Here is a 183,231-nt window from a genome sequence, read left to right as displayed (position 1 = left end):
CCAGTCAGTGGTTGTACTGGTGTAAGAGTGTAGGCCGTGACATAGGCAAATCCGTGTCACATCAAGGCTGAGACTTGATGCATACCCGTTGTGGGGAATTCAGTGATCCTATGCTGCCGAGAAAAGCCTCTAGTGAGTTCATACACGGCCCGTACCCCAAACCGACACAGGTGATCAGGTAGAGAATACCAAGGCGATCGAGAGAACTGTGGTTAAGGAACTCGGCAAAATGCCCCCGTAACTTCGGGAGAAGGGGGACCACGCCCGGTGACGATCCTTGCGATCTGAGCTGGGGGTGGTCGCAGAGACCAGAGAGAAGCGACTGTTTACTAAAAACACAGGTCCGTGCGAAGACGTAAGTCGATGTATACGGACTGACGCCTGCCCGGTGCTGGAAGGTTAAGAGGACCGGTTAGCCGCAAGGCGAAGCTGAGAATTTAAGCCCCAGTAAACGGCGGTGGTAACTATAACCATCCTAAGGTAGCGAAATTCCTTGTCGGGTAAGTTCCGACCTGCACGAATGGCGTAACGACTTCTCTGCTGTCTCGACCACAGACTCGGCGAAATTGCACTACGAGTAAAGATGCTCGTTACGCGCGGCAGGACGAAAAGACCCCGGGACCTTTACTATAGCTTGGTATTGGCGTTCGATTCGGTTTGTGTAGGATAGGTGGGAGACTGTGAAGCATGCACGCCAGTGTGTGTGGAGTCGTTGTTGAAATACCACTCTGATCGTATTGGACGTCTAACCTCGGCCCATGATCTGGGTTAGGGACAGTGCCTGGTGGGTAGTTTAACTGGGGCGGTTGCCTCCTAAAGAGTAACGGAGGCGCCCAAAGGTTCCCTCAGCCTGGATGGCAATCAGGTGTTGAGTGCAAGTGCACAAGGGAGCTTGACTGTGAGACTGACACGTCGAGCAGGGACGAAAGTCGGGACTAGTGATCCGGCACCGGCAAGTGGAAGCGGTGTCGCTCAACGGATAAAAGGTACCCCGGGGATAACAGGCTGATCTTCCCCAAGAGTCCATATCGACGGGATGGTTTGGCACCTCGATGTCGGCTCGTCGCATCCTGGGGCTGGAGTAGGTCCCAAGGGTTGGGCTGTTCGCCCATTAAAGCGGCACGCGAGCTGGGTTTAGAACGTCGTGAGACAGTTCGGTCTCTATCCGCCGCGCGCGTAAGAAACTTGAGGAAGGCTGTCCCTAGTACGAGAGGACCGGGACGGACGAACCTCTGGTGTGCCAGTTGTTCCACCAGGAGCATCGCTGGTTAGCTACGTTCGGAAGGGATAACCGCTGAAAGCATCTAAGCGGGAAGCCTGTTCCAAGATGAGGTTTCTCACCACCTTCGCGTGGTTAAGGCCCCCCACAGACCATGGGGTTGATAGGCCGGAACTGGAAGCGCAGCAATGCGTGCAGGTGACCGGTACTAATCGGCCGAGGGCTTACAGACAAACAGCCCCTAAAGAATCGCAACGCGTCCACTGTGCAGTATCTGAAACAACACACCCACGCAAAAACACGTGGGCCTTGTTTCACAGAGTTACGGCGGCCATAGCGGCAGGGAAACGCCCGGTCCCATTCCGAACCCGGAAGCTAAGCCTGCCAGCGCCGATGGTACTGCACTCGTGAGGGTGTGGGAGAGTAGGTCACCGCCGAACACAACTTCATGACCAGCGGGAGGGACTATATGTTCCTCCCGCTGGTCGCATTTGTACCCTTCTACCCACTCCAGTGCCGGTCTGCCCGGCGCACGTAAGGTGAACGACGTGAACGAACCTCGGTCCGAGAACACCGACCGCTCGCCCCGACGCGGCGACCGCGACGTACCCCGCCGGGGAGATCGGGTGCCACAGGAGCGTCGGAGAGACAACAGCTCGTACGGCGAGCGTCGCGGAAAGCGGTACGACGGCTCGGAGACAGGCCGGTCGGACGGTGCGAAGCAGGCCGATCGACAGGATGCACGTCCGCGTTCCGCCGGCGACGACACCGCACGCCGCGGTGCCGCCTCTGACGGGGGAAGCGGTCCCCGGCGGGCCCCCGTCGGCGGTCGCGGCGGCGGAAATCGACGCGACGGCGGAGACCGACGCGGAGCCGGCGCCCCGGGCGGAGCCCGGCGGGGTGGCCGTACCGGAGACGACCGTAGATCGGAAGGTCGTCCCGGTCAGGAGGCACGCCAGGCGGCCAGAGCTGACGAGCCGCAGCTCCCCGATGACATCGAGGCCGCCGACCTCGACCTCGAGATCCGTCGTGACCTGCGCAGTCTGGACAAGTCCAACGCCGAGTCCGTGGCCAAGCACATGGTGGCGGCGATGTACCTGGTCGACGAAGACCCGCAGCTCGCGCTCGCGCACGGTCGCGCGGCCAAGAACAGGGCCGGGCGCATCGGTGTCGTCCGGGAGACCCTCGGTGTGTTGGCGTACCGCGCCGGCGAATGGTCGGAAGCGTTGAGCGAACTCCGGGCGGCCCGCCGGATCTCCGGCGGGCCGGGCCTGCTGGCGATGATGGCCGATTGCGAACGAGGCCTCGAGAGGCCCCAACGTGCCATCGAACTGGCCCGTGGAGAGGAATCCCGGTTGCTCGAAGGTGACGAGCTCATCGAACTCCGCATCGTGGAGGCCGGTGCCCGGGTGGACATGGGCCAGTTGGACGCTGCCCTGGTGACCCTCCAGGACGCCGGACTCGACAAGGACGCCCGCGGTGAGTCCGCGGCGCGTCTCGACTACGCCTACGCCGAGGTGCTGCTCGTCGCCGATCGCAAGAGGGAGGCGGCCGACTGGTTCGGTCACGCCGTCACGGCGGACCCCGAGCAGACCACCGACGCGGTGGCGCGTCTCGCGGAGCTCGAGGCGTAGGTCAGTTGAGCTCCCTTTCGCTGGCCGCACGGCACGACGCCCTACTCGTCGATCTCGACGGCACTCTCATCCGCGGTAGCCAGCCGATCCCGGGGGCCGCGGAGGCGCTCGCGAACGCGGGGCTCCCCGTGGTCTACGTGACGAACAACGCGAGCCGCTCGCCCAGGGACACCGCCGACCATCTTCGGTCGCTCGGCTTCTCCGCCGGTGCCGACGACGTCATGACCAGCGCGCAGGCCGCGGTGGTGATGGCTGCGGACCATGTCGATCCCGGTGCCAGGGTCCTGGTGGTGGGACACGACAGTTTCCGCGACCTCGCCCGGCAGGCCGGGTACGAGGTCGTCCTGTCCGCCGACGACGATCCGGAGGTCGTCCTGCAGGGACTGTCCCGGGAACTGACCTGGTCGGATCTGGCCGAGGGATGTCTGGCGATCCGTCGGGGTGTGCCCTGGGTCGCGTCCAACGTGGACGCCACGTTGCCCACCGAACGAGGCCTGCTCCCCGGGAACGGGTCCCTGGTCGCCGCCCTCCGTGCGGCGACCGATCGCGAGCCCCTGGTCGCGGGCAAACCGGCCGCCGGCGTGTTGACCGCCGCCGCGGATCTGGTCGGTTCCACCCGCCCGCTGGTCATCGGTGACCGCCTCGATACGGACATCCAGGGTGCGGTCGCCGCCGGGATGCCGTCGCTCATGGTGCTGACCGGCGTCCACGGCGTCGACGATCTCTTGGTCGCGGATCCCGACAGCCGGGCCACCTACCTGGCGGACGATCTCTCCGCACTGTCTGCCTCGGCGGAGGCCAGCCGGATCGACGCCGCAGTGGAGTTGGACGGAACGGTCGAGAACGGTGCCCTGCACCTGGCCAGCGCGCCGGAGGCGCTCGATCGGCTCGATCTCGCCCGTGCGGTGGTCAGACTGGCGTGGCGTCACGAGTCGAAGGCATTCCGGGCGGCCGACGAGGGTCTGCGATCCCGGCTGGCGGGTGCAGGCCTCGGCGTCGGCTAGCGTGTAGGCCGTGACGACCCCCGGACCACAGCCACGCCCCGGGCCCGCGGGCCCCGACACCGACGAACTCCGCTCGACGTTCGACGATCTGCTCGCCGATTCCGTCGGGGGCCAGGGCGCTGGACCGGACGGCTCATCTGTCCGGGACGACCAGGTGGCCGCCCTCGACGCCGCCCACGAGCTCCTCGCGCTGGCGCTGACGGCGCTGGACAGTCGGCGCTGATGGTCGCGAAGCGGATGCGGCTGGACGCCGAACTGGTTCGCCGCAAGATCTGTGACAGTCGGGAACGCGCCCGTGATCTCATCGATTCCGGGCGCGTGATCGTCAACGGGGTGGCAGCCACCAAGCCCGCGACCCAGGTCGAGCCGACCACATCGATCGCGCTCACCGCCTCCGATGAACCGGACTGGGCATCCCGCGGAGCCCACAAACTGGTCGGAGCCCTCGAGGCGTTCTCCGACGTGCCGGTCTCCGGAGCTCGGTGTCTCGACGCAGGCGCGTCGACCGGCGGGTTCACCGATGTCCTGCTCTCGCGTGGCGCCACCCGCGTCGAGGCGGTGGACGTGGGGTACGGACAGTTGGTGTGGCGCCTGCGCAGCGACGAGCGCGTGGGCGTGCACGACAAGACCAACGTCCGCTCCCTGACCCCGGACGACATCGGTGGCCCGGTGGACCTCGTGGTCTCCGACCTGTCGTTCATCTCGCTCGCACTCGTCCTGCCCGCGCTCGCAGCGTGCGTGCGCCCGGGAGGCGACCTGTTGCCGATGGTCAAGCCCCAGTTCGAGGTGGGCCGCGAGCGTGTCGGCCAGGGCGGTGTGGTGCGCGACCCGCCACTGCGGATCGAGGCGGTCACCGGTGTCGCCCGGGCTGCCGCGGCACTCGGACTGGAGCCGCTGGGATGCGTCGCCAGCCCGCTCCCCGGCCCGTCCGGGAACGTCGAGTACTTCCTCCACCTCCGTAAGGTCGGCGCGGGAGAGCGACTCGAGATGAGCGCCGAGGCGCAGCAGGCCATACGGACGGCAGTAGAGGAGGGCCCGCAATGAACGGCACGCCCGGACCGGTGCACTCGCGCAGGATCCTGCTCGTCCCCAACGTCGCCCGGCAGGACATCGTCGCCACCGTCGCCCAGGTGGTCAACGCGTGCGCGACCAGGGGCATCGCGGTACGGATGGTGGAGGGCACCAGCGAGAGCGTCGCCACGGGGGCGGGCGTGGAGACGGTCCCTGACATCCCCGAGGCCGCCGAAGGGTGTGAACTCGTCCTGGTCCTCGGTGGTGACGGCACGTTCCTGCGCGCCTGCCAGTACGCCAACGCCGCGGACGTGCCGATCCTGGGGGTCAATCTCGGACACATCGGCTTCCTCGCCGAGTCGGAGGTCTCCTCGCTCAGTGGCGTCGTCGAGCAGATCGCGGCGAAGGACTACAGGGTGGTCGAACGGATGACGGTGGAGGCCACCGTCATCCACGGGGACACCGTCCTGGCCCGGGACTGGGCACTCAACGAAGTCAGCATCGAGAAGGTCTCCCGGCAGGGCGTCCTCGAGGCGTCCGTGGAGATCGACGGCCGACCGGTCAGTGACTACGGCTGTGACGGCATGTTGGTCTCCACGCCGACCGGGTCGACCGCCTACGCGTTCTCGGCCGGCGGGCCGATCGTCTGGCCCGAACTCGACGCCATCCTCGTGGTCCCCAACAACGCCCACGCGCTGTTCGCCCGTCCGATGGTCGTGGCACCCTCCTCCAGGGTCGCGGTGGAGACCGGGGTGCATTCCGGCCCGGCAGTGGTGGTGGTGGACGGACGACGCCTCGTCGACGTCCCGCCGGGCAGCCGGGTCGAGGTGGTGCGGGGCGCGCGCCCGGTCAAGTGGGTCCGACTGGACGACTCGCCGTTCACCGACAGACTGGTCACGAAGTTCGAACTGCCCGTCACCGGGTGGCGTGGGCGGTCCGCTGTCCGGCCCCTCACCTAGGGTGGGTGCGTGCTCACGGAACTTCGGATCAGCGGCCTCGGCGTCATCGACGAGGCCGTGGCCGATTTCTCGCCCGGGCTGTCGGTGCTCACCGGCGAGACCGGCGCGGGCAAGACGATGGTGGTCACGGGACTGAGGCTCCTGGCCGGAGGGCGCGCGGACCCCGGGCGTGTCCGGCGCGGTGCGGAGAAGGCACTCGTCGAAGGGCGCTTCGACCTGGCCGCGACGGCCACCATGGACGCCGCCGACCGACGCGACCTCGACGAGTTGCTCGAGGACACCGACGTCGAACTCGACGAGGACGGCAGTGTCATCGCCGCACGCCGGGTGGGTGCGGACGGCCGTTCGCGTGCCCGGCTCGGGGGGAGGTCTGTCCCCGCCGGGACCCTCGCCCGCTTCTGCGCGCCGGTGCTGGCCGTGCACGGCCAGAACGATCAGCTGCGTCTGCTCCGTCCGGACAGGCAGCGAGACGCCGTCGACGCCCACGGTGGGGACGAGGCGCGGGCGGCCCTCGACGCCTACCGCGACACCTATCGGCTGTGGCGGGACGCCGAGCGTTCACTGGCGGAGCGCACCGGTCGGGCTCGTGAGCTGGCCCGGGAAGCCGACCTGCTGCGGATGGGACTCGAGGAGATCGATGCCCTGGGGCCCGAGCCCGGGGAGGAGGCCGAACTCGACGCCCGCATCCGCCGACTCACCGATTCCGAGGAACTGCGAGAGGTCGCGGGGCAGGCCCACGACGTCCTCGCCGGTGACGGCGAGACCAGCGAGCCGGTGGTGGGCGTCCTCGACCAGTTGCGGCACCGTCTGGCCGCTGCCGGTGACCCCGCGCTCGACCCGATCGCCACCAGCATCGGCCAGGCCGTCGCGGCGCTCGGAGATGCCGCGACCGAGCTCGGCCTGTACCTGGCCGAGCTGCCGGTCGACGCGGCGGTCCTCGACTCGGCATTGGAACGGCGCCACGACCTCAGGGCGTTGACCCGGAAGTACGGCACCGATGTCGACGACGTGCTCGCGTGGGCGGACAGGGCCCGTACGCGGCTCGGTGAGGTCGACACCTCCGACTCCGCCGTCGCCGAACTCCGTTCCACCGTGGAGCGCCTCGCTGCCGAACTCGACGAGCGCGGAGCCACACTGACGCGCATCCGACGCGCCGCCGGGGACGATCTCGCCGAGAGGGTGTCCGCCGAGCTGGCAGAGCTGTCGATGGGCGGGGCCCGGCTCGTGGTCCGGGTCACCCGATCAGGCGAAGGCCTCGACGGCGCCTCGGAGTCGGGTCTCGACGACGTCGAGCTGGCGCTCGACGGGCCGTCGGGCATCGTCCCGCTCGGCCGAGGCGCGTCGGGAGGCGAGCTGTCGAGGGTGATGCTCGCGCTCGAGGTGGTGCTGGCCGAGAGATCCGGGGGAGGGACCCTGGTGTTCGACGAGGTCGACGCGGGAGTGGGCGGCCGGGCGGCGTTGAGCATCGGTAAGCGGCTGGCCAGACTGGCCAGAACCCACCAGGTCATCGCGGTGACCCACCTCGCCCAGGTCGCGGCGTACGCCGACACGCACCTGGTCGTGCACAAGGACACCGGCGCCGGGGGATCGGACGGGGTCGTCTCCGGGGTCACGGCGGTCGCCGACTCCGATCGGGTGACCGAACTCGCCCGGATGCTCGCCGGTATGGAGGACACCGACACAGGTCTGGCACATGCGCGGGAGTTGCTGGAGAAGGCACAACGGGAAAAGTCTCAAGCTCAAGTCGACCGTTAATCCGACACGCCGGGCAGACCTCCCTGGTCACGTGAATCACACGCGTGATACTCGGCGCATGAAGATGTCGGGTCTGCTCAGCCGCCGTTCCACTGACCTCGCCGGTGTCGTGGGCACCGTCCGCCAGATCGAGGTGGGGTCACAGGTCCCCAGGAAGCTCGGCGCCAAGGACGTCGCCGTGCTCGATCTCAACCGCGCGCCCGCCGACACCGCCCGCGCTCTCGTCGACGCCGGGGTGACGGCAGTGGTGCACGTGCCCCGTCAGGGGGAGGAGATGCTCCCCCGCGCCGCGTTCCGGATCCTCGCCGCGTCGACGATCCCGGTCATCGAGGACGCGGACCTGTCCGGGGTCGCCGACGGGACCCGGGTGCGGATCGACGACGGTGTCGTCTACTCGGTCAAGTCGGAGGACGAGATCACGAGCGGCCGCGAGGTGGACTCGGCCACGCTCCTCGCCGAGGTGGACACCGCGGAGAGCGGGTACGTCGAGTCGGCGCTGGCGCACCTGGCCAACGCCACCGAGTTCCTCAGCCTCGAGCACCCGCTGCTGCTGGACGGCGAGGGCCTCCCGTCGATCGACGTCGACTTCACCGACCGCCATGTCGTGGTGGTCACCGGTGACGCGGCCGCGCGCGGCCAGCTCGCCGAGCTCAAGCCGTTCATCCGGGAGTACCGACCGCTGCTGGTCGGCGTGGGTGCCGGCGCGGAGTTCCTGCGCTCCGCTCGGCTGACGGCCGACGTCGTCGTCGCGACCCCCACGGACGTGTCCGACGAGGTCCTCACCGACGGCGCCGTCCTGGTGGTGCCCGCCGACCGCGACGGGCGCGCGGAGGGCCTCGAGAGGATCACAGAGCTCGGACTGGGGGCCACGACATTCCCCGCCGCCGCGACCGCGAGGGACATGGCGCTGCTGCTGGCCTACCACGGGGGCGCCGAGATGATCGTGGTGACCGGCGACGACAGGGGGCTCGAGAACGCGTTCCGCGACTCGTCCGCGCCCTCGTCCACGATGGTCGACACGACCGTCTCCTCCCGCTTGGTCCACGCCGACGCCTGCGCGACCCTGTACCGGTCTCGTGGCGCCGGGATCGGACTCGCCCTGGTCGTGCTCGCCGCCCTGATCGCGGTGGCCGCGGTCGTGGTGGCTCGCGACGCCGCCGCGGACCTGCTCATCTGGGCCGTCGAGACCTGGAACTCCTTCGCGCTCTGGGTCCAGGGGCTCTTCCGTTGATCTCCCTGCGTCGCCACGTCCTGACGCTGGTGGCCGTCTTCCTCGCTCTCGCGGTGGGGGTCGTCCTCGGGTCGACGTCCGTGGCGACGTCCATCAGGGACGCGGTGGTCGAGCGTGAGGAGACGACGGCGGCGCGGCTCGAGGCGTCGCAGGACGATCTGGCCGCGGAGCGGCTCGCCGTCGACCGACTCGACTCGCTGGCGGGAGACCTCACCCCGGCCGTCGTGGACGGTCGGCTCGACGGGAGGCCGGTCCTGACGATCGTGGCACCCGGCGCCTCCGACGAGGACGTCTCGGCGGCCCGCGAGGTCATCGACGCCGCCGGCGGGATCGACGCCGGCCGCGTCACCCTGACGGACATGGCCGTCGACCCGGAGGCGGACGCGGAACTCCAGGCGCTCGTCGCGAACCTGCCCATCGGCACCGCCCCGGCCGCTGATGCGGACCTCGGTACCCAGCTGGGCACGGCGCTCGGTCGCGCGGGGCTGCTGCGCGCCGAGGACGCGGAACCGCACCTCGAGGACGACGACCGGGAAACGGTCCTCACCACCCTCGCGGATGCGGGGATCATCGGCTACGAACCCGGGACCCTTCGGCCCGGACAGCTCGCGTTGGTCGTGACCGGGCCCCGGGACGAGGAATCGACCGGGGTCCGTGTCGCCGCCCTGGCCCGCACCCTCGACGGTGAGGGCGCCGGCGCGGTGGTCGCGGTGCGGACGGGCGACTCCGGGGGACGCGACGCGGTCAGCATCCTGCGGTCCTCGGCGGAGGAGGACGTCTCGACCATCGATGACGCCGGTACCGATGCGGGACGTCTGGCGACGACGCTGGCGCTGGCGGAGCAGCTCGACGGTGGGCAGGGTCACTACGGGCTGAGGCCGGACGCGACCGCCGCGGCGCCGTCGCTCCCCCCGACGCCGGAGCGGTGATAGCCTGAAGCCCCGTGGGGTGCACCGGAGCCACACCAGCATTCATCCATTCCGGCGTATGGACACGGGAGTCCCGTTGGCACTGAACCGAACCGCATCGCGGTCCGAGACCAAGCACATCTTCGTCACCGGCGGCGTGGCGTCGTCGCTGGGCAAGGGGCTCACCGCCTCGAGTCTCGGGCAGTTGCTCACCGCCCGCGGTCTCCGTGTGACCATGCAGAAGCTGGACCCGTACATCAACGTGGACCCCGGCACGATGAACCCCTTCCAGCACGGCGAGGTGTTCGTCACGGAGGACGGCGCCGAGGCCGACCTGGATCTCGGCCACTACGAGCGGTTCCTCGACCGCGATCTGGACGCGAAGGCCAACGTCACCACCGGGCAGGTGTACTCCGCGGTCATCGCCAAGGAGCGCCGCGGCGAGTACCTCGGTGACACCGTGCAGGTGATCCCGCACATCACTGACGCCATCAAGGACCGCATCATCGCGATGGGCGATTCCGATGACCAGGGGCGCCGCCCCGACGTGGTCATCACCGAGGTCGGTGGGACCGTCGGTGACATCGAGTCCCAGCCCTTCCTCGAGGCGTGCCGGCAGGTCCGCCACGAGGTGGGCCGCGAGAACATCTTCTTCCTGCACGTGTCGCTGGTCCCGTACCTCGCGCCGTCGGGTGAGCTCAAGACCAAGCCCACGCAGCACTCGGTGGCCGCGCTGCGCTCGATCGGCATCGTCCCCGACGGGTTGATCCTGCGCTCGGACCGGGACGTCACCGACGGGCTCAAGGCCAAGATCGCGCTGATGTGCGACGTGGACCTCGAGGGCGTCGTGTCCACCCCGGACGCCCCGAGCATCTACGACATCCCCAAGGTGCTGTTCAACGAGCACCTCGACACGCACGTCATCCGGCGGCTCAACCTGCCATTCCGGGACGTCGACTGGACCGTGTGGGGCGACCTGCTCCAGCGCGTCCACGAGCCGCGCGAGGAGGTCGAGATCGCCCTCGTGGGCAAGTACATCGACCTGCCCGACGCGTACCTCTCGGTCACCGAGGCGCTGCGCGCCGGCGGCTTCGCGCACCACGCCCGCGTCAACATCCGGTGGGTGGAGTCCGACGCCTGCACCACCGAGGCCGGCGCGCGCGAGGCGCTCCGTGGTGTGGACGGCATGCTCATCCCCGGCGGGTTCGGTATCCGGGGGATCGAGGGCAAGCTCGGCGCGATCTCGTGGTCCCGCAAGAACCGCATCCCGCTGCTCGGGCTGTGCCTCGGTCTCCAGTGCTCGGTGATCGAGGCTGCCCGCTCGGTCGGGCTCGAGGGCGCCTCCTCCACCGAGTTCGACCCCGATGCCGAGCACCCGGTCATCTCGACCATGGCCGATCAGGTGGACGCGGTCGCCGGCAACGCCGACCTCGGCGGCACCATGCGTCTGGGCTCCTACCCGGCCACGCTCACCAAGGGCTCGGTCGTGGCCGAGGCGTACGGGTCCACCGAGATCACCGAACGCCACCGCCACCGCTACGAGGTCAACAACGCCTACCGCGACAGGATCGCCGAGTCCGGCCTGCAGTTCTCGGGGACCTCCCCGGACGGGCACCTGGTCGAGTTCGTCGAGTACCCGCGCGAGCATCACCCGTTCTTCGTCGCCACCCAGGCTCACCCGGAGTACAAGTCGCGTCCGACCCGCCCCCACCCGTTGTTCGTCGCGTTCATCAAGGCCGCGCTGGACTACGAGAACGAGATGCGGCTGCCCGTCGAACCGTGGCGCTCCGGTCAGGGCGGGGGCTCCACTCCGGAGACGGTGGACGCGCCGGACGCCAAGACGTCCAGCGTCCGTGCCGACGAGGTGGACACCGAGACGGCCTCCGACCCCCGCGCGGACGGGAGCTGACCGGCGTGTCCGAGCGCGGTGCCCCCGGGACGCACGACTACCGCACCGTCGCGAGCCGTGAGATCTTCGACGGCCGCGTCGTGCGGCTGCGTGTGGACACCCTGACCATGCCGGGCGGGGGCACCGCCGACCGGGAGATCTGCGGGCACGACGACGCCGTCGCGGTGATCGCCCTCGACGACGACGACCGGATCACCCTCGTCCGGCAGTACCGGCACGCCGTGGGGGAGCGACTCTGGGAACTGCCCGCAGGGCTGTGCGACGTCGACGGCGAGGAGCCCTTGGCGACCGCGCGCCGTGAGCTCGCCGAGGAGACCGGTCTCGAGGCCGAGCACTGGCGCCCGGTGATCGAGATGATCCCGTCCCCGGGGTTCTGCACGGAGCGCGTCCACGTGTACCTGGCCACCGGACTCCGGCAGGTCGAGCGCCCGGAGGCGGAGCACGAGGAGGCGGACATGGAGGTCGCGCGCATGCCGTTCGCCGAGGCCGTCGACGCCGTGCTGGACGGCCGGATCGTCAACGGTATCGCCGTGGCCGGCATCCTCGCGGCCCACTCGGTGATCGACCGGTCCTGACGGGATCGGACCCCCGGTGACCTCGGAGGGCGGCGCCACCGTGCAGATCCGCGGGTATCTGGACCACCTCGCCGTCGAGAAGGGGGCCTCGGCCCACACCCTGGCCGCGTACCGCCGCGACCTGGAGAAGTACCACCGCTATCTCGCGGCTTCGGGCGTCGACGACCTGACGTCCGTGACCGAGGCGCACGTGGAGGAGTTCCGCACCCGGTTGGCCACCGCCGACCCGGACGAGGGACGGAAGGCCCTGGCCCCCAGCTCGATCGCGCGGACCATGGCGGCGGTCCGCGGTCTCCACCGGTTCGCCACCCGTGACGGGGTGACCGCCCTCGACGCGGCCGCCGCCGTCACCCCGCCCCGTCCGCCGCGGCGGCTCCCCAAGGCACTGCCGGTCGACCGGATGATCGCGGTGATCGAGGCGGCCGGCGCCACCGAGACGGACACCGACCCCGCACGCCTGCGCGATCGCGCGATGCTCGAGTTGCTCTACGCCTCCGGTGCCCGGGCCGCCGAACTCGTCGGGCTCGACGTCGACGACCTCGACGGTCTCGACCACCCGGACGGTGGAGCGGTGATCCTGCGGGGCAAGGGTGGTAAGGAGCGGATCGTCCCGGTCGGGCGTCCGGCGTGCGAGGCGGTGGGGGCCTATCTGGTGCGTGCCCGACCCGCGCTCGCCACCCGAGGGGGCCCGGCCCTGTTCCTCAACGCCCGCGGTGGGCGCGTCACCAGGCAGACCCTGTGGAACGTGGTGTCGGTCGCGGCACGACGCGCCGGTGTGCAGCAGGACGTCTCACCACACTCGTTCCGGCACTCGTTCGCCACCCATCTCCTCGACGGCGGGGCGGACATCCGTGTGGTCCAGGAGCTGCTGGGACACTCCTCGGTCACCACCACGCAGGTGTACACCCTCGTCACCGTCGACACGCTCCGAGAGGTCTGGGCCGAGTGTCACCCCCGGGCACGGTAACGTGACCGTGGATACGGCCCGGCGCGCTCGAGACGGCACGCTCGACACGGCACGGGTGAGACGGCGAGGAGAGGAGATGCGGTGGCGCTGAACACTGGGGCGATGGACCCCGCGTTGTTCTCCCGCGCCGAGCTCCTGGGCGCTGACGACCCGGCGGCCGGCGAGGGGTTCTCCGCGATCCCCGAACCGGAAACACTGTCCTCGCACGGGCCCGCCGTGGTGTTGTCGATGTGCAACCAGAAGGGCGGCGTCGGCAAGACCACCAGCACGATCAACCTCGCGGCGGCACTGGCGGAGTACGGCCGCAGGGTGCTCGTTGTGGATCTCGATCCCCAGGGGGCGCTGTCCGCGGGCCTGGGCATCCCGCACCACCAGCTCGATCTCACCGTCTATAACCTGCTCGTGGACAACTCCGTGTCGACGGAGGAGGTCCTGGTCCGGACCCGTGTCGAGGGCGTGGACCTCATCCCCGCCAACATCGACCTGTCGGCCGCGGAGATCCAGCTCGTCAACGAGGTCGGTCGCGAGCAGGCGCTGGGCCGCGCCCTGTACCCGGTCCTGGACCGCTACGACTTCGTCCTCGTCGACTGCCAGCCGTCGCTGGGCCTGCTCACCGTCAATGCGCTGGCGTGCTCGGACGGCGTGCTCATCCCCATGGAGTGCGAGTACTTCTCGCTGCGCGGGTTGGCGCTGCTGACGGACACGATCGACAAGGTGCGCGACCGCATCAACCCCCGACTGCACCTCACAGGCATCCTCATCACGATGTTCGACCGTCGGACGGTCCACGCCCGCGACGTGCTCAGCCGGGTCGTGGAGGTGTTCGGAGACAAGGTGTTCGACACCCTCGTCACCCGCACCGTCCGGTTCCCGGAGACCACCGTCGCCGGCGAGCCGATCACCACGTGGGCTCCGAAGTCCGCGGGTGCGCAGGCCTACCGCGCCCTGGCGCGCGAGGTCATCCAGCGCGGCAGGTGACCGGGCGGTGACCGGCGTCGGGCCCCCGTCGGGTCAGGACCCGGTCGGGTCGGCGACGGAGGTCGGGGACCCGCGGGCGTTCACCGTCCACCTGACCAACTTCACCGGTCCGTTCGACCTGCTGTTGGGGCTCATCGACTCCAAGCGCCTCGACGTCACGGAGGTGGCCCTCCACGCCGTCACCGACGAGTTCATCGCGCACACCCGCCGCCTGGGCACGGAGGCCGGGCTCGAGGAGGTCACCGAGTTCCTGGTCGTCGCGGCGACACTGCTCGACCTCAAGACGGCCCGACTCGTCCCGTCCGGCGAGGTCCAGGATCCCGAGGACCTGGCCCTGCTCCAGGCCCGGGACATGCTCTTCGCCCGCCTGCTGCAGTTCCGGGCGTTCCGTCAGGTCGCGGAGCTGTTCGGTGAGCTCGACCGCACCGCGCGACACGCGTACCCGAGGACCGCCGGGCCCGACGAGGAGTTCCTGGGACTGCTCCCCGAGGTGGAGCTCGGGGTGGATCCCGACCAGTTCGCCACCATCGCCGCGGTCGCGTTCCGGCCACGGCCGGTCGACGAGGTGGGGGTGGGGCACATCCACGCTCCCGTCGTCTCGGTCCCCGAGCAGGCGGGCCGCGTCCTCGAGCTGTTGAAGTTCCACGGCGAGGGTCGGTGGGTGGACTTCCGCGACCTGATCACGGGGTGCGACGACTCCCTCGTCGTCGTCGCCAGGTTCCTCGCCCTGTTGGAGTTGTACCGGGCGCGCGCGGTCGCGCTCGCCCAGGACGAGGCACTGGGGGACCTGTTGGTGAGGTGGACGGGCGTGGACGCCGACGAGGTGACGAAGGGAAGGGACGAGTGGACGTGAGCGACGTGTCGGGGCCCGGCGCCCCCGAGCCGGTGGCGATCGGGGACGACGACGAGCCCGGTGTGCCGGAGCCAGAGGGGCCGCCGCTCCGTGCCCGGCTCGAGGCCCTGGTGCTGGTGGTGGACCAACCGACACCGGAGAGTGCACTGGCCGCGGCCGCCGGGTCGACGGCGGCCGAGGTCGAGGCCGAGCTGCGGGCGTGGCGCGACGAGCTCACGGCCGCGGGGAGCGGGATGGACCTGCGTCGCAGCGCCGACGGCTGGCGTCTCTACACCCGCCGAGACCTGGCGCCGTACGTGGAACGGCTCCTCACGGACGGCACCCGGTCCACGCTGACCCGGGCCGCGCTGGAGACCCTCGCCGTGATCGCCTACCGGCAGCCGGTCACCCGGTCGCGGGTCGCGGCGGTCCGCGGGGTGAACGTCGACGGCGTGATGAGGACACTTGTGGCGCGCGGGCTGGCGGTGGAATGCGGCACAGATGCGGACACCGGGGGCATCCTGTATAGGACCACAGAGCTATTTCTGGAAAGATTGGGACTCACGTCGCTCGACGAGCTGCCGGACATCGCCCCGTTCCTGCCGGATGTCGACCTGGTCGACGAGATGAGCGACGACCCCGCGGACGATCCGCGGATCCCACTGGGGCGGCGCCGAACCGCGGCGCCCGACCCCACTCCCCGAGACGACGACGAAGAGATGTGACGTTTTCATGACTGAATCCGCTGGCCGAGACGGCGCACCGGTCCGCCTCCAGAAGATCCTGGCCCAGGCCGGGGTCGCCTCCCGCCGGGCCTCCGAAGAGCTCATCGCCCGGGGACGGGTGGAGGTCGACGGCAAGAAGGTGCGCGAGATGGGCGTCAAGGTCGACCCCGCCACGGCGGTCATCCGCGTGGACGGCACCCGCATCGTCCTGGACGACACCCTGGTCTACCTCGCACTGAACAAGCCCCGCGGCTACCACACCACCATGTCCGACGAGAAGGGCCGGCCCTGTGTCGGCGACCTCGTCGCGGACCGCGTGGACGCCGGGCAGCGGCTGTTCCACGTCGGGCGTCTCGACGCCGAGACCGAGGGGCTGCTCCTGGTGACCAACGACGGGGAGCTGGCGCACCGCCTCATGCACCCGTCCTACGAGGTCTCCAAGACCTACATGGCGACCGTCACCGGCGTCGTGGGTAAGGGCGTCAACAAGCAGCTGCGCGCCGGGGTGACCCTGGAGGACGGACCCGCCAAGGTCGACCAGTTCTCGATCCTCGACGTCCACGACGGGCGCTCGCTGGTCAAGGTCGTGCTCCACGAGGGTCGCAAGCACATCGTCCGGCGGCTGCTCGCCGAGGTCGGGCACCCGGTCGAGGCGCTCGTCCGGACCCGGTTCGGGGCCATCGCGCTCGGTGACCAGCGCGCGGGCACCTTCCGCAAGCTGGGCCGCAAAGAGGTCTCCGACCTGTACGAGGCGGTAGGCCTGTGAGCGCCCCGAGCGCCCCGGCCGCGCGTCGACGTATCGCGATCGACGGCCCCGCCGGCACCGGGAAGTCCACCCTGGCCCGCACCCTGGCACGGCGTATCGGCGGCGCGTACCTCGACACCGGCGCGATGTACCGGGTGGCGACCCTGCAGGTCCTGCGCGCCGGGATCGACCCGGAGGACGCGGCCGCCGTGATCGCCGCCACGGCCGACCTGCCTCTGGAGATCGGCACCGACGCCGGAGCCGAGCGCGTCCTGCTCGCCGGTGAGGACGTCAGCGAGGAGATCCGCACCGCCCGCGTCACGGCTGCGGTCTCGGCGGTGTCCGCCGTGCCCGAGGTCCGCCAGAACCTGGTCCTCCTGCAGCGACGGCTGGCCGCCAGCGGGGGCACCGTCGTCCTCGAGGGGCGTGACATCGGCACAGTCGTGCTGCCGGACGCCGAGGTGAAGGTCTACCTCACCGCCAGCCCGGAGGTGCGGGCCCGGCGCCGCACCGACCAGGACCTGGCCGCCGGCCGCAGGGCCGACTACGACGAGGTGCTGGCCGCCGTCATCGAACGCGACCGCAAGGACTCCACGCGCGCCGCGAGCCCCCTGAGGCCTGCCGACGACGCGGTCGTCATCGACACCTCCGACCTGACCCTCGACGAGGTGCTCGACCGCCTGGTCGCGCTCGCCGAGGGAATCCACGCGTCGCACGGCGCCACCGCAGAAGGGACCGCACTGTGACCACCAACGAGGACAGCACCGACTTCGACCTGCCCACCGGGCCCGGCGAGGAGACCATCGAGGACGGCTGGAACGACGACACCGACTGGGAGGCGGTCGCCGCGGAGTTCGCCGACGAGATCGGGGCCGTGACCGAGGGCGTGGAGATCCTGCCCACCGTCGCGATCGTCGGCCGACCCAACGTCGGCAAGTCCACCCTGGTGAACCGCATCATCGGCCGCCGGGAGGCCGTCGTCGAGGACGTCCCGGGCGTCACGCGCGACCGGGTCTCCTACGAGGCGCTGTGGAACGGCCGCACCTTCATGGTGCAGGACACCGGTGGCTGGGAGCAGGACGCCAAGGGCATGCACCGCTCCATCGCGCAGCAGGCCGAGATCGCCATGGGCACGGCCGACCTCATCGTGCTGGTGTGCGACGGCACGGTGGGCATCACCGCCGCCGACGCCACGGTGGCCAAGAGCCTGCGTCGGTCCGACACCCCGGTCATCCTCGCCGTCAACAAGGTCGACAGTGAGAAGGCCGAACTGGAGGCGGCCGAGTTCTGGTCCCTCGGCCTGGACGAGCCCCACGCCATCTCCGCCGCCCACGGTCGCGGCACGGCGGATCTCCTCGACGAGATCCTCCGGCAGCTGCCGTCCAAGGCGAGGATGCGCGAGGCCACCGACGTGCCGCGGCGCGTCGCGCTCGTCGGCAAGCCCAACGTCGGTAAGTCGAGCCTGCTCAACAAGCTGACCGGCGAGGAGCGCTCCGTGGTCGACAACGTCGCCGGCACCACCGTCGACCCCGTCGACTCGCTCGTGGAGCTCGGGGGACGCACCTGGCGGTTCGTCGACACCGCCGGCCTGCGCCGCAAGGTCAACCAGGCCTACGGTCACGAGTACTACGCCTCTCTGCGTACCCGTGGCGCGATCGAGGCGGCCGAGGTCGTCGTCCTGCTCCTCGACGCCTCGGAGCCCATCACCGAGCAGGACCTGCGGGTGATCTCGATGGTCGCCGACGCCGGCCGGGCGCTGGTGATCGCCTTCAACAAATGGGACCTGGTCGACGAGGACCGGCGGTACGACCTCGACAAGGAGATCGACCGCGAACTGTCCCGGGTGCTGAGCTGGGCCCACCGGGTCAACATTTCGGCCAGGACCGGCCGCGCCTTGGCCAAGCTCGTGCCCGCGATGGAGACGGCGCTGGACTCCTGGGACAAGCGGATCCCCACCGGGCCCCTCAACACGTGGATGAGCGAGGTCGTCGCCGCGACCCCGCCGCCCATGCGTGGTGGTCGTCTGCCGCGGATCAGGTTCTGCACCCAGGCCACCACCCGGCCCCCGACGTTCGTGTTCTTCTCCACGGGGTTCCTCGAGGCCGGGTACCGGCGCTTCCTCGAGCGTCGCCTCCGTGAGACCTTCGGCTTCGATGGTTCCCCGGTCCGGGTGAACGTGCGGGTCAAGGAGCGTCGACAGCGCAAGTGACCTGCCGATTGGAGTCCGACGGAACCGGTGCGCTAGGGTAATCGAGTCGCCGCGCGAGCCGCGGTGGCGGACGGGCTGTGGCGCAGCTTGGTAGCGCACTTGACTGGGGGTCAAGGGGTCGCAGGTTCAAATCCTGTCAGCCCGACACAGATCAGGGCCGGTTTCCCGAGAGGGGGACCGGCTCTGAGTCCATTTCCGCGGTTCACTCCGGTTCAAGCGGCGGGTCACGCCCGCAGAATCCGGGGTGCGTTAGCCTGGCCTGGTCACGAAACGGCGACCCGGGTCGACCGTCAGTCTTCGATCCAGGAGTGAGCGCGCGGTGGGAGAGCTACTCGTCATAGCGGGGCTGGTAGTCGCGGTGATCGCGGTCGTCGGGATCATCGTCAAGGCACGGGGTGGCACGAAGCCCGAGGCGGCCGGACCCCGCCTCGACCCGCTCGCCGCCGACCGGCCGGTCCACGGCTTCGGCCCGCGAGAGCTCGGCCCCGGTGCGATCGTCTCCTACGGCGGCATCGACTATGTGGTCCGCGGCTCGGTCACCCTTCGCCAGGGCCCGTATATCTGGTGGGAGCATCTCCTGGAGGGCGGCGACGGAGCGCAGTGGTTGGGCGTCGAGGAGGACGAGGGAACCCTCGAGCTCACCTGGTGGAACACCCGCAAGGGACTCGGCGTCAGCCCCGGATCCGAGGTGATCGTCGACGATCGGGTCCATCGGCTCGAGGAGTCGGGTGAGGCGGAGTACTCGTGCGAGGGAACCACCGGTCTGCCCGAGCGCGGCCGGATGCGGTACCAGGACATGCGTACCGGGGACGGCAGCTCGCTGCTGTCCTTCGAGGACTGGGACGGGGCCGGCTGGGAGGTCTCCTCCGGACGCCCGATGTCCCGGGGTGAGCTGACCGTCTACCCGGCGCCCCCCGTCGCCGGCGACCCGGACTACAGACGGTGACCGTCCACGACCTCGCCACGGAACCGAGTGATGTGGCGGCCGCGGCACTGGGTTACCGGGTCGGCGTGACGCCCGAGCGGAACGCCCTCGTCTCCACCGTTCTCGAGCACCCCGCACTCGACAGCGCTCTACGCCTGTCCATCCTCGGGGCGTCACACGCGGTGACGCTGATGATCGACGGACGCGACGCGATGACCGAGGAGGTGTCCTGCCGCGCAACGGCAGACGGCGGGGCGCCTCTGCCGGCCGAGGAGTCCTTTCCCGGTCCGTGGGGTGTCCACCATCTGCGCGGGACCACCGAGACCCTCGCCGCCGCCGACTTCGGGGCGGTCGTGGAGCGACTGACGTCGCTCGCGGCTGCCGATCCGACCGTGCTCGCGGGACGGTTCCCGGGCTCTGACGGGGCGCTCACGGTGGTGGCTCCGACGCCGGACGACACGGGCTGGTCGTGGGACACCTGGCATCTCTACCCGGCTGGAGACGACTCCGGGGAGAGCGGTGGCGACGTCGTCGCCACCACGTCCCGGTTGCACGTCGCCGGGGTGCACGTCGCCGGGCTGGCCGGCGCCGGGGTGGACGTTGCAGAGGGGGTGGCCTCGTGAAGCCCTACCGCGGGTGGATCATCGCGCTCGTCGCCGGACTGTGCGCGGTCCTGCTGGGCCTCGTCCTGGTGGGGTCCGGCACGAATGCCGTGCGTTATGTCCGTGAGAACTACTCCCCGGTGGCCGGCGCGTCCCAGACCTACGAGTGCCGGGGCGACCGGGACTCCACGGCGAGGGACATCAGCAACCACGAGCGGCCGGACGCCGACCAGCTGAACGAGGACACCCGGTACCTGAGGTACGGGGACGACATGATCGTCGTCGGCCGCTCCGGCGATCTCGCCTGTCGTGTCCAGCTCGACGAGAACTCGCGCACGCTCCGTTCCGGAGGCTTCATCTTCCTCGGCGGGGCCTTCGGGCCGGGCAGCCCGGCGCGGTCCGCCGGGGGCAGCTCCGGCGGGGTCGGCGTGAAGTGACCCACGAGACGCCCACAGATCACCCGAACCCCGAGGAGACACGGTGACCATCGCCGCCGGAACCGCCGACCACGTACCCGAACTCCTGGACGGGATCGGGGTGTCGCTGGCGTACTTCGGCGTCGGCGCCCTGGTCCTGGCGCTGGGTTTCGTCATGCTCGACCTGCTGACGCCGGGCAGCCTGCGCCACCACGTGTTCGTCGACCACCGTCCCAACGCCGCGGCGCTGTTCGTGTCCTCGGCGTTCTCCCTCGCGATCATCGTCGTCACCGTGATGACCAACGCCTCGGACTCCCTGGTGTTGGGCCTGATCGACGTCGCCGTCTACGGCCTGCTCGGCGTGATCTTCCAGGCCGTCACCCTGGTGATCCTGGAACTGCTGGTCCCCGGCAGGTTCCGCGACCTCGTCGGCGCGCCACGGTTCAGCACCGCCGCACTCGCCGTCGCGGCCACACTCCTCGCCGTCTCCGCCGTGAACGCGGCCGCCATTGCCTGACGAGGTCGGCACGGCGGTTCCCGTGCCGACGGAGGCGGACCCTGCCGGAGAACCCCCGCCGCGCGCCGGCCGCTGGTGGCGTCCTGTCGTGCTGGCCTCCGTCGCCGCGTGCGCCGCCTGCGGGCTCATCTACGAGCTCGCCCTCCTCACGCTCGCGACGACAGTCCAGGGCGGAGGGATCGTCGCCACGAGTCTCGTGGTGGCCGGGTACGTCGCGGCCCTCGGCCTCGGCGCATTGCTGGCCAAGCCGTTCGTCGACCGCCCGGCGTCGAGCTTCGTCGCCGTCGAGTCGACGCTGGGGCTCGTCGGTGGGGCGTCGGCCACGGCGCTCTATGTGACCTTCACGACCCTGGGGTCGGACTCGGCGTCGTTGGTGACGCTGGTGGTGGCCACCGCCGCGATCGGCGTGCTGGTGGGCGCAGAGGTGCCACTGCTCATGTCCCTGCTGCAGACCGGCCGCCGGACCGGGTCGGCCGAGGCCGGCCGGGTACTGGCCGATCTCAACGCCGCCGACTACCTGGGGGCGCTCGTCGGGGGACTGCTGTGGCCGTTCCTGCTCCTGCCGTCGTTCGGGATGCAGCAGGCCGCCGCCATCACGGGGGTGGTCAACGTGGCCGCCGCGGCCGTGCTGCTCGCGCTCGCGTTGCGGGGTCTGCTGACCCGGACGCAGACTGCCGTAGCGGCGTTGTCGCTCGCGCTGGTCGCGGCTCTGCTGGGCACGCTGCTCGTCGCGCTCGACGACGTCACCGAGTGGTCGCGGTCCAAGCTGTACCCGGACCCGGTGCTCTCCCACACCCAGTCCGCCTACCAGGAGATCGTCGTCACCAGAGCGAGGTACAACGGCCGCACGGACCGCCGTCTGTACCTCGACGGCACGCTCCAGTACTCGAGTCTGGACGAGTACCGGTACACCGAGGCGCTGGTCCAGCCCGCGATGGCCGAGCGGCCCGGCGACGTGTTGGTACTCGGCGGCGGCGACGGTCTGGCGGCCCGAGACCTCCTGGCCGTGCCGGGCGTTCGGCGAGTGGTCCAGGTGGAGCTCGACCCGGCCGTGCTGGAGATCGCCCGCACCGAGCTGCGCGCGGACAACCGGGGTTCCCTCGACGACCCGCGCGTCGAGGTGGTGGTCGACGACGCCTTCGCGTGGCTGCGCCGGGGCGGCGACGGCGCCGTGCCGCCGGGCGGCTTCGGGGCGGTGCTCGTGGATCTGCCGGACCCGCGCAACGCCGCGCTGTCCCGCCTGTATTCCGAGGAGTTCTACGGCCTCGTGCGCGGGGTCACCGGCGATGACGGCCTCATGGTCGTCCAATCGGGGAGCCCGTTCTCCACACCGCGGCAGTTCTGGCGGACGGTGTCGACAGTCGATTCCGCGGGATGGGGCACGACCCCGTACCACGTTCACGTCCCGACGTTCGGGGACTGGGGTTTCGTCCTGGCCTCGGCCGACGGTGACGCCCCGGATCTCCGACTGCGGCCCGACGTCACCGGCCTGCGATACCTCGACCAGGGGACCCTCGAGGCAGCCGGCCGGTTCGGTCGCGACGTGGCCCCGATGCGACTCGAGCCCTCCACACTCGACCGGCCCCGGATCCTCGATGACGCCCGACGTGGCTATGAACGCTGACCGGTGCGGAGCCGGCCTGCCCCCCGCGGGGGAACACGGGGCCGGGGCCTACCGTTGTAACCGATAGGTATCCCGTGAGAAGAGCCGCGCGCCGGACGCGCGGGCGAGGAGGGGCATGGCCGACGAGCGCACGCCACAGACGGCACGGGACCGGATCGTGTCCGATATCGACCGCATGTGCCGGGGGGAGGGGCAGGCCCCTGTGGCAGAGTTGTCCGACCGGGCGGCTCTGCTCGTCGCCTGCGGGCTGATCGAACCCTGCATCGGCGACGTCGTCCTGGCCCGGATGCACCGCAATCTGCCGTTCCCGACTGTGAACGGATTCCACCAGCTCCGGATCATCGAGGAGCAGCGCCACGATCTGAGGCGGATCCTCGGCACCCCGGTGCCCTCCATGTTGCGCATGGCGCTGCGGACCCGACTCGCAGATCTCGACCGGAAGTACCTCGTCCTGCGGACCGGGTTCACCCGGGGTTCCGGCGTCTGGGCTTTCCGGGTCAAGGACATCCGCGCCGACCGGCGGCGCGGTGTGCACCTGGACACCGATGACCGTGGCCGGTTGTTCGACGCCCTGGCATCGACGCCGACCATGGCCCCCGTCCCGCTCGTGCCCCGGACCCTCGCGGAGCTCGGGACGGTCGCAGCGGCCAGAGGGCAGCGGGAGATGGGCCGGGTGGTGTTGCCACCACGGGTGCAGTCGGTGGTGCAGTCCCTTCCCTCGCTCCCGCACATCCGCGCGGACCGGCGTCGGATTCCCGAGATGTATACGGCAACCCTCATGGAGGTCGGTGGTCTGTACGACCGTCTGTACCGCGCGTACTCGCGGGGCGGACGGTCGGTGGAGGAGATCCGGCTGCAGTTCGACGCCGAATCCGAGGTGGTCGGCCTCGCCGGGGATCTGTGCCGACTGCGCGAGGCCGCGGCCACGGCCGGGGTGCCGCCGGCGAGCGACGGTTTCACCACTCTGACCGGTATGGGCGTCTCCATCGACGAGGTGTGGGCGGAGGTCGTCGACAGGGCGGTCGCGTTCCGGGAGCTCGTCGAGTCGGTGGAGTCGCGGGCCGAGGCCGCGGTGGCGGAGGCGGACCGTCTCGCCGGCATCGCCCGTGACAACGGTGTGGCGTCGCCCTCGACCCCCTACCGTCCCTCCCCGGCGGATGTGGCGGCCGAGCATCTGGCGGCGCGCGCGGGTGACCGGATGCTCTCGACGGAGGCCATGCGGAGGTTGCGCGGCCAGATCGACCCCGACCGCTAGACGCCGCGACCGGAGGGGCGCGTCCCCGACGGCGTCCCCCTGCGTACGGTGGGAGCATCTGTTCGTCACCGGGAAGGACTCCACGCGTGGGACTGGCCAACCGCTTCTGGAAGCTCATGGGCTCCACCCAGGGACGCGACACCTCGCGCGCGCAGAGCGCGGTCGAGATGTCGCACGGGTTCGACGAGTGGGCGGCAGGACTGGACGACGACGAGTTCGCGGACGCCGCGCACGGGCTGCAGCTCTTCGGTGATCCGCCCGAGGATCTCGCCCGGTTCCTCGCGTTGGCGAGGGAGTCCGCCACCCGGACCGTCGGTCTGAGGCCGTTCGGCGTCCAGCTCCAGGGAGCGTTGCGGATGTTCGCCGGCGATGTCGTCGAGATGGCGACCGGCGAGGGCAAGACACTCTCGGGGGCGGTGGCCGCCGCCGGCTACGCCCTCCAGGGCCACACGGTGCACGTCATCTCGGTCAACGACTATCTCGCCGCCCGGGACGCGCGCTGGATGGGGCCGATGTTCGAAATGCTCGGGCTCTCGGTCGGCCACGTGACGGAGTCCTCGACGCGCGACGAGCGACGTATCGCCTATTCCTGCGATGTCACGTACGGCTCGGTCTCCGAGATCGGGTTCGACGTCCTCCGCGAACAGTTGGTGACCGACCCCGCGGATCTCATCGCCCCGACCACCGACGTGGCCCTGGTGGACGAGGCCGATTCGGTGTTGGTGGACGAGGCGCTCGTGCCGCTGGTCCTGGCCGGCTCGACCTCCGGGGAGGCGCCGACAGGTGAGGTCCTGGCCGCGGTGCGCAAGCTGCGACCGGGTCGGCACTACGAGACCGACGCCGACCGCCGCAACATCTTCCTCACCGACGACGGCGCCGAGGCCATCGAGACCGAGCTCGGCATCCCCGACCTCTACGACGCCGACCACGTCGGTACGACCCTGGTCCAGGTCAACGTCGCGCTCCACGCGTGCTTCCTGCTGCGTAGGGACGTGGACTACATCGTCCGCGACGGACGGGTGCAGCTCGTCAACGCGTCCCGCGGACGGGTGGCCGAGCTCCAGCGGTGGCCGGACGGGCTCCAGGCCGCCGTGGAGGCCAAGGAGGGCGTCGCGGTGTCCGAGGCGGGGCAGATCCTGGACAGCATCACGGTCCAGGCGTTCATCGGCCGGTACGACAAGGTATGCGGGATGACCGGCACCGCGCTGGCGGCGGGTGCCCAGTTGCGCGAGTTCTACTCCCTGGGCGTGTCCCGGATCGACCCCAACGCCCCGAACATCCGGTTCGACGAGGCCGACCGCACCTACATCGACACCGACAGCAAGACCCGCGCGCTGGTCGAACACATCGCTGCTGTCCACGCCACCGGTCAGCCGGTCCTGGTGGGCACCCACGACGTGGCCGAGTCCGAGGAACTGGCCGCACGGCTCGCCGAGAAGGGGGTCGAGTGCTCGGTCCTCAACGCCAAGAACGACGAGGAGGAGGCGGCCATCGTCGCCGAGGCCGGTGACGTCGGCAACGTCACCGTCTCCACCCAGATGGCCGGGCGCGGGACGGACATCCGCCTCGGCGGTTCCGACGAGGCCCGACGCGACGAGGTCGTGGAACTCGGCGGTCTCCACGTGGTGGGTACCGGACGGCACCGGACCGAGCGGCTCGACAACCAGCTCAGGGGACGGGCGGGGCGTCAGGGCGACCCGGGCAGCTCGGTGTTCTTCGCCGCCATGGACGACCCCGTGGTGACCTCGGCGCTCGAACCCGAAAAGATCCCGACCAGCCACGACAGGATGTCCGGGTTGCTCAAGGGCAATCGCGGGCGCGACGCCGTCGATCACGCCCAGCGGGTGACCGAGGGGCAGATGCTGGAGATCCACGCCAACACCTGGCGCTACAGTCGTCTCCTCGCCGAGCAGCGCGACATCCTCGCCGAGCGACGTGCCGCGCTGCTCCGCACGGACAAGGCGTTCGAGGAACTCACGGCACATGATTCCGAACGGAGTGCCCGACTGGTGGAGGCGCACGGCCGCGACGCCGTGGTGCAGGGATGCCGCGAGATCATGCTGTGGCATCTCGACCGTGGTTGGGCGCGACATCTCGAGACGATGAACGACGTCCGCGAATCGATCCACCTCCGCGCGCTGGGACGCGAGAACCCCCTCGACGAGTTCCACCGGATCGCGATCGACCACTTCCGCGATCTCGCCTCCGACGCGGTCCGCAAGTCCGAGGCCACGTTCGCCGAGATCGAGTTCACCGCCTCCGGGGTGGACCTCGAGGCCAATTCCATGGCACGGCCCACCTCGACCTGGACCTACATGGTCCACGACAACCCGATGGCGGCCGGCGGGAACGTCTTCTCCGGGATGATGTCGACGTTCCGATGAGTGCGGCGCGTGACGGTCGACGGGAGACCGACCTCCGGGAATGGCGGACCGGCGAGGGCAAGGTCCTCGGGGCCAGGATCCCCCCGCCGCGGGACGGCCACCTGTCCGCGGCGGTCCCGCCCGGCCTGGGGCCCGATACGCCCGCGAGGGTTCCGGAGGTCAGCGACCGGTTCTGGACGTTGCCCAACGCGATCTCCCTGGGGCGCATCGCCCTGATCCCGGTCCTCGTGCTGAGCATCCTGGCGTGGGATGACCCACCCCTGGCGTTGTGGCTCCTCGGGGTGCTGGTGGTGTCGGACTGGCTCGACGGCAAGATCGCCCGCCTGTGGAACATGCGCTCCACCTGGGGCGAGCGTCTGGACCCGATCGCCGACAGGATCCTCGTCGCCGCCGTCCCCGTCTCCTTCGCCGTGGCGGGATACATCCCGGTGTGGATCGTGGTGGTGCTGATCGCGCGTGATCTCCTACTGACGGCCACGCTCCCGGTCTATCGCCGGCGCGGGCTGGACCCCGAGGTCACCTATCTGGGCAAGGCGGCGACCTTCGCCCTGTTCTGGTCGCTCCCACTGCTGCTGACCGGCCACGCCGGAGTACCGGGAGGCCAGGCCTTCGAACTCGTGGGGGAGGCGTGCCTGTACTGGGGTGTCGGCCTGTACGCCTGGAGTGGGGGCATCTACGTCTGGCAGGCGTCGAGGATCGCGCGGGCGGTTCGCCCGCGCGGGGTCCGATCGGCTGATGTGGGGGCGCCCGACGGTGTGTAATGTCGCCAGATGGAATTCGAAGTGAGCCACTCGAGAAGGGCGCGTCAGTGAGCGATCAGAACATCCCCGACCAGCTCCGGTACACCGATGAGCACGAGTGGGTGGAGCGGGTGTCGGACACCCGCGTGCGCATCGGAATCACCGAGTACGCGCAGTCCAAGTTGGGCGACATCGTGTTCGTCCAACTCCCGGACGTCGGTGGGGAGACCGAGTCGGGTGAGCCCTTCGGTGAGGTCGAGTCGCCGAAGAGCGTGTCCGACCTCTACGCGCCACTGAGCGGCAAGGTCGTCGAGGTCAACACCGCCCTCGAGACGTCTCCCGAACTGGTCAACTCGGATCCGTACGGTGAGGGGTGGATCGTCGTCCTCGAGATCGCCGATGTGGACGACCTGGAGTCCCAGCTCGAGCAGACCCTCGATTCGGACGGGTACGCCAAGATCACCGAGGGCTGAGCGGGTAGTCGCCGCCCCCGGGCCCCGCGACCGGGGACTCCGACATAGAATCAACAGCACCGCACGGTGAGCCCCCGCTGGGCTCGGACGAGGAGATACGAACGTGACCGAGAACAAGAACATGCCCGAGGCGACCGCCGAGACCACCTCGGTGTTCCGTGCCGAGCTCCTCAACGAATCCGACCAGCAGGCGGCCCAGTCCGACTCCGCCGTCACCGGTGTCGAGGGGCTCCCCGAGGGGCAGGCGCTGCTCGTGGTCAAGCGTGGCCCCAACGCGGGGTCGAGGTTCCTGCTCGACCAGGCCACCACGTCCGCGGGACGGCACCCGGACAGCGACATCTTCCTCGACGACGTGACGGTGAGCCGGCGGCACGCCGAGTTCCGGAGCGAGAGCGAGACCTTCACCGTCGTCGACGTGGGGTCGCTGAACGGTACCTACGTCAATCGTGAGCCCGTGGACTCGGCGTCGCTGTCCAACGGCGACGAGGTCCAGATCGGCAAGTTCCGTCTCGTCTTCCTGACGGGTACGCCCGGGCAGTGACCGCCGCCGGACAGGGCGCCCCGAGGGAGGAGTACCTCTCCATCGGGGGCGTCATCGCACTTCTGAGTCCGGAGTTCCCGGACCTGACGGTGTCGAAGGTCCGGTTCCTCGAGAACGAGGGGCTGGTCACCCCTGAGCGCACGGCGAGCGGATACCGGCGGTTCAGCGTCGAGGACCGCGAGCGCCTGCGGTACGTACTGACCGCCCAGCGCGATCGGTACCTGCCGCTCAAGGTGATCCGGCAGGAACTCGACGCACTGGACGCCGGCATCGCCGACGGGTCGACCACCGCGCTGCGGCCCCGGTCGGGTGAGGACGGCGTCCCCGGCTCCGCCCCGGACGATTTCCGGAGCGACACCCTGAAGAGGCTCACCCGCGAGAACGTGGTCGAGCAGTCCGGGGTGGACGCCGCACTGGTCGACGCCTTGATCGACGCCGGCCTGATCGCGGCGGGGCCCGGCGGCTTCTTCGACCCGGAAGCGGTCCTGGTGGCGCGGACCGCGCACGATCTGGCCGGGCACGGGGTGGACGTGCGCCACCTCAGGGGTTTCCGCACGGCGGCGGATCGGCAGACCGGCTTGATCACCCAGATCGCCGGCCCGGTGGCCCGCCAGGGCGATGCCGATGCCCGTGACCGGGCCGCGGAGTTGGCGCGGGAGATCGCGGCACTGTCGGTGTCGCTCCATTCGACCCTGGTGACCGTCGCCGTGAGGCACGCCCTCGAGTCCTGACAGGGACAGCGCCCGCTCGCGGTGAACCGGATCGGGGCTACGCTTGAGACGTGGGAGAGGCGGAGAACATGGGAAAGAACATGCGCGAGGTCGACATCGTCGGCGTCCGTTTCGAGGAGCCGGAGTACGCACCCGTACTGATCCTGCACGAGAAGGACGGTGGCCGGTACGTACCGATCTGGATCGGGGCGGCCGAAGCCGCGGCGATCAGCCTCCAACAGCAGGGGGTGCGGCCGAGCAGGCCGCTGACCCACGACCTCGTGGCCGCGCTACTGGACACCTTCTCGCATCCGCTGGAGCAGGTGGAGATCATCGGAGTGTCCGAGGGGACGTTCTTCGCGGAGTTGGTCTTCGGCGACACGAGGGTGTCCGCGCGCCCGTCCGACGCGGTGGCGGTTGCACTGCGGACCTCCTCGCCGGTACTCGTGAGCCGGGAGGTGCTCGACGAGGTGGGGATCTCCCTCGTGGAGCAGGGCGAGGAAGAGGTCGAAGCCTTCCGGGAGTTCCTCGATCAGGTGAACCCTGACGATTTTCTCGGCGGACCGGAGGCGCCCAGAGAACCGGGCGGGTCATCGTCCTGACGCCTGCGACCTGCGAGTTTGGCATTCACAGTGGCCACACCGATACCAGTTCGCAGGTCAGGACAGACTCTAAACTTCAACTTGAGGTTGAGGTTTACCGCGTGTCCTATTGATCAGGGCCCCCGGCGGGCATAGCGTTGCCCTCAGTGAACTACACCGATGGTGTTCACGCGTCCAGGATCCGGGCCTCGTCGCCCGGTACCGTGTCGTCACGATCGTGGCGACACCCGCAGCTTGAGGGAGCAATCGTGGCCGACCACACCCGGGTCTCGGAGCCGTCCGTCGCCGATACGAACACGGAGAGTCTCTTCGGGGACCGAGGAGAGGGCACCCAGGCTTCCTTCGACGAGGTGCAGCCCGGGTTGTTCCCCGATGACGGGATCCCGGACGGCACGAGCGGGTACCGGGTCCCGATCGCATGCCAGATCGCCGGGATCACCTACCGGCAGCTCGATTACTGGGCACGCACCGACCTCGTGGTGCCGTCGATCCGCAATGCGGCCGGCTCGGGTAGCCAGCGCCTGTACTCGTTCAAGGACATCCTCGTCCTGAAGATCGTCAAGCAGCTGCTCGACACCGGCATCTCGCTGCAGAACATCCGCAAGGCCGTGGACCAGATCCGTTCACGTGGTGTGGAGGATCTGGCGACCATCACCCTGTTCTCCGACGGCCGCACCGTGTTCGAGTGCACCTCCAAGGAGGAGGTGTTCGACCTGCTGCAGGGCGGGCAGGGTGTCTTCGGGATCGGGATCGGGGGAGCGATGCGTGAGCTCGCCGGCTCGATCGCCGAGTTCCCCGCCGAGACGGTGTCGGAGGAGGACATCCTGACGCCGGTGGAGGACGAACTGGCGGCCCGTCGGCGCGCACGCGCCTCACGCCGCACGGGCTGATCGGCTCGGGTGGTCTAGACTCGGCCGTGCGTTCACGCGACTCACGGGAGAGCTCCGCGGCCTACGGGCCGTGGGCGCCGAAGGAGCAACTCCTCTCCGAGAATCTCTCAGGCACCCGGACCGTGTAGTCGCCTAACGCCTCTGGAGAGCGGTGGAACAGACCACCCGCCCACGGGGAAAGCCGGGCTCGCCTCGCGAGTCCGGTGAATCTCTCAGGCGCCGGCACCCGTCCGGCAGGGGACAGAGCGGAGAGGGTAGCACCGGCCCGCAGGCCGCCTGTCCGGGCGGCCCCGCCACCTGAGGAGCACCTGTGACGACGACCCCCGACATCTCCCGGACCGGAGGCGAGTTCGTCGCCCGCCACCTGGGTCCCGACGCCCACGGCCTGGAACGCATCCTGGACACCATCGGGGTGAGCTCGCTGGACGAGCTCGCCGAGCGGTCCGTCCCGTCGGTCATCCTCGACGAGGTGGGCGCGGACGGGCGTGCTGAGGGGATCGACGCGCTACCGGAGCCGCTGTCGGAGGCGGACACCCTCGCCGCGCTCCGTGAACTCGCGAACCGCAACACCGTCGCCGTGTCGATGATCGGCCAGGGGTACTACGACACGCTCACCCCGCCGGTGCTCATCCGCAACATCATCGAGAGTCCGGCGTGGTACACGGGCTACACCCCCTACCAGCCGGAGATCAGCCAGGGCCGTCTCGAGGCGCTCCTGAATTTCCAGACGATGGTCTCCGACCTGACCGGTATGGACATGGCGAACGCCTCCATGCTGGACGAGGGCACAGCCGCGGCCGAGGCCATGACGATGCTGCGACGGGCCAACCGCTCCTCCAAGAGCCCCCGCTTCGCCGTCGACGTCGACATCTTCCCCCAGACCGCGGCGATCCTCGCCACCCGCGCCGAGCCCCTGGGCATCGAGATCGTCACCGCGAACCTGGTGGACGACGGCCTGCCCGAGGGAGAGTTCTTCGGGGCGCTCGTGCAGACCCCCGGCGCGTCCGGTCGTGTCGCCGACGTGTCCGGGCTCATCGAGCAGTGCCACGAGCGGGGCGCCATGGTCGCCGCGGGTGTCGACCTGCTGGCGGCGACGGTCCTGACCCCCGCGGGGGAGAAGGGCGCGGACGCGTGCTTCGGCACCACCCAGCGCTTCGGGGTCCCGATGGGCTTCGGCGGGCCGCACGCCGGTTTCCTCGCGTGCCGCAGCGCGCACGCCCGCAACCTGCCGGGTCGACTGGTCGGGGTGTCGACAGACGCCGACGGACAGGTCGCGTACCGGCTCGCCCTCCAGACCCGTGAGCAGCACATCCGTCGCGAGAAGGCGACGTCCAACATCTGCACCGCCCAGGTCCTCCTGGCGGTCCTGGCCGCGATGTATGCGTCCTATCACGGCGCCGACGGTCTCTCGGCGATCGCCCGCCGGGTGCACGCCCACGCCGATGCTCTCGCCCGGGGACTGCGCTCGGCCGGGGTCGAGGTGGTCCACGACGCGTTCTTCGACACGGTCCTGACCCGTGTACCGGGACGCGCTGATGAGGTACTGGCCGCCGCCGCCGCGCGCGGGGTGAACCTGTGGAAGGTCGACGACGACTCCGTGTCGATCGCGTGTGACGAGGCCACCACCGCCGAGCACGTCGGGATCGTGCTCGAGGCATTCGGCGCAGGTGCCGTCGGGGCCGTCGAGATCTCGGTGGATCCGGGCCACGGGGATCGCACGAGCGAGTTCCTCCAGCACGAGGCGTTCGTGCGGTACCGCACCGAGACCGCGATGCTGAGGTACCTGCGGGCGCTCTCGGACAAGGACATGGCGCTGGACCGGACCATGATCCCGCTGGGCTCGTGCACGATGAAGCTCAACGCCACCACCGAGATGGAGCCCATCACGTGGCCGGAGTTCAACCGACTCCACCCGTTCGCCCCGGCGGACCAGAGCGCCGGACTCCGCGAACTCGTCGCGGATGTCGAGCAGTGGCTCGTCGACATCACCGGGTACGCGGCGGTCAGTCTGCAGCCCAACGCCGGTAGCCAGGGCGAGTACGCCGGACTCCTCGCGATCCGCGGTTACCACCGATCGCGCGGGGAGGAGGACCGGACGGTCTGCCTCATCCCGTCGTCCGCGCACGGCACCAATGCCGCCTCCGCGGTCATGGCCGGGATGAAGGTCGTCGTGGTGGCGTGCCGTGAGAACGGCGACGTCGACGTGGACGACCTGCGCGCGAAGGTGGACAAGTACGGCGCCGAACTGTCGGCGATCATGATCACCTACCCGTCCACACACGGCGTGTACGAGCACGACATCGAGCAGATCTGCGCGATCGTCCACGATGCCGGGGGTCAGGTCTACATCGACGGGGCCAACCTCAACGCGCTGGTCGGGGTCGCGCGCCCGGGCCGGTTCGGGGGCGACGTGAGCCACCTCAACCTGCACAAGACCTTCTGTATCCCCCACGGTGGCGGTGGACCGGGCGTCGGCCCCGTCGCGGTGGCCGAGCACCTGCGCGATTTCCTGCCCGGGCATCCCCACGAGGACGGCCTGGGCGCGGGTGGCGTGGTCTCCTCGGCCGCGTTCGGCTCCGCGTCGATCCTGCCCATCACGTGGGCGTACGTGCGGATGATGGGGGCCGACGGACTGCGCCGGGCCACGCTCACCGCCATCGCCAGCGCGAACTATCTGGCCCGGCGTATCGGGGAGCACTTCCCGGTGCTGTACTCCGGTGACGGCGGGTGGGTCGCCCACGAGTGCATCCTCGACCTGCGCCCGCTCATCGACTCGGTCGGCATCTCGATCGACGACGTCGCGAAGCGTCTCGCCGACTACGGCTTCCACGCGCCCACCATGAGCTTCCCGGTGCCCAACACGCTCATGGTCGAGCCGACCGAGAGCGAGGACCTGTCCGAACTGGACGCGTTCTGTGATGCGATGGCGGCGATACGCGCCGAGATCGACCGGGTCTCCGACGGCGAGTGGACGGTGGACGACAACCCGCTGCGGGGCGCGCCCCACACGGCCCAGAGCGTGTCCGCCGACGAGTGGACGCACGCCTACCCGCGCAGCGTCGCGGGGTACCCCCTGGGGTCGACCTGGCGCCCGAAGGTGTGGCCGGCCGTCCGCCGGATCGACGGGGCCTACGGCGACCGCAACCTGGTCTGCTCGTGCCCGCCGTTGGACGCGTTCGCACAGGACTGAACCGGCGCCGGGGTCCGGTGTTGTCGTACCCGCATGACACGGTACGGGGCATGACGACGACCGGACCCCACCCGATCCCCGCACTCCCCGCGGCCTGCCGCGAGTGGTGCCGCGCGCAGCCTGCCGCGCTGCTGGTCGCCGACGAGTACGTCGGGATCGATCTGGACCTGTGGAACCTGCGCCTCGCGGAGAAGCGCGTCGACCTCCGCCTGGTCGCCGGTGGCCTCGACGGCGGGCGGGTCGAGTCCGGGCCCGGGTACCTCCGCAGGAGCGACCTGTGGGCGGCGGGTCGGCGCGCCCGGGGCAGTCTCGAGGAATCCGTCGTGGCGCTCTACATGTGCGCCGCCTGGCTGTCCGGCCACCCGTCGCGATCGGGGGTGCGGCGCGGGCTGCCGGACTTCCGGGTAGCCGAGCGGGACCGGCACGGTCGGGTATCGGTCTCCTCCCACGGATACCCACTCGTGCTGCACGAGGTGGTGGACTGGCTCGACGCGCCGGTTGAGGCGATGAACCTCCTGCGGCACGGAGCTCCCGCCGGCAGAGCGGGGCGCGGCGTTCCCGACCTGGGGTACCCCCTGGCGTCGCTGTACCTGTCGTCGTTGGGCATGGCCTGGTCGGCGCCGCATATCGTGCCGGTCGATCCGGCGGGGATCGGCACCCTGATCCACGCCGGCTGGACCGAGATCGACTCGGCCTCCCGGCTGACCCCGCGGCGCTACCAGCGTTACCTGGACGTGGTCGCCGCGTGGGCTCGCGAGGCGGCCGTCGACCCGCTGGTGATCGAGATGTGGCTCGTCCGGGAGTGGCACGACCGGCGGGCGCCGGCCGACTGCTCGGGCGCGTCCGACCGGACGCATCGGGGAACCCGCCCGCGCTGACCCGGTGGCGCGCTAGGGTCCGCTCCATGGAACCCCGGAGAACGACCGTGGACGTCCCGGCAGGCACCCTCGACGTCCTGGTGTGGGAGCCGGACGGCCACGCGGCCGACACTGCACCGGTGCGGACGGTGTTGGCCCTGCACGGCTTCCCCGAGTCGGCGTGGGAATGGGAACGCGTCGCCGCGGACCTGGTGACTCAGGGTGTCCGGGTGGTGGCCCCCATGCAGCGTGGATACTCGCCCGGAGCGCGTCCGCACGATGTGGCGGACTATGCCATCGAGCACCTGTCGGCTGACGCCCTCGCCGTGGCGGACGGTCTGGGGCTCGAGCGTGTCCACGTGGTCGGTCATGACTGGGGGGCGTCCGTGGCATGGTGGCTGGCCGCCCACCACGCCGATCGGGTCGCGAGTCTCACGGCCATCTCGATCCCGCATCTCGCGGCGTTCTCCGACGCGATCGGGGCGGATCCCGATCAACAGGCCCGGTCGGCGTACTTCGGATTGTTCCGGCAGGAGGGCAAGGCCGAGGACGTGCTCCTCGAGGGGGATGCTCACCGATTGCGTGCCATGTTCGGCGGGCAGGTACCGCCGGATCTGGTGGACAGGCATCTCGAGGTGCTCGGGGAGCGCTCGGCCCTGACCGCGGCCCTGCACTGGTACCGCGCGATGCGGAGGTACGACCTCCCCGACGTCACCGTCCCCACCACCTTCCTGTGGGGCGGGCAGGATCCCGCGGTCGCGCGCAGCGGGGCCGACGCGACGGCGGAGCGGGTGACGGCCGAGTACCGTTTCGTCCCGCTCGATGACCTCGGTCACTGGATACCGGAACAGGCCCCCGCGTTGGTGGCACGCGAGGTCCTGGCCCGGATCGCCTGACCGCCCCGAGGCGTGTCAGTCCTGCCGCAACTCCCGCTTGAGGAGCTTTCCGGACTGGTTGCGGGGCAGTTCATCGACGAACACCACCCGCTTGGGCACCTTGAACGGGGCGAGGTGCTCGCGCGTGCCCGCGACGATCTCGTCCTCCGTGGCGTGAACTCCGTCCTTGAGGACGACGACCGCGGTCACCGCCTCGATCCACTTGGGATCCGGGGTGCCGATCACGGCGACCTCGGCGACCCGCTCGTCCCGGTACACGGCGTCCTCCACCTCGCGGGAGGCCACCAGGACACCGCCGGTGTTGATGACGTCCTTGATCCGGTCGACCACCTCGACGAACCCCTCCGGGTCACGCACCACGAGGTCCCCGGAGTGGAACCACCCGTCGCGGAACGCCTCCTGCGTGGCCTCGGGCTTGTTCCAGTACCCCTGGCACAGTTGCGGGGAGCGGTAGACGATCTCACCCTGCTCGCCGGCCGCGACCTCCGCGCCGCTCTCGTCGACGACGCGCGCCTCGACGAAGAAGACGGGACGGCCGGCACTGGCCGGGCGTGCATCGTGCTCCTCGGGACGCAGGACGCACGCCAGCGGCCCGATCTCGGACTGCCCGAAGCAGTTGTAGAAACCGAGCTCGGGGTACTTGTCGCGCAGGCGCTGCAGCACGGTGACCGGCATGATCGACGCGCCGTACTGGGACTTGCGCAGGCTCGACAGGTCACGCGTGTCGAGGTCGGGGTGGGAGGCCAGCGGAACCCAGACCGTCGGTGCGAGGAACAGCGACCCGATCCCGTCCTCCTCGACGCGCCGGAGGATCTCCGGGATGTCGGGCGCGGCCATCAGGTGCACCGTCGCCCCCAGCGAGAGGTAGGGCATCGCGAACACGTGCATGGCCGCGGAGTGGTACAGCGGCATCGTCACCAGTGGTGCGTCATCCGCTGCGAGGTCGAGGGAGAGGATGCAGCTGACGTACTCGTGTGCCAGTGCCGCGTGCGTCATCATCGCGCCCTTGGGCCGCGAGGTGGTGCCCGAGGTGTACAGAAGCTGCGCGAGGTCGCTCCCGGATGCGGGGGAGTCGACGGGCCGGGCCTCGCCCCGATCCACTGCCGCGCCCAGCAGCGTGCCGTCGGCGGGATCCCCGGCGGCGGGTTGCAGCGCGAGCGTCTGCAGCGACGGCAGGGTCTGGACGACGGTCTCGAGGGTCGGCGCCTGTGCGGGGTCGACCAGCACGAGTGAGGCGCCGGAATCCGTCAGGAGGTACTCGAGCTCTCCGCCCGTCAGGGCGTAGTTCACCGGGACGTGGGTGTACCCCGCCCGTGAGGTCGCGAGGAAGCCGATGAGGTAGGCGTCCGAGTTGACCCCGTAGGCGGCGATCCGCGCACCGTCGTCGAGCCCCCGAGCGGCGAGCAGGGAGGCGACCCGGTCGACCGCGGTGTCGAGTTCGGCGTAGGTCCAGCGACGGTCGGCGAAGGTCAGGGCGACCCGGTCGGGGAACCGGCGGGCGGACCGTCGCAGGATCGCGTCGACGGTCCCGGCGCCGGCGGACGAGAGGGGGGACAGAGGGGTCGTGGTCATGGTCCGACTCTATAGCGGACGGTGACGTCGTACCCCGGGTGGTCAGTCGCCGGACCGGAGGAGGTCCAGGACGGCCCGGGGGATCTCCCCGGTGGCCTCGCGCGGGGTCCACGGTTCACTCGGGACCCACTGGGATCCGCATCCGCGGCACGCGAACAGCGGCTCTCCCCGACGTTCGACCGGGGTCTCGTTCCAATTGCACAGGTCGCGGCAGGAGCGCACGCGAAGGGGTGCGAGGTCGGGGTCCGGGCGGCGTCGCGTGAGCGAGCGGAGGGAAGCGAAACCAGTCATGTCACCAGCGAGGATAGACCGCCGGGAAGGCCGGGGGTAGGCGGGCGGCGTCCGGTGGCGGGGCTGGGCGGGTCGGTGGCCGCCCGGTGCGGCGGCGGTAGCCTGAGGGGATCGGATCGCAGGGGGAACGGAGTGGACCGATGAGCGCATGCCCGTGTGGCAGTGGGGACGGGTTCGGGACGTGCTGCGGTCCGATCGTCGAGGACGGCCTACCCGCGCGCACGGCCGAGCGGCTGATGCGGTCGCGGTACACGGCGTTCGTGCTGGGGCACACGGACCATCTCTGGCGCACGTGGCATCCCCGGACCAGGCCGCCGACGGTCGAGGCATCCGACGTGGAGTGGACCGGGCTCACCGTCGTGGAGGTGGTCGCCGGAGATGAGGGCGACGACGACGGGGTGGTCGAGTTCGAAGCGCGGTACACCGGCCCGGAGGGCCCGACCGTGATGCGGGAACGGTCGCTGTTCGAGCGCAGGGGCGGGCGCTGGACGTACCTGACGGGGTCGGATCCCGCGGGCGACTAGGACCGGGCGGGGTCGTCCGGCTGGCGGGTCACGATGAACGAACCGATCGTGCCGGGGGTGGTCACATCGATCCGGCCGATCCTGACACCGCGGGGCACCGTCCAGGCCACCATTCCCCGGATCTCCTCGCCGGGGGTGGCCAGGACCGAGGGGACCAGCGGGTCGTCGACGATTCCCGCGGGGTTCTGGATCCGCTCGAAGGGTCGTCCCGAGGGGTCGAAGGCGGAGAAGTCGGCCGGACCCAACTCGGGCTGCCCGGACGACTGCACGGCACGGACATCCACCACCAGCACGGCGTCCGAGTACGCGGAGGACTGCTCGATCCGCAGGTTCGACACGGTGACGGTGGCGTCCCACAGATCGCCCGAGACGGGGAACGGGCGGTCGAACTGCTGGGATGAGGGCAGCGGGCCGCTGGGCTCCGCGGTGGGGGCGGGCACGGCGCGTTCGTCGTCGTCGCCGAGGAGCGACGGAGAGCAGGCACTGGTCAACACGGTCGCCGCCGTGACCACGGCGGCGAGGGCGGCGCGACGCATAGGGGCGCTCCTGTGGCGGGATCGTGCGCCGGGCCGGTCCCGGCAGTCCCTGATCCTACGGCCCGTCGGGGCCGGGGTCATCGGAGGCTCGCAGGTCCCGCGAGTGTTTGCCCGCGACCCGGCGTACGAGGTCCGGGTAGACGTCATCGAGCTCCGCGGAGATCTCGGCCAGCTGGATCTTGAAGTTGACCGGCACGAACACCCGGTCGACGAACTCCGACTCGGCGGTGATCGCCTCGCCGTCGAAGACGTACCGGCACCACAAGGAGTCGCGGTTGAGGATCGCGACCTCGGTCTCCGCGGCGGCCGCGTCCTCCACCGCCGACACCAGCGGACTGCGGAACACGATGAGCGGCAGGGAACGGTGCGCGCGCACGAAGAGCAGGACGCACCCGGCGGGGACGGTGAAGACATCGTGCTCGTCGGCCCGGACGCGCCGCCGGTAGACCTCGGTGAGGGCGGCTTCCACAGCCCGGGTCGCCTGGTCCGGATCGGTGATCGGCTGCGGGCGGAAGTCGTCCTCGCCGCCCGGGGGGCTCACGGCGTCGGACGGGTCCCCGTCCGGGTCCCCGTCCGGAGGCCCGGGCTCGACCGGACGCGCGCCGACGAGGTCATCCGGATCGGAGTCGGTGACATCGTGCAGGAACACCGGGTGTCGGATCCCGAACACCTGTTCCAGGGTCCCGGCGACGAGGTGGGACAGCTCGCGGGCCCGGTCCGTCGTCAGGCTGACACGGGGGCCGGCGGCGGGATCCGGTTCACGACCCGTGTCGGCGGCCTGCCATCCGAGGGCCGAGAGCTGCGCCAGTTGCGCGGGGCTCAGGGGGGTGGGGGTGTCCTCAGAACCGCCGCCGGAGACCTCGGCGTCGACCCGCCCGGAGGCGACGGCGGTGAACCGGATGTACGGCGTGTGCGCGGAGGGCGCACCGAGGACGGGTACCGCCAGGTCGAAGATCGCGCCGGGGACCAGGTCGCGCAGGAGATCGGCCAGGTGGGAGGCGAAACGGTCCCACCCGGCCGCGATCGACGCGTCCACGTCGAACTCGAATGCCGGCATGCAAGGCAGTCAACCACCGAGCCACCGTCTCCGTGAGCGGTTCGACAGGGTCCGGCGCACGGGTCCCGGCGCGCGCCGATCAGTTCCCGGTCGGCGGATGCCCTGCCTGATAGTCCGACCAGTACTCGTCGGAGCCGTCGAACCCGACCCTGATGCCGCCGCGGTGCTCGATGATCTCCGGTTGGATCGGCGCGATGGTCCGGGACGCGGCCAGTGCGGAGTCGACGTCCGCGAACTCGGCGAGGTGGCGTAGCTGGGTCCAGGTGGGCGGCAGCAGCATCGAGTGGCCCGTACGGAAGTCCGCCAGCAGGTCCACGGGGCGGGCCCACATGGTCAGGTCCACCTCGGTGGTCAGGTCGTCCGGCTCCTGCCCGCCCGGCAGTGCGGCGAGGAAGAACCGGGTGTCGTACCGGCGCTTCTCGACCTCGGGAGTGATCCAGTGGTCGAACGGACGGAGACGGCCGGCGGCCAGCGAGAGCTCCTCCCGCTCCAAGAAGCCGCTGAACGACAATTCGTGGGCTTCGAGCTCGGCCCGGGCCGAGTGGTACCTGCCGGCATCCGAGACCGCGGCTCCGTCGAGGTGATCCGCCAACAGGACACCGCACTCCTCGAACGTCTCCCGGGCGGCGGCGCAGACCAGCCGGCGGGCCCGCGGCTCGTCGCACCCGAGGCGCTCGGCCCACCAGGTGGGGGCCGGGCCCGTCCACGCGAGGTCGGGGTCGTCGTCGGCGGCGTCCACCCCTCCACCCGGGAAGACGGTCATCCCACCGGCGAACGCCATACCCTTGACGCGGCGGGCGACGAACACCTCCGGGCCGGCGGTGGAATCGCGGATCACCATCACGGTGGAGGCGTCCTTGACGGGGCGGGCGGTGCTCTGGTCAACCTCGGTCATGCTGTCAGTCTCGCCCGACGCGGTGGCGCGCCGCACACCGGGGTGGGTGTGGTCGGTCGGAACCCGTGGCGGCCGGAGGCAGGACGCCGTAGAGCACGTGGCGGACCTGCTCGGTGACAGTCCCGCGGCTGTCGCTGACGGGGGAGCGCTCCACCCCGCACCGCACGATGGTCATGTAGAGCACGTCGAACACGGTCTGGGCCGGACCGGCGAGGTCGTCCGCGGTCGCGGAGGTGCCCGAGTGACCTGCGAGGACGCCGGCGATGAGGTCGCGAAGCTCTCCGAGGATGCGTTGCGCCTCCGCGCGGTGCGGCCCGGGCTCCCCGAACAGCGTCTCGCGGTGGTACGCCGCGATGTTCTCCGGCTGCCTGTCGAGCGCCACCAGGAGAGGTTCGCACAGGGTGACGAGATCGTTCACCGGGTCGCCGGTGGCCGGGACGGTCTCGACCATCGCGCGGAACTCGTCGTTGGCGACCATGCACAACAGTTCGCCCTTGGACTGCGCGTACCGGAACAGCGTCCCCGTCCCGACCTCGGCCAGATCGGCGACCTCCTGGGTGGTCACCGAGGAGTAGCCGCGACGGGTGAACAGGTCGCGGGCGGCCGCGTGGATGCGCCGCTGCTTGTCGGCCTTGTTCAACTCCCGGCGGCCGGGTTCGCGGGTGGGGGTCACGAGAACCACTCGGTCGGCGGGCCGGCCATCAGCAACAGCGAGAACACGATCGCCACCACGACGAGCGTCGCCACCAACGCGAGGGCGGGCGACCGCACCGCGAAGGCCAGAACGCGCTCCGGGAGCGTACGCGGGGCGTCGCCCTCCGGGCCGACCCGCCACGGGCCGTCGAGCAGTCCACGACGCTCCACCGACCGCTCGAACGGGACGGTTGCATAGGGGATCACGGCGGAGGCCAGACCGAGGACACCGGTCCCTGCGGTCCACCGCTTGTCGGTCCAGACCGCGACGGTGGCCACCGCGTAGCAGAGGAACACGAACCCGTGGACGCTGCCGCCGACCATGGTCGCCCAGTCGAATCCCAAGCCGTACTTGCCGATCATGCCCAGGATCAGGAGCGTCCAGGTGACCACCTCCGCGAGCGCGAGTCTCTTGTACAGGATGCGGGGGGTCACAACTGTCCTCCATCGATCGGGTCGGGGTTCGTCGCACATGCTACGGACCCGGGCCGCGCGGGTAGGTTCCAGGTCGGGGGCGGGTTCACCCGTGGAGGGCGAGTGAGGCGAAACGCACCTCGCCCGCCTCGTCGCAGGCCGCCAGGTCCACCACACCCTCGATCGCCCAACCGTGGTCGCCCTCCGGGTCGTCGAGCACCTGCCGGACCCGCCACGTATTGGTCTCCACGCCGGGGCCCGACTCGGTGACCGTGAACAGCGCCGGGCCACGGGCCGCCGGACCGGTTCCGATGGCGTCGTACTCGTCCCAGTAGGCGTCGATCTCCGAGTCCCAGTCGGGGTGGTCGGGCACGTCGGCGTCAAGTTCCGCCAACCGCTCGATGTCGTCGCGCGAGAGCAGTTCGACGCGGCGGAACATCGCGTTGCGCACCATCACGCGGAACGCGCGCCTGTTCGCGGTGACGGGCCTGGTGTTCCCGGCGGACTCACCGAACGCGAGCTCCGCGACCTGGGCGGACGACACATCCGGGTCGGTGAGGAGCTCCCACTCGTCCAGCAGGCTCGAGTCCACCTGTCGGACCAGTTCGCCCAGCCACTCGACCAGGTCCTCGAACTCCTCGGAGCGTCGGTCGGCGGGGACGGTCTGGCGCAGTGCCCGGTAGGCGTCGGTGAGGTAGCGCAGGACGGCTCCCTCGGAGCGGCCGAGCCCGTAGGCCGAGACGAGGTCCGAGAACGTCATGCCCCGTTCGACCATCTCCCGGATGACCGATTTCGGTGACGGTTCGATCCCGGCGACCCACGGATGCCCTGCGCGGTAGGCGTCGTAGGCGTCGGCGATGAGGTCCCCGAGCGGCTTGGGCCACGAGATGTCCTCGACCAACTCCATGCGCTCGGAGTACTCGACCCCGTCGGCCTTGAGCGCCCCGATCGCCTCCCCACGGGCCTGGCGCTGCTGGGCGTACAGGATCGGCCGGGGATCGTCGAGCACGGCCTCGATCACCGAGACCAGGTCCAGCTCGGGGGTGGGGGACTCCGGGTCGAGCACCTCCATCGCAGCGATCGCGAACGGCGCCAGCGGCTGGTTCAGCGCGAAATCCCGTTGGAGGTCCACCGTCAGCCGGACGTGCCGCCCGTCGCCGTCGGGCTCCGGGAGCCGTTCCACGATCCCGGCGGCCTCCAGTCCGCGGAACAGCTCGATCGCGCGGAGCACGTGCCGACGTACCCGCGCGCGGGTCTCGTGCGAGGACAACAGCAGGTGCCGCATGTGGTCGTAGCAACTGCCGGGTCGGGAGATGATGTTGAGCAGCATCGAGTTGCTCACCTCGAAGCGACTGGTCAGTTGCTCCGGCTGCGCGCCGACGAGCTTGTCGAAGGTCGACCGGGACCAGTTGACGAACCCCTCGGGGGGCTTCTTCTTGCCCGCCTTGGCCTTCTTCTTGGGGTTGGCGGCGGCCTTCGCGGCGGCCTTGGCGTTCTCGATCTCGTGCTCGGGGGCGAGCACCACCACGAACCCCTCGGTGTCGAACCCGGCCCGACCGGCACGGCCCGCGATCTGGTGGAACTCGCGGGCCTTGAGGACCCGCTGACGACGGCCGTCGAACTTGGTCAGGCCGGTGAACAGCACGGTCCGGATGGGCACGTTGATCCCGACGCCGAGGGTGTCCGTACCGCAGATGACGGTGAGCAGGCCGTCCTGCGCCAGCCGCTCCACCAGCCGCCGGTATTTGGGGAGCATGCCCGCGTGGTGGACGCCGATCCCGTGGAGCAGGAGTTTGCGCAGGGTGCGGCCGAACGCGGTGCTGAACCGGAACCCGCCGATCTCCTCGGAGACCGCGGCCTTGCGCTCCTTGGTCGCCACCGAGAGCGAGGTCAACGCCTGGGCCTGTTCGAGTGCGGCGGCCTGGGTGAAGTGGACGATGTAGACGGGGGCCTTGCCGTCACGGAGGAGCAGTTCCACCGTCTCGTGGACGCCGCTGAGCTCGTACTCGAACGACAGGGGGACGGGGCGTTCGGTGCCGCCGATGTGCACGCACTCCCGACCCGTGCGCCGACGCAGGTCCTCCCGCAACCAGTCGACGTCCCCGAGGGTCGCGGACATGAGCAGAAACTGCGTGTCGGGCAGTTCGATGAGCGGCACCTGCCAGGCCCACCCGCGGTCCGGCTCGGAGTAGTAGTGGAACTCGTCCATCACCACCTGGCCGATGTCGGCGGCCGACCCCTCTCGCAGGGCGATGTTGGCGACGATCTCGGCGGTGGCGCAGACGATGGGGGCGTCGGCGTTGACCGAGGCGTCGCCGGTGAGCATGCCCACGTTCTCGGCGCCGAAGACCTCGCACAGGGCGAAGAACTTCTCGCTGACGAGCGCCTTGATGGGGGCGGTGTAGTAGCTGCGGACACCTCGTGCCATCGCCGAGAAGTGGGCCCCCAGTGCCACGAGGGACTTGCCGGAGCCTGTGGGGGTGGCCAGGATCACGTGGCTGCCGGCGGCGATCTCGAGGACGGCTTCCTCCTGCGCCGGGTACGGCGTCAGCCCCCGGTCGGCGGCCCACGCCACGAACGCGTCGAACACCGCCTCGTCGTGCAGGTCGGCGGGGACGTCGTCGAGGTCGGCGAGGAGGTGGGGCAGATGCACCGGTCCGAGCCTAGTCGCCGGGGTCGGTCAGCCGTTCATCTCCGGGCCCCGGCCCGACCCGTCGTCCTCGGCCTGCTGGGCCAGGAACCGCTCGAACTCGGCACCGATCTCGTCGCCGGAGGGCAACGGCTTGCCGCCGGGGTTGAGTGAATCGGAGCCCAGCCGCGTCTCCATGAACTGGTCGTACTGCTTCTCCATGAGCTCGACGGCGGTGAGGACCTCGTGGTTGTTCTCGATCTGCGCGTTGACCTGCGCGGTGAACTCCTCGGCGGCCTTCTCCAGTCCGGTGGTCGGCAGCTCGAGGTCCGCGAGCCGCGAGACGTTGTCGACGAGGTTGAGCACCGCCGCGGGGTACGCGGTCTGGGACAGGTACTGGGGGACGTGCACGGTGAAGCCCGCGGACGGGATCCCGTGCTCGGCCATCCGCAGCTCGAGCAGTGAGGTCACGTTGCCGGGCACGGAGAACTCGCCGGGCCAGGCGGTGAACCCCTGGATGAGGTCCACATCACTGGCGTGGGCGCTGGAGTTGGTCGGCCGGGTGTGCGGCACGCCCAGCGGCATTGCCCCGAGTCCGATCGACATGCGGACGCCGAAGGTGGCGGCCAGATCGATCACGGAGTTGGTGAAACCGTCCCACTTCAGGTCGGGTTCGAGGCCCGAGAGCAACAGGAACGACGTGCCGTCGGTGGCCTTGACGGCGTGCAGTTGGATCGTCGGCTGGTCGTACTCGGAGAACCGATCGAACGAGTATTTCAGGTGGGGGCGGCGGGACCGGTAGTCCACCAGCTCGTCGACGTCGAACTCGACGATCAGCTGCGAGTCCAGGGTTTCGCGGAGGTGTTCGGCCACGCCCTGGATCGCCTGGCCGGCATCCGAGAACCCCTCGAGTCCGTGCACGAGGACCGGCCCGCGGCCGTCCTCAGAACGCAGGTCGGGAACGGGTTCGATCATTCGGTACAGATCGCTGTGCCTGGCCATGTCGACTCCTCTCGTCACCACACCCCGTCCGTCGGGAGTACGGGGTCGCCCGGTCGTCCATCCGGGACGGGGTTCACAACTGTGACAACGACACCGCGCCCGGGTTGATTCCCCGGTGGCGGTGCCCCTGCCGTTCCCCACAGGTCGTCCCCCTCTCCACAGGCGGGGCGCGACAGGACGCCCGCAGGCCTCCGGTGGCCGACCACGTGCCCGATGGTGAGACCGGTGCACGGCACCTGCGGGCCGGGACCCGGGCGGGGCCCAGGACGCGCGAGACAGGAGACGGATGAGGGCGATGACGACCGGCGAGATGATCGACGATGACGGGGCGGACGGACGGGCGACGGTGGTGATCTCCTCGCCGGAGGAGTTGATCGCCTCCATACCGGCGATGCTCGGGTTCCCACCGGGCCGGGGGTCGGTGGTGGTGCTGTGCGGCGAGACGGCCGACGGCGGGCAGGGGCCGGTGGTCCGTATGGATGTCGACGGGTTGCTGGGGGCGGGACGGGGCGACCCCGATGACGACGAGTTGCTCGACGGTGACGACGACGTGGACGGTTATCACGACGGCGGTCCCGACGACGCTTCCGTGGGGCGCTCGAACCCGGCTGTCGATCCCGGTCCCGCGCGCGGGTTGGCGCAGTTCTGCGCGCGGGAGGGGATCGGGTCGGTGCATCTGGTCGTGGTGCACGAGGACTGCGTGGAGGACTACCACGCGGGCTTGCGGGCGGAGGACGCCGCATCGGCGTTCGAGTACTGGCTGGGTGTCGCGGGCACAGAGGTCGCGGCGGCCTACGGCGTCGGCGAGTTCGCCGAGGGCGCACCGTGGGTGGACCTGTTCGGGATGGTCCGTGGGGTCCAACTCGATCCCGACTCGACGCAGATCGCCGCGGTCCACGCGTACGGTGGCCGGGTCCGGGCCGGCTCGCGGGACGAGATAGACCGGATGTACCTCGTGCGGGACGCGGACGCCTGCGACGAGGATCCCCACGAGTCGGGGCCGCCGCGGGTGGACGGGGCCCGTCGGGTGGCGGAGGCGGTGGTGGCCGAGGCGGTCGAGCGTCACGACGACGCCGCACGTCGACTGGAGGTGGGGGAGAGTGTCGACGACGACGAGCTCGCCGGAATCGGCCGGGACCTGCTCGTCATCGCGGTTCGGGACGAGATCTACCGGCGGCTGGCCCAGCGGGGTCTGGGCGACGGCGACGGCCGACGTCTCGTGTGGTGGGCGGTCGCGCGCCGGAGGCCGGGGCGCGAACGCTCGGTGGCGCTCCTGCTACTCGGCGCCGCGGCCTACTTCGACGGTAGCGGGGTGCACGCCTGGTCGGCCCTGTCGGCGGCCCTGGACGCCGACGCCGGCAACTCCCTCGCCCGGCTCCTGATCGACAGCCTGCACGCGGGCCTGTCTCCGGAACGGCTCAGGCAGGTGGCCGCGGCCGCCTGAGCCGCTCCGGGTCAGCGCGGAGCCGAGTGCGCGCGGTCGCCGAGCGCCTCGGTGAACGCCCAGGCGTCCTCGACGACCGTACGCAGGTCGGTGCGGGAGGGGTTCCACCCGAGTTCGGCGATCGCCCGGGCGCTGGAGGCCACGAGCACCGCCGGGTCGCCGGCGCGACGTGGGGCGACGACGTCGGGGATGGGATGTCCGGTGACCTCCCGGCACACGTCGATGACCTCACGGACGGAGAACCCCTCACCGCTGCCCAGGTTGAGCACCCGGTGGGTGCCAGGAGTGTTGGTCTCCAGCGCCAGCAGATGGGCGTCGGCGAGGTCGGCGACGTGGATGTAGTCGCGGATGCACGTGCCATCGGGGGTGGGCCAGTCGTCACCGAAGACCTTGATATCGGCGCGATGGCCGAGCGCGACCTGCAGCACGAGGGGGATGAGGTGGGTCTCCACGACCCGGTTCTCGCCCGCACCGTGATAGGCCCCGGCGACGTTGAAGTAGCGCAGGCTGGTCGCGGCGAGACCGTACGCGGTGGCGTACGACGTGATGGCGTGATCGATCGCGAGTTTGGTGGCCCCGTAGGTGTTGGTCGGACGCGTGGGCATGTCCTCGGTGATGGGGACCTGCTCGGGCTCGCCGTAGGTGGCGGCGGTGGAGGAGAACACCAGGTTGCCCACCCCGGACTCACGCATCGCGTCGAGGAGGGCCAGGGACGTGACGACGTTGCCCTGCCAGTACTCCCCGGGCTTCTCGACGGACTCGCCGACGAGGGAACGCGCGGCGAAGTGCAGGACACCGTCGAACGAGGAGTCGAGAACCTCCGGCGCGCGTACGGCCACGTCCCCCTCGACGAACGTCGCCCCCTCGGGAACCCCGTCCCGGTTACCCGTGGACAGGTCGTCGAGCACCACCACCTCGTGACCGCGCTCGATCAGGACCGTCGCGCAGACCCCGCCGACATACCCGGCGCCGCCGGTGACGAGCAGCTTCACGAGACGATCTCGACCTGGATCGCGTGGGCGTGGTCGCCGTCGAGTTCCACCGTGCGCCCCTCACCGGAGTCGAGCTCGACGAGGTGCCCGCGGCGGGTGGCGGTGACGGTTCTGAGCGGTTCGACGCCCACGGCCCGGAGCTCGGAGATCAGTTCCGTGTCGATCTGCACGTTCTCACCGATCGCCCGGATCCGGACCCGGTGGGCCACGTCGCTCTCCAGCGCCGAGAGCCTGATCTGGTTGGGGTCGTCGAGGGCGGAGGCGGGGTACCCGATCCGCTCCAGCCCGGGGATCGGGTTGCCGTAGGGAGAGGTCCGGGGGTCATCGAGGACCTCGATGAGCCGCCGCTCGACGTCGTCGCTCATCACGTGCTCCCAGCGGCACGCCTCGGCGTGGACCTTCTCGAGCTCCAGTCCGATCACGTCGACCAGGAGACGCTCGGCGAGGCGGTGCTTACGCATCACACCCACCGCGAGTTCCCTGCCCGTGGCGGTGAGCTGGAGATGCCGGTCGGGGGCCACGAGGACCAACCCGTCGCGCTCCATCCGCGCGACGGTCTGGCTCACGGTCGGCCCGCTCTGCTCGAGGCGCTCGGCGATCCTCGCCCGCAGCGGGATCACGCCTTCCTCCTCGAGTTCGTAAATGGTGCGGAGGTACATCTCGGTGGTGTCCACCAGGTCCTTCACGCTGCAGTCCTCCACGGTCGGATCGTCGATAGGTGTGCGACTCCCCGCAGGCGCGGGCGCCGTCAGGGTTCTGCCTCCGAGACTACCGTCGGGCCACCGACCGGGGTGGAGAGCGGACAATCGGGGGCCGGGCCCGGTGCCACACGCGTAGATTCACGGGTGACGTGCCCCACTGCTCGCTCGGGGTGCTCGGGCCGGGAACGACCCGGCCCACGGGAGGACGGTGGCTATGGCCGGGATCGGGGACGGCGTCGCGGCGAAGGTCGTGTGGAGTCCGTCATTGCTGGAGTATCGACATTCCGCTGACCACCCGATGAGTCCACGGCGGCTCGATCTGACCATGTCGCTCGCGACCGAGCTCGGCGTCCTGCAGGGTGTCGAGCTGCTGGACCCCGGGTCGGCCAGCGAGGACGAGCTACTGAGGGTCCACACCTCCCGCTACATCGACGCCGTCAAGGCCGCCGGCGACCTGCCGCCCGGTGAGCATGTCGGGATGAGCCACGGGCTCGGGACGGCCGACAACCCGACGTTCCCGGCGATGCACGAGGCCAGCGCGGCGGTCGCGGGCGGCACGCTGACGGCCGCCCGGGCCATCGCCAGCGGGGCCGCGACGCGTGCGGTCTCCGTCGCCGGGGGGATGCACCACGCCATGCCCGCTGCCGCCGCCGGGTTCTGCGTCTACAACGACGCGGCGGTGGCGATCAGCTGGTTGCTCGACAACGGGTACGACCGCGTCGCCTACGTCGACATCGACGTCCACCACGGGGACGGCGTCCAGACCGCGTTCTACGAGGACCCGCGGGTCCTGACGGTGTCCCTGCACCAGCACCCAGCCACCCTGTGGCCGTCCACCGGCTGGGCGTCGGAGACCGGTGTCGGCCGCGCGGAGGGCACCGCCGTCAACCTGGCGTACCTCCCCGCGGTCACCGATGATCTCTGGCTGCGGGGCTTCCACGCCGTGGTCCCCGGAGTGCTGCGGACGTTCGAACCCCAGATCATCGTCATGCAGGCCGGGTGCGACTCGCACCGTGAAGACCCGCTCGCCGACCTCTCGTTGACCGTCGACGGTCACCGGCAGTCGTATCTGGAGGTCGTGGCGCTGGCTGACGAACTCTGCGAAGGGAGACTCATCGCGATCGGCGGGGGCGGCTACGAACTGGTGCGGGTGGTCCCGCGGTCGTGGACCCACCTCATCGCTGCCGTGCTGGGGGTCCCGCTCGACCCGGCGACCGCGATCCCGGACCAGTGGCGGGCCGCGGCCGGCAGGTTCACCGTCCCCGACCGCGTCCCGCAGACGATGGGGGACGGGGAGACCCCCGGCTACACCCCGTGGGAGCCCGCGGGATCCGATCGGGGGGTGGAGATGGATCGTTCGCTCGCCCGACTCGACCAGTCGATCCTCGACACCCGCCGCTCGGTCTACCCCCTGCTCGGACTCGACCCGGACGATCCCCGCGACTGACCGGCGGCGCTGCAACAGACTCATCGACCCCCTACCCCTCAGTCCCTGGAGGACCCCATGGCGCACCCCGGCGACCGCGAGACCGTTGACACGGTGACCGAGAACCCGACCGACGCCACCCCGGCGGTGGACCCACCCGAGCACGCGTCGACCGACACCTCCGTCGACGAGTACCCGGAGGGCTATCCCCACGAGTGGGCTGCGGACGTACTCGGATCCGACGGGCGGGCCGTGCGCGTGCGGCCGATCCTGCCCAACGACGCCGAGAAGATCTCCCGGTTCCACACCAGCCTGTCCGAGCGCACCCGCTACCTGCGTTACTTCGGATCGCACGATGTGCTGTCCGACCGTGAACTCGCCCGGATGACCAACGTCGACTACCGCGACCGGATGGCGTTCGTCGCCGAGTTGGGCGCGGAGGTCATCGGCATGGCGATCTACGAGCGACTGCCGAACTCGACCTTCGCCGAGGTCGCGTTCACCATCTCCGACCAGCATCAGGGGCGTGGGCTGGGGTCGATCTTCCTCGAGCACCTGGCCGGCGCCGCGGCCGAATGCGGGATCGACCACTTCGAGGCCGAGGTGCTCTCCGAGAACCGGTCGATGATCCAGGTGTTCCGGCGGGCCGGGTACGAGATCTCCCGTTCGTTCGATGGGTCCACTCTCCACCTGGAGTTCGCGATCGACCCATCCGAGGCCTTGACCAATGTCCGGAACTCGCGGGAGGCGGCGGCGGAGGCACGGAGTCTGGCGCGTGTGCTCAACCCCAGTTCCGTCGCCGTGATCGGCGCCTCGGACCAGGTGGGCAAGATCGGGCACACGGTACTGCGCAACCTCATCGGCAACGGGTTCTCCGGTCCCGTGTACCCCGTCAATTCCGATGCCACGTCGGTGCAGTCCGTGCGCGCCTATCCGAGCGTCAGGGACATCCCGGATCCCGTGGACCTCGCGGTAGTGGCAGTACCGGCGGCGTCCATGTCGGAAGTCCTCGACGACTGCCTGTCGAAGGGCGTGTCGACCCTCGTCGTCATCTCCGCCGGGTTCTCGGACGTCGGCAGCGCCGGCGTCGTCTCCGAACGGCGTCTGGTCAGCGAGGCCCGCGCCCACGGGATGCGCGTGGTCGGCCCCAACGCGCTCGGGGTGATCAACACCTCACCCGACGTGCAGCTCAACGCGACCCTCGCAGAAGTCGTTCCGGGACCCGGCCGCACGGGGTTCTTCTGCCAGTCGGGTGCGCTCGGGATCGCCATCCTCGCCGCCGCGGCCCGACGTAGGCTCGGGCTGTCCACGTTCGTCTCCGCCGGTAACCGCGCCGACGTCTCCGGCAACGACCTGCTGCAGTACTGGGACACCGACACCGCCACCGAGGTGGTGCTGCTCTACCTGGAGAGCTTCGGTAACGCCCGCAAGTTCTCCCGGATCGCCCGGCGCGTGGCGCGCAACAAGCCGGTGGTGGTGGTCCGCCGAGCGGCCGACGATCTGGAGTCGGGCGTCGAGGGGCTGACGGCGAACGCCATCGGTGGACTGTTCCGCGACTCCGGCCTCATCCAGGTGGATTCCATCACGGACATGTTCGACACCGCCACGCTCCTGGCCTACCAACCGCTGCCCACGGGAGGTCGCCTCGGCATCGTCGGCAACTCCTCCGCGGTCGGACGCCTCGGCGGGGACTCCGCGCGTCAACAGGGCTTCACCGTGGCGCATTCGGTCGATCTGGGTGCCGGCGCGTCCCCGGAGGAGTTCCGCGAGGCGATCGCGGACGTCCTCGCACGTGACGAGGTCGACTCGGTCCTGACGGTGTTCGTCCCTCCGGTCGCGACGGAACCCGACGCCTATGCCGAGGCGATCCGTACCGCCGCGGGCGAGAGCAGCAAGCCCGTGGTGAGTACCTTCCTCGCGGGGGAAGGGCTGCCGGAGGGACTGACGGTGACCGACGAGTCCGGGGTGGCGGCGCGGGGCTCGATACCCTCCTACCCGTATCCCGAACGAGCGGTGTCCGCACTGGTGCGCGCCCGCCGGTACGCCGAGTGGCTCGACAAGCCGGCCGAGGAGCCCGCCGAGTACGAGGACATCGACCGCGCACGCGCGCGGGAGCTCGTGGACTCGCTCTGCCAGCTCCACGCCGGAACCGAGTCGTTCGAGCTCACGCAGGGCCAGGTCCGGGCCCTGTTGGAGTGCTACGGGATCGACATCGTCGACTACCGCGTCGTGACGGATGTCGACCAGGCCGTGATGGCCGCCGACGAGTTGGGCTACCCGGTGGCGGTCAAGGCGATGAGTGACCGGTGGCGGACCCGCAGCGATCAGTCCGGGGTGCGACTCGACCTCGTCGACTCTGCCGCGGTGCGGCATGCCTTCGCGTTCCTCCAGTCCACGACGGGCTCACGTTCCCTGCACGTGCAGAAGATGGCGACCAAGGGGGTCGCCGTGACCATCCGGGTCGCCGATCACCCGATCTTCGGCACCCTCATCTCGTTCGGACTGTCCGGGATGTTGTCGGATCTGCTGGCCGACCGGGCGTTCAGCACGCTGCCGATCTCACCCCGCGAGGCGGCCGCCCTGCTCGACCGGCCCCGGGCCGCAGCGCTCCTCGACGGGTATGCCGGGGACGCGCCTGTGGACCGTGACGCGTTGGTGGAGCTCATGGGGCGGGTTTCATGCCTGGTAGAGGACGTGCCGGAGATGCGGCGCCTGTCGGTGGACCCGGCGCTCGCCGGACCCGACGGTCTCGCGGTGCTCTACGCAACGGTCCGGCTGGGGCCGCCCCCCAGGTTCAGCGCCGACGAGGGGCCCCGCCGGCTGCGCTAGGCGCTGTGGTCGGCCCTGGACGGCACCGCGAAGGCCCCGCCCCTCCCGATCGGGGGAGGCGGGGCCCTGGGATTGCGACCTCACGGTGTGAAGGGCTCCGGGGAACCCGGCTCGCGTCCGATCGGGCAGCGTCTGATCGTGCGGCGTGCGATCCGGCGTCCGGTCAGACGGCGTAGGAGCGGAGCTTGTCCGCGCGACGGCCCTCGCGGAGCTTGGCCATGACCTCGCGCTCGATCTGGCGGACCCGCTCGCGGGACAGACCGAAGCGCTTGCCGATCTGATCGAGGGTGCGGGGCTGGCCGTCGTCGAGACCGAAACGCAGCGTGATGACCTGCTGCTCGCGCTCCTCGAGGGTGGCCAGGACCGCGCGCACGTCGGAGTGCATCACATTGGTCACCACGGTGTTCTCGGCACTGGTGGCCTCGGCGTCCTCGATGAAGTCACCGAGCGGCGCCTCCTCGTCCGCGCCGACCGGCATGTCGAGGCTCACCGGGTCACGCGAATGGTCCAGCAGCTCCTCGATCTTGTGCGCGGGGATGCCCGACTCCTCGGCGAGTTCCTCGAGGGAGGCCTCACGGCCGAGCTGCTGGTGGAGTTCACGCTTGATCCGGGCGAGCTTGTTGACCTGCTCGACCAGGTGGACCGGCAGACGGATGGTGCGGGATTGATCGGCCATTCCGCGGGTGATCGCCTGACGGATCCACCAGGTGGCATAGGTGGAGAACTTGAAGCCCTTCGCGTAGTCGAACTTCTCCATCGCACGGATCAGGCCCAGGTTGCCCTCCTGGATGAGGTCCAGCAACGGCATGCCGCGGCCCGTGTAGCGCTTGGCCAGCGACACCACCAGGCGCAGGTTGGCCTCCAGCAGATGGGCGCGGGCGGCCTCACCTTCCGCGACGATCGCCTTGAGGTCGGCCTTGCGGACCGGACCCAGACGCTTCTTGGTCTCCAGCACGTGCTTGGCGTAGAGACCGGCCTCGATCCGCTTGGAGAGCTCGACCTCGTCCTCAGCGTTGAGCAGTGCCGTCTTGCCGATCCCGTTGAGGTAGACACGGACGAGGTCAGCGCTCGGGCTCTGGCCGTCCGGCCCCGCCTCCGTCCGACGGTCCGATCGGGTGGTGGCTGACGTCATGTCTCCTCCTCCTGCCTGGCCATGTGACGAGGCCGGCGTTCGGTTGCTGGTGGACGGATCAGGCGCGTGGCCGGGTCACGGTCACGTACCTCTACAACGACGGGGGTACCGGGAATGTTCCCGCGCCGATGATGTCGGTCACGATCCGTCGAGGAAACCCGCTCAGCCCGAGCTGGGGGTCTCCACCAGCAGCGTGAACGGGCCGTCGTTGACCGAATGGACCTGCATCATCGCGCCGAAGACTCCCGTGGCCACCTCGAGGCCGCGTTCGCGCAGACCGTGGACCACGGCGTCCACCACGGGTTCGGCCACCTCGCCCCGAGCCGCTCTCGACCACGACGGCCGCCTGCCCTTCGCGGTCGACCCCATGAGCGTGAACTGGCTGACGACCAGGACGGGGGCGCCCACCTCCGCGGCGCTGCGTTCCTCCCGCAGGATCCGCAGGTCCGAGATCTTGCGGACCATCGTGGCGACGTCGGTCTCGTCGTCGTCGTCCGACACCCCCAACAGGACCAGCAGTCCGGGGCGTGACAGGGCCCCGACGACCTCACCGTCCACCGTCACCGACGCCTCGGTGACCCGGGAGACGACGGCCCTCATCCCGCCGCCCCTGCGGCCACGGCCGCGGCGACCCCCGGGGGCAGGAGGCCTGGCATCCCCGCCGGGACGACGAACCCGTGGAGGAACAGGTCGGCGACCACCCGGCGGACGGGGCCGGCGAGGGCGTCGGGATCCTCCCCGGCACCGACCGCGGCGAGCACCACCAGGTCCTCCAACTGCAGCGCGCCCGTCCGCGCCCCACGCAGGACGCTCGCGGTGAGCGGATCGATCTCGTGGCGCCACCGGGCGCCGGTGACCCGCTCCACCACGACGGTGGACGAACCGGGGGAGCCGACCTCGTCCGGCCCGGCGGGGGCGAGGGATTCGGAGAGGTGGAGGTGGACGTCCGGCGACACTGTGAAGACCGTGGCATCGAGGGCGCGCTCCTGTCCGCCGTGTTGCTCCGCGGCCTCCCGCAGCCACGCCGTGCGCGCGAAGTAGGCCTCCGCCTCGTCACCGAGGCCGTCGCCGAACGGGTGCGTGAGGTCCTCGCACAGGACGGACGACGGCCCGTCGATCCGCCGGAGGTAAACGTAGCCGAACCCGATCCCGGCCACACCCTCCTCGGCGAAGTGGTCCAACCAGGCGTCCGCGGCCCTCGTGGTGGCCTCGTCGCGTGGGTCCATGCCCTCGTCGGTGAGCCAGGTCCACACGTAGAGGCCGGGGTCGGAGACGTCCCGCCGCACGATCCATGCGTCGACGCCCTCGGCCGGCACCCACGACGACACGTGGGCCCGCCAGTCCGAGTCCTCCCGCTCCACCCAGGACGCCAGCAAAACCGCGGTGCCACCGTCGGCCAGATGCTGCGGCGCGCCCGACACGACCGTCCGACTGGCACCGTCGAGCTTCAGGCCGGACTCGCGGTAGGAGTGCCCGGTCTCGGGCGGGCCCACCACGAACGGGGGATTGGCGACGATACGGTCGAACCGGCGCCCCGCCACGGGCTCGAACCACGGACCGTGCAGGAGCTCCGCACGCTGGCCGTTGATCGCCAGGGTGGCGGCCGCCAACTCGAGGCACCGAGGGGTGATATCGGTCCCGGTGACGGTTCGGGCGGACCCCGACGCGTGGACCATCTGGATCCCACACCCGGTGCCGAGATCCAGGACCGACCCGGTGGTGGACGAGGGCGTGACACGCAGCAGCGAGAGCGTCGCCTGCCCGACCCCCAGGACGTGGTCCGGCCGGGTCGTGGTGTGGACCATCGACCCGTCGACGTCCGCGAACACCCAGCGGGTCCCGTGCCCGGTGTCGACCGGACGCAGGTCGATCTCCGCACGCAGGGAGGCACCGTCGTCGATCGCGGTCCACAATCCGGCAGCGACGCCGTCCCGCACGTCGACCCCGGGCAGGGTCGCGGCGACCTCGGAGCGGGGGAGCGGATCGCCCAGGACGAACAGCCGCACCAGGGTCCCGACCCCCCTCGCGTCACGCGCGTGACGGCGGACCGTCGCGGCATCCGATCTGTCCAGGGCCGAGACCGCCTCGGGCCCGAGCTCCCGCTCCAGTCCCTCCACCGTGTAGTCGTGCCGCCGGAACGCCTCGGCCAGCGCGGGCGCGAGTTCGGCGAGGGTCGGGTTCGGGCTGCTCACGTGTCGAGGTCGCTCTCGTCGGCGGACGGGGTGGGATCGGGTGCGGCGTCGGGGGCGCTCGTGTCCCGGGGCGGTGAGTCCGTCCCGGTGAGCCCGGGTGGCAGCGCATACGGGATGTTCGACGACAGGCGACCCGCCGTGTAAGCGCGGGCCTGTCCCTTGGGCAGGGGAGGCCGGTCATTGGCCCCGATGACGGCGATCCACGGGATCGGGATGGACCCCGCCACGATCGCCAGGGCGATCCACGGGTTGTTCCAGAGGGCCAGCGACCCCGCCGCCAGGAAGAGCGCGGGGATCCGGATACTCATCAGCAGGAAGTAGCGCTTCTTCCGGGCCGCCAGCTCGTCGTGGTACGACTCGCGCGCGCCCGTGATGAGAACGGGCCTCGAGGTGTCGTCCCGTTCCCCGGATCGCTGACGGCGGAAGTCGGGTGCCATGGGGCCCAAGGTACTCCGGCGTTGGCGCCGCGACGCCCGGGTGCGGCATCATGAGGGGGTGAGTACCACCCGGACGAAGACACTCGAGCGTCCCGAGGTCACGACGACCGAGGAGACGCAGGACGACGCACCCAAGTTCTTCCACTATGTGGACAAGAGCAAGATCGCCGAGAGCGCGGTCATGGGTTCCTACGTGATCGCCCTGTGCGGTGAGGTCTTCCCGGTCACCCGATCCGCGAAGCCCGGATCGCCGGTGTGCCCGGAGTGCAAGCGCGTCTACGAGACCCTGAAGCCTGGTGAGTGATCCCGGCGCGGTCCCGGGCCCAGACGAACAGACCGCAGAACACTCCACCCCGCCGGCCGGGGGTGCGTCGCTGCGCGCCTGGCAGCGCACCGCGCTGCGCAAGTACCTCATGGCGCGGCCGAAGGACTTCCTCGCCGTGGCGACCCCGGGCGCCGGCAAGACGACGTTCGGCCTGAGAGTCGCCTCCGAACTGCTCGCCGACCGCACGGTCGACGCGATCACCGTGGTGGCCCCCACCGAACACCTCAAGTACCAGTGGGCCGCCTCGGCCGCGCGCGCCGGCATCGCTCTCGACCCCGAGTACTCCAACACCTCGGGCGCGCTCGCCCCGGAATACCACGGCGTGGTGGTGACATACGCCCAGGTGGCCGCGCACCCGTTCAAGCACCGGGAACGCACCGCGTCCAGGCGCACCCTGGTGATCCTCGACGAGATCCACCACGGGGGTGACGCCAAGAGCTGGGGCGACGCGATCCGCGAGGCGTTCGAGGACGCGGAGCGCCGCTTGTCGTTGACCGGCACCCCGTTCCGGTCCGACGACAGTCCCATCCCGTTCGTCACCTACGAGCCCGACGGGCAGGGACACCAGCGCTCCAAGGCCGACCATTCCTACGGCTACGCCGATGCTCTGGCCGACGGCGTCGTCCGCCCCGTGGTCTTCCTCGCCTATTCGGGCGAGGCCCGGTGGCGCAGCAACGCCGGCGAGGAGTTCTCGGCCCGCCTCGGCGAGCCGCTGAGTGCCGACCAGACGTCCCGTGCCTGGCGCGTCGCCCTCGACCCCCACGGTGACTGGATGCCCGCCGTGCTCCAGGCGGCGCACACCCGGCTCCGGCAGATCCGCGCCGGCGGAGTGCCCGACGCCGGCGGTCTGGTGATCGCCACCGACCAGGAGCGCGCCCGCGAGTACGCGGCGCTCCTGACGGAGATCACCGGTACCCCGCCGACCGTCGTCCTCTCCGACGACCCGACCGCCTCGAGTCGGATCGGTACCTTCTCCGACTCCACCGACGAGTGGATGGTCGCGGTCCGGATGGTCTCCGAGGGCGTCGACGTGCCACGACTGAGCGTCGGCGTGTACGCCACCAGTGCCTCGACACCCCTGTACTTCGCGCAGGCGATCGGGCGGTTCGTCCGGTCCCGTCGGCCCGGGGAGACCGCGTCGGTGTTCCTCCCGTCCGTACCCGTGCTGCTGCAACTGGCTTCGCAGATGGAGGCGCAGCGCGACCACGTCCTGGGCAAGCCCCACCGGGAGGAGGGGCTGGAGGACCAGCTGCTCGCCCAGGCGAACCAGCAGCAGGACGAGAACACCGAGGACGACGAGGACCGCGGTTACATCTCCCTCGGCGCCGACGCAGAGCTCGACCAGATCGTGTACGAGGGCTCGTCCTACGGCACGGCCACATTCGCCGGCAGCGAGGAGGAGGCCGACTACATCGGGCTCCCCGGGCTGTTGGGCGCCGACGATGTCAAAGCCCTGCTGCGGCAGCGCGAGAAGGAACAGATCAAGCGCACGTCCGCCCAGTCCGCCTCCGGGGCGGGGTCGGTCGCGGTCGTGGGCGCCGACCCGGCGGTGTCCGGGGCGACCATCCCCGGCAACGCCGCCGGACCCGGCGCGCACGCCGGCGCGGCCGCGGAGCGGGTCGCCTCCGCCGCCGAGCTCAAGGACCTGCGGCGTCAGCTCAACACCCTCGTGTCGGTGTACTCGGGTCGCCTGGGCAAGTCGCACGGGGCGATCCACACGCAGCTCCGCAATGCGTGCGGCGGCCCGCCCGTGCCGATGGCCTCCGCCGAGCAGATCCGCGAGAGGATCACCCTCCTGCGGAGCTGGTGACCGGCGGCGTGGGGTAGGCCCCGAGCGCAGGATACGCAAGAGAACGCCCCGGCCGCACTGGCCGGGGCGTTCTTGTCGGACGGGAGCTCAGGTGCCGTTCGTCGTCTCTCCCAGGCTGATGCCGGAGATCGTATGCCCCCGTCCCTCCCGGGTGTCCCGGACACGCCGCGGCCCCGTCGGGCGAGCACAACGGGGCCGGAGAATGCGTGAAAGGGCTCAGTCCAGGTAGTCGCGCAGCACCTGGGACCGCGACGGGTGGCGCAGCTTCGACATCGTCTTGGACTCGATCTGCCGGATCCGCTCGCGTGTGACCCCGTAGACCTGCCCGATCTCGTCGAGGGTGCGCGGCAGCCCGTCGGTGAGGCCGAAGCGCAGCCGCACCACGCCCGCCTCACGCTCGGACAGCGTGTCGAGGACGGAACGGAGCTGGTCCTGCAGGAGTGTGAAGCTCACGGCGTCCACGGCCACCACGGCCTCGGAGTCCTCGATGAAGTCACCGAGCTGCGAGTCGCCCTCGTCGCCGATGGTCTGGTCGAGCGAGATCGGCTCCCGGGCGTACTGCTGGATCTCCAGCACCTTCTCCGGCGTGATGTCCATCTCCTTGGCGAGCTCCTCGGGGGTGGGTTCGCGGCCCAGGTCCTGGAGCAGCTCACGCTGGATACGCCCGAGCTTGTTGATGACCTCGACCATGTGCACCGGGATACGGATGGTGCGGGCCTGGTCGGCCATCGCGCGGGTGATGGCCTGCCGGATCCACCAGGTGGCGTAGGTCGAGAACTTGTAGCCCTTGGTGTAGTCGAACTTCTCGACCGCGCGGATCAGACCGAGGTTGCCCTCCTGGATGAGGTCCAGGAACGCCATGCCGCGGCCGGTGTAGCGCTTGGCCAGCGAGACGACGAGTCGCAGGTTGGCCTCGAGCAGGTGGTTCTTGGCGCGGACGCCGTCGCGCTCGATCCATCGGTAATCACGCTTCTGCGCGGTGGTGAGCTTCTCCCCGCGCTCGGCGACCTGCGCCTGGAACCAGGTGGCGTACAGGCCGGCCTCGATGCGCTTGGCCAGCTCGACCTCCTCCTCGGCGTTGAGGAGGGCGACCTTGCCGATCTGCTTGAGGTACGCGCGTACGGAGTCGGCGGAGGCGGTCAGCTCGGCGTCCTTGCGCGCCTGGCGCAGGGCCTCCGACTCGTCCTCGTCCCAGACGAAATCGCCCGACGCCTTGTCCTTGGCGGTGGGCTCTTCCTTGGTCTCCTCGTCCGCTTCGACGTCCTCGACGTCGACCTCGACGTCCTCCAGCTCGGAGGTGTCCGGCTCGGCCTCGGGAGCATCGGTCGGCTCTTCGTCGACCTGGTCGCCGTCGACGCCCTCGGGCTTCGTCGGGGCGGCGGTCTTCTTGGCGGCCGCCTTCTTCGCCGGGGCCTTCTTGGCGGCGGTCTTCTTGGCCGCCGTCTTCTTCGCGGGCGCCTTGCGCGCGGCGGTCTTCTTGGCGGGGGCCTCGCCAGCGACCTCGCTGTCCAACGGATCGCCGCTCGCCGCGGAATCCGAACTGGTGGTCTTCGTGGCTGCCACAAACGCCCCTTCACAACCGGTTACTTGATCGGAATCGGGGATCGATGCCGCCTTCTGCAGACACTCGAGCCGTCCGCCTTGCGGTACCGGGCCCGTCCCCGGCCGGTACGTGTTCCCGGCGTGGGCCATTGTAACGAGATTCTGGTCGGGGGGTCGCATCCGGCGGGGTTGGTCCGCGTCAGTCCTCGTCGTCTGGTAGTGCCCCGCCGAGGTCGAGAACGCCCGAATGGCCGGCCGCGTACAGCGCTGCGCCGATGATCCCGGCGTCGCCGCGCCGGACCGCGGCCCGCACCGGGGTCCGGTTCTCGAGGAGAGGGAACCACTCGTCGGCGACCTCGCTGACCCCGCCGCCCAGGACGAAGGCGCGGGGCCACAGGAGGTCCTCGATCGAGCGCAGCACGTTGGACACGTGGGGGGCCCATTCGGCGAAGCTCAGGCCGTCGCGGGACCGGACCGCGGCGGAGGCCAGGTGCTCGGCCTCGTCGAATCCGCGTCCGGCGATGTCCTCGACGATCACGTGACCGAACTCGGAGTTCGGCAGCAGTCTCCCGTCGAGCAGGAGGGCGGAGCCGATGCCCGTACCGAAGGTCAGGAGGATCACCAGCCCGTCGATTCCCTCGCCGGCGCCGTAGTGCACCTCGGTGAGGCCGGCGGCGTCGGCATCGTTGAGCATGAGCACGGTGCGGCCGGGGAGATGCCGGTCGAACAGCTCCGCCACGTCGCACCCGATCCACGATTTGTCGATGTTGTGGGCGATCCGCGCCACCCCCTCGTGGATGACGCTGGGCAGGGCGACCCCGACCGGGCCCGTCCATTCGAACTCCTCGGTCATCTCGCGGATGGTCTGCGCGATCGCGTCGGGCGTGGCGGGCTGGGGGGTGCCCCGCACGACTCTGTCCCCGATGAGTTCGCCGCGTGCGAGGTCGACGAGCCCCACTTTGATCCCGGTGCCGCCCACATCGACGCCGAGGCCTGTGGGAGTGCCCGGGGTGCCCGGTGGGAGGTCGGTCGCTGCGGGGGTGGGGACGGACATGTCGGGCTCCTGGGTGGCGGGACGTACACGGGCGCGGCGTGGGTCGTCGGGCGCCCGCGTCGTCGGGGCACGATGGGCGTGGGGCGCCCGCCAGGGTATCCGTCGGTCGCGCCGCCGGGCGGGATCATCGCCGGAGGGGCACCGGGTGACGACAGTGGGTGAGGACGATGTGGGATACGAACATGTGGGATACGACCATGTGGGATACGACGACGAGGAGACGCACATGACGGGGCGGGGGACAGACGCGGCGGTCGGCCGACCGGGCCCGGAGTTCATCGACGACTTGCTGGCCCTCGCGCTGCGGTTCGCCTCTTCCGGCGGTGACGTGGCGCGGCGAATGCTGGCCGAGTTCGACACGTCTGGTCTGGACTCGCGCTCCAAGACCTCGGCCACGGATCCGGTGACCGTCATCGACACCTCGGTGGAGCAGAATCTGCGCGGGGAGATCGAGTCCAGCCGTCCGGGTGACCGGGTGCTGGGCGAGGAGGGCGGCGAGGAGTCCGGTTCGGCCGACGCCCCGGGTGGCCGGGGAAGCGTGCGCTGGATCGTCGACCCGGTCGACGGGACCGTCAACCTGCTCTATGGCATCCCGTTCACGGCGGTCTCGGTGGCCGCGGAGGTGGACGGCGTCGTGGTGGCGGGGGCGGTGCACAACATCGTCACCCGTGAGACGTGGTCGGCAGGCCTCGGCCGCGGGGCGACCCTGCGGGAGGCCGACGGCACGTCGAGGGCGCTGCGGACCTCGGCGTGCGTGGACCTGTCCCTGTCACTGGTCGGTACCGGCTTCTCCTACGACGCCGGGATCCGGGCCGAGCAGGGTCGGGTGGTCGCGGGCCTGCTGCCGCGCGTACGGGACATCCGGAGGTGTGGGTCGGCGGCACTGGATCTGTGCATGGTCGCCGGTGGCCGGCTGGATGCCTACTACGAGCGCGGGTTGAAGCCGTGGGACTACGCTGCCGGGGCCCTCGTCGCGGGCGAAGCCGGTGCGATGGTAACCGTGTCGGACGACCCCGCGGTGCCGACGACCGCTGCATCGCCCGGCGTGGCGGAGGACTTCCTCGGTGCGCTCGACCACCTGTCGGCCGGGGTCAACAGCTGACCATGCGGGCCGCGTCGAGTTCGGCGGAGATGGGCTGACGCCCGACCTCGAGTTCGTCGAGTGCCCCCACCGCCTCCGTCGAGTCGGACAACCGCGAGAAGATCGTGCCCAGTGCGAGGTCGACCGTGTTGTCCTCACGGCCGTCCCTCACCAGTTGCATGCACGGCGCCGCGAGCGAGAGTGACCGCGCGGCCGCCTGCCCCGCGTCGCCGTAGCGGATCTGTCCGTGGCACTCGAGGGCCTGCCCGTAGATCGGGTCGTTGCCGATGGCGTTCGAGCCGGCGGGCTGGAATCCGCGTTCGGCGAGTTGAGCGGCCACCGCTCCGGCCTGGCCGCTCTGCCCGTTCGCGTTCAGCACGCGGACGCGGGTCTCGTCCAGTAGTGCCGGCTCGACCCCGTCGAGGGCGTCCGCGGGCTGGTCACGGAGGCCCGCGTCCTCGGCCGCGGGGGGTACCGGACACGCCGCGGCCTGTGTGGCGGCGTCATTTCCCCGCAGTGCGGTGGCCCAGACGAGTGCTCCCAGCACCAGCGCCACCACCACGAACAGGACGTAGGCGGAACGCAGACGGTGTATCCCCCGGGTGGGGGTCGGACTCGGTGTCGCCTGGGTGCTGAGGTGGACGACCATGAGGTCCTTTCCTGCAGGTGGACGGAGTGAGAGCCCCTCCGGGCCCTGACCCATCACTGTAAACGCCCGGCGTCTGTCGGCCCGGTCGCCGCACTGACGGATGCCGCGGATGAAAATGGCGGGTAATTCCGTTACTATGCGTGCGCTGGTCAGTCCGTGACCGGCCCGCGCGCCCCCCACTCAGACCCGCAGAAATGAGACTCATGGCAACCGACTACGACGCCCCCCGCCGGACCGAGGCAGACGAGCTCACCGGTGATTCGCTGGAGGAGCTGAAGGCCCGGCGTGCAGAGGGAGCGACCGGCGAGGTCGACGTGGACGAGACGGACACCGCCGAGTCCTACGAACTGCCCGGCGCCGACCTGTCCGGTGAAGAGCTCACGGTGCGGGTCGTGCCGGAGCAGGACAACGAGTTCACCTGTGGCGAGTGCTTCCTGGTCCATCACCGCAGCCGTTTCGCGGAGGAGCGGGACGGCATGCCGATCTGTGTGGACTGCGCAGGCTGAACCGTCACCGCGCGGCGGGCGTGACCGATCAGCTGTAGTGGTTGTCCGGTAACGCCGCCGCGAGCCCTTCGGGGTCACGCGTGCTGATGAGCCAGTACGGTGTGGGATCCATCGGGTCGTCGAGGACCACGATGACCATCGTGGGAATGTACCCCCGGTGGACGACGAACGCCTCGGGGTCGAGTTGGCGCCCCATCGCGGCCTGCTTGGCGGTGGCGGGCACCACGGCGCTGCGGGCGATGGCGTCGAACGGCAGGCGGGCCTGCCCCGCGTAGAGGGTGCCCCCTCCCTGTCCATCGGACTCGACCTCGATCTTCACGCGTCCGACCGAGATGAACAGCCAGGCGAGCAGCGCGGGGACGACGACCGCCAGTAGCCACAGCCACCACCTGGCGTCGAGCACGATCGCCTGGGCGACCACCACGAAGGTGACCACGGCGAGTACGGCCCACCACCATGCCGGGACCCGGAGAGTTTCGGAGTGGACCGGACGCGGAGTGCGATCGGGGGGCGGGCGGAGATCTTCTTCGGTCACGACATCAAGACTATCGAGCAACCGGGCCGGGCCCGGCAGGAGGGCGAGAGGCCATGAGCGATCCGGACGACGAGAACGGCACCGGCGGGGTGCTACGGGTACGCCGTCTGGACCGTGGGCTTCCCCTTCCGGTCCGGGCACACGCCACGGATGCGGGAATCGATCTGCACGCCGCGCACGACTGTGAGCTGGCGCCGGGGCACCGGGCCCTGGTGGGCACGGGGGTGGCGGTGGCGGTCCCCGCGGGCTACGTGGGCCTGGTCCATCCGCGGTCCGGCCTCGCGGCACGGGCGGGTCTGTCGATCGTCAACGCCCCGGGGACGGTCGACGCCGGCTACCGGGGGGAGATCAAGGTCAACCTCGTCAACCTGGACCCCACGGAGCCGGTCCGTATCGGACGTGGTGACCGCATCGCCCAGTTCCTGGTCCAGCGCGTCGAACTGTGGGATGTGGTGGAGGTCGACGAGCTCGGCGAGACCGACCGGGGTGAGGGCGGCCACGGGTCGACGGGCGGGCACCACCGCCTGACCTGACCGGCGTCCACCTCGTTGGGTAGCGTCGACCCGAGACGGTCCCGTTCGGGGCCGGGTCGCACGGGGAGAGGATTTCCACCATGTTCGGACGAAAGAAGCCGGTGACCGGGGCCCGCGACGCCACCACGGCCACCGAGCAGGAGTCGCAGCCCCCCTCCACGACGGGGCCTCATGACCGCTCGTCCGTCGGTGACGTGCCCGGGTACTACACCTCGCTCGGCTACGGCCACATCGATCTCGGTTCGCTGGTCATCGGAGTTCCCAAGGGACGTGACCTGAACGTCGCACTGGACCCCAACGGTCAGCCCGAGTTCCATGTGGTCACCCAGGTCTCGCGGGTCATCCCACGCGCGTTCGCCGCGCCCAAGTCCGCGGGTCAGTGGCGGACGATGGTGACGGGAATGCGCGAGCAGCTCGAGCAACAGGGTGCGGACGTCTCCGTCGAGGACGGGCCGTGGGGGCGTGAACTGGTGGCGGTGATGCCGGGAGCCGTTTTCCGCGCGATCGGGGTCGACGGCCACCGTTGGACCGCCGAGGTGCGGATCATGGCCACCCCCGAGCTGGCGGACCAGGCTGCGGAGGAGGGCCGCGAGGTCTTCCAGCACCTGCTCATCCATCGCGGGGACGGCCCCATGCCGGTTCGTGAGCAGCTACCGCTCACCATTCCGGACGAGATCCAACAAGCACTGACGCAGGCGCAGTCCCAGCTGGCCGCGCAGCAGCAGGCACAGGCGTACCAGCAGCAGATGGCGGCAGGCCAGACCGGCCAGCCCGGCAGTGCCGGCCAGACGCGCCAGCCAGGCCCTGCCGGCCAGACTCAGGCCCAGTCGCCGGCATCGCAGGAGGCTCGGGCATCCCGGAACCCCCAGGCGCAGCCTGCCGCTCCCGCGGCGTCGCCCGCGCCGGACAGTGCCCCCAGGGCGCCGCGGAGAGACGGTAGCGCGATGGACAGGCTCCGTGACGGGGACGACGACCTGTGAGGTTTCCCGACCAGCGAGCGGGGGGGTGACCGTGCCGTTCCCCCGAACGCTCCGGGCATTGACCGCCCGGCTCACCGATCCGGTGGAAATGCTCGACGCGGCTGACCTCGCCGGCCGGGTGCACCGTACCGGATGCTCGCATGTCGCGACTGTGTCGCGTGGGGATCACGTGACCCTGACGGGGCGTGTCCGCACCGTCCTGACGTGTGGGGGAGAGGACTTCCTCGGTCTCACCGCCGAGGTCTTCGACGGCACGGGCGCGGTCGAGGTGTGTTGGCTCGGGCGACGCACCGTTCCGGGCATCGACACCGGCCGGTGCCTCCGTGTCACCGGACGGGTCGGCGTCCGGCACGGACACAAGATCATGTTCAACCCGCGTTATGAGCTACTGGACGAGCAGCCCCGCACCGCCGTGGAGGAGTCGCGTGACCGAGTCTGAACGGGCGACCCCGCAGAAGACCGGTGCGACGCGCCGGAAATCGTCCTTCGGGGACCCCGACGCGTCCCTGATCGATCAGATGGGCGGGATCCGGGGGCTGGTGTACTCGTCGATCCCGATTCTCACGTTCGTCCCCCTCAACGGGATCTGGGGGCTGACCGCCGCGATCTGGGGTGCGCTGGGCGTCGCCGTGGCGATGTTGGCGTGGTCGCTGGGGCGTCGCGAGAACCCGCAGCCCGCGATCTCGGGTTTCATCGGTGTCGCCATCTGCGTCTTCATCGCCTGGCGGACCGGCGACGCCAAGGGTTATTTCCTCTACGGGATCATCACCCAGGCCGTGTACGGCGCGGCGTTCGCGATCTCCGCGCTCGTCCGCTGGCCTCTGGTCGGAGTGATCTGGGGATTCCTCGACGGCAGGGGGATGGCCTGGCGCCGGATTCCGGCGGCCCGGCGGTGGTATACGGTCGCGACGTCGTTCTGGGCCGGACTGTTCGCCATCCGAGCCGTCCTGCAATACGCGCTGTACCTCAATGACGAGGTCACCTGGCTCGGTGCCGCGCGCATCGGCATGGGATGGCCGTTGGCACTCGTGGCCTTCCTGGGAACCGTCTGGGCGGTCCGACGGGCCTCGACGCACGAGAAGGAGATGCTGCACGAGGCTGACGCTGACGCCGGGGCCCCGGCGTCACCCGAGGACGAGACCGGCGGCGCCTGACGCTCCGCTCCGCGGGACGGGACAGCCCCGGCGACCGGATGGTCGTCGGGGCTGTCCGGTTGCTTCGCGAGCGATGGACGACGTCGGCGGGGGTCAGACCGCCGCGGTCGCGGCGCGGGAGAAGTCGCTCGGCCCGGTGATCGCCCGGTAGGCGTAGACCGAGGCGAGTGTGGTGACCGGAATCGCCACGAACAGGCCGACGAGCAGTGCCAGCGCGCCCACCACGAGGATGAGGACGTTGAGGAGGGCGAGTGCGACGAGGTTGCCGGCGTCCGACTTGATCGCGTTGAAGCTCGAGACGATCGCGTCGGTGGCGGTCATGTTGCGGTCGACGACGAAGTACTGCGTCCAGTACAGGAAGAACGCCACGACGAACGCGCCGATGATGAAGCCGATGAGCCCGACGAACGTCGCGATCCCGACGAGGATCGCCGCGACGACAAACCAGCCGAAGTTGTGCAGTTTGAAGAAGTCGCCGATAGCGGGCCTGTGTCCGTCCACCTCGAGCAGGGCGCCGCGCAGGATGAACGCCTGGAACAGCAGTCCGACGACGAAGGAGATGATCTGGGCCGAGAACACCACCCCGAGAGACTCGGAGTTCGCGAGCTGCCCCGCGATACTGCCGACCACCACGCTCGCCAGGGTGATGAGAACCCAGGGCAGCGGGTTGTTCTTGAACAGCTGCCAACCGGCACTGACCGCGTCGGTCGCGGACACCTTGCCCTTCATGACCGGGCCGCCGCCCGGACCGCTCTGCCCGTACGCACCGCCGTAGGCGGGATCGCCGAAGGACTGGTGGCCATAATTCTGCTGCCCGTAACCCTGCTGTCCGTATCCCTGGCCGGGGTAGGGCTCGTGACCTTGACCCTGACCGGGGTAGGGCTCCTGACCGTAACCCTGCCCCGGGTAGGGTTCCTGACCCTGCGTCGGGCCGTAATTCTGGTTCCCGTGGCCCTGTTCCCCGTAACCCCGGCCCCAGTTCGGCTCGCCCGGGCCGGAGTTGGACGGATCGTTCGGGAAGCCGTCCCCTGACGGGGTACCTCCGGTAGTCATGACGTCTCCAGATCGCTAGGTGCGCCGCGAAGGATTTCCCCGGCTCTACATACGAACCTAGTGCCGGGGAGTGTTTTGCGGGAGGGGCAACTCGCCGCGCGCCCGCAACCGGAAGAGACGACAGGGCCCCGCTGACGCGCGGTCAGCGGGGCCCGTGTTCACCGGGGGAGGGTGAGGATCAGATGTTTGCGTCGATCTCGACGGCCTGTGCGACGCCGGCGACGGTGCCGGCGATCTTCACCGCCTCCCAGGCCTGCTCCTTGGTGATGCCCTCCTTGCGGATGACGGCATCGTGAGCGGCAGTACAGTTCTCGCAGCCGTTGATCGTGGAGACGGCCATCGACCACAGCTCGAAGTCGGCCTTCTCCACGCCCGGGTTGGCGATGATGTTCATCCGCAGGCCCATGCGGACCTGGGTGTAGTCATCGCCCAGGAACTCCTTGGCGCGGTAGGCCACGTTGTTCATCCCCATGATCGAGGCGGCGCCGAGGGCGGCGTTGAACGCCTCGTCCGACAGGTGCTGGCGGGCCTCGTCCGCGATCTCTGACAGGACGGTCGCCGACTTGGTCGCAGCGGCGGTGGCGAGGAACGTCCCCCAGAGCTGCTGCTGGTTCAGCTCGGTGGATCGCGCGAGCGAACCCAGGTTCAGCTTGAGATCCTTGGCGAACTCGGGGAGTCCGGACTTCAGGTTCTCAATGCTCACTTGATGCCCTCCTGCAGCATGTCCATCTTGTTGATGTTCTTCGTCGGGTCGTTCTTCTGCCAGTTGCAGGCGCAGACCTCGGACGACTGGAGGGCGTCGAGGACGCGGAGAACCTCGTCCACGTTGCGGCCGACAGCGTCCGGGGTGACCGAGACGAACTGGATGACGTTGTCCGGGTCGACGATGAAGGTGGCACGATCTGCGACACCGTCGGCGTTCTCCACGCCGAGAGCGCGGATGAGCTCGTGCTTGATGTCCGACAGCAGCGGGAACGGCACGGTCTTGAGCTCGTCGTTGGTCGCACGCCAGTTGAAGTGCGCGAACTCGTTGTCGATGGAGCCGCCGAGGATCTGCGTGTCGCGGTCCTGGAAGTCCTCGTCGAGCTTGCCGAACGCGGCGATCTCCGTGGGGCAGACGAAGGTGAAGTCCTTCGGGTAGAAGAAGATCACGCGCCACTTGCCCTCGTAGGACTGGTTGGTGACGGTCTCGAAGTAGTCCTCCGGCTGCTGGGCATTGACCGCCTGCAGGTCACCGCCCTTGAGTGCGGTGAGTTCGAAGTCGGGGAACTGGTCGCCGATGGTGAGAATAGCCATGTGATCCTCCTGAGGATGTGCCTGTGTCGGACGGACGAACCCGACTATGCCCCACTTCCTATGAGAGGTAAAGTCGATGAGAGGTAGATCACTCATAGGGTTGTGCAAATAATCATCGACTTCTGGTTATCGCCGGGCATAGACTCATCGACATGGCCGATCATCGGTTCGTTCCGAGTCTCATGCAGCTCCGGGTGTTCCTCGCGGTGGCGGAGCGGCTGCACTTTCGTAGCGCCGCGGAGGACCTCGGCATGAGCCAGCCCTCGCTGTCCCAGGCCCTGGCGACGCTGGAGGACGGGCTCGGTCTCCACCTGGTCGAGCGCAGCACCCGCTCCGTCCTCGTCACCCCCGCGGGTCACCGGCTCCTGCCGTACGCCCGGGCCGCGGTGACCGCGATGGACGCGGTGGCGGACGCGGCGGCGGGAAGCGACGGGCCGTTGTTCGGCTCGCTGCGCATCGGGGTCATCCCGACGGTGGCTCCCTATCTCTTGCCCGGGCTGCTGCCCGCACTGGGGGAGCGGTTCCCGGACCTGCGACCGAGGGTCGTCGAGGATCAGACGGCCAGGCTCCTGGACGGACTCCGGAGCGGCGTGATCGACCTGGCGATCATGGCCGTCCCCACGGACGCTGTGGGGGTGGCCGCCACGCCGCTGTACAGCGAGCCCTTCGCGCTCCTCGTGCCCGCGGATCACGAACTCGCGGGCAGAGAGGGGTTGCCCTTGGAGATCCTCGTCGACCAACCGCTGTTGATGCTCGACGAGGGGCACTGTCTGCGCGAACAGACGGTGGAACTGTGCCGCCGGGTGTCCGCCCCCGTGTTGGGCAGAGGGGAGTCCCGAGCCGCATCGCTGACCACCGCGGTTCGGTGTGTGGCGGGTGGTCTGGGCGTGACGCTCGTCCCCGAGTCCGCGGTCGGTCCCGAGACCCGGGATCCGGGGATCGCGGTCGCGAGGTTCGCTGATCCCGTCCCGGGCCGCACGATCGGATTGGTACTGCGCAGCGCCACCGCGGGAGCGGAAGCCTACGGCGAGTTCGGCAGAGTCGTCGCCGAGGTGGCCGTAGACCAGTTCGACGCGGCCCCGGTGTGACGAGTCCTCAGCTCACGTCCTCAGGTCACTAGATCGCCCACGGGGGACGCCAGGTCCTCCAGTGTGTCGACGGCGGCGAGGAATCTCGACCTGAGGCGCTGTGTGCGCTCCGTCCACTTCTTCTGGAACGCGACGAACTCGGCCCGACCCTCGCTGGTCTCCACCCGGATCGGTCGGAGCCCCCAGGAGGACAGATCGTAGGGGGAGGACCGCATGTCCACCTCCCGCGCGTCGAATGCCGCCGCGAGGGAGTCCAAGAGTAGTTCCCCCGGTGCTCCCGCCTCCACCGTCGCGGTGTGGGCGTAGATGTCCATTCCGGCGTGGAGACAGGCAGGCTGCTCCAGTCGGAGTTGGTCGTCCCGGGTCAGCGAATCCTGGTTTCGGGGGACGGCGGCATCGGTGAAGAAGCGGAAAGCGTCGAAGTGCGTGCACCGCAGGCGGGAACCTCGGACGACCTCGTCGATCCGCTCGTGTGGGAGCCGCAGGGGTACCCGGCCGTGCCGGACGTCCCCCTGTCCGGTCTCGTACAGCATCGCCCATTCGTGCAGACCGAAGCATCCGGTGGCGCCCCGGCGGGACGCGGTGGACGCGATCACGTCACGTGCCCGTGTGATCCTGCCGCCGGCGCGTCGCCACACCGAGGGTGCGTCGACCACGAGCCCCTCCCGGCCGGCCACACTCTCCCGGCGGTAGTGGCGCCAGTCCTGACGTTCGGTCAGGTGGGCGCTCTCCAGTAGGACACCCGGGCCCGGGTGCCACCGTCGGACGGTGGCGACGCTGGTGCGGTAGTAGGTGAAGAGGAAGTCGACGACCGGGTGTTGCTCGCCCCTGCGACGACGCTCCAGGTGGTCGGTGGTGAGACGGTCGACCCTGTCGTGGTGTCGCTGTTCGCGAAGGCGCCAGAGTTCTTCGGGAACGACGACCGGGGCACCGTCCCGATGACGGTCCCGTCGACGCGCGGAGGTCACGAGCGCTTCTTCCGTTTGGGGCGGTGAACCCGGGACTGCGTCGGACGTCGGGGTTGCGAGGGGCGGCGGGACCGCTCCGGCGGTGCGGGTGCCCTGCGGGCACGTGGCAGGACGATCTCCGGGCCGAACAGCGCGTCGATGACCCGCTCCGTGTCGGACCGGGAGGTGTCGACGATCTCGACCGTCATACCGGCCGAACGTGCCTGGTCGGCGACCTTGGCGACCTCGAAGGGACGGAGAACCGCGGCGACGACGCCGGCCCGGGCGTCGCCTCGACCGGTTCTCCCGGAGCGGTGGACGAGGTCGTCCATCGAGTGCGGTGGGCCCACGTGCACCACGTGTCCGATGCTGTCGATGTCGAGGCCCCGCCCCGCCAGGTCGGTGCTCACCAGGACCCTCACCGCTCCCGATGCCAGATCGGCGAACGCGGCCGCCCGGCGGGTGGGGGAGGCGGACCCCGCGACCCCGGCAGCGGTGACGCCGGTGTCGGCGATTGCCGAACGCAGGGGCTCCACGGCGTCCCGTCTGGGGACGAAGAACAGGCCACGGGTGCACCGTGCCGCCAGGCGGACCACCAGACGGTCCGGGTCCGGGGTCGAGAGCACCACCAGTCGACGAGGTGCCCCGGCCGCCTCGGAGTCGCCGCGGGTGGGGGCCGACGACGGGAGCGGTGAGTGCTCCACGCGGTGCACCCGGAGTCCCGGGCGTGTGCGTTCCAGAATCGACTCGATGTCGTCGTCGGCCGTGGCGGTGGTCGCCACGAGGCCCGCGCCGACGCAGTCGGCGAGAAGGGCCTCTGTCTGCTCGGCGAAGGACGGACCCAGCAGTTGATCGGCTTCGTCGAGCACCACCAGGTCCACACCGTCCAGGGACAGGGCCGAGGCGCGCACCAGGTCGGCGAGACGCCCGGGGGTCCCGACGGCCACGTCGACCGGAGCTATGAGCGCGCGCCGGTCCCGTTTGAGGGGTTGTCCCCCGACGAACGAGGCGATCTTCAGCCCGGCGCCCGCGCCCACCGCGGCGAGGACCTCGGCGTTCTGCTCGGCCAGTTCGCGAGTGGGGGCGACGACCAGGGCGCGGGGCCGGCCGGTCAGGCTCGGCGACCCGGCGAGGCGGTGGGCCACCGCGATGGCGAACACCAACGTCTTGCCCGATCCGGTGGGGGCGACGGCCAGGAGGTTCGCGCCCCCGACGGCATCCGCGAGGGCGGCGGCCTGGATCGGGGTGGGCGTCCCCGGAACCAGACCCGACACGGCGTGCCGGATCGGGACCGCGACTCCCAACTCCTCGAGCAGGCGGCCCAGTTCCCCGGGCCGCGGGCCGGTCAGGCCCGCACCTCTGAACGGTCGCCGCTCCAGAGGGTGTGGTAGCTCCCCTCTCGATCGGTGCGCTGGTAGGTGTGCGCGCCGAAGAAGTCACGCTGGCCCTGGATGAGCGCGGCCGGCAGGCGTTCGGTCCGGAGGCCGTCGTAGTAGGCCAGGGCGGCGGAGAACCCGGGTGCGGGGATCCCTGCGGTCACCGCGGTCGTCACGACCCGGCGCCAACTGTCCACGCAGTCGGACAGGGCCTCGGCGAAGTACGGCGCGGCGAGGAGTGAGGGGAGATCGCCGTTCTCGGCGTACGCCTCGCGGATGCGGTCGAGGAACGTGGCGCGGATGATGCAACCCCCGCGCCAGATGGTGGCGAGGTCACCGCGCGCCACTTCCCAGCCGTGCTCGGCGTTGGCAGCGGTGATCTGATCGAACCCCTGGGCGTAGGCGATGACCTTGGACGCGTAGAGCGCCTTGCGCACGTCCTCCACGAAATCGGGGCCGATCCCGGCGGGAGTGGATACGGAGCCCGCGGGCAGGGCCCGACCGGCTTCGCGCTGCGGAACCGAGCTCGAGAGGGCTCGCGCGAACACCGCCTCGGCGATACCGGTGACGGGGACGCCCAGGTCGAGAGCGGACTTGACGGTCCAGCGACCGGTGCCCTTCTGCCCGGCCCGATCCACGATCACGTCCACCAGGGCGGCGCCGGTCTCGGCGTCCACCTGGGCGAGGACCTCGGCGGTGATCTCGATGAGGTAGGAGTCGAGTTCGCCTGTGTTCCATTCGCGGAATGTATCGGCCATGGCGGCCGGCTCGATCCCGGCCACGCCCCGGAGGAGATGGTAGGCCTCGCCGATGAGCTGCATGTCCGAGTATTCGATGCCGTTGTGGACCATCTTGACGAAGTGACCCGAGCCGTCCTCGCCGACATGGGTACAGCAGGCGATCCCGTCGACCTTCGCCGAGATGTCCTCGAGCATCGGCCCGACGACCTCATAGCTGGAGGCCGGGCCGCCCGGCATGATGGACGGTCCCTCCAGGGCCCCTTCCTCGCCGCCGGAGATCCCGGCACCGATGAACCGGATTCCGCGCGCGGCCATGGCCTTCTCGCGCCGGATGGTGTCCGTGTACAGGGAGTTGCCACCATCGATGATGATGTCGCCCTCGTCGAAGGCATCGGCGAGCGCGTCGATCACTGCATCGGTCGGTGCGCCGGCCTGGACCATGACCAGTGCCCGACGGGGGGAACGCAGCGCTGCCGCGAACTCCTCGATCGTCTCGGTGCGGACGAAGTCCCCGTCATCGCCGTGCGCGCCGAGCAGTGCGTCGGTCTTCCCCGCGGAGCGGTTGTGGACGGCGACCGTGTACCCGTGCCGGGCGAAGTTGCGGGCGATGTTCGAGCCCATGACGGCGAGACCGGTCACACCGATATCGGCGGTTCCGGCAGTGTCGGAGGTGGGCGTCGCGCCTTCGCGTTCAGTACTCATGGTGTTCAGAGTAGTCGACGCCCTCCGGCCGGTCGGACCTGCGGTGATGGGTACCGACACTCACCGCGTGGCTGAACACCACCTGTGTTCTTGCTGACAGATCAGACGTGCACTGAGTGCACCGTTTGGCCGAACCGGGCGAAATCCCTTGGTTACGGACGGGTGTCTGTTGTAACACTTAATACCGGCCGGATGACCTGGGCCACTGCGGATCGGGGGGTCGGATCGCGGTGCCGGGACGTACTTCGTAGGGACGGACCGGCCGTGTAGAGGAACCGACTAGGGGGAAGACCAGACATGACCGGCTCAACGCTGCCCACGCAGTTGATGGGGACACGCACCGTGTTCGACGACACGGTCGAGGCGCTCGGCGGCTTTCGCGCGGGCTATCCCAAGTTCTACTCGATCGCTGATCTGGGCACGCAGTCGCGACGTCGGTGGGTGCCGCTCGAGCAGGCGGTCGACAGCGGGCGGGTGGAACTCATGTTCCGCAACCACTTCGCGGAGTCCGGCGATATCCGTTTCTCGACCTATCTCGTGGCGGAGGCATTCACCCACGGCGTCCTCGGCAGGGCCGTGGCCAGTTTCGTCACCATCGGCAGGGTGTGGGACACCGGCGCCGAGAACATGGCCGTGCGAACCGACATCGAGGGCGGCCTGGACTGGGCGGGCGTCCGCGACACCACCCTGAGGATGCTGCCCGACGACCCCGTCGCGGGTTCGCCCGGCACCGTGATCCTGCCCTGCGAGCAGGCATTGGCGCAGTGGCTCGCCTGCCGGTCGCGCGCGACACTGACGACGGTGTTCGAGGGGCTGTCGGCGGTGAGCAACTGCAGTGTGGAGACGCTGTGGTCGATGGCGGGCGAGTGCGTCCTCGGCGCCGCGACGATCGTCCCCACGTTCGCGGAGACCAGTCAGGAGACCGGCTACCGTCGCGGGCAGATGGTCCTGCAGGCTCTCCACGACTCGGGCCTGGCGGTCCGGCGACGGAGCCGGCTCCCACGCACCCCCGGTGCCGGGCCGATCCCCGTGCGGGACCGCGGTTGGCGATCGGTCCGCTGAGCGTCGTAGGCGCGCTGCGCGTCGAGGGAGTCGCGACGGGCGCCCGTCCCCGCGGGTAACGTTCCGTCCCGGACGCCCGGGCACGCCGGGCCGGGGAAAGAGGTCGGATGTCCGAGGCGGCTCGTAGCGAATTCATCAACATGATCCGTTCCCATTCCGGGACCGGGTTCGGCGGCGGGATCGGGATGGAATACACCGAGGTGACGCCCGACAAGGTGGTCGTCACGGTGACGGTGGGGCCGCATCTCCACCAGCCCTACGGGATCGTCCATGGCGGTGTGTACTGCGCGATCGCGGAGGAGGTCGCGAGTATCGCCGGCGCGGTGTGGCTCGGTGGCGAGGGCAAGGTGGTCGGTGTCAACAACTCCACCGACTTCCTGCGCGCCGTCACGGAGGGCACCCTCACGGCGACGGGCACGCCCGTCCACCGCGGCCGCTCACAGCAACTCTGGCGGGTCGAGATCGAGGACGACCGGGGGCGCACCGCAGCGGTCGGGCAGGTACGGCTCGCGAATCTCCAGTAAGCGGGCAGGGAAGCGTCTGAGACCGGGAGAACTCCCTGGCAGAGAGAAAGACGCGCCCGGCGGGTGGATCCCGCCGGGCGCGTCGCCGTCTCGCCCCGGTCAGTCGGTCGTGGCCGAGGCGGACGCCGACTGCTGCGCCTCGACGCGGGACCGCTCGGCCGACTGGAGTGCGGCCGCCTCGTCCGCAGCCACCCGCTCGATGGCCTGGCGCGCGTAGACCCACTGCTTGGTGGAGGTCAGCTGCGACCGGTGGTCGCCGCCCATGTGCATGCCCCACGAGAACATGGTGGTGATCCGGTTCTTGAAGCCGATCAGGTAGGCGAGGTGTACCACCAGCCACATGACCCAGGCGATGAAGCCCGAGATCTCGATCGGTCCCATCTTCACGACTGCGCTGTAGCGCGACACCGTGGCCATGGACCCCTTGTCGAAGTACTTGAACGGCTTCCGCTCGGCTGGGGTCCGGCCCTTCTCCACCTCGGCCATGATCTGCTTGGCCGCATACTTGCCGCCCTGGATGGCGACCTGCGCGACACCGGGCAATCCGTCGAGGCTCATCATGTCGCCCACGACGAAGATCTCCGGGTGACCGGGCAGTGAGAGGTCCTTGTTGACCAGCACGCGCCCGGCACGGTCGATCTCCGCATCCGTCTGGTCGGCGAGTTGCTTGCCGAGCGGGCTGGCCTTGACGCCCGCGGACCAGATCTTGCACGAGGCGTCGATCCGGCGGACCGAATCGTCCGGGTCCTTGACCTCGATGCCCTGGTAGTCGACGTTGGTGACCATGGCGTTGAGCTGGATCTCGACGCCCATCTTCTCCAGCCGAGCGCGGGCCGCGTGGCCGAGGTTGTTTCCGAACGGGGGCAACACGGCCGGGGCGGCGTCGAGGAGGATCACGCGTGCGGACGCCGGATCGATGCGGCGGAAGCTGTCCTTCAGGGTGTGCTGGGCGAGCTCGGCGACCTGACCCGCCATCTCGACCCCGGTCGGGCCGGCCCCGACGATGATGAAGGTCAGCAGCCGGCGGCGCTCCTCCTCGTCGTCGATGACCTCGGCCTGCTCGAAGCAGCCGAGGATGCGGCTGCGCAACTCGAGCGCATCGTCGACGGTCTTCATCCCCGGCGCCCACCGCTCGAAGTGGTCGTTCCCGAAGTAGGACTGGTTGGCCCCCGCGGCGACGACCAGGCTGTCGTACTCGAGATCGAAGTCGATGTGTCCTGCCGAGGCGTGGATCCTCTTCCCTGCCACGTCGATCGTGTCGACATCACCCAGGACCACGGTGGCGTTCTTCTGATCCCTCAGGATGAGTCGCGTCGGCGGGGCGATCTCGCCCACGGAGAGGATGCCGGTGGCCACCTGGTACAGCAGGGGCTGGAACAGGTGGTGGCCGGTCCTGGCCACCAGGGTCACGTCGACGTCCGCTTTGGCGAGCTGCTGCGCGGCGAACAGACCGCCGAAGCCGGAGCCGACGATGACGACGCGGTGCCGGCGGCCGGCCGGTGCGGTGGCTGTGACCTGGTCGGTTGCGGGCTCGGTCATGGCGGCTCCTGATGAGGCTGGTCTGGGTTGAGGGGCTCGGTGGCCTCGTCGGTCTGGGGCCCGCGCGGGATGACGCCGGGCACGGGTCCCCAGGATAGTGCTCCGCCTGACCCCGTGCACAGGTAGCCGCACCGCACGCGGGTGGGTGGCCCCCCGCCGCGCCTGACCGGGCGGACGCGCAGGCGACGGTACCGTCCACCTGACGAGAGCCCCGGAGGGAGGGACAGGGTGGTCAGAGTCGAACCGCAGACCGTCGACCTCGAACGCTGGCCCGCGCTCGCGCCACCGTCCGGACCGGGGGGACAGCCCTCGGCGCTCGTCGCCCAGGCGCTCCGGCGGTCGGCGCGCGAGCTCGGGGTGCGGATCGACTACCCCGATTCGTCGGCGGCCGGAGAGTACGACGCCCCGGTGCGCGTGGTACTGCGCGAACCCGATCACTTCTGGGCCCGGCTGGCGGACGCCGGCGTGGTGGGGCTCGGCGAGTCGTTCATGGCGGGCGACTGGGCTACTCCGGACCTGTGTGCCGCCATCGCGGTGCTGGCCCCGTGGATCGCCTCGAACGCCGACTGCGCGCACCCTGGTGAACGCGCGTACGGCCGGGAGGGTCGCGGCCCCGCCGGTGGCGGTCGTCGGCGTGGCGGGCCGGTCGCCGTGGAACTGGAGGATTCGGTCCCCGGCGCGCTGACCTCGCTGTACACGGACGAGACGATGTCGACCGCGGGTGCAGTGTTCGCTTCCGGAGCGCGCACCCGTGCCCGGTTGGACGACGGGACCGAGGTCGTGCACCTCGAAGCGCCGGCGGCTGCGCCCCGCCGCACCGACCTCGGCGACGCCCAACGCCGGGCCGCGGACACCCTGTTGACGCTGGCCGGGATCGGGGAGGGGACCCGTGCCCTGGTCGCCACACCGGGGTGGGGCGAACTGCCCATGAGGGCTGCCGAGCGCGGGGCGCACGTCCGAACCATGACATCGTCGACGGAGAGACTGGCGACGCTCGGGTCGAGGTTCACCGCGGCAGGTCTCGACGAGGAGATCTCGCTGTTCCTCGGAGCGCCGTCGGAAGTCGCGGGCGCGGTCGACTCCGTCGTCGCGGTGGACCCCGGCATCACCGCCGGATCCGCCGGGCACGCCGAGGTCCTCGCCGTGGCCGCCCGGCTTCTCGGCCCGGGGGGCCGTCTCGCCCTCCAGACGACGGTCTCACCGGGTCGGCCCACCCCGGCGGTCGTGGAGCTGGCCGCGTGGGAGTCCCGTTACGTGTCCGAGGCGGGTCCCCCGGTGGGGTGGTCGGAACTCGTCGAGATGGTCGACCGGGCGCCCTGTCTGACGCTCCGGGGGCGGGTGGAGATCACCGCTCATCATGCGGAGACCGTGCGCCTGTGGTCGGAGACGTTCGCACAGCGCGGACGCGATGCCGCCGCGCTGGGGTTCGACGCCGTCTACCGACGGATGTGGTCGTTCCACCTGGCGGCCTTGGAGACCGGGCTCCGCAGTGGATGGGTCGAGTCGGTTCAGCTGCTCGCGACGGCCGGTGAGGCGGTCCGGCGGCGCGCGGACGGGCGCACGACATAGGGTTTGCCCCATGAGCAACATCCTCACCCCGATCGCCGTGTGGGTCGGCCGACAGGACGCCACCCGGGAGAACTCTCACCTTGTCGTGACGGTGGACCGGTGGCTCGACCGGGTCACCCGCGGGCGGGTGCCGCTTCTCCGGGTCGCGGGGCTGCCCACTCTGACCCTGCACGTCCCTGGTCGCAAGAGCGGCGCACCACGCAGCACGTCGCTGTTGTGCGCGTCGTGGGGGAACGGGCTGGTCGTCGTCGGGTCGAACTGGGGTGGGCAGAAGACCCCGGCCTGGGTCCATAATCTCCGGGCCGCCGCCGAGGGCGAGGTCGAGATCTCGGTCTACGGCGCGAGGCTGGTCGTGGACGTCCGTGAATTGACCGGTGACCAGCGGGACTCGGCATGGTCGGCGGCGGCCCGTGTCTGGCCGAACTACGAGATCTACGCTCGGCGCACCAGCCGCGAACTACCCGTCTTCCACCTCACCCCCCGTCTGTAGCCGCGGGGGCGGCCCCGGGTGGGGCCGGGGTCTGTAGTCACGTCCGCGCCGGGCGGCCCGGGTCATCCGCGACGGGCGACCATGTTCATCGCGGTGGCGGTGAGGATCGGATCCCCGTCCTGGTTGACCAGCGTGACATCGGTGGTGAGCACGCCGCGGTCCGGCTTGGTCCTGGACGGTCGGACCTCGGTGGTCTCGCAGAGCAGGGTCAGACGGTCGCCCGGCCGCAGCGGGCGCACCCACCTCAGTTCGTCGATGCCGGGGGAGGCCAGGCTCGCCACGCTGGTCAGGTAGTTGTCCGCGAACAGGCGCATCATCAGTGCGGCGGTCTGCCACCCGCTGGCGATGAGTCCGCCGAACGGGCCGGCGGCGGCCGCCTCGGGATCGGTGTGGATGCTCTGCGGGTCGTACCGACGCGCGAACTCCATGATCTCGTCGGCGTCGACCGACTCCTCACCGAACCGGTACCTCGCGCCCTCGGTGTAGTCCTCGAGGTACCTGTCGTCGATCGGGGCGGTGAACTCGTCGTACGTCTCGTCCTGCATCGTCTCTCCCACGTCGGTGTGTACGCTTTTTAGGTAATCACCACTCACCGACTGGAGGACGGAGATGGCGTACTTCGATCGCCTCGGGCCGGACAGATTCCGCCCGACCGAGCACGTCAGCGGAGCGTGGGACGAGTCGACCCAGCACATCGGACCCGCACTCGGTCTGCTCGTCCACGCCGTCGAGCTCGACCTGGCCGCTCGTCGCGACGATTCCATGGTGGTGTCCCGCCTGTCCTACGAACTGCTCGGTGTGGTGCCGATGGACATCATGGACATCCGGGTGGAGGTCGTCCGACCGGGGCGCACCATCGAGTTGGTCGAGGCCACCTGTGGGCACGGCGAGCGCACCGGCATCCGACTGCGGGCGTGGCTGCAGCAGCCCCGCGATACCGAGGCGATCGCGGGCGCCGGATTCGCCCCGATCCCGCCGCCGGAGCGGATGGAGCCGTGGGACCCCACCACGATCTGGCGCGGGGGGTACCTCGCCTCGGTCGAGGTCCGGCGGATCAGCGACGGTCCCGGCCGGTCGCGGTACTGGGTCCGTACCGGCGTCCCACTCCTGACCGGCGAGGATGTCAGCGCACTGGCGCGGATGGCCGCTCTGTTCGATATCGCCAACGGGATGGCGGTCCGGGCCGATCCGACGTCGGTGCACTATCCGAACATCGACCTCACCGCGCACCTCACCCGCCCGCCGGCAGGCGAGTGGTTGGGGTTCGACACACGCGTGACCTTCGGGCCCGGCGGGCTGGGGCTGACGTCGAGCGTGATCCACGATGAGGCCGGACCGTTGGGGACCGTCGCCCAGTCGCTCACAGTCCGACCGTGAGCTGTCGGAGATAGCACCGCATGCCGGAGCCGGTGTCGGGGTCGCGGTCGGAGAACCCGTGCCGTTCGTAGAACCGACGGGCACCGGCGTCGTTGGTGTCCACGTTGATGAGTATCTCCTCGCTGCCGCGGGACAGCACCTCGTCGACGGCGCGGGCCAGCAGCGCGGTCCCCACCCCGTTCCCGCGGAGGTCATGACGGACGTAGAGTTCCTCGAGCTGTGCCAGCGGACCGTCCCACAGGGGGGTGGGGCGCAGGGTGAGGAACGCGAACCCGATGTCCGCCGTGTTCTCGCCGCCGATATCCGAGCCGACTCGAGCGAGGACCGCCAGGACGTCGTCCCGGCGCAGCAGGTACTCGAATCGGGCGGCGGCGGTGGGGCCGTCCGGGGTCTCCGCGCCGAATTCGGTGTTGAAGTCGAACAGCAGGCGCCCCAGTGACTCCGCGTCCGCGGGCGTGGCCATGCGGATCTCCGCCGGTTCGGCAGGACGCGCCGGGGCCTGCGAAGTGTCCTCTACAGATGGTGCGGCCGTGTCGAGTAACTGGCGCAGGCGGTCGAGATCCTCGGCCACGGCGGCGGCGTCCCGTTCGACGTCGTCCTCGTCGGCGCCGCCGTCGGCTCCACGCAGGGTGAACACCACCTCGCTCCCATGCGGATGGGGAAGGACCCGCAGGGGGTTGAGGGTGACCGTCCCGTCGGGGAGTGTGACCTCGTGGTCCAGGACACCGAACGCGTTGGTGGGCGCGAACCGGACGCGGACCTCGCCCATGGGGGAGTTGACGACGAGAATGTCGCCGTCGGATCGCACCTCACCCGCCGCGAGTCCGGCCGCCCACGACGGCAGGTGGGCGGGGTCGGCGGCGAGGGCGTAGACCTCGTCGGGGGAGCGGCGGATGACCACGCCCAGGTGCCGGGTGCGCATGGGACGAGTATCCGCCGCGTCCGCCGTCCGCGCCAGGGTGCAGCAGAGGCAAAGTGGTCAGACTGTGGCGCGGGTGGTCGGGATGTGGCGCGGGTGGTCAGGGAGTGGCGGGTTCGTCGTAGCTGCCCTGGCCGGCGATGCTGGTGACCGTCGTCAGGAGGAAGACGGAATCGGCGAGCGCGGTGACGGCGTGGCGGTGGTGGGTGAGTGTGTGCAGTTCGCCAGCGGCGATGTCGGTGTCCCCCTCGCCCGTGACGCGGACGGCGCCCTGGAGGAGGTAGAGGCTCGCGGCCGGGGGAGAGTTGTGCTCCTCGAGTTCGGTGCCCTCCGTCAGCGCGAGCAGGGACTGCCGGAGCGGCCCCTCGCGAACGAGGATCTCGGCGTGGCGTCCGTGTGCGGACTCCTTCGCGCGGGCGAGGATGCGGTCGGCGGTCTCGGTCACATGGTTCATGGTGGAACTCACTGCCTCTCGGTGTGAACTGCCTCTTGGGTCGCGTGGTCCGCACCCTACGCCAAGACGGCGACCGCCGCGCAGAGCATGATCGTGGCGGCCACGACGGCGGTGGCCAGCGTCCGGGTGGCGGCGCCGGGGAGCCGGGTGTGTCCGGCCATGACCACGCCGACGGCCAGGGCGACGCGCGGGGGCGAGACGATGATGGCGAACGACCCGCCGACGTTCTGGCCGGCGAGAGTGACGAGGCTGTCGGCTCCCAGCCCGGTCGCGGCGCCGGAGGTGGCGGAGGAGAACATGGCCGCCGCGCCGGTGTTGGTGCCGGTGAGGTAGCCGCCCAGCGCCCCGATGGCCGGGATGCCGGCCAGTGACGCAGGTCCGAACCCGGACGCGAGATCGGCGAGGTGGGCGGCCATCCCGGCGGCGGCCATGACGACGCCGATGGACATGAACACGATGGCGTTGCCCGCTACGGGGACCCACGTCGCCAGCGCCGTCCGGACCAGGTTTGTCACGGGCGGGCCCGGTGTGGTGTAGACGCGGAGCGCGACGAGGGCCGCGACGTTCACCCAGAGGGCGGGGGAGGTGAGCCATCCCGTCCCGGCCGGGGCGCCGGCGAGGGCGAGCACGGCGCTGGCGCCGAGGATCCCCGCGAGCAGGACCGCGAACGGGATGAGTGCGCGCCCGAGCTCGGCGGTGACCGCGGGGAGAACGCCGTGCCGGGCGCGCCCGACCCCCAGGAGGAGGGCGATCACGGCGGTCGAGGCGAGGATGCCCGACGGGGGGACGCCGACCGCCGCGTTGGCCGCGACGAGGGCGGCCCACTGGGTCACGACGACGGCGGCGCCGAGAACCACGTGGCGCGCGGAGGGCCGGGTGGAGACGACGACGAGGACGGTCGTCATGCTCACGAGGAGGACCGGCAGGGTCAGGAGAGCCGACCAGTATCCGAGTTCCGCGACGTCCTGACCGCCGAGCTCCGCGGCCACGAGGGTGCCGGGGCCGAGGGAGCCCCACGGGACCAGGACCAACCCGAGCAACCCCGTGACGACGGCCTTCACCGGCGACAGTCCCATCCGGACGAGAAGCGGGGCGGTGATCACCACGCCGAGTCCGAAGCCGGTGACCGACTCCATGAACGGGGTCAACCCGAAGACCAGCAGCAGGATCGCGGGCACCCGGTCGTCGCCGGAGCCGACTCGTTCGAGCCATCCGGCGATGTGATCCCTGCTCCCGGTCGCCGACAGGGCGGTGGCCAACAGGACGCCGCCGAGGAGGATGAGAGCGACCTCGAGGACCGTCGGCCCGAGTTGCGCCAGTGAGGCGAGGACCTCGTCGTCGTCGGGCCGGAAAACGGTGATCGCACCGACGAGCGCGGCCACCAGGCCGGCGCTTCCCGCCAGGAGAGAGGGGGAGCGGAGCGCCAACAGGGCCAGGACCACCACGACCGGCGCGACGGCGGCGCCGGTCTGCACGAGAGCGCTCACTGCACCCAACCTACCCAGGCGGCCCGGGGCCAGCGGTTGCGAGAGCGCCGGACGGCGAGCAGCCTCGTCACACAACTGCGGGCGCAACCGCGGGCGGGTGAGACGTCGACGCGATCCGCGGCCGACCGCCCGAGACACCGACGGAGAGGAGCACCGTGGACGCCACCGAAGTCGCCGACCGGGTCCACCGCCTGGCGCATGCCCACGTCAACTGTTATCTCGTGGAGGACGAGGACGGGGTGACCCTCGTCGACGCCGGCCTGCCGAGCATGTGGGACCTCATGACCGAGACACTCCGTCGGCTGGGCCGTGGTCCCGCCGACGTGCGGGCTCTCGTACTCACCCACGGGCACTTCGACCACGTCGGCTTCGCACGGCGCGCCCGGGTCGAGCTGGAGGTGCCGGTGCTGGTGCACCCCGCGGACGGACACCTGGCCGCGCACCCCTACAGCTACACACCCCAGCGCAACCGCTTCCTGTACCCGTTCACCCATCCCCGGTCGCTTCCCGTGCTCGGAAGGATGGCCATGGCCGGCGCTCTCACGATCAAGGGGGTCGAGGGCACCGAGGAGCTACCGGTGGGTCCCGCTCTCGACGTCCCGGGTCGTCCCGTGGCGATGTTCGCCCCCGGGCACACCGGAGGGCACTGCATCCTGCACCTACCCGACCGGGACACGGTCCTCAGCGGGGACGCCCTGGTCACCCTGGACCCGTACACCGGCGCCACGGGACCGCAGATCGTCGCCTCGGCGGCCACGGCCGACACCGCCCGCGCGATGGAGTCCCTCGGCCCGATCGCCGCCACCGGGGCCTCGACCGTCCTGCCCGGACACGGCGAACCCTGGACCCACGGTGTCGACGCCGCGGTCGGACACGCCCGCGCCGTCGGCGAACACTGAACCGCGCTGCGGGCCGCGGACCAGGGGATAAGCGCGCAGCCGCTGTCGCTAGTGGCTACGAAGTCCGCGATAGGAGGTGAGGGTGGGCCTGATGGCGCGGTCGGCGAGTGCCCCGGTGACCGCCGCGAACACCGCCTTGTGGCCGACGTCGACGGCGAGCTCACCGCGGGGCCAGGCTGCCGGCGGCGCGCCCACTCCGGTGGCGTTCTCGACGGTCTGGTCGACACTGAGGCGGACCGCGGTGTGCCAGGCGCTCGCGGACACGCCCCGGATGCCGGTGGCAGCCCAGACGCCCCGTAGTGCGCCGAGCGACGCCGCGGTGCCGAAGTGCATCAGGTGGTTCCACACCATGGGCTTGTCGCCGTCGTCGGGGGACCGTCCGAGCACGGTGAGCAGGGCGCGGGCAGGCACATAGGAGTCCGGTCGGCGGGTGACCAGCTGCTCAGCCTTCTCGGTGACGATCATTGCCGCGCCGCCCGCGAGCCCGGCGGCGGCACCCTTGCCTGCGGCGCGGAGCAGTTCGGCTCGTCTGTTCCCTGACGTCACGACTTCCTCCTCGGGGCGGTGGGTCTGCGGGGTGGTGGCACCACCGTAGACCCGAGGAGGGGACGCGTCCATCGAAGCGCCCCGGCGAGGTGCGGCCCGAACGCGCCGGGAGTTCCGCGGCGGACGAAGGCCCGGGATCCGAGGCGTACGTTGGACGGGGACGGAGGCCCCGACGAGGAAAGGTCCGAGACATGTCAGACGACGCCAGAACACCTGAACGCATCGTCGCCGACCTGATCGAGAAGTCCCCGATCTGCATGATCACCACCGTCGGGGCAGACGGTCGGCTGATGGCGCGGCCCATGACCCGCCAGAACTCCGACTTCGACGGATCGATTCGGTTGCTCGCACCCCGTCACGGCGACCTCCCGTCGGAGATCGAGACGAACCCGCAGGTCAACGTCTCAGTTCAGTCCTCGGACGGGTTCGTCTCCGTCGCCGGACGGGCGGTCGTGGACGACGACCGTGACGCGGTGGCCGAGCACTGGAATGCCGCCGTCGGGGCGTGGTTCCCCGAGGGGCCGGAGTCCGCCACCTCGGTACTGATCCGTGCCGACTCCGCCGAGTACTGGGACTCCAGCGGCTCGCGGATCGCACACATCGCCTCCTTCGTCCGCGCAGCGGTGTCCCGTGATGAGGGAACTCCCGACATGGGAACCAGCGGCACCGTCGAACTCTGAGTCCCGACGGTTCGGAGAGGCGGAGGTCAGGGGAGAGCTGACGGGACGCGAAGCCGCGGCTTCAGCTGATCCGGAGAGGGTTCGTCGCCCCGCTCGACGGTGGCGATGAGTGCGTCAGCGTGGGAAACCAATCCGGTCGCATGGATCCCGTGAGGCGCGGGGCCGCTGTCGTGGCCGATACGTTCGGCGGCACGGGCGAGCAGCGACAATGCCCCCCTGGTGTTGCCGCGCTGGATATGGGTGATGCCGACTGCCAGCTGGGCCAGGCCCTGCCAGAGCATGCGCTCGTCGTCGGGACTGGCCTTCCAGGCGCCCTCGAGAACTTCGTGGGCATTGAACGCGAGGCCGCGGTCCAGCAGTTCCTGTGCCCATTCCAGCGATCGGGCGGGGGGCAGATCGAGATCCTCGGGGATACGCTCGACGCCGACGCTGCCGATCGGCAACGGCCGACCGAGTTCATCGCGTGGGCGCGAATTGCGCGCGCGGCCGTCTTCGTCGCGATCGCGGTCCATGCCGGGTGGGGTGCGCATGGCGCCATCGTCCCATCTGGTGACGGCGGCCGGCCACCTCGGACACGGGCCCCGATCGTGACACGTCGCGCGCGCCCTTTCCTCCGCGCGCTTCGTAGGCTTGTCCCATGACGTTGCATCATGTTCGACGCGGGCAAGGTAGCCCTCTACTTCTCGTGCACGGACTCGGCGCGGGGTGGCGATCGTGGGAACCCATCATCGACGATCTGGCAGCGCGTCGCGAGGTCATCGCGGTCGACCTGCCGGGTTTCGGCGAGTCCCCACCGCTGGAGGGTGAGGTGTCCATAGCGGCGCTGGCTGACGCCGTCGCCCGGTTCATCGAGGAGTCGGGTCTGGACGGGGTGTCCACGGCCGGACAGTCGATGGGTGGGCGGATCGTTCTCGAGCTGGCCCGGCGCGGCGTCGGTGGCGACACCGTGGCGCTGGACCCCGGCGGATTCTGGAGTGATCGCGAGCTGGCGATCTTCAGCGCCACCCTGCGGCCGTCGATCGCCCTGGTCAGCGCTGTGCGCGGAGCGCTCCCGGGACTCCTGGGCAATCCGATGAGTCGGACCGTCTTGCTGGCGCAGTTGTCGGCGCGGCCATGGGCGCTGTCGGCACAGACCGTGCTGCCTGACGTGGCCGGGCTGGCGGACGCACCGGCGACGGGCCCGGCGATGGACGCGCTCACGAAGGGCCCCCCGCAGCAGGGTGCCCCCGCGGGCACGGTCCCGGGACGGGTCACCATCGGGTGGGGGCGTCGCGATCTGGTGACACTCCCGGCCCAGGCCCGGCGAGCCGCCCGCGCGTTCCCCGACGCGACACTGCACTGGTTCGATAGGTGCGGTCACTTCCCGCAATGGGACGCGCCCCGGGAAGCGGCTCGGCTCATCCTGGACCGGACCAGCTGACCCGGCGCATACCGCCGTCGTGGCGTCATGACCACCATGGGCGGTTGCGCCCGCACGATGCTCTGCCACCATGGGCTGATGATCCGTCACACCCGCGACCGGGGGAGACCGCCATCAACGTGGTGGAGTAGCCCACCGCGTGGCGAGGGCGGAGAAGCCCGGGAGCCGGACAGCCGGGCCGGACGATGAAACACCTCGCGTCCGCCACTGCACTGAGTTCGGCTGCATTGAGTTCGGCTGCACTGAGTTCCGCTGCGCTGAGTTCGGTGCTGAGAATGCGAAGTACGTTCCGCCGAGGGATGTGGAAGACCGAACTGCGGATGCACGTGGATGCGGAGACGGTGTGGTCAGTCATCACCGATGTGCAGACCTGGCCGCGATGGGGGCCCACCGTCTCGGGGGCGCGGATCGACGGTGACTCCGGCTTGAGGGCCGGTACGCGAGGGACTGTCAGGACCGCGGTGGGGCTGTCCCTGCCCTTCGAGATCACCGAGTTCGTGGAGGGGCGGCTCTGGGCGTGGAAGGTGGCAGGAGTGAGCGCTACCCGGCACGAGGTGATCGAGGTACCGGGTGGTTGTGTCCTCAGCTTCGGTGCTCCGGTCTGGGCGGCGGGATATCTGCCGGTGCTGGCGATCGCACTGCCGCGCATCGAACGGATCTCAGTCGAACGAGCGCACCTTGAGGGGTCGGCGTCGGAGGGGGCGTGGATCGCGGACCAGGACGGTGGCATGTGACCATCGCGCCGATGGGGATGGGACAGCGAGATTCTTGATGGGAAAGTGCGTTATCCGATTCTTCGGAGATCATGGGCTGCGGAACCCGTCGTCCCGGAGCGCCCGTCGCTGCTCGCGGAGTATCTGTTGGCGGTGTGTAGCTAGTTGCCGTGGCCGTTGAGGTTATTGAGGATTTCTTCAGTGGCCGCGCCCGGTGGTATGGCGACCATCATTTGATCGCCTCGCAGTTCGCCTTGCACTCGGACAGCGGAGACAATCTCATCGCCGACCTTCATGACGAGTCGAGTTTGGTCTCCAGCCTGGGAAGCCTCGTTCGTCAATTTGCGAGCCACAGTTGCTCCGTCATTGTCGAGTGTCACGTTGATCATGTCGAACTCTCCAGAAGACGGTGCACTGCTGGCGGAGTCGACGCCTATGCGCTCAAACGCCGCGGGGGCGACGAGGATGTGTTCGTCATTGAGAGGGATGCACTGTGGGTCTGACCCGGGGGCGCATGTCTGGGAGATAGCTAGTTCTAATGTGCCCGAAGCCGCGGTCGCCGCCTCGTTCGCGGCCGGTGGTGCAGATGTTGGTTGCTCCCCGTCCGTGCCTTCGGGTGAACAGGCGGTTAGCGCCGCTAGGAGCGTGATGACGAGGGCGTGCTTTTTCATGAGGCGAGTCCGGGCATCTTCCTGCTGGTGGGGCACTGCTTACGGAGGCTGATCCTTCTTGGGCACCCTACTGATGTGCAGGGTCGGGAGGGGCCATTCACGGCGTTCACGATCGTTGCTGTTCGTGAGTCGAACTGTGCTGTCGCAGCCCTCGATGATCAGGGCTGTTGGTGCTTCAGGGCGATGTAGTCAGCCATAGGCGCTCCGGAGCGTGCTGCGTGCTGGGCGATGATGCCGGGGCTGTAGCCGAGGAGGTCGATCAGGCTGCGGGCGTCGAGTTCTTGACTCAGGTCGCGAAGAGTGGCGTTGCGGGCCCGAAGAGCGTCGATTCCGAGAACTTTGAGGCGTTTGGAAAGTGTCCCTGGATGGAGGTGTTGACCTGCGGTTCGACCGGGGAAAAGCCACGGTGTATCGGCGTTGATGGTGTTCTGGTTTCCGGGGTTGGAGAGCTGGTTCCAGAACAGTTCGGTGAGGGCTTCGGGGACTTGCGCGGCGTGGGTGCCGAGTGTGATGCGCATTCCTTCGGGAGCGGCGATGAGGCGGTCTCGGCGCAGCATGACGATCTTGTTCAAGGGGTGGGCCCAGAGCAGGAGGATGAGTCCGGCGACGCGGGTGGCCGGGATGACGTTGCGGTGCTCGAGGCAGTTCCGAACGAGCTGGATACGCTCGGTCTGGGTGATCATGGGCGTGGTCTGGGCCTTACGAAACGGCACATCAAGTGTCCCTTTGGGGTGCCCTTGCTGGTTATTGAGCCATCGGGCGAAGTTGCGGATGTGTTTGCGCGTACTGGGGCCGTCGCTGAGGTAGTCGTCGATGTGGTGCTGGCGCATCTCGCCTGCCGGTACGTGATGATGTTTGTGCAGCCAGATCAGGAATTTCCCGGCCTGGGTGATCTCCTGCTTCGCGGCGTGGATGACGGTCTCGAGGTTGGTGCCGGGGTCTGTCCGGGGTTTCGCAGCTGGTAGGCACACGGTAGGCGCCGAAAGTTGGTGTGGCCTGCGGTAAGGCATGTTGAAGCTCGCAGGGGTCGTGTTACTACGGCCCCTGCGGGTCTGCGCGCGGGGCGGTGTCAGGTGGTGGTGAAGTCGGCGAACTTCGGTGGCTCGGGCAGTTCGAGGTCGCGCCAGATCTGCTTTTGGGCCTCGGTGGGCTGGGAGCGCTGCCTGACGGTGCCTTCGCTGGTGGCCAGGGTGACCAGGTGGAGCCGGTCGAGTTCATGCCGCAGGGTGCGCCAGGTCTGCCCGGTGGTGGTCTCGGCGACGCGGATCAACAGCAGTGCGAGCCAGCACAGTTGCACGTGGGCGCGGATCCGGTCCTCGCGACGGTGGAACACCGGCCGCAGGCCGAGGCTGCTTTTCATGTCCCGCCAGCCGGCCTCCACGGCCAGGAGTTGCTTGTAGGCCGCGGCCAGATCTTCGGCGGTCAGGGTGGTGTCGGAGGTGCGCAGCAGCCACTTGCCGTCGAGCTGGGCCTCGCGCTTGGCGGCGGCCCGGTCGATGCGCAGCAGGCCAGTGGCGGTACGGCGCAGGTAGCGGCGCAGTCCCGGCTTGTTCTTCAGCGAGCCGACGAACTCCGAGCGCTTCGCGGGAGTCCACGCATCGGAGCCATCGATCAATCCGGCCAGATGGTCCATCAGGTTCGCCCGGACTGCCTGGTCGCGGTCTGCCTGGTCGGGGTTGTGGCAGATCACGAACCGCACCGCCCGGGCGCCACCATCGCCGTCACCCTGGCCACCGGGGGCGACGCGCACTTCCTTCACACGCAGATTGCCGGCCACAGTGCGGTAGCGCCCCGGGCGGGCCAGGGCAGCGGTGGCCTCACGGTTGGTGTGGCGCAGCTTCTCGGCGTGGATGTAGTGCCCGCCACCGCGGGTGAGATAGCTGCGGTTGGCCTGCGAGGCGAAGCCACGGTCGGCGACCCACACCATTCGGCGCAGGTTCCAGTCGTCCAGATCGTCCTTGATGGTGCGGATGATCTGACTGTCACCGGTGTCGCCCGGGAAGGTCCAGCAGCGCACCGGGATGCCATCGCGGGTGACGGCCATCGCGATGACCACCTGCGGTAGATCGGTGCGGAAGTCTTTGGAGTGGCCGAACGCGCGGGCCCCGGATTCGACCGGATTGGCGTCCTCGTCGCCAGGGTTGTCGTCCTGGAGTTCGGGCAGCTCGTCGGGGTGGTCGGTCTCAAAATAGGTGCTGGTGGTGTCGACGAACACGATGTCCAGATCGAGGTTGAGCAGGTTCGCCACGGAGTCGAAGATCTCGGCGGCGATCTCCTCGAGCACCTCCAGGAGGAAGTCCATCGCCCGGTAGGCGTGATCCTCGCCCAGTTCGGCCAGCCCGTCGATCGCGACCCGCTCGCCCACCCAGCCGGTCGCCGCCAGCTTCGATCCTGGTTCCAAGGCCCGCTGGGCGACCAGGGCGAACAGCACCCGTTCGGTGAACTGCCCATCCAACCGGCGACCGTCAGCGGCGCGGCGGATCGCCGCCCCGATGCCCAGTCGCTGCCACATCTGGTCCAGGGTCCAGGCCCCGCCGAGGCGACGCGAATCAAGGATCTCCACGTCCCCGCCCGCCACCGCGGCGGTGGCCTGCTCAGGCGTCAGGAACCGCGAGATCGAGGACACCAACCGCTCCAGTCCCTTGCGGTCGACCTGCTCGGCTCGGCCGAAGTTGTGGATCACCTTCGCCCTCGGAACGCCGGTATCCGGGTGACGTTCGTTGTGCGCCAGCTGCAGATACGACACCGTCGAGCCGTCCCGGTTGGTGCGCTTGGTCTGACGCAAGTACATGCCTACATGAAACCACGGACAACCGCCCATGGCCAGCCGAACACGCCGAAAGTCGTGTGCCTACAAGTAATCAGGATTCCAGACAGCATGCAAGGCCCTGACCAGGCACGGCCCGATCACGAACTACTACGAATGCCTACAAGCTGCGGAACTCCGGTCTGTGGCTTTGGCGCGGATGCGGTTGAGGTGCTGCCAAGTTGCGTAGCGTTCAATGAGCTGGCTGGTGCCGTCGTCGGGAAGGTCGGCGATTCTGGTGGCAAGCCATTGTTCGAAACGCACGAGAGTCTCGTTGCCGCGTTCGGGGATTGGACCGTTCCCGCTCTGGTGGACACCCGGAGATGAGCGGTGAGTTCCCCCAAGATAGAGGGAGCGGATTATGGGATCTACTCGTCGGAGCTTCACTGCCGAGTACAAGGCCAACGCGGTAAGTTTGGTCATCGATGATGGCCGTGCGATCGCCGAAGTTGCACGCAGTATCGGCGTTCACGAGATGACGTTGGGGAAATGGGTGAAGAAGACTCGAGACGAGGGAAACGGTGAGTCTGACCGCCCGTTGAATGAGGACGAGCGGGCGGAACTCGAGCGCCTTCGCGAAGAAGTGAAGCACGCCCGGATGGAGGTGGAGTTCGCAAAAAAAGTAGCGACCTGGTTCGCGAAAGACCCGCGGTGAAATTCGCGGCTATCGCGGACTGGGCTGAATCCGATTCATATCCGGTCACGTTCATGTGTGCTCAACTCGGCGTATCGACTTCTGGCTACTACAAGTGGCGCGGCAAGTCGCGCTCAGCTCGAGACCTCCGAGACGACGAGTTAACAGCGCTGATCGAGTACCACTACGAGCACCTCAACGGCCGTCCCGGCGTTCGGCGCATGCGTGCGGAACTCGCCGCCGGCGGCCACCGGGTCTCGCACAAGCGGGTGTGGCGGCTCATGAAGGTCGCAGGTCTGGAAGGCCGCCACCCGAAGGCGTGGAAACGCACCACCGTCGCCGGAGACAGCCCCGTTGGGGCACCTGACCTCATCGGCCGCGACTTCACGGCGGCCGAGGCGAACACCAAATGGTGCGGCGATATTACTTACGTACGGACCTGGAACGGCTGGGCGTACCTGGCCACCGTCATCGATCTGCACTCCCGGATGGTCGTCGGATGGGCCGTGGCCGACCACATGCGAACCGAGCTGGTCACCGACGCACTGGACATGGCCATCGCTCGTCGTCGACCACCCGGAAAAGTCATATTCCACAGCGATCGCGGAACTCAATACACGTCCACCGACTTCGATAAGTACTGCACGAAAAACAATATCCGACGATCATTGGGGCGCACTGGCATTTGTTTCGACAACGCGGTCGCAGAATCATTCTTCGCGAGCTACAAGAAGGAACTCATTCACACGCGCCCGTGGCCCACTCTAAAAGCACTCAAGAAGAGCACATTCACCTGGATTGAGGAGTACTACAATAGGGCCCGACGACATTCCACACTGGGCTATTTGACACCAGCCGAGTTTGAACTAGGATTCAGAGACATATACGAACTCGCCGCTTAATTGCAGTGGCCACTTTAGCGGGAACACTCCAGATCATGCGGTGGTGGGTGAGCAGGGCACGCAGGTGATCGACGGCTCTGGAGTCAGGAAGCTGGTCAAAGGCGTCGTGGGTCAGTGGAAGTTCGCGTTCACCGATCGCCTCCAGGAGGGCTCTGGCCTTGCTTCCGCGCATGTAGGTGTAGATGCTCTCTGGCCGTTCGCTGCTGGTGAGCAGGCCGATGAGGCGGTGGAGCCGGAGGTCGTCGCCGGGTTTGAGAACCGCGTCGAGGTCGTCGTGCAGGGCGCAACGGATGCAAAGGCCGGCGCGAAACCGTTCGGCTTCGCGGTGGCAGCGGGTGCAGGTCAGGGCGGTGGTGATGCGGGCGCAGTCACGGCATATGGGCTGATTGTCGGGGGAGCGGCCGGGGAGCATGCGGTGCTCGGCGCAGTCTGGGCAGGTGCCGTAAGTGTGGGTGGCTTCGGTGAAGCAGCGTCCGCAGATAGCTCCGTCGGGCCAGTGGAGGCGAATCTTGGCGACCTGCTGGTGGCAGCGGTCGCATCGGTGGTCCCCGGTCGAGCGGGGGCGGCCACGTTTGTGCTGTTCGGCGAGGCCGGTCACGGTGGGTGGCCGTGCGGATCCGTTGCCGCCGGTGGCGGGCCTACCGGTGTGGGCCATCGTCGTCGAGGATGCGGGCGCGGACGGGCCGGAAATCGCGCAGGTCGGCGATGTCGTCGCCGGATGCGGCCTGTTGTTGGCGGCGGGTTCGGGCGTCGGCGGCGGTGTAGGTGATCAGGTCGTTGGGTGTGACGTCGAGGGCGTCGCAGAGAGCGACGAGCACCTTGAAGGAAATGCGCTCGGGTTCCTGGGCGACGATGCGCCAGACGGCGTTGGGCGTCAGGGTGATGCCGCGTTCGTGCAGGAGCTCGGCGAGGTCTTTGGCGGTGTGCACGCCGCGACGTGCCATGATCTCGCGGACCCGCCAGGTGTAGCTGATGTCGCGTTTACTCATGAGTTCTTCTCCGATGCGGGTAGCCCGAGCGCTGCACTGATGGTGCGCTCGTGTGCTCGTTCCAGGGCCAGGCGTTGGTAGTCGGGGGAGGGCAGCGAGTAGATGGACGTCGTCGCGGCGTGTTCGTGGCCGAGCTGGAGCTGGACGAAGGTGACATCGAAGTTGTCGCCGGTGATCAGCTGGGTCGCATACGAGCGGCGGAAGGAATGCAGGTCGAGTCCGGGAGGGAAACCGAGTTCGTCGACGAAGGACCTCAGCCGGCCGATCAGGTGCGAGGCACCGACCAGGGCGCCGCTACTGGTGGGGAAGCAGTCGGTGACAGGGTGCCCGTACCGCGGTAGCCCGTGGCGGATCCACTGGTCGATCATCTCGGCCGACCATGGCCACACGGTCAGCACGGAGCGCACCTTCTTCGCAGAGCCGCGGTGCGGCTTTCCCCAGCGCACGCGTAGGACGCCATGGTCGCCGAGATAGGGGGCCCGGCTGTTGCGGGAGAAGTCCACCACCTGGAGATGGCGCAGCTCATTGGATCGCAGTCCCCAGCTGTAAGCGGTCTTGAACGCGATGGCATCGCGCCACGCTGCAACGGCTCCTTTGCGGCCGGAGTCCAGGATTCGCTCGACCTCGAGGTCGGCCAGATCGAACAGGGCCTGCAACTCGTGCTGGGTGAATGGGCGCTTGGCCGGGCGTGCCTCGGTGGGCTCGGAGTGAGTGACGCGGTTGAGTTCAGTCACGACCTGGGCGAAGACTCGACCGAACTGGGTCGCGCTGAGATCGGACCAGTCGTAGCGCGGATCGCAAGCAAAATCGCAGAACAGCTTGATCGCGCCTTGGTAGGAGCGCACAGTCCCGTGCGAGAGGTTCCGCACCGCACGGGCGTGAGAGAAGAAATCGTCGGCGTCAGCCAGAGTCCATTCCCACGGATAATGCCCCGAGAAGTCCACGAGATTCAAAACCGCTTTGCGGCGGGTGCCGATCGTGGCCGCCGCGAAGTCCTTTGCCCGCTGCTGGCGGGCCCACCCGTCCAGGACGCTTTCCAGGAAGACGTCCGGGTCCGGGGCCTGGTCACCGAAAACAGCGAACGTTACGTTGTCGTCGTCGTGGGTCATGGTGACCCTCCTCAAAGCCCCGAACGTGATTGCGAGTTTCGCACACAGATTGCTTTAACCGCAATGGGCGACAAGGAAACGCCAGCTCAGGGGTGCTCTGTGCCCGCTCGAAACAGACCTCGCCCATGGCGAGCACGTCGCCGCGGCCTGCCGCACCAACGCAAGCGATATGCAGGTCGGGGCTAATTCCGGGAAAGGGTCAGATGCTTACCCGAGCCTTCACTATGTGCGGAGAGCGCAGATAGGGTCCTTTCGACTTTACATAATGTAGATTATCGGCACTTCGGGAGTGGGTGGTCCGTTGAGAACCTTCCGGAGTTCGCCACCATCCGCCGTGCGCACTGCTACGAATGGTCACTGAGGCGACACCGTGTCGCTCGGTAGAGAAAGGTGCGACATCATGCGCGGATCAGTCGAGAACGCTTTCATGCTCATCCACAACCCTCTGGTGGATCTCTACCAGTGGCTCCTCAGTGTCCTCCCGTCGGACATGGCCTGAGTTCCCCGGCGGCGATCCGTCGCCGCCGTTCGTTGCGAGGCCCCGGGTCGTGGATATGGTCGGTTTACCGCCCGAAGGCACCCCGGGGTCTCGCGGCATCTATCCGCTGCCGCCTCCGTGGGGTCCGCCTAGTCGGCCCCGATTCGACACAGTGACGTTTCGCGGGTGGGTGTCCCCGACGCAGTGTGTCCGCTGGGTCATCCGCCCAGAGCCGCCGGCTGCCTGTCAGTCCACGGCAGCGCCTGTTCGAGCTGGCCGGCCAGACGCAGCAGCATCGACTCGCCCCCGAGTCCGGCGGTGAAGTGCACCCCCATGGGGACGCCCTCGGGTGTCCAGTGCAGCGGAAGCGACAGCGCCGGCCGACCGGTCAGGTTGGCCAGCTGGGTGTACGGCACCCAGCTCAGGTTGGCGTCGATGAGCGACTCCACGAATCCCGAGTGTCGCAACAGCGGAGCTGTGCGCGTCGCGAGCAAAGCGGTCGCCGCGCGACGCGCGAGCGGCGGGGTGTCCAGCGTGCCGATGTGGGGCGGGAGATCTGCGAGCGTCGGCGTCATGAGCAAGTCGTAGCCCTCGAAGAAGCTGGTGAGTTCGCCGACGTACTGATCCCGCCGCATCACGGCATCGAGATAGTCCACGCTGCTCTGCGCCCGGCCGAGTGCCGCCACGATCCGCGTGTCCGTCTCGAAGTCCCGGTCGGCGCACCCCGTCCGGCGCTTGGTGTCCTCGACCGACCACGCGAGGTAGGCGAACCAGCTGGTGAGGAAATCGCGGGCCAGAGCCAGGTCGTCCACGGGTTGTGACTCGAGGATGTCGACGTGGTGGCCGAGATCCTCGAGCGCTCTGGCAGCGGTCTCCACAGCGGCGAGAGCCTGAGGGTGGGGTGAGGAATTGATCGAGGACGCGGTGCACACGCCGATCCGCAGACGTCCGGGGTCCGCCCCCACCTGGGACCGGAACGACTCCGACGGGGTGGCCGGGACGTACGGCCCGCCCGGCTCCCCTCCCATCAGGACGTCCAGCATCGCAGCCGAGTCGCGAACCGACCGCGAGATGACGCCATTGGTGGCCGCGCCGTGCATCGCCTCGCCGCGCGCGGGCCCCATCGGGACCAGTCCGCGGCCGGGTTTGAGGCCGACGAGCCCGCAGCACGCGGCCGGGATGCGGATCGAACCGCCGCCGTCGCTCGCCCCGGCGACCGGGACGATGCCGGCCGCGACCGCGGCGGCGGACCCGCCCGAGGAGCCCCCGGGGCTGCGGCTGGTGTCCCATGGGTTCCTGGCGGGGCCGAACAGTTCGGGCTCCGTGATTCCCTTGGCCCCGAACTCCGGGGTGTTGGTCTTGCCGAAGACCACCAGGCCCGCGTCCAACCACCGCCGGACCACGGTCGCGTGCTCGGTCGCCGGTACGTCGGCCAGTGGACGCGACCCGCCACTGGTGGGTGTTCCCCGGTAGTCCTGACCGAGATCTTTGAGGAGGAACGGCACCCCGGCGAACGGGCCCGACAGTTCCTCGGTCGCCCGGGCGCGAGCCGGCCCGTCCAGCCGGCGCACGATCGCGTTGAGTCGCGGATTGACACCGTCGGCGCGCTGGATCGACGCGTCGAGCAGGTCGCCCGGGGTGACCTCGCCCTGCCGCACGAGGGCGGCGAGACCGAGGGCATCGTGACTTCGGAACTCGTCAAAGCGCATGGGGCCGGAGTCTACGCAGCGCGATCAGCGATTGTTCCGGTTCCGCCAGGCGCGCCAGGCGCCCGTGGACCACAGGGCCCACGCGACGAGGATGGGCTGGAAGAACAACCGCACGAGGCGTGCGCGGTCGCTGTCGAGTCCGAACGCGTCCGTGCCCGTCACGTACTGAGAGATGTTGCCGGGGAAGATCGCGACGAAGAACGCCGCCGTCACGCCGCCCACCGCCGGCCGGTATCGCGCCGGTGCGAGGATGAGCGCCGCGCCGAGTCCGAGTTCCACCACGCCGGAGGCGACGACCACGAAGTCCGGGTCGAGTGGGACCCACGTCGGGACCTGTGCCTGGAACTCCTCGCGCATGGTGGTCAGGTGCCCGGTCCCCGCCCCGAGAAGGGCGGCGCCGAGGGCCCATCGTCCGAGATGTCGGACCACCTCCCCCGCACTGCGGCGGCGCACCGGTGTGCGGGATCGCGAGTTCTTCAGGGGCCGGTCCAGTTTGTCCATGGGGGTAGTGTTGCGCACAACTTAATTGAGCGCAACCTAAAAATGGGCGATACTCGGGTGATGGATCCCGATCTCCGACTGGAAGAGCAAGTCTGCTTCGCCCTCTACGCCGCCTCCCGCGCCTCGACGTCGGCCTACCGCCACGCCCTGGCGTCGGTCGGCCTCACCTATCCGCAGTACCTCGCCCTGCTCGTGTTGTGGGAGGAGGACGGGCTGACGGTCCGCCAGTTGGGCGACCGACTACTCCTCGACTCGGGCACCCTCTCCCCTCTGCTCGCACGGCTGGAGCATGCCGGACTGGTCGAGCGGTCCCGCTCCGTCGGCGACGGGAGGAGTGTCGACGTGCACCTCACCGAGGCCGGCGGGCGGCTGCGCGCCGAAGCCGAGACGATCCAGTGTTCCCTGCTGGACAGGGTGGACATGCCGCAGGAGGACCTCGTCCAGCTGCGGACCCTGGCCCAGCGTCTCGTGACCTCGCTCGAAGGAGTCGATCGCGGCGATCAGTAGCGTCAGCCGATGGTGATCGGCTGACGCAGGATCGTCCTGAGTCTGGCGGGATCGGACCTACGGGGGTCCGAGAGGTAGATCTCGTGGTGGTGGCCCGACGGGGTCGCCCCGTGTGAGGGGATGATCTCCTCGTGCATCCGCGCGATGATCGGGCCCTCGTCGTCGTAGGGGCCCACGTGCAGCGTCTGCACCGCCGACCCCTCGGCGTACCCGTCGAACCGCACCCGCTCGTGCGCGTCCGGCACCGTCGTCGTCGTCACTTTCTCCATGGCGGCGGACAGGATGTCCGGGGTGACCCAGTCCGGCTGCCAGATCATCATCGTCCAACTCCAGGCGTCCTTGTCGCGGGCCGTGAACACCCGCGGGTCGTCGGCGTACCAGAGGCCCTCGAGCGGGCCCACCGTGTGGACCCGTCCCAGCGCGGCCCGGGCGGCGGCGCGCACGGCGTAGGACGTGGCGTACAGCGCCTCGACGGCGGCCCTGTACTCCGGCGCGGTATCGGGATCCCCCTGCCCGTCGACCATGAGGAAGTCCATCGGGGGCACCTCGACCAGGTCGACTCTGCCGGCCTTGCCGCTGTAGAGGTCCCTGCGCTCGCGTTTGATGTCGAAGTTGGGCGGGTCACCGACCATGGCAGCAGGCTACGCCGATCCGGCCTGGAGTTCGGCGATCCGGCGTTTGTACACCGCGGTCAACTCGTCGATGTACCGGCGATTCCACCGTGGGGTGATGTGCTTGCTGCAGTTGGCGTCAGCGGCCACGACGTCCACCACGATCGCGCGCTCCACGCGGCCGGAGTACCGCTTCTCCCCCATGGCCCGGAGCCGGTCGATCAGGTCGGGGTCGCTGTCCGGCTCGACCGTGCGCGCGTGACCGAAGACCTTCAACCGCCGTCGGGTCGGATAGTCGACGAAGAGCAGGCAGACGCGTCCGTCGTGATCCACGTTGCCCGTGGAGACGTACTGGTGGTTGCCCGGGAACTCGGCCCAGGCGAGGGTCGTGTCGTCGACCACGTGCACGAATCCCGCCGGGCCGCCGCGGTGCTGCGTGTACGGCCAGCCCGACTCGGTGACGGTCGAGAGGGAGAAGTGGTCGGCGCTCCGGATCAGTGCGACATCGGTGCCCTCGAGGGCGAAGTCACCGGTGGCGACGGGGAGGGTGACCCCCACGGCGTTCTGCCGGGCCCTCACCGCCGGTCCGTACGCGATTCCCGGGTAGTGGTTGGCTGCCATGGTCGTCAATATAGGTTGCGGTGCGGCACGCCAGGCTGCAGGGCATGAGCTGGGCGGAGATCGGCATGGTGCTCGGTGTCAGCACACAGGCGCTGCACAAGAGATTCGGACGGACCGCCTGACCGGGCATGATGCCGACCATCCCGGTGGCATGCGTCTCGGTGACGAGGGCACACGCAGGGCAGCGCAGCTCCGCTGAGTACTCAGCGTCCGGGCGTGGCGGCGGTGTCCGGCCTGGGCACGTTCTGCAGCCGGAGTTGGCCCCGCGCGAGCACGGTTCCACCCTCGGCCTGGCTGATCACGACATCCCACAGCTGCTGGCTGCGGCCCTGGAACAGGGCATGCGCGGAGACCTCGACCCGCCCGCCGGTGGATGGCCGGAGGAAGTCGGTGCCGTTGTGGACGCCGACCGCGATCTGCCCCCGGTCAGCGACCGCAAATCCGGCTCCCGCACCGCCGGCGGACTCCACGATGCTCGCGTAGACGCCGCCGTGGACCGTCCCCCACGCCGTGACGTGCCCCTCCCCCAGGTCCGCGTGGCCGCGCAGCGAGGTGGTGGTCACCTCGTCGACGACGAGCCCGGACGCCCGGACGAAGACGCTGGCGTCGGAGGAGTTGGCATCAGGGAACCCGCCGGAATCGGTCATCCGCTCTTTCTACCCGCTGCTGGTTCCGGCTAGGTCGCCGCAGCCACGTACCTCGCCAGGTGCTCGCCGGTGAGAGTGGAGGCACCGGCGACGAGTTCGGCCGGGGTGCCCTCGAACACGATCCGGCCGCCGTCGTGACCGGCGCCGGGACCGAGGTCGATGATCCAGTCCGCGTGGGCCATCACGGCCTGATGGTGCTCGATCACGATCACCGACTTCCCGGCATCGACCAGCCGGTCGAGCATCGCCAGCAGGGTCGCGACGTCGGCCAGGTGCAGGCCCGTGGTCGGCTCGTCCAGCACGTAGACCTCGGCCTTGTCGGCCATCTGGGCGGCCAGCTTGAGCCGCTGACGCTCGCCACCGGACAGCGTGGTCAGGGGCTGACCGAGCCGGATGTAGCCCAGGCCGACATCGCGGAGCCGGGCGAGGATCTTGTGCGCGGCGGGGATCCGCGCCTCTCCCCCGGCGAAGAACTCCTCGGCCGTGGCGACGGACATCGCCAGCACCTCGCCGATGTTCCGGCCACCGAACCGGTACTCGAGCACCTCGGCCTGAAAGCGCCTGCCCTCGCAGTCGTCGCACGTCGTCGCGACGCCGGCAATCATGGCCAGGTCGCTGTAGATAACGCCCGCGCCCTTGCAGGTGGGACACGCGCCCTCGGAGTTCGGGCTGAACAGCGCCGGCTTGACGCCGTTGGCCTTGGCGAACGCCTTCCTGATGGGTTCGAGGAGTCCCGTGTAGGTCGCCGGATTACTGCGCCGCGACCCGCGGATGGCGGCCTGGTCGATCGCCACCACCCCGTCGCGAGGCGACACCGAGCCGTGGATGAGCGAACTCTTGCCCGACCCCGCCACACCGGTCACCACGCACAGCACCCCGAGGGGGATGTCCACATCCACGCCTCGCACGTTGTGGGCTGTCGCACCACGCACCTCGATCCGCCCGGTGGCCGCCCGCACGCTGTTCTTCAGCGCGGCGCGGTCGTCGAGATGCCGGCCGGTGACGGTGTCGCTCCCGCGGAGCCCGCTGACCGATCCCTCGAAGCAGATCCGACCGCCTTCGGAGCCGGCGCCGGGTCCGAGGTCGACGACGTGGTCGGCGATCGCGATGGTCTCCGGCTTGTGCTCCACCACCAGGACCGTGTTGCCCTTGTCGCGCAGCCGCAGGAGCAGCCCGTTCATGCGTTGGATGTCGTGGGGGTGCAGGCCGATCGACGGCTCGTCGAACACGTAGGTGACGTCGGTCAGGGCGGAACCGAGGTGGCGGATCATCTTGACCCGCTGTGCCTCGCCGCCTGACAAAGTGCCCGCGGGGCGGTCGAGCGACAGGTACCCCAGGCCGATCTCCACGAACGAATCGAGCGTGTGCTGCAACGAGTCCAGCAGCGGCGCGACCGACGGCTCCTCGAGGCCGCGCAGCCACTCCGCCAGGTCGGTGATCTGCATGGCCGAGACGTCGGCGATGTTCCTGTCCCCGATGCGGGACGACCGGGCCCCCTCGTTGAGCCGGGTGCCGTCACATTCGGGGCACGTGGTGAACACCACGGCCCGCTCGACGAACGAGCGGATGTGCGGTTGCATCGCCTCGACGTCCTTGGACAGCATCGACTTCTGGATCTTGGGGATCAGGCCCTCGAGGGTGACGTTGATGCCGTCGGCCTTGACCTTGACCGGCTCCTTACGCAGCAGGTCGTGCATCTCCCGATCGGTGAACTCCCCCACCGGTTTGTCCATGTCGAAGAACCCGGAGCCGGAGTAGATGCGGCCGTACCAGCCGTCCATCGAGTATCCGGGGACGGTGATCGCGCCCTCGGACAGGGACTTGGAGCGGTCCACCAGCGCGTCGACGTCGAAATCGGACACCGATCCGCGACCCTCGCAGCGGACGCACATCCCGCCGGTGATGGAGAACTCGGCCTTCTGCCGGGTGCCGTCGGCCTTCTTCAGCGTCCCCACCCCGGACGCCGACGCGACGTTGAAGGAGTACGCCTTGGGGCCGCCGATCCTCGGCTGCGCGAGACGGCTGAACAGGATCCGCAGCATCGCCCCGGTGTCCGTGGCGGTGCCGACCGTGGAGCGGGGGTCGGAGCCCATCCGCTCCTGGTCCACGACGATCGCCGTGGTCAACCCCTCCAGCACGTCCACGTCCGGCCGCGCCAGGGTGGGCATGAAGCCCTGGAGGAACGCGCTGTAGGTCTCGTTGATCATCCGCTGCGACTCCGCCGCGATGGTCGAGAACACCAGCGAGCTCTTGCCGGATCCGGAGACGCCGGTGAACACCGTGAGCCGCCGCTTGGGCAGATCCACGTCGATCGACCGGAGGTTGTTCTCCCGCGCGCCGAGGACGCGGATGGTGTCGTGCGTGTCTGCCGTGTGGGCGCTCATCCCGGGTCTCCTCAGCCTGTCCGCTCAGCGGCAACGTTAGACCGCGGGCCCCCGGCGGGAAAGGGCGTCAGCCGCGGTCCTGCTGCTCCATCGCGGTGGCGTGCAGTCGGGCGAACCGCTGGAACTCGTCGTCGTCCCATCCCTCGCGTCCCGTCGCGGCCGCCCATCCGTCGAGGATCTGATGGTCGTACAGGTGGCCGTAGCCCTGCGACCCGCCGATCGCGTTTCCGAGGTCCGCGGTCACCTGGAACAGGGTCAACACGGGCATGTAGAACATGCCCGGATGTCGGCCCTTGCCGGGCGGTTCGGCCAGCCACGCGGGGCGGTCGAACAGCAGATCCGGGGTCCACCACACCACCGGGTCGGTCGCGTGCTGGACGTACAGGACGTGCGGCGGGATCCACGGGGTGTCGTCGTCGCGGAACTCCGCGGGATCCTCCGAGAACCTCACCAGCAGGCCGTCCGCGTACACCGGCTCGGTGACCGGGGTACCGGGGTCGCGTCGCTGTACGAGCGCGTGCCAGATGTGGTTGGAATTGGGCGGGCCGACCCAGAGCACCCCGTCCACCGTCGCCCGGATATCGCGGATCCCCGAGAACGCCGCCTCGCCGGCCTGGGTGCCCAAACTCTCGCCGTAGACGTACAGCTTCGGCTGCGGCCGACCCGGTGGGAGGGAGTCGCGCCAGGTCACCACCGCCTCGATCAGTGACCGGCCCGCCACCTCCGCCTTCTCGCGGTCGGCGAGGAACGAGATCCAGCTGGGCAGGTACGAGTACTGGGTGCCCACGATCGCCACGTCGCCACCGGAGAGCAGTTCGATGGCCTGAGCCGCGTGGGGGTTGATCCACCCGGTGCCGGTGGTCGGGGCGATCACCACCGACTCACGTTCCCAGGCCCGGGTCCGCTCCAGCTCCTCCACCACCAGGGCGGAACGCTCGTCGTCGGTCGGTGCGGACTCCAGACCGGCGTACGCCCGGATCGGCTCGGGCGCGTCTTCGCCCAACAGATCCCCCAGGTGCTGCCCGTCGAGGCCGCCGCTCACGAACCGTCGGCCCTGCAGGCCCAGGTCCCCGAAGTCCACGACGGAGTCCGGGGACCCGGATCGCTCGGGCGCCGTCGGCGGTCGCGCGCCGGGGAGGTCCTCGTTGTTCTGCCCGCTGAAGATACGGTTGGCGCCGCCGAAGAACAGGCGCGGCACCACACCTTGCACCACGCCGAGTGCGAGGACGGCCACCATCACGACGCCCGTGAGCCGGGCGGTGTACTCCTCCACGCCGAACCTGCGGCCCACCGCGCGGGCCGACCACCGGTACCCCGCCCGGATGCCGCGGGCTGCGATGAGGAGCCCCAGGAAGATCGCCAGGGCGACCCACGGGATCTTCATGTAGTCCGCCCAGGGCGGGCGGGGTGAGCGCACCAGATCGGAGACCTGGTCCTGCCAGCGGATCGCCGTGGCCGTGGCCGTGATGAGGTAGACCACCAGGATGTACGGGGCGGACAGACGGGCGAAGGTCAGGAGACGGTCACCGAACGCGAGGAGGTCGGGGTGGAGGGTGATGCGGGGCGCCACGACCCGCAGCCAGAGGGTCCTCAGAGCGACGCCGACCCCGTAGCCCACCAGCATCGACACGCCGGTGACCACCCCCTGGTAGTACCAGGCCCGCGGCAGCAGGGACGGCATGAGCGAGACCCACGCCGCCAGCGCGGCCACGATGAGGCCGGTGACCGAGGGGCGCCAGCGTTCCCACCACGTCCGGAGCGCGGCGACGGGCGTGGTCCCCGCTGTCGGCCGACCGGCCTCTCCGTCCTCGCTCACCGCAGGCGCTCGGCCCGTCTCGCCGCCGCCACCAGGTCCTCGGACATGCGGGCCAGCTCGGCGGGGTCCTCGCCCTCGGCGATGGCGGTCCGCAGATCCTCGCAGGCGCAGCGCAGCTGGAACATGCGGTCCATCAGGTCGGTCGATTCGGCCTCGGTGAGCACGACCGTGCCCTCGGGCAGGTCCTGCATCCGGAGCGACCGGCGCTGCTCATAGGCCCGCTGCCGGCAGGACCGCCGGCAGTAGCGGCGCCGGCGCCCGGTCCCGCCCTCGTCCACGGGGCGACCGCACCAGGCGCACGAGGCCTCGCCCCTCCGGGGCGCGGTCGGCTCGGGTCGGGCGTCGGGTTCCACGGGTGTGAGGTTACCCAGCGGCGCCCCCGCGGTGGCCCGTGGTGTCGGGACGTGGGAACATTTGGGGGTTCCCCTGGCGTTGACACAAGCAGGAACCACGCAGCGTCGTGTCGATCCGCATGAATTGACGCAGACGAACACGGCAGAAGGAGTTCGCATGGCAGATCGAGTCCTCAGGGGCAGCCGCCTCGGTGCGGTGAGCTACGAGACCGACCGGGACACCGACCTCGCGCCGCGCCGCATGGCGCGGTACCAGACCCCCAATGGCGAGGTCTACGAGGTCCCGTTCGCCGATGACGCCGAGATCCCCGGCGCCTGGATGTGCAAGAACGGCCAGGAGGGCCAGCTCATCGACGGCCCCGCGGTCGAGGTCAAGAAGGGCAAGCCGCCGCGTACCCACTGGGACATGCTGCTCGAGCGTCGCTCCCTGGAGGAGCTCGAGGAGCTGCTCAAGGAGCGGATGGACCTGCTCAAGAAGCGGCGCCGCGCCGGTGCGCGGTAGGTAGTACCGAGCGGTCACCGGATATCACCCGGTGGCACCGGAACGCCCCGGCCCCGCAGGGCCGGGGCGTTCTCCTGTATCCGGGGTCGGTGTGCGGCCGGAGCCGGCGCGCACCGGGTCAGCGGCCGACGAGGCCCTTGAGCTGGTGTCGACGCTTCTCCCAGCCCCAGCGGGCCACGTTGACCGCGGCCTCGCGGAAGATCGACTCGCTCATCTTGGACTGACCGACGGTGCGCTCGGTGAAGGTGATGGGCACCTCCGTGACCCGGCGCCCGTTGTTCAGCAGGCGCCACGTCATGTCGATCTGGAAGCAGTAGCCCTTGGACTCGATGGCGTCGAGGTCCAGCTCGGCCAGGGCGTCGGCCCGGTAGGCGCGGTAGCCGGCGGTGATGTCCTTGATGCCCACGCCCAGCATGACCCGGGAGTAGACGTTGCCGCCGCGGGAGATGACGTGGCGCTGCCACGGCCAGTTGACCACCGAGCCGCCGGGGACGTAGCGGGAGCCGATCGCCAGGTCGGCGCCCCCGTCGACGGCGGCGAGCATCGCGGGGAGCCGCTCGGGCGGGTGGCTGCCGTCGGCGTCCATTTCCACGAGCACGGTGTACCCGCGCTCGAGACCCCAGCGGAACCCGGCGATGTACGCGGCCCCGAGCCCCTGCTTGCCCTCGCGGTGCATCACGGTGATGCGCCCGCGCGGGTCCTCGGTGGCGAGCCGGTCGGCGACCTCGCCGGTGCCGTCGGGGCTGTTGTCGTCGGCGATGAGGACCGACACCTCGGGGGCCGCGGCCAGCAACCGCTCCACCACGCCGGGCAGGTTGTCCCGCTCGTCGTAGGTCGGGATGATCACCAGGGTGCGCGCGGACGGCGCGTGTCGGCCCGGCGTCGTCGGATCGGTCACTTACTTCTCCTCGGTTCGGGTCGCGGCTCGTTGCCGGGTGCGGACCAGCGCCCATGCCAGTGCGACGAGCCCGATGAGGCAGCTCACCGCCTGCGGGATGCCACCCAGTCGGGTTGCCATCGTACCGGCCCCGCCCACCTCGACCTGCGCCGCCAGCACCGCGGGCTCGAAGATGCCGCTCTCGGCGCGGACGTCGCCGTCGGGGCCGATGACGGCGCTGACCCCGCTGGTCGCGGCGATCAGCACGGGCACGTCGTGCTCCACGGCCCGCACCCGGGACATCGCGAGTTGTTGGTACGTCATGGGTGAGCGGCCGAAGGTGGCGTTGTTGGTGGGGACGGTGAGGATCTGCGCGCCGCGGGAGACGGGCTCGCGGGCGGCGGCGTCGAAGGCGACCTCGAAGCAGATGGCCACGCCCAGGTCCACCCCGCCCGCGGTGACGACGTGGTCGCCGTCGCCGGGGATGAAGTGCCCGGCGGTCCGGGCGATCGGGAACAGCGCCTCGAGCGGCTCGCGCAGCGGGAGCCACTCCCCGAACGGCTGGATGTACTTCTTGTCGTGGCGGTCGACCACCGGGCCCTCGGCGGGGCCAGAGGAACGGCCGTCCCACACGAGATAAGAGTTGTGCGCTTCGCGGCCCTCGCCGGTGGGCAGGACGGTGCCCACGAGGATCGGTGCCTCCAGACGGCGGGACAGGGCGGTGATCTGGGCGGCGGCGAGCTGGTCGGCCAGCGGCGAGATGTCGGAGGCGTTCTCCGGCCACAGCACGAAATCCGGCGGGGCCTCGGTGCCGGCCTCGACATCGTCGGCGTACTCGGCGGTGACGCGCAGGTGGTTCTCGAGCACCGCGCGGCGTTGGGCGTTGAAGTCCAGGCCGAGGCGCGGGACGTTGCCCTGGATCACGGCGACCTCGACGGTGTCGGTGGGCTCGCCGCCGGTCGGGGCGAGGGCCGCGACGGCGACCAGGCCCGCGGTCACCAGGGGCACCGTGAGCAGGCCGGCGGCGGCGCGGACGGGTCGGTCACGGCGCGCGAGGAGCAGGACGGCGACGCCGATCGCCGCCCCCACCGACGCCACCGCGAACCCGACCAGTGGGGTGCCGCCCAGTGACGCCAGCGGCAGCAGCGGCCCGTCGGCCTGGCCGAACGCCAGCCGTCCCCACGGGAAGCCGCCCCAGGGCCAGGACGAGCGGACCCACTCCCACAGGGACCACCAGCCGGCCACCCCGAGCACGGCGCCGACCGCACGCGGGCCGCGCCGGTTGCCGGGGTCCAGGCCGGCCCGGAGGATGACCGCGGCGCCGGCGCCGAACGCGGCGAGGTACAGCGCCTCGACCACCGACAGGCCCCACGAGGCGTAGGCGCCCACGTACAGGCCCACCCACGGCACCAGGAGGAGGAAGAAGACCAGGCCGGAGGTGAACCCGAGGAGCGCGCCGGTGCGCGGCCGGACCGTGGAGGCGCCGGACGGGGACAGGACGACGACGAGGACGGCGATCGCGGGAAGCGCCGTCCACCACAGACCCACCGGGGGGAACGAGGCCGCCAGCAGCGCCCCGGCGGCAGCCGCGAAGGCCAGCCTGGTGAGCAGGGGCATCAGGTCGCGGGGCCGGCGGGCAGGCCGTCCACGACGAGCGCGCGCAGAACGGGGTCGGGTCCGGTGAGATCCGGCATCGGAGGAACTCCGGAGCGCGGGTCCGTGGACCACCGCTGGACGGCGTCGTCCGCGGCGATCACGGCCAGCTCCCCGGTCCGCCACCTCGCGAAGGTGGCCGCCGTGCCCGGGGTGAGGGTGCCCGCCGTGCCGTCGCGCGCGCCGGCCGCCCGGTGTGCGCCCCGGGTGGTCGCGGTGAACGCCGCCCGCGGGGACAGGCCACGGCCGCCCTCGACGGAGGTCAGGGCCCGCAGGGCGTCCCACGGCCGGACCTCGTCACCGGCCCGGGTGGACGCGGCCAGCGCCACGCCGGAGGCGGCGATGCGCACGAGGTCGATCCCCGTCAGGTCATCGACGAGTGGGCGCAACAGGCTCACCGTGCCCACGGCGGCCAGGGCGGCGAGCGTGTCGCCGTCCGCGTTCCCAGCCCCGGCCCCGCCGACGAGGACCGGGATGCACCGGGCGACCGCCGGCCCGCCGAGTTCGGTGGCGAGGCGGGTGAGTTCGGTCGCGAGGCGCGCCGGGTCGACGGTGTCGTCGAGCACCACCCGCTCCCCCGCACGCACCCGCTCCTCGACCTCCTCGAGCCCGTGTGCGCGCGGCAGACCGGCGGGCACCACGCCGCCGGCGGCCGCAACCGCCGGGTCGAGGCCGTCGGGGAGGCACTCGACGAACGCCGGGGCCACCCAGTCCCCCTCCAGGTCGACCTGCTCGGCACCCCGGAACAGGGCGGGGCCCGGGGCATCCGAGCCGGCCCACACGATGAGCCCGTTCTCGTGTGCCAGGGCGGTTGCGTCTCGTGAGGCGGGCGTGAGCACCCGGCCCCCGGTAGCCAGGAAAGCGGTCATGCGGGCGATTATCCCCGAGCACCGACCGGCGGCCCGGCCGCCCACCCCCCGCGCCTACGCTGGGTGCTCATGAACGACTCCCACCACGCGGCCGGGTCGTCCCGACCCGGGGACACCCTGCGCTTTCCCGGCGGCCGGCTGCGCCCCGAGCACTGGACCGCCCTGGCGGAGCTCGCGGCCGGACATCGCGGCGGCATCCAGCTCACGGCCAGGGGCGCAGCCCGGATCGTGGGCGCGGACCGGGATCCGATCGATCTCGCGGTGCGGGACCTCGAGGCCGCGGGCCTGCCCGAGGCAGTCGCCCACCCCAGGGGACGCGACATCATCGCCTCTCCTCTGGCCGGCCGGCTCGGCGGGCATCACGACGTCGGCGACCTGCCGACGGGGCTCGGGGCCGCGCTGCTCGCCCGCGACGCGGCTGACGCCCTGCACGGGCAGGTGCTGTTCGGGATCGACGACGGGTCGGGCGACGTCCTGGCGCACTCCCCCGACCTGGCGGTGGCGGTGGACGGGTCCGACGGCGGCGCGCGGGTCCACGTCGCCGGTCACCCCGTCCCGCTCCGGGTCGCGGTGGCCGACGCCGCCACCGTGCTGGTCGACGCGGCCGTGAAGCTCACCGGTTCGGCGGGACCGACGCGAGTGCCCGGGTCCGGCGACCTGCACCAGCTCGTCGTCGACGCCCTGGGATCCCACCCCCGGACCATCCCCGCTCCCGTCGACCCGACGTCCCCTCCTGCTACCGATGTAGACGTGCCGAGGGTGGGCTGGATCGACACCGCCGACGGGCTGGTGAGCCTGCTCGCCGTGGTGCCCGACGGCGTCGTTCCCGCCCGACTCGCCGAATTTCTCGGCGCGGTGGAGCGTCCGACCACCGTCTCGGCCGACCGGGTCATCGGCCTGCACGAACTCACCGAACCGATGGCGGAGCAGGTGGTGCGGGTGCTGGCACCGATGGGGATGATCTTCGACGCCGAATCGCCCTGGGTGACGGCTTTCCCGTGAGGTCGGTTCTGTGGTGAGGTCGGCTCAGCAGTTGGGCAGGCTCAGCGCGCGCCGAACCGCTCGACCAGCCAGCGGGCGGCGTCCTCGACGGAGTGCACGGTCTCAGGGACCCGAGGGGCCTGCGGGGTCTCGGGCCGGTCCACCATCACCACCGGTATGCGCAGGTCGCGGGCGGCGGCGAGCTTGGCCTCGGAGGTGGCTCCGCCGCTGTTGCGGGTGACCAGCACGTCGATCCGGTGGCGGGACATTAGCGTCCGCTCGGACTCCACCCCGAAGGGGCCCCGGTCCAATACCAGCAGGTAGCGGTGCGGCAGCGCCCCGGGGGGCGGCTCGGAGCACCGGATGAGATACGACCCCCGGGTGTCCCCGGCGAACGCGGACGCGCCCTGCTTGCCGACCGTGAGCATCGGCCGGCGGAAACGCTCCCGCACCACGTGGGCCGCGGTCTGCATGTTCGGGACGCGGATCCACTCGTCGCCCGCCTGCTCGGTCCACGGCGGGCGGTGCAGGCGGAGCAGCGGCGTGGCCGTCTCGCGCGCGGCGTGGACCGCGGACACCGAGATCTGGTCGGCGAACGGGTCGGTCGCGTCGATGACGGCGCTGACGCCGTTCTCGCGCATCCAGTGCGTTAATCCCTCCGCACCTCCGAAGCCACCGATCCGCACCTCCCCACGGGGGAGTCTCGGCCGCGTGACCTTGCCCGCCAGCGAGGTGACGACGTCCAGCCCGGCGGTGACCATGAGGTCGGCGAGTCGACGGGCCTCGCCCGTGCCCCCTAGCACCAGGATCAGGCCGGGCGAGCCTCCCGGCATCGCGGTCGCGGACGGGGCGACGGGCTGAGACCGAGGGGCCTCCGGGGCGGGCGCGGGCCGCGCGTCCCGGTGGGCCTCGACAGGGGCGCCGGAACGAATGCCGGGCACGAGTTCCCAGCTGATCCCCTCGGCGTCGAGGGCGCCGGTGTGGGCCGGCAGCTCGGGGTGGTCCGTGGGATCGCCCGGATAGAGCCGGACGACCCGGTCGCCGCGGTCGACGGCCTCACACATCCTCGCGGCGGCGTCTGTCGGCGACAGCTCGGAGGCGTCGATGACCAGGGCCGTCGACGGGCACAGTCCCAGCGCCCCAGGGCCGACCGGACCCGGCTCCGCCAGGACGGTGCCGCTCATGGCGATGAGTCGGGAGGCGCGGACGGTGAGCAGATCGACGGGGCCGGGACCGGTGCCGACAAGGTGTACGGCGGCCGGGTCGGCGCCCGACCGGGGTGGAGCGCTCACCGCGGCATCCGCCTCCAGATCGGCTGCGGGACGAGCCGTGCGACGGCGAACATCACGCGCAGCTGCCACGGGATCCACACCACACCCGCCGTGCGCGACTCCACCCGGTCGACCACCGCGTCCGCCACCTGGTCCGGCGTGGACGAGAACGGTGCGGGGTCCATGCCCTCGGTCATCCGGCCGATCACGAAGCCCGGACGCGGGATCACCAGCGTGACGCCCGTGCCGTGCAGGGCGTCGGCCATGCCGGAGGCGAACCCGTCGAGTCCCGCCTTGGCCGAGCCGTACACGTAGTTGGCGCGCCTGACCCGCTGCCCGGCGACCGAGGAGAACGCCACGAGAACCCCGCGGCGACGGGGCTTCATCCGCTCGGCGAGGACCGTGAGAAGCGCGGCCTGCGCCACGAAGTCGGTGTGCAGGATGCGGGCCGCGGCCCGGGAATCGCGCTCGGCCACCTCCTGGTCGCCCAGGATGCCGAACGTCAGGACGGCGATGTCGATCTCCCCGACCCGGGTCTCGATGTCCGCCACGATCGCGGCGTGCGAGTCGAGGTCGTCGGCGTCGAAGTCCACGAGCTCCACCGCGACGGCGCCCGCGGTCCGGAGTGGGGCCTCGAGCGCGGAGACGTCGCCACCGGGGCGGCTCGCGAGCACGACGGTGCGGCCGGGTGCGAGGCGGTGGGCGACGGCCAGACCGATCTCGCTGCGGCCACCGAAGACCACCACGACCTCACCGCCGGATTCGGACCGGGACGACGGGGTTGCGGATGTGGGCATGGGCCCAGTGTCCCACGTACCGCGTCGCGCTCTGCGTCGGCTTACTGCGGTCCGCTCACTGCGGCCGGCTCACTGCAGTCGGTTCACTGTGGCAGGCTCGGCGTCATGGCCCACTCGATGGCAGAACTCTCTGACGAGGCACACCGGTTCCTGTCCGAATACCACCTCGGCAGCCTGACCACACTCCGGCGCGACGGTTCGCCCCACGTGGTCGCCGTGGGCTTCACGATCGACGTGGAGGGCGGGCTGGCGCGCGTCATCACCCGGCGGGGATCGCAGAAGGCGGCCAACGCCCGGCGTGGCGGCCGCGCGGCGGTCTCGCACGTCGACCGCGGACGGTGGCTCACCTTCGAGGGCACCATCCGCCTCCTCGAGGATCCCGACTCGGTCCGCGAGGGCGAGCGCCGCTACGCGCTGCGGTACCGCGAGCCGAGTCCGAACCCCGAGCGGGTGGTGTTGGCGATAGAGGTGGATCGCGTCCTGGGCTCCAAGCAGATGTTCACCGGCGACTGACACCGCGGCCGGGCGCTCGGCGGGTGCGCGCTGGGTGCGCGCCGGGCCGCGGCCTGCCGGACGGAATCAGAGGAATCTCCCGGGTTCGCCTGCTCGGTCATAGCCGCCCGCCGCCATGGCGTCTCGCGTGAGCCGAGGCGCAGGCCGGACGACATGCCCGGGGGCGGCTGTGGCGGACGCGTGCAGGGGCGGGGGGCGAGGCGCCAGGGGCGGGAGCGGATGCGGGCAGGCTGGCGTCCGCCGACTCTAGAGGACGCGCAGGCCGCGCTCGCCGTCGTTGAGGTCGCGGCGGCCATCGGCGGTGACGGCCACGATGTCCTCGAGCCGCGCGCCCCACGACCCGGTCGTGTAGACGCCGGGCTCGACCGAGAAGGTCATCCCTTCCTCCAGCACGGTATCGGCTCCGGGTGCGACGAACGGCGGCTCGTGCAGTCCCAGGCCGATCCCGTGCCCGGTGCGGTGGATGAACAACTCCCCGAGCCCGGCCGCGGCGAGGTGCTCGCGTGCGGCGGCATCGACCTCGCCGATCGCGATCCCCGGTCGGACGGACTCGCGTGCCAGGCGCTGCGCCTCCTCCAGCACCGCGTACGTCTTGGCGACCTCGGCGGAGGGCTGGCCCATCGAGTAGGTCCGGGTGCAGTCGGAGTGATAGCCGCTGGGCAGCGGCCCGCCGATGTCCACCACCACGATGTCGCCGGTCTCGACCACCCGGTCGGACACCCCGTGGTGCGGGTCGGCGCCGTTCGGGCCCGAGCCGACGATCACGAACTCGGCGCGCGTGAGCCCCTCGGCCTCGATGGCGGCGGTGATGAGCTCGCCCACCTCCGCCTCGGTCCGGCCCACCTGCAGGAACTCCCCCATCCGGGCATGCACTGCATCGATGCGACGGGCGGCCTCGGCGAGCTCGCCCACCTCGTGCGCGGTCTTCACGGCCCGCACGTGGTCGATCACCTCCGAGGCGAGGACCACCTCGCCGTCGACCCCGTCCTGGAGCGGCACCAGGTGCAACGCCGGCAGGGCGGTGGACACCGCCACCCGCCCGGCGACCGACCCGGTGACGAGCGCGATGGCGTCGGTCCCGTCCGCCCACGGGTGGATCCTCGCGCCCACGCGGTCGGCGGCTCGCCGGGTGACGTCGGTGAGTTCGAGCGACGGCAGCACCAGCAGTGGCTCTGCCCCGTCCACGGGCACGACCAGCGCGGTGAGCCGCTCGTGCGAGTCCATGCGCTCACCGGTGAGGTAGGACATGTCCTCGCCGGAATACACCACCACGTGGTCGATCCCGAGGTCCCGCGCGCGATCGCGGACGGCTGCCAGACGGTGCGAGTGGATCTGCGTAGTGGGGCTGTTCATGTCCTCCACAGTAGGCCGGGGCCGCAGTGGGCCGGAGCCGACTAGCCTGACGGCAGGTACTCGCTCCCGACCCGACGACATCAAGGAGGCGCGGTGTCCCAGGGCCCGCTCATGGTTCTCGACAGCGCCGGCTTGTGGTTCCGCGCGTTCCACTCCGTGCCCGAGAAGATCACCGGCCCGGACGGCTCCCCCGCCAACGCCGTGCGCGGCTTCTGCGACATGGTGGCCGTGCTCGTGGACGAGTACTCCCCGACCGGCCTGGTGGCCGGCCTCGACCGCGCGTGGCGTCCGGACTGGCGGGTGGAGTTGTTGCCCTCGTACAAGGCGCACCGCGTGGGTGACGACGGCGAGGAGGACGCCCCCGCGTCACTGGGCCCGCAGGTCGAGTCGATCCGCGGAATCCTCGGGGCGGCGGGCATCGCCCAGGCGTGGGCGGAGGACGCGGAGGCCGACGACGTGCTGGCCGCGCTGGCCGCCCGGGATCGCGAGGTGCTGGTCGTGACGGGCGACCGCGACCTGTTCCAGCTGGCATCGGCGAGCACCACCGTGGTGTACGTGGGAGCGGGGATGAAGAAGCGTCTGGCGTACACCCCGGAGGTCGTGGCGGAGCGCTTCGATCTGCCCGCTGGTGACGACGCCCGCGTGTACGCGGACTACGCGGTGCTGGTCGGCGACGCGTCGGACGGGTTGCCCGGCGTGGCGGGGGTCGGTGCGAAGACCGCCGCGGCCCTGCTGCGCGAATACGGCGACCTCGACGGCATCGTCGCCGCCGCCGGCGATCCGGGGTCGGCGCTCACCGCCCGCCAGCGCACGGCGATCACCGAGGGGGCCGACTACCTCTCCGCCGCGCGCGGGGTCGTCCGCCTGGGCGGCCGGGCGTTCGACGTACGGTTCGAGGGCGACGTCGACGGACGCCGTGGCGCCGTGGATTCCGACCGCCTCGAGGCGCTGGGCGAATCGACCGGGCAGGCCCGCGCGATCGGCCGGCTCGTCGAGGCGACCGAGGGGCTCGACGCGGTCTGAGCCGGGCAGGCGCCCGTCGCCCCGTTCCCGTCGCCGCTCGTCCGCGTCGGCTCAGGCCATGTGGTCGAGCACCACACCGCGGCGCAGTGACCCCACGGCGGACCGGGCGGTGCGGGCGAGCTCCGGTTCGGCGACCTGACCGACCTGGGCGAGGACGTCCACCACGAGGCGGGCGGAGCGGACGAAGTCGCCGGCGGTGAGTTCGACGCCCTCCTGCCACGAGGCGGCGAGGATCGAGGCCAGCGCCCCGCCGGAGACCCAGTGGTGCATCACGGGCGCGAGGCCGGCGTCCAGGTCCGGGGTGGTGGGCAGGCGGTGCGCGCGTTCGATCTCGGCGACGTCACCGGCCACCCGCTCCGTCTCGGCGAGGGCGGCGCGCAGGGTGTCGTCGGAGGGTTCGCGGACCGCGGAGTCCGTCCGCGGGTGGGCCACGACCGTGGTGACGACCGCCGCGAGGCCGGCGGCATCGAGCCCGCGCCACACTCCCCGCCGCAGACATTCAGCGACGAACAGGTCCTGCTCGGTGTGTACCCCGGCCAGGAGCCGCCCGGCGTCGGTGGCACGGAGTACGCCGTCCACCTTCTCGAGATAACCGAGGTGCCGGAGCAGGTCGACGATGCGGCGGAAGCGGCGGGCCAGCGAATCGGCGTCGGCGTCGACCTCGGCGGTGAGCGCGGCCACGTCGGCGTCGGCGTGGGCCCAGCGCTCGTGGAGGCGGGCGAGCTTGTCCATCCGGGGGTCCTCGTGCAGCGGGTGCTGCCGGAGTGCCCGGCGCGCCGCGGCGATCCGCGGGTCCTTGCGGACCGGCTTACCGCCGGCGTTCTTCATCCGACCCTTCGCCTTGCCCCGCAGGTGCTCCATCCGCTGGACCAGAGCCCGCTTGGCGCGCCCGTCGAGCTTGCGGCGGCCCTTGGGCAGGTCGACCCGACCCACGGGGATCGGGGGCGAGGCGAAGTCGTTCTGGCGTAACCAGCCGGTCCACCCGGTGTCGGTGAGACAGAGCAGCGCGGGGTCGGACTGGATGTCGGTCCGGACCTGCAGCACGGTCGCCACCATGCCGAATCGTTTGCGGCCCACGGTGATCACGGAGCCGGCGGTCTGCTTGAGCATGGCCGCGCGCACGGACGCCAGCCGGTCGTCCCGGTTCGACTTCTCGGCCTTGCGTTCGAGACGGCTGAGCTCGGCGCGCAACCCCATGTACTCGTCGAGGTCCTCGTCTCCCCCGGCCTCCTCGAGCGACGCCCGCATGCGGTCGCGCTCATCGGACCGGCGCTCGATGGCGCGGGACCGGGACACCAGGGTGCGGTCGGTCTGGAACTGGGCGAACGACCGGCCGATCAGGATGGTGGCCTCCTCGACGCCGAGCTGCTCGACGAGGTTGACCGCCATCGAATAGTCGGGAGCGAAGGCACTGTGCAATGGGAACCGCGGGGTGTCGACGAGCGCGGACAGGGCGTCCAGGTCGAGGTCCGGCTGGTCGAGCACGACTGCCGTGCCCTTGGTGTCGATGCCCCGTCTGCCGGCCCGGCCCGTGATCTGTGAGTACTCCGCGGAGGTGAGCATCGCGTGGGTGTCGCCGTTGAACTTGGTCGTCTTCTCCAGCACCACCGCGCGAGCCGGCATGTGGATGCCCAGCGCCAGGGTCTCGGTCGCGAACACGACCTTGATCAGCCCTGCGGAGAACAGCTCCTCCACGATGGTGCGGAAGAGCGGGAGCATCCCGGCGTGATGGGCGGCGAGCCCGTTGACCAGCCCGGCGCGGAACGAGGTGAAATCGAGGGCGTCGAGGTCGTGTTGTGGGACCTCGGCGCAGGCGGCGTCCACGTGTGAGGCAATACGCCGGGCCTCCTCCCCGGTGGTGAGCCGGAGGCGGGCGCGACGCATCTGAGCGACCGCGCCGTCGCACCCCGCCCGGGAGAACACGAAGTAGATGGCCGGCAGGAGTCGCTCGTCGTCGAGCTTCTCGATGACGTCCTGGCGTCTGGCCCACTGCGCTCGGGGCCGGGCCGTGACCCGCTCCTCGTGGTAGCCGCTCCGGGACCGTCTGCGCTGGTCGGCAGCGGCCCGGATGGGGATCAGGTCCCCATCGGTGTAGAGCATGTGGGCCAGCGGCACGGGACGGTGCTCGGACAGCACCACCGCGGTGTCGCCACGGATCTCGGTGATCCAGTCGCCCAGCTCGTCGGTGTTGCTCAGGGTGGCGGACAGCCCGACCAGGCGGACGGCCGGATCGAGCGTGAGGATGATCTCCTCCCACACGACGCCCCTCGAGCGGTCCCCGAGGTAGTGGATCTCGTCCATCACCACGCAGTCCAGGTCGTGGAGCGCCGACGAGCCGCTGTAGATCATGTTCCGCAGGACCTCGGTGGTCATCACCACGATGGGCGCGTCCGCGTCGATCGAGTGGTCGCCGGTGAGCAGCCCCACGTTCTCGGGGCCGAAGCGCGTGCGGAACTGCCGGAACTTCTGGTTGCTCAGCGCCTTGATCGGGGTGGTGTAGAAGCAGCGCCCTCCCCCGGCGAGCGCCCGGTGAGCCGCGTATTCGCCGACGAGGGTCTTGCCGGACCCGGTGGGCGCCGAGACGAGCAGGTTGCGTCCCGCGTCGAGGGCGGAGAACGCCTCCAGTTGGAAGGGGTCAGGCGAGAACCCCTCCCCGGTGAGGAAGTCCTCGAGCAGGTGATCGGTCCGGGGACGGTCAGGTGATGTCGTCATAGAGTGAACCGCCACCGGCCGGGGCCTGGAGCGGTCGGGTGTCGCCGGGCGTTCGGGTGCCGGTGTCCGGGGCCGGGGTGGTCAGAGGGGCGGGCCGCTCGAGTGGGCCGGATCCGCCGAGGTCGTCGGCGGGGCCGAGGGGCGAGGCGGATTCGTCGTCGACCTCGAGCCAGTCGGCGCGGGACTTGTTCTTGCGCTTGTCATGCAGGCGGGCGAACTGGATCGCGCCCTCGACGAGGATGGTCACCGCCAGTGCGAGGGCGAGCATCGAGAACGGGTCCTGGCCGGGCGAGGCCACGGCCGCGAAGACGAAGATGCCCATGATGATCCCGCGGCGCGACTTGGCGAGAACCTCGTAGCTCACGACCCCGGCGACGTTGAGCATCGCGATCAGGAGCGGGATCTCGAAGCTCACGCCGAAGATGAGGATGAGCTGGATGAGGAACGTGAAGTACTGCGTGCCGGACAACGCGGTGGTCTGGACGTTGTCGCCGATCGAGAGCAGGAACTCCAACGCGTGGACGATCACGACGTAGGCGAGCACCGCGCCGCCGATGAACAGCACCGCGGCCAGGATGGTGAAGACGACCCCGTAGCGCTTCTCGTTCTTGTGCAGGCCGGGCGTGATGAACGCCCACAGCTGGTACAGCCAGACCGGGCTGGCCAACACGATGCCGGCGGTGGCGGACACCTTGAGCCGGAGCATGAACTGCTCGAACGGTCCGGTGGCGAGCAGGCGACACTCGTCGCCGTCGTCACCGAGCTGTAGGCGCGCCCCCGGGGGGATGTCGCAGTAGGGGCCGGTGAGGATCCCGCCCAACGACGGGATGCCGAAGAAGCCGCTGCCGTACCACCAGAATCCGAAGCCCAACGTCACGATGATCGCCGCCATCGCGATGAGCACGCGGTTGCGGAGCTCGTAGATGTGCTCGATCAACGGCATGGTGCCGTCCGGGTTGCGGGGCCTGCGGCGGCGTCTGGTCAGCAGGCGACCGGCGCCACCCTTGCGGGTGGCGCCGGTGTCCGCGGTGTCGGTCTGCGTCATGGAGGGGTCGGCCTACTGCCCCTGCTGACCCTGACCGCCGTGGTATGGGGCGGTGGGGTCGGTGTACTGCTGCTGCCCCTGTGGCTGGTACGGCTGCTGGGGTGCCTGCGGGTAACCCTGCCCCTGGGCATTCGGCTGCCCCTGCGGCTGGTACTGCTGGGGTGCCTGCGGCTGGTACTGCTGCGGCTGGTACTGCTGCGGCTGGGGCTGGGCGGACTGCTGTGCCTGCGGCTGCGCGTACTGGGCGGCGTTCGGCTGCGCCTGGGTGAGAGCCTGCGGCGCGGGGTCCTCGACCGGCTTGTCGTCGTTCTGCATCTCCTTGATCTCGGACTTGAAGATGCGCATCGACCGTCCGAGGCCGCGGGCGGCGTCCGGGAGCTTCTTCGAACCGAACAGCAGGAGCACCACCGCGAGGACGATGAGCCAGTGCCAGATGCTCAACGCACCCATGTCAACCTCCGTTTGTCTGACAACGTGCCCATGCTAGCGCACCCACACCGGGCGGCGTCACTCGAGCGCTCCCCGAAACCGGCTGCTACCTGGTTATTTACCGAGAATTCACGATTCCGTCACGGAGGTCTTCCCCGGCTCCGCCGAGTACGCCTCCAGCCCCTCGACGGCGCGGCCCGCCACCTCGGCGGACAGTTCGGGATCGGCGGCCCGCACGACGTCCGCATGACCGAGCAGGAAGCGCAGGAGCCAGGCCCGGTCGTGGTAGGCGATCTCCACCTCCAGGTCGCCGTCCGGGCGGCGGACCACGCTGTGGAACCGGAACTCGTCGAGGAACCAGGCCGCGGCGGCGGGGACACGGGCGGACTCCAGTCGGACGTCGCCCTCGCCGTCGTCCTGGGGTCGGGGTCCCAGCGCGCGGCGCGGCCCCACCTCCTCGACCCCGCTCATCCGGTCGGTGCGGAACGTCCGCCACTGACCCGACTCACGGTCCACCCCGTGGACGTAGGAATGGCCGTCGGCGACGGACAGGCGTGCGGGGTCCACGACCCGGGTGGTGGAGGTGTCGGAGCTGGCCGAGTGGTAGACGAAGCGCAGCGCCCGACCGTCGTGGACGGCCGTGCGCACGACGTCCGCGTCCGAGTCGGCCGTCTCGCGTCGGGCGTCGAGCCCCCCGGCGTGCACGTCGGCGCCGGTGGCGGTCCGGAGCGTCGACAGCAGGTCGCGCAGCGCGCCCTGGTCGATCACCTCCGGCTGGTCGAGGAACACCGCCAGCCCGGTCTCGAGCGTGACCGCCTCCGCGGCGGTCAGGCGGACCGGGCGGTCGATCCCGGCGGTGAAGGTCACCTCCACGAGATCGGCGTCGTCGAGGTCCTCGGAGGAGAAGGCGAGGTCGATCAGGTCACCGGGGCCGTACCCGGGCAGACCGCAGGACCACAGTTGCCACAGGGCGGCCCGGAGTTGCTTCTCGGTCAACCCGAGGTCGCGGGCCGCGTCGGCCACGGGGACGGCGCCCCGGGTGTGGAAGTACGGGACCACGCTGAGCAACGTGGCCAGCGGGACGGCGCGGGCGCTCATCGGGCGGCCTCCTCGGCGGCGGTGAGGATCGTCACGACCCGGACGCGGAGCTCGGCCGGGCGCAGGGCCACGGCGTCGGCACCCTGGGCGGCCACGAGCGCGGACAGTTCACCGAGCGGCGCGGCGACCTCGAGGTCGACCCCGTCCCTGCCGAATCGCCGGGCGGGGCTCTGGGACCGGGCCATGGCGCGCAGCTCGGCGGCTCTGCCGTCGGCGGCCCAGACCGTGGCCTCCACCAGGGGGTTGAGCCGGGAGACGGCGCCGTCCAGCAACGCGAGGACCTGCTCGGTCGGCGGGACGGGGACGGTCCGGGCGGCGCGCCCGAGCCGGACGTCGGAGATGCGGACGAGCCGGAACGTCCGGGGTTCGCCTCGGTCGAGATCGTGACCGACGAGGTACCAGTGGCCGTGGCGGGATCCGGTCCACCAGGGCTCGACCCGCCGGGAGGTGGGTTCGGCGGCGCCCGCGGGGGTGTGCGAGAAGGTGACCGTGGATCCCTCGGCGATCGCCTCGGCGACCAGGGCGGCGGTCGCGAGCTCGGCGGGGTCGGTTACGGACACGGTCGCGCCGGCGTCGTGCGCGGGCTCGATCCCCGCGGCGGTGAGTTTGGCCAGCGCCCCGTCGGCGCGCGCGGCCCGCTCCCCCTCGCGCCACACCTCGGCCGCGACGGCGAGCACGCCGGCCTGCTGGGGCGTGAGGGTGATGTCGGGCAGCTCGTACCCGTGGGCGGGGATGCGGTACCCGGCCGGCGATCCGGGGGCCAGCGAGGCGCCCTGTTCGAGCGGGACCCCGGCGTCGCGTAGCTCCCGCTTGTCCCGTTCGAACATCCGCAGGTAGGCGGCGTCGTTCTCGGCGTCGTCGTACCCCTGGACCATCCTGCGGATCTCCCCCGCCGACAGGAACGCGTTGGTCGACCTCAGACAGATCACGAGGTTGACCAGACGTTGGGACTTCGAGGTGGGCACGCCTGGAGACGCTATCGTCCGAGCGCGGCGACGAGTTCGTCGACACGCGGGTCCTCGTGGGCGAACGGGTCCGTCAGCGCGACGGTGGGCAGGGTGCCGTCGGAGACCTTGAGGTGGACCCAGTCCACGGTGAAGTCGCGCTCGGCGTCCCGGGCGGCCGTGATGAACCTGCCACGCAGCGCGGCGCGGGTGGTCTCGGGGGCGACGGTGCGGGCCCGCTCCACCTCGGCGTCGTCCACGACGCGGGAGACGAGCCCGCGGCGTTCGAGGACCGAGTGGAGCCCGCGTCCGGGCCGCACGTCGTGGTAGGTCAGGTCGATCTGGGACAGCCTCGGGTGGTCGAGGTCGACGCCGGTCTTGTCCTGGACCTGCCGGATGAGCCGCAGTTTGGCGGCCCAGTCGATGTCGGCGGCGATCGACTCGTGGTCCCCGGACTCGACGGCGTCGAGCACCCGCTCCCACAGGGCCACGCACCGCTCGATGTCGGGGCGATCGTCGCGCTCCCAGCCGCCGCTGTCGAGGTAGCGGTGGACCCCGGCGAGGAACTCCCGCTGGATCTCCAGCGCCGTCATGGTGGTGCCGTCGGTCATCGCGACGGGCCGCGTGCCGGTGAGGTCGCGGCTGATCTCCCGGATGGCCCGAACCGGGTGCGCCACCGCCATCGGGCGCAGCTCGACGCCCGCCTCGAGCATCTCCAGCACGAGCCGGGTGCTGGCGATCTTGAGCAGCGTGGTGGTCTCGATCATGTTGGAGTCGCCCACGATCACGTGCATGCGCCGGAACCGGGTCGAGTCGGCGTGCGGCTCGTCTCGGGTGTTGATGAGCGGTCGCGACCGGGTGGTGGCGGACGAGACGCCGTCCCACATGTGTTCGGCGCGCTGGGAGAAGCAGAACGTCGGTTCCTCCGTCTCGCCGAGTCCCACGCCCGCCGGGGTGCCGGGCAGGATCTTGCCGGCGCCGCAGAGGAGCTGCCGGCTCACGAGGAACGGCAACAGTGTGGTGGCGATGCTGCGGACCTGGGTGGCCCGGTCGAGCAGGTAGTTCTCGTGGCACCCGTAGGAGTTGCCCACCGAGTCGGTGTTGTTCTTGAACAGATAGACGTTGACGTCGATCCCCTCGGCGGCGAGTGCCTGCTCGGCCTGCAGGGCGAGGTCGTCGACGATCCGCTCCCCCGCCCTGTCGTGCGCGACGAGCTGGCGCAGGCCGTCGCATTCGGCGGTCGCGTACTCGGGGTGGGAGCCCACGTCGAGGTAGAGGCGGGAGCCGTTCTCCAGGAAGACGTTGGAGCTGCGCCACCGCTGCACGACGGGCCGGAAGAAGTAGCGGGCGATCTCGTCGGCGCCGAGGGACCGCGCGCCGTCACCGCCGACGCTGGTGATCCCGAACTCCGTCTCGATCCCGACGATGCGACGGATCATGGCGGTCTACTGCCCGCCCTTCTGGACGTAGGACTTCACGAACTCCTCGGCGTTGGTCTCGAGGATGTCGTCGATCTCGTCGAGCAGCGAGTCGGCGGAGGTGGTGTCGGCGGCCTTGGCGACCTGGCCGGCCTCGTCGTCACCGTCGGCGGGGCCGCCGGCGTTCTTCTGGATCCGGGACATGGACTTCTCCTTAACGGTGGGAGGTTCGGTGGTCGGAGGTGCGTGTCGGTGCGGTCACCACGGTGACGGTCCGTCGGTGGTGAGGAAGTCCGGGTGCGCCTCGCAGTACTCCCGGGTCCCGGTGTACGGGTCGGTGAGGTCGACGTGGCGCTGGTGGCCGCGTGAGTCGACGACGACGACGAGGTCCCATCCGGCGGAGTGGATGCTGTCTCCGAGTTCCGCGAGGAAGCGTCCCCTGGCCCAGGCCCGCGTCCGGGCGGGCGGGGTCGTGACGGCGGCCTCGACCTCGTCTGGGGTGGTCAGTCGGCGCATCGCGCCCTTCGCCACTAGACGGGTGTAGAGGCCGCGTTCCGGATCGATGTCGTGGTACTGGAAGTCGATGAGCGCGAGCCGCGCGTGGTCCCAGTCCAGCGCGTCGCGGGCGCGGAATCCCTCTAGCAGACGCAGCTTGGCGGGCCAGTCCAGGCGGTCGGCGCACGACATGGGATTCTGCTCGAGGGCCTCGAGGATCTCCCGCCATTCGGCGAGGACCTCGGTGGCCCAGTCCGGTCGGCCGGGTCCGTCGCCGACGAGGTCGGCGACCCGGTCCAGGATCTCGCGTTGGAGACCGATCCCGGTCAGTGCGCGGCCGTCGGGCAGCGGCACCGTGGCGGTCAGCGACGTGTCGTGACTGATGACGTGCACCGCCTCCACGGGGTCGACGGGCAGGAGATCGGAGAAGTCGACGCCCTCCTCGATGGCGTCCAGGACCAGGCACGTGGTGCCGATCTTGAGGTACGTCGCCAGTTCGGACATGTTCGCGTCGCCGATGATCACGTGCAGTCGGCGCCACGTCTCGTCGGACGCGTGCGGCTCGTCGCGGGTGTTGATGATCCCGCGACGCAGGGTCGTCTCGAGCCCGGTGAGCACCTCGATGTAGTCGGCGCGCTGGGAGAGCTGGAAGCCGGCCGTCTCGCCGGACTGCCCGATCCCCACGCGTCCGGCGCCGCAGAACACCTGCCGGGACAGCAGGTGCGGTGCCAGGCTCAGGGTCAGGGCGTCGAAGTCGACGTCGCGGCGGACGAGGTAGTTTTCGTGCGCGCCGTACGAGGCGCCCTTACCGTCGACGTTGTTCTTGTACAGCTTGAGTTCGGCGTTGCCCTCGGTCGCCGAGGACTCGACCCCGGCGCGGTGCATGACGAGCTCGCCGGCCTTGTCCCAGATCACCGCGTCGCGCGGGGAGTCGACCTCCGGCGCGGAGTACTCGGGGTGCGCGTGGTCGACGTAGAAGCGCGCGCCGTTGGTCAGCACCCGGTTGGTCACCCCGAACTCGCCGGGGTCGTAGGCGCGCACGGCTCCCAGGTCGAAACCGCGGGCGTCGCGCAGGGGCGATTCCGACTCGTAGTCCCAGCGGGTCTCGTCGGCGCCGCCGGCGGACTCCCCGGGGTCGGTGTAGGCCTTGATCACCTGGGTGGAGGTGACCACCGAGCTGAGCAGGGGCTGCCCGACCGCGACGATGCCGAACTCGATCTCGGTGCCGATGATCCGGCCTCGCCCGACCTCACCCGACGCGTTCCGAACGGGAGGGGTCACTGGTCCACGCCCTTGTTGGGGATGGAGACGTCGACGACGCGCTCACCGCGGACACCGGTCAGCCGCGCCCATTCCTGCGGGTTGGAGGTGTTGGGCAGGTCCGCGCTCTCGGCGAACTCGGCGTCGACAGCGTCGAGGAAGTCGTCTGTGGTCAGGCCCTGCCCGGTGCCGTGGACGATGTCCTTGATCGCCAGCTTCTTGGCCCGGTCCACGATGTTGCGCAGCATCGCCCCGGAGGTGAGGTCGGCCAGGTACAGGGAGGATCGGCGGCCCGAGGCGTACACCAGGTGCACGTACGTGGTGGACGCGTCGCGCGTGTAGAGCCTGTCGACGATCCGGTCGATGAGGTCCGCCACGTGCGTCTGCTCGTCCGCGTCCCCGACCTCCTCCGGGTCGAAGCGCAGGTCGGGGGTGATGTATTTCGCCAGGATATCGGTCGCGGCGTCGCGGTCGGGCCGGTCGATGCGGATCTTCAGGTCGAGCCGGCCGGGGCGCAGGATGGCCGGGTCGATCATGTCCTCGCGGTTGGAGGCGCCGATCACGATGACGTTGCGCAGGTCCTCCACGCCGTCGATCTCCGCGAGTAGCTGGGGCACGATCGTGGTCTCCATGTCCGAGGAGACACCGGAACCGCGGGTGCGGAAGATCGAGTCCATCTCGTCGAAGAACACGATGACCGGGTTGCCCTCGGTCGCCTTCTCACGCGCCCGCTCGAAGATGGAGCGGATGTGCCGCTCGGTCTCGCCGACGTACTTGTTGAGCAGTTCCGGGCCCTTGATGGACAGGAAGTACGAGTTGGGATAGCGACCGTCGGAGACGTCGTCGCCCCGGGAGACCGCCGACGCGCGGGCCAATGAGTGCGCGACGGCCTTGGCGATGAGGGTCTTGCCGCAGCCGGGGGGCCCGTAGAGCAGGACGCCCTTGGGTGGGGCCAGGTGGAACTCGCGGTAGAGGTCGTGGTGGATGAAGGGCAGCTCGATGGCGTCGCGGATCTGCTCGATCTGCGGTCCGAGTCCACCGATGTCGGAGTACTCCACCATCGGGATCTCCTCGAGCAGGAGCTCGTCGACCTCGGCCTTGGGCACGACCTCATACGCCACGCCCGCCTTGGGGTCGACCAGCACCGCGTCGCCCGGACGGACCGGGGCGGGGTGCTCGGCGGTCCGACCGCCCCGCAGCGCGGTGGCCAGCACGACGATGTGCTCCTCGTCGTTGCCCATCACGACGCGGGCGCGGACGCCGTCGGCGAGTACGTCACGGAACATGGCGGTGACGCCCGTGACGGGCAGCTCTCCGGAGACCTCGAGCACGGTCAAGGCCTCGTTGAGACGCACCGTCGTACCGGCGGTGAGTTCGGCAGGGTCCACCCCCGGGGCGATCGCGAGGCGCATCCGCCTACCCGCGGCCATGACCTCCACGGAGTCCGGGCCGGAGGGTCGGGCCAGGACCACGCCGTAGGTGCTGGGCGGGGTGCCGAGTCGTTCAACCTCACTCTTGAGCGCCGCGAGCTGGTCGCGCGAGTCCTTGAGCAGGTCCGCGAGCCGGACGTTGCGGGCGCCGAGGGCGTCGATCTTGATCGTCTTCTCGCGGTCCGAACGGGCCCCCTCGTCCACGGCCTTGCGCAGCCGTGCGAGCTCGGCCCGGTCGATGGCGACCCGGTCCTGCCCGTCGCCGGCCGGGGATCGTCCCTCGGTCACGCGATCACCTGCCCTCCTGGTCGTCGACGAGTCACCTCGTCGTCGTCCCCTCCACCTTATCGGCGGACGCGGGCGCAGGTCCCTGCGAGTCCGCCGGTCAGCCCTTTCCGCTGCGCCGCTTGGGCTTGAGGGTGGTCACGCCCTCGGCGAGCCGGCGGGCGGTCACGAGGAACGCCGTGTGGCCCTGCATGCGGTGCTCCGGACGCACGGCCAGGCCGACCACGTGCCAGCCGCGGTTGATCGACTCCCACGCCCGGGGCTCGGTCCAGCACTGCTGACGCCGCAGGGCCTCCACGACGTCCGACAGCTGGGTCGTGGTGGCCACGTAGGCGACCAGCACCCCGCCGGGCACCAACACGTCGCTCACCGTGGGCAGGCACTCCCAGGGCGCGAGCATGTCCAGCATCACGCGGTCGACCTGGCCCCCCAGCGCCTCCACGGAGGTCTCGGCCAGGTCCGCGACGCGCAGATCCCAGTTCTCGGGGTGCTCGCCGTAGAACGTACGGACGTTGCGCTCGGCGTGCTCGGCGTGGTCCTCACGGATCTCGTAGGAGAACACCCGCCCCTCGGGGCCCACGGCCCGGAGCAGTGAGCAGGTCAGCGCGCCGGAACCGGCACCGGCCTCCAGGACGCGGGCGCCGGGGAACACGTCACCCTCGTGCACGATCTGCGCGGCGTCCTTGGGGTAGATCACCTGGGCGCCGCGCGGCATGGACAGCACGTAGTCGGTGAGCAGCGGCCGGAGCGCGAGGTAGTGGGAGTCCTTGGTCGAGGTGACGATCGACCCCTCCGGCGCACCGATCAGGTCGTCGTGGCGGACGGCCCCGTGGTGGGTGAAGAACTCGGCGCCCTCGACGAGGACGACCGTGTACTTGCGCCCCTTGGTGTCGGTGAGTTGGACGCGGTCGCCCACGACGAACGGACCGGATCGCTGCACAGGACCTCCAGGGGGGACATACGGGCCGGTTGTCCGACCGGTTGTCTACCCTGCCAGGTGTGACGGATCCCCTGGAAATCGGCGGCATCCCGGCAGCGGGCGACGTACCCCTGCCGGAACGCAAGCCCCTCGCCCTGTCCGCCTCGCGCGCGGCGGACTTCCGGCAGTGCCCGCTGCTGTACCGCCTGCGCACCATCGACCGGATCCCGGAGCCCAAGACCCGCGCCCAGGTGACGGGCACCGTCGTCCACTCGGTGCTCGAGGAGCTCTACGGCCTCGAGCAGGCCGACCGGGCGCCGCAGCGCGCCGCGGACCTCGTCCCCGCCGCCGTCGAGAACTTCTACGCGGCGGAGGACGGCGCCGACGTGGTACCTGTGGCCGAACGCCCCGGGTTCGAGGCCGAGGTCGCGGGCCTGGTCTCGGCCCTCTACGGCGTCGAGGACCCGCAGCGCTTCTCCCCCGCCTCGTGCGAGCAGTACCTGCTCACGGCCACTCAGTCGGGCACCCCGCTCCACGGCTACCTCGACCGGGTCGACGTGGCACCGACCGGCGAGGTCAGGGTCGTCGACTACAAGACCGGCAAACCCCCGAACCCGCGGTACCAGCACCAGGCGATGTTCCAGATGCGCTTCTACGCCCTGATGTACCACCGCGTCCACGGGGTGCTCCCCGCGCAGCTCAAACTCATCTACCTCAAGAACGGCAGCTGGCTCACCCTCACCCCGGATCATGCATCCCTCGGAGAGACCGAGGCGTCCCTCGACTCGCTCTGGTCGGAGATCGAGCGGGCCGGGGAGACGGGGGACTTCCGCCCCCGTACGTCCCGCCTGTGCGACTGGTGCAATCATCAGGCCCTGTGTCCGGCGTACGGCGGTACCCCGCCGGAGTACCCGGGGTGGCCCGGGACGCGGGTGGTACCAGCCGGGACGGACACTCTGCTGTCAGGTCAGGGAGAACCGAGGAGAACATGATGACGGAGGCCTACTTCGAGCCGCTGGGTACCGACGACGGCTGGGAGGTCTTCCGAGCGACGCCGCACACCGTGAGCGCCTGGGGCCCCGACCTGCAACACGGGGCCCCGCCCTCTGCCATCCTCACCCGGGCCATGGATCGGCTGGACCCGTCCGAGGAGACGCGGATCGCACGGGTGGCGGTCGACCTGCTGGGTCCGGTCCCGCTGGGCGAGTTGCGGACGCGGGCGCGCGTCACACGACCGGGCCGGCGGATCCAGCTGGTCGAGTCCGAGCTCGAGGCGCGTGGACGGATCGTCGCCCGGGCGAGCGCGTGGCGGATGCTCGTCAGCGACACCGCGGAGGTCGAGCAGACGCTGGATCAGCCCCGCCAGCTTCCTGGGGCCGATCACAACAGTGAGTTCTTCAACCGCTGGACCAGCGGTTACATCGACTCTCTCGAGATCCGGGGTGCCGAGGACGGCACGGTGTGGGCGCGGCCCACCCTGCCGCTGGTGGCAGGTGAGGAGACGACCCCCGCCGAGCACGTGATGTGCGTGGCGGACATCGCCAACGGCGTCGGAGCGGTCCTCGAACCCCACGAGTGGCGATTCCTCAACACCGACGTCGTCACGCACCTGCACCGCCGGCCCGTCGGGCAGTGGATCGGGGTGACAGCGCGGGCCTCGATCGGTCCCGACGGGGTGGGCGCGACCACCGGAACGCTCTTCGACGAGGTCGGTGCGATCGGCCACACCCTGCAGGCATTGCTGATCGAGCGGGTCTGATCGGGCGCGGTCCCAGCCCGAGGATCCGCTACTCCGACTGCGGATCCGCTACCCCTATGCGGGTAGCGGATCCGAAGTCGGAGTAGCGGATCTTGTGGGTGTCAGCCCATACGGCAGGAACGGATGTCGGTCGCGATGACCGACTTCGCGCCGGACGCGGCGAGCTCGTCCATGATCGAATTGACCCGCTTGCGCGGCACCATCGACCGGACGGCGATCCACGCCGGGTCCGCCATCGGCGAGACCGTGGGCGACTCGATGCCCGGCGTGATCGCCGAGACCTCGTCGAGCAGATCCTTGGGGCAGTTGTAGTCGAGCATCATGTACTGCTGGGCGAACACCACGCCCTGCAGGCGCGCCCTGAGCTGTGCCATCGCCGCGGACACCTCGGCGTCCGCCCGGGAGATCAGCACGCCCGAGGAGTCGCACAGGATGTCGCCGAACGCCTCCAGGCCGTGGACCTTGAGCGTCCGTCCGGACCCCACGACGTCGGCGATGCAGTCGGCCACTCCCAGTTGGATCGAGATCTCCACGGCGCCGTCGAGGCGGATGACCTCTGCCTCGACCCCCCGCTGCTGGAGGTCCCGACGCACGATATTGGGGTACGAGGTCGCGATCCGCGCGCCGGCGAGCCGGTCGGTGGACCATCCCGCCCCGGCGGGACCGGCGTAGCGGAAGGTGGAGTGGCCGAAGCCCAGATCGAGGAGCTCATCGACCTCGGCCATGGAATCCGCGGCCAGATCCCGGCCGGTGATGCCCATCTCGAGGCGGCCGGAGCCCACATAGACGGCGATGTCCTTGGGACGGAGGAAGAAGAACTCGACGTCGTTGTCCGGGTCGATCAGCGTGAGGTCTTTGCTCCCCTCGTGCCGACGACGGTACCCCGCCTCGGCGAGCATCTCGGAGGCGGACTCGGACAGGGCGCCCTTGTTGGGCAGTGCGACGCGCAGCATGACGGGGGCTCCGGGATCTGTGAGCGTGAGGGTGGACGCGGGGCGGGGTCTAGAGATGTCGGTAGACGTCCTCGAGGCCGAGTCCGCGCCTGAGCATCATGACCTGGGTCCAGTACAGGAGCTGCGAGATCTCCTCCGCCAGTTCCTCGTCGGACTGGTACTCGGCGGCGATCCACACCTCTCCGGCTTCTTCGACGACCTTCTTGCCCAGATGATGCACACCCTTGTCGAACGCGGCGACGGTGCCGGACCCCTCGGGGCGCGCGGTAATGCGCTCGGACAGCTCGGTGAACAGCGAGTCGAAGGTCTTCACACGCTCGATTGTCCCATAGCCGCACCCACGGGTGTGCCGGAGGTGAGCCCGTGGAGCGCCGCGGTGTCGATGCCCTCCAGGGTGTCGTGGGTGTGGGCCCCGACGACGCCGGGCTGGCCGTCGGTCGACGGGATGTACAGCACCCGGCATCCGGCGGCGACCGCCGCGGTCGCGCCGGTGACGGAATCCTCCACCGCCACCGCCGAGCCGGGCTCCACCCCGAGCCGGGCACACGCGAGGAGATACGGGTCCGGGGCGGGCTTGGCCTCGGTGACCATGCACCCGGTGACCACCACGTCGAAGCGGGAGCGGTCGATGAACTCGAGGGGCACCACCGCGACATCGGCGGTGGTGTTGGTGACCAACGCGACCGGAGTCCTCGTCGACGCGATATCGGCGAGGAGATCCTCGGCGCCCGGCCGCCACCTCATATCAGTTCGCATCAACTCGGTGACCCGGGAGTTCAAGCGGTGGGCGAGGCGGTCGAACTCCTCGCCCACGATCCGGCGACCCGTGTACTCGCCGAGGATCTCGAAGAACCCGTGGAGGGAGTTGCCCAGCGTCCTCTCGCGCGTCGTCTCGTCGAGGGGGCGCCCCAGGTGCTCGGCGAGCTCGTACACGGCGATGTCCCACAGTCGCTCGGTGTCGACGAGGGTGCCGTCCATGTCGAGACAGACGGCGGACGGAACACGGTCGGAGGAATTGCTGGTCACGGACTACTGTCTACCCGAGTCAGGTGAACCGGGGGTGACCCGAGGCGCCGATGGCGACGGGATCGCATCGAAGTCGCTGAGCTTCCGTGGCGCCATCACGACGCGCGCCGAGTTGAGGATCGCCAGCACATCGATGACCTCCTGGGCGATCGCCCCCGCGAGAGGGCTCAGCAACCCGAAGACGGCGAGGAGCATCCCGATCACGGAGGCGGCCATCCCGCCCACCGCTGACTGCAGGGCGATCCGACGCATACGCGCTCCGATATGGAGCAGGTCGTCGAGGCGCTCCAGTGAGGAATCCAGCACCACGGCGTCGGCGGCCTCGGACGTCACGTCGGAGGTGGCACCGAACGCGACTCCTGCGGTCGCGGCCGTCATCGCCGGGGCGTCGTTGATGCCGTCCCCGAGGAACAGCGTCGGCCCCGCGGCAGTGCGTTCGCGGACGATCGCGAGTTTGCCCTCGGGGCCGACCCCGCCGTGCACCTCACTGATGCCCACCCGGTCCGCCAACCGGCGGACCTCGGTCTCGCGGTCACCCGAGATGATCATCATGTGCTTGACGCCGTGCGAGCGCGGCAGATGTGCGATGAAGTCGCCTGCGGTCGCCCGCGGTTCGTCCCGGAACCGGAGGGTGGCGGCGTACCGGTCGTCCAGGAGGACGATCGATTCCAGACCGGCCTCCGTCCCCGGGAGGAGGTCGACGGCGTCGGGGTCGACCGCGGCGAGTCCACGACGGTTGGTCAGGCGAAGGCTGTGGCCGCCCACCTCACCGACCAGTCCGGCGCCGGGTTTCTCGGCGACCGAGCTGAGTGGTGGTATGGCGAGACCTCGTTCGGTGGCGGCGTCGACGACAGCTCGGGCAAGAGGATGACGGGAGTAGACCTCGACCGCTGCTGCGGTCGCCAGCACGCCATCCGGATCGGTGCCCGGTCGAGGAATGATCTCGGTCAGGACGGGGCGACCGTAGGTCAGTGTGCCCGTCTTGTCGAACATCATCGTCTCGATCCGGCTGACGTTCTCGAGCATTGCCGGGTTCCGGATGATGATCCCACGCTTGGCGGACAGCGAGATGGCGCCGATGATGGCGACCGGTACGCCGATGAGCAGTGGGCACGGGGTCGCGACGACCACCACGGCGAGGAAGCGGGTCGGGTCGCCCGAGATGACCCAGCCGAGGACGCCGAGGGCAAGTGCGACCAGCGTGTACCAGGCGCCGAGACGGTCGGCCAGGCGACGCATCGGGGGCCGGTGTTCCTCCGCCTCCCGCAGGACGCCGACGATCTGCGCGTACCGGGAGTCTGCCGCCCGGCGTTCGGCCCGGACGGTCAACGCCACCTCGCCGTTGACGGCCCCGGAGAGCACCTGGGAGCCGGGTGACTTCGGCACGACGTACGGTTCGCCGGTCAGGAACGACTCGTCCATGGCGCCGTCGCCACCCACGACCTCGCCGTCGACGGGGCACAGTTCATGAGGCAGGACGAGGAGGAGGTCATCCACGCGGACCTCCTCGGCGCGGATGTCGTCCACGCCCGCGGCCGTAGAGTCCCCGCGGAGTCGATGCGCGATCGTGGGACTGCGCCGCGCGAGGGCGTCGAGGGTGGCCGATGCCCTCCGCGACGCCGCGGCCTCGAGCGCCTCGCCGCCGGACAGCATGAGGACGACGATCGCGGCGACCAGCCACTCGTCGAGAGCGACCGCCGTGATGATCGAGATGGCGGCGAGCATGTCCGCCCCACCCGCGCTCCTCACCGCCGAGCGCAGTACCTCGAGGATGAGTGGGACCCCGCCGACCACGACCACCGCGACCAGGGGCGCCCGGATCGACCACTCGACCGTCGTGGAGACGCCGGGACCGGTGACCGCGCGCGACACGAGGTGGATCGCGATGGCCAGGACGGTGGCCATCGCGAGTACCCCCTGGCGAGAGCCGACGAAGGTGCGGAGTGGCCCGTCCGCCCGGCCCCGCGTCGATGCCGACGCGGGGCTGGTGGATTCACCGCCAGATCGGTGCCCGATGGTGTGCATGACTTCATCATCCGCCGTCGGGTATGTCCTCTACCAGCAAGGACAGGCTGTCCTGCGTGCCCGCCTCAGACGTTGAAGTACTTGGCCTCCGGGTGGTATAGCACGAACGCGTCGGTCGACTGCTCGGGATGTAACTGCAGTTCCTCGGAGAGTTCGACGCCGATGCGCTCGGGCTCGAGCAGATCGACGACCACCTTGCGGGACTCCAGGTCGGGGCAAGCGCCGTAGCCGAAGCTGTACCGGGCACCCCGGTACTTGAGGTTGAAGTACTCCTCGATGCTGTCCGGGTCCTCGTCGGAGACCGTGCCCTCGGGCAGGCGGAGTTCGTCGCGGACCCGCCGGTGCCAGAACTCGGCGAGGGCCTCGGTGAGCTGCACGGACAGGCCGTGTACCTCGAGGTAGTCCCGGTAGTTGTCCGCGGCGAACAGCTCGTTGGCGAAGTCCGCGATGGGCGTGCCCATGGTGACCAGCTGGAACGGCAGCACGTCCACCACTCCCTCGGCCTCGCAGCGCTCCTTGGAGGCCAGGAAGTCGGGGATGGCCAGGAAGCGCGGTCGCTGCTGGCGCGGGAACGCGATCTTGTGGAGCACCTCGGCGTCGGGGCGCGGCTCGGCGAGCACCCAGATCTCCTCGCCCACCGAGTAGGCCGGGAAGTAGCCGTACACCACGGCCGAGTGGGACAGGATGTTCTCGGTGGTCAACCGGTCGATCCACGAACGCAGGCGGGGCCTGCCCTCGGTGGCCACGAGCTCCTCGTAGTCCGGCCCGTCGCCGCTGCGGGTGCCCCGCAGGCCCCACTGGCCGAAGAACAGGGCACGCTCGTCCAGGTGACCGGCGTAGTCCGCCACCGGGATCCCCTTGGCGATCCGGGTCCCCCAGAACGGAGGGGTCGCGATCGGCTGGTCGGCCGCGACGTCCGACCGCTCGGGGACCACGACGGGCTCGGCCTCGGCGGCGCGCTTGGCGGCGATCCGCTCACTGCGAGCGCGGCGCTCGCGGCGTTCTTCGGCCTTGGCCGCGGACTCCGACGACTGCGACATCGGGACCCCGGTCCGTTTGGACGTCATCACCTCGTCCATGAGCCGCAGGCCCTCGAACGCGTCCCGCGCGTAGAACACCTCACCCTGGTACATCCCGGCGAGGTCGACCTCGACGTAGGACCGGGTCAGCGCGGCGCCGCCGAGCAGGACCGGGAACTCCCCGGCGATCCCCTCCGAGTTGAGCTCGGCGAGGTTGTCCTTCATCACGACGGTCGACTTCACGAGCAGGCCGGACATGCCGATCACGTCGGCCTTGTGCTCGCGGGCCGCGGAGATGATCTCCGAGATCGGCTGCTTGATGCCGATGTTGACCACGTCGTAACCGTTGTTGGACAGAATGATGTCCACGAGGTTCTTGCCGATGTCGTGCACATCGCCCTTGACCGTGGCCAGGACGATGCGGCCCTTGCCGTCCTCGTCGCTGGCCTCCATGTGGGGCTCGAGGTGGGCGACCGCGGCCTTCATGGTCTCCGCCGACTGCAGGACGAACGGCAGCTGCATCTGGCCGGACCCGAAGAGCTCACCCACGGTCTTCATCCCGCCGAGCAGGTGGGTGTTGATGATCTCCAGAGGGGGGATCTCCGCCATCGCGGCGTCGAGGTCCGCCTCGAGTCCCTTGCGCTCGCCGTCGACGATCCTGGCCGACAGCCGCTCCATGAGCGGCATCGCGGCGAGCTCGGCCGCGCGCGCGTCCTTGGCGCCGGCCGCGGACACGCCCTCGAACAGCTCCATGAACACCTGGAGGGGGTCATATCCCTCACCGCGACGGTCGTAGACCAGGTCGAGGGCGACCTCCCGCTGCCGCTCGTCGATCTTGCTCATGGGCAGGATCTTGGAACTGTGCGCGATCGCGGTGTCCAGACCCGCCTGGATGCACTCGTGCAGGAACACCGAGTTGAGCACCTGGCGGGCGGCCGGGTTGAGGCCGAACGAGATGTTCGACAAGCCGAGCGTGGTGTGGATCTTCGGGTGTGACCCGGTGAGTCGGCGGATGGCCTCGATTGTCTCGATGCCGTCGCGGCGGACCTCCTCCTGGCCGGTCGAGATGGGGAAGGTCAGACAGTCGATGATGATGTCCTCCTCCGCCACCCCCCAGTTACCGGTGAGGTCGGAGATGAGCCGCTCGGCGATCTCGACCTTGCGATCCGCGGTCCGGGCCTGGCCCTCCTCGTCGATGGTCAGCCCGACCACAGCCGCGCCGTGGCGGGAGACCAGCTGCATGATCCGCTGGAAACGGGACTCCGGCCCGTCGCCGTCCTCGTAGTTGACCGAGTTGACCGCGCAGCGGCCACCCAGCTTCTCCAGACCGGCCTCGATGACACCGGGCTCGGTCGAGTCGAGCATGATCGGCAGCGTCGAGGAGGTCGCGAGCCGGCCGGCCAACTCCTTCATGTCGTCGGAGCCGTCCCGGCCGACGTAGTCCACGCAGAGGTCGACCATCTGCGCACCGTCGCGCATCTGCTCCTTGGCGATGTCCATGCAGGTGTCCCAGTCGCCGGCGAGCATGGCCTCGCGGAACCGCTTGGAACCGTTGGCGTTGGTGCGCTCACCGATCATGAGGATCCCGGCGTCGGCGCGCAGGGGGGTCGAGCTGTACAGCGAGGCGACCGCGTTGACGGGCTCCACCCGACGCTCGGCCTTCTCGCGGCCCAGGACCTCGTCGCGCAGGCGGGTGATGTGCTCGGGGGTGGTGCCGCAGCACCCGCCCACCATCGACAGGCCGAACTCGGAGACGAAATCGGCCACCTGCGGCGCGAACGCGTCGGCGCCCAGGGGGTAGACGGCGCCGTGCTCACCGAGCTCCGGCAGTCCCGCGTTGGGCATGACCGACACGGGGATCCCGGCGTGCCGGGACAGGAACCGCAAATGCTCGATCATCTCGGCCGGACCCGTGGCGCAGTTGAGGCCGATCATGTCGATGCCCAGCGGCTCCAACGCGGTCAGGGCCGCGCCGATGTCCGAGCCGAGCAGCATGGTGCCCGTGGTCTCGATGGTGACGTGGGAGATGATCGGCAGCCGCCTGTCGGCGGCGGCCATCCCGTCCTGGCACCCGAGCACCGCGGCCTTGACCTGGAGCAGGTCCTGGCTCGTCTCGATGAGGTAGGCGTCCGCGCCACCGCGTGCCAGCCCCTCGGCGGCCTGGGCGTAGGCGTCCCGCATTTCCTCGAAGGTGGTCTGCCCCAGGGAGGGCAACTTGGTGCCCGGCCCGAGGGAACCCAGCACCATCCGGGGGGTCCCGTCCTGGGACGGACCCATCTCGTCGGCGACCTTGCGGGCGATCGCCGCGCCCTTCTCCGCGAGCTCACCGATCCGGTCGACGATGTCGTAGTCGCCCAGGTTGGACAGGTTGCAGCCGAAGGTGTTGGTCTCCACCAGATCGGCGCCAGCGGTGAAGAACGCCCGGTGGATGTCCTCCACGACGTCCGGACGCGTGGCGTTGAGGATCTCGTTGCAGCCCTCCAGGCCCAGGAAGTCCGCGTCCACATCAAGGTCGACGGCCTGCAACATCGTGCCCATCGCCCCGTCACCGATCAGTACTCGCCGACGGGCGGCATCCAATAAGGGCGAATCGAAATCGACAGACATGGCCCCAGTGTATGGGTGGGGAACAACCGGACGAACGTAGGCTGTACTAATGACTGTCCAATGGAGTCCCGACGGGCATCTCGATCTGGAGAGCCCGGTGATGATCGTGGCCTTCGAGGGCTGGAACGACGCCGCGGACGTGGCGACCGGCACCATCGAACACCTCGCCCTGAACTGGGAGGCCCGCCAGATCGCCGAGGTCGGCGGTGACGAGTTCTTCGACTACCTGGACCAGCGGCCCGTCGTCCGGATCTCGGGTGGGGTGTCCCGCTCGGTCGAGTGGCCCCGGGTGGTGGTGTCGGCGTGTCGACCGGACGGGTTCGCCGCGGACGTGTTGTTGGTGCGGGGGCCCGAGCCGGCCCTGAAGTGGCGCCGGTTCGCCTCGGAGTTCGTCGACCTGGTCGACACCCTCGGGGTGTCCCAGGTGATCCTGCTGGGGGCCTACCTCGCCGACGTGCCGCACACCCGTCCGGTCCCGCTCACCGGCGCGGCGTTCAGCCGGCAGCGGATGGCGACGATGGGCGTCGAACCGTCGGACTACGAGGGGCCCACCGGGATGTCCGGGGTGCTCCAACAACTCCTCACGGAGGCGGGGGTGCCCACGCTGAGCGTGTTCGCGGGGGTCCCCCACTACGTGGCCTCGCCGCCGAACCCCCGCGGTACCGAGGCGATGCTGTCCTGGATCGCGGAGAACCTGGGCATGGCGGTGCCGATGGACGCGCTGCGCGTGCAGGCGCGGACGTGGGCCGACCGTGTCGACGCCGCCGCGGGCGAGGATGAGGACCTCCGCGACTACATCCAGTCCCTCGAGGACCGGATGGACGAGGACTCCGGGGTGACCCCGGGGGTCGACCCGGAGCCCGACCGCGGCCGCGCGTCGGGTGGGGAGGCCATGCCGCTGGTCGACGGCGATGCGATCGCGGCCGAGTTCGAGCGCTTCCTACGGGGCGAGCGGGACGAGCCCGACGCCGGGTGACCCGCGGCCGGCCGGGTCGCGGCACGCGCGTCCCGCAGGCAGGCGTGTGCCGCCGGCCAGGCGGCCCCGCCGGTCAGCAGGTCAGCCGGCCCGGCCGGTCAGGCGGCGGTCGACGGGATGCCGAGAAGAGCGTCCAGGGCGGTCGCGACCGCGACACCGGCGCCCGGGTCCGCCTCGTCACCGCCCAGCGTCGCCTCCGCCCACGCGTCGATCACGGCCAACGCGCCGGGCGTGTCCAGGTCGTCCGCGAGGCGCTCGCGCAGAGCCGTGATCGCGGCCGCCGAGTCCGCACCGGCGCCGCGGGCGACGGCCCGGTTCCACGTGTCGTACCGGAGACGGGCGGCCTCGAGGAGCTCCCCGGACCAGGACCGGTCCACGCGGTAGTGCCCGGCGAACAGGCCGAGCCTGATGAGCGCCGGGTCGACGCCCTCCTCCCGCAGCGCCTGCACGCGCACCAGGTTGCCGAGCGACTTGCTCATCTTCACGCCGTCGAGCCCGATCATCGCGGCGTGGACGTAGAAACGGGCGAAGGGCGCCTCCCCCGTGGCCGCCTCGGCGTGGGCGGCGGAGAACTCGTGGTGGGGGAAGGCCAGGTCGCTGCCGCCACCCTGGATGTCGAACTCCATCCCCAGGCGGTTGCGGGCGATCGCGGAGCACTCGATGTGCCACCCGGGTCGGCCCGCCCCCCAGGGGGAGGGCCAGGACGGTTCGCCGGGACGATTGACACGCCACAGCAGCGCATCCAGCGGGTGTTCCTTGCCGGTTCGGTCAGGGTCGCCACCGCGCTCGGCGAAGGCGACGGCCATCTCGTCGTCGTCGTAGCCCGACTCGTACCCGAACTCCTCGGTCGCGCGGTGGCGGTAGTAGACGTCGGAGTAGCCGTCGACGGCGGGGTCGATGCAGTAGGCGTGACCACGCTCGAGGAGCTCGGCCACCATCTCCACGACCTCGTCGATGGTCTCGGTGGCCGCGACGTAGTCACGCGGCGGGAGGACCCGGAGCGCCTCCATGTCCCCGCGGAACCGATCGGTCTCGCGGTCCCCCAGCTCCTGCCAGTCGACGCCGTCTCGCTCTGCCCGCTCGAACAGCGGGTCGTCGACATCGGTGGTGTTCTGGACGTAGTGAACCTCGTGCCCGGCGTCGAGCAGCTGACGGTAGACGAGGTCGAACGTGAGATAGGTGGCCGCGTGACCGAGATGGGTGGTGTCGTACGGGGTGATCCCGCAGACGTACATGCGTGCGACGGGCCCCGGCGCCACCTCGCGGGCCTCCCCGCCGGCCGTGTCGAACAACCTCAGGGGGGCGCCGTCGCCGGGGACCGAGGGGACGACAGGCGTGGACCACGAGTGCATGCGGCCGAGTCTAGAGACCACGCGGTCAGAAGAGCGGCCAGGGTAAGGGGTAGCCGGGGCCGGGAACGGGGAACACCCGCGTCGCCAGGAGGGCGTCGACGCGATCGGTGAGAGCCTCGACCTCGGCGGAGGAGAGCAGGTCGGACAGGGCCGCGCCGAGGGTGCCGCCCTCTGCCAGGTCGCGCCGGAGACGCTCCAACCCCGCCACGTCGTCGGCGGTGAGGGGTTGACCCGCCCACCCCCACAGGACGGTGCGCACCTTGGGCTCGGTGTGGAAGGACAGGCCGTGGTCGATCGCCCAGACGACCCCCGCGGCGTCGACGAGGACGTGTCCGCCCTTGCGGTCGGCGTTGTTGACCACGTGGTCGAACACCGCGATCCGGCGCAGCCGGTCGTCGGTGCCGTGGGCGACCACCACGTCCTCTCCCCGCGCGCCCTCCCCCCGAAGCACGACTGCCCGACCGCCCGGGACGGCGTCGGCGGGGTGGACGTCGATCGGGTCGTGCCCGGAGCGTTGCTCGCGATCGACCTCCTCGATCCAGCGCTGGGCCATCCCCGGCCCTCCCGGGCCGTGCGCGGACACGGTCTGTGGCACGAGGTCCCAGCCCAACGCCTCGGAGACCGCGTGTGCGGCGATCTCCCGCGCGGCGAGGCTGCCGTCGGGGAAGTCCATCAGCGGCCGCTCGCCCGCCGACGGTTTGTAGACCCAGCTGTCCCCGTGGGCGTCCACACAGTGGTAGACCGCGTTGCTGCCGGACGGGATCCGGTACAGCACGGTGAGTTCGGGGCTGACCGGGCGGTCGGTCACGGGTCGATGAGGTCGGTGAGCGTCTCACCGGACCGCGGGAGATAACCGTTGAGGCGGACGCACAGGTGACCGGTGGTGTCGATCGGTTCGCCGCACAGCGGGCACGGGGCACGCCCGGCGGAGACGACCTTCTCGCTGCGGAGCACGAACTGCCGGGCGCGCTGTGGGGTGAGGAAGACACGCAGCGCGTCCGGCGCGTCCTCGGCGTCCGACAGCACCACCGACTCGTCTGTGGCGGACGGGTCCATCGCCAACAACTCCACCACGATCTTGGAGTGCTCCCCGTCCCAGCCGAGCCCCATGGTGCCCACCTGGAACTCGGCGTCGACCGGCATCTCGAGCGGGTCGAGATCATCCACGACGCCGCCGGCGGGCGGGATCGGGACGTCGGACTTGTCGGCGATCTCGTCGAGCAGGTCGCCCATCCTCTCGGACAGGATCTGGGCCTGCTGCTTCTCGCACCGCACTGATATGGTCCGGCCCGCCTCGGTGGCCTGGACGAAGAAGACGCGCTCGCCCGGCTGACCGACCGTGCCCACCACGAACCGGGTCGGGTCGCGGAACTCGTGCACTGCCCTGCTCATGCGGGTGGTCTCCTCGTGGGGTGGATGGTGGTGCGGATCATCAGGCTACGTTCCCGCCGGGGACGGCGTCCGAGCTGCCGTGCCCCGCCGTGGCGTCGCCGACCCGGCCGGCCGGGTCCCCGCGGAGACCCGCCAGGTCGCCGCCGGTGTCGTTGACCCGGAGCACGAACGGGCGGTGTGGCGTGTACCGCACCACGGACACCGATGCGGGTTCCACCACGATCCGCTGGAACTGGTCCAGGTGCATCCCGTAGGCGTCCGCGATCACCGCCTTGATGACGTCGCCGTGGCTACACGCCACCCACAGCACGTCGCGATCCGCCTCGTCCGCCAGGCGCTGATCGTGGCGACGGATGGCGGTCACCGCCCGACCGGCCATCCCGGCCAGGGACTCTCCGTCCGGGAAGACCGCCGACGAGGGGTGCTGCTGGACCACCGACCACAGGTGCTCGGAGGCGAGGTCCTTGAGCGGCCGGCCCGTCCACGAGCCGTAGTCGACCTCGACCAGCCCCTCGTCGACCAGCGGCTCCACGCCCAGCGACCGCGCTAGGGGTTCGACCGTCTGACGGCACCGCATGAGGGGCGACCGGACGACCGCCTCGACGGGCAGTTCCCCGAGCCGACGGCCGAGTTCCGCGGCCTGGGCGTGGCCGGTGTCGTCGAGGCCGACCCCCGGTGTACGGCCTGCCAACGTGAGGGCGGTGTTGGCGGTGGATCGGCCGTGCCGGAGCAGGATGACGGTCATACGGGAAGATTACCGACGGCCCGCCGGGTCGGTCACCGGCCGGGCGGCGGCCCCGGTCAGGTCGCGGGGATCGTGCCGGTGCCGAGCAGGATCATCACCAGGGCGCCGAGGAGGATGCGGTACCCGGCGAACCAGGCGAGCGAGTGGTTCTGCACGAACCTCAGAAGCCAGGCGATGGCCGCGTACCCGATGACGAACGCGATCGCCGACCCCACGAGGAGCTGGAATCCGCTCGCCGACTGCCCCACCGACGGTTCGAACGCGTCGGGGAGGCTGAACAGGCCCGAGGCGAGGACTGCGGGGATGGCCAGCAGGAACGAGAACCGCGCCGCGGCCTCGCGCGACATGTTGAGGAACAGGCCGGCGGAGATCGTGCCCCCGGAGCGGCTCACGCCCGGGATGAGCGCCAGACACTGGGCCAGCCCCATGACGATCGCGTCCTTCATCGTCAGACCCTCGAGCGATTTGGCGTCGACGGGGCGGTCCTGCCGGCCGAACCTCTCGGCGAGCAGGAACACGAAGGAGAAGACGATGAGCACGATGGCGGTGATCCAGAGATTCCGCGCGGCGTCACGGATGAAGTCCTTGCCGACGAAACCGATGAGCGCGATCGGAACCGAGCCGACGATGACGAACCACCCCAGGCGGTAATCCGGGTCGGCGCGGTGCGCGGAGTCGAACACGCCCCGGAACCAGGCGACGAGGATGCGCACGATGTCCTTGAAGAAGAACACCAGCACCGCGGCCTCGGTGCCCAGCTGGACCACGGCGGTGAAGGACGCGCCTGCGTCCTCGCCGAAGAACCAGGTGGAGAAGATCCGTAGGTGGCCGGACGACGACACCGGCAGGAACTCGGTGAGGCCCTGGAGCACCGAGAGCACGACGACCTGGAGCCAGGACATCCCTTCCGCGGTGGGCGCGGCGAGGACCGATGTGTTCACGTGCGCTGTTTCCTCTCGGGTTCCGGCGGATCGGACGCGGATCGCGTCACCGCACCCAGCGAGAGTAGTCGCCCGGACCTGGACGGTGCCCGAGCACCCGCGTGGTGGACAATGGCGGGCAGTCGAAAGGAACACCGTGCACCGACGTGTCCTCCACCGTTCCGGCATGCCCGCCGCCCTCCTCGCCCTGGCGATCGCACTGACCGCCTGCTCCTCGCCCACCGCGGAGCTCGAGGAGCAGAACAGAATCGCCCAGGGCAACGCCTCCCCCGCGGAGTCGCCGCAGGTCTCCGACCCCGCCGGGGGTGACGTGATCCCGGTTCCCGGCTCGGTCCGCTCCCTCGTCGCGGTGGGTGACCGGGTCATCGCCCGGGTCGACGACCCGCCGTCGCTGGAGATCGGTCGAATCGACGGCACCCGCTGGGTGGAGGAGGACTCCGTGCCGCTGCCCCCGGGTGCCGGCGATGCCTCGGCCGCGCACGACGGCACGGTGCTGGTCCCCCACTCCGACGGCGTCGTCCTGGTGTCGGCCACCGGGCAGGTCCGTGAGATCACCGGGCTGGGCCCGGTCACCGCGGCCGCGCTGACCACGGACGGTCGACTACTGACCGGCACCCCGGAGGGCGAGATCGTCGTGCGCGACGCCGACGGTGCCGAGCAGCGTCGCATCGGCGGGCTGACCGCCGTGGACCGGATCAGCGTCGCCCGGGACGGCTCGGTGACGGCCCTGAGCCGCCCCGATACCGTCATCGCCAGCATCGACCTCGACTCGGACAACGCCGGGCCGCTCCTGCGTGCCGGCAAGGGGGCGGGTCAGCTCGACGAGTTCGGCGAGCGTTCCGTGGTGGCCAGCGACACGGTCGGCGGGACCCTGCTGGTGTACTCGACCTCGCCCGTCCGGCTGCATCAGCAGTTCCCCGTCGCCGCGGCCCCGTGGGCGGTGGCGGAGGACACGTCCAGAGGACTCGTCTGGGTCACCTCCACGGGGACGAACACCGTCCAGGCGTACGATCTCGGCGACGGCGTCGGTATCCAGCGCGCGGACATCCCGACGGTGCGCCAGCCCGACTCGCTGGCGGTCACCGACTCGGGGACGGTGGTGGTCGGTTCCGCGGATGGGGCGGGCCTGCACCTCATCCGACCGACCCTCACCGAGCCGGCGAGCTGATCGCCCAGAAGACCCACGTCCCGCCCGGGGACGTTCACCGAGGAGGACCGTGTACGCACTGCTCAAGAAGGTGCTGTTCCGCTTTCCCGCGGAGCGGATCCACCACCTGGTGTTCGGCCTGCTCAAGCTCCTGACCCTGGTGCCCCCGCTCGGTGCCGTGGCTCGCCGGATCCTGGGTGTGCGGGACCCCGTGCTCGCCCAGGAGGTGCTCGGTCGTACCTTCCCCGGCCCGCTCGGGTTGGCGGCCGGGTTCGACAAGAACGCCGCCGCCGTGGACTCGTGGGGCGCGATCGGCTTCGGGTTCAGCGAGGTGGGCACCGTGACCGCCTCTCCCCAACCGGGCAATCCCACCCCACGCCTGTTCCGGCTCGTCGAGGACCGGGCGATCCTCAACCGGATGGGGTTCAACAACCACGGGGCCGGTAACGCGGCCAACAACCTCCGTCGGCGCCGCAGCAGTGACCCGGTGGGTATCAACATCGGCAAGACCAAGGTGGTCCCTGCGGAGGACGCGGTCCGCGACTACGTTGCCTCGGCGACGATGCTCACGGGTCTCGCCGACTACCTCGTCGTCAACGTCAGCTCCCCCAACACCCCGGGACTACGGGATCTGCAGGCCGTCGAATCGCTCCGGCCCATCCTCGCGGCGGTGCGGGACGTGGCCACGATCCCCGTCCTGGTGAAGATCGCGCCCGACCTGGACGACGCGGACATCGACGCGGTGACGGACCTCGTGCTGGAACTGGGGCTGGCGGGCATCGTCGCCACCAACACCACCATTTCGCGTGACGGACTGCGGACCCCCGCCGCGGCGGTCGAGGCACTGGGCGCCGGGGGCATCTCCGGCGCGCCGGTCGCCGCCCGGTCGCGGGAGGTCCTCTCGCGGATCCACGGACGCGCAGGCGGCCGCATCGTCATCATCTCCGTCGGTGGCATCGAGACGCCCGAGGACGTCTGGGACCGCATCACCCACGGCGCGAACCTCGTCCAGACCTACACCGGGTTCATCTTCACCGGACCCACGCTCCTGCGCGGCACCAACCGGTTGGTGGCCAAGCGCCTCCGCCAGGGCGGGTTCGGGTCCCTGGCGGAGGCCGTCGGCTCGGCGGTGCGCTGAGCGCTACTGAGCGCTACTGCTCGAAGATCCCCGTCACCGTGCCGCGGGCCAGGCCCTGGCCGAACAGGTTGAACCCGACGAACGCGCACGAGGCGTCGTCACCGAGCTCGATCTCGTCGCCCACCGCGTGGACGGCGAGGATGTAGCGGTGCGGCCCGTGGCCCGCCGGCGGGGCCGCGCCCACGAAGCCCTTGAAGCCGGCGTCGTTGCGGACCACGACCGCGCCCTCGGGGAGGCCCGAGGTGTCGTCGCCCGTGCACGCGCCCTCGGGCAGTGAGGTCACCTCTGCCGGGATGTTGGCCACCGACCAGTGCCAGAAGCCCGACGCGGTGGGGGCGTCCGGGTCGAAGACGGTGACCACGTAGGTCCTCGTACCCTCCGGACCCGCGCTCCAGCTCACCTGTGGCGACCTGTCCTCGCCGCCCTCGACACCCATCTTCCCGCCGAGCTGCGCGGCCGACAGGGTGGCACCCTCGGTGAACGACTCGCTCGTCACCTCGAGGGCCGGTAGATCCGGGAGTGCGGCGTAGGGGTCGGGCACACGGAAGTCGGTCATCGTCATCCTCCTGCGATCGTGGCGGTGTGGAGTGGTCCTCCATCCGGTCACGTCCCTGTCTACCAGCCCTGTCTACCAGCGATGACCCGGCGGTGGGAGCCGCGGCGGGACCCCGATTTGGTCCACGGTTCGGGCATCGGCTAATGTCATTCCTCGCACGACCAAGCCGGACACGAGCCGGTGGAGGTCACCAGTGTGCGAGCGCGAGTGGCGGAATGGCAGACGCGCTAGCTTGAGGTGCTAGTGTCCTATTAACGGACGTGGGGGTTCAAGTCCCCCCTCGCGCACACTGTGTCGAGACAGTAGAAGTGGCCCCGGATCCGTGAGGATCCGGGGCCCACTTGTTTCTGGGTGAGTTTTGCTGGGGAGGTCGCCCGATGGCCCGCACACCCCGCACACCGCCCCCCGCTCAGCAGCAGCTCATCGACCGCCTGCGCGAACTCCTCGTCGATGAGCCGGTGACCCGCGAGGTGTCGATGTTCGGCGGCCACTGCGTCATGGTGTCCGAGAGGATCGCGGTCAGCGCCGGACGGGACGGGTCACTGCTCGTGAGGGTCTCCCCCGACCGGCACGATGAGCTCATGGCCCTGCCCGGCGCGATCCGGGCCGAGATGGGCGCCGGGCGGGACATGGGGCCCGGGTGGATCACCGTGGAGCCGTCGTCGATCGCGACGGACGATCAGCTGGCCGGGTGGCTCGCGCCGGCCCCGGAGTACAACCGTTCGGTCACCGGCGGGACGCCGTGAGGGCGAGCGCCGGCCGACCGGGCGATGCGGCGGGACGGGCCCTGGCAGCTGCCGCCCGCGCCGCAGACCGGGGCCTGGACGCCCTGGGGCTGGCTCCGCCGCCCCTGGACCTGCCGTCGGAGGTCCGCGCCGATCTCGACGGGTTCTTCGCGGGCACGATCGACCCCACGCCGGTCGTGATCCGCCGCGGCCACGTTCCGGGAGTCCCACACCGGCGTGCGTTTGCGCTGCCGGGCCTGATCTATCTCGGCGCCGACCCCGGGATCGTGGTCATGACCGACCCCGGCCCCACGCGGCTACGGGCCACCCCGACCCTGGTGCACGAACTGACCCACATCTGGCAGGGCCGGTACCTCGGCCCGCGCTACGTGGTGCGGGCGTTGAGCGAGCAGATCCGCCTGGGCCGGCGCGCCTACGACTGGCGGGCGGCATTCGCCCGCGGCGCCCACGACGCCCCCGCCGGCCAGGGCCCGGGCGTGCTGCCCGTGGAGGCCCACGCCCAGCTGGTGTCCGAGGCGTACGCCGCGGGCCACGGCTTCGCCCCCACCGCCGTCCTCTCCGGGCGGGACCATCACCTGCGGGCGGTGGAGCACGTGCTCACCGGGTTGCGTGCCGGCGACGTGTCCACCCTGCGGGGGCGGACGGTTTAGGGGCTGACCACCTCGTCGTCGTACCGTATCGGGGTGACCGGCATCGACCCAGACAGTTTCGATCCAGGCGGTATCGACCCGAGCGGTATCGACCCGGGCGACCTCGAGATCTGCCTGCGCGTCCTCGACCAGGCCGCCGCGCTCGGCGAGGACCACCCCGACTCCATCCGGGTGCAGCGGTCGGTCGGCCACATGTTCAAGCTCCTCAAGAAGACGCGCCGCGCCGAGGTGCGTCGCGCTCGCCAGGAGGCGGACAAGGCCGTCATCGAGGCCACCGCGACCGGCTCACCCACCCGGATCGACGACGAGACCGCCGGAATCCGCCTGGTCTCCACCACCCCGGGCGCCGTCGCCGGCCACCTCCAGCGCGCGATGGCGTGCTACGTCTGCAAGCAGCGCTTCACCCAGGTCGACGCCTTCTACCACCAGCTGTGCCCGAGGTGCGCCGCGCTCAACCGGGCCCGGCGGGATCCCGAGATGGACCTGACCGGCCGGCGGGCCCTGCTCACCGGCGGCCGCGCGAAGATCGGCATGTACATCGCCCTGATGCTGCTGCGCGCCGGCGCCGACGTCACCATCACCACCCGCTTCCCCCGCGACGCCGCCCGCCGGTTCGCCTCGATGGACGACCACTCCGAGTGGGCCGACCGCGTGCACCTGATCGGCGTGGACCTGCGCGACCCCGCCCAGGTGGTGGCGCTGGCCGACGAGGTCGCCGCCGGCGGCCCGCTGGACATCCTCATCAACAACGCCGCACAGACCGTGCGCCGCTCCCCCGGGTCGTACTCCGGGCTCGTCGAGGGCGAGTCGGCCGCCCTCACCGGCCGCGCCGCCGACATCCCCGTGGTCACCATGGGCCGCACCTCCGAACTGCACCCGGCCGCGCTCATGGGCGGCGAGTCCGCGCTGATCGGGTCCGAGGAGGCCGAGCGCGAGGCCGACCACATCGCGACCCTGGCGCTGCAGGCCGGCTCGTCCTCGCTGGAGCGGATGGCCGCCGGGACCGCCATCGACGCCGGCGGGCTGCTGCCGGACGTGGTGGACCACAACAGCTGGGTGGCCACGGTCGAGCAGGTCGAGCCGATGGAGATGCTCGAGGTGCAGCTCGCCAACTCGGTCGCCCCGTTCATCCTCGTCTCCCGCCTGCGCCCCGCCATGGCGGCCTCGAAGGCGCGCCGCAAGTACGTCGTCAACGTCTCCGCCATGGAGGGACAGTTCTCGCGCCGCTACAAGGGCGCCGGCCACCCGCACACCAACATGGCCAAGGCGGGCCTCAACATGCTCACGCGCACCTCCGCCGAGGAGATGTTCACCGAACACGGCATCCTCATGACCGCCGTGGACACCGGCTGGATCACCGACGAGCGCCCGCACACCACCAAGGTCCGGCTGCACGAGGAGGGCTTCCACGCGCCCCTGGACCTCGTCGACGGCGCCGCCCGCGTGGTGGACCCGATCGTCCGCGGCGAGGCCGGCGAGGACCTCTACGGCTGCTTCCTCAAGGACTTCGAGCCCAGCCCGTGGTGAACGTCGACCCCGCCGTGAACGTCGACGCCGCCCGCCGGATCCTCGCCGACGAGCTGCTGCCCACGATCCGCGCCGCGGTGGCCGATCTAAGCGGCGACGGGCCCGACACGCTGGTGCACTCGCGGCCCACCGACGAGGGTTCCGAGTGGCCCACCAACTCCGCCGCCGCGCTCGTCCACCACCTGTGCGGGGTGCTCGCCTCCTGGGGCGCGGCCTGCCTGGGTGGTGAGGACATCGTCCGGGATCGTGACGCCGAGTTCGCCTTCACCGGACCGGTGGGGCCGGAGCTCGACCGGCTTGGCGCCCTGATCGACCGACTTCCCGGGTGGGTCACCGCGGCGGTCGGACGGGGCGATCTGGCCACTCCCGCCGGGACCACGGTCGACGTCGACGCCGCGCGCCGGGCGGGGACCTTCACCCCGGAGTGGGTCGTAGGCCACATCCTGCACGAGGTCGCCGCCCACACCGGCCAGCTGCAGGTGACCCGCGACGTCCTGCTCTCCCGGGGCCGCTCGCGGTGAGCCGCACCCCGGTGCTGCTCGACTGCGACCCGGGCATCGACGACGCCCTGGCGATCGCCTACCTGGTGGCCGAGCACCGCGCCGGGCGGACCGACCTGACCGGCGTGGTGTGCACGGCCGGCAACGCCGGGTCGGAGGACACGGTCGCCAACGCGTGTGCGTGGCTGGACCTCGCGGGCGCGCCGGGGCTCCCGGTGGCCGCCGGCGCGCCCGGCCCGATCGCCGTGCCCCACGTGCTCACCCCCGAGACGCACGGCCCCCGCGGGGCCGGGTACGCGGAATTGACGACGACGAGGGCGACGACGACGAGGCCGGTCGATCCCCGCGACGGTGCGCGACTCTGGGTGGACGCGGCGCGCGCCCATCCCGGTGAGCTGGTGGGGATCGTGACCGGTCCCTCGTCCACGCTGGCCCATGCCCTGGCACTCGACCCCGCACTCCCCCGGTTGCTGGGCGGGCTGGTGGTGATGGGCGGGACGTTCCGTGGGCATCCGGGCAACACCACGCCGGTCAGCAAATGGAACGTCGACGTGGACCCCGAGGCCGCCGACCGCGTGTGCCGGACGTGGGAGGACGCGCGCACCGCCGATCCCGCGGTGCCGACCCCGCTGTGGTGCGGGTTGAACCTCACCGAACGCGCGGTATGGACCCCCGAGCGGTCGGAGTGGCTCCTCGAGGCCACGGATTCCCCGCTGGCGCGGCGGCTGACCGAGGCCCTGCGGTTCTACTTCGAGTTCCACGACTCCGTCGGGGAGGGATACCTGGCGCAGGTCCACGACCCGTTCGTCGCGTGGATGGCCCTGCACCCGGAGGCGGTGGTGGCCGCGCCGGCGAACGTACGGGTCGAGTGCTCGGGCGAGCACACTCGCGGCATGACGGTGGCGGACGTCCGCGGGCACCGGCGCCGGGTGGACAACGCCCGCATCGCGACCGACGTGCTGGTGCCGGGCGGGCCGGACGCGGTCCTGGACGAGATCTGCGCGGCGATCGTCTCGGTGGCGGGCCGGCCCGGCTAGTTGTCCGGCCGCGTGAAGTTCCGGGTCGGCGGTGCCGGGTCGGGAACGCACTCGGCGGTGGCGTGCCCGCGCAGCGAGGTCGCGCACGCCACGCCGGCCGCGGCGCCGGTGCCCACGGCGATCGGCACGAGCTGCAGGCCGGTCACGATGTCGCCGGCGGCGTACACGCCGTCGACGCTGGTCAGCTGCATCGCGTTCACGGTGAGACCGCCCTCGTCGTCCAGCTCGCAGCCCAGGGACGTCGCGAGCTCGTTCGTCGGGTGGTGCGCGTAGGAGAAGAACACCTTCGACCCCGCGATCACCCTCCCGTCCGCGAGCCGCACCCCCTCCAGCTGGCCGGGGGCGCCGACGAGCTCCCAGGCGACCCCGTCGATCACCTCGATGTCGTGCTCCGCGCAGGCGGCCCGCTGATCGTCGTCGAAGGCCGGGTCGGAGTCGCTCTCGGTGACGATGACCACCTCCGACGCCCAGTCCAGCAATTCGGACGCGTAGGCGGGCACATGCGCGCCCACGCCGAGCACGATGATCCGCCGGCCGGCGGCGGTGAGGCCGTCGCAGGCGGGACAGTGGTGCACGTCGACCCCGTAGTGGTCGTCGATCCCCGCGAGGTCGGGTAGCCGGTCGCGCACGCCGGTAGCGAGGATGATCCGCCTGGCGGTGACCGTGACGGGGTTCTCGTCACCACCATCCGTTGTGGCGCCGGGTGCGATTCGGGCGACGAACCGGTCGTCGGATCTCCTGACCAGGTCGGTGACGACTCCACCGAGTCGTCGGACGGTCGGGTACTCGCAAAGACCCTCGTCGACGTCGGCGTAGAACTCGGCGGGTGTGGTGGGGCCGGTGCCGAGCATGCCGTGGATCCGCTGCGCCGCGAGATTGCGCTGGCACCCGGCGTCGACGAGCAGGGTGGAGCGCTGATACCGGCCGACCCAGGTGGCGGCCGACAGGCCCGCCGGGCCCCCGCCGATCACCAGGACGTCCACGGCCTCCGGCGGGTGGTCGTCCACGGCGTCGGACCCGGGGTCGGTGGGGGCGTCGGTCATGGCTCTCCGATCGGGAAACGGGTGATGCCACCCTACGAAAACCGGTGCCGACCGACCACCGGCCCGCCCCCGGAGTGATCGGACCCGGAGGCGCGGGCGGTCGATGGACGGAACTAGAACCGGTGTTAGGCTTCTCCGGATGTTCCGGGCGGCCTCTGGGCCCTCCCGGGCACCGCCGTCATCCCACCTCACCGCCCCGGGAGAGTCCATGAGGTCTGTCGCCACCGCCCTGATCGTCGTCGCGGGCGGGGCGGTCGTCGCCGGGGTCTCCGCACGTCGCGCAGCGGTGGCCTCCGGCGAGGCCGAGCCTGCGGTGGTCACCGTCCGGAACGCCGTGGCCACCGCGCGGGAGACCGTGCGTAGGCGGATCCGGCAACGCGCCGAGGTGACCGTACCGGCGGCAGGCCCCGGTGCGGCGTCCTTCGAGGGTGCGGGCCACGCGACGGCCACCCGTTCGGGATACCCGGCGGGCAGGGACGCGACTTCGGCCGGCTCGGCGCCACGCCGACTCGCCGGGGCCCGGGGATTCGTCCCCGCCCTCGAGGGGATCCGTGGCCTCGCGGCCGTCGGGGTGCTGACCACCCACGTCGCCTTCGTCACCCGCGCGTCCACCGGGTCACCCGTCAAACGGCTGTTCGGGCGACTCGACCTGGCGGTCGCCGTCTTCTTCGCCAAATCCGGGTTCCTGCTGTGGCGAGCCCACGCCGCCCACGCGCGCAGGGACGAGCCGGGAACCGCCCGGCCGACCCGCGAGTACCTCCGCTCGCGTCTCGTGCGGATCCTGCCGTCGTACGCGGTGCTGGTCGCCGCCGCGATGCTGCTGCTCGAGCAGAACCACGTCAACGGCCCGGATTCCTGGATCGCCAACCTGACCCTCACGCAGATCTACACGTCGAACTTCCTCGTCGCCGGGCTGACGCACGCGTGGTCGCTGGCCGTGGAGATGGCGTACTACCTCGCCTTCCCGCTGCTGTGGACCGCGATGAAGGACCTGCGCGGCGACTCCGCCCGGTGGCGTATCCCGGCGATCGCCGCGTTCGGTGCCTCGGGTCTCGTGTTCCCGATGCTCCCGTGGCACGCCCTCGGCATCCTGCCGGCCGACGTCAACGTCCAGATCCTCCCGCCGTCGTTCGCCGCCTGGTTCGCCGCGGGGATGCTGCTGGCCGAGGTCGTCACCGCGCCCCCCGGCACGCTCGCTCGGATGTGTCGCGATCGACTCGCGAGGTGGGGGTGGTGGCTCGCCGGCGGCGCTGCCCTGGTCGCCACCACCGTTCCCGGATGGTTCTCCGAGGGATTCGTCCACCCGGGCCCCGTCGAGTTCGCGGCCCGGACCGGTCTGGCGGGCACGATGGCGTTCCTCGTCCTGGCCCCGGTGGTCCTCGCCCCGGAGGGCACGCGGTTCCCGGTCCTGGAGTCCGCGCCGTTGCAGAAGGTCGGCACCTGGTCGTACGGAATCTTCCTGTGGCATCAGCTCGTCCTGCACGCCGCGTTCCCCCTCACCCGCACGCGGCTATGGGACCAGCGGATGGGGGTCATCTGGCCCGTCACCGTGGCCGGCTCGCTGGCCGCGGGCGCAGCGAGCCACCGGTTCATCGAGGAACCGGCACGAAAGCTGCTCTCCCCGCACGCCTGAATTCGGCGCCGAGTTCTCGTAGGGTGAGCGCACAACCGCGGACACGCGCACGCTCACGACGAAGGAGAACAGCTATGGGTTACATCGGCGGCGGAGTGGTCCTCGTGGTGCTCGGCGCGATACTCATGTACGCGGTCGAGATCAGCATTCCGGGTATCGACTCGAACACCCTCGCGGTGATCCTGATGGTGGCCGGTGTGGTGCTCTTCGTGATCGGTCTGCTGTTCGCGATGCGCTCGCGGAGCCGTCGGGTGCCGGACGAACGGTACTGAACCGGAGCGTCGGCGGGCTCGGAGTCGGCATCTGTCGTCTCCCCCGTCGCCTCCTGTCTGACTCCATTCGCGTCCGCGTCGTTCACAGACGAGCTGTCGCGTGTGGGTGAGCATGCCGGCGTGTGCATCCGACCCTGACGGCTGTGAGCCTCGTGTGCCCGCGAGAGTGTAGTCGCGCGGCCTCTGAGACAGCCGCGGGCGACATCTCCTGCGCGGATGCCCCGGGAGCGGAATCAGCGAGCGCGGAGATTCATTCCGCGGACCTGCCGATCTTCGGGCGCCCGTTCGTCATGAAGGTGTCGGCGCACTTCACCGCGGCCGGCATCCACCAGTCACAGTCAGGAGATCGACATGAAGTACGTGCTTCTACTCTTCGGCACCATCGACGACGTCCGGTGCGGGGAGGCCGGGCCGGAGGGGGCCGTCGAGGGGCCCGGACCGGAGGCGTTCATGGCGTTCGATGCCGAACTCGAGGCCGCGGGGGTCCTCGCCGGCGGTTTTGCCCTGCACGACCCGGAGACCGCGGTCAGTCTCGCGGCCCCCGCCGGTGGCGGCGACATCGTCATCACCTCGGGTCCGTTCGCGGAGAGCCGCGAGTTCGTCGGGGGCACGATCATCATCGACGTGCCCGACATCGACGCGGCGCTCGCGTGGGCGCGGCGATGCCCGGGAGTGCATGGTGGCCGGGTCGAGGTCCGGGCCATCGCAGAGTACTGACGGACGCCGGGCACCGGTGACCGAGGGACCAGGAGACGCCGTGGGCACCGAGCGCGGGGCGCCCGGTGACCGCCGACCCGGGGAGTGCGAGAGCGCGGCCCCGGGTCTGGCGGTTCGCGACGTGCTCGGCGCGCTGCGCCGGGAGGACCGCTCGCGACTGCTCGCGGCTCTCGTGGCGCGGTTCGGAGACCTCGACCTCGCGGAGGACGCGACGCAGGACGCCTTCGCGGCCGCGCTGGAGAAGTGGCCGGTCACCGGTGTGCCGGACAAGCCCCTGGCCTGGCTCATGACCACCGCGGCGCGGAAGGCGATCGACCGACTCCGGCGACAGCGGGCTCTGACGGAGCGGTTGGCCCGGCTGCACGTCGAGCAGGAACACCGGGTGGCCCGTGCGGTGGAGGTCTCGCCCGCGGATCCGGACGAAATCCCGGATGAGCGTCTCGAGCTGTTCTTCGCCTGCTGCCACCCCACCCTGAGGGTCGAGGAGCAGGTCGTGCTCACGCTCCGGTACCTGGCGGGGCTGACCACCCCCGAGATCGCCCAGGCGTTCCTGGTGCCGGTGCCCACGATGCAGCAGCGGCTGGTCCGGGCCAAGAGGCGGATGCGGGTCACCCGGATCCCGGTGCGGGTACCCGGGAGCGCGGAGCTTCCCGACCGGCTCTCGGCCGTTCTCACCGTGATCTACCTCGTCTTCTCCGAGGGGTATGCCGCGACGGAGGGGGCGAGTCACCTGAGGACGGATCTGACGCAGGAGGCGATCCGGCTGGCCCGCATCGTCCACAGGTTGATGCCCACGCAGTCGGAGGTCACCGGGTTGCTGGCGTTGATGGTGCTGATCGAGGCACGGGCGTCCGCACGGACCGGTCGCGACGGGATGCCCGTTCCCCTGCCGGACCAGGACCGCCGCACGTGGGACCGTCTTCTGCTCGAGGAAGGCCTGTCGCTCGCAGAGCAGGCTGCCGCGGGCGGCCCGGGCCCGTACTCCGTTCAAGCCGCCATCGCCGCCGTGCACGCCGAGACCCCTGACTTCGCGTCGACGGACTGGCGGCAGATCGTGGCTCTCTACGATGTGCTCGTGATCCTCGCTCCCGGCCCGGTGGTCCGGATGGCGCGGGCGGTGGCCATCGGGCGACGAGACGGGCCGGAGGTGGGGATCGCCCACCTGGACGAGTTGTCCGCGGACCCGGCGCTCGCCGAGCACCACCCGTTCCACGAGGCGAGGGCGGTCACCCTGGAGTTGCTCGGGCGTCCGGAGGAGGCGCGCCGGGCGTGGGTCCGCGCCCATGCACTCGCCCGCAACGACGCCGAGCGTGACTACCTCCTGAGCGCTGGTGGGACGCCTGAAGGACGTCGGGCGTGCCCGCACATCCCTCCTTCCCCCACCCGGCCCCGCAGGATAGCCCCGCCGTGTCCTCGCCGACGAGGGCATCGTCGGCGTGGGCATCGTCGGCGTGGCCCGGATCGTCCGAAACCTCCTCCGCGACGCGGACGCCCGCCGGCGGGTTCTCGCCATGCGCAGGACCTTCGTCGCGCACGACCAGCACATGAGCGCGGTCGGGTTCGTACTGCGCAAACGCTGACCACGCCGCGGCACACGAAATCCGCTACTCTCCCTCCGGATCCGCTACCCGATTCCGAGTAGCAAATTGGCAGTGCGAGTAGCGGATTTGGTGTGGGCGGTCGGGGGCGGTGCGAAGCCTGCGCACTGCGCAAGACGGTGCCCGGCGGGGCTCAGGAGTCGAAGGCGTCGATGATCGCCTGCGCAGCGAGGGCCGCGGTGAGCGTGCCCTCGCGCACCTGCTGCTCCACTTCCGGGGCGATCCTGCGCACCTCCGGATCGGCGGCCAGCCGGGCCATCAGCGTGTCGTGGACCATGGACCACGTCCAGTCCACCTGCTGACGCGCCCTCCGCGCCTCCACCTCGCCGATCCCGTTCATCGTGTCCTGATGCGAGCGGACGGAGTTCCAGAAGCGGTCCAGTCCCTCGGCCTCCAGTCCCGACATGGTCAGGACGGGCACCTTCCACACCGCGTCGGCAGGACGCACCAACCGTAGGGCGGCCCCGAGTTCGCGGGCGGCCCGCGAGGCGTCTTTGACGTGCGGGCCGTCCGCTTTGTTCACCGCGACGATGTCCGCCAACTCGAGGACACCCTTCTTGATGCCCTGCAGCTGGTCGCCGGTGCGGGCGAGGGTGAGGAACGTGAAGCAGTCGACCATCCCGGCCACCGTCACCTCGGACTGGCCGACGCCGACGGTCTCCACGAGGATCACGTCGAACCCGGCGGCCTCGAGCAGGACCATCGTCTCCCGCGTGGCCTTGGCCACGCCCCCGAGCGTGCCGGACGTGGGCGAGGGCCGGATGTAGGCCCTCGGTTCCGTGGACAGGGTGGCCATGCGGGTCTTGTCGCCGAGGATCGAGCCGCCGGTGCGGGTGGACGACGGGTCGACGGCGAGGACCGCGACCTTGTGACCCTGCTCCACCAGATACAGGCCGAAGGACTCGATGAACGTCGACTTGCCGACCCCCGGCACCCCGGTGATGCCGATCCGCAGCGCCCCACCGGCGTGCGGCAGCGCGCCCAGCAGGAGCTGTTGGGCCTTCTCCCGGTGCGCCGGGTTCGTGGACTCCAGCAGTGTGATCGCGCGGGCGAGGACCGGGCGGCGGTCCTCGAGCACGCCGGCGAGCAGGGCGTCGACATCGATCTCGCGCCGCGGACGTGGCCCGGTGGCCGAGGGCACCGGTCCACGCACCGAGCCGGTGCCGGCCGTGGTAGACAGACTGCCCGACAGGTTGCCCGAACCGGCCGGGTCGGGTCCGGAGCCGAGGCGGGTCAGGACGTCACCTCCGAGCCGGCCCCCTCACCCGAGGCGGCCGACGAGAGGTCGTGGCCGAGCTCGCCGGCGAGCGCGTCGAGCAGCCCGATGGCGGCCTCGGCGATCACGGTGCCCGGCGGGTAGATCGCGGCGGCCCCGGCATCGTAGAGCTCCTGGAAGTCACCCGGCGGGATGACGCCACCGACCGTGACCATGATGTCCTCGCGCCCCACCCCGGCGAGCGCCGAACGCAGTGCGGGTACCAGGGTCAGGTGACCCGCGGCCAGGGAGGACACGCCCACAACGTGCACGTCGGCGTCGGCGGCCTGCTGGGCCACCTCCTCCGGCGTCTGGAACAACGGGCCCATGTCGACGTCGAACCCGAGGTCGGCGAACGCGGTGCCCACGACCTTCTGACCGCGGTCGTGGCCGTCCTGTCCCATCTTGGCCAGCAGGATGCGGGGACGGCGCCCCTCCTGCTCGGCGAACGCGTCGGCCATCCGCATGGCCCGGGTGACGTTGTCCACGGCGCCCTCCTTGGTGACCTCCTGCCGGTATACACCGGACAGGGTCTTGATCTCCGCTTTGTGACGACCGTAGACCTTCTCCAGCGCGTCGGAGATCTCCCCGATGCTGGCGTACGCGCGGGCCGCGTCGATCGCGAGGGCGAGGAGGTTGTCGTCCATATCGCTGCCCGCCCCGCCGGAGGCGGCCTCGGTCAGGCGGGTGAGGGCTGCCTGGCAGGCGTCCTCGTCCCGTTCCGCCCGCAGCTTGTCCAGTTTCGCCAGCTGCTCGGTGCGGACCCGGGAGTTGTCGACCTTGAGGACGTCGATCTCCTGGTCCTCGGTCACAACGTACTTGTTCACGCCGATCACGGGCTGACGACCGGAGTCGATGCGCGCCTGGGTCCGGGCGGCGGCCTCCTCGATGCGGAGCTTGGGGATGCCCTCCCCGATCGCCTGGGCCATGCCGCCGGCCTCCTCGATCTCGAGGAGGTGCAGACGGGCCTTGTCGGCGAGCTGGGCGGTGAGCCACTCGATGTAGTACGAGCCGGCCCACGGGTCGATCGGCCGCGTGGTCCCGGACTCCTGCTGCAGGAGCAACTGCGTGTTGCGGGCGATCCGCGCGGAGAAATCGGTGGGCAGAGCCAGCGCCTCGTCGAGGGCGTTGGTGTGCAGCGACTGCGTGTGACCCTGGGTGGACGCCATGGCCTCGATGCAGGTCCGCGCGACGTTGTTGAAGACGTCCTGCGCGGTCAGGGACCACCCCGACGTCTGCGAGTGGGTCCGCAGCGACTTGGACTTGGCGTTCTTCGGCCCGAACTTCTCGACCAGCTCGCTCCACAGCAGACGCCCCGCGCGCAGCTTGGCGATCTCCATGGAGAAGTTCATGCCGATGGCCCAGAAGAACGACAGGCGGGGCGCGAACTTGTCGATGTCCAACCCGGCGTCCAGACCGGCGCGGAGGTACTCCACGCCGTCGGCCAGCGTGTACGCCAGCTCGAGATCGGCCGTCGCACCGGCCTCCTGGATGTGGTAACCGGAGATGGAGATCGAGTTGAAGCGCGGCATCATCTTCGACGTGTAGGCGAAGATGTCCGAGATGATCCGCATGGAGGGCTTGGGCGGATAGATGTAGGTGTTGCGGACCATGAACTCCTTGAGGATGTCGTTCTGGATGGTCCCCGCGAGCTGGTCCGGCGTCACCCCCTGCTCCTCGGCCGCCACCACGTAGAACGCGAGGATCGGCAGGACGGCGCCGTTCATCGTCATTGACACCGACACCGACGACAGGTCGATGCCGTCGAACAACTCGCGCATGTCCAGGATGGAGTCGATCGCCACCCCGGCCATGCCGACGTCGCCGGCGACCCGCGGGTGATCGGAGTCGTACCCACGGTGCGTGGCCAGGTCGAACGCCACCGACAGGCCCTTCTGGCCGGCTGCGAGGTTGCGCCGGTAGAAGGCGTTGGACTCGGCGGCCGTGGAGAACCCCGCGTACTGGCGGATGGTCCACGGCTGGTTGACGTACATCGACGGGTAGGGCCCGCGGAGGAAGGGTGCCGCACCCGGCACCGTGTCCAACGGGAAGGGGGTGACCTCCTCGCCGTCGTCGGTCGGGGCGGTGCCCGCCTCCACGGCGTCACGGTCGGCCTTGGTGTAGACGCGCTTGACGTCGATACCCTCCGGCGTCTCCCACGTCGGGTCCGCGTCGACGCCGGGACCCACCTCGTGGTCGGCCGTGGTCTCGACACCGTCCGGCAGGGGCGCCCCCTCGGAGGTCTCCCGCAACGGGGTGGTGCTGAAATCGGGGAAGGTCGTCATGTCACTGCACTCCCAGCTGGTCGAGGAGGGTGGTCAGGGCGGCGACGGCATCGATGCCGAGGGCCAGGTACCCGTCCGGGCGGTCGGTGGCGTCGGCGGGGAAGCCCTTCTCGGCGCCGGCGAGGTACACCGTCGACACCCCGGCGTCCCGGAGCGCGCGGACGGCGTCGGCGCCCTCGGTCGCGTAGCGCTTGTCCGCGCCGCAGAGCACGGCGATCCGCTCGCCCTCGTGCGCCCCGGCGTACTGCCCGGCCTCGGTGACGACCGGATTGCGTGCCTCGATGCCGCCGGCGGCGAGCAGGTTGGCCACGAACGTCACGCGGGGAGTCGTCTCGGCCTGGGGGCCGAGGCCCGCGATCAGGACGGTCGGGCGGAAGCCGGTGGCCTCCAGGTGCGCGTCGGACCGGTCCCGCAGGTCCTCGAACGCGCGGCCGTAGCGGTAGTCGTCGCCGCCACGGCGGGAGGCGTCGAGGGGCTGCTCGTCGAGATTGGGGAATTCGGACACACCGGTGATCGGAGCCGTGCGGTGGGCGATGTCGGCGTCGCGTGCCTCGCGTACGCGGGCGATGGCGTCGGCGACGGTCCCCGAGGAGATCGCGGCGGTCAGGCCGCCCTCCGCCTCGATCGTCTGCAACGCCGACCACGCGGCGTCGGCGAGCGCGTCGGTGAGCGACTCGACGTACCAGGAGCCACCGGCCGGGTCCACGACGTGTCCGAGATGCGACTCCTCGAGCAGCAGGAGCTGGGTGTTGCGGGCGATACGCGCGGCGAAGGCATGGGAGGTGCTCTCGAGGCCCCCCGGCACCGAGGCATCGAACGGGAGGACCGTCACCGAGGTGGCGCCGCCGACCCCGGCGCCGAACGCGGCGAGGGTGGTCCGGAGCATGTTCACCCACGGGTCCCGGCGCGACATCATCGCCATGGAGGTCACCGCGTGCTGCGGAGCGCCACCGGCCTCGGGAGCGCCGAGGAGTTCGGCGACGCGGGCCCACATGAGCCGTCCCGCGCGGAACTTGGCGATCGACGCGAACTGGTCATCGGTGGCGGCGAGCCGGAACGAGATCTGGCGCAGCGCGGCGGCGGCGGACAGTCCCGCCGACATCAGCGCCCGCACGTACTCCAGTCCGGCGGCCACGGCGTAGGCCAACTCCTGGGCGTCGCCGGCGCCGTCGGCGTGGAAGACCGTGCCGTCGGCGACGAAGGTCCGGATGGTCTCCTCGCGCTCGGTGACGCGCGTGGCCAGCTGCACCGCGGCGTCGAGCTCGATCGTGCCGGTCCCCGCGTAGGCGGCGGTCACGGGCGCGGCCCCCAGGTCGGCGACGACGGCGGCGCGGTCGACGACCCCGTCACCCGCCTCGCGGCGCTCGTCGAGCAGGGCGAGGAACGACTCGGCGACCTCGACCAGGCCGGCACCGGAATCGAAGGTGACCGGGGCCAGATCCAGGTAGACGTCCTTGAGGACCGCTGCCAGCGCGGCGGGCTCGGCGGTGAGCCACAGTGCCGAGACCCCCTGGTTCAACAGGTCCAGGATCTCGGTGTTGACCTCGGAGGCCTCCCCCGTGACCGCGATGCGCGAGCTGACGTGCCAGCCGCTCTCGGGCAGCCCCGACCGGCCCCCGCCGCGGACGTACGGGAACTGCCCGGGCGCGGGGCGCTCGGCGATCTCGTCTTCCCGCGTGTACAGCGGGTTGATCTCGATGCCGTCGCGTGTGGTGGCGACCAGTGCGCGCCAGGAGTCCTCGGGCATGTCGGCGGGATCCTTGCGGGCGGCCTTCGCGAGGACGGCTCCCACAGAGGCGTACCAGGAGCGAAGGTCTGGGCCTGTGGTCGAACTGGTCACCGGTACCTCGTTCTCGTGTGGAGTGAAGGGGGTCACCCCCGGACTCTAGTCCAGCCCCACCGGGGCCGGAACACGCCCTCGCGGTGAGGGGGACCTGTGGGGGACGACGTCCGCACCACGGCAACTACAGTCGTCCCGGTGCGGAACCGGGTGTTGGCGTGGGTGGCGGCCGTCGCGCTGGTGGTCCTGGTCGCGACCCTCGTGCCGACCCCGGGGCTGGAGCAGTTCCGTGAATGGGCCACGCGACTGGGTCCGTGGTTCCCCGTTGCCTTCTTCGCCGCCTACGCGCTCGTCACGGTCTCGCCCATCCCCCGGTCGACCTTCACCTACACCGCCGCGGTCCTGTTCACCCCGGCCGTGGCCATCCCGTGGACTCTCGTGGCCACCGGCATCGCGGCGACACTGGCGTTCGCCGGGGTCCGTCGCCTCGGTCACGACCGGACAGCCGCGCTGCGCGCGGATCCGCGGGTGGCCTCGATCGACGCACGACTGCGTCGGCGCGGGTGGCTCTCGGTGGGCAGTCTGCGGCTGGTACCCGCGGTGCCGTTCTCGGTGGTCAACTACGCCGCCGCGCTGACCTCGATCTCCTACCCGCAGTTCCTGCTGGCCACCCTCATCGGCAGTGCGCCCGGGACCGTCGCCGCGGTCCTCCTGGGGCATTCCCTGACCGAGGGTGACGGCACGGCCGCACTGTGGGCCACCGCTGGGTTCGCCCTGATCGGACTGGTGGGGATGGTCCTCGACGCCACGCTGCCGGTCAGGCCGGTTCGGTGACGAAGTCGACCAACCTCTCCACCGCTCCGAGCAACGCGGGTTCGATGTCCCGGTAGGTGCTCACGGAGGCGAGCACGTGGCGGAACCCGTCGGCGGGTTCGCCCCAGCCCAGCCGCCGGCAGATCCCCGTCTTCCAGTCCTCGCTGCGGGGGACCACCGGCCATTCGCGGATCCCCACGGCGGAGGGTTTGACCGCCTGCCAGATGTCCACGTACGGGTGGCCGGTCACGAGGACGTCCTGCCCCAGTCCGGCGACGATCCGCGATTCCTTGCTGCCCTCGACGAGGTGGTCCACCAACACGCCGAGTCTCGCCTGACGGGTGGGGCCGAACTCGGTGACCAGCGCGTGCAGATCGTCGATCCCGTGCAGCGGTTCGACCACCACGCCCTCGACCCGCAGATCGTGGCCCCAGATCTTCTCCACGAGCGCGGCGTCGTGGATGCCCTCGACCCAGATTCGCCCCGCGCGGGCCGAGCGGGCCCGCAGTCCCTCGACCTTCCGCGACCCCGACGCGGTGACCGCGGGCCCCCGCCGCGTTGCCGGGGCCGGCTTCCGCAGGGTGACCGGGGAGCCGTCGATGAGGAACGCCGAGGGGGTCATCGCGAAGATGCGCACCCGACCGCGCCGGTCCTCCAGTTTGACGAACTCGCCGTCGTAGGACCGGTCGAAACCCACCACGGCGCCGCAGAACCCGGATTCGGCGTCCTCCACCACCAGGTCCCGTTCGGCGTCGACGACGGGGACCTCCGGGCGGCGGCGTCGCGCCGTGCCGGACAGGATGTCGGAGCCGTACATGTCTGCCATGGCCAGACACGGTAGCCGTCGCCGCGCCGGGGGTGCCGGCGGCACACCGCCGGTAGGATTGATCGTCATGTCCCGACCCCTCACCCGCAGTACCGCGCTGTCCCCGGCGTGGCCGCTGCCGCTGTACCTCCTGCGCACCGCGTGGGCGGATCAACCGTTCGACGAGTTGACCTCGTACGTCTCCGGCCTGGCGGAGTCGCACCTGTTGGAGATCGTCGGAGCGCCTGTCCCGATGCTCGCCGAGGTCTCCCCCGCCGCCGGCCCGGCAGGACTCCTGCCCGGGCTCGTCACGACGCTGCGGCGCGCCGGGCGTTCGTATCCGGCGCCGGAGGCGCTGTCCCTGCTCACGACGGCGCCCGGGGACTCCTCGAGCCTGCCGCCGGTCCCGTCGGTTCGCGCGGACGTGGCCGACGCCGGGTGGGGGATCCTCGTCCGCGACCCCGGCTCACGGGACGCCGTGTGCCTGACCTGCGTCCAACCGCATCCCGAGGTGCTGCGGTGGCGGGCGCGCGGGGTCCATGACTGCCCCGTCGCGCCCCAACCGGCCGGCCCCTCGGAGGCGCTCGCCGACCTGGGTGGAGCCGTCGTGGAGGCCGCCGACCTCATCGAACGCACCGCCGTACGCACCAACGACGTGGCCCGGATCGACATCCGTTCCCACGTCACCCGCCTGCCGGCCGGGCTCCCGTCCCGCGTCCTCGAGCTGGTGGACAGGATCGACCGGGTGGAGGCGATCACCTCCGTCGCGCTGGCACAGCCGGAGGCCGGGGTGGATCCCGCCGCGCGCGAGCCGGTTCTCCGGCGACTCGTCGCGGTGAAGGACGCCGCACGCCGGTCCGCGGTGGCCGCGGCCGGCGAGGCGGCGCTGAGAACCTTCTGACGACGCCCGGGGACCGGGACCGTCGGAGCGTCAGGTCACGCTCTCCGCGAGGGTGCCGGGCAACAGTCGACCGCGCACCGGGCGCCGTTCCGGGTACAGCCAAGGGACGGCACGTCACCGAGCCGCTCGATCCGCTCCCCCGTCTCGACCTCGTCGAGCATCTGCAGGATCATCTCGGTGAACTCGTGAGACGGGCCCGGGGTCGCGCACCGGGTGATGCGCACCCCGAGGTCGTCGGTGTCCTCGACGAGTTCGGTGTCGAGGTCCCAGATCACCTCGACGTGGTCGGAGATGAAGCCGACCGGGCACACCACGACGTCACGTATCCCCTGATGCGTCGCGAGGTCTCGGACGTGGTCCACGACGTCCGGTTCGAGCCACGGCACGCTCGGTGGCCCCGACCGGGACTGCCACACGACGTCGTACTCGTCCACCCCGGCCGCCGCGGCGACGAGACGCGCGGCATCGTTGACCTGACGGCTGTAGAGGTGACCGCCGAGTCTCTTGGGGCCGGCCGCGGCGTCGGCAGTGGTCGGGACGGAGTGTGCGGTGAACACCAGTCGGGGTTCTCCCCCCGTTCCGACCCCGGCACCGTCGGAGTCGGCGTCGCGGGCCAGTTGCCGGGCGTCCTCGAGGGCACGTGACAGGTCGGCGGCGAAGCGATCGACGAACTTCGGGTGGTCGTGGAACTGTCCCAGGCGCACGAGCGTGGGAGCGTTCTCGACCGCGCCCCGTGCCCGCTCGATGTCCTCGTGGTACTGCCCGCACCCGGAGTATCCACCCCATGCCGAGGTGACGAACACCGCCGCGGTGCGGACGCCATCGTCTCTCATCCGCATGAGGGTGTCCTCGAGGTACGGGGTCCAGTTGCGGTTGCCGAAATAGACGGGCAGGTCGCGGCCGCGGCGGGCCAGTTCGGCCTCGACATTCGCGATGATCTCGCGGTTGAGGTCGTTGATCGGGCTGCGGCCGCCCAGGTGGCGGTAGTGGGTGGCCACCTCCTCGAGGCGCTCCTGCGGGATCCCCCGGCCCCGGGTGACGTTCTCCAGGAACGGGATCACGTCCTCCTGCCCCTCCGGCCCGCCGAATGAGAGCACGAGCAGGGCGTCGACCTGCCCCATGGTGTCGTCCTGCCCCACGGTGTCGTCCGTCGCTCCTGTCATGTCACTTCTCCTGTCCGCTGAACGAGACCGTCCCCGCGCCGCCGTCCGCGTAGATCACCGTGCCGGTCGTGGCGGTCATGAGGTCCGAGAGCAGGGCGACGGCCGTCGTGGCCACCGCGGTGGGGTCGTCGACGTCCCATCCCAACGGGGCCCGCCGGTCCCACTCGTCCTGCATCTGGTCCAGCTCGCCACCGGGTCCGAGTGCCTCCCCCGCGATCGACTTCGCCGCGAGCGTCTTGACGGGCCCGGCGGCGATGAGGTTCGAGCGGATCCCCTCTGGACCCAGGTCGCGGGCGACATAGCGGTTGACCGCCTCGAGTGCGTTCTTGGCGACCGACATCCAGTTGTAGAACGGCATGGAGAACCGGGGATCGAAGTCCAGGCCGATGATCGACGCACCGTGGTTCAGCAGGGGTCGCACCGCCTTGGCCAGCGAGGCGTAGGAGTAGGCGGAGACCTCGAGTGCCACGGCCACGTCCTTCCAGGGCGCGTCGAGGAACGGATCACCGAGACAGCTGGGCGGCGCGAACCCGATCGAGTGCACGACGCCGTCCAGCGAGTCGGCGTGCTCCCGCACCCGGTCGGCCAGCGCGGCCAGGTCGTCCTCACTCTGGACGTCCAACTCGATCACAGGCGGACGCTCGGGCAGGCGTTTGGCGATGGCTTTGACCAACGACGGGCGGCCGAAGGCGGTGAGGATGACCTGCGCACCGTGCAGTTGGCAGTGCTTGGCGATGTGGAACGCGATGGAGGCATCGGTGATGACGCCCGTGACGAGGATCGTCTTACCGGAGAGCAGCCCGGAGCCGGTCTCCACCTTCTCGCCCGTGTCGGTCTGGCTCATGTCAGTGCCCCATTCCCATTCCACCGTCGACCGGGATCACGGCCCCGGAGATGTAGCCGGCGTCGTCACCGGCGAGAAAACTCACGATCCCGGCCACGTCTTCGGCCGACCCCTTGCGTCCGAGGGGGATCGCCGCGATCGCCTGCTCCTGCGTCTTGTCATCGAGACCGGCGGTCATGTCGGTGTCGATGAAACCCGGCGCCACGACGTTCGCGGTGATGCTGCGGGACCCGAGTTCGCGGGTGAGTGAGCGTGCCATGCCGACCAGACCGGCCTTCGACGAGGCGTAGTTCACCTGCCCCGCGGTGCCCGACTGCCCGACCACCGAGCCGATGAAGATCAGGCGACCGAACCGGGCCCGCAACATCCCGCGGGAGGCACGCTTGGCCACCCGGAACGCGCCCGAGAGGTTGGCGTCCACCACGCTGGTGAACTGCTCGTCCTTCATCCGCATGAGCAGGGTGTCCTCGGTGGTCCCCGCGTTGGAGACCACCACCTCCACCGGGCCGTACTCGGCCTCGACGGCGGTGAAGGCGGCGTCGACTGAGTCGGGGTCGGTCACGTCGCACTGCACTCCGAGGAGCCCTTCGGGGGCGCCGGATCCGCGGTGCGTGACGGCGACGCGGTGGCCGTCGGCATGGAGCCGCTCGGCCACCGCCCGCCCGATTCCGCGGTTGCCTCCGGTCACGAGGACCGTTCGGGGGGTGGTGCCGGGCGTGCTCTCGGAAACCATGTCCTCCACCCTAGCGAGCCGGGGCGGGCGGTCCGGCGCTGGTCCGCACTCGTGTCCCGGTCGGTGTCACGGGATCCGCCGGTGCGCGGTCAGTGACCCGGCCGCGGCGAGCATGGCCAGCAGGGTGCCGATGACGAGCCAGGGGCGGGAGGCGTCGGCCTTCTTCCACTCGTAGCCGATCTGTTCCTCGAGGGTGCGGTACACGGAGTCGAGCTCCTCGAGGCTGGAGGCGGTGAAGAAGTCGCCCCCGGAGATGTCGGCGATCTGTCGCAGCGACGCGTCGTCGACGGGCACGGGCTGCGGCCTGCCCTGGATGTCGACGGTGCCGTACAGGGTGCCGAACGAGATGGTGGAGACGGGGATGCCGGCTTCCGAGGCCCGTTCGGCGGCGGTGAACGCGCCCCGCTCCTCGGTGGGGTCGGCGGGGACGGTCTCCTTGCCGTCGGAGAGCAGGACGATCCTCGCCGGAGGTGCCTGGTCTGGTCCGCCCAGGCTTTCGGTGAACGTGGTGATCGCCTGGGTGGCGGTGTAGATGGCCTCCCCTGTGGCGGTGCGCTCGTCGAGCCTGAGTCGCTCGACCGCGCGGACCACCGGTCCCCGGTCCGTGGTGGGGGCGACGAGCATCGAGGCGGTGCCCGCGTAGGAGACCAGGCCCAGGTTGACGCCCTGGGTGAGGTTGTTCGCGAAGGTCGTGGCGGCCTGCTGTGCGGCCTCGAGTCGCGACGGAGAGACGTCGGTGGCCTCCATGGACAGGGACACGTCGACGACGAGCATGACGGTCGCCCGGTTCCGTGGAACCTTCTGTTCGCGCTGTGGGCCGGCGAGGGCCACCACGAGGGTGAGCAGTGACAGCACCAGGAGCACGGCCGGGACGTGCGTGAACCAGCGGCGTCCTCGGCGATCGACGGTCCGGAGTACCCCGAAGTTGCCGAACCGCACGGTCCGGCGCTTCTTGGACCGCAGCGCGATGACGTATCCCACGGCGAGTGCCAGTGGAACGACCAGCAGGATCAGCCAGAGCGGATGCTGGAACTCGGACAGGCTCATCGCGTCGCCACCTCCTGCGTCCCGGGCCGGTCGTCGGGGAGGTCGCGGACGAGATTGTCGCCGGTCGGCAGGCCGCCCTGGCGGCGCACACCGACGAAGTCGATGACGTCACGGATCCAGTCACGGTCGGTCCGCAGGGCGAGGACGGGTGCGCCGCACCGCCGGAGCGCGGAGTGGACGCGGGCGCGTTGCTCACCGGCGGTTCGGCGGTAGTCGGCGGCGAGCGCGTCGTCGACGTCGAGTTCGAGGACCTCCCCGGTGGCGGGATCCTGCAGCAGGGCGGCGCCCACGGCCGGGAGTGCGATGTCGAGTGGGTCCGCCACGTGGACGGCGAGGAACTCGTGGCGGGTGCCCAGGACGCGCAGCGACCGTTCCCAGTCCGCCTCGGACAGGAAGTCGGAGATCACCACCACCAGGCCGTGCCGGCGAGCGGCGTTCCGGACGGCGTGGAGGCAGTCGTCGAGCGAGCCCCCCGGCGTGACGCGTGGTGCCGACCGCGCCACCTCCTCCAGTAGGCGTCGGACGTGGTCCCGTCCGCCGGTCGCCCGCAGGACGCGTGGGCGTCCGTCCCCGGTGAGGACCATGCCGACCCGGCTACCACCGCCCGCCGAGAGGAATCCGACGGTGGCGACGGCGGCCTCGACCAGTCGCCGCTTGGCTCCGTGCCGGCCCTCCACGTCGAGACTCGGCGAGAGGTCGACGACCAGCCACGTCTCGAGCTCGCGGTCGGCGATGGTCTGACGGATGTGCGGGACGGTGGTCCTGGCGGTGACGGACCAGTCCATCGTTCGGACGTCGTCCCCGGGTTCGTAGGCCCGCGCCTCCCCGGGCTCGGTGCCCGGCCCGGGCAGCAGTCCGCGGTGGTCGCCGTTGAGTACCCCGTCGAGACGGCGCGTGACGAGCAGTTCCAGCTGGGCCAGGGCCGCACGGGACGACGCGTCGACGGGGTCGTCGCGTCTGCCCTCGTCCGCGGCGGTCACCGTGACGGCGGCGGGCCGGCCTGGGCGGGAACCGCGCTGATCTGTGGGAGCGGTACGGCTTCGAGCACGCGTCGCACCACGGTGTCGGCGGTGACCTCGTCGGCCAGCGCGTCATAGGTCAGCACGAGACGGTGCCGGAGGACGGCCGGCAGGACGTCGATCACGTCCTGCGGCACCACGTAGTCGCGTCCCCGCACCAGGGCGAGCGCACGGGCTGCGGTGACGGCCCCGAGCGTCGCACGGGGAGAGGCGCCGTAGGAGAGCCACCGCGCCACGTCCTCCAGCCCGTGCCGTGCGGGTTCGCGGGTGGCCACCGTGACGCGGACGACGTAGTCGACCAACGCGTGATGGACGAACACCTCGCGGACGGCCTTCTGCAACCGGATGAGGGCGTCGACGCCGAGGACCCGCGTGGGTTCCGGCGGGGTCGAGCCCATCCGGTAGACGATCTCGCGTTCCTCCTCCGGGGTGGGGTAATCCATGACGAGCTTGAACAGGAAGCGGTCCCGTTGTGCCTCCGGCAGCTGGTAGACACCCTCGCTCTCGATGGGGTTCTGCGTGGCCATGACGAGGAACGGGCTGGGCATGGGGAAGGTCTGACCGCCGATCGAGACGTGCCCCTCGGCCATGACCTCGAGCAGCGCGGACTGGACCTTGGCGGGTGCACGGTTGATCTCGTCCGCGAGCACGAAGTTCGCCAGGATGGGGCCGAGCTCGACATCGAACTCCTCGCGGCCCTGCCGGTAGATGCGGGTGCCGACGATGTCGGCGGGGACGAGGTCCGGGGTGAACTGGAGCCGCCGGAAACTCCCCCCCACCACGGTGGCGAAGGTCTCCACGGTGAGGGTCTTGGCCACGCCCGGGACGCCCTCGAGCAGGATGTGACCCCGCGAGAGGAGGCCGACGAGGATCATCTCGATCAGTCGGTCCTGGCCCACCACGACCTTCTTGACCTCGTAGACCGCTCGCTCGAGGAGACGGGCGTCCTCCGCGACCGTCGACGCGCTCACGGGGGGCTCGCCGGGACGGCTCGACTGTTCGGGATGGGGATCGCTCACCGCGGAGGGCTCCTTCGCGTGGTCGGGTGTTCCGGGCGCCCTGCCGGGGCCGTCCGAACGGGTTGGGGACGACAGTACCGGTGCCGCGGTCAGACCAACCGGACCACCATCGGCGAGATCCCGGCCATCCGCACCGGCGAGATCTTCACGACGTCACCGGACTGGGGTGCCTCGACCATGCGGCCGTCGCCGAGGTACAGGGCCACGTGGCCGGGCCAGAACAGCATGTCGCCCCGCTGTCGCGTGGCCACCGGGAACTGCGGCCCGGCGGTGTACTGGTAGCCGGTGTAGTGCGGGAGCGCCTTGCCGATCCCGGCGAACGCGTAGATCATCAACCCCGAACAGTCGAAGCCGATCTTGTTGTAGTCACCGTGCCAGTCGGCGACCCCGCCGTCGCGGATGCCGCGGGTGGGCCCGTTGGCATCGCCGCCTCCCCACGCGTACGGCATCCCGAGCTGGGAGAGGGCGCGGTTGACGACGGTCTCCACGCGAGCACTGTTCGAGGGGGTCCCGGCATTCCCGCCCAGGCCGGCGCCCGGCCCGGGCGCCGCCGGCCCCTGGGCGATCGAGCCGAAGCCGGCCCGACTGATCGCGTCGGCGACCTGCTGCACGATCGCCTCGGTGTCACCGTTGATGCCGGCGTCGACCGCCGCGCCCACGCTGCCGGCGTCGATGGTCCCCCCGATGGCGCGGGTCGCCTCGTCCGAGGAGCCCCCGGCGAACTGCCGGACCGCACCCAGGTCGAGATGCGACGGGAGCGCGGAGGCGATGTCGGCCGCCTGCTCCCCGGCCTCCGGCTGGCCCGCGAGGACACTGAGGGCCTCCGCGCGCATCGCTTCTGCGTCGACCGCGTCCGCGGCGTCGACCCGTGGCCCCGCCGGGGTGGCACCCGACTCCGCGAGGGCGGCGCGGTGCTCGTCCAGTTCACGGGTCAGCGCGACGACCCGGTCCTCCAGAGCGGTGACGTCGCCCGCGACCCTGGAGACCTCCGCCTCGGCGGAGGCCCGACGCTCGGCGGCGTCCGAGTAACGCTGCTCGGCGGAGTCGCGGGCGGCCACTGCCTCGGACTCGCGCCGGGCGGCCTCATCGGCGGCCGCCACCATCTCCCCCACCACGGGGCGCTGGTCGGCCGCGGCTCGCTGGAGATACTCCTGGCGCAACCCGGCATCCGCCGGCCCGCCGGGATCGAGGATCGCCGACGCCGCGCCCGGTGCGGTTCCCTGCCGGTGCAACAGCCGTGAATAGTCGTCGAGGGTGCCGCGCGCGGACTCGACGCCGAACTCCGCCTGCTCGCGTTCGGCGGAGGTGCGGTCTGCCTCGGCGACGGCCCGGTCGAGTTCGATCCGGGCCATCTGGAGGTCGACCAGGCTCTTATTGACGCCCTCCCGGCTGACCGCGATCTCCTCGCGGGTCTGGTCCAGTCGGGCGCTGGCATCGGCGACGGCACGGATAAGGTCGGAGATGTCGCCGGGCGCGACCGCGGTGACCTGCTGGGCTCCGGCCACCGGCGCCTGCACCGCACCGGCGGCTGTTCCCAGGACCAGCACCGCGGCCAGTGCCGCCCGCCCGGGTGCCCTTCCGGGATACCTGCGTGTGCGCGCCCCTCGGGCACGGTTCGACGAATGGTCAGGCTCCACGTTTCACCTTCCGCTGACCGCACCGGGGTGCGGCTGACCGCGCGACCCGCACGGCGGGACGCGAGACCGAGGCGGTGTCGGCGGCCGGTGATGCCTTCCCCTGCGCCACTGGAGCCTCAACACGACTCGGTAGAACCTAGTGTTCCTTTAGCACCGTAGGTCACAGGGAACACATGTGAAACATCGGTCGGCAAAATACACTGCTGTAACTTGCATAACAGCAGGACTGACGGCGTGTCGCGAACTGGACACCGCTGTCGGAAAAGCGACGTTTCGGCGTCTTCTCAGCGTGAGCGACGTCGCAGGACGATCGCGAAGGCGACGAGCGCGAGCACGGTGACCACGATCGCGGCCGCGGTCAGGGCGCCCCATGGCGGAGCGGGGGCGGTGACCTTGTGGGCGAAGACCGCGGCGGAGGCCACCGGGTCGAACTCCTCCCAGGCGTCGTCCTGTCCGGCCTCGAGTCGGTGGCGCGGGATCGAGTCGCTGGAGCTACCGATGAACACCGGGGTGCGCACGAGGATCGTGCCGTCGTACTCCTCGCCCAGGAACGCCGCGAGGTCACGGGCGTCCGTGTAGACGGTCGCCGGCGCCTCGGTGTAGACCACTTTCAGGTCCAGGCCGCGATCACCGGCCTCGTCCACCACGGTCCGGAGGCCCTCGACGAACCGTGCAGGTGCGGAGACCCCGTCGTCGGCGAGGTCGGCGACCACGGCCTGGTAGTCCAACCAGGGCGGGACCTCGTCCTCCCGTAACGACATGATCGGCTCGGCCGCATACGCGAGCACCGTCACGGGATCGGAGGGAGTGTCCACGTGCGACATGGTGCCATCTCTCCGTCGTCGCCCACGAACCCACGCGCCGCTCGTCGGCGATAACCGCAGTCGCGTGCCCACGTTCGGGCGTGCCGGGGGCTATACAGGACGGGCGTACTGGTAAATTGGCGGCCGAAGACGGATCACAGGGTCCACAATGGATGCTGTGTCCGCCCCGGCGCCGCCGCCCGAGACAGACGCGGTGACACCGGGAGGGATGACGAACCGACATTCGCACCACGAGTGGAGCTGACGTGACAGCAAGCATTGATAGTTTCGGCGCCAAGGGGACCCTTGAGGTCGGCGACGAGACCTACGACATCTACCGCCTGTCGGCGGTTCCGGGGGCCGAGAAGCTCCCTTACTCGCTCAAGGTCCTCACCGAGAACCTCCTGCGCACGGAGGACGGCAAGAACGTCACCAAGGCGCACATCGAGGCCCTGGCGAGCTGGGACCCCAGTGCCGAGCCCGACACCGAGATCCAGTTCACGCCGGCCCGCGTGATCATGCAGGACTTCACCGGCGTGCCCTGCATCGTCGACCTCGCCACCATGCGTGAGGCCGTCGAGAAGCTCGGTGGAGACCCGGACAAGGTCAACCCCCTCGCCCCCGCCGAGATGGTCATCGACCACTCGGTGATCATCGAGTCCTTCGGTCAGGCCAGCTCGTTCGAGAAGAACGTGGAGATCGAGTACGAGCGCAACGAGGAGCGGTACCAGTTCCTGCGCTGGGGTCAGGGCGCGTTCGACGACTTCAAGGTCGTCCCCCCGGGCACCGGCATCGTCCACCAGGTCAACATCGAGTACCTGGCGCGCACGGTGATGGTCCGCAACGGCCAGGCCTACCCCGACACCTGTGTCGGTACCGACTCGCACACCACCATGGAGAACGGTCTCGGCGTCCTCGGCTGGGGCGTCGGCGGCATCGAGGCCGAGGCCGCGATGCTCGGTCAGCCGATCTCCATGCTCATCCCCCGCGTCGTGGGCTTCAAGCTCACCGGTGCGATCAAGCCGGGCGTCACCGCCACCGACGTGGTGCTGACGATCACCGAGATGCTGCGCAAGCACGGCGTCGTCGGCAAGTTCGTCGAGTTCTACGGCGCCGGTGTCGCGGCCGTGCCGCTGGCCAACCGCGCCACTATCGGCAACATGAGCCCGGAGTTCGGCTCCACCTGCGCCATGTTCCCGATCGACGGCGAGACCATCGATTACCTGCGCCTGACCGGCCGCGATGAGGAGCAGCTCGCCCTCGTCGAGGCCTACGCCAAGGAGCAGGGCATGTGGCTCCACCCGGACTCCGAGGAGCCCGTCTTCTCCGAGTACCTGGAGCTGGACCTCGGGGACGTCGTCCCGTCGATCGCCGGCCCGAAGCGTCCCCAGGACCGCATCGAGCTCTCCGATTCCAAGAGCGCGTTCCGCAAGGACATCCACAACTACGTGGACGGCGAGGCCAAGCCGCTCGGTGACACCGAGAAGGGCCGGATGCAGTCCGAGGGCGGAGCCCCGTCGGACAACGCCGGCAAGGTGACCCTCGCCCATGCCGAGGAAGGCGCGGTCCGCGCCGACGCGTCCACGCGTTCCGAGGGCCGCCCGTCGAAGCCGGTCGAGGTCAAGGTCGGCGACACGGAGATGGTGCTGGACCACGGCATCGTGTCCATCGCGTCGATCACCTCGTGCACCAACACCTCCAACCCGTCGGTGATGATCGGCGCCGGGCTCGTCGCCCGCAAGGCGCACGAGAAGGGCCTCACGGCCAAGCCGTGGGTCAAGACCTCCATGGCCCCGGGCTCGCAGGTCGTCACCGAGTACTACGAGCGTGCCGGTCTCTGGCCCGACCTGGAGGCCCTCGGCTTCCACCTCGTCGGCTACGGCTGCACCACCTGCATCGGCAACTCCGGTCCGCTGCCGGAGGAGATCTCCGCCGCGATCCAGGAGAACGACCTCACCGCGACCGCCGTCCTGTCCGGCAACCGGAACTTCGAGGGTCGGATCAACCAGGACGTCAAGATGAACTACCTGGCGTCCCCGCCGCTGGTCATCGCCTACGCGATCGCAGGCTCGATGGACTTCGACTTCGAGAATGACTCGCTGGGCAAGGACAAGGAGGGCAACGACGTCTTCCTCAAGGACATCTGGCCCACCTCCGAGGAGATCGAGGAGACCATCAAGGCCTCCATCTCGTCCAACGAATACAAGTCCAAGTACGCCGACGTGTTCGCCGGAGACGAGCGCTGGCGCGGTCTCAGCACCCCGGACGGCAAGACCTTCGAGTGGGACCAGAAGTCGACCTACGTTCGCAAGGCCCCGTACTTCGAGGGCATGGAGATGGAGCCGGAGCCGGTCACCGACATCAAGGGCGCCCGCGTCCTGGCCAAGCTCGGCGACTCGGTCACCACCGACCACATCTCGCCGGCGTCGACCATCAAGCCCGGTACCCCGGCGGCGCAGTACCTCGACGCCAACGGCGTGGAGCGCAAGGACTACAACTCCTTCGGCTCCCGCCGCGGCAACCACGAGGTCATGATCCGTGGCACGTTCGCCAACATCCGGCTGCAGAACCAGCTGCTGGACGGCGTGACGGGCGGTTACACCCGGGACTTCACCCAGGAGGGTGCGCCGCAGGCGTTCATCTACGACGCCGCACAGAACTACGCCGAGCAGAACACCCCGCTCGTCGTACTCGGCGGCAAGGAGTACGGCACCGGCTCCTCGCGTGACTGGGCCGCCAAGGGCACGCGCCTGCTCGGCGTCCGCGCCGTGATCACCGAGTCGTTCGAGCGCATCCACCGCTCCAACCTCATCGGCATGGGCGTCATCCCGCTGCAGTTCCCCGAGGGCGAGTCCCACGAGACCCTCGGGCTCGACGGCACGGAGACCTTCGACATCTCCGGCATCGAGGAGCTGAACAACGGCACCACGCCCAAGACGGTCAAGGTCACCGCCACCAAGGAGGACGGCCAGGTCGTCGAGTTCGACGCCAAGGTGCGCATCGACACCCCCGGCGAGGCGGACTACTACCGCAACGGCGGCATCCTGCAGTACGTCCTGCGGAACATGATCAAGGGCTGATCGGCCTCCCACATCAACGGCGGTGCGCGGTTTCCCCTGCTCAGGCAAGGTGACTGCGCACCGCCGCGGTGTTTCCGAAGGAAGGTAGCGAGATGCCCAGGGTCAGTCAGGACCACATGGACGCCCGGCGACACCAGATCCTGTCAGGCGCACGTGAGTGCTTCGCCGAGTACGGGTTCGAGGGCGCCACGGTGCGTCGTCTGGAAGAGGCCACCGGACTGAGCCGCGGTGCCATCTTCCACCACTTCGACGACAAGGACGCGCTCTTCCTCGCACTCGCGCACGACGACGCGGCGGCGATGGCCGCCACCGTGGCCGCGCAGGGTCTGGTCCAGGTGATGCGGGAGATCCTCGCCGACCCCCAGGAGTTCTCCTGGCTCGGGACGCGTCTGGAGATCGCCCGGCGGATCCGCACCGACCCGGAGTTCCGGGAACGGTGGACGGACCGACAGGCGGAGGTCGACGCGGCGGTCGTGGCCCGCCTCCGCGAACAGAAGGCGTCCGGACGGATGCGCACCGACATCCCCGCGGACGTGCTGCGTGTGTACCTCGACATCGTGCTCGATGGCCTCATCACTCACCTGGCGACGGGTCGCGGCACCGAGCATGTCAGCGAGATGCTCGACCTCGTCGAGGCGTCCCTGCGGACCGGGCAGGGGTGACCCGGAGCCGGTCTCCCGCCGGGCCTGCCGCCTCCGCCGCCTCCGCCGCCTCCGCCGCCTCCGCAGGTTCCCGCCGAGAAGAGGAAAACGCGCGTATCGGTCGAGTGAGCGTGCACGAGATCCTCTTCTCGGCGGGGCCACGGGAACGGCGCGTACGTTGGTCGCATGTCCACACCTGACACGCAGATCCCCCAGCTCACCCTGAACGACGGCCGCTCGATCCCCCAGGTCGGGTTCGGCACCTTCCAGGTCCCGCCCGCCGACACCGAGAAGGTCGTCACCGACGCGATCGAAGCCGGTTACCGCCACCTCGACACCGCTCAGATGTACGGCAACGAGGAGGGCGTGGGCCGGGCCGTCGCGGCGTCCGGCATCCCGCGCGACGAGTTCTGGATCACCACCAAACTCAACAACACCTTCCACGAGCGCACCGCCGCCCGTGAGGCCACCGAGCGCTCGCTCGAGGCCCTGGGCGGGCGCATCGACCTCTACCTCGTGCACTGGCCACTGGCGATGCACAACGACGTCGCCACCGTGTGGGAGACGATGGAGGAGATCCGCTCCGACCTGGCCGTCGACTCGATCGGCGTCTCCAACTTCACCGCGGCGAACCTCGCGCGACTGGCGGAGGCCGGCCTGAGCACCCCGACGGTCGACCAGATCGAGTCCAACCCGTACTTCGTCAACGACGACCTGCGCGCGGCGTGCGTCGAACGGGGCATCGCTGTGGAGGCATGGAGCCCGCTGGCCCAGGGCGCGGTCTTCGGTGACCCCCAGTTGCAGGCGCTCGCCGAGCAGGTCGGGCGCACGGTGTCCCAGGTCGTGCTCCGGTGGGTGCTGCAGCGGGGCGACATCGTCTTCCCCAAGTCCTCGAGCCCGGCCCGCATGCGCGAGAACCTCGAGGTGTTCGACTTCGAGCTGTCGGACGAGCAGATGGCTTCCATCACCGCGCTGCACAACGGCACCCGTTCGGGCCTGGACCCGGACACCTTCGACTGGCGCGGCTGACCCCACCGCCTGACCCCACAGCCAGACCCCGGCTCCCGACCCCGTCGCCCAACCCCGTCGACAAGACAGTTCCGCACACGTTTGCCGAGAGGTAGGTGTGCGGAACGCTCTTTTCGACGGCGCGACGGGCCGCAAGCGCCCTAGAGTCGGTCCATGACCACCACCGCGGACACGGGCGGGGAGCCCGGCGCGGGCGGGGCTCCCCGCGGCGCGCCGGGCCGGACAGTGACCGACCGGTCCACCACGGCTCCGGTCCTCGCCTCGTACGCGGCGGGCAGCCTCGGCACGGGTGCGTTCGGCACCCTGCCCGGTTTGGTGCTGGCGTACTACCTCACGGACTCGATCGGGGTGGCGGCGGCCGTCGCGACGGTGCTCGTGCTGGTGCCCAAGGTCATCGACGTCCTGGCCTACCCGCTCATCGGCGCGATCTCGGACAGGGCGTCCCACCGCAGCGGCTATCGCACGGGCCTGATGCTGTTCGGGGCGCTGGCCCTGCCGCTGCTGTTTGTGGCGACCTTCTCGGCGCCGCCCGGCTGGAGCACGGGCGCGGCCGGGGTGTGGGTGATGGGCTTCTTCCTCCTGGCCTCGATCGCGTATTCGTGCTTCCCAGGTGCCGTATCTGGCACTGCCGGCCGAGCTCACCGATGACGCCGCCGCCCGAGTGACGCTGCTGGCGTGGCGGGTGGCCGTTCTCGCCGGGGCGATCCTGCTCACCGGGGGCGGGGGCCCGGCGCTGCGCGACGCCGCCGGCGGCGGGCCCACCGGATACGTGGTGATGGCCGTCGGGGTCGCCGCGCTGATGCTCATGGGCATGCTGTGGTCGACGTTCGTGGCGGGCCGCAGCACGATCACGCGGGCCGACGCGCCGGCCGGTGGGCTCGCGCACGAGTATCGCGACGGACTCGACGCGCTGCGGGTCACGCGGCCGTTCCGGCTGCTCGTCGCGGTGTTCTGTCTGCAGGCTGTCGCGACGGCCGTGATGCTCGCGGGCGGCCAGTACGTGGCGACCTACGTGCTGGGTGACGAGACCGCTCTGACCGGGCTCTTCCTCGCACTGGTGGGCCCTGCGCTACTCGTGATGCCGCTGTGGACCCGTCTCGCGCACGCCCGCGGGAAGGTGCCGGCGCTGGCCGCGGCCACGGCGCTGTTCACGGCGGCGACCCTGCTGCTCATCCCGGCCGGCTTCTCCCCCGGCGCGTGGGTGCACCTCCCGGTGGCGCTGGCTGGTGTCGCGTACGCGGGCATGCAGGCTCTACCGATGTCGATGCTGCCCGACTGCACCGACCTGGATCGCTCGTTGGGGGGACGACGACGAAGTGGGGCGATGAGCGGCCTGTGGACGGCGGCGGAGACCGGCGCGATGGCCCTGGGCCCGGTCGTCGTGCTCGCCCTGTTGGCATTCGGTGGTTTCCGCTCCGGCGGGGTGTCCGATCAGCCCGGGACGGCGCAGTGGGCCATCGTCCTCGCGTTCTCCCTGGTCCCCGCGCTCCTCGCCGGCGCTAGCCTGCTGCTGATCCGGACTCTCGGCCGGTCCTATCCCCGATGGACGGAGCGAACATGACCCCCGATCCCCTCGCCCTGGAGATCACCGATCGCGGGGAACACGCGCTGGCCCGCCTCGCCGCGATGCGGGCGCAGGACCCGCCGACCACCGGGGGCCGGGTCCTGTCGTACGTCTACGATTCCGGGCTCGCCGAACTCGACGAACTGGCGACCCGCGCGGCTCGTCTCGCCCATGGTGTCAACGGCCTCGACCCCACGGTGTACTCCTCGGTCGCCCGGATCCACGGCGGCATAGTCGACCGTGTGCGCGACATTCTCCGTGGACGGTCCGCGGGCGCGGGTGGCGAGGGCGGCGACGGGCTCGGTGGCGACATCTACGGGAACGTCACGTCCGGTGGCACCGAGAGCTGCATGCTCGCCTGCCTCGCCGCCCGCGAGGTCTCCGGTCGACAGCCGGGCGACGGTGGAACGATCGTCGCGCCGGTGACGGTGCACGCGGCGTTCCGCAAGGCCGCGCACCTGCTGGGCCTGAGGTTCGTCGGCGTCGAGGTCGATCCCGGGACGGGGCGGGTGACCGCCGCCGAGCTCCTCGCGGCGGTCGATGGGGACACGGTGCTGGTGGTGTGTTCGGCGCCCGCCTACCCGAACGGCGTGATCGACCCCGTGGCCGAGGTCGCCGCCGGGCTCGAGGCCGTGCACGATCCGCGCATCGGGTTGCACGTCGACGCCTGTCTCGGCGGCCTAGTGCTGCCGTTCTGGCCCGGTCCGGACCCCGCCGGTCCGGACGCCACCGAGCCGAACCCGATGCCGCTCTGGGACCTCCGTGTCGCGCGGGTCACCAGCATCTCGGCGGACGTACACAAGTACGGTTTCGCACCCAAGGGCACGTCGGTGCTGCTCAGCCGGGGCCGCGAACGCCACCGGGCGGCATGGTTCGCCACCGTCGACTGGCCCGGTTACCCGGTGGTCAACCCGACGCTCGCCGGATCCAAACCGCTCGAACCCGCCGCGGCGGCGTGGACGGTGCTCGAGGCGCTCGGCGACGGCGGGCAGCGTGAACTGGTCGCCCGGACCGCCCGGGCGACCGATCGGTTGGTCGACGGGTTGTCCGGCATCGAGGGGCTACGAGTCCTCGACCGCGATCCCGGCCCACTGCTGGCGGTCGTCGCCGACGAGTCCGCCGGAGACGGCCGGCGCGTTCACCCGCACCTCTGGGCGGATGCCTGCGCCCGGAGGGGCATCGCCGTCCAGGCGCAGCCCGCCTACCGCCAGAAGCGAGGGACCTTGTCGTCGTCGTCCCACCTCACCATCACCCCGGTGACCGAACGGCTCGTCGAGGAGATCCTCCGCGTGGCGTTTGAGGCCGCAGACGAGGTCCGCGGGCAGCCTGATCCAGTTCCTCCAACGGGGTTCGCCGACGTGCTCGACGCGCTCGAGACAGGGGCCCTCTCCCCCGCCGACCTGCTCGCCCTGTCGGAGGACGAGGTCCATGCGCTCGTGGGTGGCGTCCTCGCCGACGACGAGGCCGGGGCCGAGGGTGGCGGCGATGCGGGGATGGCGCCGCTCCTCGCGGCGATCGAGCGGCTGCCCGCCGGCGTGGGTGCCCGCCTGGTCCGCGCCTACCTCGCGGCGGTGATGGAGGGCTGAACGCGAACCGCCCCCCGACTCGAGATCGGGGGGCGCGGTCCGCATACGGGGCGATGCCTCAGACGAGGACCGCGACCGCGACGTTGACGATGCCCAGGACACCGGCGACGTGGGTCAGGGTCGCGGTGCTGCCCTGGGCCTTGGCCTCCTTGCGGACGCCGATGATCGCGACGACGAGGATGACGATCGCCACCAGCAGTTTGATACCGATCTTCATGTGGTTGAGGTCAGCGTCCTGCATCTCGCGCAGGCCCACGAGCAGCAGTCCGGTCACCACCTGGAGGATCGCGCCGTGCAGGATGCCCTTCGCCATGTAAGGCGCCTTGATGGTGGCGAGCCAGCCACCGATGATCCCGGCGAGACCGATGAAGTGCAGGATGAGGATGATCTGGATGACAGTGTCCATAAGGCGTATTGTCTCAGGTCAAGGCGGAATCACCGCAGGTAAGGGTCTCCTGTGTGACGCCCGACTCGGTCGGCCTGGATGCTGCGTGTGACGCACCCCGACGGGCGGCGCCGCTAGTTGGTCTCGTGGCTCGAATGCGGCAGGACGACCACGGGGCAGTGCGCGTGCGCCACGACGTGCTGACTGACCGAGCCGAGCAGCATCCCGGCGAACCCGCCTCGTCCGCGGCTACCGATCACCACGAGCCGGGCGTCTCCGGATGCCGCGATCAACGCTTCGGCCGCGTGGCCCTGCAGGACGGCCGGCTTGTACGAGGCGTCGTCCCCCAGGGCGTTGCGCACCGCGTCCGCGAGCATCTCGCGCGCGCTGCCCTCCAGCTCGGAAGAGTCTTCCCAACCGGCCATGGCATAGGGACCGTAGATAGGCGGCAACTGATACGCGGTCAGGGCGATCAGCGGCGCGTCGAGCGCGGTCGCGTACTCGGCCGCCCACTTCAGGGCCCGTAGCGAATCCGGTCCGCCGTCGACTCCGACGACTACTGGCCTGGTGTCCATGAGCTGTCCTCCTCCGGCGAGATGCCGACGGTGCCCCGGACTGTCGTGCACCGACGACACCTTCCACCGTAGACCTGCCGGAGAGGTCCCGTGAGGTTACGCGAGTTCGACGGTCACATGCGCGAACGTCCGCGTGCCCTCGCTGCGCTGGGTTACGCGAGTTCGACGATCTCCATGTACTCCTGGCTCCATAGGTCCTCCGTGCCGTCCGGCAGGATGATGACCCGCTCCGGCTCCAACGCTTCGACGGCGCCGGGGTCGTGCGTGACCAGCACGACCGCACCCTCATACGTCCGTAGAGCGTCGAGGACCTGCTCGCGCGAGATCGGGTCCAGGTTGTTCGTGGGCTCGTCGAGCAGGAGGACGTTGGCTGCCGAGGACACCAGCCCGGCCAGCGCCAGACGCGTGCGCTCACCACCGGAGAGCGTGCCTGTCGGCTGCTCGAGTTGGGGGCCGGTGAACATGAACGCCCCCAGCAGGCTGCGCAGCTCCTGCTCCCCCGCGTCCGGCGCGGCGTGGCGGATGTTCTCCCACACGCTGGCGTCCATGTCCAGGGTGTCGTGCTCCTGGGCGAAGTAGCCGATCTTGAGCCCGTGCCCGGAGACGACGCCGCCCTCGCCATCGGTGCGTTCCACACCGGCGAGCAGCTTGAGCAGCGTCGTCTTGCCGGCACCGTTGTAGCCCAGCACCACCACGCGGCTGCCCTTGTCGATCGCCAGGTCCACCCCGGCGAACACCTCGAGCGAGCCGTACATCTTGGTCAGGCCCTTGGCGAACAGCGGAGTCTTGCCACAGGCCGCGGGAGTGGGGAACTTGATCCGTGCTGCTTTGTCGGCCACGCGGACCTCGTCGAGATTGTCGATCATGGCGTCGGCACGCCGGATCATCTGCTTGGCGGCGGCCGCCTTGGTGGCCTTGGCGCCCAGCTTGGCGGCCTGCATCTTGAGCTGCGAGGCCTTCTTCTCCGCATTCGCCTTCTCACGTCGGCGCCGGGCCTCGTCCGTGGCGCGGGCGTCGAGGTACTTCTTCCACCCCATGTTGTAGGCGTCGATCTCCCCGCGCACGGCGTCGAGGAACCACACCTTGTTCACCACGGCCTCGAGCAGCTCGACATCGTGGGAGATGATGATCAGCCCGCCCTCGTGCTTCTCGAGGAACTGGCGCAGCCAGGTGATGGAGTCGGCGTCGAGGTGGTTGGTGGGCTCGTCGAGCAGCAGCATGGTCTGCGACTTGCCGGCACCGTCGGAGGCGGCGAACAGGATCCGCGCCAGCTCCACGCGGCGGCGCTGACCGCCGGACAGGGTGCCCAGATTCTGGGTGAGGATCCGGTCCTCCAGCCCCAGGCTGTTGCAGATGCGGGCGGCCTCGCTCTCGGCCTCGTAACCGCCGCGGGCGGAGAACTCGTCCTCGAGGCGCCCGTACTTACGCACGGCCTTGTCCATGGCCTTGTCGTCCGGGGCGGAGACCATCTGCTCCTGGGCAGCGGTCATGTCGGCCATGATCACGTCCAGCCCGCGGGCGGAGAGGACCCGGCTGCGCGCGAGCTGGTTCATGTTGCCCTCACGCGGGTCCTGCGGCAGATATCCCAGGTCACCGGTCCGAACGACCTTCCCGGCGTAGGGTTCACCTTCGCCGGCGAGGATCCTCATCGTCGTCGTCTTACCCGCGCCGTTCCGTCCCACCAGGCCGATCCGGTCGCCGGGCTGGACCCGCAGCGAGGACCCGTCCATGTGGAGCAGGGTGCGCACGCCGGCGCGCACCTCAAGGTCGTCGATGGTGATCACGTGCGCGGGTACCTCGCTGTAGCGTTCGGGGAAGAGTCGGCGGCCCGCCCGCTGACGAGTCCGGGCCGACCTGCCACTCTACCTGCGGCGCGAGTGCGCCGACGAGTCCGGTGACGTGGGTCTCCGCGACCAGAGAGCGTGCGCCGAGTTCGCCATCCGGCGGATTCTCTTGCCGCGCGTCGGTCGCTGCGACCTGTGGGCGGCCTGACTGGCGTACGTCGGATGAGGTCGGCGCCTTGGCGGCGTCGCGTCCTGCTGGCCGCGGCCCGTCCGCTGTGTGCAGCCGCTCCTGGCCCTGGCGTCTCGCTTCTGCAGATGTCCACGACAGCCCTCCTCGCCCCTCACGATGGCGTCTCGCCTGCGCATCGGGGCAGGCCAGACGCCATCGTGAGGGGCGACTGCAAGAGCCTGGCCACCCCGCCCGGCCTGCCTTCAACCCGCGCTGCGCCCGTACAGGTTCTGCACGCTGCGGCCGATCGGACCGTGGTCGTCCGAGAGCAGCGTGTCGGTGAGTGCCCCGTGGCCGGGCCCGCCGATCGTCTCCGAATCCAGGCGCACCCAGCCGGGCTCGGGCTCGCGGTGCAGGGAGACCACCAGGTCGCAGTTGATCGTCGGGTGGTCGACCGGGTCGGTGGCCAGGGAGACGCCGCTCGCGGAGTCGGCCACCACCACGGTGTGCTGCCACCCGGTCATCCGCTCCCCGGCGACCAGGTCGACCCGCGCCCGCCCCCACGCCCGGGCCGGACCCAGTTCGTCCCCGCCGCCGGATTCGTAGGAGAAGTCGACCACCGAGAGGTACCCGCCGGCGTGGGCGAAACTCATCATGGGATCGCGCTCGCGCTTCTCGGGCACCGGCGGCGCCGCGTGATCGCCCACCACGGGATAGTCCGCGGACGTGCGCCGCATCAGCCAGCCGCGCGCGACCAACGTCGACCGGCCGCCCACGGACGCGGTCGCCTCGAGCAGCTCCACGCTGCGCCCGGGTCGGATCGTGCGCACCTCGATGTCCAGGGGCGCCACCGGCACGGGGCCCAGGACGTCGACGGACACCCTCGCCAGTCTCATGTCCGGGGCGGAGTCGGAGCCGGAGCCGGCCCGTTCCATGGCCCGCACCAGCAGCGCGCTCGGCGGGCCGGCGTGCTGGGCCTCGGCGGACCACGGCCCGGCGGTGAGTGCCGTGGACTCGAAGCGGGCCTCGTCGACCTGCTGGTAGAACGCGTCGGACATGGGTCCCCTCTCGTGCGGGCGGTAGTGTCGATCCTGATGAATGCTACGGGTGGCGGTCTGTACGACGTCGCTGTCGTCGGGCTCGGTCCCGCCGGCCGCGCGCTCGCCTCCCGCTGTGCCGCAGCCGGTCTCACCGTGTTGGCGCTGGACCCGCGCCCGGATGCGCCGTGGCGCCAGACCCTCTCGGTGTGGGCCGACCAGATCCCCCCGTGGCTCCGGCCCGAGGCGTGCGGGGTGGACGTGCTCGCCCACACCGTGCCGGCCGCCGCCCTGTACGCGCCCGACAGAGCCGTGCTGCGCCGTGAGTACGCCGTGCTGGACAACGAGGCCCTGCGCCGCGCGCTTCCGCTCGGCCCCGGCGTCACCGTCGAACTCGCGGAGGTCGACGACACAGGGGTCCAGGCCCTGACCGCTCGCGCGCACCGCGTGGTGGACTGCCGCGGCGCCGGCGGCCGGCTCAACCGGGGCCCCCTCCAGACGGCCTACGGGATCGTCGTGGACGCGGCCGATGCGGCGCCGGCGCTGTGCGGGGAGAACGCCCTGTTCATGGACTGGCGGACCGACTATGTCCGCGGCCGGAACGACGACGACAGCGACGACGACGAGGTCGGGCCCAGCTTCCTGTACGCGATCCCCGTGGGACCGGACCGGGTACTGCTGGAGGAGACGTGTCTGGCGGGCCTGCCCGCTCCGGATCCCGCCGTCCTGGCGAGCCGGCTCCGCTCGAGACTGGCGGGCCGGGGGGTGTCCCCCGCGGCGATCGCGTCGCCGCTGTCCGTCGAGCGCGTACGGATCCCGCTCCTGCCCCGCGCCGAGCTAACGGAGGACCCGCGGGTCGAGGCGTTCGGCACCGCCGGTGGCCACGGGCACGCGGCGACGGGGTACTCGGTGGCGGCGATGTTGGCGGCGGTGCCGGCGGCGGTGCACGCGATCGAGGCGGGATACCCGTTGCCGACACCGCGGTCGCCGCTGAGCACGGCCCTCCACGGTGTCGGACTGCGCGTCCTCCTGCGGGCTGATGAGCGCACCCTGCGGGCGCTGTTCAACGCCTTCGGTCGACTCGACGGTCGCCGTCAGCGCTGGTTCCTCGACGCCGCCAGCCCCTCCTACCAGGTGGCCGCCGCCATGTGGGGCATGTGGATCTCCATGCCCGTCCGTGGCAAGGCCGGGATGGCCGCGGCGGTGCTGCGCCCGTCGGCTCGTACGTCGGGCGGGGGTGTACCGATCACCTCAGCCGGAACGCGGACGGTACCCGTCGAAGGTGAGTGACAGGCCGCCCGGACGCCGCGAGAGGTGGAACATGGTCGACAGCGCCACGGCCGCGACGGCCACGGCCACGAGTTCGAAGGTCTCCTCGATGTACATCAGGACGAGATAGGGCGTCGACATGCCGGCGTCCGCGCGATGGACGAGACCGGTCAGGCTCTCGATGACGATCGCGCCGGTCAGGAAGACCACGGCCGAGAGGATCAGTGCGAGAACCCCCCGACGCTTCAGCGCCAACACGAGGCGGATCAGCAGCGCTCCGACGACCAGCGCGATGATCGCGCCGGGGATCACCCAGTTGTAGAAGGTGTCGAACGGCAGGTACGGGGCCATCCTGTCCCCCACCACGAACAATCGCTCGTGCAGGGCGGAGGCCTCGTCCACCGAGGCGGTGACGCCGACCGCGGCGAAGAGCCACCACGACTTCCGGAACCTGTCGGCGGTGAGAGCGGCGAGGGCGGCGAAGATACCGACGAGGAGCCAGATCGTCGAGGCGAACCACACCGCGATGTTGCCCTCGGCGCCGATGTCGAAGGCCGTCCACAGGAGGTTCCAGGTGTGCCAGGGCTGGTCGCTGCCCGTGCGGTGGACCATGAGGAGCAGGAAGCCGGACAGCGGCGCGAGCAGGATCGACGGGGGCAGCACCACCCACGCGGTCGCCTTGGTGAGACTCATCGTCCGGGCCCGGGCCCGGTCCTGAGAACCGGCCGCGGCGTCCGCCGCGCCGCGGTCCTCATCCGACGGGGTGTCGATCGGGCCACCGGAGGGTCCGCCGACCGGACGGTCTGACGGTCGGTCAGCGGGGCGAGACATGTATTCAGCGTAAACGGCCGGTGAACGGAACAGCCAATCAGGTCGTCTGGCCCCCAGCCGGAAGAACGACCCGGACACGAAGAGCGCCCGCCCCCTCTCGAGGGGGC

General features: G+C 70.4%; 176 protein-coding genes, 2 tRNA genes, 2 rRNA genes, 1 pseudogene and 1 riboswitch (1 of these 182 cut by a window edge). Of the genes and pseudogenes, 90 read left to right on the top strand and 91 right to left on the bottom strand.

Annotated elements, in window-relative coordinates; genetic code table 11:
• The 36 genes from Q2K20_RS09195 to Q2K20_RS09020 form a co-directional block, all read left to right on the top strand.
• Positions 1-1,451 (top strand): 23S ribosomal RNA (locus tag Q2K20_RS09195) (it extends 1,655 nt beyond the left edge of the window).
• 91 nt (positions 1,452-1,542) lie between these two features.
• Positions 1,543-1,659 (top strand): 5S ribosomal RNA (gene rrf, locus Q2K20_RS09190).
• Between the two features lie 108 nt (positions 1,660-1,767).
• Entirely contained in the window at positions 1,768-2,853 is a 1,086-nt protein-coding gene (locus tag Q2K20_RS09185; protein WP_269504318.1) for a hypothetical protein, read from the top strand.
• A gap of 5 nt (positions 2,854-2,858) precedes the next feature.
• Entirely contained in the window at positions 2,859-3,857 is a 999-nt protein-coding gene (locus Q2K20_RS09180) for an HAD-IIA family hydrolase (RefSeq protein WP_067715722.1), read from the top strand.
• 10 nt (positions 3,858-3,867) lie between these two features.
• Positions 3,868-4,080: a hypothetical protein gene (locus Q2K20_RS09175; RefSeq protein ID WP_067715725.1), complete on the top strand. Its 213-nt coding sequence runs from the start codon at positions 3,868-3,870 to the stop codon at positions 4,078-4,080.
• Positions 4,080-4,901, top strand: coding sequence for a TlyA family RNA methyltransferase (locus Q2K20_RS09170; RefSeq protein ID WP_269504324.1), 822 nt, complete (start codon positions 4,080-4,082; stop codon positions 4,899-4,901). The genes Q2K20_RS09175 and Q2K20_RS09170 overlap by 1 nt, the downstream gene beginning before the upstream one ends.
• A complete protein-coding gene (locus tag Q2K20_RS09165; protein ID WP_067715732.1) occupies positions 4,898-5,827 on the top strand; it encodes an NAD kinase in 930 nt (309 codons plus the stop codon). The genes Q2K20_RS09170 and Q2K20_RS09165 overlap by 4 nt, the downstream gene beginning before the upstream one ends.
• A gap of 9 nt (positions 5,828-5,836) precedes the next feature.
• On the top strand, positions 5,837-7,582 hold the full coding sequence (recN, locus tag Q2K20_RS09160) for a DNA repair protein RecN (RefSeq protein WP_067715735.1): 1,746 nt from the start codon (positions 5,837-5,839) through the stop codon (positions 7,580-7,582).
• Positions 7,583-7,640: 58 nt separating this feature from the next.
• Positions 7,641-8,813 carry a putative cytokinetic ring protein SteA gene (gene steA / locus Q2K20_RS09155; RefSeq protein ID WP_067715738.1) on the top strand — a complete coding sequence of 391 codons (1,173 nt, stop codon included), beginning with the start codon at positions 7,641-7,643 and terminating at the stop codon, positions 8,811-8,813.
• Entirely contained in the window at positions 8,810-9,742 is a 933-nt protein-coding gene (locus Q2K20_RS09150; RefSeq protein WP_269504330.1) for a copper transporter, read from the top strand. Before steA ends, Q2K20_RS09150 begins: the two co-directional genes overlap by 4 nt.
• Before the next feature lie 58 nt (positions 9,743-9,800).
• A complete protein-coding gene (locus Q2K20_RS09145) occupies positions 9,801-11,630 on the top strand; it encodes a CTP synthase (protein ID WP_067715743.1) in 1,830 nt (609 codons plus the stop codon).
• A 5-nt stretch (positions 11,631-11,635) separates the two neighbouring features.
• Positions 11,636-12,205, top strand: a complete 570-nt coding sequence (locus Q2K20_RS09140; RefSeq protein ID WP_067715746.1) for an NUDIX domain-containing protein — start codon at positions 11,636-11,638, stop codon at positions 12,203-12,205.
• Between the two features lie 16 nt (positions 12,206-12,221).
• Positions 12,222-13,172, top strand: coding sequence for a site-specific tyrosine recombinase XerD (locus Q2K20_RS09135; protein WP_082923875.1), 951 nt, complete (start codon positions 12,222-12,224; stop codon positions 13,170-13,172).
• 102 nt (positions 13,173-13,274) lie between these two features.
• Complete coding sequence (locus Q2K20_RS09130) at positions 13,275-14,150, top strand: ParA family protein (RefSeq protein ID WP_067715749.1); 876 nt, start codon at positions 13,275-13,277, stop codon at positions 14,148-14,150.
• Positions 14,151-14,157: 7 nt separating this feature from the next.
• On the top strand, positions 14,158-15,003 hold the full coding sequence (locus Q2K20_RS09125) for a segregation and condensation protein A (RefSeq protein ID WP_067715751.1): 846 nt from the start codon (positions 14,158-14,160) through the stop codon (positions 15,001-15,003).
• Positions 14,994-15,707 carry an SMC-Scp complex subunit ScpB gene (scpB, locus tag Q2K20_RS09120; protein ID WP_390890269.1) on the top strand — a complete coding sequence of 238 codons (714 nt, stop codon included), beginning with the start codon at positions 14,994-14,996 and terminating at the stop codon, positions 15,705-15,707. The genes Q2K20_RS09125 and scpB overlap by 10 nt, the downstream gene beginning before the upstream one ends.
• The gene (locus Q2K20_RS09115; protein WP_371517504.1) at positions 15,631-16,473 is read left to right on the top strand and encodes a pseudouridine synthase; all 843 of its coding nucleotides are present in this window, start codon (positions 15,631-15,633) and stop codon (positions 16,471-16,473) included. The genes scpB and Q2K20_RS09115 overlap by 77 nt, the downstream gene beginning before the upstream one ends.
• Positions 16,470-17,198, top strand: a complete 729-nt coding sequence (cmk, locus tag Q2K20_RS09110) for a (d)CMP kinase (RefSeq protein ID WP_067715760.1) — start codon at positions 16,470-16,472, stop codon at positions 17,196-17,198. The genes Q2K20_RS09115 and cmk overlap by 4 nt, the downstream gene beginning before the upstream one ends.
• Positions 17,195-18,661 carry a ribosome biogenesis GTPase Der gene (gene der / locus Q2K20_RS09105; RefSeq protein ID WP_067715763.1) on the top strand — a complete coding sequence of 489 codons (1,467 nt, stop codon included), beginning with the start codon at positions 17,195-17,197 and terminating at the stop codon, positions 18,659-18,661. Before cmk ends, der begins: the two co-directional genes overlap by 4 nt.
• 71 nt (positions 18,662-18,732) lie before the next feature.
• Positions 18,733-18,806 (top strand) — tRNA-Pro (locus tag Q2K20_RS09100).
• A gap of 174 nt (positions 18,807-18,980) precedes the next feature.
• Positions 18,981-19,607, top strand: coding sequence for a DUF4178 domain-containing protein (locus Q2K20_RS09095; RefSeq protein ID WP_067715765.1), 627 nt, complete (start codon positions 18,981-18,983; stop codon positions 19,605-19,607).
• Positions 19,604-20,209, top strand: coding sequence for a DUF2617 family protein (locus tag Q2K20_RS09090; RefSeq protein ID WP_096905545.1), 606 nt, complete (start codon positions 19,604-19,606; stop codon positions 20,207-20,209). The genes Q2K20_RS09095 and Q2K20_RS09090 overlap by 4 nt, the downstream gene beginning before the upstream one ends.
• Positions 20,206-20,625 carry a DUF4247 domain-containing protein gene (locus Q2K20_RS09085; protein WP_067715770.1) on the top strand — a complete coding sequence of 140 codons (420 nt, stop codon included), beginning with the start codon at positions 20,206-20,208 and terminating at the stop codon, positions 20,623-20,625. The genes Q2K20_RS09090 and Q2K20_RS09085 overlap by 4 nt, the downstream gene beginning before the upstream one ends.
• Positions 20,626-20,668: 43 nt before the next feature.
• The gene (locus tag Q2K20_RS09080; RefSeq protein WP_067715773.1) at positions 20,669-21,121 is read left to right on the top strand and encodes a DUF350 domain-containing protein; all 453 of its coding nucleotides are present in this window, start codon (positions 20,669-20,671) and stop codon (positions 21,119-21,121) included.
• A gap of 22 nt (positions 21,122-21,143) precedes the next feature.
• Positions 21,144-22,745, top strand: coding sequence for a polyamine aminopropyltransferase (locus Q2K20_RS09075; RefSeq protein WP_067715776.1), 1,602 nt, complete (start codon positions 21,144-21,146; stop codon positions 22,743-22,745).
• Between the two features lie 115 nt (positions 22,746-22,860).
• Complete coding sequence (locus tag Q2K20_RS09070; RefSeq protein WP_119191637.1) at positions 22,861-24,000, top strand: hypothetical protein; 1,140 nt, start codon at positions 22,861-22,863, stop codon at positions 23,998-24,000.
• 86 nt (positions 24,001-24,086) lie between these two features.
• Positions 24,087-26,384 (top strand): accessory Sec system translocase SecA2, encoded by a 2,298-nt coding sequence (gene secA2 / locus Q2K20_RS09065; RefSeq protein ID WP_269504344.1) that lies wholly within the window; start codon positions 24,087-24,089, stop codon positions 26,382-26,384.
• Entirely contained in the window at positions 26,381-27,145 is a 765-nt protein-coding gene (locus Q2K20_RS09060; RefSeq protein ID WP_082923877.1) for a CDP-alcohol phosphatidyltransferase family protein, read from the top strand. The genes secA2 and Q2K20_RS09060 overlap by 4 nt, the downstream gene beginning before the upstream one ends.
• A gap of 47 nt (positions 27,146-27,192) precedes the next feature.
• A complete protein-coding gene (gcvH, locus tag Q2K20_RS09055; RefSeq protein ID WP_067715784.1) occupies positions 27,193-27,597 on the top strand; it encodes a glycine cleavage system protein GcvH in 405 nt (134 codons plus the stop codon).
• A 121-nt stretch (positions 27,598-27,718) separates the two neighbouring features.
• Positions 27,719-28,138 carry an FHA domain-containing protein gene (locus Q2K20_RS09050; protein ID WP_172812138.1) on the top strand — a complete coding sequence of 140 codons (420 nt, stop codon included), beginning with the start codon at positions 27,719-27,721 and terminating at the stop codon, positions 28,136-28,138.
• Entirely contained in the window at positions 28,135-28,869 is a 735-nt protein-coding gene (locus Q2K20_RS09045) for a MerR family transcriptional regulator (RefSeq protein ID WP_067715790.1), read from the top strand. The genes Q2K20_RS09050 and Q2K20_RS09045 overlap by 4 nt, the downstream gene beginning before the upstream one ends.
• A gap of 80 nt (positions 28,870-28,949) precedes the next feature.
• Entirely contained in the window at positions 28,950-29,450 is a 501-nt protein-coding gene (locus tag Q2K20_RS09040; RefSeq protein ID WP_096907250.1) for a bifunctional nuclease family protein, read from the top strand.
• A gap of 350 nt (positions 29,451-29,800) precedes the next feature.
• Positions 29,801-30,340, top strand: coding sequence for a MerR family transcriptional regulator (locus tag Q2K20_RS09035; protein ID WP_235027748.1), 540 nt, complete (start codon positions 29,801-29,803; stop codon positions 30,338-30,340).
• A gap of 34 nt (positions 30,341-30,374) precedes the next feature.
• Positions 30,375-30,473: riboswitch (glycine riboswitch) on the top strand.
• Positions 30,474-30,650: 177 nt separating this feature from the next.
• Positions 30,651-33,530, top strand: a complete 2,880-nt coding sequence (gene gcvP / locus Q2K20_RS09030; RefSeq protein WP_205475743.1) for an aminomethyl-transferring glycine dehydrogenase — start codon at positions 30,651-30,653, stop codon at positions 33,528-33,530.
• Positions 33,531-33,580: 50 nt separating this feature from the next.
• Entirely contained in the window at positions 33,581-34,408 is an 828-nt protein-coding gene (locus Q2K20_RS09025; protein WP_163375745.1) for a hypothetical protein, read from the top strand.
• A 26-nt stretch (positions 34,409-34,434) separates the two neighbouring features.
• A complete protein-coding gene (locus tag Q2K20_RS09020) occupies positions 34,435-35,283 on the top strand; it encodes an alpha/beta fold hydrolase (RefSeq protein ID WP_173674757.1) in 849 nt (282 codons plus the stop codon).
• Positions 35,284-35,298: 15 nt separating this feature from the next.
• Here the strand turns inward: Q2K20_RS09020 and Q2K20_RS09015 are convergent, their stop codons facing one another.
• Both Q2K20_RS09015 and Q2K20_RS09010 read right to left on the bottom strand, forming a co-directional pair.
• A complete protein-coding gene (locus Q2K20_RS09015; RefSeq protein ID WP_119191640.1) occupies positions 35,299-36,855 on the bottom strand; it encodes a fatty acyl-CoA synthetase in 1,557 nt (518 codons plus the stop codon).
• A gap of 42 nt (positions 36,856-36,897) precedes the next feature.
• Positions 36,898-37,146: a hypothetical protein gene (locus tag Q2K20_RS09010; RefSeq protein ID WP_120283106.1), complete on the bottom strand. Its 249-nt coding sequence runs from the start codon at positions 37,144-37,146 to the stop codon at positions 36,898-36,900.
• A 140-nt stretch (positions 37,147-37,286) separates the two neighbouring features.
• Between Q2K20_RS09010 and Q2K20_RS09005 the strand changes: the two genes are divergently transcribed.
• The gene (locus tag Q2K20_RS09005) at positions 37,287-37,670 is read left to right on the top strand and encodes a YchJ family protein (protein ID WP_096905534.1); all 384 of its coding nucleotides are present in this window, start codon (positions 37,287-37,289) and stop codon (positions 37,668-37,670) included.
• Here the strand turns inward: Q2K20_RS09005 and Q2K20_RS09000 are convergent.
• The 7 genes from Q2K20_RS09000 to Q2K20_RS08970 form a co-directional block, all read right to left on the bottom strand.
• Positions 37,667-38,206: a hypothetical protein gene (locus Q2K20_RS09000; RefSeq protein ID WP_163375746.1), complete on the bottom strand. Its 540-nt coding sequence runs from the start codon at positions 38,204-38,206 to the stop codon at positions 37,667-37,669. The two genes, Q2K20_RS09005 and Q2K20_RS09000, sit on opposite strands and share 4 nt — an antisense overlap.
• A gap of 55 nt (positions 38,207-38,261) precedes the next feature.
• Complete coding sequence (locus Q2K20_RS08995; RefSeq protein ID WP_119191641.1) at positions 38,262-39,263, bottom strand: TY-Chap domain-containing protein; 1,002 nt, start codon at positions 39,261-39,263, stop codon at positions 38,262-38,264.
• A gap of 79 nt (positions 39,264-39,342) precedes the next feature.
• A complete protein-coding gene (locus Q2K20_RS08990; RefSeq protein ID WP_067715878.1) occupies positions 39,343-40,158 on the bottom strand; it encodes an NUDIX hydrolase in 816 nt (271 codons plus the stop codon).
• Positions 40,159-40,162: 4 nt separating this feature from the next.
• Positions 40,163-40,831: a TetR/AcrR family transcriptional regulator gene (locus Q2K20_RS08985; RefSeq protein WP_083249828.1), complete on the bottom strand. Its 669-nt coding sequence runs from the start codon at positions 40,829-40,831 to the stop codon at positions 40,163-40,165.
• Entirely contained in the window at positions 40,828-41,286 is a 459-nt protein-coding gene (locus tag Q2K20_RS08980) for a DUF3817 domain-containing protein (protein ID WP_096905531.1), read from the bottom strand. The genes Q2K20_RS08985 and Q2K20_RS08980 overlap by 4 nt, the downstream gene beginning before the upstream one ends.
• 85 nt (positions 41,287-41,371) lie before the next feature.
• Positions 41,372-43,918 carry a DEAD/DEAH box helicase gene (locus Q2K20_RS08975; RefSeq protein ID WP_159148027.1) on the bottom strand — a complete coding sequence of 849 codons (2,547 nt, stop codon included), beginning with the start codon at positions 43,916-43,918 and terminating at the stop codon, positions 41,372-41,374.
• A 27-nt stretch (positions 43,919-43,945) separates the two neighbouring features.
• Positions 43,946-44,896: a proteasome assembly chaperone family protein gene (locus Q2K20_RS08970; protein ID WP_069390205.1), complete on the bottom strand. Its 951-nt coding sequence runs from the start codon at positions 44,894-44,896 to the stop codon at positions 43,946-43,948.
• A gap of 286 nt (positions 44,897-45,182) precedes the next feature.
• Between Q2K20_RS08970 and Q2K20_RS08965 the strand changes: the two genes are divergently transcribed.
• Positions 45,183-46,340 carry a DUF4192 family protein gene (locus tag Q2K20_RS08965; protein WP_269504362.1) on the top strand — a complete coding sequence of 386 codons (1,158 nt, stop codon included), beginning with the start codon at positions 45,183-45,185 and terminating at the stop codon, positions 46,338-46,340.
• 11 nt (positions 46,341-46,351) lie between these two features.
• On the opposite strand, the gene galE is transcribed toward Q2K20_RS08965, so the two are convergent.
• Together galE and Q2K20_RS08955 are read right to left on the bottom strand one after the other, a co-directional pair.
• Positions 46,352-47,332 (bottom strand): UDP-glucose 4-epimerase GalE, encoded by a 981-nt coding sequence (galE, locus tag Q2K20_RS08960; RefSeq protein WP_069390204.1) that lies wholly within the window; start codon positions 47,330-47,332, stop codon positions 46,352-46,354.
• Positions 47,329-48,018: a metal-dependent transcriptional regulator gene (locus Q2K20_RS08955; protein WP_067715884.1), complete on the bottom strand. Its 690-nt coding sequence runs from the start codon at positions 48,016-48,018 to the stop codon at positions 47,329-47,331. The genes galE and Q2K20_RS08955 overlap by 4 nt, the downstream gene beginning before the upstream one ends.
• Before the next feature lie 229 nt (positions 48,019-48,247).
• Here Q2K20_RS08955 and Q2K20_RS08950 point away from each other — a divergent pair, with 229 nt between their 5' ends.
• Both Q2K20_RS08950 and Q2K20_RS08945 read left to right on the top strand, forming a co-directional pair.
• Complete coding sequence (locus Q2K20_RS08950; protein WP_067715829.1) at positions 48,248-49,480, top strand: acetoin utilization protein AcuC; 1,233 nt, start codon at positions 48,248-48,250, stop codon at positions 49,478-49,480.
• Between the two features lie 57 nt (positions 49,481-49,537).
• Positions 49,538-52,288 (top strand): GNAT family N-acetyltransferase, encoded by a 2,751-nt coding sequence (locus Q2K20_RS08945; protein WP_082923878.1) that lies wholly within the window; start codon positions 49,538-49,540, stop codon positions 52,286-52,288.
• Between the two features lie 163 nt (positions 52,289-52,451).
• On the opposite strand, the gene Q2K20_RS08940 is transcribed toward Q2K20_RS08945, so the two are convergent.
• From Q2K20_RS08940 to Q2K20_RS08925, 4 genes are all read right to left on the bottom strand, one after another.
• Positions 52,452-53,420 (bottom strand): sigma-70 family RNA polymerase sigma factor, encoded by a 969-nt coding sequence (locus Q2K20_RS08940; RefSeq protein ID WP_096905525.1) that lies wholly within the window; start codon positions 53,418-53,420, stop codon positions 52,452-52,454.
• 162 nt (positions 53,421-53,582) lie between these two features.
• Positions 53,583-54,020: a D-aminoacyl-tRNA deacylase gene (dtd, locus tag Q2K20_RS08935; RefSeq protein WP_069390201.1), complete on the bottom strand. Its 438-nt coding sequence runs from the start codon at positions 54,018-54,020 to the stop codon at positions 53,583-53,585.
• A complete protein-coding gene (locus Q2K20_RS08930) occupies positions 54,017-55,612 on the bottom strand; it encodes a N5-glutamine methyltransferase family protein (RefSeq protein WP_119191646.1) in 1,596 nt (531 codons plus the stop codon). Before Q2K20_RS08930 ends, dtd begins: the two co-directional genes overlap by 4 nt.
• A complete protein-coding gene (locus tag Q2K20_RS08925) occupies positions 55,609-56,049 on the bottom strand; it encodes a DUF3099 domain-containing protein (RefSeq protein WP_119191647.1) in 441 nt (146 codons plus the stop codon). Before Q2K20_RS08925 ends, Q2K20_RS08930 begins: the two co-directional genes overlap by 4 nt.
• Before the next feature lie 58 nt (positions 56,050-56,107).
• Here Q2K20_RS08925 and Q2K20_RS08920 point away from each other — a divergent pair, with 58 nt between their 5' ends.
• Both Q2K20_RS08920 and Q2K20_RS08915 read left to right on the top strand, forming a co-directional pair.
• Entirely contained in the window at positions 56,108-56,353 is a 246-nt protein-coding gene (locus Q2K20_RS08920; protein WP_017837712.1) for a DUF3039 domain-containing protein, read from the top strand.
• Positions 56,346-58,184, top strand: a complete 1,839-nt coding sequence (locus Q2K20_RS08915) for a DEAD/DEAH box helicase (RefSeq protein ID WP_067715840.1) — start codon at positions 56,346-56,348, stop codon at positions 58,182-58,184. The genes Q2K20_RS08920 and Q2K20_RS08915 overlap by 8 nt, the downstream gene beginning before the upstream one ends.
• Before the next feature lie 216 nt (positions 58,185-58,400).
• Here the strand turns inward: Q2K20_RS08915 and Q2K20_RS08910 are convergent, their stop codons facing one another.
• Positions 58,401-59,747 (bottom strand): RNA polymerase sigma factor, encoded by a 1,347-nt coding sequence (locus Q2K20_RS08910; RefSeq protein ID WP_119191648.1) that lies wholly within the window; start codon positions 59,745-59,747, stop codon positions 58,401-58,403.
• Positions 59,748-59,925: 178 nt separating this feature from the next.
• Positions 59,926-60,780: a polyphosphate--glucose phosphotransferase gene (ppgK, locus tag Q2K20_RS08905; RefSeq protein WP_096905521.1), complete on the bottom strand. Its 855-nt coding sequence runs from the start codon at positions 60,778-60,780 to the stop codon at positions 59,926-59,928.
• A gap of 226 nt (positions 60,781-61,006) precedes the next feature.
• On the opposite strand from ppgK, the gene Q2K20_RS08900 reads away from it, so the two are divergent.
• Positions 61,007-61,882 (top strand): inositol monophosphatase family protein, encoded by an 876-nt coding sequence (locus Q2K20_RS08900; protein WP_390890270.1) that lies wholly within the window; start codon positions 61,007-61,009, stop codon positions 61,880-61,882.
• Here Q2K20_RS08900 and cei read toward each other — a convergent pair.
• Positions 61,872-62,510 carry an envelope integrity protein Cei gene (cei, locus tag Q2K20_RS08895; protein ID WP_269504376.1) on the bottom strand — a complete coding sequence of 213 codons (639 nt, stop codon included), beginning with the start codon at positions 62,508-62,510 and terminating at the stop codon, positions 61,872-61,874. The genes Q2K20_RS08900 and cei overlap by 11 nt on opposite strands.
• Before the next feature lie 203 nt (positions 62,511-62,713).
• Between cei and Q2K20_RS08890 the strand changes: the two genes are divergently transcribed.
• Entirely contained in the window at positions 62,714-63,016 is a 303-nt protein-coding gene (locus Q2K20_RS08890; RefSeq protein WP_067715850.1) for a DUF4193 domain-containing protein, read from the top strand.
• A gap of 28 nt (positions 63,017-63,044) precedes the next feature.
• On the opposite strand, the gene Q2K20_RS08885 is transcribed toward Q2K20_RS08890, so the two are convergent.
• The gene (locus Q2K20_RS08885) at positions 63,045-63,551 is read right to left on the bottom strand and encodes a DUF3093 domain-containing protein (protein WP_120283141.1); all 507 of its coding nucleotides are present in this window, start codon (positions 63,549-63,551) and stop codon (positions 63,045-63,047) included.
• Positions 63,552-63,604: 53 nt separating this feature from the next.
• Here Q2K20_RS08885 and dut point away from each other — a divergent pair, with 53 nt between their 5' ends.
• From dut to Q2K20_RS08865, 4 genes are all read left to right on the top strand, one after another.
• Entirely contained in the window at positions 63,605-64,084 is a 480-nt protein-coding gene (gene dut, locus Q2K20_RS08880; protein ID WP_120283143.1) for a dUTP diphosphatase, read from the top strand.
• Positions 64,085-64,164: 80 nt separating this feature from the next.
• On the top strand, positions 64,165-65,064 hold the full coding sequence (locus tag Q2K20_RS08875) for a DUF3710 domain-containing protein (protein WP_132063286.1): 900 nt from the start codon (positions 64,165-64,167) through the stop codon (positions 65,062-65,064).
• 169 nt (positions 65,065-65,233) lie between these two features.
• Positions 65,234-65,503, top strand: a complete 270-nt coding sequence (locus Q2K20_RS08870) for a hypothetical protein (protein WP_227022268.1) — start codon at positions 65,234-65,236, stop codon at positions 65,501-65,503.
• A 79-nt stretch (positions 65,504-65,582) separates the two neighbouring features.
• On the top strand, positions 65,583-66,218 hold the full coding sequence (locus tag Q2K20_RS08865; RefSeq protein ID WP_069388906.1) for a DUF3159 domain-containing protein: 636 nt from the start codon (positions 65,583-65,585) through the stop codon (positions 66,216-66,218).
• A 93-nt stretch (positions 66,219-66,311) separates the two neighbouring features.
• Here the strand turns inward: Q2K20_RS08865 and Q2K20_RS08860 are convergent, their stop codons facing one another.
• The 3 genes from Q2K20_RS08860 to Q2K20_RS08850 form a co-directional block, all read right to left on the bottom strand.
• Positions 66,312-67,271, bottom strand: coding sequence for a hypothetical protein (locus tag Q2K20_RS08860; protein ID WP_269504384.1), 960 nt, complete (start codon positions 67,269-67,271; stop codon positions 66,312-66,314).
• A gap of 178 nt (positions 67,272-67,449) precedes the next feature.
• Positions 67,450-67,974, bottom strand: coding sequence for a carboxymuconolactone decarboxylase family protein (locus tag Q2K20_RS08855; protein WP_067717410.1), 525 nt, complete (start codon positions 67,972-67,974; stop codon positions 67,450-67,452).
• Positions 67,971-68,567, bottom strand: coding sequence for a peroxiredoxin (locus Q2K20_RS08850; RefSeq protein WP_067717408.1), 597 nt, complete (start codon positions 68,565-68,567; stop codon positions 67,971-67,973). Before Q2K20_RS08850 ends, Q2K20_RS08855 begins: the two co-directional genes overlap by 4 nt.
• 152 nt (positions 68,568-68,719) lie before the next feature.
• Between Q2K20_RS08850 and Q2K20_RS08845 the strand changes: the two genes are divergently transcribed.
• A complete protein-coding gene (locus Q2K20_RS08845) occupies positions 68,720-69,655 on the top strand; it encodes a hydrogen peroxide-inducible genes activator (RefSeq protein WP_067717406.1) in 936 nt (311 codons plus the stop codon).
• A gap of 20 nt (positions 69,656-69,675) precedes the next feature.
• On the opposite strand, the gene Q2K20_RS08840 is transcribed toward Q2K20_RS08845, so the two are convergent.
• The 3 genes from Q2K20_RS08840 to gndA are packed head-to-tail and all read right to left on the bottom strand — an operon-like array spanning position 69,676 to position 73,420.
• A complete protein-coding gene (locus Q2K20_RS08840; protein WP_067717404.1) occupies positions 69,676-70,623 on the bottom strand; it encodes a hypothetical protein in 948 nt (315 codons plus the stop codon).
• The gene (locus Q2K20_RS08835) at positions 70,620-71,906 is read right to left on the bottom strand and encodes a DEAD/DEAH box helicase (RefSeq protein WP_235027775.1); all 1,287 of its coding nucleotides are present in this window, start codon (positions 71,904-71,906) and stop codon (positions 70,620-70,622) included. The genes Q2K20_RS08840 and Q2K20_RS08835 overlap by 4 nt, the downstream gene beginning before the upstream one ends.
• A 41-nt stretch (positions 71,907-71,947) precedes the next feature.
• On the bottom strand, positions 71,948-73,420 hold the full coding sequence (gene gndA / locus Q2K20_RS08830; RefSeq protein WP_067717399.1) for an NADP-dependent phosphogluconate dehydrogenase: 1,473 nt from the start codon (positions 73,418-73,420) through the stop codon (positions 71,948-71,950).
• 297 nt (positions 73,421-73,717) lie between these two features.
• Between gndA and Q2K20_RS08825 the strand changes: the two genes are divergently transcribed.
• Both Q2K20_RS08825 and Q2K20_RS08820 read left to right on the top strand, forming a co-directional pair.
• Entirely contained in the window at positions 73,718-74,482 is a 765-nt protein-coding gene (locus tag Q2K20_RS08825; protein ID WP_067717397.1) for a hypothetical protein, read from the top strand.
• Between the two features lie 107 nt (positions 74,483-74,589).
• Positions 74,590-75,006, top strand: a complete 417-nt coding sequence (locus tag Q2K20_RS08820; protein ID WP_067717395.1) for a PaaI family thioesterase — start codon at positions 74,590-74,592, stop codon at positions 75,004-75,006.
• Between the two features lie 99 nt (positions 75,007-75,105).
• On the opposite strand, the gene Q2K20_RS08815 is transcribed toward Q2K20_RS08820, so the two are convergent.
• Entirely contained in the window at positions 75,106-76,545 is a 1,440-nt protein-coding gene (locus Q2K20_RS08815; RefSeq protein WP_067717394.1) for an NAD(P)/FAD-dependent oxidoreductase, read from the bottom strand.
• A gap of 228 nt (positions 76,546-76,773) precedes the next feature.
• On the opposite strand from Q2K20_RS08815, the gene Q2K20_RS08810 reads away from it, so the two are divergent.
• Together Q2K20_RS08810 and Q2K20_RS08805 are read left to right on the top strand one after the other, a co-directional pair.
• Positions 76,774-78,114: a class I SAM-dependent methyltransferase gene (locus Q2K20_RS08810; RefSeq protein ID WP_067717386.1), complete on the top strand. Its 1,341-nt coding sequence runs from the start codon at positions 76,774-76,776 to the stop codon at positions 78,112-78,114.
• Between the two features lie 10 nt (positions 78,115-78,124).
• Entirely contained in the window at positions 78,125-78,604 is a 480-nt protein-coding gene (locus Q2K20_RS08805; RefSeq protein WP_269504395.1) for a nitroreductase family deazaflavin-dependent oxidoreductase, read from the top strand.
• A gap of 62 nt (positions 78,605-78,666) precedes the next feature.
• Here the strand turns inward: Q2K20_RS08805 and Q2K20_RS08800 are convergent, their stop codons facing one another.
• Positions 78,667-79,149: a MaoC family dehydratase gene (locus tag Q2K20_RS08800; protein ID WP_067717382.1), complete on the bottom strand. Its 483-nt coding sequence runs from the start codon at positions 79,147-79,149 to the stop codon at positions 78,667-78,669.
• Positions 79,150-79,213: 64 nt separating this feature from the next.
• Here Q2K20_RS08800 and Q2K20_RS08795 point away from each other — a divergent pair, with 64 nt between their 5' ends.
• Positions 79,214-79,981 carry a thioesterase family protein gene (locus Q2K20_RS08795; RefSeq protein WP_067717380.1) on the top strand — a complete coding sequence of 256 codons (768 nt, stop codon included), beginning with the start codon at positions 79,214-79,216 and terminating at the stop codon, positions 79,979-79,981.
• Here Q2K20_RS08795 and Q2K20_RS08790 read toward each other — a convergent pair.
• The 3 genes from Q2K20_RS08790 to Q2K20_RS08780 all read right to left on the bottom strand — a co-directional run bounded on the left by Q2K20_RS08790 (position 79,965) and on the right by Q2K20_RS08780 (position 82,841).
• Positions 79,965-80,444, bottom strand: a complete 480-nt coding sequence (locus Q2K20_RS08790) for a GNAT family N-acetyltransferase (RefSeq protein WP_269504412.1) — start codon at positions 80,442-80,444, stop codon at positions 79,965-79,967. The genes Q2K20_RS08795 and Q2K20_RS08790 overlap by 17 nt on opposite strands.
• A 556-nt stretch (positions 80,445-81,000) precedes the next feature.
• On the bottom strand, positions 81,001-81,354 hold the full coding sequence (locus tag Q2K20_RS08785; protein ID WP_067717414.1) for a cupin: 354 nt from the start codon (positions 81,352-81,354) through the stop codon (positions 81,001-81,003).
• A 56-nt stretch (positions 81,355-81,410) separates the two neighbouring features.
• Positions 81,411-82,841 carry an L-lactate permease gene (locus tag Q2K20_RS08780; protein ID WP_120283161.1) on the bottom strand — a complete coding sequence of 477 codons (1,431 nt, stop codon included), beginning with the start codon at positions 82,839-82,841 and terminating at the stop codon, positions 81,411-81,413.
• Positions 82,842-82,996: 155 nt separating this feature from the next.
• Here Q2K20_RS08780 and Q2K20_RS08775 point away from each other — a divergent pair, with 155 nt between their 5' ends.
• Positions 82,997-83,740, top strand: a complete 744-nt coding sequence (locus Q2K20_RS08775) for an MBL fold metallo-hydrolase (RefSeq protein ID WP_269504400.1) — start codon at positions 82,997-82,999, stop codon at positions 83,738-83,740.
• A 48-nt stretch (positions 83,741-83,788) separates the two neighbouring features.
• Here the strand turns inward: Q2K20_RS08775 and Q2K20_RS08770 are convergent, their stop codons facing one another.
• On the bottom strand, positions 83,789-84,286 hold the full coding sequence (locus Q2K20_RS08770) for a hypothetical protein (protein WP_119191660.1): 498 nt from the start codon (positions 84,284-84,286) through the stop codon (positions 83,789-83,791).
• A gap of 191 nt (positions 84,287-84,477) precedes the next feature.
• Between Q2K20_RS08770 and Q2K20_RS08765 the strand changes: the two genes are divergently transcribed.
• A complete protein-coding gene (locus Q2K20_RS08765; RefSeq protein ID WP_119191661.1) occupies positions 84,478-84,966 on the top strand; it encodes a pyridoxamine 5'-phosphate oxidase family protein in 489 nt (162 codons plus the stop codon).
• Positions 84,967-84,992: 26 nt separating this feature from the next.
• On the opposite strand, the gene Q2K20_RS08760 is transcribed toward Q2K20_RS08765, so the two are convergent.
• Entirely contained in the window at positions 84,993-85,496 is a 504-nt protein-coding gene (locus Q2K20_RS08760) for a DUF309 domain-containing protein (RefSeq protein WP_159148261.1), read from the bottom strand.
• 107 nt (positions 85,497-85,603) lie between these two features.
• On the opposite strand from Q2K20_RS08760, the gene Q2K20_RS08755 reads away from it, so the two are divergent.
• Positions 85,604-86,386, top strand: a complete 783-nt coding sequence (locus tag Q2K20_RS08755) for an alpha/beta fold hydrolase (protein ID WP_119191663.1) — start codon at positions 85,604-85,606, stop codon at positions 86,384-86,386.
• Positions 86,387-86,685: 299 nt separating this feature from the next.
• Complete coding sequence (locus Q2K20_RS08750; RefSeq protein WP_317176773.1) at positions 86,686-87,120, top strand: SRPBCC family protein; 435 nt, start codon at positions 86,686-86,688, stop codon at positions 87,118-87,120.
• 140 nt (positions 87,121-87,260) lie between these two features.
• Here Q2K20_RS08750 and Q2K20_RS08745 read toward each other — a convergent pair whose 3' ends face one another.
• From Q2K20_RS08745 to Q2K20_RS08735, 3 genes are all read right to left on the bottom strand, one after another.
• On the bottom strand, positions 87,261-87,770 hold the full coding sequence (locus tag Q2K20_RS08745) for a hypothetical protein (RefSeq protein WP_159148263.1): 510 nt from the start codon (positions 87,768-87,770) through the stop codon (positions 87,261-87,263).
• A gap of 158 nt (positions 87,771-87,928) precedes the next feature.
• The gene (locus tag Q2K20_RS08740) at positions 87,929-88,780 is read right to left on the bottom strand and encodes a hypothetical protein (RefSeq protein WP_317176772.1); all 852 of its coding nucleotides are present in this window, start codon (positions 88,778-88,780) and stop codon (positions 87,929-87,931) included.
• Between the two features lie 59 nt (positions 88,781-88,839).
• On the bottom strand, positions 88,840-90,561 hold the full coding sequence (locus Q2K20_RS08735; protein ID WP_317176771.1) for an IS1634 family transposase: 1,722 nt from the start codon (positions 90,559-90,561) through the stop codon (positions 88,840-88,842).
• 376 nt (positions 90,562-90,937) lie between these two features.
• Between Q2K20_RS08735 and Q2K20_RS08730 the strand changes: the two genes are divergently transcribed.
• Positions 90,938-91,231, top strand: coding sequence for a transposase (locus tag Q2K20_RS08730; protein WP_006898371.1), 294 nt, complete (start codon positions 90,938-90,940; stop codon positions 91,229-91,231).
• A complete protein-coding gene (locus tag Q2K20_RS08725) occupies positions 91,228-92,112 on the top strand; it encodes an IS3 family transposase (RefSeq protein ID WP_204650704.1) in 885 nt (294 codons plus the stop codon). Before Q2K20_RS08730 ends, Q2K20_RS08725 begins: the two co-directional genes overlap by 4 nt.
• Here Q2K20_RS08725 and Q2K20_RS08720 read toward each other — a convergent pair.
• The 5 genes from Q2K20_RS08720 to Q2K20_RS08700 form a co-directional block, all read right to left on the bottom strand.
• Positions 92,084-92,710, bottom strand: coding sequence for a hypothetical protein (locus Q2K20_RS08720; RefSeq protein WP_317176770.1), 627 nt, complete (start codon positions 92,708-92,710; stop codon positions 92,084-92,086). The genes Q2K20_RS08725 and Q2K20_RS08720 overlap by 29 nt on opposite strands.
• A 40-nt stretch (positions 92,711-92,750) precedes the next feature.
• Positions 92,751-93,101 carry a helix-turn-helix domain-containing protein gene (locus Q2K20_RS08715; protein ID WP_017837748.1) on the bottom strand — a complete coding sequence of 117 codons (351 nt, stop codon included), beginning with the start codon at positions 93,099-93,101 and terminating at the stop codon, positions 92,751-92,753.
• The gene (locus Q2K20_RS08710; RefSeq protein WP_017837749.1) at positions 93,098-94,210 is read right to left on the bottom strand and encodes a tyrosine-type recombinase/integrase; all 1,113 of its coding nucleotides are present in this window, start codon (positions 94,208-94,210) and stop codon (positions 93,098-93,100) included. Before Q2K20_RS08710 ends, Q2K20_RS08715 begins: the two co-directional genes overlap by 4 nt.
• A 696-nt stretch (positions 94,211-94,906) precedes the next feature.
• The gene (locus Q2K20_RS08705; RefSeq protein WP_119191665.1) at positions 94,907-96,397 is read right to left on the bottom strand and encodes an amidase; all 1,491 of its coding nucleotides are present in this window, start codon (positions 96,395-96,397) and stop codon (positions 94,907-94,909) included.
• Positions 96,398-96,421: 24 nt separating this feature from the next.
• Positions 96,422-96,898, bottom strand: coding sequence for a DoxX family membrane protein (locus Q2K20_RS08700; protein ID WP_069388880.1), 477 nt, complete (start codon positions 96,896-96,898; stop codon positions 96,422-96,424).
• Between the two features lie 60 nt (positions 96,899-96,958).
• On the opposite strand from Q2K20_RS08700, the gene Q2K20_RS08695 reads away from it, so the two are divergent.
• The gene (locus Q2K20_RS08695) at positions 96,959-97,405 is read left to right on the top strand and encodes a MarR family winged helix-turn-helix transcriptional regulator (RefSeq protein WP_069388879.1); all 447 of its coding nucleotides are present in this window, start codon (positions 96,959-96,961) and stop codon (positions 97,403-97,405) included.
• Positions 97,406-97,407: 2 nt separating this feature from the next.
• Here the strand turns inward: Q2K20_RS08695 and Q2K20_RS08690 are convergent, their stop codons facing one another.
• The 6 genes from Q2K20_RS08690 to Q2K20_RS08665 form a co-directional block, all read right to left on the bottom strand.
• Complete coding sequence (locus Q2K20_RS08690; protein ID WP_119191666.1) at positions 97,408-98,037, bottom strand: GyrI-like domain-containing protein; 630 nt, start codon at positions 98,035-98,037, stop codon at positions 97,408-97,410.
• A 9-nt stretch (positions 98,038-98,046) separates the two neighbouring features.
• Positions 98,047-98,637: a pyridoxamine 5'-phosphate oxidase family protein gene (locus Q2K20_RS08685; protein WP_119191667.1), complete on the bottom strand. Its 591-nt coding sequence runs from the start codon at positions 98,635-98,637 to the stop codon at positions 98,047-98,049.
• Between the two features lie 203 nt (positions 98,638-98,840).
• Positions 98,841-99,284 (bottom strand): PaaI family thioesterase, encoded by a 444-nt coding sequence (locus Q2K20_RS08680; RefSeq protein WP_119191668.1) that lies wholly within the window; start codon positions 99,282-99,284, stop codon positions 98,841-98,843.
• A gap of 29 nt (positions 99,285-99,313) precedes the next feature.
• Positions 99,314-101,668 carry an ATP-binding cassette domain-containing protein gene (locus Q2K20_RS08675; protein WP_119191669.1) on the bottom strand — a complete coding sequence of 785 codons (2,355 nt, stop codon included), beginning with the start codon at positions 101,666-101,668 and terminating at the stop codon, positions 99,314-99,316.
• A gap of 67 nt (positions 101,669-101,735) precedes the next feature.
• On the bottom strand, positions 101,736-103,484 hold the full coding sequence (locus tag Q2K20_RS08670) for an alpha/beta hydrolase (protein WP_119191670.1): 1,749 nt from the start codon (positions 103,482-103,484) through the stop codon (positions 101,736-101,738).
• Positions 103,481-103,837, bottom strand: coding sequence for a hypothetical protein (locus Q2K20_RS08665; protein WP_119191671.1), 357 nt, complete (start codon positions 103,835-103,837; stop codon positions 103,481-103,483). The genes Q2K20_RS08670 and Q2K20_RS08665 overlap by 4 nt, the downstream gene beginning before the upstream one ends.
• A 157-nt stretch (positions 103,838-103,994) precedes the next feature.
• On the opposite strand from Q2K20_RS08665, the gene Q2K20_RS08660 reads away from it, so the two are divergent.
• Positions 103,995-104,339: an RNA polymerase-binding protein RbpA gene (locus tag Q2K20_RS08660; protein ID WP_067714504.1), complete on the top strand. Its 345-nt coding sequence runs from the start codon at positions 103,995-103,997 to the stop codon at positions 104,337-104,339.
• Between the two features lie 118 nt (positions 104,340-104,457).
• Here the strand turns inward: Q2K20_RS08660 and Q2K20_RS08655 are convergent, their stop codons facing one another.
• From Q2K20_RS08655 to Q2K20_RS08645, 3 genes are read right to left on the bottom strand one after another with little or no spacing between them, the layout of a single operon-like run.
• Positions 104,458-105,237, bottom strand: a complete 780-nt coding sequence (locus Q2K20_RS08655) for a polyprenol monophosphomannose synthase (RefSeq protein ID WP_119191672.1) — start codon at positions 105,235-105,237, stop codon at positions 104,458-104,460.
• A complete protein-coding gene (gene lnt, locus Q2K20_RS08650; RefSeq protein ID WP_163375761.1) occupies positions 105,238-106,833 on the bottom strand; it encodes an apolipoprotein N-acyltransferase in 1,596 nt (531 codons plus the stop codon).
• Positions 106,833-107,738 (bottom strand): amidohydrolase, encoded by a 906-nt coding sequence (locus tag Q2K20_RS08645; protein ID WP_119191673.1) that lies wholly within the window; start codon positions 107,736-107,738, stop codon positions 106,833-106,835. The genes lnt and Q2K20_RS08645 overlap by 1 nt, the downstream gene beginning before the upstream one ends.
• Before the next feature lie 69 nt (positions 107,739-107,807).
• Between Q2K20_RS08645 and Q2K20_RS08640 the strand changes: the two genes are divergently transcribed.
• Positions 107,808-108,740 (top strand): precorrin-3B synthase, encoded by a 933-nt coding sequence (locus tag Q2K20_RS08640; RefSeq protein WP_119191674.1) that lies wholly within the window; start codon positions 107,808-107,810, stop codon positions 108,738-108,740.
• Between the two features lie 41 nt (positions 108,741-108,781).
• Here Q2K20_RS08640 and Q2K20_RS08635 read toward each other — a convergent pair whose 3' ends face one another.
• Positions 108,782-110,011, bottom strand: coding sequence for a cobalt-precorrin-6A reductase (locus Q2K20_RS08635; RefSeq protein WP_240341284.1), 1,230 nt, complete (start codon positions 110,009-110,011; stop codon positions 108,782-108,784).
• Complete coding sequence (locus tag Q2K20_RS08630; protein ID WP_119191675.1) at positions 110,008-110,787, bottom strand: SDR family NAD(P)-dependent oxidoreductase; 780 nt, start codon at positions 110,785-110,787, stop codon at positions 110,008-110,010. Before Q2K20_RS08630 ends, Q2K20_RS08635 begins: the two co-directional genes overlap by 4 nt.
• Before the next feature lie 105 nt (positions 110,788-110,892).
• Between Q2K20_RS08630 and Q2K20_RS08625 the strand changes: the two genes are divergently transcribed.
• Positions 110,893-111,300: a pyridoxamine 5'-phosphate oxidase family protein gene (locus tag Q2K20_RS08625; protein WP_069389236.1), complete on the top strand. Its 408-nt coding sequence runs from the start codon at positions 110,893-110,895 to the stop codon at positions 111,298-111,300.
• A 246-nt stretch (positions 111,301-111,546) separates the two neighbouring features.
• On the opposite strand, the gene Q2K20_RS08620 is transcribed toward Q2K20_RS08625, so the two are convergent.
• Entirely contained in the window at positions 111,547-112,653 is a 1,107-nt protein-coding gene (locus Q2K20_RS08620; RefSeq protein ID WP_069389235.1) for a M24 family metallopeptidase, read from the bottom strand.
• 93 nt (positions 112,654-112,746) lie between these two features.
• Between Q2K20_RS08620 and Q2K20_RS08615 the strand changes: the two genes are divergently transcribed.
• Entirely contained in the window at positions 112,747-113,676 is a 930-nt protein-coding gene (locus tag Q2K20_RS08615; protein ID WP_082923805.1) for a 5'-3' exonuclease H3TH domain-containing protein, read from the top strand.
• 51 nt (positions 113,677-113,727) lie between these two features.
• Here Q2K20_RS08615 and Q2K20_RS08610 read toward each other — a convergent pair whose 3' ends face one another.
• The 10 genes from Q2K20_RS08610 to Q2K20_RS08565 form a co-directional block, all read right to left on the bottom strand.
• Positions 113,728-116,388: a DEAD/DEAH box helicase gene (locus Q2K20_RS08610; RefSeq protein WP_096905491.1), complete on the bottom strand. Its 2,661-nt coding sequence runs from the start codon at positions 116,386-116,388 to the stop codon at positions 113,728-113,730.
• Positions 116,372-117,433 (bottom strand): twin-arginine translocase subunit TatC, encoded by a 1,062-nt coding sequence (gene tatC, locus Q2K20_RS08605; protein WP_163375762.1) that lies wholly within the window; start codon positions 117,431-117,433, stop codon positions 116,372-116,374. Before tatC ends, Q2K20_RS08610 begins: the two co-directional genes overlap by 17 nt.
• Positions 117,434-117,445: 12 nt before the next feature.
• Entirely contained in the window at positions 117,446-117,883 is a 438-nt protein-coding gene (gene tatA / locus Q2K20_RS08600) for a Sec-independent protein translocase subunit TatA (protein WP_119191677.1), read from the bottom strand.
• 108 nt (positions 117,884-117,991) lie between these two features.
• Positions 117,992-118,960, bottom strand: a complete 969-nt coding sequence (locus Q2K20_RS08595) for a helix-turn-helix transcriptional regulator (protein ID WP_119191678.1) — start codon at positions 118,958-118,960, stop codon at positions 117,992-117,994.
• Positions 118,957-119,925 carry a helix-turn-helix transcriptional regulator gene (locus Q2K20_RS08590; RefSeq protein ID WP_132063312.1) on the bottom strand — a complete coding sequence of 323 codons (969 nt, stop codon included), beginning with the start codon at positions 119,923-119,925 and terminating at the stop codon, positions 118,957-118,959. Before Q2K20_RS08590 ends, Q2K20_RS08595 begins: the two co-directional genes overlap by 4 nt.
• An 11-nt stretch (positions 119,926-119,936) precedes the next feature.
• Entirely contained in the window at positions 119,937-121,343 is a 1,407-nt protein-coding gene (gene pafA, locus Q2K20_RS08585; RefSeq protein WP_119191679.1) for a Pup--protein ligase, read from the bottom strand.
• Positions 121,344-121,349: 6 nt separating this feature from the next.
• A complete protein-coding gene (locus Q2K20_RS08580) occupies positions 121,350-121,526 on the bottom strand; it encodes a ubiquitin-like protein Pup (RefSeq protein ID WP_096905488.1) in 177 nt (58 codons plus the stop codon).
• 54 nt (positions 121,527-121,580) lie between these two features.
• A complete protein-coding gene (dop, locus tag Q2K20_RS08575; RefSeq protein WP_163375763.1) occupies positions 121,581-123,098 on the bottom strand; it encodes a depupylase/deamidase Dop in 1,518 nt (505 codons plus the stop codon).
• Positions 123,095-124,795 carry a proteasome ATPase gene (gene arc / locus Q2K20_RS08570; RefSeq protein ID WP_317176769.1) on the bottom strand — a complete coding sequence of 567 codons (1,701 nt, stop codon included), beginning with the start codon at positions 124,793-124,795 and terminating at the stop codon, positions 123,095-123,097. Before arc ends, dop begins: the two co-directional genes overlap by 4 nt.
• Positions 124,796-124,892: 97 nt before the next feature.
• The gene (locus tag Q2K20_RS08565) at positions 124,893-125,732 is read right to left on the bottom strand and encodes a tRNA (adenine-N1)-methyltransferase (RefSeq protein WP_119191682.1); all 840 of its coding nucleotides are present in this window, start codon (positions 125,730-125,732) and stop codon (positions 124,893-124,895) included.
• A gap of 59 nt (positions 125,733-125,791) precedes the next feature.
• Between Q2K20_RS08565 and Q2K20_RS08560 the strand changes: the two genes are divergently transcribed.
• Complete coding sequence (locus tag Q2K20_RS08560) at positions 125,792-126,703, top strand: RecB family exonuclease (RefSeq protein WP_119191683.1); 912 nt, start codon at positions 125,792-125,794, stop codon at positions 126,701-126,703.
• On the top strand, positions 126,703-127,470 hold the full coding sequence (locus tag Q2K20_RS08555) for a thioesterase family protein (protein ID WP_119191684.1): 768 nt from the start codon (positions 126,703-126,705) through the stop codon (positions 127,468-127,470). The genes Q2K20_RS08560 and Q2K20_RS08555 overlap by 1 nt, the downstream gene beginning before the upstream one ends.
• 101 nt (positions 127,471-127,571) lie before the next feature.
• On the opposite strand, the gene hisG is transcribed toward Q2K20_RS08555, so the two are convergent.
• The 5 genes from hisG to metH form a co-directional block, all read right to left on the bottom strand.
• Positions 127,572-128,423, bottom strand: a complete 852-nt coding sequence (gene hisG, locus Q2K20_RS08550) for an ATP phosphoribosyltransferase (RefSeq protein WP_067714440.1) — start codon at positions 128,421-128,423, stop codon at positions 127,572-127,574.
• A gap of 49 nt (positions 128,424-128,472) precedes the next feature.
• Positions 128,473-128,736 (bottom strand): phosphoribosyl-ATP diphosphatase, encoded by a 264-nt coding sequence (locus tag Q2K20_RS08545; RefSeq protein WP_067714437.1) that lies wholly within the window; start codon positions 128,734-128,736, stop codon positions 128,473-128,475.
• Complete coding sequence (locus Q2K20_RS08540) at positions 128,733-129,449, bottom strand: HAD family hydrolase (RefSeq protein ID WP_069390066.1); 717 nt, start codon at positions 129,447-129,449, stop codon at positions 128,733-128,735. Before Q2K20_RS08540 ends, Q2K20_RS08545 begins: the two co-directional genes overlap by 4 nt.
• Positions 129,450-129,452: 3 nt before the next feature.
• Entirely contained in the window at positions 129,453-131,354 is a 1,902-nt protein-coding gene (locus tag Q2K20_RS08535) for a heavy metal translocating P-type ATPase (RefSeq protein ID WP_240341285.1), read from the bottom strand.
• A gap of 185 nt (positions 131,355-131,539) precedes the next feature.
• A complete protein-coding gene (gene metH, locus Q2K20_RS08530; RefSeq protein ID WP_069390065.1) occupies positions 131,540-135,100 on the bottom strand; it encodes a methionine synthase in 3,561 nt (1,186 codons plus the stop codon).
• Between the two features lie 49 nt (positions 135,101-135,149).
• Here metH and Q2K20_RS08525 point away from each other — a divergent pair, with 49 nt between their 5' ends.
• A complete protein-coding gene (locus tag Q2K20_RS08525; protein ID WP_067714429.1) occupies positions 135,150-136,076 on the top strand; it encodes a PAC2 family protein in 927 nt (308 codons plus the stop codon).
• A 98-nt stretch (positions 136,077-136,174) separates the two neighbouring features.
• On the opposite strand, the gene mshC is transcribed toward Q2K20_RS08525, so the two are convergent.
• From mshC to Q2K20_RS08500, 5 genes are read right to left on the bottom strand one after another with little or no spacing between them, the layout of a single operon-like run.
• Positions 136,175-137,428: a cysteine--1-D-myo-inosityl 2-amino-2-deoxy-alpha-D-glucopyranoside ligase gene (gene mshC / locus Q2K20_RS08520; protein ID WP_067714426.1), complete on the bottom strand. Its 1,254-nt coding sequence runs from the start codon at positions 137,426-137,428 to the stop codon at positions 136,175-136,177.
• Positions 137,429-137,453: 25 nt separating this feature from the next.
• Positions 137,454-138,236 carry an SCO1664 family protein gene (locus tag Q2K20_RS08515; RefSeq protein ID WP_067714424.1) on the bottom strand — a complete coding sequence of 261 codons (783 nt, stop codon included), beginning with the start codon at positions 138,234-138,236 and terminating at the stop codon, positions 137,454-137,456.
• On the bottom strand, positions 138,233-138,820 hold the full coding sequence (locus tag Q2K20_RS08510; protein WP_067714421.1) for a DUF3090 domain-containing protein: 588 nt from the start codon (positions 138,818-138,820) through the stop codon (positions 138,233-138,235). The genes Q2K20_RS08515 and Q2K20_RS08510 overlap by 4 nt, the downstream gene beginning before the upstream one ends.
• 40 nt (positions 138,821-138,860) lie before the next feature.
• Positions 138,861-139,565: a histidine phosphatase family protein gene (locus tag Q2K20_RS08505; protein WP_163375768.1), complete on the bottom strand. Its 705-nt coding sequence runs from the start codon at positions 139,563-139,565 to the stop codon at positions 138,861-138,863.
• Between the two features lie 56 nt (positions 139,566-139,621).
• A complete protein-coding gene (locus Q2K20_RS08500; protein WP_216637642.1) occupies positions 139,622-140,467 on the bottom strand; it encodes an undecaprenyl-diphosphate phosphatase in 846 nt (281 codons plus the stop codon).
• Between the two features lie 205 nt (positions 140,468-140,672).
• On the opposite strand from Q2K20_RS08500, the gene Q2K20_RS08495 reads away from it, so the two are divergent.
• On the top strand, positions 140,673-141,674 hold the full coding sequence (locus Q2K20_RS08495; protein ID WP_067714412.1) for a hypothetical protein: 1,002 nt from the start codon (positions 140,673-140,675) through the stop codon (positions 141,672-141,674).
• A 49-nt stretch (positions 141,675-141,723) separates the two neighbouring features.
• Entirely contained in the window at positions 141,724-142,791 is a 1,068-nt protein-coding gene (locus Q2K20_RS08490) for a quinone-dependent dihydroorotate dehydrogenase (protein WP_096905474.1), read from the top strand.
• 13 nt (positions 142,792-142,804) lie between these two features.
• On the opposite strand, the gene Q2K20_RS08485 is transcribed toward Q2K20_RS08490, so the two are convergent.
• The gene (locus Q2K20_RS08485; protein ID WP_067714407.1) at positions 142,805-143,347 is read right to left on the bottom strand and encodes a YbhB/YbcL family Raf kinase inhibitor-like protein; all 543 of its coding nucleotides are present in this window, start codon (positions 143,345-143,347) and stop codon (positions 142,805-142,807) included.
• 201 nt (positions 143,348-143,548) lie between these two features.
• On the opposite strand from Q2K20_RS08485, the gene Q2K20_RS08480 reads away from it, so the two are divergent.
• From Q2K20_RS08480 to Q2K20_RS08455, 6 genes are all read left to right on the top strand, one after another.
• Positions 143,549-143,634: transfer RNA gene (locus Q2K20_RS08480), tRNA-Leu, on the top strand.
• Positions 143,635-143,724: 90 nt separating this feature from the next.
• The gene (locus tag Q2K20_RS08475) at positions 143,725-144,093 is read left to right on the top strand and encodes a TfoX/Sxy family protein (protein WP_119191686.1); all 369 of its coding nucleotides are present in this window, start codon (positions 143,725-143,727) and stop codon (positions 144,091-144,093) included.
• A complete protein-coding gene (locus Q2K20_RS08470; RefSeq protein ID WP_120283236.1) occupies positions 144,090-144,743 on the top strand; it encodes a hypothetical protein in 654 nt (217 codons plus the stop codon). Before Q2K20_RS08475 ends, Q2K20_RS08470 begins: the two co-directional genes overlap by 4 nt.
• 33 nt (positions 144,744-144,776) lie before the next feature.
• Entirely contained in the window at positions 144,777-146,270 is a 1,494-nt protein-coding gene (locus Q2K20_RS08465; protein ID WP_410494187.1) for an SDR family NAD(P)-dependent oxidoreductase, read from the top strand.
• Entirely contained in the window at positions 146,264-146,791 is a 528-nt protein-coding gene (locus Q2K20_RS08460; RefSeq protein WP_269503992.1) for a DUF664 domain-containing protein, read from the top strand. The genes Q2K20_RS08465 and Q2K20_RS08460 overlap by 7 nt, the downstream gene beginning before the upstream one ends.
• Entirely contained in the window at positions 146,788-147,807 is a 1,020-nt protein-coding gene (locus tag Q2K20_RS08455) for a nucleoside hydrolase (RefSeq protein WP_317176768.1), read from the top strand. The genes Q2K20_RS08460 and Q2K20_RS08455 overlap by 4 nt, the downstream gene beginning before the upstream one ends.
• Here Q2K20_RS08455 and Q2K20_RS08450 read toward each other — a convergent pair.
• A complete protein-coding gene (locus tag Q2K20_RS08450) occupies positions 147,804-148,850 on the bottom strand; it encodes an NAD(P)/FAD-dependent oxidoreductase (protein ID WP_317176767.1) in 1,047 nt (348 codons plus the stop codon). The two genes, Q2K20_RS08455 and Q2K20_RS08450, sit on opposite strands and share 4 nt — an antisense overlap.
• 208 nt (positions 148,851-149,058) lie before the next feature.
• Here Q2K20_RS08450 and Q2K20_RS08445 point away from each other — a divergent pair, with 208 nt between their 5' ends.
• From Q2K20_RS08445 to Q2K20_RS18200, 5 genes and pseudogenes are all read left to right on the top strand, one after another.
• On the top strand, positions 149,059-150,483 hold the full coding sequence (locus Q2K20_RS08445) for an acyltransferase family protein (RefSeq protein WP_301162135.1): 1,425 nt from the start codon (positions 149,059-149,061) through the stop codon (positions 150,481-150,483).
• 74 nt (positions 150,484-150,557) lie between these two features.
• Complete coding sequence (locus Q2K20_RS08440; RefSeq protein WP_067714393.1) at positions 150,558-150,755, top strand: hypothetical protein; 198 nt, start codon at positions 150,558-150,560, stop codon at positions 150,753-150,755.
• A 351-nt stretch (positions 150,756-151,106) separates the two neighbouring features.
• Positions 151,107-151,472, top strand: a complete 366-nt coding sequence (locus tag Q2K20_RS08435; RefSeq protein WP_269503999.1) for a YciI family protein — start codon at positions 151,107-151,109, stop codon at positions 151,470-151,472.
• A gap of 106 nt (positions 151,473-151,578) precedes the next feature.
• Positions 151,579-152,816 (top strand): annotated as a pseudogene (locus Q2K20_RS08430) (RNA polymerase sigma factor).
• A gap of 92 nt (positions 152,817-152,908) precedes the next feature.
• Positions 152,909-153,052 (top strand): hypothetical protein, encoded by a 144-nt coding sequence (locus Q2K20_RS18200; protein ID WP_182640387.1) that lies wholly within the window; start codon positions 152,909-152,911, stop codon positions 153,050-153,052.
• A 151-nt stretch (positions 153,053-153,203) separates the two neighbouring features.
• Here the strand turns inward: Q2K20_RS18200 and meaB are convergent, their stop codons facing one another.
• The 3 genes from meaB to Q2K20_RS08415 form a co-directional block, all read right to left on the bottom strand.
• Positions 153,204-154,211 carry a methylmalonyl Co-A mutase-associated GTPase MeaB gene (gene meaB / locus Q2K20_RS08425; RefSeq protein WP_269504000.1) on the bottom strand — a complete coding sequence of 336 codons (1,008 nt, stop codon included), beginning with the start codon at positions 154,209-154,211 and terminating at the stop codon, positions 153,204-153,206.
• A gap of 92 nt (positions 154,212-154,303) precedes the next feature.
• A complete protein-coding gene (scpA, locus tag Q2K20_RS08420; RefSeq protein ID WP_067714383.1) occupies positions 154,304-156,610 on the bottom strand; it encodes a methylmalonyl-CoA mutase in 2,307 nt (768 codons plus the stop codon).
• 1 nt (position 156,611) lies between these two features.
• A complete protein-coding gene (locus Q2K20_RS08415; RefSeq protein ID WP_317176940.1) occupies positions 156,612-158,450 on the bottom strand; it encodes a methylmalonyl-CoA mutase family protein in 1,839 nt (612 codons plus the stop codon).
• Positions 158,451-158,588: 138 nt separating this feature from the next.
• Here Q2K20_RS08415 and Q2K20_RS08410 point away from each other — a divergent pair, with 138 nt between their 5' ends.
• On the top strand, positions 158,589-159,224 hold the full coding sequence (locus Q2K20_RS08410; protein WP_235027906.1) for a TVP38/TMEM64 family protein: 636 nt from the start codon (positions 158,589-158,591) through the stop codon (positions 159,222-159,224).
• Here the strand turns inward: Q2K20_RS08410 and Q2K20_RS08405 are convergent.
• Positions 159,208-160,029 carry a DUF3097 domain-containing protein gene (locus tag Q2K20_RS08405; RefSeq protein WP_182640386.1) on the bottom strand — a complete coding sequence of 274 codons (822 nt, stop codon included), beginning with the start codon at positions 160,027-160,029 and terminating at the stop codon, positions 159,208-159,210. The genes Q2K20_RS08410 and Q2K20_RS08405 overlap by 17 nt on opposite strands.
• A 67-nt stretch (positions 160,030-160,096) precedes the next feature.
• On the opposite strand from Q2K20_RS08405, the gene Q2K20_RS08400 reads away from it, so the two are divergent.
• Positions 160,097-160,909, top strand: a complete 813-nt coding sequence (locus Q2K20_RS08400; RefSeq protein ID WP_268092084.1) for a hypothetical protein — start codon at positions 160,097-160,099, stop codon at positions 160,907-160,909.
• Between the two features lie 35 nt (positions 160,910-160,944).
• On the opposite strand, the gene Q2K20_RS08395 is transcribed toward Q2K20_RS08400, so the two are convergent.
• The 8 genes from Q2K20_RS08395 to Q2K20_RS08360 form a co-directional block, all read right to left on the bottom strand.
• Positions 160,945-162,072, bottom strand: coding sequence for a ferrochelatase (locus Q2K20_RS08395; RefSeq protein WP_235027905.1), 1,128 nt, complete (start codon positions 162,070-162,072; stop codon positions 160,945-160,947).
• 1 nt (position 162,073) lies between these two features.
• Entirely contained in the window at positions 162,074-162,916 is an 843-nt protein-coding gene (gene inhA, locus Q2K20_RS08390; RefSeq protein ID WP_159148915.1) for an NADH-dependent enoyl-ACP reductase InhA, read from the bottom strand.
• A gap of 1 nt (position 162,917) precedes the next feature.
• Positions 162,918-163,649, bottom strand: coding sequence for a 3-oxoacyl-ACP reductase FabG1 (fabG1, locus tag Q2K20_RS08385; protein WP_269504005.1), 732 nt, complete (start codon positions 163,647-163,649; stop codon positions 162,918-162,920).
• A gap of 66 nt (positions 163,650-163,715) precedes the next feature.
• Positions 163,716-164,696 (bottom strand): VWA domain-containing protein, encoded by a 981-nt coding sequence (locus tag Q2K20_RS08380; protein ID WP_067714366.1) that lies wholly within the window; start codon positions 164,694-164,696, stop codon positions 163,716-163,718.
• Entirely contained in the window at positions 164,693-165,676 is a 984-nt protein-coding gene (locus tag Q2K20_RS08375; protein WP_269504008.1) for a DUF58 domain-containing protein, read from the bottom strand. Before Q2K20_RS08375 ends, Q2K20_RS08380 begins: the two co-directional genes overlap by 4 nt.
• Positions 165,673-166,734, bottom strand: coding sequence for an AAA family ATPase (locus Q2K20_RS08370; RefSeq protein WP_390890264.1), 1,062 nt, complete (start codon positions 166,732-166,734; stop codon positions 165,673-165,675). The genes Q2K20_RS08375 and Q2K20_RS08370 overlap by 4 nt, the downstream gene beginning before the upstream one ends.
• An 89-nt stretch (positions 166,735-166,823) precedes the next feature.
• Positions 166,824-168,281 carry an NlpC/P60 family protein gene (locus Q2K20_RS08365; protein WP_269504011.1) on the bottom strand — a complete coding sequence of 486 codons (1,458 nt, stop codon included), beginning with the start codon at positions 168,279-168,281 and terminating at the stop codon, positions 166,824-166,826.
• Positions 168,282-168,655: 374 nt separating this feature from the next.
• A complete protein-coding gene (locus tag Q2K20_RS08360; protein WP_268092088.1) occupies positions 168,656-169,195 on the bottom strand; it encodes a DUF6676 family protein in 540 nt (179 codons plus the stop codon).
• Positions 169,196-169,440: 245 nt separating this feature from the next.
• On the opposite strand from Q2K20_RS08360, the gene Q2K20_RS08355 reads away from it, so the two are divergent.
• From Q2K20_RS08355 to Q2K20_RS08330, 6 genes are all read left to right on the top strand, one after another.
• Entirely contained in the window at positions 169,441-172,254 is a 2,814-nt protein-coding gene (locus Q2K20_RS08355; RefSeq protein ID WP_067714358.1) for an aconitate hydratase, read from the top strand.
• A 92-nt stretch (positions 172,255-172,346) separates the two neighbouring features.
• Positions 172,347-172,916, top strand: a complete 570-nt coding sequence (locus tag Q2K20_RS08350; RefSeq protein WP_067714355.1) for a TetR/AcrR family transcriptional regulator — start codon at positions 172,347-172,349, stop codon at positions 172,914-172,916.
• Positions 172,917-173,081: 165 nt separating this feature from the next.
• The gene (locus Q2K20_RS08345) at positions 173,082-173,924 is read left to right on the top strand and encodes an aldo/keto reductase (protein ID WP_269504015.1); all 843 of its coding nucleotides are present in this window, start codon (positions 173,082-173,084) and stop codon (positions 173,922-173,924) included.
• A 153-nt stretch (positions 173,925-174,077) separates the two neighbouring features.
• Complete coding sequence (locus Q2K20_RS08340) at positions 174,078-174,572, top strand: MFS transporter (RefSeq protein ID WP_283464595.1); 495 nt, start codon at positions 174,078-174,080, stop codon at positions 174,570-174,572.
• Positions 174,535-175,485 (top strand): MFS transporter, encoded by a 951-nt coding sequence (locus Q2K20_RS08335; protein ID WP_313798183.1) that lies wholly within the window; start codon positions 174,535-174,537, stop codon positions 175,483-175,485. Before Q2K20_RS08340 ends, Q2K20_RS08335 begins: the two co-directional genes overlap by 38 nt.
• Entirely contained in the window at positions 175,482-177,074 is a 1,593-nt protein-coding gene (locus tag Q2K20_RS08330) for a pyridoxal phosphate-dependent decarboxylase family protein (protein WP_317176765.1), read from the top strand. The genes Q2K20_RS08335 and Q2K20_RS08330 overlap by 4 nt, the downstream gene beginning before the upstream one ends.
• A 58-nt stretch (positions 177,075-177,132) precedes the next feature.
• On the opposite strand, the gene Q2K20_RS08325 is transcribed toward Q2K20_RS08330, so the two are convergent.
• The 4 genes from Q2K20_RS08325 to Q2K20_RS08310 all read right to left on the bottom strand — a co-directional run bounded on the left by Q2K20_RS08325 (position 177,133) and on the right by Q2K20_RS08310 (position 181,045).
• Entirely contained in the window at positions 177,133-177,480 is a 348-nt protein-coding gene (locus Q2K20_RS08325; RefSeq protein WP_069390489.1) for a hypothetical protein, read from the bottom strand.
• 113 nt (positions 177,481-177,593) lie between these two features.
• The gene (locus Q2K20_RS08320) at positions 177,594-178,034 is read right to left on the bottom strand and encodes a universal stress protein (RefSeq protein ID WP_269504020.1); all 441 of its coding nucleotides are present in this window, start codon (positions 178,032-178,034) and stop codon (positions 177,594-177,596) included.
• A gap of 152 nt (positions 178,035-178,186) precedes the next feature.
• Positions 178,187-179,818 (bottom strand): ABC-F family ATP-binding cassette domain-containing protein, encoded by a 1,632-nt coding sequence (locus Q2K20_RS08315; protein ID WP_069390491.1) that lies wholly within the window; start codon positions 179,816-179,818, stop codon positions 178,187-178,189.
• A 432-nt stretch (positions 179,819-180,250) separates the two neighbouring features.
• The gene (locus Q2K20_RS08310) at positions 180,251-181,045 is read right to left on the bottom strand and encodes a thioesterase family protein (RefSeq protein ID WP_163375789.1); all 795 of its coding nucleotides are present in this window, start codon (positions 181,043-181,045) and stop codon (positions 180,251-180,253) included.
• A 36-nt stretch (positions 181,046-181,081) separates the two neighbouring features.
• Between Q2K20_RS08310 and Q2K20_RS08305 the strand changes: the two genes are divergently transcribed.
• Entirely contained in the window at positions 181,082-182,314 is a 1,233-nt protein-coding gene (locus Q2K20_RS08305) for a lycopene cyclase family protein (RefSeq protein ID WP_269504022.1), read from the top strand.
• Here Q2K20_RS08305 and Q2K20_RS08300 read toward each other — a convergent pair.
• Positions 182,276-183,124: a hypothetical protein gene (locus Q2K20_RS08300; protein ID WP_240341290.1), complete on the bottom strand. Its 849-nt coding sequence runs from the start codon at positions 183,122-183,124 to the stop codon at positions 182,276-182,278. The two genes, Q2K20_RS08305 and Q2K20_RS08300, sit on opposite strands and share 39 nt — an antisense overlap.
• Positions 183,125-183,231 lie beyond the last annotated feature (107 nt).

Source organism: Dietzia sp. IN118, assembly GCF_032905965.1.
GTDB lineage: Bacteria > Actinomycetota > Actinomycetes > Mycobacteriales > Mycobacteriaceae > Dietzia > Dietzia kunjamensis.
This window is presented reverse-complemented; position numbering and strand designations above follow the sequence as displayed.

Coding starts and splice junctions, on each gene's coding strand:
- Q2K20_RS09170 (WP_269504324.1), top strand. CDS start 4,080: ATGGTCGCGAAGCGGATGCGGCTGGACGCCGAACTGGTTCGCCGCAAG.
- Q2K20_RS09165 (WP_067715732.1), top strand. CDS start 4,898: ATGAACGGCACGCCCGGACCGGTGCACTCGCGCAGGATCCTGCTCGTC.
- steA (WP_067715738.1), top strand. CDS start 7,641: ATGAAGATGTCGGGTCTGCTCAGCCGCCGTTCCACTGACCTCGCCGGT.
- Q2K20_RS09145 (WP_067715743.1), top strand. CDS start 9,801: ATGGACACGGGAGTCCCGTTGGCACTGAACCGAACCGCATCGCGGTCC.
- Q2K20_RS09130 (WP_067715749.1), top strand. CDS start 13,275: ATGGACCCCGCGTTGTTCTCCCGCGCCGAGCTCCTGGGCGCTGACGAC.
- Q2K20_RS09070 (WP_119191637.1), top strand. CDS start 22,861: ATGGCCGACGAGCGCACGCCACAGACGGCACGGGACCGGATCGTGTCC.
- Q2K20_RS09060 (WP_082923877.1), top strand. CDS start 26,381: ATGAGTGCGGCGCGTGACGGTCGACGGGAGACCGACCTCCGGGAATGG.
- Q2K20_RS09050 (WP_172812138.1), top strand. CDS start 27,719: ATGCCCGAGGCGACCGCCGAGACCACCTCGGTGTTCCGTGCCGAGCTC.
- Q2K20_RS09040 (WP_096907250.1), top strand. CDS start 28,950: ATGCGCGAGGTCGACATCGTCGGCGTCCGTTTCGAGGAGCCGGAGTAC.
- Q2K20_RS09025 (WP_163375745.1), top strand. CDS start 33,581: ATGACGACGACCGGACCCCACCCGATCCCCGCACTCCCCGCGGCCTGC.
- Q2K20_RS09020 (WP_173674757.1), top strand. CDS start 34,435: ATGGAACCCCGGAGAACGACCGTGGACGTCCCGGCAGGCACCCTCGAC.
- Q2K20_RS09015 (WP_119191640.1), bottom strand. CDS start 36,855: ATGACCACGACCCCTCTGTCCCCCCTCTCGTCCGCCGGCGCCGGGACC.
- Q2K20_RS09010 (WP_120283106.1), bottom strand. CDS start 37,146: ATGACTGGTTTCGCTTCCCTCCGCTCGCTCACGCGACGCCGCCCGGAC.
- Q2K20_RS09005 (WP_096905534.1), top strand. CDS start 37,287: ATGAGCGCATGCCCGTGTGGCAGTGGGGACGGGTTCGGGACGTGCTGC.
- Q2K20_RS09000 (WP_163375746.1), bottom strand. CDS start 38,206: ATGCGTCGCGCCGCCCTCGCCGCCGTGGTCACGGCGGCGACCGTGTTG.
- Q2K20_RS08995 (WP_119191641.1), bottom strand. CDS start 39,263: ATGCCGGCATTCGAGTTCGACGTGGACGCGTCGATCGCGGCCGGGTGG.
- Q2K20_RS08990 (WP_067715878.1), bottom strand. CDS start 40,158: ATGACCGAGGTTGACCAGAGCACCGCCCGCCCCGTCAAGGACGCCTCC.
- Q2K20_RS08970 (WP_069390205.1), bottom strand. CDS start 44,896: ATGGCCAGGCACAGCGATCTGTACCGAATGATCGAACCCGTTCCCGAC.
- Q2K20_RS08965 (WP_269504362.1), top strand. CDS start 45,183: ATGAGGGCGATGACGACCGGCGAGATGATCGACGATGACGGGGCGGAC.
- Q2K20_RS08950 (WP_067715829.1), top strand. CDS start 48,248: ATGGCCGGGATCGGGGACGGCGTCGCGGCGAAGGTCGTGTGGAGTCCG.
- Q2K20_RS08945 (WP_082923878.1), top strand. CDS start 49,538: ATGGCGCACCCCGGCGACCGCGAGACCGTTGACACGGTGACCGAGAAC.
- Q2K20_RS08940 (WP_096905525.1), bottom strand. CDS start 53,420: ATGACGTCAGCCACCACCCGATCGGACCGTCGGACGGAGGCGGGGCCG.
- dtd (WP_069390201.1), bottom strand. CDS start 54,020: ATGAGGGCCGTCGTCTCCCGGGTCACCGAGGCGTCGGTGACGGTGGAC.
- Q2K20_RS08925 (WP_119191647.1), bottom strand. CDS start 56,049: ATGGCACCCGACTTCCGCCGTCAGCGATCCGGGGAACGGGACGACACC.
- ppgK (WP_096905521.1), bottom strand. CDS start 60,780: ATGTCCGTCCCCACCCCCGCAGCGACCGACCTCCCACCGGGCACCCCG.
- Q2K20_RS08900 (WP_390890270.1), top strand. CDS start 61,007: ATGACGGGGCGGGGGACAGACGCGGCGGTCGGCCGACCGGGCCCGGAG.
- cei (WP_269504376.1), bottom strand. CDS start 62,510: ATGGTCGTCCACCTCAGCACCCAGGCGACACCGAGTCCGACCCCCACC.
- Q2K20_RS08890 (WP_067715850.1), top strand. CDS start 62,714: ATGGCAACCGACTACGACGCCCCCCGCCGGACCGAGGCAGACGAGCTC.
- dut (WP_120283143.1), top strand. CDS start 63,605: ATGAGCGATCCGGACGACGAGAACGGCACCGGCGGGGTGCTACGGGTA.
- Q2K20_RS08875 (WP_132063286.1), top strand. CDS start 64,165: ATGTTCGGACGAAAGAAGCCGGTGACCGGGGCCCGCGACGCCACCACG.
- Q2K20_RS08865 (WP_069388906.1), top strand. CDS start 65,583: ATGGGCGGGATCCGGGGGCTGGTGTACTCGTCGATCCCGATTCTCACG.
- Q2K20_RS08860 (WP_269504384.1), bottom strand. CDS start 67,271: ATGACTACCGGAGGTACCCCGTCAGGGGACGGCTTCCCGAACGATCCG.
- Q2K20_RS08850 (WP_067717408.1), bottom strand. CDS start 68,567: ATGGCTATTCTCACCATCGGCGACCAGTTCCCCGACTTCGAACTCACC.
- Q2K20_RS08845 (WP_067717406.1), top strand. CDS start 68,720: ATGGCCGATCATCGGTTCGTTCCGAGTCTCATGCAGCTCCGGGTGTTC.
- gndA (WP_067717399.1), bottom strand. CDS start 73,420: ATGAGTACTGAACGCGAAGGCGCGACGCCCACCTCCGACACTGCCGGA.
- Q2K20_RS08825 (WP_067717397.1), top strand. CDS start 73,718: ATGACCGGCTCAACGCTGCCCACGCAGTTGATGGGGACACGCACCGTG.
- Q2K20_RS08820 (WP_067717395.1), top strand. CDS start 74,590: ATGTCCGAGGCGGCTCGTAGCGAATTCATCAACATGATCCGTTCCCAT.
- Q2K20_RS08815 (WP_067717394.1), bottom strand. CDS start 76,545: ATGACCGAGCCCGCAACCGACCAGGTCACAGCCACCGCACCGGCCGGC.
- Q2K20_RS08805 (WP_269504395.1), top strand. CDS start 78,125: ATGAGCAACATCCTCACCCCGATCGCCGTGTGGGTCGGCCGACAGGAC.
- Q2K20_RS08800 (WP_067717382.1), bottom strand. CDS start 79,149: ATGCAGGACGAGACGTACGACGAGTTCACCGCCCCGATCGACGACAGG.
- Q2K20_RS08795 (WP_067717380.1), top strand. CDS start 79,214: ATGGCGTACTTCGATCGCCTCGGGCCGGACAGATTCCGCCCGACCGAG.
- Q2K20_RS08790 (WP_269504412.1), bottom strand. CDS start 80,444: ATGGCCACGCCCGCGGACGCGGAGTCACTGGGGCGCCTGCTGTTCGAC.
- Q2K20_RS08785 (WP_067717414.1), bottom strand. CDS start 81,354: ATGAACCATGTGACCGAGACCGCCGACCGCATCCTCGCCCGCGCGAAG.
- Q2K20_RS08765 (WP_119191661.1), top strand. CDS start 84,478: ATGTCAGACGACGCCAGAACACCTGAACGCATCGTCGCCGACCTGATC.
- Q2K20_RS08760 (WP_159148261.1), bottom strand. CDS start 85,496: ATGCGCACCCCACCCGGCATGGACCGCGATCGCGACGAAGACGGCCGC.
- Q2K20_RS08755 (WP_119191663.1), top strand. CDS start 85,604: ATGACGTTGCATCATGTTCGACGCGGGCAAGGTAGCCCTCTACTTCTC.
- Q2K20_RS08750 (WP_317176773.1), top strand. CDS start 86,686: ATGTGGAAGACCGAACTGCGGATGCACGTGGATGCGGAGACGGTGTGG.
- Q2K20_RS08745 (WP_159148263.1), bottom strand. CDS start 87,770: ATGAAAAAGCACGCCCTCGTCATCACGCTCCTAGCGGCGCTAACCGCC.
- Q2K20_RS08740 (WP_317176772.1), bottom strand. CDS start 88,780: ATGCCTTACCGCAGGCCACACCAACTTTCGGCGCCTACCGTGTGCCTA.
- Q2K20_RS08735 (WP_317176771.1), bottom strand. CDS start 90,561: ATGTACTTGCGTCAGACCAAGCGCACCAACCGGGACGGCTCGACGGTG.
- Q2K20_RS08730 (WP_006898371.1), top strand. CDS start 90,938: ATGGGATCTACTCGTCGGAGCTTCACTGCCGAGTACAAGGCCAACGCG.
- Q2K20_RS08715 (WP_017837748.1), bottom strand. CDS start 93,101: ATGAGTAAACGCGACATCAGCTACACCTGGCGGGTCCGCGAGATCATG.
- Q2K20_RS08710 (WP_017837749.1), bottom strand. CDS start 94,210: ATGACCCACGACGACGACAACGTAACGTTCGCTGTTTTCGGTGACCAG.
- Q2K20_RS08705 (WP_119191665.1), bottom strand. CDS start 96,397: ATGCGCTTTGACGAGTTCCGAAGTCACGATGCCCTCGGTCTCGCCGCC.
- Q2K20_RS08700 (WP_069388880.1), bottom strand. CDS start 96,898: ATGGACAAACTGGACCGGCCCCTGAAGAACTCGCGATCCCGCACACCG.
- Q2K20_RS08695 (WP_069388879.1), top strand. CDS start 96,959: ATGGATCCCGATCTCCGACTGGAAGAGCAAGTCTGCTTCGCCCTCTAC.
- Q2K20_RS08690 (WP_119191666.1), bottom strand. CDS start 98,037: ATGGTCGGTGACCCGCCCAACTTCGACATCAAACGCGAGCGCAGGGAC.
- Q2K20_RS08685 (WP_119191667.1), bottom strand. CDS start 98,637: ATGGCAGCCAACCACTACCCGGGAATCGCGTACGGACCGGCGGTGAGG.
- Q2K20_RS08680 (WP_119191668.1), bottom strand. CDS start 99,284: ATGACCGATTCCGGCGGGTTCCCTGATGCCAACTCCTCCGACGCCAGC.
- Q2K20_RS08675 (WP_119191669.1), bottom strand. CDS start 101,668: ATGAGCGCCCACACGGCAGACACGCACGACACCATCCGCGTCCTCGGC.
- Q2K20_RS08660 (WP_067714504.1), top strand. CDS start 103,995: ATGGCAGATCGAGTCCTCAGGGGCAGCCGCCTCGGTGCGGTGAGCTAC.
- lnt (WP_163375761.1), bottom strand. CDS start 106,833: ATGCCCCTGCTCACCAGGCTGGCCTTCGCGGCTGCCGCCGGGGCGCTG.
- Q2K20_RS08645 (WP_119191673.1), bottom strand. CDS start 107,738: ATGACCGCTTTCCTGGCTACCGGGGGCCGGGTGCTCACGCCCGCCTCA.
- Q2K20_RS08640 (WP_119191674.1), top strand. CDS start 107,808: ATGAACGACTCCCACCACGCGGCCGGGTCGTCCCGACCCGGGGACACC.
- Q2K20_RS08630 (WP_119191675.1), bottom strand. CDS start 110,787: ATGCCCACATCCGCAACCCCGTCGTCCCGGTCCGAATCCGGCGGTGAG.
- Q2K20_RS08625 (WP_069389236.1), top strand. CDS start 110,893: ATGGCCCACTCGATGGCAGAACTCTCTGACGAGGCACACCGGTTCCTG.
- Q2K20_RS08620 (WP_069389235.1), bottom strand. CDS start 112,653: ATGAACAGCCCCACTACGCAGATCCACTCGCACCGTCTGGCAGCCGTC.
- Q2K20_RS08610 (WP_096905491.1), bottom strand. CDS start 116,388: ATGACGACATCACCTGACCGTCCCCGGACCGATCACCTGCTCGAGGAC.
- tatC (WP_163375762.1), bottom strand. CDS start 117,433: ATGACGCAGACCGACACCGCGGACACCGGCGCCACCCGCAAGGGTGGC.
- tatA (WP_119191677.1), bottom strand. CDS start 117,883: ATGGGTGCGTTGAGCATCTGGCACTGGCTCATCGTCCTCGCGGTGGTG.
- Q2K20_RS08595 (WP_119191678.1), bottom strand. CDS start 118,960: ATGAGCGCCCGCGCCGTCCCGCTGGCCACGTTGCTCAGCGTGGTCCCG.
- pafA (WP_119191679.1), bottom strand. CDS start 121,343: ATGATCCGTCGCATCGTCGGGATCGAGACGGAGTTCGGGATCACCAGC.
- Q2K20_RS08580 (WP_096905488.1), bottom strand. CDS start 121,526: ATGTCCCGGATCCAGAAGAACGCCGGCGGCCCCGCCGACGGTGACGAC.
- Q2K20_RS08555 (WP_119191684.1), top strand. CDS start 126,703: ATGACGGAGGCCTACTTCGAGCCGCTGGGTACCGACGACGGCTGGGAG.
- hisG (WP_067714440.1), bottom strand. CDS start 128,423: ATGCTGCGCGTCGCACTGCCCAACAAGGGCGCCCTGTCCGAGTCCGCC.
- Q2K20_RS08535 (WP_240341285.1), bottom strand. CDS start 131,354: ATGGCCACCGTCCTGGCCATCGCGATCCACCTCGTGTCGCGCGCGGTC.
- metH (WP_069390065.1), bottom strand. CDS start 135,100: ATGTCTGTCGATTTCGATTCGCCCTTATTGGATGCCGCCCGTCGGCGA.
- Q2K20_RS08525 (WP_067714429.1), top strand. CDS start 135,150: ATGACTGTCCAATGGAGTCCCGACGGGCATCTCGATCTGGAGAGCCCG.
- mshC (WP_067714426.1), bottom strand. CDS start 137,428: ATGCACTCGTGGTCCACGCCTGTCGTCCCCTCGGTCCCCGGCGACGGC.
- Q2K20_RS08510 (WP_067714421.1), bottom strand. CDS start 138,820: ATGAGCAGGGCAGTGCACGAGTTCCGCGACCCGACCCGGTTCGTGGTG.
- Q2K20_RS08505 (WP_163375768.1), bottom strand. CDS start 139,565: ATGACCGTCATCCTGCTCCGGCACGGCCGATCCACCGCCAACACCGCC.
- Q2K20_RS08500 (WP_216637642.1), bottom strand. CDS start 140,467: ATGTCCTGGCTCCAGGTCGTCGTGCTCTCGGTGCTCCAGGGCCTCACC.
- Q2K20_RS08495 (WP_067714412.1), top strand. CDS start 140,673: ATGCCCGCCGCCCTCCTCGCCCTGGCGATCGCACTGACCGCCTGCTCC.
- Q2K20_RS08485 (WP_067714407.1), bottom strand. CDS start 143,347: ATGACCGACTTCCGTGTGCCCGACCCCTACGCCGCACTCCCGGATCTA.
- Q2K20_RS08475 (WP_119191686.1), top strand. CDS start 143,725: ATGGCCCGCACACCCCGCACACCGCCCCCCGCTCAGCAGCAGCTCATC.
- Q2K20_RS08450 (WP_317176767.1), bottom strand. CDS start 148,850: ATGACCGACGCCCCCACCGACCCCGGGTCCGACGCCGTGGACGACCAC.
- Q2K20_RS08445 (WP_301162135.1), top strand. CDS start 149,059: ATGAGGTCTGTCGCCACCGCCCTGATCGTCGTCGCGGGCGGGGCGGTC.
- Q2K20_RS08440 (WP_067714393.1), top strand. CDS start 150,558: ATGGGTTACATCGGCGGCGGAGTGGTCCTCGTGGTGCTCGGCGCGATA.
- Q2K20_RS08435 (WP_269503999.1), top strand. CDS start 151,107: ATGAAGTACGTGCTTCTACTCTTCGGCACCATCGACGACGTCCGGTGC.
- scpA (WP_067714383.1), bottom strand. CDS start 156,610: ATGACGACCTTCCCCGATTTCAGCACCACCCCGTTGCGGGAGACCTCC.
- Q2K20_RS08405 (WP_182640386.1), bottom strand. CDS start 160,029: ATGGCAGACATGTACGGCTCCGACATCCTGTCCGGCACGGCGCGACGC.
- Q2K20_RS08400 (WP_268092084.1), top strand. CDS start 160,097: ATGTCCCGACCCCTCACCCGCAGTACCGCGCTGTCCCCGGCGTGGCCG.
- Q2K20_RS08395 (WP_235027905.1), bottom strand. CDS start 162,072: ATGACAGGAGCGACGGACGACACCGTGGGGCAGGACGACACCATGGGG.
- inhA (WP_159148915.1), bottom strand. CDS start 162,916: ATGAGCCAGACCGACACGGGCGAGAAGGTGGAGACCGGCTCCGGGCTG.
- fabG1 (WP_269504005.1), bottom strand. CDS start 163,649: ATGGTTTCCGAGAGCACGCCCGGCACCACCCCCCGAACGGTCCTCGTG.
- Q2K20_RS08380 (WP_067714366.1), bottom strand. CDS start 164,696: ATGAGCCTGTCCGAGTTCCAGCATCCGCTCTGGCTGATCCTGCTGGTC.
- Q2K20_RS08360 (WP_268092088.1), bottom strand. CDS start 169,195: ATGTCGCACGTGGACACTCCCTCCGATCCCGTGACGGTGCTCGCGTAT.
- Q2K20_RS08350 (WP_067714355.1), top strand. CDS start 172,347: ATGCCCAGGGTCAGTCAGGACCACATGGACGCCCGGCGACACCAGATC.
- Q2K20_RS08345 (WP_269504015.1), top strand. CDS start 173,082: ATGTCCACACCTGACACGCAGATCCCCCAGCTCACCCTGAACGACGGC.
- Q2K20_RS08340 (WP_283464595.1), top strand. CDS start 174,078: ATGACCACCACCGCGGACACGGGCGGGGAGCCCGGCGCGGGCGGGGCT.
- Q2K20_RS08330 (WP_317176765.1), top strand. CDS start 175,482: ATGACCCCCGATCCCCTCGCCCTGGAGATCACCGATCGCGGGGAACAC.
- Q2K20_RS08325 (WP_069390489.1), bottom strand. CDS start 177,480: ATGGACACTGTCATCCAGATCATCCTCATCCTGCACTTCATCGGTCTC.
- Q2K20_RS08320 (WP_269504020.1), bottom strand. CDS start 178,034: ATGGACACCAGGCCAGTAGTCGTCGGAGTCGACGGCGGACCGGATTCG.
- Q2K20_RS08310 (WP_163375789.1), bottom strand. CDS start 181,045: ATGTCCGACGCGTTCTACCAGCAGGTCGACGAGGCCCGCTTCGAGTCC.
- Q2K20_RS08305 (WP_269504022.1), top strand. CDS start 181,082: ATGAATGCTACGGGTGGCGGTCTGTACGACGTCGCTGTCGTCGGGCTC.
- Q2K20_RS08300 (WP_240341290.1), bottom strand. CDS start 183,124: ATGTCTCGCCCCGCTGACCGACCGTCAGACCGTCCGGTCGGCGGACCC.